The sequence below is a fragment of the Priestia sp. FSL H7-0729 genome, assembly GCF_038005685.1.
Classification (GTDB): domain Bacteria; phylum Bacillota; class Bacilli; order Paenibacillales; family Paenibacillaceae; genus Paenibacillus.
The window spans coordinates 1,038,088-1,268,773 of the sequence record NZ_JBBOTQ010000001.1 but is presented as its reverse complement, the minus strand read 5'-3'; the positions used below and the strand labels follow the sequence as shown (position 1 = coordinate 1,268,773).

Below are 230,686 nucleotides of genomic sequence, written 5' to 3'. Positions count from 1 at the left end.
AACAAAGGAATTAAGGAGATCGAAGTATTGTCTCGCTCACTTCGGGATATGCTGACCTCTCTTACGAATAAAAACTCAGAGCTGGTTGTGATGCAGAATCTGGCGCATTTTGATCAGTTGACTAATCTGCCGAATCGCACTGCCCTGGAAGCGTATCTGGAAGAGTCATTGGAGACTGAAAGTGAAGATCATACGCTAACTTTTCTCTATCTGGATCTTGATGGATTCAAACGTGTCAACGATACGCTTGGCCATCAGGTTGGAGATGTTCTGCTACAAAAAGTGGCCCAGCGTCTATCCGCTCTTGGTCAGGAGAAGGGCATAACGGTCCGCTTGGGTGGAGATGAATTCCTGATTGTACTTCAGTCGGTTGGAAGCCATCCGAGGGAAGAAGCCAGTGCTTATGCAGAAGCCGTCATTCAAAGTCTGAACAAACCGTTTATTATTGATTACGAGCGAATTCGGATTGGATGCAGCATCGGTGGGGCTGAATATCCAACCAACAGCAATAACCCAAGTGAGATTATCCGGATGGCGGATGAAGCGTTATATGCGTCCAAACGTGCTGGCAAGAACAGAATGACATTTTATTCCGAGTTGAAGCAGGATCGATAGCGTATAATAACATTAGCTGGGTTATCCCAATTATCTTTGTGCCTATCAGCGTATAGACAAGGAGGGGTGAAATGTCTGGAAAATATACAACGGTACCTTACGGTTATGAGCCACCTGCAGCCAGCCGTAAAGGCACACTGACTTTTTATGACTCGTTCGAACATGTGACGGATGAGCAACTCGAACGCGCCGTTGCAACGGTGGATGCTCGTTCATTCATACAGCTTGTGCTGTATCCTTTACACGAGAGTACGTTTAAGCGTATGAGCAAGGAACCCATACAGGCATATTACAAAAGAGAAGACCGCCTGCATGATTGGCGGCGGGAACATCCGACTTCACGTATACGTGTGGAGGGGCTTGAGGGTAAGAGGAAAAAATATACGCCTGTAGATAGCGCACTGCGCCATATCACTGCGGAGTATCCACCTCCTCATTTCTTGTATATGACGGTAGAGATGGCAAATCGGTTTGCCTCATTTGATTCCTTCAAGGATTGGATCAAAGAGCTGCGTCTCATCATCGATGGACCATCAGGCGAGCTTCATTCCAGGCTTGAGCAAAATCGCCATCGCTGGGAATGGGCGGAATAAGAATTTAGACGTATGAATGAGATCGGCCCGCTAATCAGATGCAAACCCCAAAAAAAGTTGTGTTGTACAGACCGGAATTTCGGTGTACAGCACAACTTTTTTTAATTTGTTTTCTCTACCAAGGACGAAGTCAGATCAAGTGATGTTACGGTTTTATTTTTACCTGTTCGTTTGGCGGCATACAGACAGGCATCGACTTCCTCAAACAATTTATCTTTGCTTAGATGAGGACTGTAGCTTTTGAGACCGATACTAACCGTGATGGAAGCACCTTCAAGTTCCAGATGGCCCATCAGGGCTATCTTCTGACGAATCTGTTCCACTAGAGCATAGGCCTGCTTGAAAGATTGCTCAAACATCAATAGGGCGAACTCTTCGCCCCCGTAACGTGCTGCAATATCACTTGAGGTAATGGTTTCCTGAATGATCAGGGACACTTTCTCCAGAATGATGTCACCAGCCCGATGACCATACGTATCATTAATGGATTTGAAGTCATCAATATCAATCAGGGCCAGATGCAGACTCATGCCACTGTTTGCATATTCAAAAGCTTTTTCGTAATAATCCTTGAATGAGCTTTGATTATAAAGGTTGGTTAAACCGTCTGTTTTGGACTGTTTGGTCATAATGGCATTTCGCACAATAAGATCCTGCTTGGCAAGCATGCTGGCCTGAAGATCATCAAGCACCTCAACGCCGCTGGTTACGATAACTTGTGCTACATATGTACCTAGGATTAGAAAAGCAGGAATGGAAACCATGTCAAATGAAGACAGGTACAATCGGTAGGCTGGATCGAACAATACCAGAAAGTAACCAGCCATCTGCATCAGAAAGACAATCCAGACTCTCTTTTTACTGAAAAACAGCACCGAAGCGAAGATGGGCAACAGGCAGATGGCTAATATGATTCGAATGTCATAATTGACATGAATAATCGTCCAGGCGATAACCGTGCTGGCTATGGACATGGTGTAGAAGGAATAGGAACTGAAGCGCCGATCAACCCAACTCGCGAACAAAATACAAGAACTGCTGATGGCTGTAGGCCAGAACAGGACATTTATCAAGAAATCTTGAGGTGTGCGATCATACACCAGGAACAGGAAACAGCCAACCTGAATGGCAAAATGTGCAATGATGACAACCCAGTAGGCATGGAGCATTTTTTGAATCCATTTGGAATGCTTGAACTCGTATTCTGTGGGGATGTGGCTATTGTGCGTATGGAAACTTTTCATATATCACCGCTGACTGCATCATAATGGTACGACAGAATGACTCTCGTATAAATTGATTATAAATCACAATGAACAAAACGCAAATGATTATATTTTAAGCATGAGAACTAAGCTTACATTATATCACATAGAAGACAGAAACTTTACGAAAAGGGACATACAAATTTCGGAGAGAGCATCATAGACTGTTAAAAGGCTCCGTTTCATAAGATTGTAATTCTTGCTGAAGGGAGGTGAATTCTATTCCTCTTGTCGTTCGTTCTACCGTCAACGCTACGGGAGCAATTACGTTTACGGGTAATACGCTTGGACTGAGTCGTTCGGAAACAGCGGGGGTACCTGGAACACAGGACAGTATTGGAGGTTTTACCACAACGAACAGCACTCTCCAGTACGGCACCTACCCACTGGGAACGACAAGCTTGTACCAGAGTAACAGTTCCGCGGCCATCCTTGTTCTTCCTGCCGGAAGTACCGTTCTGTATGCGGAATTAATCTGGGGCGGGAGTTATATCAATGGAACTGTCAATCTGAGCTCAGCGATCAACAATCCGGTTACGTTCATCACCCCTGCCGGTTCATTCAGTGTTACACCTGACCCGGTGACTTACAATCAGTTCGATCTGGGGAACAACGCCGCAGGTTATGTACGTTCAGCCAACGTGACGACGCTTGTACAAAATGGGGGAGCAGGTACATATATCACTGGAGCAGTCGTGGGAACGATTGTGATTACGAATGATGCTACAGCCAATCATGCCGGGTGGACGCTTGGCGTTATTTATCAGAATCCCAATCTCCCTTTTCGTAATATGTCTTTACGTGCAGGCGGCGTACTTGTGCAATCCACTTCACCACCGGTCGTAACAACATTGACTGGATTCGCAACCCCACTTTCCGGTGTACTCGGAGGAAGAGCGCTGTTCAGTGCCCAGGAAGGTGACGCGAATCGAACAGGTGATCAGGCATTATTCGGGCCGACCTCTGCGACTTCAGTGGCCTTATCCGGACCTAACAATCTGGCTGCGAACTTCTTTGCATCCCAAATCAATGGTGATACGGGAGCGCTTAACACAACGGGCACCTTTGGAACTCGAAATCAGATCAACGGAGCTCCGGGTTCCAACATTGTAGGTGGTCGTCAAGGCTGGGATATCACCAATGTGGATGTGTCTGCCAGGCTGATTAACAATCAATCTTCGGCAGTGCTTACGCTAACGACTTCAGGCGATGCGTACATCGTTAATGGCAATGCCATTCAGGTCGATATTAACGCACCTAGAATTACCGTATCGAAGGGATCAACGGCCACCGGTGCGGTAGCGGGGGATAGCATTCTCTATACGGTTACGGTTGCCAATGCAGGTACGGCCAGTGCCGCCAGTGTAGTTCTATCCGACTCATTGCCTGCAGGACTTACTTTTATTCCTGGGAGCGTCACAGTTGCAGGTGTATCCCGCCCAACCCTGGATATAACCGCGGGTATTCCGCTGGGTGCATTAAACCTCTCCAGCAATATTGTTGTAACCTACCGGGCACTTATCGGACAGGATGCAAGCATCTTGCAGCTTGTAAACTCGGCCAATGCAGCTTTTACATTCCAGAGTGTGGCAGGAGGGCCGACGATTACTGGCGTAATTCCCTCCAACAACTCCACACTTCCTGTATATTCACCGAACCTGTCCATTGTGAAGTCGGGGAGTACCACTAATGCCACGGTGGGTGACACGGTAACGTACACGCTTCAGGTAAACAATGGAGGGAATGTTGCGGCTAGCGTCACATTGACAGATAACATCCCAAGTGGCAGTTCGTATGTAGCAGGCAGCTTCCGCCTGAACGGAAATGTCATTGCAGGCGCCAATCCCGCGACTGGTGTGAATTTGGGCAGCCTTGCTGCGGGCAGCGCGAATACCGTCACCTTTCAAGTGCTTGTCACAAGCTTGCCTACACCGCCAACCCTTGTGGATCAGGCTACTGCTTCGTATTCGTATAACTCGCCTGACGGAAGGACTATAACAGGAACAATAGCGTCTAACACCTTGACGATTCCGGTGACATTACCCAATGTTACCGCAGTTAAATCGGCTTCCGTGAGTGACGTAGCCGTAGGGGAGACATTCACCTACACGGTGGTTACCACGAACGGTGGCATCCAACCGATTAACAATGTGATTCTTACGGATGCTCTCCCTGCAGGCACTATATTTGTTCCGGGGAGTGTGACTGTAAGGGGAGCTGTCGTTGCATCGGCTAATCCAAACAGTGGTATATCTGTTGGAACATTGACTGCGGGAAGTTCCGCGACGGTGACGTTTCAGGTAACGGTTCAATCCTTGCCTGCATCAGGATCGCTGCTTAATCGGGCTTCTGTGTCCTATAGTTCAGGTACCTTTACGGGCATTTCCAACTCCAATTCGATTACTACCCCTGTGTACCAGCCGATCATTGCGATTAACAAGTCGGCGAGTCAAACAAATGCGACGCTGGGAGATCAGCTTGCATATACACTTGTGGTGACAAGCAGCGGAAACATAGCAGCTCAAGTTACGGTAACCGATACCATCCCTGCAGGATTGACGTTTGTTCCAAATTCGGTAACGGTGAATGGTACTGCACGTCCGGGAACCAGCCCTTTAACCGGAATAACGCTGGGCAGCCTCTCGCCAGGAGCCACGGCAACGGTCGTGTTTCGCGCAACACTGAGTACTCTTCCATCTCCGCCAACACTGGAGAATCAGGGTACCGCAACTTATACGTACCAACTTCCGAGCGGACGAAATCTCTCAGGCTCAAGTCAATCCAATATCGTTCGCATAGCTGCATCGGCCCCTAATATTTCGATTAGCAAAACGGTAAATACACCTGATGCGACTGTGGGTGACATCCTTACCTATACCGTTATTGCAACCAATGCCGGAATTAGTGCGGTCCAAAATCTGGTGATTTCGGATACGCCAACCGGCTCGGAGTTTGTGCCGGGCAGTGTCACCATTAACGGAACAGCTTCCGCAAGTGCAAGTCCGGTCTCAGGCATTGTTATCGGAACCTTAAACAGCTCAAGCAGCGTCACCGTGACCTACCAGACCAGAGTGACGTCTGTTCCTTCCACAGGATCAGCTACCAACCGTGCCAGCGCAGCCTTTACGTCGGGAAGTTTTAATGGCATCTCTTCATCGATTACGGTGAGTACACCCATATTTCAGCCCGTCATTCAAGTGGTGAAATCAGCAAGTACAACGAATCTGACGGTAGGAGATACCTTTAATTACAGTATTCAGATTAACAACACAGGTAACATTGCAGCTTCGGTCACCTTGACCGATCCGATTCCTGCGGGAGCTGTTTTCAGTACGAACAGTGTCATTATTAATGGTGTACCTACACCAGGTGTAAGTCCGGTAACAGGTATTAGTTTGGGCTCAATTCCAGCCAACTCAAGCACAACCGTTACTTTTGTTGCAACGGTCACAAGTTTGCCTGATTCCAGACAATTGACTAACCAGGCGGTTGGTTCGTTCTCCTACACACTGCCAAGTGGAAGAGCGATTGCCGGATTCTCGTCATCCAACACCATCACGATTCCTGTCTCTCTGCCCAATGTAACAATTGTAAACAGTGATAATGTAGAGTACGGCGTAGTGGGGGATGTCATCAGGTACACATCTGTTATTCGCAACAACGGAACCGTAGCAGTTAACAATGTGGTATATGTCAATCCTCTTCCTCCGAATACCCCATTTGTACCCGGAAGCGTCATTGTGAACGGGACTTCATTCCCGCTCTCCAATCCGACCGCCGGTATTCCAATCGGTACTTTGGCTCCAGGAGCTGAGGTTACCGTAACTTTTGAGGTGACGATTACCATGCCGATCCCTTCGCAGATTAACAATCAGTCGACGGTCAGTTTCACATCCGGTTCATTTTCGGGGTCATCCTCGTCCAATACAACACAGACTCCGGTTATCCAACCGCAGATTTCACTCGTCAAAACGGCCAATACAGTCAATGCCACTGTAGGTGATACGGTAGTATACACGGTGACTGTCAGCAACACGGGCAATTTGCAGGCCAATGTTACCGTCACAGATACGATTCCTGCTGCGACTTCATTTGTAGCCAACAGTGTTGTTGTATCAGGTGTGCCGCAGCCTGGAGCGGCGCCGGGAACGGGTATTCCGGTAGGCATTGTTGCAGCTGGGGCAACCGCGGTTGTTACGTTTGCAGTAGTTGTAGATACACTTCCGTCTCCACAGCAGCTTAGCAACTTTGCTACATCTTCCTTTACCTTTACACCTCCTGATGGACGTACGTTAACAGGAACAGCCACTTCAAATACGCTGACTTTTCCGGTCTCTTCTCCAAACGTTGCTGTCGTTAAAAGTACATCTTCAACTGCGGCAGCGGTAGGTGATACCGTCACTTACTCCGTTCAGGTAACAAACAGTGGCATAGCTCCTGTGAACAATATCCAGTTTTCGGACCCGGTCCCTGCTGGGGCTTCCTTTGTCACAGGCAGTGTCACCGTGAATGGTGTAGCGCAACCTGCAGCCAACCCGGCAGGCGGGATATCACTCGGCACACTTGCTCCAGGAGCGTCTACAACTGTAACTTTTACCTTCCGTGTGGATGCGATACCGCCAAGCGGCCAGCTGAGTAATCGATCCACAGTGAGTTTTACATCAGGGGCTTTCTCGAGCACAACGTTTTCCAATACGGTGGTCACGCCGGTATTCCAGCCCATTCTCTCTGCAACAAAGACGGCAAGTACACAGAACGCGACCGTAGGTGACACGGTTAGCTACACGGTCACTGTATCCAACACGGGTAACTATGGAGCCCAGATTAACTTGACGGACAATATCCCGACGGGAACCATTCTCGTTCCAAACAGTGTCATTGTGAATGGACAGCCGTTGCCTGCTGCCAATCCAGCAACAGGTATTTCAGCAGGCACTGTCGCTGCCGGTGCGACAACAACTATTACTTTTTCCGTGGTTATCGATACGCTGCCGTCACCGCAACAACTGGTGAATCAGGCTTCGGTGGCTCTTTCCTTCACATTACCGGACGGTCGGACGATTACAGGCTCTGTTCTGTCCAATGTACTCACCATCACCGTGTCAGCTCCGGATGTCGCTGTAGTGAAATCGACGACATCTACGTCGGTATCTGTTGGCGATATTGTGACATACAGCGTAGCAGTGACTAATAACGGTATTGCGACGGTCAACAATGTAGTCTTTACAGATGCGATACCGGCAAGCACTGTTCTTGCGCCAACTGGTGTATTTGTGGATGGGGTTCTCCGTCCAGCTGCCAACCCCTCAACCGGGATTACCATTGGTTCTATTGCGCCTGGGGCTACCGTGACTGTCGTATTTAGTGTTCAAGTTACTTCGCTCCCGGCAAGTGCCGTTTTGAACAATCAATCCACGGTCAGCTTTACATCAGGCGCGTTCTCAGCTACGACGTTCTCCAATACGGTTACCACGCCAGTGTTCCAGCCGATCCTGACGGCGGTCAAAACGGGGGATCAGACGATAGCCACAGTAGGGGATACCGTTGTTTACAGTATTGCCATCTCCAATGCCGGGAACTATGGGGCCTCGGTTACGTTGACGGATACGATCCCTGCGGGAACGGAACTTGTACCCAATAGCGTTATCGTCAATGGTGCATCTGTACCGGGTGCCGATCCGGCTTCGGGCATTCCGCTGGGCGTTGTGTCAACAACAACCATGGTCATGTTCTCGGTTGTCATTGTCACTCTTCCGTTAAGCCAATCCATTACGAACCAGGCTTCTGCAACTTTTACGTATACACTGCCAGACGGAAGAACGTTGGGAGGCAGTCTAACATCCAATTCGCTCAACATTCAGGTATCTGCACCGGATGTAAGTGTAACGAAGACAACAACGTCGGTAGATGCAGTGGTCGGCGACACCATTGTGTACCAGATGGTTGTGACCAACAACGGAATTGATCCCGTTAACAATGTGGTACTAACCGATCCGATCGATCCAGCTACCACATTTGTCGCTGGAAGTGTTCTGGTGGATGGTGTTCCGCGTACCTCGGCTAACCCAGCACTGGGCATTGCCATTGGATCACTGGCTCCAGGAGCCTCAGCAGCAATATCCTATGCAGTGCGAGTCAATACGCTGCCTACACCACCTGTTGTGAGCAGTCAGTCTGCCGTAAGTTTCACATCGGGTGTCTTCTCGGGTGCTTCATATTCGAATATCGTAGTCACACCAATTTATCAACCGATTATAGCTGTAACGAAGACAGCCAATACATCCAATGCAACGATTGGTGATACCATCGTGTACTCTTTCTCCATTATTAACAGTGGAAATTTGGCTGCCAATCTGACCTTGACAGATAACATTCCGGATGGAGCTGTGCTTCTTCCAAACAGTGTATTAATTAATGGTGTTCCGCAGCCAGGAGCCAATCCGGAAACAGGCATTGTTGTAGGCATCATACCGCCAGGGGGATCCGTTACTGTAACTGTCACTCTAGAAGTTACCGTGGATTCGCTGCCGCAAGATCAGCGGTTGACTAACCAAGCCGTGGCCAATTATACATTTAGTCCGCCGGATGGTCGTCAGTTGACAGGTACCGTATCTTCGAACGTTCTGGTAATCCCTGTTTCTGCACCTAACGTGACAGTTGTCAAAAGTACTGATGCCATTGATGCTGTTGTTGGTGATGTGATCACCTATACGGTTGTTGTTACAAACGCCGGTATAGAAGTGGTTAATAATGTGGTCATGGTTGACCCTGTACCCGTAGGAACGGTGTTTGTACCTGGAAGCGTAACGGTGGATGGGGTAGCAAGACCAACCGGCAATCCGAATACCGGAATAACACTTGGATCGATTGCTGCTGGTGCTTCGGTGACCGTGACATTCAGAGTAGAGGTCGTGGTGATATGAGCCAATCTTCCGGTCCGTTGTCCCACTGGCTACAGAATCAGTCCCTGGTTCGATTCAGCTCGGGTACGACTGAACTGGAACAGGTGGCCTATTCCAATACCGTAGTCACCCCATGGGTTGGACCCAAACTTGAAGTAAGAAAGGGATCCAATGTGACTGTAGCTGCCCTGGGGCAGTCGCTCACTTATCAGATTGAGATTACGAATTCTGGTAATCGAACCGCCATCGTGCATGTAGTGGATCCGCTCTCTGAAGATACGTCACTGCTTCCGAACAGTGTGCTTCGTGATGGGATTCCATTACCTGGTGCATCACCCCAGCTTGGGCTGCCTCCTGCGGAGGTCGCGCCGGGAGCCACACTGCGCTACCACTTTCAAGTTGTCATCGTGCGTTTGCCTCCGACATTGAAGCTGTTGAATCAGGCGCAGGTAAACTATGAATTTCTAACACCAGAAGGCAGAACGGTTAAAGGCAGAGAACTTTCCAATGCGGTTGAGGTCATTCTAGCCTCATCCCGTTTGGAAGTGGTCCTTCAGTCGGACCATATCTCGACCTTCTCAGGGGATATGGTTTTGTATAGTGTCGTTGTGAGCAATCCTGGATTTCTGACAGCTACAGGTGCCAAGGTGACTATCGCTTTGGCTCCTGGTCTTGTATTTATTCCTGCAAGTGTTGTAATCAATGGAATGTTCGCACCCCAGATGACCCCGGATTCTGGAATAGAGATCGGTGACATTGAGCCCGGAAGTGCGGTTACTATTCAATATCGGGTACAGGTTGTATCGGTAAAGGATGCTGAAAGCATTCCAACTCAGGCGGTGCTGGAGTACACTTCTGCAGGCAAGCAGGAGATCGTTTATTCAAACAAAGTTACACTTGAAGTCATCCAGCCTTTTATTTCGATTCAAAAAAAGGTACATCCGGTAGTTGTCTCATTGGATGACATTGTACGATATGACATTACCATTGCGAATGAAAGTAATTATGCGGTGGATGCCAAAGTATCAGATTCATTGCCTGCTGGCATGACGTTTGTTGAAGGGAGCCTCAGCTGGAATGGAGTCAAGCGACCCGGGGTCAATCCGGTCAAAGGAGTTAGTCTGGGGACATTGACTGCACGGTCTATCGTCAATATTCAATTTGAAGCAAAGATTATAGAACAAGGGACGGCTATGTCTAATCCATCCGAGCTGGTTAACCAAGCGCGTCTCTTGTATACGTATCGATTGCCGGATTCACGAACGGTGCAGCGCATAGCTGCTTCCAACGAAGCAACGGTCTACCTGAAAAGCCCGTTGATCAATGTTCACGTTGAAGTAAATCCTAATCTAGTCGAGCAGGGAGGCTCCGTATCTTTTCAGGTGCGGGTCGAGAATACAGGCTCTCTGTCTGCCCGTGTACAATTGACAGGCGTTCTTCCACCCGGAGCCAAATGGCGTGGTCAGGAGGAAGGTCAGGTTCAATGGAACATACCCGAATACTCTTCGCCAAGATATCTTCATCTGGGGGAACTGCTCCCGGGTGCGGAGAAAAATATTTTCTATGTAGCGCAGCTGTCTCCGGAGGAAACAGGAACGCTGAATGGTTTCCTGACTGCCCTGTACACCTATGAACTGAACGGACAGAGACGAAGTGGTGAAGCTCGATCGAACGAGTACATGATTGTTATCGAATACCGTGAAGAATAACGCCAACTAGTTTACGAAGATGAAATGGAATTTGCCCCAATCGATTGACATGACATTACACGAACGCAAATGAATGGTATACTAATTGAATACGAACTCGGCAATCAACCCGTGGAATCGGGACGTCGGAGTAGAGGAGGCAGCCACATTGGCAAAAGCAAAAGTAGCAAAAAGACCTACACGGGATGAATTCGAACTTGAAGAGTTGGGAAATCAACTAGTTGAAGCTTTTCGGGAGCGTTCGGAAGTACTGTTGACCGTATGGGGGAAGGAAGACCAGGTGCAAGGAGTCATTGTCAAAATGGACTCCCGTACACGACTCGTGCATGTAGAGTATACCGAAGAAGAGTTCACGGCAAAGGTGCCTTTTCTGGATATCATGCGTGTACAATCTCCCCGTTATTAAGAAATGCAATTTTAAATATTAGGGCATCCGCCCTGTCAAAGTCGTTCTTCCTGCATAAGATAACCCATACCTGTTGCAGAGGAGGTACGGTCAATGAGCGAAGTATTAGGTGGAGAAACAAGAGGCTACGGATACGGAGGTTTCACTTCTGTAGGTGCCATTCTGGTTCTGTTCATCCTGTTGGTTATCATCTCCAAAGCGTTCTTGGTATAATTGCATTTATCTAAAGAATGAAAGAAGCTCTGCCATCGCGGCAGAGCTTTTTTGTTCGTTCAGTCATTGGCGAATTTTGTAGAAAATCGGTGTAAGTCCAGCTGACGTTATGTTAGAATATAACCATCCCTAGAGAAAGAAAGAGGTGTTTGGATAATGAGCCAAGAGTTAACAGCATCTTTAAATGAACAGATGAACTTCGAGTTCTATTCCGCTCATGTATATCTGGCTATGGCAGCCTATTGTTCTAGCAAGAGTCTGGATGGATTTGCGAACTTCTTCATCGTGCAAGCCGAAGAGGAGCGATTCCATGGTATGAAAATATACAAATTCCTGAATGATCGTGGACAACGTGCCACACTAGCGGCTTTGCCAGAACCGAAGAATGAATATGCTTCGATGCTGGATGTGTTTGAGCATGGTTATGCTCATGAACAGCAGAACACGAAAAAATTCTACAATCTGGCTGACATCGCTCTGAATGAACGTGAACATGCAACGATGTATTTCCTGAAATGGTTCATTGATGAGCAGGTTGAAGAGGAAGCATTGTTTGACAACATTATTCAGAAGTTGCGCCGGATCGAAAAAGATAGCAATGCCTTCTACATGCTGGATGCCGAGTTTGGCAAACGTTCATTCACTGCACCAGCTGAATAAATGCACGTAAGGAGTCGGCGAGATTCCAAAAACAGAAGACATGTACATACGGCAGGTGGAAATCACCCTCATAACAAAGGAGGGAGTTCTCCTCGCAAGGGATGACGGGTTAATGCCATATGCTGATTGAAGACGAAAAAAGCTTGCACTTGTGCAGGCTTTTTTTGCATGCATAGCTATTTAATTATTGTATTGATTTTCTTAAATTGGAGCAAAAGTCTATCAAAATTCTGAATGTGGGTAATAAAGGATATGTCACAATTGATCTATCCTGACGGGATCTTTTTTTGCTCAAATCTATCAAATTCGTATTAAATTTTAGGTTTATCTGACAAAAGTGTAACTCTACCGTAGCCTTTGAAGCGAGAATAGGAGTCGCTACCTTTGATAGTATTAGGATTAATCGCCAAGGGATGAAGGTAGAAAAACATGGACACCCGGGGAAATATAACACACAAGGGAGATTTTTAATGATGTTACATATTCGCAAATCTATCATGGTCACACTTGCTATTTTACTAATCATTCCACTTTTATTGCCGCAGTCGGTATCTGCCCAATCTGCTACATCCAAGGATCGTGCAAGCAAAACAAATTCCAAGATCATATACCTGACTTTTGATGATGGGCCAACCGCTCACACAGGTCAATTACTGGACATATTGGATCAGTATAATGCGAAGGCAACATTTTTCATGCTAGGTCCTCAGATGGAGAAATTTCAGAAGGCTACTAAACGAATCGTAGCTGACGGGCATGGATTGGGTCTGCATGGCGTGAGTCACGTTCCTAGCAAATTCTATAAATCTGCCTATAGCGGACTGAAAGAGATGCAACAGGCAAATGTAAGTCTGAACAAGGTTGCCGGAGTAAAAACAAGTCTCATTCGGACGCCATATGGCAGTAAACCATACCTTAAATCGGCTTTCCGTAATGTTCTGCTGGGTCAAGGTGGATTCCATCTGTGGGATTGGAATGTCGATTCGGAAGACTGGAAATACAAGCAAGATCACCAGAAAGTCTATAACAGTGTAATGAAGCAGATCCACAATGTACAAAAGAGCGGAACTACACCTGTTGTGCTTATGCACGACCAAGAAGCGACACTGAAAGTTCTGCCACAAGTATTGAAAACATTGAAGGCAGAAGGGTATCGCTTTGAAATATTAAGCAAGAAAGTGCAGCCGGTTAACTTCTGGAATGACAAGCGTTAATCTTTTTAAGGAGGTACACATCATGAGGAAACAATCATTATGGGTGACCATTCCGGTAACGACAGCTGTTTTACTTGCTCTGGCGGGTTGTGGTGGACCGGATTCGAATGCTTCATCGTCAGAGAATAGTTCTTCACCCACGACAACAGTGGGTGAGCAGAGCGGCAGCGGTGGCGCTGATTTCTCTAATGAAAATGAAACAGCAGGAACCCAAGAGGGCACGAACACAACGGATAGTGAAAGCGCATCAGGATCGCAGGCGGGCAGCAAGCCTACTGCTGCAGGTCAATCAGATGTGAATGATGTGATTAAGCAAGTTCGCAACCAGTTGAAGTTGCAGGGGGCAGCATTACCCACTTCATTCACATTGGACAAAGGTACATCTTTGGGTGCGGCAATACCATCCAATACTGCTGATGCATTTAAAGTGAATTTCTACGCTACGACGAAGTCTGTTGCTGTTAATGATCAATCTTTAACATCATCCGACAGTAAGATCCCTGTGCTGGCTTCCTATGAAGTGAAGACGTATGAAAACCCTGATCAGGATCATATTTTCCCGGAGACGGACCTGAAAGATATTCCAGCAGATATGGCTGTGGATCTGGGACATGGTATCAAAGGTATGAGTGAAGGTGCCGCAGGCAGTCAATATCTGACTTGGCAAGAAGGCAGATGGACGCTACAGATTCGTTCAGTTTCCGAAGATGATATGAATAATCCGGGCATAGCGAAGAAAATGGTGGAGTATCTGGAGTCACATACATTGCCCATACCCAAAGATAAAGGATATATTCAGGTTGAATATCCAAGTGGCGGAAAGTCTGTCCATGTAACGATCTCATGGCAGGAAGGTCATAGAATTCATCAGCTCAAGACTGATCAAGTACCACTGGAAGCTCTTGGCATGGCTGTATCTGTGAAATCTTGAGTGATCCACGGATATTCTGCAATGTAGAAAAGATGCGTGTTGGATTGTTGCAGTAATATATAAAAAGCTTGGTCCAGGATGTTAGGCTGGGCCAAGCTTTTTATATATGTAGCATGTTATGGCACTTGGGCAGCCGGTCTACATGCTTATTTTTGTTTCAATGGGTTAAAGCGGTACTTTCATTTAAACCACCCTTTTTCTTTAGAGCGAGTGATGGCCTCAATGCGGTTACTGGCATTTAACTTGTTGAGAATAATGGAGATATAGTTACGTACCGTGCCTGTCGTGATGAACAGATGCCCGGCGATTTCCTTCGTGTTCTTCCCATCAGCCATGAGTCCAAGTACGGCATTCTCCCGTTCTGTCAGGGGATTTTCTTCTACATAAGCTTCATCTACCAAGTCGGGAGCGAAGATACGTCTGCCATTCATGACTTGGCGAATCGCCTCGGCAAGTTCTTCAATCGGACTGTCTTTGAGCAGGTAACCACGGACACCGCCCTTGAGGGCACGTTCGAAATATCCGGTCCGGGCAAAAGTGGTCAGGATAATGACCTTGCAGTTCATTCCTTTGAGTTCTTCTGCAGCTTCAAGGCCGCTTTTCACAGGCATTTCGATATCCATCAGACAGATGTCGGGCGCAAGTTCCTGTACAAGGTCGAGGGCTTCCTGACCGTTACTGGCACGTCCGACAACTTCCATATCTTCCTCCAGATTAAGAAGAGAAGACAAGGCACCGAGCATCATGCGCTGATCTTCTGCGATTACAATTCTAATCATGATTCTGCCTCCTTTATCGGTTTGCGAACGAGTTTGGGAACATGAATAATGATCTCTGTACCCTGGCTGTCTGTATCAGATCGAATATCCAGACACCCGTTTACAAATTCAAGTCGTTCTTTCATACCCAAAATTCCTGTTCCTCGCCGTTCCTGTTTGTGTGATCTTTCTATTCCGACGCCGTTGTCTTGTACCATGAGTATATTGTTGGAAGGTGATTCCTCAATAACGATGGTACATGCTGTTGCCTGACTATGTTTGACCACATTGGTGACAGCTTCTTTCAAGCACATGCCAAGCACATTTTCATTCAATTGTGACGTGTCCTGCAACTTCGGATTACCTTCCAAGATAAATTCAATGGATGCAGCCTTCAGAATCTGCTCTGCCCGGAACAGTTCATCGACCAATTGCGTACCACGCATGGTTGTTACCATTTCACGGACTTCCTTCAGAGCTGTGCTTGCCGTTTGTCTGAGGTCGTTCAATTCGATCTCAGCCTGATCGGGATTACTGCGGAGCAGCCGTCTCGCCAAATCGGTTTTCAGACCGATCAGAGAGAGTTTTTGTCCAAGTGTATCATGCAGATCACGAGCAATACGCTGGCGTTCTTCCATTTTTACGAGATCATCGAGTCGCTTGTTTGCATTCTCCAATTGGCCTTCCAACTGTTCAGTCTTGTTTTTGTTATACGTACTGATTGGAAGCAGGATGGAGGCCATTAAGCTGATGAATACAAACGGGAACTGACTCACCAATAATGAACTTTGATTGAGAAAACCATAATTAATGGTTAGGAAGCTGGCTCCCAAGTTCACCGAGTATAGGGTGAAGAAACCGGCTTTATTTTTAATATTTCCAATAAAAAAAGCAAGAAACAATGAGAAATAGGCATAATCATAGGCAATAGTCATCGTAATGGATATGGCAATAAGTAGTCCAATCCACATGTACACCTGCCAGCCCTTGGTGATGAAGGCGAGCAGATAACAGACGAAGAAAACGAGAATGATAATAATGCCGGTCACCATCGTCCATAATTTGGAATATTGTGAAATGTAATAGAAGGGCAGGATGAAAAAGACCAGCCATACATAAGGATTTAACCCTGTATTTTTATAAAAAATCTGCATCCACTTTTGAATGTAATTCTCCTCCTTGCACTTGTACTCAACTTTAGCATGACTGTAGCATGACTATGGCTTGAATACAAGAAAACGAATCCGACAGAGTTAAGGCTTCTCTGTCAGACCCGCTGGATTGGTTACTCGGATAGGCGGTTGAACATACGGCTTGCGGGATAAGCTTTTGAGCTGTTTGAAACTAATAAATTGTTTGGATTCTTCATCCCATAAGCGGAAGCGCAGGGCAACCAGGCTGGAACGTAGTGTAATAGTCGTTGCTTTTTGCAAGGGTGGTGTTGCGTTATGTGCTTCTTCCAAGAAATAGTTAGGTACACGCGGGCTCAAGTGATGCACATGGTGAAACCCGATATTACCACTGATCCATTGCAATAATTTTGGCAATTTGTAATAAGAACTGCCTTCAACAGCTGCTTTTACATAACTCCATTCATCTTCATGTTCAAAGTACGTTTCTTCGAACTGATGCTGAACGTAGAACAACCAAATGCCGAAGAAACCGGAGAAGAAGAATACAGGTGCTTGCACCATAACAAAAGCCTGCCAGCCAATTAACCAGCACATGAATGCATAGAGTCCAACGATCAAGGCTGTAGTCAAGTGGGTATTAATGCGCTCTTTACGTCGTGCGCCTTTGCGGTTAAAGCGATAAGCGAGAATGAACACATAGATTGGTCCAATGCAGAACAATACAAACGGATTACGATAAATCCGGTAGAAAAGACGACCCCAAGGGGAAGCTTCTTTGTATTCGTCAACCGTCATGACCCAGATATCACCTACACCACGTTTGTCAAGATTACTGCTGGTTGCGTGATGGATGGAATGCTCGGCTTTCCATTGTTGATAGGGTGTCAGTGTTAATACGCCTGTAATGGTACCGAGAATATCATTGGCACGTTTGCTCTTGAAGAATGAACCATGACAGCAGTCATGGAAAATAATAAATGTCCGTAGTACAAATCCGGATGCCACCAAGGCAATCGGGAAGGTCAGCCAGTAGGATACCGATAAGCTAAAGTAAGCCGCAGCCCATAGCAGGAAGAGCGGAAGCAATGTATTGATTAACTGACGGATACTTAATCTGAGATCATTTTTTTCGTAAGGGGTGACTTCTTTTTTTAGCGCCATTTCTTTATTTCTACTCATTGACGTGTGTCCTCCTTCAATCGTTATAACTATCATTAGCTACAACTTCACATTTCCCGGTAAGACTTTCCTTTAGGAAGCGTTTTTATCATTGTAAAACAAACAGAACATGACAGTAAGTCATAAACGTCAGCCCTCTGTAATGATGAATATCAATGATGGACCATGACATTTGTCATGGGTGTATGATGCTGAACGGCTGGGAAGAAGACAAAAGTGAACATAATACAAATTCCTTTGCACAAATCACGCAACAATTTGTATTATGTATACAAATTTTATTGTGAGCATGGTAAAATCTATCTTTGAGTGATTATGACAACTTATGAGACAGGTCGATTAGGTTGATTTCTGATGGATTGGATGGAATGCATAATGAAGAAACGAATTACGGATATTCTATTTATTATGGCAGGTGCATTTCTGTTTGCACTGGCGGTGAACCTGTTCGTCATCCCGAACGATTTGGCTGAAGGCGGGGTAACGGGTATAACGATTATTTTGTATTACCTGTTTGAATGGTCACCTGGACTGATGAACCTGATCCTGAACGGTATATTGTTAATCGTGGGATATCGGTTTCTTGATAAAACGACTACGGTGTATACGATTATTGCGGTTGTATTCAACTCATTGTTCCTGCATCTGACAGAGAGCTGGACCATTGACTCGCATGAGTTGTGGATTAATACGATATTTGGTGGATTGTTTGCCGGTCTGGGAATCGGATTAATTGTTAGAGTGGGGGGAACAACAGCCGGAACCGTTATCCTGGCAAGGCTTGCCAATAAATATCTGGATTGGAACATCAGTTATGGATTATTATTCTTTGATTTGATTGTGGCATTCTCATCTTTCTTCATTATAGGGCCGCAAGGTCTGATGTGTACGATTGTCTTGCTGTTCGTGGGTACCAAAACGATGGAGTTCATTATTGAAGGACTCAATCCGAAAAAGGCGGTTATGATCATCTCTTCCAAACAGGATGAGATCGCAAAGCAAGTAATTGAGAAGATGGACCGCGGTGTAACCGTGTTGTCCGGACATGGGTATTACACGAAAAATAAAAAAGAAATCCTGTACATTGTCATTAGTAAGCAGGAAGTCTCCATGCTGAAGAAAATTGTACGAGCGGAAGACGAGATTGCCTTTATCACCATTCATGATGTACGTGATGTGTTCGGTGAAGGATTTATTGAACTTTCCAAAACTTAAGTAATAGGTATATATGAAAGAAGGGAGTTGCGGTGAAATATCACCGCAACTTTTTTGATAGGTTAATTGAACAGGGTATTAATCTAGTTTAGAAAGAAAGAGCCCTTCTCAATAGAGAAGGGCAAAAGAATATTAATAATGTCTTCTTTTTTTGACTCCACAGTATTCAACAGTGACATAACAGTGTTTTTTACATTTTGTAGGGACATATTTAATTTTGGTAACACAAGTTTTCGTGATTTTTTTGTAAAAACACTTTGGTTTTGGGTGACATCCTTTATGCTTTCTGTACATATTGAACCCTCCCTGTTTGTGATAAGGTATTGTATGAACAGGGTTATGTAACGGTAATGTATAAACGTCTATTATTGTATAATAATTCCTTTATTAGGCTTTAGTGTTACTAGCGAAGGTGTGGTTCTTTCTAGTAAAAGAGGACAATGACAAAAAGCTGTACACCTATCAATCACGATGATATATTGAATTTAATTCATTTGTTAATAAACCTAACTAACTATTAAAGGAGGCAATTACTTGGCTGGTACACCCCAATATATCCGTAATCTGAATGAAAACCTTATTATGGATGCCCTGATAACTCAGGGAACCATGTCTAGAGCGGATATCAGCCGTCAGACCGGACTTAGTAAACCAACAGTGTCGTTGGCTGTAGAGCATCTGATTGACCGTAATCTGGTGAAGGAAATGGGGAGAGCTGACAATGCTCAGGGTCGCAAAGCAACCCTCATCCGTTTCAATGAAACGGCTTTTTATGTCTGTGGTATAGATATCGGTGCAACACGTATTCGGATCGCATTATCCGATCTGAATGGAGAAATCATTGCCTATCGCACACATCCCATGGTTGTCCAAGAAGGTCATGAGCGAACAGAAGCGACAATGCTGTTGCTTCTTCGAAGCCATATGAACGAATTGCTTGATGAGAATCATCTGAACTGGGACCAGATTCAGTGTATTGGATTCGGCATACCAGGTGTAGTGCTCCCTTATTCAGGCCGAATTAATCGTATTGTCGACCCGTTAGCGGGTTTGGAACAAGCCTTTTCCCTGGAATCGTTGTCTGGCGCCTTTCCCTGCGAAGTCATCCTGGAGAATGATGTGAATCTTGCGGCACTTGGGGAGTATCGGAGTGGTGCCGCAGCAGGTTATCCTTTGTTTGTTTTTTTCTCCATCGGCACAGGGACGGGAGCTGGCATCATGGTACATGGTCAACTACTGCGAGGTCTTGGTGGCTTAACTGGAGAGATTGCAGAGATGCTGTTGGAGGATGGTGAACGTCTGGAGGATGTGCTGTCAGCCGATGGTCTGATGCAGTTGGCGAAGGATTATCTTGATCAGCATGATGAACTATTGGATGATGATGCTGATGCGGGAGCGGTTGTGGGTGTCAATGTAGATGTATCTGCAGATGATACTCACAGACACATGACTCCCGAGAAGTTATTTGAAGCTGCACGCAGTGGAGAAGTAGAGGCGTTAGAGATTCTGAAACAGTACAGCCAGATGATTGCTTCAGCTCTCCGACAGATTAGCATTGTGCTTGCTCCGGAACTCATTGTGCTTGGCGGAGGCGTAGGAGGGAACGGCGATGTGTTATTGCCTTTACTGAGGCAGATTATCTCTGAGCAATTCCCTGTGCAACCACAGTTAATCTGTTCGAAGCTTGGTGAGCAGGCTGTTGTCACTGGCGCGGTACAGGTGGCTATACAACAGACAATGCTGAATCTTCAGCAGGAAGCTGTGGAATAAGAGATTGGATATACAATATGTGAGGAGGGAAACGGGATGACAGAGTCCGTGAAAAACGTAAATAAAGATGTTCAGTTCAATCAGGATACGACGGTTGGGGGTAAGCCATCCGGCTGGATTGCAGGTATTGATATTGGAGGCACCAAAACATTGATGCTCTTGTCAGCACAACAGACTGGAAGTGAAGTTCATGAACGTATCTTGCCTACGCTTGCCAGTGATCAGCCGGATGAGTTTTTCCGATGGTTATTCACTGAATTGGAAACATTCTGCCGCGAAGTTGGATGCAGTCTGGATCAACTTTCAGGTGCAGGCTTGGGATTCCCTGGCGTGATTCTGCAGGAGGAAGGCGTACTGCGAAATGCTCCAGCTTTTCAGTGGCCTGAGGTTGATATTCGTCCTGTGATTGCGAAGTATTACAGCGGGAATATCATATTGGATAATGATGTGAATCTGGCCGCCATGGGAGAATATGATCAAGGGGCAGCGCAGGGACATCAACACTCTGTAATGGTCACGGTTGGAACAGGCATTGGAGCTGCTCTTATCCTGAATGGACAGCTCTACAGCGGCCAGAATGGAGCAGCAGGTGAGATTGGGCATTTCATAGCTGGCGACGAAGGGCTTCATACCGGTTACGTTGCAGATGCAGATTCCTTTGGGGTATTTGAGCAAGCGACTTCAGGTACGGGGATCACCGAACAGGCGAGACGTTATTTTGCAGATGGAAAAGGAAGTTCCTTATCCCTTATCATGAGTCTGGCAGGAGGGGAAGCGGGACAGATCGAAGCCAGACATGTCTTCAAAGCGGCCGAATCAGGCGATGTTGCTGCACTTGAGATTCTGGAACTGCCTATGCGTTACATGGCTAGAGGTCTCGCGAATATTACGGCATTACTTAATCCTTCCATAATTGTAATCGGTGGAGGTGTGGCAGCATCCAACCCATCCTATTATCTAAATGAAGTGCGTACACGCCTCAAACGTTACACCGTTCTGCCTGTTCGTTTAACTGTAGCTGAACTTGGTAATCGGGCAGGAGCAATAGGGGCATTGGCTGCAATCAGGTCGAGTCTAGCGCGGACATAACAATAGAGAATAGGTGAAGCTACTATAGAATTAAAGGATGGAGATCCGGATGAGAAGTAGACATATGAAGGCTTACACAGAGAAAACAAAAGCCGATTCCAATGATGCAAGACGTGTTTTACTCAAATTACAGGGCTTGTATCTGTTTATGGGGCTTGCCGGGGGGATGTTTAACCCGTACATTAATCCCATATTGGTTGCGCAAGGTTTTTCCAGTAAAGAAACCGGATTTATCATGGCGTTTGGCACACTCGTATCTATTATTCTTCAACCTATATGGGGAATTCTGGTAGATAAGTTTAAAAAGACACGGTTCGTACTGATAATAAGCCTGCTTGTTCCTGCATCGTTAGCGTACTTCTACAATATTCAAGTGTACATTATATTAATATTGATTTATACTTTATGCACTATATTCCAAGTGACTCAAATACCTGTGGCTGACTCCTATGCGGTTACCGCAGCGAGAGCAGCCAACACCTCATATGGCATGATCCGACTCTTCGGGAGCATAGGAACCGGAGTTGGTGGATTTGCAGCAGGGATGTATCTCTCTCAGTTTTCCATTCACATGTTATGGCTGCCATTTCTGATGTTTAACGTTCTGAGCGCCATACTGGCAAGCACACTCCCCCGGCAGACGAGCATATCCTCGTCCTCGGTAACCTTCTCCGTAGGTTTGGCAAGATTGCTCCGAAACCGGACATTCCTTCTATTTCTAACAGGTTGTTTCCTGGTTAACCAAACGCTCACTGCGTTTAACTCCTTTTTTGTAATTTCATTTCAGATGGCTGGCGGTTCTGTGAAGATGACAGGTACAGCGCTATTGCTCGCATCAATCACCAATGTTCCATCCATGTTGGCAGCGGCATTCGTACTCCGAAAATGGGGACATGAACGCACGATGTTGCTTGCAGCCGGTGCGTATATGTTACGTTGGGGAATACAATGGCTATGGCCAACGCCAGAGGTGATGATTGGCGTTCAGGTACTGCATGGGTTGTCCTTCGGATTCTTCTATATTGCAGCAGTGGAATATGTGGCTTCGGTTACGGGACGGGAAATGCAGGCCACGGGACAAAGTTTATTTAACATGGTGTTTGCCGGCCTGGGCGGAATTGTTGGTAATATGCTTAATGGATATTTGCTCGATTCCGGCGGTCCATCCCTGATGTATCTGGCTTGTACGATTAGTGCAGCATTAGGATCGGTGATTCTGTATATCGTCAGCAGGCAGGCCAAAGATGAAAGAAGATCATACTCATTAGAATAGCGATGGAAGGAGTTGGAGCCTATGAGAGTAAATCTGAAGCGGAATTGGCACACCAAGTTGCTGTATTCCTATTTTCCTATTTTTCTGCTTACGATTTCCATTCTGATCTTTCTCTCCTTCCTGATTGTCAACGAACTCTCACGTAACGAAACGCAAAAAGCCGACATGATCTCCACCCGTTATATCGTGGATACACTGGAACGCTCGCTAAGCGACATTGAACTCCGGTTACTTGAAGACATTGGTGCGAACAAAACATACAGTCGTTTCTTGGAGGCTGGACAGGGACAATTGTCGAGTCAGTTCATCTATGATGCGGCAAGCGGGCTGGGACGTATGCTGGATCAGCAGGATATGATTCAATCCATTTATCTCTACCGCATGTCGGATTCTCAGATTCTTACGCCCAGAGGCATGATGCGTTTGGAAGAATTCGAAGATCGTGCCTATATTGAGCAAGCCTTGAAAGATCGGGAGAACCTCAGTTGGAACCTGCCGCGTGAATATAAGGAACGTTCTTTCGATATACCTTCACGGGTGATTAGCATGAATAAGTGGCTTCCTTTACCGTGGGGCGGGGAAGGTCTGCTCGTCATTACAATCCGCATGTATGCAGTCGAACGGCAGATTGATCATATGACGAATGAAAAGTTATCTGTTCTTCAGGTTCGGGACAAAAGCAATAATCTGATCTATAGCGCGCATCAAATGGACCCTTCAGCAGGTGAAATCCTTAACCGTGTGTCTGCGGACAAGCTTGGCCTGGTCTTCGAGAGTGGCATTCAATCCGGACAACTGTATTCTTGGGTATCTCTTGTCTCTTATGTGTGGATCGGCATTGGATTGTTAACAATTGCTGGCGCGGTGGCGGGACTGATCTACATTACGCGCAGAAATACGCGGCCCATCCAACTCATCATGAATCGTATTCAGGCGTTACAGCCACGTGCCGAGGAGAATGAAGCAGCTCCGTCCGTCAAGGACGAACTGGCTCTCATCGACCGTGCACTCGAACATCTGATTGCTCAAACGGTTAATTATGAGAAGCAGCATCATGAAAACCTGCTAATTCATCGCAGACAGTTACTTGTTGATCTGATGGAAGGAGAGCGAATGGATTCGTTCCGTCAGCGACTTCGCCATCTGCAACCGCTAGAGGAACGATTCATGGAACCGAAGAGCGTTGCTGTCCTCATAGCGGAGATGAATGGTGACGATCTCTCAACTAATCAGAATATACTGAAGATAGCGCTCATGAATGTGGTGGAAGAACTTGTGCAGAACGAGACCCAATTTGGCGGTTGGGCTGAATGGTTTGGGAACCGAAGGCTTATTGTGGTCATTGCGTCAGATGAGGAGGAAGGACTGGACCGTGAATTGCTTATGGATCTGGCTAAACAGATGCATATGTGGATTGCGGAAAATTTCCGCCTTCGGTTTACCTTCGGGATTGGACGAACCGTATCGGGTTGGGAGGAGATTACTCAATCGTATACCAGTGCAGATGCCGGTTTGCAGCATAGACTTACCCTTGGTAAAGATGCGATCGTTCTGAGTGAGCAACTGCCGGATCGTATTGAGCTGCAATCTTACAAGTACTTGCAGATGCTGGCCGACTTTGTCCGCGAATTCAGACTAACAGGTGATGGATGGCGGAAGCAGCTGGACCAGATGTTTGTAGCATTCGGCGAAGATCAGATCACAGATCAAGATATTCGTATGCTGCTGCAGGCATTAATCCAGATGTTGTCACGTGAATTCGGAGAGCTGTCTGAGCGGTTACAGAGCCAATTCGCCGAGGAAATCCTGACTCGTCTTCGCAGTGATATCCAGCAGGCGGAGACACTGGAGGGCATTCAGGAGATTTTACAGGAATGGCTGAAAGAGGTCTATCGAAATTATGTGTCTGTGAATGAAACGAAAAGTCACCGCGCAATGATCAATGAGCTACGGATCTATATTGAAGAACATTTTGATGATCCGGATCTGTCACTGAAACATCTGAGTGATCGGTTCCAAATTTCGGGCAAATATGCGAGTTATTTGTTTAAGGAAGAGTTCGAGATGAAGTTTGTTGATTTCCTAGTGAAGCTGAGGGTCGAAAAGGCCTGCCGTTTGTTGTCTGCATCCGATATGGCTGTTCAGGATATTGCGCTGCAAGTAGGTTATGGTAACGCGATCTCTTTCGGGCGAGTATTTAAACGGATTATGGGCGTGACACCGGGGGATTATCGCAAACAGAGTGGGAAACAAGGGAATTGAATACCGAGGTTCTAACGGTAGAACATGCAATTTATAATATAATTCAATATATGCTTAGCGTGATTACATGAAATCTTCTGTATGAGGACCTAAGGTTCGTACCTTAGGGCCCTCATATAGAAGATTTTTTTATTTTGGAGCATACGGACACGAGCAACGAACATGTTATCGATCAATTTGCGGGAAATGCCATTGATACGTTGTTTGGTCAAGTGAAGTTTAATCTTCCGCCGAGGAATTAGTGAGTTCAATCGTTCTACAAGTGTTGCTAAACAAGGAGATCACATTAGATGTGGTCTTTTTTTCTATTTTGTGAAGAGAGATTCAATGGAAAAAGGATTATTGCAAGCTGGGTGATGCCAGATTGGGTATGAGAATCCAAACTTAATACAACATTATGTGTTAATATAGTTAACATATAAGGCGTGAAAATTGTATATTGTCAGGAAATATGTTTATATATCGCGGGAATTGATGCAAAAAACGTGAATTTTACATTTTGAAAATAGTTTATTGTCTAATGTTGAGATCGTATGTGATGATTAGTGACATTCACAGGTGCAACGAAATGGAATGGACAAATTGGAGTGGCAATCATGTGAATCCATATCAGAGTGTGTGCGAAAGGGGAAAGGTCAAATGAGATTATTTCAAAGACGTAAGGCAGGCAAGGCAAGTTCAATCCTCGCAGTGGTAACAGCATTCACTCTATTATTATCCGCATGTTCATCAGGAAGCGAATCTGTATCTTCATCTGGAGAGTCAGGTTCGGGGGGAAAAACGACTTTGAAAGTAGAAATCTTCGACCGGGGAAATACTCCGGCGGGCTACACCATTTCGGACAGTTATCTGACTCGCTTCATTCAAGAGAAGTTTGGTGATCCAAACAACATCGATGTTCAATTTGTTCCAGTACCACGCTCGGAGGAAGTACAGAAGCTTAATGTTCTGATGGCGAGTGGATCTGAAGTACCTGATATCGTATTTACCTACGACTCGGGAACATTCAACCGGTATGCAGAGCAAGGAGGTCTGACTGAACTTACGGATCTGATCAATCAAACCGGCCCTAACCTGAAGAAGTTCCTGGGAGATGAAACGCTGGCTTACGGTCAATATGATGGTCAACAGTTTGCAGTTCCGGGTAAACGTCTTGTACTTGGCAAATACGCATCCTATGTTCGTCAGGACTGGCTGGACGCACTTGGATTGCCTTCACCTGAGACAGCTGAGGAGCTGCATACAACACTAAAGGCCTTTAAGGAAAAAGATCCGGGTAAGGTTGGCACAGGACTTATTCCTATGGGGATGTCCATTGCTTCGGCTCAATATGAACCACTAATCTGGTCATTCATTGAACCGCTGACGGAAGAACAAAAATATACATTAACACAACAACTGGGTTCCAATGACTATCCAACGTTGTTACCTGGTTTCAAGGACGCTCTGAAATATATGAACACACTTTATAATGAAGGATTAATGAGCAAGGATTTTGGGCTCGACAAAGATAAGAAAAAGCTGTGGGAAGATGTATCTAACGGCAAAGTTGGATTCTACACCGAGGATGCAGGGGAGATTTATATCTCCGGTACGTACAAAAACCTGCAAACTAATCAACCTGGTGCAGTGATCACACCGATTGATGCATTCAAAAACTCCGAAGGCAAATTCGCCAAACCGGCATATGCGCCCAATGCGATGTATGTCATGATTCCGAAATCGAGCAAAAATGCTGAAGCAGCGATGAAGTACCTGGATTGGATGGCTTCAGACAACAACTTGTTCGACCTGCAATTCGGTGTTGAAAACGAGAACTATGAACTTGTGGATGGGGTACCACTGATCAAAGATGATGCTTCTCCTGAAATTGCAGGCCGTATCTATAATTCCGGTGACATTGCCATTATCGTGAACGGTAAATACGTTGGGGATGACAAGAAAAATGAAGAGGCCTATGTCGTTCAAGTAGAGTCGAAGTATCGGGATGATATGCGCAAGTCGGTAGCGATCTCTAATACGGACACCATTCAACCGGTACGCTTCTCCAAACCGATTGATGCAGAAGCGCGTTACGGTAACGGCCTGAAAGACAAGTTCATGGAGTTTTTCGTGAAAACAACTATTTCCAAACCCGCTGATTTTGAAGCCACGTATGACAGCATGATGAAGGACTACATGGCGAGTGGTGGCCAAGCAATCCTGGATGAACGTACAGAAGCTTACAAAGCGATGAAATAAGTAGAGTAGATATCACATCTAATGTGTATGACAACAAAGAACAGGGATTTCATTAGGGCGATGGCAACATCGCCTTGATGAAGAATCCTGAATGACATGGGGGGAAGGTTTATGAAAACAAGCATCTATTTCCGCAGAAACTGGCAACTATATGCGTTGCTCCTACTGCCCATGATCTACTTCATTATTTTCAAGTATGGGCCGATGTATGGCGTGCAGATTGCGTTCAAGGACTTTAACTTCTTTCAAGGGATCGCCGGTAGTGAATGGATTGGCTTGGATGCGTTCAGAGAAGTGTTTCAAAATCAGGGATTCTACACGGCATTACGCAACACGTTAGTGCTCAACATGCTGGATCTACTGGTCTCCTTCCCAGCACCACTTATACTGGCCATCTTATTGTTTGAGCTGAAAAAGGCTTGGTTCAAAAAGCTGGCACAGACTTTACTGTACATTCCTCACTTTATTTCGTGGGTGATTATTGGAGGGATCGTGCTTCAGGTATTCGGTACTCAGTCCGGTTTCATCAACAATATCTTGATGAGCCTGGGATTTGATCCATTGCCATTCCTTTCAGACAAAAACTATTGGCTATTCACGTATCTTGCGGTAGGCGTGTGGCAGAGCGCAGGCTGGGGTACGATTCTGTATCTGGCATCCCTGACAGGCATTAACCGGGAACTGTACGAAGCAGCAGAAGTGGATGGAGCAAGTCGTCTGCGCAGAATCTGGCACATTTCCTTGCCTGGTATCAAAACGACGATTGTTACCTTATTGATCATCAATGTCGGCAACATGATCTCCATCGGCTTCGACCGACCGTTTATTATCGGAAATGTGGCTGTACGTGAATACTCGGATGTGCTCAGCACGTTTGTCTATCGTGTCGGTTTACAATCTGGTCAGGTCACGCTCGCAACAGCTGTAGGTTTGTTCCAGGCCTTAGTTGGACTTGTCTTCATACTCGGAGCAAACTATACGTCCAAGAAATTAACCGATGAGAGCATTATGTAGTGGATTTGATTCACATATGATCTGTAAGGAGTGAGTGGGATGTCTGAAAACACGGCGAATCGAATATTCAACACGGTGAACGTCATTCTTATTATTATTACGATGGTGCTGTGTCTTGCACCATTCATTCATATTATTGCGATCTCGCTCAGTTCGAACCGGGCGATCGGTTCAGGAGAAGTTTCCTTTTTCCCCAAAGAGTTGTCCTTTGAGGCGTATAGCAAAGTGTTTGCAGATGGATCGATGATTCGTTCCCTCATCTATACCATTTGGCTGACGGTACTGAGTACGGTACTAAGCATGGCAATGACCATTGCAGCGGCATACCCACTGGCGAAGAGTAATCTGAAAGGACGCAAGTGGTTCATGCTTGTCATTGTGGTGACGATGTTCTTCAGTGGGGGGATTATTCCCGAGTACATTCTGATCAAAAATCTGCATCTGCTCGACAGCACATGGGGACTTATTCTGCCTGGATTGATCAGTCCGTTCTATATGATCATTCTCATTACTTTCTTCCGAGGAATTCCTGAGAGTCTGGAAGAAGCGGCGGGCATTGATGGAAGCAGCCACTTCGGCACACTGATGCGCATTATTTTGCCACTATCCCTTCCGGTTATGGCAACACTGAGCCTATTCTACGCAGTGGGACGCTGGAATGGTTTCCAGGATGCACTCATGTATATTACGAAGCCTGAGCTATACCCTTTGCAATTGAAATTGTATCAGATGATTCAGCAAAACCAGATTACAGAACTGATGCAGAATGAAGGTATTGGTGCCGTTCAAGTCCTGCCTGAAAGTCTGAAAGCAGCCAGCGTTATATTCTCCACGTTACCGATCCTGCTTGTGTATCCGTGGTTGCAGCGGTACTTTATCAGTGGCGTAATGGTAGGTGCTGTAAAAGGTTAACAGTCTCGGGAGGTTGCATGAAATGACACAACGAATGGTAGAGAAGATGTCAAAAGAACAGCAGTATCTAGTGAATCAGTCCATGTTGATGATGGATAGCTTCTATGACAAGGAAATGGATCTGCTTCGCAGTTTCGAAGAGGATGATTCATCGCAGCACAGCACACGAGCCAGTGCACATTATGCGCTGGGATTGTTGATTCGAAATGAGCCTGGTGATGTGGAACGCGCGATACGAGTGTTCCACAAGGTGCTCGATGTTCAATATGACGCTCCAGATGAGATCTATCACGGAACCTTCGCGACGCGACCCAATGATGTGCATCCACCAGCGGGTCACTATGCTTGGAAATCTTTTGCGCCAGGCACGGCCTATTTCCTGGAACGCACCTTTGAGAAGGTGTCTGCGCAGTTTATCCATAAACTACAGGAAGATGGCTCTTTGCTCACAGAGACGGCAGATCCCAAACAACTGAAACGCCTGTTTCATTCGGCAGTGAATCAGGTCCTGCCACCGGTCTGGATCAGTTATGATCCCAACTGGCGCGAGTTTATCGCTTGTGTCTGTGTGGTTGTAACTGCTGAATTCGCTGAACTTATGCCAGATACACTCATGAAACGGATGGATCATGCCATGGAATTGGCTGTTCAAGGGTCCATAGAACGAAGGTTATCCGACGTAATCCCCATGAACACCAATATTGAGTTAATGCATATTTTCATCACCCACTACTACGGTCATCACTTGAACCGAACAGAATGGATTCAGCATTCGGATGAACAGGCAGAGGGATTCATGAAGGAGTTTGAACAGTACGATGGTACGTTCGCTGAATTCAATACAACAACGTATTACGGGGTGGATCTTTCCGTGCTTGGCATGTATCGAAAGTATGGACTCACCCAACGTTTAGTTGAAATTGGACACCGGATTGAACACGGGCTTTGGCATAACATCGCGTTATATTACAATGCCAACCTGGAGAATCTCTCCGGTCCATTCTCTCGGGCGTATGACATGGAGATGCGAGAGCATAGTTCGATCGGTGTATTTATCTATCTTTTGCTCGGTGAAGGCTATGAATATCTGGCAGGAATCAACTGTGAGTCAGGTCATGATCCACTGATTGCGCTCCTTGGGGTGGATGTACCCGCGGAAGCCGTACCGTATTTCAAGGCTCATCAAGCGGATCGGCTTGTGCAGAAACAGTTCATGGAACTGTGTGAGCGCAACGATCCAACGTCCAATCGGAATCTGTGTACTGCCAAAGCATGGATTGGTGAGGACCGGATGATCGGGGCCATGTCGGGAAGTGTGAATACCAACGGCCAGATGCATCCCGCTACAATTCACTGGCAGACGGAGACGGGGGAGCGTTATTATCTCCGCTTGATCCGCCGTGAGGTAGGCGAGGGGTGGAACAGTCATCTGTGTGGAGTGACGTTTGATGCGGATCTCACGCCAGATTCGTTAACCATTAGTGTCGTATTGGATACAGAGGAAGAAATCGATGTTTATTTTGAAATCAGAGGGCCTTCCCTTCGTCAGGAGGATATTACGCCAGCGTTATGGCGGTTCCCGGGACTTACGTGTACCGTGAAGGCTGAGGCGCCTGAATCATCCGTATTAATGTACTCGAATCATGCGGAGATCATCTATCGTTATGTGCCTGGAAGGACTGCGAACCAGATGAGATTTGAATTGACCTTACATGAAGATAACGGATAGAGGAATGAATAGATAAAGATAAATAGAATATGAATAGGCGATAAAATGAGAGACAGGAGGAACATCATGTATACGGACAAACAGGAATATTCGTTCTCAACATGTTGGAATATTAAACGTCATACGACCGGACAAGGCATGATCGAGGAGATCAAGTCTCTAGGATTTAGACAGGTTGAACTGAACTACAACGTCACGGAAGAGATGCTGAAGACGATAGAGCCGATGATTGAACGAGGAGAGATCGGTGTATCCAGTGTGCATAATACATTTCCTCATGTGGCTGATCCGGATTATGGGACGGATTCCGTCCTGCTCGGATTCGATGATGAGCCGCGCCGCAAACAAGCGATTGAACTGTTACTTCGCTCAGCCGAGTACGCACATCGTTATGGCGCCAAGGCTGTTGTTGTACATCCGGGTGAGGTTCCGTTCGAATACAATATAGATGAAGCGTTGAAAAAGATATACCACGATCAGGGGCCGGACTCCCCGGCGTATCAATCTTTATGGCAAGAGATGCTGGAGAAGCGGGAAGATGGCAGCGCACATTACCTGAGCCGGATTCAGGAGAGTCTGGAAGAGGTATGTGATTTGTCGGAGCAGCGGGGATATGGAGTGAATTTTGGTATTGAGACCCGTTCACGCTGTTATCAGATGCCGACTTTGCACGAAGCGGGAACGATTATTGGACGAATGAAAGGCGCGCCGCTTGGTCTCTGGTACGATATTGGTCACGGCATGATGATGGATCGAATGGGGCTGTACGATAATGTTCGTGAGGCTAACGCATTGATTGATCACGTGGTTGGCGTGCATATTCATGAAACCGTAGGGTTGGCAGATCATTGGTGTCCATACATTCATAGTAAAGACATGACCTTTTTTGATTCATTTTTGGATATTATTGATCGTTCACCGGTGAAAGTATATGAGCTGAAAGCGGCGTGTACGCCGGAAGAGATCGATGAGAGTCATGAATTGATTACGTCTCGCATTGCTGAACGTCATGCAGCGAGTCAGCGCGGATAGGGAGTACACGCATCAAGCATAAATGCACCTTATAGGGAAAACCTCATACGAAAGTAAACCAACACATAGAGCGGTTCAGAACAAATCTCAGGTTGCATTAGAGGGTGTTCTGCCGCTCTTTTGTTGTTCTTTTAAAGTAGTGAATGTTTTTAGCGTTTCACAGGGAGTGTTACATCACCGAGAATGCCTGCCTGATAGCCTTTGACTACAGCCCCGATTCTGGATTTAACACCAAATTTCTGTGTAATAGAGGTGATATGATACTCCACTGTACGTTGGCTGATCGCCAGATCCTGTGCAATTTCCTTATTGGTCATCTCCAGTGCAATACGGTTAAGCACTTCGCGTTCTGTTGCAGTGAGTGATTCCTCCAGGTTAGAGGATAACATGGTCTCTGGAACAAGCACATGACCCAACATACTTTGGTGAATGGCGTTGATAATCTGTCCATACGTTGCTTGCTTAGATAAGTAGGCATGGACGCCCAGATCATAAGCTTTCAACTGGAATTCGTGATAGTTGTACCCGGAAAGCAATATAATTTTGACGGATAACCCGTATTGATCTTTCAATCTTCTTACAACCTCAAAACCATCAAGCTGAGGCATGCGGATATCCATGACGACAACATCTGGTCGCAACGCCCCTACTTCGGACAAGAAAAGCAAAGGATCGCTGAAAGTCTTCAATACCTTTATACCGGGTTCGCGGTTTAAGCGGTTGTTGAGACCTTCCATGACCAGGGGGTGATCATCAAGCAATACGACTGTAATGGGTTCGCTCATTATTCAGTAGTTCCTTTCGTTAAAGGCAAAAGAATGTTGATTGAGGTTCCTTTGCCAAGGCTGGAATGTATGGTGAATTCTCCACCGAGATGCTGAATGCTGCTTTGTATGGATATCAAACCGAAGTGCCCTGTTACAGTATCAAATGTGGTATGAACATTAAACCCCAAGCCGTTATCCTCTACTTGGAGAATCAAGTCATTATCCCTTGTATGTACCTGAATGGAGCAAAACGACGCCTGTGCGTGCTTCATCACATTCATAATGAGTTCACGGATCGTCCGAAAGACGGTGGACTTCAGAGGTTCGTGCTTTAACTCTTCAGAGAGGGCGTCATAGTTTAATTCCATTCTGATACCACTTTGTATTTGAAGTGTGCGGATGATCCATTGTAACGCTTCCTCCAGATCGCTACGATCCATAATATGAGGGTAGAGTTCATCACACAATTGGCGTATATCTCTCTGGGAAGCATACAGGCATTCCAGCCAAACAGCCGTTTGATCCTTATGCGTCTCTCCGGTATCGTGTAATTCCTCCAAATCACGAGACAGGAAAATCAGGTTTTGCAGCAGTTGGTCATGAAGAAAATAAGAAGTCTTCATACGCTCTGCCTGTTGGGCTTCCATCATAATATCATTAAACTTCCGATGACGGCGTATCTGGTGTTCATGAAGAGTTGTCTGATCTACACGGTATTCATATCGCTTCTGCAGATCGGATAAGAGTTTGCCATTGACCAGCATTCGAATCGCTTCCAGCCTGCCTTTATCAATGATATCCTGCTCTTCTGCTGAAAAAAAGGTGCGATTTTCTTTGTGGCCAATGCCCAGAAATCCTGCCATCTCCGTAGTGTGTTCACCTGATAGTTCCCACACCTGTGCCAGATCATATTTCTGTCGTAAAACATCAATATCCAACGCCTGGTTATCCATATTCTGAATGGAGGCAAAAATTCCTGTACCTTCCTGGGAATATCGGTGCTTATCGTCAATCCATATGACAATGACGCCTTCAATATCCAGCATCTTGTGGAACATCTCGGCAAACACGTGAATCATGTCCCGCATGTTTTGCTGCTCAGCCATTCGCACAGTCAACCGTAGTTGCTGGTGTTCCAGCCAGTCCTTATTGAGTTTGTTTCTCTTACGTGAGCGGGTGAGCGTGTACTGATACACCCAAGTGATCAGCATAAACGAGACGAACAGCCAGCTGATATGAATGAATGTTTCCAGGTGAGAAGCAGCCAGAAATAGTAAAAATACGATCAGCATATATAGTCCATGAATCATCAATCTTGGCATAACCAGTTTGAAATCAAGCATACTCCGTTGTACAAGTACATAAGTGAACATCCATGATAAAGGCAGGAATCCAATTAATGTGTACTCTACAGGAAGTAAAGGTTCACCTTGAAGCAGGGTTGGGATGGCAAAGCAGATGATAAAGGGAATTAAACTAATAATAATTCCTGTTAACATGAGCAATAGCTGGTTCTGCTCCTTACGATTGTAGCTTTTACGATGAACCCATGTCATCCAGATTAAGATCAGAAGGGTTGCGCAAAGAATAAAGTTAAGCAGATTGGTTGGACCAGACGGTGCAACAGGGGTGCTAACGATGGTAATGCCTGGATTGAACTGAACATCGGTCATCATCCACTGCTTGATGTATAGAAATACTAGGCCTGTAGAATAAGCAATCGCAATTCCTCTGCTGATGATTAATAACCACCGGAAACGATGCAGACGGGTGCGAAATACAAAAGACACATAAAATGCGGTTAGACAGTAAGGTAACCATGCCGCACAAAAGGCGAGAATATAATTAGATATAGGCAACTGGGATGTATATATCGTCAGTATACATATGGCCATGGACAGGTTAAGCAGGTAGAACAGACGCATCACTCGTGAACCGGGTTGGTTAAACAAGGCGTAGCTTCCTGTCAGCAATAGCAATAATTCTAAAATGGATGAGAAGCCGATGTTAAACCATTCACGTGGTCCAGGCTTCATGGTATGTTCGGATGCCTGACCGCGAGAATTCTCAACACTAATGATATAGGCTTCAGTCACTAAGAATTCACCTTTTTGATGGAGTAATCGGACTTCTCCTTTGGATTCCAACGAGATAACGGTGTCACCTGATCTAATCCCGGATGTATATGCTAAACCTTGAGGATCTACATCATGTACTTCCCAAGAATTGGAGGCATTTGGTGTTAACGAAAGACCGATATAAGGATTTAAAAATGAAGAGATATGTATATATGTGGCTGTCAGTATAAAGCACAACATCGTGACAAACCAAACAGAACTAAATTTATATGTGGTGACACTATGTAATGAATTTCTTAATTCCATGCGAGTAATCATCCGTTCTTATGATGTGTATCATTGGTATATGATGTGAAAAAGCAAGCCATGAAGCAATGTCATGGCTTGCCGTGCATCACTCTATGTTAATGTAGCAGAGTGCCTAACATTTTGTACATCAAAACTGATGATTCCTGTCTGAGCATAGGCTGCTTCGATTTATAATCCACAGCACCGCTGCTGGATATGGACACTTCTGGACCGTAGAGACCTAAAGCGACTACAAATTGAACACCTTCTTGAGCCCAAAGATCCTGTGAACCGGCAAGATTGGCAGTTACGGCAGGTGCGCCAAGTAGTTGTTGAGCCGTTCTGGAAATAATCACCGCGGCCTCTTGCCTTGTGATGGCTTGGTCAGGATGGAACAATCCACGGGTATTACCTTGCACAATTCCCAGTTCCAGGGCGGTTTGAATGTAGGCGGCATAGGGACTTGATTGGGTGTCTTTAAATTTTGGTGATTGAGTCGAAATCGACATCCCGCTTATTCCTACGACTTGTGCTACAAACTCTCCACGACTTACAGGCTTCTCTGGTTCAAATCGGGATTGACCCTGTGGATACAGGCCAATCTGTGTTAAGCGATAGATGTACGGAGCATAAGGATGGTTTTCTGGCACATCTTCATACGGACTGGCTTCAGCCAATTTTTCGGACCAGCTATCTGACTTGTTGTAATAGAAATAAGAGATTTCACCTGACTGATTTTTTTTGAAACCTGCGAGTTTACCGTCTTCATCCATGAACAGCATGTCCTTAACGGGGGTTAAATTGTGAGTGCCATAAGCGTCTATCACCTGAAGCCCTGTCTCTGTTGCTGAAACATCATACAACCATGCGGGCAAGCGGATATCCCGATACAGTCCCTCGTAGGTACGGAGTGAAGACTCGGGTACGATATAATTGACATCTTGGGTCTCTTTGTTCGGATAAAAATGATCCATAAATGCTTGAAAAAGCGCTTCTCGCACATCTGGTCCATCACTGTTGGAGACGATAAATAGTCCAGTCTTCTCGTTAGGCAAGAGCCATAGATTGGAGTGGAAGCCGGCAAGATCGCCTGCTTTACTCACGACTTTCCGTCCATGATTATATTGCGAATAGGTGGATTCGAATCCGTAACCTGTGCCGGGTATATCAGGGTGTATGGAGACATTCAACGATTGCATAGCCTTGACGGATGCCGGTTCAAGTATACGTGTACCCTGGTATGAACCTTGATTGAGCTGCGCAAGCATAAAATGAGCCATATCCCGTCCAGTCGTAATTAATCCGCCCTCAGGTGAGCTATCTGGTACATTGGGATATTGCGGCAATGCCTGCTCTTCAGCGCCATAAGGAGTCGCGAGTTTACTCAGAGAGTCTTTGCTTAGTGTAAAATGGCTATCCGACATACCGAGTGGCTGGAAAATATGCTGTTGTACATAAGTCTCAAACGGAAGTTTGGACTGTTTCTGAACAATGTAGCCCAAGAGTGCATAGCCGTAGTTGTCGTAACGGAAAGCTTCTCCTGGTGTGCGGACAACAGACGGTTGGTGGTCTTTGATGAATTGCTCAAGCGGATAAGAACTTCCCAGCTCTCTGTCTGTGGCTGCTGCATCTGTGAAATCAAACCCGCTGGTGTGGGTCATCAGATGTTCCAATGTTAACGCTGTTCCGGTATGGTTGGTCAGATCAAGACCATCTGTGTATGTGCCGACATCCTCATTAAACTTTAATTTTCCATGCTCAGCCAATTGCATAATGGCGGTTGCTGTCAGCGTTTTGGATATGGAGGCTACTCGGAATAGCGTGGAGTCGGCATCGACTGGGATTTGTTTTGCCACATTGGCATAACCATATCCTTTGTTCAACACAATCTGTTGATCGTGAACAACGGTGACGACAGCCCCTTTCAGAGCAGACTTCACTTTAGGCTGGGCGAAGAATTGATTTATGAACGATTCCGTTTCCTGAGGGGTTACCTGGTGAAGGGGGAGACTATTCTCTGCCGATACACTGGTCATTGTAGTGAAACTTAGAGATGCAACTAGGAGGATGTTGGCTACAGCACGTTTCCACTTGTGATTCGATTTGTAGTTCTGTTGTTGTTGAGTTGGACATGTTGCTACGTAAAATTTCATGAAATTCTCCTTTGAGTTGAGATATGTTCGTTCTCTTACATTTAAGAACATCTATAATCTATCAGTTTGAATGTAATGACGATTCCGTAGTACGCACTTATTACGGCAGGACTTCCGCAAACCTTTTTGCGTGATCCCGCAATCGCAGAAGGTGAATAGCGAATTGCGAATGATCTTGAACATATGAAAAGATGATCTTGAATATATGAAATAGAGGTATTTGTCGTGATGGACCCAACGGGGGGCTCGACAAATACCTCTTTTTGTTTCGTCTTTTTATTTTCCATGTGAAGCGACATATTGCAAAGGAATTGTGATGTGAATTTTATAAAGCTACTCGTACATCCGTCGTTCAAGTTCATCATAGGCAATCGCAGGATCATCACTGGAATTGTTAATATAAGCGACGGATGAAGCTTGGAGGGGCCATTTTACTTCTTTTCGGACGAGAGAAGCTCTAAAGGCATCCCAGTTTGCAAGTTTCCATTCATCTAGTGGGGATTGTCTCGCTGTGATTCGCTCGTGATACAACGCTTCATTCTCAAGATAGATATAGGCGACACGCACATCCGTATCTTTCAGAGAACGTCCAATCCGTGCGAGTTCCTGCTCGATCCAGTCAGGGGTACCGATTTCCTTGGTAAATGGGCCCACAACGATCGTATCGATACCCAACTGAACGTTGTCCAGAGCGGCATCCATCGTAATGCGGTACCCAAGATCACGGCACAACCTTTTGTATTCAGGCGAATCTCGGTCGGATGGATCAAGTCCCTGAAGGGTCATAATTGCCTCAGCCGCGGGACGAAGCAGGATATCCATATCGAAAAAAGCCGCTTTATGTTTACTGGAAAGGGCTTTGGCAAGGGTGGTCTTACCACTTCCGGCCCCGCCGAGAAAGAAAATTAGTTTGCTCATGAATGTAATGCCTCCTTAATATGTTAAGAGAACCTGTGGAATTTAAGTGAATATTATTTTCTTTATCTTAGCACAGTCCACATTGTAGTCTCACTTGATTTCCTGGGAAGGAAACCAGATATGACGCAGGTTCACCCAGCCCTGGCTGTTGAAAGATAGACCACGCACGGAAGGAAGATAAGCCGTCTCTACCGGTTTTTCAGATAAATGGAACAGTAAATTCTGACCGACCAAGAACTGTTCAATTCGGTCTAATGCAGAAGTTCGATCTGCTGCATTTGGTGAAGCGACGATAGTTTGCAAAATCTCATGAATCGTCATCTGAGCAGAATCTTCCAGATGCTCAGATAACGTGGAGTAGAGATCATACCTGCGCAATTCTTCGTCCCTGTCCCGAATCAGCGAGAAGAGAATCAGATCAGATTCCAGCCGCAGATTTCCTTTAAATTGCTCCATCGCAGCAGTACGGACAGTACAGGAAAAACCGTTCCGCTCCAGTATGGACGCCAGATGTTGGGCATCCCTGCGATATTGTGGAATGGTTGCAATGTGCAGGGAGACGGGATCAGTCGAATTGAGTCGGTTGGTAATCTCTCCAAGTCCCTCATGCTCAACCATCTCCGTATTCACCTTACTAAAATCAGGTACCACAACCTCAGAGTCATCTGCATGTCCGTCATCTCTATACATTCCAGCAAGGCATGACTGAAGGTGTGCTCTTATTTCCGGATCGTTTAACGGTCCGGCTTTTTGCGTATTACATGTAAGTAATTTATGAACCATCACACCTGCACTAATCTGAGTCCAATCTGCACCCGTAGACGAAGACGGATTATGTACAAGATGGAAGAACGGAGTTTCGATATCTTGGCTATCATCCATTTTGGCCGAGGCACTCCACGGAATTTGCAGGATATCTACCCGGTCCATATGTGCTCTACCCTGAAAATACGATGAAAAAGCTTCAAGTCTGCACAAGTGATCATCCCAGGCAGTGACCTTGAACGGCCCTGTCCCGACAGGTTTTTGCATTCCATGCAGATCACCCGCATGATTCATCTTCTGTTCGTGTGTTCCCGGTGAGGGTACAATCGCCGCACGACTTGTTGTAAGAAAGGACAAAAACAATTCGTGAGGTTTTTTAAGCTGGAAACACACGGTCAAGGGACTGACCGCTTCAATAGATAGGAGCTGTTTACTTACATCACGGTACAGTGTCCGACGATCTGTAGATTGCAGACGTTCAAACGTATGCACAATATCATGGGAGGTCAGCATGTGACCATTGTGAAATGTAATGCCTTTTCGTAAATAAAACGTCCAGGTCTGTCGGTCTGCACTGACATCCCAAGTATGAGCGAGACAGGGGAGAATCTCACCTTGTTCACCACGTTGAACCAACCCGTCAAAGACATGGCTAGTCACAAAGGACTCAGCGAGCAGATTAATGTACAGAGGATCAAGCGCATGAAGCTGTTGGCGCAGGGGCAACCGAAGCGTATCAATCTGCTCATTGTTGGTGCCGGCTTCCGTATGATGTCCCGAATACCCAAGCAACCACTGATTTAGATGATCCTGCATGGTTGTTGAGCTCGAGAATGCACTCACCTGCTCGGCCGCTTCTTGCAACTCCCGGCGATTCATAGCCTCCATCATATATTCTGCGGCGATTTGATCAGCCGGAACAAGCAAGGTCAGTGATGAACGACGACCACGGCCACGCTGGGAAACCCAACGAATCCAGTCATGGGCAACCATCTTTTTGACAATCGTTAACGTATTACGATGCGTGCAATCGAGCAATTCAGCGAGGTCGGCAAGCGTAAGTTCATGTTCTGTATGGTGACCGTATTGGCGATGTAACAGCAGATATTGCTGATGTAATTTCAAAGTGATGATTCCCTCCTGGGGGCATACCTGACGTAATTCTCTAAAATAAGAAGTTTTGCTGATTTTAATTTCTATTTATATTCCTATTTTATCATCTAAAATTAGTCATAGAAAGGTTAATGGAGGTTTTTCCCATGATTGATAAAATAATGGCTTCACCGCATCGCGCTCTAATCACGCTACTGTCTGCATGGATACTTGCTATCATACACCAGTATTTATTCTATGGTACTGATTTGGGCGTATCGTATCCGATCTTTGTCATTCTCTTTTATATGTTTATGTATCTGTTTGCACGGGACCGTATGAGGTCTTTCCAGTGGATTGATGCATTTGTGGCGGGTGTTGTGCTGTTGTTGTCGCTAACGTTCCTGTTATACGACAATGAACTGTTCCGTGTTCTTAATTTCCTGGTTGTACCCGGCGTAATTATCTTACATATGACCTATCTAATGGGCAGAAAACGGAAGCAGTGGTGGGAGATCGGATTAATCGGTACGGCAATTGACCATTTGCTGCCTCAAGCCATACGTCATTGGGGGACTGTTGCGGCCCTTGCTGTAAGAGCAGGCGGGCGTGGTATAGGCAAATCACAGAAAACGGTTGTTTTCAAAGTGCTCATCGGCCTTGTGGCGTCCTTGCCTATCCTTGTTGTCGTTATCGCGTTACTGTCTTCTGCTGACGGGGTCTTCAATCAATATTTATCCGGTTTCCCGGAGTGGTTAAATCAACTGACCTTTACACCAGGACTACCAAGAATCATCTGGATGTTCATCGGAGGTATATTGTTGTTCGGTTATGTATGGGGATTTGTCCAGCCGATGCAATATGAGGCAGAGAAGAGAGAGAATGCACATTGGAAAAATGGCGCAGCAACCACGGTTGATAAGCATAATCATACCTACATATTCTCTCCTGTGGGTCCACTCCCTAAGGGTCAGGTTACGAATAAAATTACACCCGAGCCCGAACGCACTCCGGTTCATCGGGAACCATTCAGATTGGACCCCATCATTGTGGGTACCATGCTGATCGTCATCAACTGTGTGTACGTTATGTTCGTTCTTGTACAGTTTTCGTATCTGTTTGGTGCGGGAGAGGGACATCTTCCGGTAGATCTGTCTTACGCTGAGTATGCGAGAAGCGGATTCGCAGAGTTGATTCTCGTTACAGGTATTAATTTCTTTATTCTTATTGTTGCATTGCAATTCACACGTCCGAGTGGAAAAGTAGGCATGATCGTGCATCAGGCACTTCTCCTGATTCTGGTCAGCTGTTCAGCAATCATGTTGTATTCCGCTTTTATGCGCCTAAATCTTTATGAACAGGCATATGGATATACGTACATTCGCTTCCTGGTACACGCATTCATGATCTTCCTTGCACTCCTATTGCTGATTGCTGGCCTTCGTATACGGTACACGTCCATACCGCTGATCCGCTGGTATATTGTGCTGGCGCTCACAGCTTATGTTGCAGTCAACTATGTGGGCATGGATAAACGGATTGCCGCGCTGAATATTGAACGTTATCATCAGACTGGCCATATTGATGCAACCTATCTGGCGAGTCTGTCGGCAGATGCAGTCCCGTTACTTCGAGAGTTTGCATTGCAGGAGTACCCGGATCTCAAGAGGGAAATGCTGGAACGTCAAAATTACCTGGACATGGATAGATCAGATCACTCCTGGCCTTCTTATAACGTAGCAAGACACAGAGCTGAGCTAGAGTTGTCCAAATTGAGAACGGAATAACTGAATAATAGTTGGTTTCACGTACGGATTTATGCAAAAGCAATATGTAAGTGTTATAATATAAAAACTAACCTATAAAGGGGGTGAATCCCTTGTTTGAACTGCACGAGTTATTACCATATTTATTCTCGATTGGACTTATCTTCACCGTCAGTTATGCCTATATTGCCCATCTTCATTGTGGCATGACAGAGTACTGGGTGGAAGGTGGCGTCGGTGGTGGACTTGAACCTGTACTTCCAGCCCTGTGTTTGGACAGACAGCACAGACAGGAAGACTGGAGCCGCATGATTAGACGAAGAGAAGCGCCCGATGAAGATGAACCAGATTGTCATTCCTCGTTGAACGATTGGTCAACAAATCAACGAGGAGGATATATATGGAACATAAGACGAACAAGGGGTTCACTTTTACATCGGGCAAGGGACGGATCTATGGCCTAATTGCTATTTTGTTTGCAGTCATGCTGCTTGCCGGATGCAGCAACAACGTGTCGGAGATTACTTCATCGACACCGGGATTTTTTAACCATTACATTGTATTTCCACTGTCGTATCTGATTCAGCATATTGCCACTATATTTAATGGAAGCTATGGGGTCGCGATTATTGTGATCACGCTGGTCATTCGTCTAGCACTGTTGCCATTGATGATGCGTCAAGCCAAGTCCCAGCAGGGAACACGAGTCATTATGAACGCCATGAAACCCGAGATGGATGCGCTCAAGAAAAAATATGAAGGCAAAAATGAACCTGCTGATAAGCAAAAGCTGTCTCAGGAAACGATGGAACTATACAAGAAGCATAAGTTCAATCCGCTGAATATTGGTTGCTTGCCGATGCTCATTCAGTTGCCTATCCTGTCAGGTATTTACACGGCCATCCGACTTACACCGGAGTTGTCTTCCCATTCGTTCCTGTGGTTCAAACTGGGCGCACCGGATTACGTGCTCGCTGTGGTGGTTGCCGTCATTTATCTGATTCAAGCGAAGGTATCACAAGCCAATATGGCACCTGAGCAGCGAAAACAGTTCGCCATCATGGGATATCTCTCCCCATTGATGATGGCATTCTTTTCTCTGACAGCCCCGGCAGCCATGCCGCTATACTGGACGGTTGGGGGTTCGTTCCTGGTATTACAAACATTATTATTCCGTAAAATGTACCCTGTAGAACACCCGCGGGAGCCTGTAATTGTGGAAGTGAGTCAGAAAAAGAATAATAAAAAATCTGGTTCCTCCAAATCTACTCGGAAACCTGCAAAGTCGTAGGAAAAGATATGGACGTAATCACGGCATCATGAAGATATTTAGTATGAACGTGTTATATCGCAAAAGCCTAAAAAAGAAGCTGATCCTTTAGGATTGGCTTCTTTTTTTGCTGTATGCAAGAGATAATGTAGATTAAAGGTACTCGCTATTCTATTGAGCAGTTATTCTTCTGTTCTGTCACGTCATATCGCCGGTTCATCCGACAGCTGGAAACGGGAAACGAAATACCAGATGAGCTCACGACGAGAGGATACCTTGGTTTTGGCGAAAATCGATTTCAAATGATCCTGAACCGTGTAGACAGAAATATGCATCGCTGCAGCAATCTCTTTGGACGAATAACTGCGCAATACATAACCGAGTAGTTCCCGTTCTCGACTGGATAATCCATGGCTCTCGGCAAGCAAGGGCAGCAGATCCTGCGGCATCGCCTGCTCCAAACGTATGGCAATCTGATCTGGTCCTGTAATCTGTTGCATGAGACTGGCATGAAGTATGAGATAACGCCCATCCGGAAGTTGAATGCAGACTTTGGATGGTGAGTTGATAGCGATCTTAGTATCTTCAGCCCGTTCTGCCCGATTCTTGCGCTGCAAGTGGGAACTCACCGCACGTACCGGACGGGGCAAAACATCCGGCCCTAGATGTTCCAGCATACGCAATTGGGACAGCCAATACTCCGCCGGGGCGTTCAGGGATAAGAGCTGGAACGTATCCGAGGTGATCAAAATTCCGGGTTCTTCGGGACTTCCAATCGTGATCTCCTCCACAAGTGTCAGACTTGTGGACCGCAGCATCGATGCAATCGAAGCAGTCCAGGTCTGAATCAGCAACCGTTCTTCTTCTGTAAAAAAAGAATTCTCAGTTTTGCGATACAGCGTCAGATATCCCCAACAGGTGTCTCCACTGACGAATACAGCGCGCAGTTCATCACCGAACCCCGCTGGCTGAAGAATGTTGATATAACGTGGGCTTTGTTCAGGCTGCGCGTTCATGGCCGTATGAAGTGTAGCTGTATGTTCACCGCTGCGAATTAACTCAGCGTACTTATGTATATCTTCTTCCATGTATTCATTCATGAATAACCGATCATGAATGGCTTCAATGCCTTCTTCTGTCACGGCTCCAGTAGAGAGAAGAGTCAAAGGATCAACGGTGGTGAAACAGTATGCGTCGTAAGGTACAACCGAATGGATCTGCTTGAGAACAGCTTCCCGGTAGGTACGTGAGGTCCAGGTTCCTTTTTCAAGAGAAGTGATAAGTCTGCGGCTCCGGTCAATAGGTGATGTCAACAAGATTACTCCTCTCTCTATGCGCATATCCCAATGTTCTGGGATTGTAGGCTCGGCGTATCCTTCTATAATGAAATTAGACGAACAACGAGTCAAGTCTAACTTCAATTTAAGAGGAGCGCGGTGTCTATGAATCACAATCCATCACCGATGAGCTGGGAAACAGCAGATGTTCATCGTTACGAACAATCGATAGCCCTGAAAATTCCGGGTTATTCTCATATGCATGATCTAATGGAACGGCTGCTTGCAGCATATTTTGCGGATAACAATGACATTCATATACTTGTAGCTGGAGCGGGAGGGGGAAAAGAATTAGCTCTGCTTGGTTCACGCCATTCCAACTGGATGTTCACGGGAGTAGATCCTTCGCTGCCGATGCTACAACTTGCCGGGAAGCGAGTCGAGGAAGCAGGTATCGCCTCCAGAGTGAGACTGCAACCTGTCACGGTTGAAGCACTGCCGGAAGATATTTTATATGATGGGGCGACAAGTATGCTCATGTTGCATTTCCTTCAAGGGATGGAGGCCAAAAGAACGTTCCTGACTAGCCTTGCAGCGAGACTTAAACCGGGTGCGCCACTAATCATTGCGGCTGTAAATGCCAATCTTCGTTCATTTGCACATCCAGTCATGATGCAAGCTTGGAAGGATCACATGTTGAGTGTGGGTGTACTTCCTGAAGAGTGGGAGCGCTTTGCTGCTTCCTTGGGCCGTGAATCCGATCCAATATGCTCTGAAGAGATGACTCAGCTACTGACCGAATGCGGTTTCTCACATATTACACGTTACTTCGGGGCGTTCTGGGTGGAGGGATATTATGCAATTCGAAACTAATGTGAAGCTTGTGAAAGATCAGATCTGGGTCGTTGGCGGTTATGGTCAAGTAGGGCAGATGATATGTACGCAACTGGGGAAATTATTCCCGGGTAAAGTATGGGCTGCAGGTACACGCATGAACCGTGCGGAAGAATTCAGCCGGTCTACAGGTGGTGCTGTGCTACCGCTCCAACTGGATGTAACACGACCTGTAGAGCCATCCATGTTAAAGCCTGTGAAGCTGGTCATCATGTGTGTGGATCAGAGCAATACCCGGTTCGTTGAGTCCTGTGCACAAGCCGGAGCCGATTATATTGATATTTCTGCAAAATATGATTTTCTCGCTCAGGTTGAACATCTGCACACGACAATGCAACGTTCCCAATCGACCGCGATCCTCAGCGTTGGACTATCACCTGGAGTAACGAACTTGCTTGTGCGCGAAGCGACCATGCATATGGATCAGGTGGAGGAAGCAGACATTACCGTAATGCTGGGGCTTGGAGAGAAACACGGAAAAGCTGCCGTGGAGTGGACCGTTGATCATATGAATGCCACCTACCAAGTGATGCAAAAGGGCAAGCCTACAGAGGTGCAAAGTTTCGGAGATGGCAAAAGGATTGATTTTGGAGCGGAATTGGGAAACCGGGAGGCCTATCGATTTAACTTTTCGGACCAACACGTGGTTGCCCGGACGTTGCGTATTCCAACTGTATCCACCAGACTATGCCTGGACTCCCGCTGGATCACAAAATCCATGGCAATCTCCAAACGGGCAGGGTTGTTCTCGTTGCTTCGCATCCCTTCTATTCGTAATGCAACGGTTAAGGCATTTGGCCTTATTCCTGGAGGAGAGCCGATGTATGCGGTCAAGGTCGATGCCATTGGATGGGAAAATGGGGAACAAGTCCGCGTCGAACAATTGCTTGTTGGCGATAAGGAAGCAGATGCAACAGCAGCCGTAGCAGCAGCTGTGGCCGAACACGTATATAAAACAGAGTCAGCATTGCCACATGGTGTGTTTCATATTGAACAGGTTCTCTCAATGCAGGACATTCAAGATGCACTTCATACGCCACTAAAGGTGACGACCAAGATCACCTAGATTCATGTTCTTTTGCTGGCACCCTCCGATCTGCTATGATGTAACAATAATCATGGCATGAATGGAGGGAGATCATGAACTGCGTTGCTGTATTACCTTATTACAAAGTGCAGAGAGAAGTGACGGGTCTCGCCCAAGAGATTGAGATGAATGCCCGTTCGATGATTCTGTATTCAGATAAAATCGTGACCAAATACCGCGAGTTCAACATCACGGAAGTGTTTGACATGTCATTTCGCCGGATGGGTGATGAAGGAGGTTTTTTCTATCTGCACACGAGCACTGGAGTATATCCATATATGGTCGAAATCGACCCCAAACCTTTTATACAAAGTTTCAGAAAGATGACGATTCAAAAATTAAAATGACTTGACCTTGCCGTTACGTGAAGGCTTAACCTCGGATATGGAAGGAACAATAACCAATCCAGAGGAGCTGTGAATGTAATGAGTATACTGATTCAACAAGCTACGATCCTAACGATGAACGATGCCGATGCCCCCTTTACGGGGGATATTCGTGTTGAAGGAGATCGCATTACGCAGATTGCTGACCACATTTTGCCTCAACCGCAAGATGAGATTATCGATGGCCGCCATAAGATAGCTATGCCGGGTCTGATTAATGCCCACCAACATACACCAATGAGCCTGCTCCGAGGATTCTCGGATGATCTGAAGCTGATGGACTGGCTCGAACGCAAAATGTTGCCTGCCGAAGCGCGGATGAACCCGGAAGATATCTATTGGGGGGCCAAGTTATCCATCGCCGAGATGATCCGTTCGGGTACCACTGCCTTTGCGGATATGTACATTCATATGAACGAGATTGCCGAAGTCGTGAAACAAACAGGTATCCGGGCATCGCTGACACGTGGGATGGTATTCCTGGAGGATGATGGTGGACGCAGGTTGCAAGAGGCAATTGATCTTGTACAGTGCTGGTCTGGAGCGGCCGAGGGACGGATTACAACGATGTATGGACCACACTCTCCCTACACTTGTCCCATGGAACCGCTACGTGAAGTCATTGCCATGGCTGTCACGGACGATATCCCATTGCATATTCATCTGGCTGAGACGAAGGAAGAAGTCGTGAAGATTCGAGAGCGTTATGGCATGACACCGACAGAATACTTGGAAGAAGCGGGAATGTTCGAACAGGCACATGTGTTGCTTGCGCATGGGGTGCACCTCAATCGAAGAGACATCGGTAGATTGAAGGGCATGCGTGGTGGTGTAGCACATAATCCGGTCAGCAATCTGAAGCTGGGGTGTGGAATTGCTCCGATTACCGAGATGTTGGCCCAGGGGATTAACGTGGGGATCGGAACCGATGGAGCGGGAAGTGCCACAACCGTGGATATGTTCGAGGAGATCAAAGCCGCGACCTGGTTGCAAAAGCTGGACTATGGCGATCCCACGCGCTTGCCAGCCAAGGACGTTCTACAGATGGCTACACGTGGAAGTGCTAGTCTGCTGGGCCTACAGAATGAAGTGGGTGTACTTGAGGTAGGTTGCAAAGCGGATCTAATCCTGATCGATCTGGCAAAACCACATCTTCAACCAGTACATGAAGTAGAATCGTTACTGGCTTACAGTGTAAACGGGGCGGATGTGGATACCACGATCGTGAACGGTCAGATCCTCATGCAAGGCAGGAAGTTGTTAACGATTGATGAGGATGAACTTTACCGTGAGGTGAAGGTTAGAGCCAAAAGGATTGTTGAGGGAATTTAATTTTTAGTGAATTTAATCCAAACTGGAAAAATATTTGTACTTAAAACGCTATGGGGGCTTACTCCATGGCGTTTTTTGTCGAATTATAACTGGAAATAGTTCTATGGTCCTGTTCAGAATTGGTTCAGAATGACTCGTTATACTGAGCATGTAGTTGTTCAAATTTGAAATGTACACGAGGAGGAACATGAATTGAAGGGGAAACAAAACAAAAAACGGCTTAAGCCGATATTGAAAAAAAGCATGTTGACTGCACTCGGATTGGGCATTGCATTGCCTATAGGTGGAACGCTTCCGCAGGCTAACGCAGGAGCAATTGGTCCGGTAATAAACATTTCACGACCTGTTCTTAACGATGGCATCAACTGGTTTAGTTATTCATCGGAAGAGAATAATCCTTCTTTTGTGTCCGATGTGCCTATCGAGGTAACCATCAATAATATCGTCAGAATCAATCTAAGTACACATTTTCGATCCGATGAGTATAGTACGCTCACAGCTATCTCAAGTGATAGCAATATAGCTGAGGCGTATGTAGAAACGAGACAAGATGAGAATATGCCAACGCCTGAGAGCACATTGGTGGTTATTCCTCGCCAAAGCGGCAAGATCAACATCGAATTGAAAGCGAATTATATGATCTCTGGTGCACCAGAGACTGTTACGGATAACATTGAACTTTACATTAGTAAAAAAGGGGATGTAAATGCAGACGGAAAAGTGAATTCCCTGGATGCATCTGACCTTTTCAATTATCTACGTAACATGATGACTCGTCGGAGCTTTTCTTATGTAGAGATGAACCGAATGGATGTGGATCGTAATACGGAACCCACGCTCGGGGACATGGATGCTTTGTTAAAAGGATACAAAGGCAAAACACTTGGTGGAAAAAACAATGACTATGTGTTGACCTTTAAGCAAGTAGATGATGCACCGTATGTACTAAATGGTGAATTGAAGAATGCCATGTTAATTGGAAATGAAATTGGCGTTAGTCATTATATAATGGATATTGATTACAATGATTACATTAATACTCCTTCTTACCAGTGGTACCGCGCAACAGAAGCTTCGAGAGAAGATATGGTGCCAATCGAAGGGGAAACAGGAGCAGAGTATACCGTTAAAGAAGAGGACGAAGGTTATTATCTTGTGCTCGAAGTTATTACTCAGTCCACTTGGGACTCGAATACGGATCCTAGAAAAGTATACATTGTTGGAAAAGAAAAAATACAACGCCTTGATTAATTCATATTTTTTAATTTGGATAACGAATAACAATACATTTTCTATCTTTACCATACGATCTATCAATTGATATAGACATGGAGGCTATCACATGTTTCAACCGAAAAAGAAACGCCCTAGAATCAGAAAAACAATGTCAGGTCTGATCGCACTGACATTACTCTCTTCACTCATATTGCCGAATGTAGCTGGAGCAGAACCGGTAGAACCATCACAAGTACAATTTGCAAATGTGAGCGTACAGGCAGGGCAGACCGTTCATGTACCTGTTGCATTGAAGAAGTCCTATTTCGGAGTGAAAGCTTATAATATGCAGATTGATTATGATACGTCTGCATTGGAAATTGTTCGGATCACGCCTAAATCGATCAACGCCATCGCTACCTCCCCAAATGAAGAGGGTGTAGCAGATTTCCAGTACGAAATTAACAGTGCGGAAGGCTGGGTACGAATCATATGGGTTGATTTTACCGGGGGTGACCATTCAATTGTAGATGAAACCCAATTATTTGATATGGAGATCAAGGCCAAAAACAACGCGACGCCTGGAACGAAACAGCTATCCGTAGATCAAACGGATTCAGAACATTGGCATTTTACGAATGTGGAACATCAGAGTTACACTGAATTGTCCGGTGGAACCATCACAATTACGGCAGCAAACTCAGGTGGTGGCAATTCTACACCTAATCCAGGTAATTCTTCGGGAGGAGGAGGCAGTGTATCGCCAACTTCACCAGTGGTTACACCTGTTCCCTCTACTCCAGCGGTAACCAAAGGTGTAGACATCTATGTGAACGGACAGAAACAAGAACAATCTGCCACGGCTACCACATCAACGGTAAACAATCTGGTTACCACTACTGTGCACGTGGATAATGACAAAGTCATCAATCAGATTGGAAGTGGACTAAGAACACTTCTGCTGCCGATGACAGGTACTGGCAAGAATGCAGTCGTTGGTGAACTGAACGGCAAACTGGTTAAAACGATGGAAGGAAGTAATGCCGAAGTTGTCATTCAGACAGACAGTGGTACGTACACCCTCCCGGCAAATCAGATTCAGATTGATCAGGTTCTGAACCAATTCGGAAGTACTCTACCACTGGAAGATATCACCATTCAGATCGCTATTGCACCTAGTGCTGCATCCAAGCAATCAGCCATTCAGGCCGCAGCGGACAAGATGCAGAACACTACTGTTGTTGCAGCTCCAGTTGATTTTGAAGTAAAAGCCATCTGGAATGGACAACAAGTTAATGTGGATCGTTTCAACTCCTATGTAGAGCGCTCTATCACATTGCCAGAAGGTGTCGATGGTTCAAAGATCACGACAGGAGTTGTGCTTCAACCAGATGGAAGCCTTCTGCATGTGCCGACCAAGGTTATCAAAGGCAATGGACATGATTCTGCTGTTATTAACAGTTTGACGAACAGTACTTACGCCTTGATCTATCACCCGACAACATTCAGTGATGTAACGAGTCATTGGAGTCGTGATGACGTACAAGATCTGGCATCCCGCCTGATCGTACAAGGAACCGGTGAGAACGTATTTGCGCCAGACCGGAGTATTACGCGAGCAGAGTTCACGGCTGTTCTGTTAAGAGGTTTGGGTTTGCACTCCCCGATTAGCACAGAAGCGACATCATTCACGGATGTGAAGACAGGAAGCTGGTATGAGGATGAGGTTCAGACGGCTGTGTCCTTCGGCCTGATCTCAGGTTATGCTGACGACAGCTTCCGTCCCAACAGCGAAATTTCTCGTGCTGAAGCGCTGACGATTGTGTCACGTGCGATGAAACTAGTCGGTCTGGCACAGGCCGACGCGTCAGAGACAACAAGTCTGCTGAGCACATACAGCGATAGTGCCAAAGTACAGGCTTGGGCAGCAGAGCCGGTTGCTTCGGCAATTAAACAAGAACTGGTACAAGGTGCTGATGGCAAGCTGATGTCAGAAGCAGATATCAGTCGTGCGCAGTCGGCGGCAATTGTAAAAAGGCTGCTGGCAAAAGCCGGATTAATTTAATCAAATTTTGGACACCTACACTTACTTAGGAAGATTCATTTCAAGTAAGTGTAGGTGTTTTTTGTATTTAGTTCTTTCGAGCAACCTCTTATAGGTGCAATGGTCTAGTTCATTATCAGTTCACACAGATTTGCTACGATATGAACATTAAATAGATAGATATCGTGCATGATCAGGAGAGGAAGAGAGCTATATGAAAATACTAGAAGTCAAAAATGTGAAGAAATCATACACGTTATATGGAAAAGAAAAAGTTCCGGTGCTCCACGGTTTGAACCTGAGCTTTGAGACGGGGGAATTTGTCTCCATCCTCGGCGAATCTGGCTGCGGTAAGTCGACACTGATGAATATTATTGGTGGCATGGACTCCGATTATGAAGGGGACGTCGTTGTTCGTGGCAAGAATTTAAGTGCCATGACAGAGAAGGAAATGGATGATTATCGGAAGAATAATATCGGCTTTGTCTTTCAAAATTTCAATCTGATCCCGCATCTGTCTGTCCTCGAGAATGTGACGATTGCCATGCAAATGACAGACACCAATGAGAAGGAACGGAACCAGCGTGCCGTTGATATATTAACAGAGGTTGGACTGAAGGATCACCTGAACAAACGTCCCAACCAGTTATCTGGCGGTCAGAAGCAACGGGTTTCCATCGCACGGGCTTTATCCAACAATCCGGACATTATTCTCGCAGATGAACCAACAGGTGCTCTGGATAGGGAAAACGGAGATCAAATCCTCGCTCTGCTCGACAGTATAGCGAAAAAGGGAATGTTGGTAATCGCCGTAACTCACTCGCAGAAAGTCGCTGACTCCGGTACACGTATTGTGAAAGTAGAAGAGGGGCGCATCAGTGATGATATTCATCTCAAAGATCCTTCTACGGCTGTTTACGAGAGTGGTCAGGGTTCTTCCCGAAGCTTGGGCTTACTTGCTTCATTCAAGATGGCACTCAAAAATATGAAACTCAACGGCAAGCGTAATGTACTGGTAGCATTGGGTGGATCTATAGGTATATTAAGTGTACTTCTGATGCTCTCCTTGGGGAATGGTATAACGACGTATCTGAATGACGAGATCAATTCAAGTATGGACCCTTTGCTCGTGGATATAACCAAGCCAAGTGAAGAAGCCAAAGACATGCAAGGCCCCGAAGCCTTGATGGCACCAGGTGAACCGTTCACCGAAGCTGATATCGAGACGATTCGCAATTTTCCTAATGTGGATCATGTAGAGACAATTACGACCATTACAGGCCAATCGACGATGGTGAATGAAAAACAAAGTGTGGGCCTTACGCAGTTAACGACGTTAACGGATGCTTTTGATCCAGCACTGATGACAACGGGGGTCCTCCCGGCGGAAAATGAGATGTTGTTACCCCTCGATACGGCGAATAAATTAAGCGGAAATGACCAACCTGATTCCATGATCGGCAAGTCCGTGCTTCTATATATCAATGAGATGGATAGCAATAATAAACCAGTGACTTTGGAGAAAGAAGTAAAAATCTCAGGGATCTACGAAGCGGCAGATCAACGATCTCCAATGCAGCAATCCCCGGGATACATCTCATCAGAGACGTTAGAGCAAATGTACTCGGACAAAGGAATAACAATTGGACCGATTCAGGTTAATGCCTATGCCACCGATATGAAATATGTAAATGATATCAATGAAGCTGCTGTTGACGCTGGCTTCGCGGGCTCCCAGATGGCCAAGGTCATGGAGAATATCACGACTTACGTAAGTATGGCTTCCATTGTGCTCGCGGGTATTGCAGGCATTTCGTTGATCGTATCCGGTATTATGATACTGGTAGTACTCTATATTAGTGTCGTGGAACGCACGAAAGAGATCGGAATACTGCGGGCGATTGGAGCAAGAAAGAAGGATATTAAACGAATATTCTTCTCCGAATCTGCCTTATTAGGTGTATTTAGTGGTATTATTGCGGTAATCTTTGCAGTGATTATAAGTTATGTGTTAAATATACTTCTGGACAATGCGTTTGGAGCAAAACTGATTAATCTCTCGGGATATTACATCTTGTTCGGTCTCGTGGTAAGTACAGCGATTAGTATCGTGGCTGGTTTGATGCCTTCATCAAAAGCGGCGAAGCTGGACCCGATGGAATCCTTGCGATACGAATAAAACCAGTTGCGGAAAGGACAATGGCTACATGAACACGATTCTGGTGGTGGACGATGATTCCCATATCCGCAAATTAATCCGAATCTATCTTGAAAAGAATCAATTTTCCGTGATGGAAGCGGCAGACGGACAAGAGGCGTTAGATTTTCTCTCTCATACAAAAGTTGATCTGGCGATTGTGGATGTGATGATGCCACGAATAGACGGCATTGAACTTACGGAAGATATCCGGTCTTATCTGGATATTCCGATCCTGATGGTGACTGCCAAGGGAGAATCCAAGGACAAAGTCAGAGGATTTAATGCCGGGTCAGACGATTACCTGGTTAAACCTTTTGATCCTGTGGAGTTAATCCTGCGTGTGAAATCGTTATTGAAACGATATAACAAAATTTCATCGAATATCATTCAGATCAGCGGTGTAACGATTGATTTGGGCAATCTGATGGTCGTTGCAGATGGTCAAACCATCGAATTGAAAAAGAAGGAATGTGAATTGTTGTTTGCTCTGGCGAGTTCGCCAGGGAAAATATTCACACGTACACAGCTTATAGATGATCTATGGGGCATCGATTATGAAGGCGATGAGCGTACGGTCGACGTGCATATCAAGCGGTTAAGGGAACGGCTTGAACCTGTACCTGAACTGGTGATCTCAACGATAAGAGGACTTGGATATCGACTGGAGCGGGCATGAAGATGCTGAGGAAGAGCCTGCGACTTCGAATTGTGGCTACGTTTATCGGGATTGTTCTGGTGAGTTTAATTCTCTCCTTTATGATCAATAACGGGTCCCGCGAAAAGGCGCCGAATCGTTTGATGGTTACCTTTGCTGAAGACATCGCTACAATGATTAACCTGATCGATGATCCGGAAAAAGTGAAATCAAGCTTCGATATCTTTGCCCGCTACGGCTTGAATATTACTCCCGTGAATGAACAAAGTGAAGTGTTATCTTCCTTGCCAAAGGATAAAGTACATTCGTTATTTGAGGCGGGGACAACCGATGCCATGTTTATATCCAGTAAAGATGGAATTGCGACCATAGGTGTTCCTGGAACCGATGAGGGGATCGGCACTTTCCTGATTCAAAGCGATTTCTCTTCTCTTTTTCACACACTGCGAAACACGCTCTTAACCTCACTATTAACGGTACTGGTCATTGGTAGCCTACTGATCCTGTTCATGTCCGGGTACATTGTGAAACCGATTAAGAGGTTAACGGTTGCTGCGAAGGAGATGTCATCAGGTGATCTGTCGGTTCGCTTGAAACATAATAATCAGGATGAGTTTGGGGAACTGATGGAGAGCTTTAATCATATGGCCAGTGAGTTGCAAAAAATCGATTCTGTTCGTGATGACTTTGTCAGCAACGTCTCTCATGAAATGCAGTCTCCGCTCACGTCGATCAGGGGATTTACCAGAGCACTGCAGGATGGTGTTATTCCATTAGGAGAGCAGAAAGAGCACCTGGATATTATCTATGAGGAAACGCTGCGCTTATCGAGGCTCAGTGATAATCTGCTTCGGCTTGCCTCGCTGGATTCGGAGCATCATCCGGTTCATTTCACCACGTTCCAGGTCGATGAACAATTAAGAAGGGCGATCTTGCTGGCGGAGCCACAGTGGTCAAAGAAGGACATACAGATCGAATTGGACTTGTTGCCATGTGAGATCACAGTGGACAAAGATTTGTTTGATCAAGTCTGGCAGAATTTAATAAACAATGCGATCAAATACACCGGCCCTAAGGGTACCATTCATGTCGAGATTGAGACGACATCTTCATTCGTGAAGGTATTGATTAGAGATTCTGGACAAGGTATACCTGAGGAAGCGGTTCCGTATATCTTTGATCGATTCTACATGGTGGACAAAGCGCGAAGCAGCTCGCTTCGAGGCAATGGATTAGGGTTGTCCATTATAATTAAAATTTTGAAATTGCATCAATGTACAATTGATGTAGAGAGCGAAGTAGGAAAAGGTACGCAGTTTATTGTCACAATTCCCAGATCGGTTATTACATCATAAGGCAAGCCAGAATAGAAAGCAGCAATATGAAAACAATCGGTTCCTGTGCGTTCAGGATTCAGATTGCTTCATATTGCTTTTTTGATATTAGGATACTCGACAAAATTTCATATATAGTTTTGTTTAGCAGGGAATCATTTGATAAAATAGAAGAGACGTTATGTGAATCTATGAACTTAATCAATTTATCATACACAGAATGGAGCCATTCAATGAAATATCGCAATATGGAAGATTGTATTAACGATCTGGAGCAGCACGGTCATTTGATTCGGGTCAAAGAAGAGGTTGATCCTCATCTGGAAATGGCAGCCATCCATATGAAAGTGCACGAGGCTAAAGGCCCGGCGTTGTTATTTGAAAATGTAAAAGGCTCGAAGTTCCAGGCTGTATCGAATCTGTTCGGCACAGTGGAACGAAGCAAATTCATGTTCCGCGGTACGCTCGAAGGCGTACAACGGGTCATGGCTGTTCGTGACGATCCCATGAAGGCGCTGAAGACACCATTTCAACATGTCCGCACAGGTCTAGCTGCATGGCAGGCGCTGCCAAAACAGAAGTCTATCAGCCTACCCGTATCCGCGCAAGAGATCCAAATCTCGGACCTGCCGCTCATCAAGCACTGGCCGATGGATGGTGGGGCATTCGTGACTCTGCCACAAGTATATTCGGAAGATCCGGATAAGCCAGGCATCATGAATTCCAATCTGGGAATGTACCGGGTTCAGTTGAATGGCAATGATTTTGAAATGAACAAGGAAATTGGTTTGCACTATCAGATTCATCGTGGAATCGGTATACATCAAGCCAAAGCGGTCAAAAAAGGCGAACCACTGAAAGTTAGTATTTTCATTGGGGGTCCCCCAGCACATACACTTTCAGCCGTTATGCCTTTGCCTGAAGGACTCAGTGAGATGACATTTGCCGGATTACTCGCCGGGCGTCGCTTCCGGTACAGTTATAAGGACGGATATTGCATCAGTAATGATGCTGATTTTGTCATCACAGGTGACATCTACCCAGGCGAGACGAAGCCCGAGGGGCCGTTCGGGGATCATCTGGGTTATTACAGTCTGACGCATGAATTCCCGTTAATGCGTGTGCATAAAGTCTATGCCAAACCTAATGCCATCTGGCCCTTTACGGTTGTGGGTCGTCCGCCTCAAGAGGATACAGCGTTTGGCGACTTGATTCATGAGATTACAGGAGATGCGATTAAACAGGAGATTCCGGGCGTTAAAGAAGTACATGCGGTCGATGCGGCAGGTGTCCATCCATTGTTGTTTGCTATCGGCAGTGAGCGTTACACGCCGTATCAGGCGGTGAAACAGCCGACAGAGTTGCTTACGATTGCCAATCGTATTTTGGGTACGGGTCAGCTCAGTCTGGCGAAATATCTGTTTATTACCGCTGAGGATCAGCAGCCATTGGATACCCATAAGGAAGTTGAATTCCTGACCTATATTTTGGAGCGCATGGACCTGCAGCGAGATATTCATTTCCACACCCACACGACGATTGATACATTGGATTACTCAGGTACAGGACTGAACAGTGGCAGTAAGGTCGTTTTTGCAGCATATGGCGATAAGATTCGGGATCTGTGCACGGAAGTTCCAGAGTCTTTGAAAAACATACGCGGATATGCAAATCCGCAGCTTATCATGCCGGGCATCGTTTCGATCCAGACATCAGCCTTCACAAGTTACGCGGATACTGCGCTCGAGATGCAAGCATTCACGTCTCTATTGTCAGAACAGGGAGGTCTGAACTCATGTCCGATGATTATCCTCTGTGATGACAGTTCGTTCCTGAGTGCTAATCTCAGTAATTTCTTGTGGGCCACGTTTACCCGCAGCAATCCTTCACATGACATGTATGGAGTTAATAGCGGGTATGACCACAAACACTGGGGTTGTGATCAGGTAATTATTGATGCGCGGACCAAACCTCACCAAGCACCGCCGCTGATTCCCGATGCTTCGGTAGAGAAGAGCATTGAACGTTTATTTGTGAAAGGGGCAAGTCTGGGTTCAATCAAAATCTAATATGAGATGTCTTAAAGAAGTTCAAACTCACCGTTTGAACTTCTTTGGCTTGCCCTGATACAGCGATGAGATACAAAGAGTTAAAAGTTTAAAACCGGGACTAATTTGAATATTAGAGTGAGGATAAAGTCTTATATGTTCGTATTTACCTTTGCGATTAAGGTCGTTTGAACTATGTATGAAATGAAGAATTATAACGATATAAAGAAGTATAGGTATTTTTGTGGCCCCTTTCCATTGGGTGCTGTTACTATAATGAATTGTTCAGGGGGAATACCGATTTGAGAATCCATATTATGAACCTGCAAGACGGAGACCGTCTGACTGCGGATACATTCAGCGATGCAGGATTACACGTTCTCGGGAAGGGAACTGTGATCAAAAGTGAGGATATCTCCTTGCTTATGCAGCACCGTGTAGATTATGTAGATATTGAATCACGTGAAGAGGAAATTACTGAGGCCGAATTTTTTGCTGCAGCGGCAAAGCATGCTTCCGGGTCAAGCGTAAGCACGAAGGAAGAGCCGCCTGAAGAAGAGATGAAGTCCCAATTTATTCAGACTGTACATAATTATCAAAATGCTTTTCTCGAAGCTCTGACTGTTGGCAAGTTCAACGCCACTATGGTGGATGATGCACTGCAACCGATGGTAGAGGGACTGGATGAGCAGAAAGATGTCGTTCATCTCCTGATGATGCTGGAACGCGATGACGTCAATAACTATACACATTCAATCCAGGTAGGTTTGTTGTCCTTCTACCTAGCGAACTGGCTCGGATATTCTCAGAAGGAAAGTTACCAGATTAGTCGTGGTGGTTATCTGCATGACATCGGAAAGTGTAAAGTATCCCACCGGATTCGGAACAAAACAGAACCGCTGACAGCGGACGAGCAGCTGGAAATGCAACGTCACACGATATATGGTCATGAAATTATCAAAAATTCCATGACGGATGAAGCGACAGCACTGGTTGCTCTACAGCATCACGAGCGGGAAGATGGGTCTGGTTATCCGATGCAGCTTGAGAAAAGTGAAATTCATCCATATACCCAGATTGTATCTGTAGCCGACATCTATATTGGTATGAGATCCGGAAGCCACGGAGGCAGCAATCCGAACCTGATCAACAACCTTAGAGATATCTATGGAATGGGATTTGGTAAACTGAATGAAAAGCCGGTTCAGGCTTTGATGCAACATTTGCTTCCTAATTTCATCGGCAAACAAGTTTTGCTGAGTAACGGAGAAAAAGGTGTTATTGTCATGAACAATACGTCTGATATTTTCAAACCGCTTATCAAAGTGGAATCTGAAGAATATCGCGATCTCTCCAAAGAGCGTACGCTTGCTATTGATGAATTGCTTATTTAATATCAATGGTTATCGCTTCTCAATCATTGCCATCCATTTTTTTTGAAAGACGGGCCTCCTGCACTAAGACAGGGGACCCGTTTTTTGTTATATCAACCTTAATGTGTTGTTCGACCAAGGAAGCAAGCGTATACTTTGCAAAGACCTAATTTTTCCTATGGGAGCGATCGCCATGATTGAAGTATCAACCGAGAATACGATACATGCCTCGATTGAACGGTGCTTTGACTATGCCCGGGATATTGACTTACATACACAGACTGTCTGGAAACATACGCGAGAACGGGCCGTCGCAGGAGTAACCGCAGGAAGAATTGGAGCAGGGGGCACCGTTACATTTCAGGCTACTCATTTTGGGGTCAGACAGCAGTTGAAGTCCCGAATTGTGCAGTATGAACGACCATTTCTATTTGTGGATCAGATGGAGAAGGGGGCTTTCAAGAGCATGCGACATGAACATCATTTCAGCGCAATTGGAGATCAGAAGACTTGTATGAGAGACAAGCTACGGTTTGAAGCGCCACTTGGATTACTGGGTTGGACAGCGGAGCGCCTTGTACTGAAAAGATACATGCAAGCATTTCTGGAGAGTCGTAATCGTAAACTCAAAGCGATGCTTGAACAGCATCCAGAATGAAATGGATAAAAGGAGAGATGACGTTTGTTTGACAATCAATATTATGTAGGTTGGGGCACTCTTGCCTTGATCAATGCCGGACTGGCACAGGGGAAAAACAGAAGCGGTCGGAACTGGTTTCTGATTTCCCTGTTCGTTGGTCCGTTAGCAACCCTGTTTATTGTGGTATGGAATAAACTGGACTAACTCAATGATCGAGCTTTCGATTCACATGATGATCGATCATCCAGAACAGAAGTGCGCCTGCACTAACGCCCGCACCTAACCAGCAAACCGCTGTCCAGCCCGCCCATGCATACACTTGGGTAGAAACGATGGAGCCGGCTGCACTGCCGACGGAGTAAAAGATCATATATGCTGCCGTAAGGCGGCTCTGAGCTTCGGGGCGAACTTCGTAGATCAGGCTCTGGTTGGTAACATGTACGGCTTGCACGGCGAGATCGAGCAGGATAACGCCCAGGATCAGGAACCACAAGGAGTGATGGACATAACCGATGGGCAGCCAGGACAAGAGCAGAATGACAAGAGAGATACCGGTTGTTTTTTGCCCGAGGCCCCGATCAGCGAGTTTACCAGCACGGGCAGCAGCCAGTGCTCCAGCCGCTCCTGCGAGACCGAATGCACCTATGACCGTATGAGACAGGGACAGTGGAGGGCTACTTAGTGGCAGAACCATGGAAGTCCACAAGATGCTGAAAGCTGTGAAAATCAGCATGGCCAGTACACCTCGTACTCGTAATACACGCAACTCACGGTATAGTAGCAAGACGGAGCCGAGTAGTTGGACATAACTTTGTTTCACATGTGGGGATTGTTGCCTTGGGAGAACAAGAAACAAGGCCACAATTCCGAGTAAAGTAAGGCTGGCAGAGAAGAGATACACCGATCTCCACCCAAGCCAATCGTTCAGCGTACCTGCAACCGTTCGTGCAAGTAATATGCCAATGACGATTCCGCTGGTGACCTGCCCGACAATGCGACCTCGTTCAGAAGGTGCTGCCAGGTGTGCAGCAAAGGCAACCAATGTTTGCGTAATGACCGCGAGCAGACCTACGACAGCCATACCGGTGAATAAAAGTGAGCTGGACTGTGCGGTTCCTACGAGAACCAGTGCAAGTACGGATAAGAGCATTTGGGTGATGATCAGCCTACGGCGGTTTAAGAGGTCACCAAGTGGAACGAGGAGAAACAGCCCCAGAGCATAACATATTTGAGTCACTGTGATAACAACCCCTATGGATGATGGAGAGAGGTTGAATTCTTGAGCAATCGAGTCCAGCAAAGGTTGAGCATAATAGATATTGGCGACTGCAAGTCCACTGCACACGGCAAAGAGAAGAGCAACTAAGCGTGACATGGCAGGACGTTCCTTAGTGGTTAATTGTACATCTGAAGAAGAAGTTTGCATGAATGGATGTCCCCTTTCTATTATGTACTGATCGGTATTTTATGTTTCGGGATAAACATACTTTATTTGCATGAACACTGTCAACAGAGAGTTGCATGAGATTTTTTAATGTAGTTAAAACGCTTTATCTCTGGAACTCATTTTGTTTCAAATGAGTGATCTTTGACTTATTTATTGTTATGAGGTTAAAATAAATAAATATACTGATCGATACATAAAGAGGTGGGTTGTATGGTTAGACAACGGGAATTTGATACGGATAAAGCACTTGATGCAGCGATGCATACATTTTGGGACAAGGGATTCGAAGCGGCATCTTTGAGTGATTTGACGAGTGCAATGGGCATTCAACGTCCCAGTCTGTACGCGGCTTTTGGCGATAAGAAGGAATTATTTGAAACTGCGCTTCGCAGGTATACCACTCAGCATGCGGCACAAGTCAGAGCCAGACTTCAACAGGGCACCTCCGTGCGAGAAGCCTTTCGAGAACTGTTTGAACATATTGGCGCAGAGGGGAGTGTGACCGAGCCTAGCCACGGCTGTTTTTGCATTAATACGATGGTTGAACTGGCTCCACATGATCCTAAATTCGCTGTCCTTACACGGGAGCATCAGATGTATCTGGGTGTTCTTTTCAAGGAAACCATAGAACGTGGACAGCAAAAGGGGGAATTGTCTGCTCACTTGAACGCGAGTGCGGTCGCGCAATCTTTGGTTGTATCCATGATTGGATTGACTGTTCTGATGAAGTCAGGACCGGACCGCTTGTTTGTTGAGCAGAGCATCCAGGTCACGTTGTCTTTGCTGCAGTAATAGGGAATTATCCTGTTCAAAGTGATGTGGAGCAGTTTATTTTATGAAGTTGCTTCCCTGCTCTTATGTGTGTCTGAGGACATTGGGCAGATCAATGCAGAGTTGTTACAATATGAATAAGAATTGAGCAGATCTAGGAGGCGATCAGGAATGGATACGAAGTTGCGCTGTGCCGTTTTGGATGATTATCAGAACGTTGCGCTGACGTCGGCGGACTGGAGTCCGCTGATGGATCAGGTAGAAATTCAGACATTCAACAACTATATGGGCTCCGAAGAAAAAGTCATTCAAGAATTGCAGGACTTCCACATTGTGGTTCTCATGCGGGAACGTACACCGTTTCCGGAGAAGGTCATTTCGCAGTTCCCTAAGCTAAAACTTCTGATTACAAGTGGTATGCGCAATGCGTCCATAGACCTCAAGGCTGCGGAGATGAACGGGATTATTGTGTGTGGAACCGAGGGAAGCTCTAATCCGCCGACGGAACTTACGTGGGCACTCATTCTGGGACTGTCCAGACAACTGGTTACGGAAAATAATGCACTTCGTTCCAATCGAAACTGGCAGAGCACTGTAGGGTTGGATCTGCACGGAAGAACACTTGGATTGCTCGGTTTGGGTAAAATAGGCACGCGTATGGCTGAGATCGCACGAGCATTCGGCATGAACGTGATGGCCTGGAGCGAAAATCTGACACGAGAGAAAGCCGAAAAATATGGGGTGATCTATTCAGAGACCAAGGAGCAATTGCTTGCACAGAGCGATATCGTTTCCATTCATCTGGTGTTAAGTGATCGTACACGTAATCTGATTGGACAAGCTGAATTTCAACAAATGAAACCGAGTGCGCTGCTCATCAATACGTCACGAGCGGGCATTGTCCATCAGGAAGCCATGGTGGAGGCGTTGCAAAGTGGTTGGATTGCCGGTGCTGGTCTGGATGTATATGAGCAGGAACCGCTGCCGGTTAACCATATTATGAGAACATTGCCTAACGTTCTGGCTACACCTCATTTGGGGTATGTGACTCGTGGCAATTATGAGATTTATTATAATCACACCGTAGAGAACATAGAGATGTTTCTGAAGGGAACGCCAATCAGGCAACTGCTTCCTTAGAATAATTGTATATTGAATAACGACCCTGCGTATTGTTATATGAACTCAATGATAAATAAGGTGTTGTCAGGATTGGATTATCCCTGAGCAACACCTTATTGGTGTTTCAGTGTAGTAGAAGAACTAAAGGGAATGGTATAGTCCTAAGCACTTCATTCCATTCATCGAAATTAAATGCGCGGTCCTGACAGAGAAGAACGGATCGGGGCAACGCTAGATTCACGAACGATTAAACGAGGTTCAAACTGAATGTGCTCGTAGTCGGTCGTGCTCATCTCCCGAATACGTTTTAACAACAACTCGGTAGCGAGTCTGGCGACTTCTTCCCCCATAATGGACACCGAACTAATCTGCGGAGACGAGACAGTGGTCCATTGATTGTTGTCCACACCCACCACAGCCACATCTTCAGGAACACGAATGCCTAACTCCTTGAACCGATTAACCAAACCAATGGCGACCATATCATTAATGGCATAGACGGCATCTGGCATATGCGTAAGTCCGTAGAAATAATCTGCAGCATTGGCACCGGTATTCAATGAAAAGTCCTCACCGAAATAGACGAGCGAAATGTCCACATGGCCAACAGCTTGCTCATACGCCCGGAAGCGTTCTTCAATAATGTCTTTAGGTGCTCCGGCATAGGCAATCCGGGTCCGGCCGATCTTGAACAGATGCTCCATCACCAGTTTGCCTTCAGGTTGAGACAGAGAGACGATATCCGCTTTCATGCCCGGTTCCAGTTTCTTGCCGTAGTTAATCATGGAGATAGGGAGAGGGGCTTTATCGATCAGTCCGGGTAACGTTTTGGGATATGCGAGAGGCATGAAGATCAGTCCGTCGACATGCAATTTTTTTACATTACGAATGGTTTCCAGCTCGGTTCGGGCATTTCCTGCCGTATTGATCTGCACGACATGGTACCCATGCTGCTTCGCCGTTTGCTCTACAGACCACGAAATTTCCGGGATAATGGCGTTACGTATATCAGGTACAACGAGCGCGATTTGGTGTGTTTGCCTAATTTTCAGACTCTGTGCGGAGGTGTTGGGTACAAATCCCAGTTCCTCAATGGCCTGCATTACCTTATCTCGTGTTTTAATACTTATGCCTTCTGAATTGTTGATGGCCCGGGATACGGTAGCAATGCCCACACCGGCACGCTCTGCCACGTCCTTGATGGTAAGTTTCTGTTCTTTCCTCAATGTATGGTTACCTCACTTTATCGGAAACGATTCCGAATATTTAGGAATATGTATGCACTTCACGATAGTTATATAACTTAATTATAACATTTGAGCCATGAAGTATCCCATGAATGGACCATACTTATGCCGAGACATGGATTGAATCTAATCCATTTGTCATACCATCTATATAAATTGAACTAAACATTTACACAAAACGGAGAGGACGGAAAGGACCTGAAGAAGCGGAGCGTTCGCCTTTATCTCCGGATTTCCCCTTTATATAAGGGATCAAAAAAATCTGGGGATAACAGCGATCGGAAGGTGGTTCTGTCATCGTAGTATGCAGTGTAAATATTCTTTAGTTCAATTTATATAGCAAAACAACTGAAATTAAAGCATAAGCACTCCAAAGCGAACTCAGTATGATCACCAAATAGACATATTAGTGTAGAAATATGTTTGACAGCGTATCTAAAATGTGACATATTTAATTTACGGAAACGTTTCCGATTATATCATAACTTATGATCTGGGAGATGAAATGAATGAAAGCATTACGCTGGCATGGAGTTAAAGATTTGCGTCTCGAAAATATTAATGAACCTCACCCCACAGAAGGTAAGGTCAAAATAAAAGTGGAATGGTGCGGCATCTGCGGCAGTGATTTGCACGAGTACACAGCCGGTCCAATTTTCATTCCTGCTCAAGCTCCACATCCGCTAACAGGGGAACAAGCGCCTGTTGTAATGGGGCATGAATTCTCAGGACAGGTGGTTGAAGTAGGGGAAGGCGTTACACGTTTCAAGGCGGGAGATCGTGTAGTCGTAGAACCGATCTATGCATGTGGACACTGCGAAGCTTGTAAACAAGGCAAATACAATCTGTGCGATCAAATGGGTTTCCTTGGACTTGCTGGAGGCGGGGGCGGATTCTCCGAATATGTAACTGCTGAAGAATACATGGTTCATGCCATACCGGATTCAATCTCGTATGAACAAGGTGCATTGGTTGAACCTTCGGCTGTGGCACTTCACGCTGTGCGCCAAAGCAAGTTGAAAGTAGGCGATACCGCAGCAGTGTTTGGTGCGGGCCCGATTGGATTATTGGTTATCGAAGCACTTAAAGCTTCGGGAGCTTCTGATATTTATGTTGTGGAGTTATCGGACGAACGGAAAGCCAAAGCGGCAGAACTGGGTGCGATTGTGATTGACCCAACACAGTTCAATGTAGTGGAAGAGATCCATCAGCTTACACAGGGTGGCGTTAACGTAGCCTATGAAGTAACAGGTGTTCCACGTGTACTGCAACAAGCGATCGATTCGACACGTATTGGCGGTGAATTAATGATCGTCAGCATTTTCGAACAGGAAGCGCCAATTCACCCGAACTCGATTGTTATGAAAGAGCGGACGGTCAACGGCATTATCGGTTATCGCGATGTGTTCCCTGCAGTGATTAGTCTGATGGATAAAGGTTTCTTCCCCGCAGACAAGCTGGTAACCAAACGCATTTCGTTGGATGAAGTAGTGGAACATGGGTTTGAAGCACTCCTAAAAGAAAAAAATCAGGTTAAGATTCTGGTGAAAGCAGAATAGAATCATAGGCAGTAAAAGCAAGTAGACAACACATCATCAGATGTGATTGTCTACTTTTTTTGTATAGATCGGGCGGAATTTGTTGCATGTACGGGTCGAATTACATAGTATAAAAAGATACAATTTGTATCATCTTGGTGTGAAGGTAAATATTGTGAAACTATGAAGGAGGAAGCGGACATGCAGAGACCTGCGAAATGGACAGCCGTCATTTTGACTATCGTCGCTGGAGTGAGCTGGATGTTAATGGGTAACTCCAAGCCCAGAAACAGCACGTCTACGAGTCAACCACCTGCAGCTGAACGTGGGCTTGCCAAGGTGTCGAATGCACCGATCAGTTCAGCGGATGTAACATCGAAGATTGAACTGCTGGGGAGACCTTTTAGCAAAACTCCCTATGCTAATAACGTCTGGGACATGCAATTGTACAATGGCAAAATATATTTGGGTCACGGAAACAGCAGCAATCTGGGTGTAGCGCCAAATTCAGGTCCTATTCCAGTCATTTATTATGATACAACGAATGCGAAATTCAAGACCCAGTCGGTAACCAATAGTGATCCGGGCATTTTGCCATCGACGAAGATGTATGTGGATGAGGAACAGATTGATATCTACAGAGTGCTGAACGACAAGTTATATATCCCTGGCAATGATTCGGATAGTGAGAAGTGGGAACTGGGCAATTTCTATCGTTTGGATGGAGAGACGTGGACCAAATATCGTAATCTGCCTCTCGGTGTACACGTATATGATTTAGCTTCTTATCAGGGCAAGATGTTTGCCGCGCTGGGTACGGAGTCCAAACCAACCATATTAATCTCTCATAATGAAGGTGAAACTTGGCAGAAATACGCGACGATCAATACCTTTGGCTTCCGGGCGTACACGATGTTTCATCTTAACGGCAAATTGTATGCTTCTGGCATGATGTATCCAGCCAATAAAATATGGAATGACAAAACGAATATCCTGGAAATTAATGAACAGCTTCAGAAAAGGGATGTTGTCGTCTACGGCAGCAAAATGCTGCCCGGACTAACCTATCAAACGGGCACGATTCCTTATAATAAAATAGGGAAAAATGTTAACTTTAATAACAAACTGCTCTATATAGCCGGAGGCGTGTTCAATGATGGACAGCTGCTGCCCAAATCCCTGAATGTCATGACCGACATTAATCAGGCCAGACGAGTGAATCTGCCAGATACCAAGGCGCTTCCAACCGATGTGCTGCTGCGTGAAGGCAAGGTGTATGTGCTTACGTACACGCGCCAAAGTGCCAATCTGTATATCAATCGGGTCTACCAATCGACGGATCTGACAACATGGGATGAAATTTTACGTTTTAACCAAGACACGTATGCCAAGTCATTTGAAGAGAACGAGGGTGACTTCTACTTCGGTCTTGGTACCGATCCGGATGTATTATCAACTTCGTCAGGCAAATTGCTTCGAGTGAATCGCGGAGATATCCCCGTGAATGCTAATTAAATTGTAAGGAAGATTATGGATTATATACTATGCTACATCCACATTATTGGTGACCGGGAAATACCTGAAGATGTGGTAGATTACAGGGCAGACTGCTGCGGCAGTGTGTTCTGAGGGAGGCTGCCACAAGGTAGCTTTCTTTTTTTGTCCATAAAATTAACTTGAAAGCCTAACTTTGAAAATTTGAAAATAAAATTAAGAGACTATAAAATGGATAGAGAAATAACCCTAAACCAGTCAGCTGGATTACACTTGTTACGATATACAAAAGCATGTCGCATTTCACGTGAATGCGGGGTTGCATACTTCCAATTGCAAAGGAGCAGTGTACCATGAACGTACCTTCAGCATTATTCAAACCTTTCACCACGGACAAGCTTACATTGTCTAATCGAATTGTTATGGCCCCCATGACACGCGGATTCTCACCAGAGGGTGTACCTGGACCGGAAGTTGCTGAATACTACCGTCGCAGAGCAGCAGGCGGAGTGGGACTCATCATTACGGAAGGTACAGGCATTAATCATCCATCTTCGGTTAGTGGAGCGAGTATACCCTTGTTTCATGGTGAAGATTCGTTGCAAGGATGGGCCAACGTTGTGGAAGCTGTACATGAGGCGGGTGGCAAAATCATGCCGCAATTATGGCATGTGGGTACTGCACGTCGTTCCGGTGATTTGCCTAATGCAGAAGCAGAACCTGTAAGTCCGTCAGGCGTTAGCATGGCAGGTGAACCATCACGTGAACCGTTGACGGAAGAGGAGATTCAGGGTCTTGTACAGGCATTTGCCCAAGCAGCAGCGGATGCACAGCGAATCGGGTTTGACGGGATTGAACTGCACGGAGCCCATGGATACCTGATTGACCAATTCTTCTGGGAGCAGACGAATCGACGAAGCGACAATTATGGTGGTGATTTGGTACGGCGAACCCAATTTGCAGTTGAAGTGATTGAGGCTTGTCGTGCGGCAGTTGGTCCTGATTTTCCAATTGTGCTCCGCTTCTCCCAATGGAAGATGGGGAATTATGATGCACGTCTGGTGGAAACGCCGGAGCAATTGGAGCAATTCCTGGCACCACTCAGTGCTGCTGGCGTGGATATATTCCATTGCTCTACACGGCGGTTCTGGTTGCCTGAATTCGAAGGTTCTGAGCTGAACCTCGCGGGGTGGACACAGAAAATCACTGGCAAACCAGCCATTTCGGTTGGGTCAGTAGGACTTGAAGCCGAATTTGTGGACAGAGCAACCGAGAATCAGGGAACAGGGGATGCCCATCTGGATCTATTAAACGAGAAGCTGGAGAACAATGAATTTGACCTGATCGCCTTAGGTCGTGTTCTGCTTAGTGATCCAGAATGGCCTGCCAAAGTTCGTGAAGGTCGCATATCCGAAATCATCCCATTCACAACAGAAGTGCTGCAAACCCTCCATTAATTGAAGGCCTAGAACGTTTGGCAACAGGTGGACCGATGTCGACCAGCGCCGAACAGTAACGAATTACAACAAAAAATGAAAACAAACGAACAAATAGGCCGCCTTTGGGCGGCTTTTTTACCTACCTATAATAATAATTTCAACACATGAAAAATTCACAATAGAAAAACAATTTCTGCACCGCTGCACCTCTTTATCACATCCATACATCCCTCACGCGCGTAGTCACAACACCATTAAGTTCCACATCTTAGGTTCCAATGCAACACCTATTTTGCTGTTTATGTGCTTTAGTATCAATCTGATCGATCTTCAGAAGCGCTTATTTTGAAAATCATTCACCTTATGATAAGGTTAGGCCTGAACCCAAGCGTTGCCAAAACGACATTACATAAGGAGGATGAATATCCTTGTACAACTATAGTTTCAATTCGAATAAGATTTGGAAAAAACCAATGCATATGATCTGTCTTTTGCTAGGTATCGTTTTGCTTTTATCGGCATGCGGACAAACTCAGAAACCTTCCTCCGCAACGGACTCGAACAACCAATCGAACACGGGATCCAGCACAGGACAATCTTCTTCATCGCCTGAGGGAAATGCCGTTCCACCGCAGGAAGAAGCAGAAGAGCAACCACAGGAGGAAGCAGATCCGGTTCGGGAGCAACTTCGCCAATTGACTTTGGAAGAGAAGATTGGACAGATGATACTTGCTGGTGTTCAAGGGACAATGCTGGACGATCAAGCGAAACAAATGATTACGGATCAGAAGGTTGGGGGCATTATTTTCTATGCAAACAATGTAACAACCCTTGAGGGGACAGCCAAGTTTGTGCAATCCATTAAGGAGACGAATCAGTCCAACCCGGTACCGATTTTCATGAGCGTCGATCAGGAGGGCGGGAAAGTGAGCCGTATGCCGGAGACGGTGGAATCGATTCCTTCCAACCAAAAGGTAGGCCAAACGAAAGATAGTGCCCTTGCTGAAACGATGGGGAGATTGCTGGCCAGACAAGTTCAGCTTGCAGGTTTTAATGTGGACTTTGCTCCCGTGCTGGATGTGAACAGTAACCCGAAGAACCCGGTGATCGGAGATCGTTCTTTCGGCAGTTCGGCAGAACTGGTATCGCGTATGGGGATTGCGGAGATGAAAGGTCTGCGGAGTGAAGGCATAATTCCGGTCGTGAAGCATTTTCCGGGACATGGCGATACGTCCGTGGACTCTCATCTCGATCTGCCCGTCATGAATAAAACGGAAAAACAACTGGCCAAGCTTGAATGGATTCCATTCCAGGCCGCAGTGAAGGAGCAGGTGGAAGCAGTCATGGTGGCACATATTCTGTTCCCGAAGCTGGATCCCGATCATCCGGCTTCCTTATCAGATGTCATCATTGGCGAACATTTGCGCGGGAAGTTCAAGTATGACGGTGTGGTCATTACAGATGACCTAAGTATGGGGGCAATCGCGAAGAACTTTAAGCTGAATGAAGCTGCATTAGCGACTGTTAAAGCAGGTAGTGACATTCTTTTGGTAGCTCATAGTTATGAAAGTGCCAAAACAATTTTTGATACATTAATAAGTGCAGTGAAGTCAGGCGAGATCTCCGAATCCCGAATCGATGAAAGTGTATATCGTATCCTGGCCTTGAAGCAGCAGTACAAGTTATCAGATGAGCAGAAAGCCTCCGGTGATCTGAAGCAGTTGAACGCAGATATTGCGGATTGGCGTAAGCAAGTCGATGCTCGATAACAGATCCTGTGTTATGATTTTGGCAGAGGTGAGACCCAACCATGTATACCATTATGATTGTAGAAGACGATCCCAAGATTGCGGGATTATTGAAGTCACATATTGAGCGTTATGGAGACAAGGCCGTTTTGGCCGAGGATTTCGAGATGATAGTACAACAGTTTGAGCAGGTACAGCCGCATGTTGTACTTCTGGATATCAACTTGCCCAGTTACGATGGTTTCTATTGGTGCCGCCAGATTCGTACACTGTCTACCTGCCCGATTCTGTTTATCTCTGCCCGGAGCGGAAAGATGGATCAGGTCATGGCACTGGAGAACGGAGCGGACGATTTCATTACGAAGCCGTTTGAACATGAGATTGTCATCGCCAAAATCCGGAGTCAGCTGCGCAGAGTGTACGGGGATTACGCTGCACGTGACGAAGAACGTAAGGTAGAGCTGAATGGCTTGGTCGTGTACTTGGAACGACTGGAGATACAGCTCGGTGATCGCAAAGTGCAGTTGACGAAAAAGGAAACCATTCTGTTGGAAACATTATTGCGCCGAAGTCCCAAACTGGTGAGCAGAGAGACCATCCTTGAAAAACTGTGGGACGACTCTTTTGTGGATGACAACACACTTAGTGTTAATGTAACAAGGGTGCGTAAGCGGCTAGCCGAGCTTGGTATTACGGATGCATTAGAGACCGTCAGAGGTTCGGGTTACCGGTTGAACAATAATTGGAAGGCCGTTTCTCCATCATGAGACTCTTTATACGAGAACATCTCGCGTTAACTTGCTGGGTTGTTGCCATCTTGTTCACCGTTGTAGCCGTGTTCTGGTATGATGGTTACAACGATTGGACTACGGCTACTTATGCTGTAGCGTTGGGGTTATTTTTGTATGTTGGCTATTTGGTCTATCGTTATTATTCACATCGCTCGTTTTACGCCCGGATATCCAGATCCATGGATTCGCTGAAGGAATTTGTACCTTTGAACGAAACAAGTCCATTATCACAGGCACTGGAGAAGCTGCTTGATTCACAATATGGACAGTATCATGCTCATCTGCATCGGCTGGAAAAGCGGCAGCAAGAATATCTGACGTTCATGAATCAGTGGGTGCACCAGATGAAAACGCCGTTATCCGTGATTGAGTTGACCGTGGAAGATCAGGAGGATGACGATCCCAGGCTTATAAGCATTCGCGAGGAAGCAGATCAGATGAGACGGGGATTGGAGACTGTGCTGTATGTGGCCCGCTTGGATACCTTCGAGCAGGATTTCAGTGTTGAACCAGTGGTACTGAAGAACGCTGGCGAAGAGGCAATCCATGAACTGAAGCGATTCTTCATCCGCAATCACGTCTATCCAGAGATGCATATTGATTCTGCGCTGGTTGTGCAATCCGATGCCAAATGGATTCGTTTTGTCTTGGTACAGTTACTGTCGAACGCAATCAAGTACGCTGCGGGCAGCGGACAAAAGATCCATATGCGCGCTTATGAAGCGGAACGCTCCATCGTGCTGGAAGTGCAGGATCAAGGTATCGGAATTCCGAAGTCTGATCTGAACCGAGTCTTCCAACCGTTCTTCACCGGGGAGAACGGGCGGCATTTCAAAGAGTCTACAGGTATGGGGCTTTATATTGTCAAAGAAGTGTTAACACGAATGAATCATCGGATCGATCTGGAATCCGTATACGGCGAGGGAACGACTGTCCGAATTACATTCAACTCTTAAAGTGTCGGTGACAGATTATAGACAAGAGTGGAATTGTATCGTGAAACGAAAGAAGTCTGAATATAAGTTGAAGTATGAGTAAAGACGTCTGTTGCCTAGTCGGGGCAAAGACGTCTTTTTTTGCTTACCATGATACAACCTTACAACATTGTCATGTTGGTGAAAGGTTAAACCATAGGAGAATGGCCGAAACTTCGATAGACTGTAGTCAGAAGATCAAAGAAAAGGCCATGCATAAACCGCATGCACACAGCATGAATGTGTCTTGATTTAAATTTTATACATGACTAAGGAGTTGTAACTATGGAGATTTGTTCTGTCAAACAGATCAGTAAAATCTATAAAGGCATCGTGTCGTATGAAGCATTATCAGGTATTGACCTCAGTATTCAGGAAGGAGAGTTTGTCGGTATTATGGGACCATCCGGCAGCGGTAAAACCACCTTGCTAAACATGATCTCTACAATCGATCATCCCACATCAGGGGAACTGCGAATTGCAGGAAAGAATCCATTCGAACTCAAACCAGACGATCTTGCACTGTTCCGGCGTAAAGAACTGGGATTTGTATTCCAGTCCTTCAATCTGTTGAACACACTGACGGTCAAGGAAAACATCGTATTACCCCTTACGCTTGACGGCGTTTCACTGACAGAGATGAACACACGTGTAGAACGACTTGCGGGCAAGCTCGGAATCGAAAGCATTTTGAACAAGCGGACCTATGAGATCTCAGGTGGACAGGCACAACGTACGGCTATTGCCAGAGCGCTGATTCATTCACCCAAGCTGATTCTGGCTGATGAACCAACAGGTAATCTGGATTCGAAGGCGGCAAGAGATGTGATGGAGATCCTGGAAACCCGCAATCAGGAAGACCGGGCAACGATGCTGTTGGTTACCCATGATGCAGTAGCTGCAAGTTATTGCAGTAGAGTCGTCTTTATCAAAGATGGCAAGCTATACAACGAAATTCACTACGGCGATAATCGTGCAGCCTTTTACCAGAAGATTATTAATGTATTATCCCTAATGGGAGGGTCCGGACATGAATTTTCGCCAGTTCGCCATTAATAACGTTGTTCGCAACAAACGAATTTATCTGGCTCATTTTCTGAGCAGTACGTTTTCCGTCATGATCTTTTTTACTTACGCATTACTCCTGTTCCATCCTGATTTGAAAGCGGGGTTAAAGGGTTCCAATGGAACGGTTACGTTGCTTGCAAATCAAGGATTTATGATTGCAGAGATCATTATATTCATCTTTTCATTCCTGTTCTTGCTCTATTCTGTTGGTTCATTCCTGAAGACGCGTAAGAAGGAATTTGGTATTTTCCTGATCATTGGCATGACACGCAAACAGATGAACCGGCTTCTGTTTATGGAGAACATGTGTATTGGAGTCGCTTCTATTATTACTGGCATCGGACTTGGGCTCATTTTCGGCAAATTGATTCTGCTGATCTGTGGCTCCATGCTGGCTGTCGAGAACAGCCTTCGGTTCTATTTTCCGCTGAAAGGCATTGCCCTGACGGTTGGTGCATTTCTGCTGCTGTTCGTTGTCATCGCGATGTCGTCATCCTTGCTCATACGCAAAGGTTCACTTATTGATCTTGTAAAATCGGAGGAAAAGCCAAAACCGGAACCCAAAGCATCGCGCTTGCTCGCCTTGCTGTCCGTACTGTTCATTGGCGGTGGTTATGCAGGAGTATTCACCTTTGTATGGGTAAGCTTCTCGTTTCCGCTATTACTGGCAAGTGTCGTGGTTGTAATTGCAGGTACATACTTACTGTTTACACAGCTCAGTGTGTACGTTATTCGGGCACTCAAAGGCAATTCACGGTTATTTTTCCGTAAAACCAATCTGCTCTTTCTTTCAGAACTTACGTATCGAATGAAAGATAACGCGATTATGTTTTTCATGGTAAGTATCATTTCGGCTTCTTCATTTACGGGAATTGGCACCATGCTTGCGATTGCTGACCCGGGTCTGTCATCCATGTCGAATCCGTACGCATTCAGTTATATGAATATGTGGGATACTCCCAACTCCGAGCGACATATTCGGCAGATTGAAGAAACGTTGATTGATCATCAAGTTCCCTACGTGAAGGGCAGTTATGCTCCTATATCTGAAAATAATAATGGAGAGATTATTAAATTAAGTGATTATAACCGTTTGGCGAAGGCACTTGGGTATGAAGAACGTGCGTTGAAACAGGTCGATGAGTCATTTATGACACCAAGCAATTTGGCGGTTCGCAAGAAGTACCGTGAACAGGCTGAACAAGGATTCTCCGGAGCGGAGGTCAATCTGGAGGTGGATAGTCAGCGCGTACCTGTTCAGCTATCGACACCTGGTACCGAGATTGTGATTCCTTATCAAGGTGAAATTAACCTCTACATCGTAACTGATGAATTGTTTAATCAGATGAGGCCTGCGTACAACGAGGAAGTTGGCATGCCTGAAGGTTTCTATTCGAGGCGAACGATCCAATTTATCGTGAAAGATTGGATGAGTACACGGAGCTTTGCTCCTGAATTAATCGAATCTATTCAACAGAATCATTCTAATAGAGGTTACTTCCAGGTGAGTGCACTTGTGGTGGATTGGCTCAATTCGAAACAAACGAACGGAATTATCCTGATCCTGAGCGGACTGATTGGCATTGTTTTCTTCACCTTTGCAGCAAGCTTCACCTATTTCAGACTCTATGCAGATCTCGAACGGGATGAAGCGCAGTATCGCATGATTGGCAAAATGGGACTCAGCCGCCCCGAACTCCGTAAGATTGTGACAAGGCAGCTATTGCTTATGTTCTTCCTGCCGATTCTGATTGCCGTTATCCACAGCTCGGTTGCCTTCGTAGCATTGCAGCAGTTGGTTGATTTCTCAGTCTTCGGATACAGTCTGCGCATCTTCATGGTGTTTGCTTCCATGCAGATCCTGTATTTTGCACTCGTACGCTGGCGGTATCTGCGTCATATGTATGCCAAGTTAGTCTAAAAATGAATGGCCCAACAGACACCGAACTCATGGCTCGGTGTCTGTTGACTTTTCCATCCTTGGCACAGTACTATTTTATTAGATACATAGTGTATCATTACATAGTTTCTCAAGCAGATAGAAGGATGGAGTTACAGAAATGTCAGGCCGGTGCCTGAGAGGGAGGACATATCATGAGTATCACGATGTCTCGTGGACAAGCATACATTCAACGATTGAATGATGAGCGCAATGTATGGCTGGACGGAGAGCGTGTCCAGGTAACTGGGCATCAGGCCTTTCAGGGAACACTCCAAACGATAGAGGGATTATTCAATCTGGTGGATGACCCGAAGACGCGGGAAACCGTGGCCTACTGGGACGAACAGACGGGAAGTTACGTGCATCGCTCCTTTCTTGTGCCTCGTTCCGTTCTGGACGTGAACAGCAGGGCAGATGCTTTTCGGCTGTGGGCCGATCGGACGTATGGGGTGATGAGCCGATTGTCTGATTATGCACGATCCCGCCTGACCGGTTGGTACGCAACACGACATGAGATGACAGCACATGACCCGGCTTTTGCGGGTAAAATATCCGATTATTTTGAACAAGCCAAACGCAAAGATGCTTTTCTGACGATTGTTCAGCGGGACCCTCAGATTAATCGTTCCTTGCCTGTTGGGGAAGATGAGGATGCCATGCTGCGAATTGTCCAAAGGAATACGGAGGGTGTGGTGATCCGCGGGGCCAAAATGGTGGCTACAGCAGCGCCTTATGCGGATGATATCATTGCTTATCCCGTTCAACGAATTCCGGGCCACCGGCCAGAGCTGGCCCATATGGTAATTGTAGCCGCGGACAGTCCGGGCTTGCACATGATGTGTCGTGAATCTTTTGCCACAAAAGATTCAGATCAATCACATCCACTCAGTGCGCAATATGATGAGATGGATGCCGTGTTATTTTTTGACGATGTATTCGTGCCCTGGGAACGTGTATTACTGCACAATAACCCTGAAGCCGTATGGCAGATTCGCTGTAATACAGCTTCAGCCAGTCTGGCCTATCACCAGAGCGTCATTCGTTTACACTCGAAACTGGAGTTTATTACATCCGTGACCTCAGCCATTGCCAGGGAGATCGGGGTGGATTCTTTCCTGAATGTGCAGGAACAACTCGGAGAGCTAATCAGTCAGATGCAGACCATTGAGGGACTGATTATTGCTGCTGAAGCGCAGTCCAAACCGGACACCTATGGCAACTGGCTGCCGGAATTCAAGTATATTGAAACGGCACGTAATCTGGGCAATCGTTATTATCCCCGCGCAGTGGAAATATTGAAGACGATTGCTGCAGGTGGTCTGATTCAGATTCCCTCAGGTACGTTGGAGATGAATGAAGCGATGGGCTCTATGATAGGCCAATATCTTGGTGGAGTAACGTTGCAAGCCCCGGAGAAGATTCGACTCTTTCAACTGGCATGGGAGCTGACTGGAAGTCCGCTCGGAGCAAGGCATGATCTATACGAACGTTTCTATGCGGGTGATCCTGTACGTAACCGGGCCAATCAATATGTGCAATATGACAAGGAACGTTTATGGGGCAAAGTTGAACCGTGGCTTCAGCCCGACAAGAGATGACTTCATGTGAATAGTCTGAAAGTAGAATGAACAATTTGGATCAACAGCTTGAATTAAGAATGAAAACAGTCCTTTTATATGTGTGTATTCTTAAAGCCTTGGCCTGCGCCGGGGCTCTATTTTCTATTTATTTAGATTATCTTTAGAAATGGTTTAGGTTGAATTAAGAGACGTGGTATATAGTAATAATGTATAGATGCACATAGAGTATAGGAAAAGAGAGGAATAACATGAGATACACCGTATTAATTGCAGATGACGAACCAGAGATTGTGGAACTGCTCCAGCTCTATCTGGAGAAGGACTATACCATTAAGACTGCGGCGAATGGAGCCGAGGCGCTGCAAACCATACGTTCAACACAGATTGATCTGGTCATACTGGACATCATGATGCCTGTACTGGATGGATTACAGTTAATCAAACAGATCAGAGTTACACATCACATGCCTGTACTGTTCCTATCTGCCAAAAGTCAGGATCACGATAAAATCCTTGGACTCGGACTCGGGGCAGATGATTATATAGCGAAGCCATTCAACCCGCTTGAGATTGTCGCCAGAGTAGAGGCATTGCTCAGAAGAGTGAATCACTTTGATGCAGCGGAGATCCCCGCAGCCAAAGAACAAAATCTAGTATTAGGTGATCTGACGCTGGATCGATCCCAATGTATTCTTTTTCGTTCAGGAACACCTGTAACATTGACCTCTACAGAGTATAAAATTATGGAATTATTGCTGGATCAACCTGGCCGAGTGTTCACCCGTAAAAAAATATACGAAGCCGTCTGGGGCGATTATTATGCGCACGAGGACAGCACCATTATGGTACATATCAGCAACATTCGGGAGAAGATCGAGCGTGATTCCAGACAGCCGGAATATCTCAAAACGATAAGGGGACTGGGATACAAAATTGAAGCGCCCATGGAAAGCTAGAGAAAAGCGACTGTTGCAGACATCCCTTACACTGGATTTCTTGCTGTTCAACTTCTTTTTGCTGTTACTGGTATTGATCGTGTACCTGATAGTGTCACTGGATGTCGTGGATTTTCGCATTTCCGATCAGGTCGTTGATCCCGATCTGAATGTTGAAGCCCACGTGTATGTGGCAGAGCTGGAGAACGAATTGCACTCCGGTGGAGGTTCGGTGTCGAGAGGGAAAGATACAGAGATCCAACGTCTCAAGGATAGTGGCGGCTGGATTGAGATTCTGGATGCGAATCGTAACGTCATTCATCATGTAGGAGATAAGCAAGATTCGTTCACTCGATACAGTGAAGCCGATCTGTATGCAGGACTGGAGAACCGAAGTGACCAGCCGTATTATTACTCCATCACTCCGTTTAATGCAGAGGGGGCGGCAACGTATGTGTTGCTGAAGATCCCGCGTGATCTGGTCAGCGTAAGGATTAATGATAATCAGTTAATTACCAATCTGAAGCACCCGTTATCCTTTTACATTATGATTGGCATCGGTTTGGTTTTGTTGTTGATCTTTGTATATAGCTATTGGGTCGCACGGAGAATCAAAAAGCCACTCAGTATTCTCTCCTCCGGTCTTACGCAGATGATTCAGGGAAATTATAGTACACGGATGTCGATCTCGGCCGAGAGAGAGTTTGTCCAGATCGGTGAGACCTTTAATTACATGGCGGATGTCATTGAGAACACCTCTGCGGAGAAACGTTATGCGGAAGAGAGTAAACAGCGACTGATTGTAGACTTATCCCATGATCTGAAGACACCGATAACATCTATACAGGGATATGCGCAGGCATTGGTGGAAGGACGTGGGGAGGACAAGGACAGGCAGCAACGATATCTGGGATATATCTATAACAAGTCGGTTCAAGTTGCACGCATGATACAGAATATGCTGGAGCTGCTCAAGGTGGATTCGCCCGATTTCCGCATGCATATTCAGAGAAGAGAAATTGGAGAATTCGTGCGCGAGATTATGGCAGATACGTATGGGGAGATTGAGCAGAAACAGTTTGTCCTTCATGTGCTTGTTCCTGATGAGGAGATCTACGCAAGGTATGATCCAGAGCTGCTATCCAGAGTCATTCAGAATCTGATCACCAATGCGCTCTCTTACAATCCGATCGGAACAGAACTGCGCGTTGAACTCATTCCGCTGGATACCCATGTGGTGATTGAAGTGGCAGATACCGGAGTGGGCATACCTCAAGAACTGTGGTCAACCATCTTTGACCCGTTTGTACGAGGAGATGAGGCGCGGACAGCGACTGGAGGTACGGGACTTGGATTGTCCATCGCACGGCGTAATACGGAGAAAATGGGCGGGCGGTTGATCCTTTCCGGGCGTGGACGGGAGACCACTGTGTTTACCATTCAGATTCCGAACTAAAGCCCAGGCAAAACATTAAATGATTCAACATAAAGAAAAGGTTACGTGGAGGGAAACGACTTGTTAAAAACAAATTCATTTGTCAGGTTCAGCATTGCACTGGCGCTGATATTGGTTAATATCTATTTATTATCACGTGTGAGCTTCATCTTTCAACCGCTCGTCACCATGATTACGGTGATCACCGTGCCGATGATGTTATCGGTATTCTTTTATTATCTGCTGAGGCCGCTTGTGAACTATATGGAGAAAAAGAAAATCAATCGCACACTAAGTATTTTGCTAATCTATCTGGTTATTGCTATTCTGGGTGTGTTCTTCATCATCGGATTATGGCCATCGTTACGTGAGCAACTGATCAATCTGGTTGATAACGCACCGAATCTACTTAATTCATTAAGTGAACAGTTAAGAGAGCTGGAACAGAATGGTGCTATTCAAGCATTATTCCCTGAGGGATCGACACCTTTTTCTCAGATTACGGAGTATATCAACAAAGGGTTTAACTTTGTAACCAACTACGTAAGTGGATTTTTCTCACTCGTTTCCAGTTTTGCGATCATCTTGTTTACACTACCGATCCTTTTGTTCTATATGCTGTTACAAGGCGAGAAATTTGGTCGTAAATTGGCACATATCGCTCCAAAACGTTTCCAAAATGACAGCCGTGAAGTCGTGCTTGAGATCGATCAGGCGCTGAGTGGTTTTATTGTAGGAAGAGTCTTGGTGAATCTGGCGCTGGGTGTACTGATGTATATCGGTTTCCTGATCATTGGCCTGCCGTACGCATTACTGCTCACGGTAATCGCGGTCATCATGAACTTTGTTCCGTTTATCGGAGCGATAGTGTCGTCCGTGCCTATTGTGATCATGGGCCTCGTCGTATCACCATCGGTTGCCATCTGGTCTCTGATTATTATTCTCGTGGCTCAGCAGATTCAGGACAACCTTGTGGCACCTTACGTATTCGGCAAAAAGCTCGATATTCACCCGCTCACGACGATTATCCTGGTGTTGGGTGCTGGGGACCTGGGTGGAATTATTGCCATCCTGATTATTATCCCGGTCTATATGATCGTTAAAATTCTTTTGGTTCGAATCTATAACATGTTCTTCAAGGACAAATGGCAGAATGCATAAAATCTAAATTATTCGAAGGAGTGGAACATATGTCTGAAATTATCGAAAAACCATACAACGAACCCGAATATATCGCACCTCAATCTGTTCAAATGGGTACCATTCACATCTCGAACGATGTGTTGTCCAAAATCGTGGGCATGGCTGCTCAATCAACGGCTGGCGTATCCTCCATGTCCGTTGGTCTGACTGAAGGCATTGCCAAGAGCATTAGCGGCAAGAGTCTGCAAAAAGGGATTGATGTGCACGTCAAAGACGATCAGGCCACCATCCATTTGCGCATCAACATTCAATATGGTAACAAGATGCACGAGGTCTGCCGTGAACTTCAACATAATGTTCAACAGGCTGTAGAGCAATTAGCCGGCGTTATGGTCAATGAAATTAAAGTGCAAGTTGTCGGCATATCCATGCCGGAGACGGTATAAATAAACGTAAGGATTAAACGTATGTAAGTATTGAACAAATGCAAGTGATATCGATTGGCAAAAAAACAGCACCTTCCCATTAGCAACTTAACTGGGAGGGTGCTGTTTTATGTTTGCGGTAGTAGGTGGGGGCTTCGCCCATCACTTTTTTGAACATTTTGGAGAAAAGCAATTGATCCATGTAGCCCACGGAGCGGGCAATATCACCAATCGTCAGAGCCGGATCAAGGGTCAATTCGGCTGCTCTTCGCATCCGGTAATGGACCAGATACGACTGTATGCTGCTTCCCATCTGGTCCTTGAAGAGAGAGCACAGATAACTGCGCTGCAAGCCCACATGGGCCGCGATGGACTGAACAGTAATGGCATTAGCATAGTTCATTTCAATGAAGTCCATTACCTGCGTTACATATGTTTCCTTCGAATAATCCTGTAGGGGTTGAAGATGCCCTGAATTCGCCTGATCAATCAAAATGGAGAAGAACTGATAAAGTAAACCAGTCATGCTGATCTCCCAGCCTTTGTGGGTGTGGCGCGAATTAATCATTCGATGCAGACAGGATCGCATCTCGTCATCCTCATTGCCCAGCTCAAAAATCGGGTGATGCTCCCACAGACAAGCCTGCTGTAAAAAGGTCTGGCTATTGCTGCCTTGAAAAGCAACCCAGCTATATTCCCAAGGGTCATCCTGATCTGCTTCGTAATGAACAACAGAATGCGGAACAATTAGAAAACCTTGACCTTTGTGCAGGGTATACGTTTTGCCTCCCGCTTCGAAGGTGCCTTTCCCATTCAAAATATAATGAATTTTGTAATAGTCTCTCATGGCAGGGCCAAAGTGATGACCTGGTGTGCAGGCTTCTGTGCCATAATGAAGGAGCTGAAGCTCCTGAAAATGATTGCTTTTGAACATATATGTAATCAAGGGTATTCACTCCTGTATGATTTCGTCTCATCTTGCATTTTAACATATTAATTAGATCAAAAGATCAATGATTTAACATTGGTTTGAATAGATAACAGTCATTTTTCCATATGGTTATAGTGAAATGCCATACCGTTTTACCCGAGAAATGACTAAGATTAGAAGCAGCAAGGCAAACCCTACAGGAAAGTGAGAATAACAATGCCCTATACTGCGAGTGAACAACGATATGAAGAGATGAAATATGTACGTTCCGGTAAATCCGGAATCAGACTGCCGCAAATTGCGCTGGGTTTATGGCAGAACTTTGGTGGCAACCGTACGTTGGATATTCAGGAAGAGATGATTTTGCGTGCCTTTGACCTCGGAATTAACCACTTCGATCTGGCGAATAACTATGGTCCTCCTCCAGGATCAGCGGAAGAGAATTTTGGAGTAATCTATAAGAAACATCTGCGTCCTTATCGGGATGAGCTGCTCATCTCCTCAAAAGCTGGCTATCACATGTGGAATGGACCTTATGGCGAATGGGGTTCCCGCAAAAACCTGATTGCCAGTCTCGATCAAAGTCTTGGCCGGATGGGGCTGGACTATGTAGACATTTTCTATCATCACCGTCCAGATCCGGATACGCCATTGGAAGAAACGATGACGGCGCTGGATCATATCGTGCGGCAAGGTAAAGCTCTCTATGTGGGTTTATCCAATTATAATGCAGAACAGACGCAAGAAGCGGTAACCATTCTTCGTCGTCTGGGTACGCCATGTCTGGTTCATCAGCCAAACTACTCGATGCTCAATCGCTGGATCGAAGACGGTTTGCAGGACGTACTGGATGAGCAGGGTGTAGGGTCAATAGCATTCTGTCCACTCGGCCGAGGTCAGTTGACGAATAAATATGTCGACAAGATCAAGGAAGAACGAGTCAATCCAACAGGCAATTTGAAAAAAGAAGCATACACGGACGAGCGGATTGCCAAGTTCGATGCGCTTCAGGCGGTTGCGGAGCGAAGAGGTCAGACGATCTCCCAACTGGCTCTGAACTGGATTTTGCGTGGTAACCGTGTTACCTCCGCACTGATTGGTGCAAGCCGTGTGTCCCAGATCGAAGAAAACGTAGCTGCGCTACAGGCACCGGACCTGACAACGGAAGAGTTAAATGAGATCGAAAGTATTTTGGACGGCATGGGAAATTATCCTTGGTAATCGAAAAATTATAATTAGAAAAAGGTTATGCACTATAAAAATTAAACCGAAATGGCTCCTTCCTGATATCCAGGGTGGTGCCATTTTTTTATATGTCATTTTCTTTATAGGAGAAGATCTATTATAATAGTTAACATTAATTGACCTATGTTTATTTTTTCAAGATGAGCCTAGTTCATAGCACCTGGTCCTAGGATTTAGGGTATAATATATAGATGCTTTACATTTGAACTACGAAGGAGAGGCTCCATTTGAACTTTGAACAGTGGATTTCGCCTGAAAGCTATAACCTGACATCCGAGATGGAGAATCATCCATCAGACCGGATTGCACTTAGATGGCTCAGCGATCAACGAGAATTGGAAGAGATCACTTATGGTGATTTATTTAAGCAAGCGAATCGTCTTGCTGGAGGTTTGCGTGAACTTGGACTAGAGAAAGGTGATCGGGTGTTGGTCATGGTACCACGCCGTTTCATTGCCTATGTCATTTACATTGCTTGTCTGAAACTGGGGATTGCCGTTATTCCTTCCTCCGAGATGTTACGGGCCAAAGATCTGGAATATCGTCTGCGTCACTCTGAGGCGCGAGCTGTTATTGTATGGTCCGAGACGACTTCGGAAGTGGAAAAGATGGACGCGGATCTGCCGTCACTGGCACATCGCATCGTGGCATCACCTAATGGTGAAGCTAGCTTACCTGCTGAAGGTTGGGTCAATGTGCATGAGTTAATGCAAGATCAACCTGAAGAGATGGCTGCGGTGGAAACTCACCGTGATGATACAGCTATTCTTGCCTATACTTCGGGCACAACAGGTAATCCCAAAGGCGTTGTACATAGCCATGGTTGGGGATATGCCCACCTGCGAATCGCTTCTTCCTTATGGTTGGATATTCAACCTTCGGATACGGTATGGGCAACAGCGGCACCTGGATGGCAAAAATGGATCTGGAGTCCGTTCCTGTCGGTACTCGGAAGAGGCGCGACTGGCTTGGTCTACAATGGATCATTCCAACCCAAGCGTTATCTGGAGCTGATGCAGGAACATCAAATTAATGTCCTTTGCTGTACACCAACGGAATATCGTTTGATGGCCAAAGCCGATGATCTTGGACATTATGACCTTTCCCATCTGCGTAGTGCTGTTTCAGCGGGTGAACCGCTCAATCAGGAAGTTATTGAAATCTTCCAGCGTCACTTCGACCTCACTATTCGGGACGGATATGGACAGACCGAGAGCACGTTGTTAATCGGCAGCCTCAAAGATGCGCCTGTACGTATTGGTTCCATGGGTCAGTCGATTACACCTGGATTGATTGAAATTATTGACGAAGAGGGACAACCTGTTCCTGCGGGTGAAGTAGGAGATATCGCGGTGCACAAAGAGATGCCAGCTCTGTTCCGGTCCTATTATCAGGATGAGGGACGGAAGGAAGCGAGTCAGCGTGGCGATTATTTTGTAACAGGGGACCGTGCACGTAAAGACGAAGAAGGTTACTTCTGGTTTGAAGGCCGCAGTGACGATATCATCATCAGTTCGGGTTATACGATTGGACCATTTGAAGTGGAAGAAGCACTTATGAAACATGCCAGTGTGAAGGAGTGTGCGGTGGTTGCGAGCCCGGATGAGATCCGCGGTAATATTGTTAAAGCATTTGTCGTATTGCGAGATGATTCACTGGCTTCACCAGAACTGATGCGTGAATTGCAACATCACGTCAAGGAAATCACAGCACCTTATAAATATCCACGCAAGATCGAATTTGTTACGGATCTGCCAAAGACCAACTCTGGTAAAATCCGCCGGATCGAACTGCGTGAACAAGAAAAACGAAATGGTTAAGGCCATTAATATATGAAACGGGAGTGAACACAACCATGAGTCAATTTGAACAAACCTTTGAAAAGTCATTGGAACAATACGCAGAACTAGTTGTTAAAGTCGGCGTAAATATTCAAAAAGGACAGGACTTGCTCGTAACTGCACCGATCGAAACGCTTGAATTCACACGTCTGATTGTGCAAAAAGCCTATGCGGCTGGTGCAAACTATGTGCAGGTCGACTTTGATGACGACAATATTACCCGCAGTCGTTTTGAACATGGCTCGAATGACAGCTTTGACTACTATCCAGCCTGGAAAGCGGATATGATGGAAAAGTTTGCAGAAGCAGGCGGCGCTACTCTGACGATCAAAGTCCCAGATCCTGAACTGTATAACGGAATTGACTCCGACAGCGTTTCCCGTGCTACTAAGGCAGCTGCACACGCACGTCGCGGATATGCCAAATATACACGAAACCATGAAATTAGCTGGTGTCTGATCAAAGCACCGACCAAGGCTTGGGCCAACAAAGTGTTTGCCGACATCCCTGAAGAAGATCGAATCAACGTGATGTGGGAAACCATCTTTAAAATGAACCGTGTGGATGGCGGAGATGCTGTACAAAATTGGAGAGAACATCTGGATACTTTGACAACCATGGGTGATCTCCTGAACAAGAAGAATTATAAGAGCCTGCATTACCGCGCGCCAGGTACAGACCTGAAAATCGAATTGGTTAACAATCATATCTGGGGCGGCGGTGGCAGCGAAAATAAACAAGGTGTATACACCGTTGCGAATATGCCGACTGAAGAAGTATTCACCATGCCTAAGCGCAGCGGAGTGAACGGGTATGTTAGCAGCACCATGCCTTTGAACCTGAACGGGCAGCTGGTAGACCAGATGAGAATCACATTTAAGGACGGGCAGGTTGTAGCGTTTACGGCAGCATCCGGTGAAGAGCATCTGAAGAACCTGTTTGCCACCGATGAAGGCGCACGTTACCTGGGTGAAGTGGCACTCGTGCCTCATGACTCCCCAATCTCCAACCTGAATCGCATATTCTACAATACGGGTATTGATGAGAATGCATCCTGCCATCTGGCCGTGGGAAGTGCGTACCCTTTCAATATGAAAGATGGTACAACGATGTCCAACGAAGAATTGCTGAAGCATGAGTGCAATGTGAGTTTAACACACGTTGATTTCATGATCGGATCCGCAGAGCTGGATATCGATGGTGAGTTACAGGATGGTACAATTGAGCCGGTATTCCGTAAAGGCAACTGGGCATTCTAATATCTTAACAAGTCTTAACTAGCTAGTAGTAGCAGTCGTTAACAAAAAAGTGACTTCAATATGAAGTCACTTTTTTGTATCTTCATAACATGAATTACACAGGTCTCACAGGTACACATATTTCGCACCAATGCTGATTGAGCAGTTCCCAACGATATCTTTCCATAACCGCCTTATTGTCCATCTGATAACCACTTGTTTGTAAATGAGGGATGATCACATTCCATGCCTGCTGAATAGCTTCTGCCGTATGTCTCACCTTACAGATGAGATAATCTCCCCCTGATAACTTGCCAATCTCAACCAACTCATCTTTAAGACGTTCAGATTCAGTGATCACTATACAGGCATCATATCTGCATTTCTCAGGCGGTATGATAGTCGGATCATCTTGAGGAACACCAAGTAATGTTGCTGATTCATTCAACAGTTGCTTGTTATTTGCCCATTGCTTCAGCGTATTCATCGCTTGGGCATTGGCTGGCCCGTATGGACCGACTTGTCGAACATAAGCTATACGATATGACGGGAGGTTTTCGATAACCATTTCCATGAGAATCTTCCTCTCTGTATGATTTCTCTTACATGTTGGATGCTAACATGGTATAAAAGAATTTGCTTAGATAATTGTTGAATCCCGGCGACGAAACTCATATTATAGTAATAATATGTTGGAAGGCTGTTCCAAAAGAAGAAAACGAGAGGGGAGGAGTTAGATATGGATATTACTTATGCCTTCACGGATGAACGTTTCAGGCAAGTTGTGTTGGATCGTTTTTGTAATCAGCGGGGGTTCATTCAGGAGAGTGACGTTCGTGAAGTTGAGACATTGCAACTTCCCAATCACAATATTAGCAATCTTGATGGAATCGAGTATTTCAAGGGTCTTCAAGAACTGGATTGTACCTATAATCAATTGACATACCTGGATCTGACTAAGAACCACAAGCTCGGTACGTTACGTTGCAGAGAGAATCAACTTCTTACACTGGACCTTACCTCCAATTCGAAATTGCAGGTGCTGGATTGCAGCTTTAATCGACTTCGACAATTGGATCTTTCTCCTAATTCCAAGCTTGTCACGGTGGAGTGTCATTGGAATATGTTATCGAAGCTGGCTTTGGAGCCCCTTGAGCAGTTGGAGGAACTCAGTTGCAGTTATAACGCTCTTTTCTCTCTTGAGCTTGAACACAATAAGCAACTGCGGCGACTTGATTGTGCCAACAATTACATGTTGGAACTTGATGTAACCGGTTGTCCAAACTTGATTGAACTTCGTTGTAACCACAACCATATCAAACAGTTGGATTTAAGTTCAAATATGGTTTTAGAGAGTGTCCGGTGTTTTAACAATCACATTAGCGAGCTGGATATTCACCATAACGTACAACTAAAAGAGTTGTACTGTTCCGAGAACAAATTGACCGAGTTGGATTATAGCGCTAATCCCAAGCTGGAGAGACTGCAGTATGCAGACAATCTAATGTTTGAATCCAATCATGAAGTTCCGGGTATGGGGTTGTTTCAGTATGACGTCTCGATGTCCAACTATCAGATGCGCTTACTTACTCAGGATAAAGAACTGGTAGTCACTGCACAGGTTTCAACCAAGACAGAGATGGAAGCCTTATCCCCATATATGGAAGAAACGTGGATACGCTGGGACATGCTTCAGGAGCGGGCACTTAAAACCATTGCCGAGGCCCATCCGGACGAGGATATCAGTGAATTGGTTTTGGCTGATGCAGAATTTCAGGGAGATGGTTATTTCCGATTGGGTTATGATGCGGGGGATACACCTGCAGGCCAACTGTACATATACGCTGAGTTTGACGATGAATTTCAAATGTTGGACACGTTAATCTATGAAACGTATTAAAGCCACGGAATCGTGGCTTTTTTGTTTGATTAGTTTATCATTATATTCATTTATCATTGAACTAGTTTGTCATGTTATATGTTATTCAGCGTGCATTTTGTTGAAACTAACATATTCATTGATTGGTTTACGGTAACCGCGTGGGCGCTGTTTGGCTTCCGACTTTTTGCCGATCGTGATCATCATGACCGGTACGTAATGGTTAGGGATTTCCAAGCTTTGTTGCAGTTCTTCGGCGTCAAAGCCAATCATTGGACAAGTGTCCCAACCGCGATCCTGAGCGATCAGCATCAATTGCATGGCAGACAGGCTGGCATTGCGAATGGCATCCTCACGTTGGAAGAATCTGCCGCGTGATTCGTAAAATTCGGTGACACTTTGGGATTCCTGCTCGTATTGGAACGGAGTAAGAGCGCCCAGGTTCAGGAGGCCTTCGTTAATAGTGCGGATATGATGATGCGCATTGACATCGCCCAATACCACGATGACCGCAGAAGCTGTTTTTACCTTATATTGCTGGGAAGCCTCATAGACTTTCTCTTTCAGATCTTCATCTCTAATCACAAGGTAATGTGTGTGCTGCAAGTTGAAGGCAGAAGGTGCGAATTTGTTCAGGGCAAACATCTCTTGTAGTTCAGACTCCGAAATTTCAATTCCTTCTTCAAAAATAACGGCCGATCTGCGGTTTTTAACCAGGTTCTCGAACTCACTCATGATGGTTTCCCTCGCTTATGTATGATTTATAAACTGACTATAACACACTTAGTTACTTTATGTAAGTATTATTTTTGAATAAGACAAGTTTTGCCTGCCATACGCTAAAATAAAACACTTGAGGTGATTCATGAAAGCTCTCATCACAAGATTTAAGGGAGGACATGACCCGCATGAATTTCGGGTATATGTAATCCAATCTTCGACGTTAAAACGTTTTGTCGTTATGGAGATTATTTTGGGTTCCATCGTGTACAATGTCGCACTGTATTTGTGCCATAATGCACTACTTGCTGGCGCAGGCTCTTGGGCTGGAACGGAAAGTCTGAAGAGACTGCCACTCGTCTTTAGAAGAATCGTCGGCACGTGATGAGGTGTTCAAATGAAAAAGATTGAAGCAGAAGAGGGCCAATAGCGGCCCCATCTTCTATTTCAGCCTTGATATCTATAGTCATCCTTCTTTTATCTGATCGGATAGCTGACTACGGATGAGGTAGATACCTTCCTTATTTGGCACGTTCCAAATATTGCTCCAGCGTAAGTTTCTGACTGGTAATTTCACCAGCAATATATACTCCGACATACCGTACATGCCAAGGCTCATAGGAATAACCCGTTAATTTCTCTTGGTCTTTGCCATAACGAATGATGAATCCGTATTTGTGGGCATTGGCTTTCAGCCATTTGCCTTCTTTGGTGTTGCCGAAGCTTTGCTGAAGATCATAACCGGCGGAAGCGCTGGAGATATCCATTGCAAGTCCCGTTTGATGTTCGCTTTGTCCTGGACGAGCACTCGTTTTGTTAGCAACAGCTTCACCTTTGATACTGGCATTGCGGTCAAAGATCGATTTCTGAGTCGCATAAGAGCGATAGCCTGACACGGCTTTGATATCAATGCCGTCTTTTTTGGCAGCGGCAAATAATTTTTCAATAGCGGTTGCAGCCACTTTACGCATCTGTTTCTTCGGACTTGAGCCTGAGAAGCTAAATGGAATATTAGGTACAACCAGATCTTGAGGTGCGTAAGTCGAAGGCAGATTTCTCTTTTTATTGACAAGCACAACTGTACTGGACACATTGGTCACGGTTGCCACATTTTTGATGGTTTTGATCGTAGGACCAGGTGCATTATCATGCAGAAATTGAGTGAAGCTGGAGCTTGCAGCAGACGCGACGGGATTCAGGCTTGAAGTGATAGGGAGCGTAGTAAAAGCAGAACCTGCTACAACAGAACCTATGAGAATTGTTGATATAATGGATTTACGAGTAAAAGGTTTCATGATGTGTGTTCCTCCTCGGAATATATGAATCTATATACCGAGTATACTAGAGGATTATATCCATAGGTTCTCCAATTGTTTCCGAGTTGTAAACAAAGTTTGCTATAAAAACTAACTAGAGGGTATGTACCTTGCCACTTCGATGACAGAACAACCTTCCGATCGCTGTTATCCTCAGATTTTTTGATTCAATTTTATAATGGTGAAAATCTTAGGATAAAGGCGAACACTTCGTTTCTTCAGGTTTTTTCTGTCCTCTCCGTTTCGTGTAAATGTTTAGTTCATCTTTTATAGAGTCTTCTTTTTGCAACGCTGATAGAGGCATATAAAGAAAAGAACGTTAAAAAAGCCGTTGCATTGGAGGCAACGGCTTTTGATGTGAAGAGAGATAATGCTAGATTACTGCAATAATGCTGGAGACTGTATTACAACATGCAGGCGTCAGATCCACCGGAGCTTCCGACAGCTACGGCACGGGTATCGCGTACACGAACATTACCACTGAGTACTCCGGAATCACTGCTTAATTTGAAAGAAGGATAATTTTCTTCCGTATCCAGCTTCATGTGTTGTTCAAGGTTCAATTGCTGCTTCGGATCAACATAGAACGGAACCAGATTGGTTTCAATCTGCGCATCGAGAGCCGCAAGTTCATCAACAATGATGATCGCAATAACTCCGTTACATCCGCAACCTTCCAGATCATAGATTACTTTGAAGTATCCGGGTTGGTCATTCAGGCTTTCCGTCAATCGTTTTGCAGCCAGATCTGTAATTTGAATATACATATGGGTACACTCCTTTATATGTGGTCATGGTTGTAAGTAGTAAAAGAACTCATTCGGCTTCTATTCTCATTATACCACTTTGTCCAAAATCAAAGCATTTATTTTCTTGACTGATCAGTCTGGAAAGGGTATTCTTTATTTAACGAATAGGGAGGTGAGGTCTGAAATTGGGAAGAGCCAAGGGCTTTGACACGGAGACCGTTTTAAGAAAAGCAACTTCTGTATTCGGAGCTTATGGTTATGAAGGTACATCTTTGAGCTTACTGCTGAGTGAACTTGGCATTGCACGGCAAAGTCTGTATGACACATATGGAACGAAACATGATTTATTTGTCTCTGCGCTTAAATTCTATATTCAGCAGAAGACAGAAGCGGGCATCAGGCTATTAAACGAATGCACAAGTGTGAGGCAAGGCGTGGCAGAGTTGTTCAACGAAGTAGTTAATGTGCTTACAGAAGATGAACGTCGTAATGAATGTTTCATCATTAATAGCGCGGTGGAACAGGCACCACAAAATCACGAAATCGCAGCCTTTATTCAAACCACTAATCAACAAATGGAAGATGTTTTTCATACTGCGTTGTTACGAGGCCAGAGGAATGGTGAATTGAAGCACAAAGAGGAAGAATTGCCTGGGCTTGCCCGTTATCTGAATTATTCCCGACTCTCATTGCCCTTTACGGCGAAGAGCGGTGCAAGTGTAGAAGCGCTGCGAGATTTTGTACAGATGACCCTAAGGGCTATGGATTAACGGTTTACATGATATGGGCATGAATTCATAATGTTTTCTGAAAATGAACGCGTAGGGCGTTTATTTTTTTAACAATTATAGACTGATTGGTCTGGAAAATGAACGCCAAACAAAACTGAAGGAGGACGTGAGGATGACACAATCTCAGCAATTAGCATCAGGCAATAGCATACCGCATCAGATCATGCGCGGATTTACTCAATTGCTACTGGAGGGAGAATCAGAAAAATGGTTGGAGCTATATACACCTGAAGCTATCTTCGAATTCCCATATGCACCAGCAGGATATCCTCATAAACTGGAAGGCAAAGCGGCAATTACGAATCATCTTCATAATCTGCTGGGGATGATCGAAATCCAGCAGTTTTCTGAACCGGTAATCTTGGCCGATTCTACGAAACAACAGTTTGTGGCTGAATTTACTTGTAAGGGGCGTTCATTAGTTACAGGCAAGCCATACAACCAAACTTACATCTCTGTAGTGAGCCACTCTAATGGGAAAATTACACATTATAAAGACTATTGGAATCCAATGCTCGTACTCGAATCGGACTTAGGAGGTAACAAGCATGATCAATGATAAACCATTAACACTGATTACAGGGCTAATGGAAAAACGGGAAGCCGTATTGCGGGCATACTTCGAAAGCATCAATATCCGGTGCGTTTGGCAGGGAGAACTAAACCATCTCCTTCTGATTCTGCCGATAACTATGTCTATTTCGATTGGTATGATTCCGAGACGCATGCTCAGGCACTGAAAAATGTGAACCAGGTGTACCTTGTTGTGCCACTCATGGACATGAATCCAGAAGGTGTCATGATTCCGTTCATCAAGGAAGCATTGTGGAGCGGCGTTAAGCGATTTGTCTTGCTTGGCAGTGCTTCAGTTAATGAAGATGGTCCTATATTTGGCGAAGTACATCAGTATTTAAAAGCCCATGCTCCCGAGTGGGCGGTACTCCAACCATCTTATTTTATGGAGAATTTTACGGAGGGACCACATCGGGACACGATGAAGCAACTCGGTAAAATCTACAGTGCTGCGGGTGAGGGTAGAATCGGTTTTGTCAGCGCAGATGATATTGCAGCTGTAGCCTTCCGAGCCCTGACAGATGTTATTCCTCATAATACAGAGCATATTATTACAGGACCGGAGACGTTGTCTTATGGGCAGGTTGCCGACATCGTGAGTCATATACTGGACCAGTCCATCCAGCATGAATCTTTGTCCGATGATGAATTGAGGAACAGCATGATTCAAGCCGGAATGTCCGAAGACTATGCAACAGCTCTGTCAGGGTTGGATATTGCCATCCGTGAAGAAGGCCGGGAAGATCAAGTAACGGATACCGTGCTGAAATTGACGGGAAATACCCCGATTTCATTGGAGCAATTTGTTCAAAATCATATGGAAGTATTGAAATAATGGAAGAAACATATTGTACTTAATGAGAAGACGGTGCCTAGTGCCCGTCTTTTTTCCTGTCTAGCAACATATTTAGATTGTTGATTCAAATATGGATCTCTCCCTAACCAGGGGCACCCCGGAACAGCAGTGATTATACGAACACACTTTTGGGGAAATAGATGAAGATGAATGTTAGGGCGTGTCAGAGACACACCCTAGATAAAGGGGCGAAGAGAGCGAATGATTCAGTTCGAAAATGTATCAAAACAATATCCTGATGGAACTACAGCTTTGCATCAGGTTAACCTCAACATTAACAAGGGAGAATTGTTCGTCATGATTGGTCCGAGTGGATGTGGCAAAACCACCATGCTCAAAATGATCAATCGCCTGATTGAGCGAACAGATGGAACAGTCCGCATTAATGAACGCCCAATCGATGAATACAACATTCACGAATTGCGCTGGAATATCGGATATGTACTGCAACAGATTGCACTATTCCCGCATATGACAATTGCCGAAAATATTGCGGTTGTTCCTGAACTGCGAAAATGGAAGTCAGATCAAATCAAGGAGCGCGTACATACGTTGCTGGACATGGTTGGTTTGCACGGAGATACGTACAGTGAGCGCAAACCTGCCGAACTATCAGGTGGACAACAGCAGAGAATAGGTGTGTTGCGTGCACTCGCTGCCGATCCTGAGATTGTATTGATGGATGAACCATTCAGTGCACTCGATCCGATGAGTCGGGAGAAATTACAGGACGATATTCTGGATATCCAGCGTCAGATGAAGAAAACAATTGTGTTTGTCACCCATGATATTCAGGAAGCGATGAAGCTGGGGGATCGCATCTGCATTATGAAGGATGGACAGGTTTTACAGGTAGGCACCCCGGAAGAACTGATCCGACAGCCAGCGAATGATTACGTACGGGAATTTGTTGGAGGTCCTAACACCGATACGAGTTCACATTCTGATTTTGATCTCGAATCCATCATGTCACCACTTTCCCCTGGTCATGTGCCCAAATCGGCCAAAACTGCCGTTCCCATATCTACTACGCTACCGGAGTTGGTTGAGATTATGAGTTCTCACGACCATTTGCTGGTTGAACGTAACCGCCAGATTATTGGCGAGATCAATCGGGCCGATCTGATGAAATACTGGTCTGGTCAGTTACAGGAACGAGGTGAAGGACATGAGTAGATTCACGGAGGTGTTCAGTGAGCGCAAAGGTCAGTTGTTGTCTGCTCTGCTGGAACATATTCAGATCTCATTTATCGCATTGTTCTTTGCTGTCCTCATTGCTATTCCGCTGGGTATATACCTTACTCGCAAACCAAGAGTGGCTGAACCAATTATCGGGGTCACAGCTGTGTTGCAGACGATACCTTCCTTGGCGCTTCTCGGATTGCTCATCCCGTTATTCGGCATAGGTACCCTTCCTGCAATCATTGCACTGGTGGTGTATGCGCTGCTTCCTGTACTCCGCAACACGTACACAGGCATATCCGAAGTCGATCCTTCCATGGTCGAAGCGGCGAATGCGATGGGCATGAATAGTCGACAACGTCTAATCAAAGTGGAACTGCCACTGGCGATGCCTGTGATTATGGCGGGAATTCGGACCGCTATGGTTCTGATTGTAGGAACGGCAACACTTGCTGCTTTGATCGGCGCAGGAGGGTTGGGTGCATTAATCTTGCTGGGCATTGATCGGAATGATACGGCACTGATCATCCTTGGAGCCATACCGGCAGCCTTGTTGGCTATTTTGTTTGATGTACTATTGCGTCAGTTCCAGCGGTTATCCTTCAAGAAAACATTGGTTACCTTGGGTTCGCTAGCTCTGATCGCAATACTTGTGATTACCATTCCCTTCGTGGCACGTGGTGGACAGAAGGATCTCGTCATTTCCGGGAAATTGGGGGCGGAACCGGAGATTCTGATTAACATGTACAAATTGTTGATTGAAAAAGACACAGACCTGACCGTTGAACTAAAACCCGGATTAGGCAAAACGCCATTCCTTTTCAATGCACTCAAGTCGGGTGATATTGACATCTATCCCGAATTTACCGGGACAGCGATCTCCGAGTTCATGAAGGAAACGGCAGTGAGTACCGATCGGACCGAGGTGTACGAACAGGCAAGAGATGGAATGCTGAGCCAGTTCAACATGGTGCTTCTGCAACCTATGGATTACAACAATACGTATACGTTGGCCGTCCCACAGAGCATCGCAGATCAATACAATCTCAAGACCATTTCGGATCTCAAACCGGTGGAACAGCAGATGAAGGCAGGATTCACGCTTGAGTTCTCGGATCGGGAAGACGGTTACCTTGGCATTCAGAAGAAGTATGGGATTGAATTCCCGAACGTTGCAACGATGGAACCGAAGCTTCGCTATGGAGCTATCCAACGTGGCGATATCAATCTCGTGGATGCATATTCCACTGATAGTGAGCTGAGACAATATGAACTTGTTGTCTTGGAAGATGATGAGGAACTGTTCCCGCCTTATCAAGGTGCGCCGATGCTTCGTCAAGAAACGGCAGATCAATATCCGCAACTGGTTGAGGTACTGAATCAGCTTGCTGGCAAAATTACGGATGACGAGATGCGTCAGATGAACTATGACGTGAACGTAGAAGGAGCCAATCCTGAGCAGGTGGCTACGGAGTACCTTAAACAGGCTGGATTGCTGTAGCGTCGTATATCCCGGCAATAGATTACATTACCACGAGGAGGAGGAACCATGATGACACAAGAAACCTACGACTTGATTGCGATTGGAACAGGAAGTGCGGCAAGCTCTGTAATCACCCGCTGCGCTGAAGCTGGATGGAAAATCGCTGTGATTGATGAACGTGAGTTCGGAGGAACCTGTGCATTGCGCGGCTGTGATCCCAAGAAAGTACTGGCTGGAGCGGCTGAGCTGATCGATTGGAATGAGCGGATGCAGGGGAAAGGGATTCAAGGGAAGTTGAGAATAGACTGGTCTGAATTAATGGCCTTTAAGCGCACCTTTACCGAAAACATACCTAGAGCAAGTGAAGATAAATTCAAGCAGGCCGGAATGGATACGTTCCATGGTAAAGCTTCATTTGTCGATGAAGACCATATTCAAGTGGGAGAAGAAGTGCTCCAGGGCAAACACATCCTGATTGCTACCGGTGCAAGCCCTGCACCACTTGAGATTGAAGGTTCAGAGCATCTGATATATAGTGATGACTTTCTGGATCTGGAACAATTGCCGGATCGATTAGTTCTGGTAGGCGGTGGATACATTGCATTTGAGTTTGCGCATATTGCGGTCAGAGCCGGGACGGAAGTCCACATTCTGCATCGGAGTGAACAGCCGCTAAAATCATTTGACGCGGAGCTGGTTGAATCTTTATTGAAAAAATCGAAAGAGATCGGGATTCATGTTCATCTGAATGCGGAGGTGAAGTCCATACGTCAAGAGGGAAACACCTATGTTGTTCATGGCACACGCAATGGTGCAGATCACCAGTGGCAATGCGGACTTGTCGTGCATGGAGCGGGGCGTGTTCCTAATGTGGATGGGCTGGAATTGGAGAAAGCCAACGTCAGCTACAGCAAAAAGGGTATTACAGTGAACGAGTACTTGCAAAGTGAAAGTAATCCGAGAGTGTATGCTGCTGGCGATGTGACCGATACAAAAGGCTTACCTTTGACTCCACTAGCAGGTCAGGAATCCCGGGCTGTATCGTTCAATCTTTTGGAAGGGAATCAACACAAACCGAATTATAAGGTCATGCCTTCTATTGTATTTACTGTCCCTGCACTTGGAGCTGTAGGTATGAGCACGGAACAAGCCAAAAAAGAGGGCTACGAGGTGCAGGTAAATGATATGTCGAAATGGTATACTTACAAGCGAACTCATGAAAAATTTGCCATGGCCAAAGTGGTGATCGATAAATCAACCGGACGTATTCTGGGCGCGCATGTACTCGGGAGCAAAACAGAAGAATTGATCAACCTTTTTGCAATGGCGATTCAGTTCAATCTGACTATCGATCAGTTAAACACCATGAATTTTGCATATCCTACTGCTGCATCGGACCTGGGATCTTTAATTTAGAAGTGATGAACTCCCTTTTGGGATGGAAGGAAGGATGAAAACAACGATGTCATCGGATTTTATTGGGCTTCATGAAGGCAAGTGGACGAAGGAACCCGTTGCTGCACGAATGGATGGGGATCGTTTCGTTGTGGAAGCTCGGGAAGGCAGTGACTTCTGGGAGAACACATTCTACGGGTTCTGTCATCGGGATGGACACGCCATGCTTGCTCCATGGGACGGAACGGAAGCGATTGAGGTATCGTTTGATCTAAGCTCATTCACCGAATTATATGATCAGGCGGGATTAATGTTATGGCATGGAGAAGACCAATGGATCAAGGCCGGAGTTGAAGTCAACGATGGCGTGGCACATGTTGGAGCCGTCGTGACGGATACGTATTCGGATTGGTCACTCTCTCCTGTACCTGAGTGGGGTGGACGAATTGTGACGATCAGAGCGTCCTACAGTAATGAGGCTGTAGTCATTCGGGCTCGCACAGATGAGCATCCTTGGCGTACGATTCGGGTTGCACGGTTTGCCTATCCGACGAACAAACACGCAGGCCCATTTCTATGTTCACCGAAGCGTGCAGGGTTTGAGGTAGCCTTTACCAAGTGGAGATCCACGTCACCCGATGCTGACTTACACACAGATCCTCCGATTACGGATTAAAACAATTAAGATGCACGCTAAACAATGAAATTTGAACAAGTATGTCTGGCTTAGAAAGAAAGACAAAACAAAAAAAGCAAGTATTCCGTTAACGGAGGGCTTGCTTTTTTTAGGATTAAACTTGTTTACCATGAACAGCACCCAGGTACGCATTTCAGAATCTACCGGGGTTAGCGGTGGATTCTTTTATTTATAGCGAAGGTTTCTTGCAAAATTACTTTCGTGTAACGTTTATTTACTCGTGTCCGTATCCGTGGAGTGGATTTCGTTCTCTTTTTCAACCTCAACCTTATCCTCGTCGTCATTGGACTTATTGAACTCAAGCATACGCTCCTCATAATCATCCAGGAACCATAACGGGTCCATGCTGTCTTCTTCACCGTTGTAATTGATTACGATTTCTTCGCCAGCCTTGATGTCTGTATACGCGTAGAAGTCAAAGGTGTGGTTATCAAAATTGATATCGTAAGTAGCGTTAGGTTCGTAGGAGTGGTTGATCAGACTGCCGTAGCCGAGCAGAATGGCGGTATGATTCGCCCCGTATTCGAACACGTAATCTTCCAAAATCGTTTTTTCGACATGCTCATGATCTTCATTCGGGTATGGCACGACGGGTGCCTGATGGATCAGCGTTCCTTTCGCAATATCAACAGTAGCAAACACCCCGCGGTTAAACTCACCACCATCACCCAACTTGGATTGTTTCACTTCAATCATATTTTTCACCTGATGCTCTTTGAAGAGCTCCGTTCTATATAGTAGTAATTCATTAAGGCAAAATTTTAACCCATACTTTCATATAAGGCAAATTTCAGCCAAAAAGGTGCAACAATTTTAAATATGGCGTTGAGTTGTGCAGGAGATAACGCTTATAATATACAAAGAATTAAGTCTATATAGAAAAGGTGTCATGAATGAGCATATTAAATGTAGAAAAATTAAGTCACGGTTTTGGTGACCGTGCTATCTTTAACGACGTATCATTCCGCCTGTTGAAAGGCGAACATATTGGTCTGATTGGGGCCAATGGTGAAGGTAAATCCACCTTCATGAACATTATTACAGGCAAGCTTCAGCCGGATGAAGGCAAGGTGGAGTGGTCCAAACGGATGCGTGTTGGCTATCTGGACCAGCATGCTGTATTGAACAAAGGCCAATCCATCCGTGACGTGCTTCGCGGCGCGTTCCAGTATTTGTTCGACATGGAACAGGAAATGAATGATATGTATGGCAAAATGGGCGATGTGACTCCTGAGGAGCTTGAACAACTTCTTGAAGACGTGGGTACGATCCAGGATACACTGACGAACCAGGATTTCTACATGATCGATGCCAAAGTGGATGAAACCGCACGTGGTCTGGGTCTGACGGATATCGGTCTGGATAAAGACGTCAATGACCTGAGTGGTGGACAGCGTACCAAAGTACTGCTTGCCAAATTGCTGCTGGAAAAACCGGATATTCTGCTCCTTGATGAGCCTACGAACTATCTGGATGAATTGCATATTGAATGGCTAAAACGTTATTTGCAAGAATATGAGAATGCTTTTATTCTGATCTCTCACGATATTCCGTTCCTGAACAGTGTTATCAACTTGATCTATCACATGGAGAATCAGAATCTAACTCGCTATGTGGGCGATTATGATCACTTCCAGGAAGTACATGAGATGAGAAAACAGCAATTGGAGTCGGCGTACAAACGCCAACAACAAGAAATTGCTGACCTCAAGGATTTTGTGGCCCGGAACAAAGCAAGTGTGGCAACACGTAACATGGCAATGTCCAGACAGAAGAAACTCGACAAGATGGATGTCATTGAGATCGCCAAGGAGAAACCGAAACCACAGTTCAATTTCCGTGATGCAAGAACGTCCGGCAAGCTCATTTTCGAAACCAAAGGTCTTGTGATTGGTTATAATGAACCGTTGTCCAGACCATTAGATTTGCGTATGGAACGTGGACAGAAGATTGCGCTCGTGGGTGCGAACGGAATCGGTAAAACAACCCTGATGCGCAGTATTCTGGGCGAAATTCAGGCGCTGGAAGGAACCGTTCAACGCGGTGAACATCTGGAGATTGGTTACTTCCAGCAAGAGATGAAGGATGCGAACTATAATACCTGTATTGAAGAAATCTGGCAGGAGTTCCCTTCGTATACCCAATTCGAAGTGCGTGCTGCACTTGCAAAATGCGGTTTGACTACAAAACACATTGAGAGCAAGGTAGCTGTACTGAGTGGTGGCGAGAAAGCCAAAGTTCGTCTCTGTAAATTGATCAATAACGAAACCAACCTGCTTGTACTCGATGAGCCGACGAACCATCTGGACGTTGATGCCAAGGAAGAGTTAAAACGTGCACTCAAGGCTTACAAAGGCAGCATTCTTCTGATCTCCCATGAACCGGAATTCTACCGTGATGTAGTTACGGAGACGTGGAACTGTGAGTCATGGACAACGAAAGTGTTCTAAAATAGGGGTTGTTCAAAGGTCATGCACTAATAATACGAACGAACTTGCGAACAAGCTCGAACGACGAGAAAAGGCGCGAATTTTGCTTGCATAACAGGCAGAACTCGCGCCTTTTTTGTGTGGTTTTAACGAAAAATGTTTGAGTCGAATTCATAGTTGACAGCTTGAATAAGGCAATAATATAATTCAGGAAAGCGATTACATTTATATATTAAAAACCTGTTTCACTGCATAGGGGCAAGGAAGAGACGGTATTCCGTATGGGTATCATTGCACTTAGAAGGGAAGATGGGTCTTTTTTTGCACTCCAATGAAACCGGTTTCATTAAAATAAGGAGGTGGACCACGCTCTATACTGACCCCTGGCTTCTGAGGATAGGCTGATGAACAACACCTCGCTCTCAAGAACCATGCTTTCATCTTTCATGCCAAAGGAGAGAATGAACATTGGATAAACTCAGGAAACCCATGATATTCATGTTATCTGCAACACTTGCGCTGTCTTCAGGACCGTTGATGCTGCCGAGTAAGGCGTATGCCGATCTGGGCAGTATACCCGCTACGCTGCTGCAGGACGATTTTTCAGATGGGGAATACACGGAAGCACCCGCGTGGAACGTAAGCTCAGGCAACTGGGAAGTGATCGCGGACCCGACAGATGCGTCTAACTTCACACTTTTCCAGAGCGATACCAATGAAGGCATCATCTCTACTGGAGAATCCATGTCGGACATGACCGTGTCCATGCGCTTTTACACGGGAAACGGTCAAGGATATCCGGGAATATTGCCGCGGTTTCAGGATAAGAGCAACTTTTACTATTTTCAAATGCAGGTTCCTAATAATAAGCTCGTTTTCTCGAAAAGGGTGAACGGATCAGATACACCTTTGAAAACGGTGGATTATGCATTAGCCAAAGATACGTGGTACACACTCAAAATAGTGCTATCAGGTACCACCATTCGCGGGTATATCGTCGAAAACGGCTCCGACCGGTTGGTATTCGATCTGGTCGATCCTACATACGGGTCAGGTACCGTGGGCATTCGGAATAAGTGGCAATCGGTACATGTAGATGACGTGACCATTGCCGAGCGACCGCCGGAAAACGATATTCAGCTCTCTATTGCCGAGCAGACGGCGTCTTCGGTTTCCTTGCAATGGTCTGAACTCGCGGGTGCATCAGGCTATCGCCTGTATCGTTCCGCTACGCCTGAAGGTGGCTATTCCCTGGTAACCAACACCGGAACATTGGGGCACACGGATGAAGGATTAAGCGGGGATACGGTTTACTATTACAGGCTCGCCTATGAATACGGAGGATTAACCGAATCATTATGGACTGTTCCGCTGGAAGTTCGAACAACTGCGGCGGCACCACAGGCTCCGGCTGAATTAAAGGCTATAGCACTTAATACGACCAGCGTTCAGCTGTCTTGGTCCGCTGTGGATAAGGCGACTGGCTATCGCGTGGTTCGGGCTGAAGCTGGTAGTGAACAATACGAGCAGATCTATGAAGGGAAGGGACTCACTCATACAGATCAGGAGCTTGAGCCTGGCACCAGCTATAACTATCGCGTAAAGGCCTTCAATGCAGCTGGTGAATCAGCGGCCACTGTTGCGGAAGCCACGACATACGCCATTGATTCTCCTGCAACATTTACTGCGACGGCCGTGACGGATACATCAATCTCTCTAGGATGGAATGCCCTTACTGGATCTGATGTAACGTATACGCTCTCCAGGTCTACGAGTGCTACGGGTACGTATCAGCAGGTCTATAGTGGCAAAGAAAGCACGTTTAATGATAGTGGTCTGACGATGGGCACAGGATATTTTTACATCATTCAGGCGACTGTGGACGGCGTAACTTCTCCAGCATCCCCACCATTGGGTGCTGCCACGGTTCGCACAAGCATTACACCAGGGCAATTGTGGCCAGGTCTGGACGGGAAGCCAATTGATGCGCATGGGGCTGGTTTTTTCTACGATGAACAGACGGAGACCTATTACTGGTATGGCGAATATCATAAAGGCGGTTGGCCAGCTGTTGGTGTGCGTGTGTATTCTTCCAAGGATCTGATGAACTGGACAGACGAGGGCATGGCTCTAACGACACTTCAGTCCATGGATGATTTTGACAATGACCCGTTGATCTCCAGATTGTATGCGGGGCGTGAAGACCGCGTGGATATCTGGGCAGATATCCGCAAAGGACGGATCATTGAACGACCGAAGGTCATCTACAACGACAAAACAAAGAAATACGTGATGTGGGCCCACATGGACGGTGACAAGGACCCCTATAACGATAATGCGAATTACGGTAAGGCGAGGGCCGGTTATGCAATCAGCGACTCTCCAACTGGACCTTTTGTGTATCAGAAGAGTTACCGAATGGACAGAGCTCCGGAAGGGGAGAAAGATTATTTCCCAAGTGATAAGGGCATGGCACGTGACATGACATTGTTCAAGGATGATGACGGCACCGGTTATCTGATCTATTCCAGTGAAGAAAACCTGACGCTCTATATCTCCAAACTGAATGAAGACTACAGTGACGTAACAGGTTGGCATAAGGAAGGACGAACGGATGACAAAGGTAATCCGGTACGTGATTCCACCTATCAGGCCGAGTACGGCGTAGATTACGTGCGGGTGTTCCCTGGAGGGCAACGCGAAGCACCGGCAATGTTCAAGTATCAGGGAAAATATTATATTTTGACTTCCGGAGCTTCCGGCTGGGCCCCTAACGAAAACAAAGTGACGGCGGCGGATAACATTTTTGGCCCGTGGTCAACGCAGACCAATCCGTTCGTGCGCACGTTGCCAAGTGATCCCGATCCAGGCAAGGCATTTGGCACACAGACCACATCCGTCATTCCGGTCGATCCGGAAAAAGGCAAGTTCATTTACGTGGGGGATACGTGGAATGGTGGCAACTTCTCAAATGATGCTGCAAAATACGTGTTCTTGCCCATTGAGTTCGGTATAGGCTCCGACATTGCGATCAAGTGGTATAACAGTTGGACACCGGATCTGCTGAATTCGATGGGCAAGGTGGATATCGCTGATCCGTTGCCAGAAGCGGTAGCGCTTGGCAAAGTGCCATCTCTGCCAACCACATTGAATGTGCGCGATGGTGGTGAACTGGTGTCAACGCCAGCAGTATGGACCATTGATAACCGCGCCATGACGGCAGAAGATTTTGCTAAGCCAGGACCACTCACATTACAGGTAACGACACCGGAATATAACAACAAAAAACAGGCGGTTCGTGTAAACGTCATTCCAGAGAATACCCTATATTTTGTGAATAGCGGAGGGTACGAAACGGCTGATTACAATCTTATGGGTGCCTATATGAAAGGAACACTGGCCAACCCGGGAACGGCTGACCAGATGTACGCTCCGGCAGAGGGTCGCCATTGGGGGTATACCAGCGTAGATGCATTGGCATCCGGTTCAAACGGCGGAGATATATTCTCGACCGTACGTTATCTGAACGGTGGCAATGTCAGCAATTCACCTAAAGGCACGGACTTAACCTATAGATTTGATGTGCCGAATGGGACATACGATGTGTACGCTGGATTCAACGATCCGTGGACCAATGCATCGCGCAGAGCGAATCTAATCATCAATGGCACCAATACCGGTGCAGTTACGTTTACGCCTGCGAGCGTTAGAGCGCACAAAGGCATCAGCGTGTCGGACAACAAGCTAGAGTTGACCGTACGTAATACGGCATCACAGGACCCGATGATTAGTTGGATTATGATCGTTAAGCCTGATGCTACGCCACCTGTTAATGACAGTGCTGGTCTTAATGCAGATGCGGTGGATGCAACGAGTGCAACGCTTCACTGGGATGTTCATCTTGGTGCAGCAAGCTACAAGCTCTACCGCTCAGATCGTGAGCAGGGTGAGTACAAGGTGGTCTATAGCGGCAATGGACGGGAGTACACGGACAGTGAACTGAATCCCGACACCGAATATTATTATAAAGTGGAAGCTTTTGACGCGACGGGTCAACCCGTGAGAGGTGTATCTTCCGCTTATCAGGTGAATACGGCTCAGCAGACTGCTGCCGATATAGCTACAGGCATTACGACACTGGAGCAACCTTCCGCGGGTGCGAAAAACCTGAAGTTGCCATCCGTGCCGCAAGGTTTCACCGTGAAGATTGCTTCCAGTTCGGTACCGTCCGTCATTCAAACCGATGGAACGATTGTTCCACCATCGAAGGAAACAACAGTACTACTTGCGTTGGAAATTACTCGAATTTCTGACGACACCAGAGCCCTGACTGTACCGTTGACGGTGAAGGTACTTGCATCTGTTCCTTCCCCTGGAGGCACAGACCCTGGTTCGGGCGGTAATACTGGCGGCAATTCCGGAGGGAATTCAGGTAATGGCTCTGGCTCACGCAACAGTGGTGGACAATCAGGAAGTGGCAGCCCGAGTGCAGAGAATGCGGTACCTCGGCCTAAACCTGAGAAAGACCGTTCTGTTCTGGAGTTGCAGGCACAGCCTGACCAGAAGGGTGTAGTGCAATCCAACGTGGATGCTTCAACGATCAAAGATGCTTTTAAAGTTGCCCCCGTAACAGATGCAGGTCAGCGCTTGGTCGAACTTCGGTTGAAGCCAGTTTCGGGAGCAACAGCATATGAAGTATCTCTCCCTGCCTCTGTGTTGATAGCTCAGGATGAGTCTCATATTTTCAACATATCTACAGAGCTGGGCATGTTGGAGCTTCCTGCGACACTGTTAACGAAGGACATCGTTGCTGATGGGATAGCATCAATTCGATTGGTCAGAACAGAGTTACCAAAAACAGTCGCAGATCAGCTTGGCACGCCGTATGGAGTCCAGCTTGAACTTCAACTGGATGGTCGACCATGGCCATCGGAAAGCAAGTTGAACCTTCGTCTGCCTTACCAATTAACGCCAGATGCTCAGCAGGATCGGATTGTAGCATTTGCCATTGGCGCGAACGGCGTGGCAACGCCATTACCGCAAAGTTACTACGATTCGAACAGCAGGCAACTTGTATTTTCGGTAACGCCATCCACAGGAAATTATGCTGTTGTATCAGTGGAGCAGACATTCAAAGATCTTGCAGAAGTGGAGTGGGCCAAGAAAGCGATGGAGGCATTGGCTGTCCGAGGTGTGATTGATGCCAAGGCAAGTGATGATTCCAGAGAGTTGCATCCAAAACAGGAGATGACCCGAGGCCAATACATGCAATGGTTGATGACTGCGCTGGGCTTGAATGCTTCTTCCGGGAATGCGTTTACGGATGTAAACGAAAAGGCTCCGTATTACGAAGCAGTTAAAGCTGCGCGTTCTCTAGGTATTACCAGTGGTACCGGTGATGGGCGCTTCCTGCCAGAGTCCACGATCACTCGTCAGGAGATGATGACGTTGACAGTGAGGGCACTTGCAGCGGCTGGACTGATTGACTCCGAGAAGGCTCCTACAGATGACCTTACTCGCTTCCGTGATGCTTCCGAGATTCGTTCCTATGCCAGAGATAGTGTGGCGTTACTTGTCGATCTGGGCATCACACACGGGTACAACGGTGAGGTGAAACCACTTGCCAAAGCGACCCGAGCCGAATCGGCTACGATGTTATATGCGATGATGAGCAAGCTGGTATGGAATAAATGATGTTACACCAAAATCGTAGCGTGTGAAAAGGAAGGCTTACTCTGACCTGGAACTCAGGTTGGAGTGAGTCTTCTTGATTGTACGCCCCCAATGGGGGGAAGTAGGCTACTCAACGAATGAGTAACTTCCTATCTTATTCTTTTGCAGTTGTTAGTTGTACTATCAGTGAAGAGCTATTAATTGTAATGTTTGCCGATTTGATAGGCTTGCTCCAGCAAGCTCTCGATATGTTCTTTGGATTCTGAAATGGTTTCATAGAGGAATTCGACTCGGGATTCCTGCATTCTTGCATAGCCTGCAATCCCGTTATTCAGATAATTGGAGATCATGTTGTAATAGTCGTATTTATGGAATGAAGCCTCTGTCCCCCCGGCTAGTGCAATCCATAGGGCCTTTTTAGAGTTTGCCTTGTTGAGTAGCCCCATGTTCCATACCTTGTCCAAGTACGCTTTAAGCATGGAGGGAACGTTATACCACCAGATCGGGAAAACAAATACAATGGCATCAGCCGCAAGCACACGATCCAGCTCTTTGCGAATTACAGGGGCATGCTGTTTATCGGGATTTTGCCAGTCTCGCTCATCTTCTACGCCATATAATGGATCGAATCCGTCATGATATAGATCGAGGATATCGATTTCATGAGAATTCTCCTTCATACCTTCTATCAAACGATTCATTACGGCAAATGTTAAGGAATCCTGTCTTGGGTGAGTAACGACCAGTTTAACTTTCATGTAGGAGTAATCATCCTTTTGTCTTTTTTTTTGGTTAAACATTCTGACCAATGTTATTATAAGTTTCATGACATCTTATTGAGAAGTACGCACCTGAGAGTGCTGTAGATACCTTGAGGTTCTTCGGTTACTTTTAATAACGGGTATACATATATGGAAATGTGGGGGAGTACATGTGGAACAAGAAATGAAAAAATATGAGAGTGGTGTGCAGGCGATGCTGGAACTGATCGGTGGAAAATGGAGGATTCTTATTCTGCATCAGCTGATATCAGGTAAAAAACGAACAAGCGAACTTCGCAGGGCCATTCCTGGCATTACCCAGAAGGTCTTGACCCAGCAGCTTCGTGATTTGGAAAAGAATGAAATCATCCATCGAATTATTCATCCTGAGATTCCGCCCAAGGTAGAGTATGAACTGACCGAATATGGTCTGACACTACAGGACATCATTGATCGCATATGTCTGTGGGGAGAAAATCATTTGGACAGAGTATACGGAGATAAAAGCAGTGTGCTGGGAGATCATTTTAGTGACTATATTCCAGTTTCAACTTCAACTTGAGCTGACCGTGCAGTTAAAAATAAATCAAAACCGTCCTTGATTTGAAAAGGAGGGTTTTTGTTGTTTTTTGTCCTTTATCAGTGAAACTGATAAATGCTATAAAATCATTGAAATTGACCCTCAACACCCGGTGTGTTAGGTTTTAGAGAGAAAAATTAAATTAATATGATAATTTTAGTCGGAATTAAAATCGAAGCAATGCGCGAGGTGGCAAACAGTGGAACTTCAAGTGACAAACAGCCCTTTTAATCAAGAACAAGTTGAACTGCTTAATCGTCTTATTCCCACATTAACCGATGGACAACGGACTTGGTTGAGCGGATATATTGCAGCAATTCAGGCAAGCGCAACAATAGCGGCTCCAGCGAACCTGGTACAGGCTGCACCAACTACAGGTGTCGCACCAGTCAGTGCTCCGCCAGTATCCCGCGAAGTTACTGTGCTCTTCGGTTCACAAACCGGGAATTCCAGCGGCCTATCGAAGAAGCTGGCCAAGAAACTTGAAGAGCAAGGCCTTCAGGTAACGTTATCATCGATGGGAGATTTCAAACCGAACGGACTCAAGAAAATTGAAAATCTCCTCATCATCGTCAGTACGCATGGCGAAGGTGAACCACCGGATAATGCGATTCCGTTGCATGAATTCCTGAACAGCAAACGGGCTCCGAAGCTTGAAGGGCTTCGTTACTCGGTGTTGGCTCTTGGAGATACCTCTTATGAGTTCTTTTGTCAGACAGGTAAGGACTTCGATACACGATTGCAGGAGCTCGGTGGTACAGCCCTGGTACCGCGCGTGGACTGTGATGTTGATTTTGATGAACCGGCTGCGGAGTGGATGAATGAAGTGCTGGCATCCTTAAGTAGCACATCTGCTGCTGCGAGCACGGTAACTACTGAGGCTGTTACAGCTGCGGTGAGCGGCGGGGAATCCGAATATGATCGCACGAATCCGTTCAAGGCTGAAGTGCTGGAGAATCTCAATCTGAATGGCAGAGGATCGGACCGTGAAACACGCCATATTGAATTGTCCTTGGAAGGCTCCAGCCTGGATTACGAGCCTGGTGATAGCCTTGGGGTATTCCCTGAGAATCACCCGCGTCTTGTCGATGAATTGATTGCAGCCATGGGATGGAATGCAGATGAGCGCGTGACCGTGAATAAAAACGGGGATCAGGCATCTGTGTACGAAGCGTTGCTGCGTTATTTTGAAATTACAGCGGTGACGAAACCGGTCGTGGAACAACTTGCGAAACTGAATCCGGGGAGTGGCTTGACTGCGTTACTCGCAGATGATTCCGAATTCCGCACAGTCATGAATAGCTGTGATCTGCTGGATCTGGTTCATGATTATGATCTGAAAGGTATTACTGCTGCAGAATTTGTAGCTGTTCTTCGCAAAATTCCGGCACGTCTGTATTCGATAGCAAGTAGTTCGAAGTCTTTCCCGGATGAAGTTCATCTTACCGTACGTACGGTACGTTATGAAGCACGTGGCAGAGAACGTTACGGAGTATGCTCGGTACATCTCGCTGAACGTATCGAAGCTGGAGACACCTTGCCTGTATATATACAACATAACCCGAATTTCAAGCTTCCTGAGAACCCGGATACGCCGATCATCATGGTCGGCCCAGGTACAGGTGTAGCGCCGTTCAGATCATTCCTTGGTGAGCGTGAAGAAACAGGTGCAGAGGGCAAGACATGGCTGTTCTACGGAGATCAGCATTTCTCCACCGACTTCTTGTACCAGACGGAATGGCAGCGTTGGCTCAAAGATGGTGTGCTCACGAAGATGGATGTAGCCTTCTCACGTGATACGGAACAGAAGGTGTATGTACAACATCGTATGTTGGAACACAGCAAAGAACTGTACCAGTGGCTTCAGGAAGGTGCAAGCGTATATATCTGTGGTGATGAGAAAAAAATGGCACATGATGTGCATGCTGCACTCACCACGATTCTTGAACAAGAAGGTGGATTATCACCTGAGCAGGCATCAGAATATCTGACACGGTTGCAGCAGGAGAAACGTTATCAGCGGGACGTCTATTAATTATTACTGGCATAGCCGGATTGCACCATCCCGCAGAGACGAGAGGAGAAAGCAGTATGGCTTATAATAACTTACTTAACCCACAACGCACCAATAGCGATGTGGAAGATATAAAGATCAAAAGTGATTACTTGCGTGGAAGTCTGACCGAAACGTTGGCTGATCGCATCACGGGTGCAATTCCAGAGGACGACAATCGTCTGATGAAACACCACGGCAGTTATATGCAGGATGATCGTGACCTGCGTAATGAGCGTCACAAGTCCAAGCTGGAGCCAGCTTATCAATTCATGTTGCGTGTACGTGCTTCTGGTGGAATTGTAACCCCGGAGCAGTGGTTGATGATGGACAGCGTGGCACATAAATATGCGAATCAGACCATTCGTCTGACCACACGTCAGTCTTTCCAACTACATGGCGTACTGAAGTGGGATCTTAAGAACACCATTCGCGAAGTAAACGATTCGTTGCTAAGCACACTGGCTGCATGTGGGGACGTCAACCGTAACGTGATGTGTAACCCGAATCCGAATCAATCCGATGTGCATGCTGAAGTGTACGAGTGGGCATGTCAGGTGAGCAATCATCTGGACCCTCGCACACGGGCTTATCATGAGCTGTGGCTGGACGGCGAGAAAGTGATTGATTCGCAGGATTCCGACGAAGAAGTTGAACCGATCTATGGCAAAGTATACTTGCCACGTAAGTTCAAGATCGGTATTGCTGTACCACCATCCAATGATGTGGATGTCTATTCACAGGATCTTGGCTTTATTGCTATTGTGGAGAACGGTAAACTGCAAGGCTTTAACGTTTCCGTTGGCGGCGGCATGGGCATGTCTCACGGTGACGCCAAAACTTATCCTCAGGTGTCCAAAGTTATTGGTTTCTGCACACCGGAGCAAATGATTGATGTTGCAGAGAAAACAGTTATGATTCAGCGTGATTATGGAGATCGTGCCGTTCGTAAACATGCTCGTTTCAAATATACGCTGGATGATCGTGGTGTGGAGTGGTTTGTCGAGGAACTGACCAGCCGTCTGGGGTGGAAACTGGATGCGGCACGTTCGTATCATTTTGAGACGAATGGAGACCGGTATGGTTGGGTAAAAGGCAACAATGGCAGATGGCACTACACGCTGTTCATTCAGAATGGTCGTGTCAAGGATGTGGATGGATATCCTCTCATGACGGGTTTGCGTGAAATTGCCAAAGTGCATACGGGTGATTTCCGTCTGACTGCCAATCAAAACCTGATTATCGGTAATATTAGCAGCCAGAAAAAGAAAAAGATTGAAGCTCTGATTCAGCAATACAATCTGACCGATGGGGCACATTACTCTGCGCTGCGCAGAAGTTCGATGGCTTGTGTTGCGCTTCCGACCTGCGGCCTTGCGATGGCTGAGTCCGAACGTTACTTGCCGTCTCTGATCGACAAACTGGAACCAGTACTGGATGAAGCGGGCCTGAGAGATGAAGAGATTGTCATTCGTATGACAGGTTGCCCGAACGGATGTGCAAGACCGATGCTGGCGGAGATTTCATTTATCGGTAAAGCACCAGGTAAATACAACATGTATCTTGGTGGCAGCTTCACCGGGCATCGCTTGAATAAGCTGTACAAAGAAAACATTGGCGAAACCGAGATTCTTGAGACGTTGACGCCAATGGTGAACCAGTACGCCAGAGAGCGCAATGAAGGTGAACATTTCGGAGACTTTGTCATTCGTGCGGGTTATGTTCCTGAAGTGTTGGATGGTCGACAATTTCACGCTTAATTTAACGGGTATTAAGAATTAATGATAAGACTTATTTTGGGTAGAAGCATTCCTAATTGGGGTGCTTCTTCTTTTCTATTGAGGACTGGAATAAAGGTGTCCGTAGTTACTGAAGAGAGATAAATCAGCGGATAAACTATGGCTAAACTTCATAGAGAGATGGATAATCACCACAGTTACTACCAGTTTTTCGTAGGTATTAACTTGTTGAAGTACGCTCAACAAGATATAATGACATAGTAGAAAGCAGATTACATGTTGAAAGTGAGCGGAAACGATATGGGTCGTAAGTGGAATAATATCAAGGAAAAGAAAGCTTCAAAAGATGCAAACACGAGCCGGGTCTACGCTAAATTCGGCGTTGAGATCTATGTGGCTGCCAAGAAGGGCGAACCGGACCCGGAAGCGAACCGTGCACTGAAAGTCGTGCTGGAACGTGCCAAAACGTATAATGTACCCAAAGCCATTATTGATCGTGCAATGGAAAAAGCAAAAGGCAGCGGGGATGAGAACTATGAAGAGTTGCGTTACGAAGGCTTCGGACCGAACGGTGCGATGGTCATCGTTGATGCACTTACCAACAACGTCAATCGTACAGCGCCGGAAGTACGTTCTGCGTTTAACAAAAACGCTGGTAACATGGGTGTCAGCGGTTCTGTTGCTTACATGTTTGATCCTACAGCGGTAATCGGAGTAGAAGGCAAGAATTCCGAGGAAGTACTTGAACTTCTGCTTGAAGCAGACGTAGATGTACGTGATATCGTGGATGAAGACGAAGCGGTGATCGTATATGCAGAACCGGATCAATTCCACGCTGTACAAGAAGCATTCAAAGCAGCCGGTGTTACCGAGTTTACCGTAGCCGAGCTGACGATGCTTGCGCAAAACCATATTGAACTTCCAGAGGATGCACAAGCTCAGTTCGAGAAACTGATCGATGCACTTGAAGACCTTGAAGATGTTCAGCAGGTCTACCATAACGTAGAGTTTGCAGAGTAAGCTGCACGATACGTGGTTTGATTCCAAAAAAGAGTGTCTATCCAATCAGTGGGATTGGGAGACACTCTTTTTTTGTTATTTTAAGAGTTGGATTGCAGGGAGCCGGGCGACTTGTCAGATGTATCTGCCGGATCTGATTTATCCGATTTAGCCCCACCGAACTTAAACAACACAATTCCGCCGACAATGACAAGCACACCGAGCAATTGATTCCACGAGAAAGGAATTTGCTCCAGACCTAGCCACCCCATGGAATCGAATAGGAGTGCAAAGCTCAGTTGGGATGTCAGCACGATCGAGATGGCATAGGTGGGGCCAAGCAGCTTCATACCTTGTACGAGACAGAAGACTACACCAACGCCGATGGCTCCACTGATCCAATACCAGGGTTGCATATGCTGGAAGCTGAATGTATTCTTGCCTTCCACGAGCAGAGAGATGAGGAACGAAGCGATGAATCCGGTGAAAAGCACTAACGTTGTTGTGGACCAGGAACCGGTGCGCTCATTGACTTTGCTATTAAATATCGTTTGCAGACTGACAAGTGCTCCTGCCAGTAGTGCAAGCGAAATGCCTGTAATTAACATGGTTGTCGAACTCCTTATTCATAAATGTTATGACCTGCTATTTCGCGCAGACCTGCACGGTTCTTAATCATAATCAATCCCTGATGTCGTTCAATCAATTCGTCTGCACACAGTTTCTGAATCACCCGGTTGAGATGCCGATAACTGGTGCCGATCAGATTCGCGATGTCGGTCAGGTTGAACGCGTCCAGTTCTTCATGAACCACGTTGCCTGCTTCTTCTGTCGAGATGGAGAGCAGGTAGCTGGCCAGACGAACCTCCACCGGGTACATGAGGTTGAAATTGGAGAAGTTTGAGTCAATATAGAATTTGTGTGAGATAATTTTGAGCAAAAATTTAAGTAAAGGTGCATAGTCACTGGCAAGTTCAGCGAGCCAGTGATAGTGAATGCGAAGCATGATAACAGGTGACACGGTCTGAACCGTATTGACAATATCGCTTTCACGGACATACTCTATGTCTCCAACGACTTCAAGCGGTGTTTTGAAGCAAAGCACCAGCGTTTTATCCTGAGCGGAGGTGGTGAAAATCTTGATTTTACCCTCGACCAACACGTATAAATATTCGGAGGCTTCCCCTTCACGACAGATCAGTTCACACTTCTCGAAGTGGCATATCGTCATATGTGGGCGAAGAGGCTCGTGAAATACCCTTTCGAGTTGATATTGCTTCAGATAATGTAATAATAGTTGCTCATCATGAATTTCTTCCACGTTGTGTTCACCCCCGACGATGTTTTCCAATCACTCACATAGCTATAATTTCATAATGATGACACCTGTGATCATCAAGGCAATGCCCAGAAATTGAGGCAGTTTCATCTTTTGTTTCACCACGCCGAACCATCCATTACTATCCACCAGAAAAGTCAGGAACAGCTGAGCAATGAGCAGGGCTGAGATCGTGAACGTAACCCCAATTTGCTGAATGGCTGTCACTTCGCTGAAAATAATGACGGCGCCAAAAGCACCTCCAGCCAGGTACATGGGTTTTACTTGTTTGAGTCCTTGAAGGTTGGTGTCTCTAACGAACACTAGAATCAGCGCAGCTAATATGAATCCTGTCAGTTGTGTAATCGTAGCAGCCTGCCATGTGCCCATGTCGGTGCTAATCCGAGCATTGGCAACACCTTGGAGCGTGATACACGCGCCGCCCAGTAATGCAAAAATAATTCCTCTCATATGTACGCTCCTTATTCAATTACTTCGACTTCTATTTAATGATAAACTCACCCCAAACGCCAAGGACAAATGTCCTGAGCTTTGAAGTCACAGCATCTAGAGTACAATAAAGAACCAGGGAAATCCAGTTGGGGTATGAAGAGATGCGCGGTATATGTGCGGGAGTGCTCATTTTTAATGAGCATGATCTCTAACGAACCAGTGACACTTTATTGTATTACTTCAATTGAATTGAGAAATCTAAGGAACCTCAGCCACGTTAATTGGGCTCAGACAGGTAGGAAGGGTGGGTAAAGGAGGAAAAACGAAGGAATAGCGTGTCTACAATTTGTTACTTTTGAGAAATCGGTAAATATTCGCTAAATAGAGTGTGTCAGGTTCGTCAGCTATCTAAGAAGTTATCCTGAAAAGCTAGCCAAGGTAAAATGAAAGTCTGCCGACTCGACCCCGGAGTGCAGAACAGATGTACAGCTCCAGGGTAAGCTGGGCAATAAGATTCGGACCACTCAGCTAGAATTTCTCCATAACAATCCATTCCAGTCCATACTAATCCAATCAATCGTATGATCAGATCACAGTGTACACAGGCCGCTCGCCTACAAAATTAACGGACAGTTCTGTAAATTGTTTCGCCAACCTGTCTGCCAAAAGCTTCATTCCTGATGCCTCGCTTTCTGCATGCCCTAACATGATGAGTGCTTTGGACTTGCCTTGTTGCACGGCATCACGAATATACTCCGGTGTCTCCCATTCAAATCCTTCTCCCGCGATAATGAGATCCAGTTGTTTGTTCTGAATCAGGGGAATCGTCACAGGGCCATTGCCACGAAAACCTACCAGTACGGCTGCACGTGTACAGACTAAATCGGCATTACCTGCGACGCGTACATAATCGATCCCAAGGCAATTTTTCACATGGTGAGCAATAGCTTGCACGCTCTGTCCTTCCGGCAACGTAAGGATGTCTGCTTCAGCTTGTCGTTGCTCCACATAAGGGGACCACCCCAAGGCCTGTATCAGTCCTTCGGTAATACCATCCGGTTGGAAGCGATGGATGATATCATGACAGCGATAGATGGAAATGTCTGCTTCGTCAATTAACTTCCTTTTGTCTATATAAACAGGATCACTTGCGAGCCAGTCTGTATGGCTATGATGATTATAAAAGGGAGACTCATGCGCAATAATCAGATTAGCACCATGTTTGATGGCTTGTTCAATGACATAATGTGTCGGCATAAAAGCAAGGATAATACCTGTGACCTTACGATCAAGTGAGCCCGAAATAAGCTGATCAACCGTGTTTTCTGGCAATTCAATGTGTTCTGTGAGATGAAGTACAATGTCTTGAACAGTAAAGTTCATAGGATTCATTCCTCCAATGACAGGATATAACGTTAGTGTACCATGTTGACATCTGAAAGACAGATTAAACCATGAAAACAATTTCCAAGGAAAAAATGATTATGGATTTAAACTAATGCATCCGGATGTAAAGTGAGGTCATTTTACATCTTTAGGTTAAAATTGGTAGATAGAGTCGCCAAGTTAGTTAAGATAACAACGAAGGTATGTAATGACTGTATGCAGATGTTGGATTCATGTAGTTTTCTCTAACAAGAATAAGTATACTTACATAGAGTCTATGTCTGCGTTAAATAGAGCTGATTGCAGCGCAAGTCGTTTCTATTTTATAAAACGTTGAGATTCAATTGCGGATAAGCATTAATTTGCATATACAGAACAGATTGTGAAAGGGGATAACTACGATGACAGCAACAACGATTATGGAACGTCTGAAGAGCGAGACAGCTCATTACCACAGACAAGTAGAACAGAATCCCTATGCGAAAGCCATTATGAATCAAACTGTGACTATAGAAGAATATAGAACATATTTAGAGAAATTTTATGGATTCCTCAAACCGCTGGAAGATCAGGCTGTACAGCAGCCTTTTTGGGGAAGCACTGGATTGGATATTGAGATTAGAGGCAAAGCTGGATTACTGGAGAAGGATTTGCGCAATCTTGGTGCAAGTGAAGAGGAGATCGCCCAGCTTCCACTCTGTGAAGAGTTACCGGACATCTCAACACCTGCCCGCATGTTCGGGTACCTGTATGTGATTGAAGGGTCTACGAATGGTGGGCAGATCATGACCAAACGTTTGTCGCAATTCCTGCCGATTGAAGCGGATCGTGGATTGGAATATTTCAATGCCTATGGCACGGAGACGAGAACAAGGTGGAGCGAGTTTATGGGTTTGCTCCAGCAGTCCATCAGTACTCCAGAAGATCAGGACGACATGGTGAACAGCGCATCAGAGACTTTTCGACTGCTGGATCAATGGATTAATACGAACAAGTAACATACTGAATTATCAACCAAACGCCCGTGGGGTAGATTTTTTTATATTTTAGAAGGAGGATTTTTCTGGCCATGGCCGAACCGAAATCCAAGAAAGAACAAAATTTGTTGAACCGTACATTGCTTCAACAGGGAATATATACGAATGATCCGATTGATCTGAATAACTGCGAAAAAGAACCTATTCATATCCCTGGTTTTATTCAACCTCACGGTGTACTCCTTGCCATCAATACTAGTCATACGCCTACCATTGTTCAGTGCAGCCAAAACACCAAGGATCATCTGGGTATTGCCTGTGAGGACATTCTGGGTATGCCTTTGGAACATTTAATCGGCGAGGAACATGTAAGTAAATTGTTAAGTAGCAGCTTCAATGCAGATGTAACCTCTGACTTGCATTACATGGATCTGACCATTATGGTATCCGGGGAGGATCGGATTTTCTCCTCTGTTCTTCATGAAAGTGAAGGTCTGCTTATTCTGGAGATCGAGCCTTATTATGAAAAGGAAGATATGGAGACCACTGACTTTGAGTGGATATCCAGATTCTTTGGCCGGATCAAAAGTACAGACAGTCGCGTGGAAGCGAGTCAGATCGCTGCTGAACAGGTGAAGGAAATGCTCGGTTATGACCGGGTTATGATCTACGAGTTTGACGAGCAATGGAATGGTAAAGTAATTGCTGAAGCGCGTGAACAAGAACTCGAACCATTCCTGGGACATCACTACCCTGCTTCCGATATTCCCAAGCAGGCTCGCGAATTATATCTTCGTAATTGGTTGCGCACCATTGTGAATGTCAATTATAAACCTGTGGAGATTGTGCCTACATTGCAACCGCTCACTAACAAACCGCTGAATTTGAGTCTTTCGGTTCTGCGTAGCGTATCTCCTCTTCACATTGAATATTTGCAGAATATGGGTGTAGGTGCGACTGTTACAATCTCGCTCATTCACAATAATCAACTGTGGGGACTCATTACATGCCATCATTATTCGGCAAGATACGTACCCCATCGCGTTCGAAATCTCTGTAATTTCCTTGGAGCTTTTTTCTCCAATGAATTGTTCCAGCGCCAGCAGCTGGATGATTATCAATCGGAGATACAGTCCCGTGAAGCCGCTTCACGAATCGCCAACATTTTTATCGGAAACACAAGCCCTGCACGTGTCCTTGAGGAATTGCAGGAAGAAGGAGAGACCGTATTAAAACTGATGGGTGCTACAGGAGCGGCAATCTGTTACCAGGACAAGCTGTTATTGTATGGTGAAACCCCGAACAGCGGACAGATTCGTGAACTGGCAGGTTGGTTGGCTGGCAAGTCTGAGGATTATAGTTATTATACGTCGAAACTGAGTTTGGAATATGAAAGTTCCAAAGCTTATCAGGATAAGGCTTCCGGGGTTATTTATGTTGCCATTTCGCCTGGGCAGCATAACTACATGCTCTGGTTCCGACCAGAGGTCGTCAAGATTGTAGAGTGGGCGGGGGACCCAGCCAAAGCTGTGCTCAAGACGGATGACGGCATGCGAATGTCCCCTCGCAAATCATTTGAAAAATGGCGTGAGGTTGTGAAGGGAAGTTCATACCCATGGACTACCAAAGAGCTAAGTGTGTTACCTTTACTCAAAACCATTGTACGTCGGCAGACAGAAAACCAACTGGCTCAGGCAGAGGAGCAGGCGTTGCAGAACGCACGTATTTTGCGACAAAATGAACAGCGTTATCTGCAATTAATGGATTACTCGCCCGTGGCATTCTTTACTCTGACAGACAGTCAGATCATCTATTGTAATACGAAGGCTGCTGAATTACTTGGATTTGAAAGTTCCAAAAACCTGCTGGGTAAAGACTTCCAAGAATTAATACCAGACCAAACGAGAGTTACGTTGCAACAGAGCTTTGAGGAATTGGAGCACAACAACACAAGTTTGATTACCAGCCAGTCCTATTTCACAACAGCGGGGGGTACCTCATTGTTGCTTGAAGTAACACTTGCTTCTGTTACACATGCAGGTAAACCTTCTGTAATGGTGCTACTGCACCGTGGAGCTTCTCACCATGAGCAAAACCATTATTCTGAAACGGCAAGTCAACTGCAGAGCTATCTAACCACGGACCCATTAACGGATATGCCGATTCAGACGGTATTCAAGTCGCAGCTTCAGGATGACTGGGATGACTGTATGCAGAATGAATGCACGTTGGGATTGCTTATCATAGATATTGATGATTTCCGTTCGTATAATGCAGCATACGGTCTTCAGGGTGGCGACTTGTGTCTGCAATGGATCGGTGAAGTACTTACCGTCGTTAGCGAACAACATGAAGCCCAGATTTCCCGTCTTCGTGGTGGAACATTCATGCTGAAGCTGAAGAGCACAACATCTGAATTCGCTGCGGAACTTGCGGAAGAGATTCGACAGCATGTTCTGGCACTTCAAATTCAACGAGAATCATCAGGCCCAAGTGGAGTCGTTACGGTTAGTGTTGGAGGTGCAGTGCTGGTACCGGATGAACGGAATGATGTGTCCGACCTGATTGAAAAAGCGAGTCGCGCGCTGGCTCAAGCAAAAAGTGAAGGGAAGAATAGAGCCATTGTTGGTTGATTACGCCTAAGCAGCGTTCGTTTTGACCAAGATTTAATCACTGGATGACAAACTTAAATAGACTTGATGAAAGAGGGCAGCGATGCCTTCTTTTTTTGTGTTCAAGAATGTCTAAATTTCGTCACCGCAGACACAGGACAAGTGATATAATGATCCCTATGGATACACCTGTTCGTATTCTGTCTTGGAGGAGGATGAGATAACGTTCTATGAAAGACGATTCAAGACAACTGGAATTTATGGAGATAGATCTGAGTGAAGAAGCGGAGACAGCAGCGGTTCCGGTTCCTGATCGATCAACCATTGTGCAGTCTTCACATCATACGATGCAGCATCGTGGGGGCGTACTGTCCTCGGAGGCACGTTTTGTGGAGGAAGCAAAGCAATGGGCAGATGTGGAGGGGGATGTCTCTCCCTGGGTACCCTTTATGAGTTATTGGCCAACGTATGGTGTGATGAACGAAGCCCAGCGCAAGTGGTATTTGTATTGGAGGAAAGAAGTTCGTCAGGGGAGATATCCAGATACCGATCTGTCCTATCTATTTGTTCATATCTATGAGTTGATTAACGGCATTGGCTGGCAGAATCCCCAGGAGGGGTATGATCAATTAAAGCAGCTATGGATGAACTACCGTGAGCGGCTTCCTCAATTAAATATTTATATGCAAGAGTGGATGGTCGATTATGTGTTGGTCCATGAGATGGAGACGTCATTATCCGAGATTATGGGCCTTTCGGGCGGTTATCTGCCAGCAGAGATGCTTGATATGGAGCTGCAACGTATTTTACAGGATAAAGTCTCGGTTATTTCGCTGAATATGCTGCAGAGATACTACGATTACGATATTACACTCAGTAAGTTCTATAGAGATGGCGGCAAAGAAGTGATGGAGCAGTACATCCCACAGGTCATGGCTTTGGTTCATTCGTACCTGGAACGTACACGAGAAGTTGGACTGTTGCCAGTGTTTCAACCCAATGATGAACGCACGGTGGAGCGCATATTGTTTCGCAAAGCGGTCTATGATGATTCGATCTATGGAAGATCGGTATCATTCAGATATATGCCCATTGGTGAACAGGCTGAATTTGTTCAGATGGTTACTCGGATCTATCGATGTACTGAAAATAAACTTCGTGAACTGCTGGGATTCAGAGGCCGATTGCGTGGACAAACATTAGAGCCCGAACTTGCGAATCTGATTGAACGATACCTGGTCAAAGCATACGCGACCGAGCAGGCTGAGGCTGTGGAACAACCGGTGATCCGTATTGATACGGAAAAATTGGCATCGTTACAGCAGGAAAGTGAGTACGTGCGATTGGCACTTACAATTGAGGATGATCACCCTTCTGAAGTGAAGGATGCCGAGGTTTATAACGCAAATGTTACAAGTAAACCAGTCGACGCACTGGAAGCAAGGGATGAGATCACGCCAACAGAAGATTCCATGCAGCAGGACCTGTCGATAACAGAGATTGCATTAGAAGGTTCAACAGCATCAATTGGGTTGCAATGGGACGTGAGTGCAGAGGCTGATTTGGATGAAGAATGGCTGCTCTTTGCCAAGGAACTATCCCCTCAGCAGGTGCAAACGATCCATGTTCTGCTTGGTGCAAGTCCGGATACGGAACTGATGCGTCTGGCTGAGCAATACGGAACGATGCCTACGCTTCTGCTGGATGAAATTAATGATGTGGCTATGGAGACGATCGGTGATCTTCTAATTGATGGTGATCGGATTGTTCCTGATTATATAGATGTGTTCGAACATGTGAAGAGGTGATACGCAGTGACAGAACTTAAAATACCGAAGCGGCTGACCACCGCACTTGTAAATTCATTGACAGCTGGTGTTGTCCCGCGCATAGGACTGGAGCAGATTGCTGTTGGTAGGAAACCGGAAGTGGAAGCCATCTTGCGAGATATGGACAATATTGCGGAGGGTGGCGCAGCGTTCAAACTCATTACGGGCCGTTACGGGAGCGGTAAAAGCTTTCTTTTGCAGATGATTCGCAACTATGCGATGGACCGTGATTTCGTAGTGGCAGATGCCGATCTGTCGCCAGAGCGACGATTGGTGGGTACCAAAGGCCAGGGACTTGCGACATATCGCGAACTGATGACTCGTCTGTCCACACGTACCCGCCCGGATGGGGGGGCGTTGGAGCCGATTTTGCAAAAATGGATCGCAGGGCTACAACAATCCACGATGCAGAGTCAGAACCTGCGCCCGGATGATCCGGCTCTGCCGCTGGAAGTAGAGAAGCAGATCTATGCGGTGACAGGGGAGATGCAGAATCTGGTTCACGGCTTTGATTTTGCCAAAGTACTGGCCTCCTACTGGAATGGGTACAAACTAGCTGACGATGATCGTAAACAGGCGGCACTGCGCTGGCTCCGGGGAGAATTTGCAACCAAAACGGAAGCAAAAAAAGAACTGGCTGTCGGCGTGATCATTGACGATGACAACTGGTATGACTACTTCAAATTGTGGTCTGAATTCACAGCGCGCATTGGTTACAAAGGATTGCTGTTGTTCATTGATGAAGCGGTGAATCTGTACAAAATTACAAATAGTGTATCCCGTCAAAGCAACTATGAGAAATTGCTGACCATGTTTAATGATACGATGCAGGGCAAGGCGGAGCATCTGGGCATATTCGTGGGCGGTACGCCGCAATTTGTGGAGGATGAACGGCGCGGACTATACAGCTATGAAGCGCTTCGCTCCAGGCTTATTGATGGTCGTTATGCAGCCAAAGCGTATGCGAATTATACAGGCCCGATTCTGAAGCTGGCGATGTTATCGCATGAAGAGATTCTAATTTTACTCCAGAAGCTTCTGCAGATTCATGCCCTGCATTTTGGATACAGTGCAAGTCTGACGGATGAACAATTGGTTGATTTTATGCAAACGGCGGTGAACCGACTCGGGGCGGATGAATTGCTGACGACACGTGAAGTGGTACGGGACTTTATGGATGTACTGCATACGCTCCATCAGAATCCGGAAGTGACTTATGCGCAATTACTTGGTGAACGGGCTGCCATACCTCAGGAAACGGGTAAAAGGGCAGATGCTTCCGCAAATACGGATGATCTGGACGACTTTCTGGCGGAGTTTGAATTATGAGTGATAATCCATTCTATCGGCTGGCGCCATTCGTGCAGGAATTTATATATAAAAAAAGATGGGAATCGCTTCGGCCTGCTCAGATTGAGGCTTGCAATATCTGTTTTCATACCCCGCATCATATGCTGATTGCGGCAGGCACGGCCTCCGGCAAAACGGAGGCGGCTTTTTTTCCTGCATTGACCGAGCTGCATGAACGGCCTTCCAAATCAGTGGGCATTCTGTACATTGGGCCTTTGAAAGCCCTGATTAACGACCAATTCGAACGTCTTAAGGATCTGCTAACGGAAGGAAATATTCCAGTTTGGCATTGGCATGGGGATGTGCCGCAGGCGGAGAAAACAAAACTGATGAAAAATCCGTCTGGTGTGCTTCAGATTACGCCAGAATCGCTGGAAGGACTGCTCATGAATCGACCGAATGCGATCCCGGCGCTGTTTCATGATCTGCGCTATGTCATCATTGATGAGGTACATGCCTTCATGGGAGCGGATCGGGGGATTCAAGTACTCAGCGAGCTTGCCAGAATCGAGCGTATGGCTGGCTGTGCACCACGAAGAGTTGGATTGTCGGCTACACTTAGTGACTATGATGCGGCTACATCTTGGCTTGCTGCCGGAACACAGCAGGGAGTGGATGTGGTCTCTTCTCCAGGTGGTCGCAAGCTGCGACTGAGGGTGGAACATTTCTCTTTTCCAGATGCACAGGACGAGGAGCAGGCGGAGCAGCTTCATAACGCACGCAAAGCGTACTATGACTTCATCTATGAGAGTACACATCGCAAAAAAGCGTTGATCTTCACGAACAGCCGCACCGATGCAGAAGTCACTATTCTTGAGATGCGGCGGGTCGCTGCTCGCAGACAGGAACGTGATGTGTTCCATGTACATCATGGAAGTATCTCCGCCATGCTGAGGGAGGAAACGGAAGCCGCCCTCCGTACTGGATCAGGCCCCGCAGTTGCCGCGGCAACGGTCACGCTTGAACTGGGCATCGACCTGGGTGAGCTGGAACGTGTGGTTCAGCTCGGTGCACCGTATAGTGCATCCAGCTTTGTACAGCGTCTGGGACGTTCGGGGAGACGCGAGGATATGGCATCAGAGATGCTTTTTGTATGTCCGGAGGAAGAGGACGAAGAAGCACAATTACCTGCTCGTATGCCGTGGACGTTGATGCGTGCGATTGCTGTTATTGAACTATATGTGAAAACCAAATGGGTCGAACCGCTTGAAGCTCGTAAAATGCCTATAGGTGTGCTCTACCATCAGACGATGAGTATGCTGAAAAGTATGGGGGAGGCGGAGCCGAGAGAACTTGCTGAAGCTATTCTTTCCTTGGCTCCTTTTGCATTGATTAGACCTGATCAATATCAGGCATTCCTGAATTACCTCATTGAGACGGATCACTTGCAATGGACAGAGGATCGCACCTTGATTATCGGTCTGACTGGTGAGAAAATCGTGAACAATTATCGCTTCTACGCGGTGTTTAAGGACGATGAGGAACATAAAGTGTTGAACGGCTCGGAAGAAATTGGTTCGATTACAACCGTACCCCCACCTGGTTATTGCTTCTCGCTCGCAGGTAAACTGTGGAAAGTGGAAGAGGTCGATCACAAGCACAAGGCTGTGTATGTGAAGTCTGCGAAAGGTAAAGTGGATACGTTATGGCTTGGAGCGGGAGGAGATATTCACACAACGGTAGTACAGAAAATGCGTGAGGTATTATCCGATTCAATCATTTATCCGTATCTGTCTCCACAAGCCGTCAATCGACTGGAACGGGCACGACGGCTCGCTCGTGAAAGTGGACTGTTGAAGCAGGTTGTGATTCCGGCAGGGGGAGATTCCATGTATGTTCTTCCTTGGGTGGGGAGTAAATCATTCCGAACATTGGAGCGAATGATGAAGCATAATCTGTCAGGCAAACTGGCCTTGCGTTCGGTTGTGCCCATGGAGCCATATTATTTTGTAGTGTCTGGCAAGGTTGATGAACGAACCTTGTTAGCCGAGATTATGAGTGAGTGTCGCACGGCTGAAGATGCATCTGCGCTACTGGCTGAAGATGAAGCACCTTATCTGGGCAAGTATGATGAATTTGTCGCGCCGCCTTTGATCCGTGAGGCTTTTGCCGTAGATGGGCTGGACCTTGAGGGGTTGAAAGCAGGTTTGCAGCAAACATTGGAGTGGGATTCCTCAGGCTCCAATCGAACATGACTTTTTATACGGAATAGGGTTGACACCATCTCACCTCCCATGTAATATATGAAAAGTCGTCACACACGAATTACATCAAATTGCATATATCATTTCGTATAACCTCGCAGGCCGAAAGTGTACACAGGGCGAGGGTCTCTACGGGAAGCCTATACTTCCTAACTACGATGCCAAGGAATCCATGTATTCCTTGCTCGTAGTTAGGATTTTTTGCATTTGTATGGTGTCTGTGACCTTGGCATGAACCAATCATGCAGGCGTATTTTCTTATCATCAGGAGGTCTATTCACAAATGAAATATTATCTGTCCGTTCTCGCGGGAGCGATGAGCTATGGCATATTATCCACGATTGTGGTTCTGGCGTATGGCGAAGGGTATAAACTTGGAGAGGTTGTGGGAACACAGCTGATTACAGGTTTTCTTCTTTCCTGGATGCTGGCGCTATACACAAGATTTAGAACAAAACGTCAATCACAGGCAAATGGCAAAGCGTCAGGAGCCGTGGCACAGGTATTCAAACGGTTGACGTGGAAACAACGTCTGTTATTGATGGCTGCCGGAACACCAACGGTAATTACAGGTCTCGTCTATTATCAGTCTTTGCGTTACATTCCGGCTTCACTTGCCATTATCCTGCTGTTCCAGTTCACATGGATTAGCGTATTGATTCAGGCAATAAGCAAACGTCAACGTCCAGATAAAGTCACATTCCTGACGTTGATCATTCTGTTTGGCGGAACTTTGCTGGCAGCGGGTTTCCTGGAACAAGGATTGGGTGAGTTCAATGGGCTGGGTATTGCTCTTGGACTAATGGCAGCCGTAAGTTACTCTCTGTTCGTATTGTTCAGCGGTAAAGCGGTTCCTTCAGCACATCCTGCCTTCCGAAGTGCGTGGATGGTTACAGGCGGATTGATTCTGCTGTGCATTTTGTTCCCGCCGACATTCCTCTTTAACGGCTTGATCTGGAGCCAGTTGCTCGTATTTGGATTACTGCTTGGATTCTTCGGGGCATTTATTCCACCGGTACTGTTCGCTATCGGCGTTCCGCATATTGGAGGCGATATGGCCGGAATCCTTGGTGCAGTGGAGCTTCCAATCGCAGTACTGTTATCCTCTATCGTGCTCCATGAGCATGTCAGCGGACTGCAATGGATTGGAGTTATCATTGTGCTCATCGGTGTTGCCCTGCCAGAGTTGTACAAATTACGAATGAGAAGAAGTCGTAGTCGAAGTAAACCAATCTATTCCTGATCCAGACGAAAAGGGATATTGCGGAGCATGAACGGGAATACCCGTAGAGAAGCCTGAGAAATCAGGCTTTTTTTATTGAAGTAACAGTGTTCAACCACAATAGCCCAGAGGGGTCATTTTCATTGTCATGCGAATCAGGTATGCTTAATGAATAGATCCGTCTTCGGATTGAATAATGGATAGGACATCGAATGAGGAGTGTTTAGATGAAGAGCTGGTTAGGAAAAACATGGCCCTGGTTGACGCTGGGTCTGACCGTTGTTGTATTGCTTGGATCATTTTTAGTTTATTTTATGGGCAAAGATGTATCCCCGGGATCGGGAAGTGCGGTTACTGCACAAGCCGAGACTCCGGAGGATCTGAAGGGATATGAAGTCATTGATGTGGACGTAAGTAACGATGGTTTTGGACCAGACGTTATTGAGGTGAAAGCTGGCGTACCGACCAAAATTAACTTTATTCTGACCCGGTCGGTGACACATGTGAAATCTGTCGGATCTCAGAAGCTTGGTATGGATCTATACATGCAGAAGGGACCTAATTATTATACGGTCGACAAAGATCTGCCCAAGGGAGAATACGAGATTCACTGCGGGATGTACATGATATACGCCACGATTAAGGTTGTCTAAGCATAAGGAGCATGGTTTCGGGTCACCGAGCTTTGCTCCTTTTTTTGGTGCGTGATATCATGGGAAAGTGGGTAAAATCGATCAGGAGGTGGCGAAATGAAAGCGCTATTTATTGGAGGGACAGGCACCATCAGTACGGCCATTACGGAGATGCTTGCTCAGCAGGGGTGCGAACTTTATTTGCTTAATCGGGGCAATCGGAACGATGAGTTACCTGCCGAAGTCAACGTTCTTCAAGCGGATATTAATGACGAAGCACGTGTAGCGGAACTGATTGCTGATCTGGAATTTGATGTTGTGGCAGACTTTATCGCCTTTGTACCGTCTCAATTGGAGAGAGATTACCGTTTGTTCAAGGATAAAACGAAGCAGTTTATTTTTATAAGTTCAGCATCAGCGTATCAGACACCTCTGGCAGATTACCGGATTACGGAAGGCACACCTTTATCGAATCCGTACTGGGAGTATTCGCGCAACAAGATTGCCTGTGAAGACTATCTGATGAAACAATACCGCGAGCACGGATTTCCAGTGACCATCGTGCGTCCGAGCCATACGTATGGCGACAAATCTGTACCTCTCGGTGTTCATGGTGCTCAAGGCAGCTGGCAGGTTCTCAAGCGCATACGTGAGGGCAAACCTGTTATCATCCATGGAGATGGAACCTCACTGTGGACCATTACGCACAATACTGATTTTGCCAAAGGCTTTATCGGGCTTATGGGCAACATCCATGCAATTGGTGAATCAGTACATATCACCTCGGACGAATCCGTCACCTGGAATCAGATTCATGAGATTATTGCCGGCGTGTTGGGAGTTAAGCTTCATGCGGTACATGTCCCCTCCGAATTCTTGGCAGCATGCAGTGACCAGGATCTTCGCGGCGGTTTGCTGGGAGACAAAGCCAATACCGTTGTGTTTGACAACAGTAAGCTGAAACGGCTTGTTCCGGAATTTGTAGCAACGACAAGAGCGGACCAGGGCATTCGAAGTACGATTGAATACATTCTGGCCCATCCTGAATTACAGACCGAAGATCCGGAATTTGATGGCTGGTGTGACAAGGTCGTTGGTGCGTTGGATGAAGCGTTATTGAAGATCAGAGATGAGAAATGAGAAGTAAGGCATTCATGATCAACTGTTTACATTCATGAGCTGAATCGTTATAATCAAGAAAAAATGACACTTGTTAGGGGAGGCACCCCAACTTAGGACATCGTTCCTTTGTTGGGGTGCCTCCCTTTTTTTGTGTGCCAAAAAGGAGAGTAGACGTTGAAGAAATCAGGAAAACGTGTGAAGAAACAAGCGGAACAGCTAACCAAGGTGGTGCTGGCATTTGCGTTATTATCCCCTCAAGCCCTGTTGCTTGAATGGGGTGCAGCCACGGTAATGGCTGAAACGGTTGAAACGATCGGGATTGTATCCGATACGTCCAGCATGAAGGCTGTACAGTCTTCCAAGGTGAAAGTGGAGATGAACAGTGACGGTAAATACAGAATTGTGTTATTGCCAAACACGAATGTATTTTACGGCGGCGATACCGGGAACGTGTCCACCATTATCGACCACAACGGTTCTCCCGTGAACTTCAAATCATTGCCGCTCAATTATTACCGAATTAACAATAATGTGATTGAAATGTCCCGGCAAAAGGACAATGTGGAATATATTTTGCGTGTATCTATCGTTAATGCTACCTCACAAGGCGGGTACATGAAGGTTGAGCTTGAAGCCATCAACCGTAGCGGAACAGCACTGAATTTGGGTGGAACATTTTATTGGGATACGATGGTGAATGGCAATGATGCTTCGCCGTTTGAAGTCATCGAGAATGGATGGCGTAATTACAGCGGCGGTGTTCAGGTCACAGCTTTTTATGCCAATACGTACAACGTAGTGAATGCAGATCGTATATATATGGGACAGTACAGCAGTCCAGATAGCGCCCAACTCACGGGAGGGTCTTCACCTTCAGCGTTCACTCCAGGTCAGACCGTTACGGCGAGTGATACAGCTGCCCAATTTTGGTGGGACGCCAAGGCAACAGCGAATCAGGCTTCACGCAAATTTTCAACCATTGTGGGGATTGGTCCCCAAAATGCGCCACCTTCATTTACCTTAACTGCCCCTACTTCGGGTCAAACCTATTACAAAGGCGAGCAACTTCAGATCTCTGGTACAACACGAGATACGGATGTAGGTGACCTGTTGACCGTGAAATGGTCCATTGATGGTGGGTCCGAGAACATTCTGACACAGATGAACGCAACGGGTTCTAGTCAGTCTTTTAACACCAATTACACATTGCCTGATACTCTGCCAGATGGCACACACACATTACAAGTATGGGTTATGGATGACAAGGGTGGGGTGTCCTCCGCAGGAACCGTTAACTTTACGGTAAGAAGTTTTGTTGTGCCCGGAACGCCGACATATACAATGGTTAATTCTAATAACTTGACGGTGAATTGGGATAAGAAGGCGAATGACACATCCGTTACGTATGAGCTGAAGAACATGACGATGAATCAGATCGTGGACACAGGGACATCAAACAGTCGGCAGGTGACTGGACTCACTCCGAATACCAGTTATTCTTTTGCCGTACGGGCCAAAAATTCAAGCGGTTCCTATACCGGTTACTCCAGTCCAGCTTCCAAGTATACACTGGCTAATCCACCCGTTGCTGCGGCTGTGACACAATCAGGCAACTCTGTTACAGCGAGCTGGAGTAATAATAGCAATCCTGACGGCACTCAGTACAAAACCGAAATACGCAGTCCAGGTGGGCAAGTTCTCGCAACGGGAACAACAACTTCCACTCGTACAGCGTTTGCCCTGACTGGACTCGCGGATGGAAAATATGAAGTATTTGTTGCGGCACTGAATGGTGAAGGGATACAGACCCCATTTATATCTGCTGGAGAGGTGATGAAAGATACGACGGGCCCAACTGCTCCTTCTGTTACACTCACGCCATCCACTTGGACCAAGGAAGATGTTCTTGTTACGGTTGAAGAGGGAAGGGATGCCTTGAGCGGAACTCAAAAGACGGAAGTGAAAGTTGGTCCGGCAGGAGAATGGCGTGAATATAGCGCTCCGTTTACCGTAAACAGTGAAGGCAACACAACTGTTATGGCACGCAGTATTGATGCGTTTGGTAATACAGGACAGGAGACGGCTGTGACAGCCAGAGTAGATCGGACGGCACCAACGCCACCTGTCATCTCGCTGAATCCGCCCGATTGGACAAAAGCGGCGGTAATCGCGACATTAACGGAGGGTACGGACGAAGCGAGTGGCATTAGTCTGACACAGTACAAGCTAGGAAGTGAGGGAGAATGGATCGACTACAAGGGTCCTCTTACACTCAGTGAGGAAGGAATAACCGAGATTTATGCACGAAGTGTTGATCGGGCTGCCAATGTCAGTGCTTCCACTTCGGCAACAGCCAGAATCGATAAAACTGGGCCTGAGCAACCAACAATTACGTTAAATGAAGAGGATTGGACGAATCAGGATGTAATTTTTGCAATAACCAGTGGTGAAGATACAGGCAGTGGGCTTGCCAAGAGCCAATATCGACTGAGCGAAAAAGGTCCTTGGATCGATTACACGGGCGAAGTGACGGTTGCCGATGAGGGAGAAACGATCGTATATGCACGCTCAATTGACCGTGTAGGCAATATAAGCACTTCCGCTCAGGCTACGGTTCGAATTGACACGACAGCTCCAACTGAGCCGGTGATTAGTATAAGTCATTCTGGATGGAGTAAAGAACATGTACAATTTATGATCGCTGGTAGTGTGGATGAACGAGCGATATCCTATGAATACAGTATGAATGATGGCCCTTATATGACAGGAAATACCGGTACAGTAAGCACGAACGGCACTACCACCATTAGGGCCCGAGCAAGGGATACCGTTGGCAATGTAAGCAAGGAGATCAGTCGAATCGCCTATGTGGATCAGATGGCGCCAACCATTACATTTTCCCCGAACGGACATGACTGGACAGACATGGATATGTCCACTACCATTCAGTATGCCGACGATCACTCAGGCATTCAGGAACTGGAACGATTTTATCAAGTTACGAACAGTGCAGAATCACCGGATCATTGGCTTGAGGCTCGTTCGAACGAGCACAAAATATCCATCGAATCGGAAGGCATATGGTACATCCATGCCAAAACCATGGACAGAGCAGGTAATACATATGAGACAACATCATCACCTTACCGTATTCAACGCAAGCCAGAGCAACCGAGTTATGTGAGAATGTCGCAGATCAGTGAGACTTCTGCTGAAATTACAGTGGATTTGCCAACAGGGGAAAGGTACACCGATGGATATCAGTATGAGATAACGAATAAAACGACAGGAAAGTCATGGACACTCGATTATCCTAACCACAGTATAATTGATCATTCCCTAAGCGGGGGCCAGGTCTATGAATATGAAGTTAGAGTGAGAAACCATACCGGAGTAAGTAATGCAGTAAGCGCTCAAGTATTAACGATCCCAGCAACTCCGAGAACATTGCACGTTCGGAAAGTAGATTCGCAGCCCCATTTGGCCGAAATTCAGTTTGATTCAGTACGGGGAGCCGATGCATACCGTATCATTGCGACAACTTCGGACGGAGTCACCGTGTTTGATCAGACGGTAACTGATCCTGGTGGCCTTCCCTATGTCAGCAACCTCGTTCCAGGAACCATTCATAACATCTCGGTAACAGCAATGAATGAAAGTGGATCAGGTGGTAGCAGTAGAACCGGATTTCTCACACTGCCGGCAATGCCCAGTGAGTTTATGGCCGTTCAGATTCAGGAGCATGATATTTCATTAAGCTGGGAGACAGTAACTTCTGCAACGTATTACGGTCTTTCACGCGATGGAACAGCCATATATGAAGGAGAGCAAACGGAATATCTGGACTCGGGTCTGGATAGCGGAACGGAGTACAGCTATGCACTAATTGCCGGAAATGATACAGGACCAGGGCCGTTGGCAGAATTACCTTTGCTCAAGACTTTACCTGGACAGGTGTCCGGCTTACAGGTATCAGATGCTTCCACAGTGAGCCTTCGTCTGAATTGGGAAGCAGTACGAGGAGCCGATCACTATGAGTTATGGTTGAATGGAGAGAAGTCGGGAACGGTTCCTGCCGGAACCCAGGAATGGGTATTTGCAGGATTGAGTTCGGGAACATCTTATCAACTGGATGTACGAGCAGTGAACGAAAGTGGACAAGGTATGCGCAGTTCGGTATCAGGAACAACGCTACCAGAAAGCCCGTCGGGACTTCACGTTGTTCAAGTAACTGAACAGGGAGCAATCTTAAGCTGGGAGCCTGTTGCTGGGGCAACGAAATATCGGGTGGTCATCGATGGACAGAGCCATGAGATATCAGATACACAACTCGTCGTTCACCACCTGTCAAGCAGTCGTGAGTATACCTATGAAGTACAGGCAGGCAATGCTGCCGGGTACGGTGTATCCACCAATAGTACGATTCTTACGCTACCCAGCAGGCCGGAAGGACTGAGTGTGACATGGACTGGTGAAACAAACATGGGACTAGCATGGCAAGCTGTAGATACGGCGAATCTCTATATTGTGAAAATCAATGGAACTGAAGTGGGCAGAACATCAGGACTTACCTATACGGCGGAGGGGTTGTTGCCGGGTACAGAGTATACGTTGGAAGTTCAGGCTGCGAATACTTCTGGTTCAGGTGGAACAACGCAGCTCATCCAATTGTCCAAACCTATGTCGCCTGCCGAAGTACTTGTTGATCCAGGAGTACATCGTGCAAACGTTTCCTGGTCTGTGGTGGAGAGTGCCGCTGAATATGTGATTGAGCAGAATGGCAAGGAGATCTATAGAGGAATTGAGAATGAAGCGATGATTACTGGGCTCCAGGATGGGACTTGGCATCACTATCAACTATTGGCGGTCAACAGACAGGGGACTCGTTCTGAAGTGACCGATGTATCGCTGCTGACTTTGCCTGAGAAACCCGTTAAGGTTGCCGTATATGATATAGCAAAAGACAGTCTTGGTCTGGATTTCAGTAACACTGGTGTCCAAGGGGCAGATCATTACGTCATTGAACGGGATGGAAGAGAGATCGCTCAGATGGATTCAAGTGAAACCGAATTCGTAGACAAGGATCTGTCGCCAGGAACAAAATATACTTATGTGATTCGGGCAGTCAATGCGAGTGGAAAGAGTGCACCGCTTACCTTCAGTATAATGACTCGAACGTTACCAGTAGATGCAGAAGATATCACAGTGAATGCTGGAACACATGCGGTGGATCTGGCTTGGGATGATGTTAAGGGAGCGGCTGCATATGAGATTCGCAATCAGCTGACGGGAGACATACAGAGTGTGTCTGGACCGTCTGTACATCTCAATAGCATGCTGGATGGCACAGCGTATGAATTCGAACTCGTCGCGATTAATGAAGATGGTCATCGGTCAGAGCCTATTCAGATTCAGGTTTTAACGAAACCTATATCGCCTCAGACAGCAGGTATATCCTACATCACAGATCAGGCTGCGGTACTGGACCTTACTGCAAGCTCTACACGGGGAGCAGAGCATTTCATCATTATACGGGATGGCGTTAAAGTCGCTAAGGTTCCGGCAGATCAAAATTCATTTGAAGATCATGGTCTGACACCAGGAGAGCGTTACACGTATACTATCAAAACCTCCAACGCAACGGGTGAGAGTGATTCTGGTTTCGAAGTTCATGTGCGAACGTTGCCTGCGACCATTACTGAACCTTTACACGCAAGCATGATAGGGGAAAAGGATGGAAGGATCTCTTGGCCAAAGGTACAAGGTGCAGAGGGATATACCGTACGGATCGGAGATCAGATCTTCACCACGATTGAGGATGGTGATATCACAGAGGTGAGGTTAACTCATCTGGAGAGTGCGACCCGATATGATCAGGTACAGATTATTCCTTATAATACGGCTGGTTCAGGAAGCCCAGTGACCGTGACTTCTTTTTACACCTTGCCTCATGTTGATTCACTGGAAATGAAGATAGTTCCGGAGACAGATCATACCAAACTGGAATGGGAATTCCCTTATCGGAACGAAACGTTTGTCGTATTGCTGGATGGTACAGAAGTATACCGTGGCACACAAAAAGAGTTTATCGTTGATCAACTGGATGCCGGCAAGCAGTACGAGATTGAGATCTACACAGAGAATGATCAGGGAGATGCATCGGAGAAGCTGACATATGCTGTCCTGACCAAGCCAGTAGCTCCTGTCAATGTGGAGTATCAATCGGCGAAGGACCACATTCGTCTTCTATTGGAACAGAGCCGGGTTGAAGGTGCCGAGCAGTTCATCATTGAGCGTGACGGTGTAGAAGTTGCTCGTGTTCCTGCAGACGAACTGTTCTATAACGACAAGGAACTTGAACCGGGCGTGAACTACAGCTATACAGTCAAGACCATGAATGCTTCAGGCAGTAGTGATGGTGGTTATTACCTTCATGCCATGACTTTGCCCGGTAGTGCTGCTTCACCTCCTGTAGTCGAGGGGCGTTCAATGCATGGTGTAGACATTGTGTGGGAACTAATTCCGGGTGCAGTGGGTTATCGAGTCTATCGAGATGAAGAGCTTGTGGGAACGACCACGGAGACTTCCATACATGTATCTGAATTAAACAGTGCAGAGCGTTATACTGACTTTGCAATTATCCCATTCAATGAGGCAGGGGAGGGGGAGGTGCTTCAGGTTCCTGAATTCGAGACACTGCCTTCCGAGGACCTGACAGTAGCAGCCGTAGCGCAAGGCACAAGTACGATTAAGCTAACTTGGGAACTAGATTCAATGAATGAAGTGATTGTGATCACCCATAAAGATCTGGAGATCTATCGTGGCACACAGCGCAGTTATGTATGGACAGGACTGAATGCCGAGCAGCATTATGAGGTGGAAGTATGGACGGAGAATTCAGCAGGTGAAAAAAGTGAAAGCAAACGGGCAGCAGCCATGACTTTTCCGTATCCACCATCCGCCTGGAGCGGTGGCGGTGCAACCCCGAGTCCAAACGTTACATCGGAACAAGCCGATGAGGTCAGTCCACAACCAGAATCGTCTGAGCAACCTGATATACCTGCGAAAAAAAATATCAAATTTATTGATATCAGCCAAACATTCAATAGAGACCAGATCACCTGGCTGGCGGAACAAAATATCATTCAAGGTGTAAGTGAAACCCGCTTCGAGCCACGCCGTCCGATCACACGTGCAGAATTTACCGCATTGATCGTGCGTCTGATGGGTGTGGATACAACGGTTAATGAACAACAACATGGATTTCAGGATGTAAACGACGATGATTGGTTTGCTCCTGAGATTAAGGCAGCCGTTCACCATGAGATGGTCCAAGGTATGGGGAATAGGAAATTCGCTCCACATGCGCTGGTGACACGGGAACAGGCATCCAAGATTATAGCCAATGTTGTTCGTAAAATCAGACCGGAACCGCTGACTTCCCCAAGAGCGTTTACCGACCAGACTGATGTATCCGATTGGGCCAAAGAAGAAGTGCAGGAACTTGCAGGTTTGTACATGATTACAGGATATGAAGACGGCAGCTTCCGTCCCATGCAGCACTTAAGCAGATCCGAAGCTGCAGCGCTGATCTTCCGTTTGAATAAGCTGATTCAAGTTATGGATGAGAAGCGTACAGATCAAGTGGAGAAAGCGTCAGCGTTGGATCGTCATATCTAGATTGAATTGATTCTTACATGTGAATATTGCAATCATCGCCAGTAATGACATTAACGCTGGATTAGTTTTTAATGTTATAATAGGTTGCCAATATGATAAAAAAGGGTAATGAACAATGGTGATGAATAATGAATAATAAGTTTATCCGGATATATGAAGATATTGCAGATCGTATTCGGACTGGAGAGATTGATGCAGGCACGCTGCTTCAATCGGAACTGGATCTATCGGAAAGTTATCAAACGTCCCGAGAGACCATTCGCAAAGCGCTGAAAATGTTGTACGAAGAAGGTTATATTCAGAAGATTCAAGGCAAGGGCTCGATTGTACTGGATATACGCAAGATCGATTTTCCCATCTCAGGTTTGGTTAGCTTCAAGGAATTGGCCAAAAAAATGGGACATCGGGCTCAAACGTATGTGAAGGTTTTTGAAGAGAGACAGGTCGATCAGGCGTTGCACAAGAAAATTAACTTTGGTCTGAATGAACAGGTCTGGGAGATCAGACGTGTGCGCAAAGTGGATGGAGAGCACGTCATTCTGGACAAAGATTACATCAGCCAGCGGCTTGTTCCTGGGCTCAGCAAAGAAATCTGTAATGATTCCATCTATCAGTACATTGAGCAAGAGCTTGGGCTTTCCATTTCGTTTGCCAAGAAAGAGATTTTGGTGGAAGAACCCACCGCTGAGGACAGGGAATTACTTGACCTTGAAGGTTTCCACAATGTGGTTGTGGTGAGGAGCCAAGTGTACCTGGAGGATGCCAGTCAATTTCAGTATACGGAGTCGAGGCATCGACCGGACAAGTTCAGATTTGTGGATTTTGCACGTCGCAGATAAGTGAATCAAGATCGATCAGAGAGTACCTTTCACTGCATTATTTGGGTGGATCGGTACTCTCTTTGGTTATGGGGGAATCCGAAGATCGTCCATCAAGAACCGCTTAATGTCAATGTTCTTCCTGCATGTCGGAGCGTATGATCACAATATATACGAGGCTGAGGAGTGAGTGAATTGAATCACGTGACAGCGACATCAAATGTTCGCATATGGGAAGAAACCAGAGATATTCCAACCTATGGTACAGGTAAACCTGACCAAAATCCGATGTTTCTTGAAAAGAGAATCTACCAGGGAAGTTCGGGTAAAGTGTACCCGCATCCCGTGATCGACAGCATTGAAGATGAAGCAAAAATGAAGTCGTATCGATTAGTTATTCTCGAAAATGAATATGTGCGTATCGAGATGATACCCGAACTGGGTGGACGGATCTATCGTGCGCTGGATCGGACCAACGACTACGATTTTGTATATTATAACCGGGTGATTAAACCTGCACTTGTGGGTTTGGCAGGCCCATGGATATCCGGGGGAATCGAATTCAACTGGCCACAGCATCATCGGCCCAACACGTTTGGCCCAGTCGATTATACATTTGGCAGTAACGAAGATGGAAGCGCTACCGTCTGGGTGGGTGAGATCGATCGTATGTATGGTACCAAAATGACCGCGGGATTCACATTACATCCTGGCAAAGCTTATCTTGAAATCCAAGCCGAGGTATACAATCGCACCAGCGCACCTCAAACTTTTCTATGGTGGGCCAATCCGGCTGTAGCTGTCAACGATCATACGCAATCCGTCTTTCCACCTGATGTAACGGCTGTGCTGGACCACGGAAAACGGGACGTATCCCGCTTTCCCATCGCAACCGGCACCTATTACAAGATGGATTATTCCGAAGGTGTGGATATCTCGCGCTACAAAAATATACCGGTTCCAACATCCTATATGGCGTATAAGTCGGATTATAATTTTGTAGGGGGTTATGACCATGGGGTTCAGGCAGGCCTGCTACATGTAGCCAATCATCATATTTCTCCGGGCAAGAAACAATGGACCTGGGGGAACGGGGAATTCGGGCAAGCCTGGGATCGTCAATTAACGGACGAGGATGGACCTTATATTGAATTAATGACCGGGATCTATACCGATAATCAGCCTGATTTTACGTGGTTGCAGCCCTATGAAGCCAAATCATTTTCACAGTATTTCATGCCGTATAAAGGAATTGGCATGGTCAAAAATGCAACGATCGATGCAGCAGTTAATCTGGAAATGGACGAAGTGACCGGAGCAGTAACCGTGATGGTATATGCGACGTCGGTTTTTGAACAAGTGACCATTGAAGTAATTGGACCAACCACGGTATATCTCCATGAGAGATGTAATATTTCACCTACGCAACTGTATAAGTCTTCATTCCCGTGGAGCGGACAAGATGAATGGCATCAATTGAAGTTAAGTGTTCGAACGGCGGAAGGAAAGCTACTTGTGGCCTATCAACCTGAACGTTCTGAGATTCAGGAAGTCCCAGACCCGGCCACACCACTCCCGCTACCATCCGAGATTCGTACGAATGAACAACTATATCTGGCTGGTCTTCATTTGGAGCAATATCGACATGCCACGTATGAACCAGAACCTTATTATCTGGAAGGCTTGACGCGCGATGCAACGGATATTCGTCTAAATATTGCGTATGGCACATTGCTGCTGCGCAGAGGATTGTTTCAAGATGCAGAGAAGCATTTCAGACAGGCTGTACAATCGCTGACGTGGAAAAATACGAATCCATATGATAGTGAAGCTTTTTATCAGCTCGGTCTGAGTTTAAAACTACAGGGGAAACAGGAAGAAGCCTACACAAAACTGTATAAAGCCGTATGGTCTGCACAGTTTCAGGATACGGGTTATTACATGCTTGCTCTGATCGATACGGCGCAACATCGGGATATCGAAGCACTGGATCACATTGAACGTTCGCTGATCCGTAACACTCGAAACTACAAGGCTCGGCATCTGAAGGTGGCTCTGTTGCGCAGATTGGGTCAGGATAAACGGGCCATCCAATATGCGTATGAAACGTTGGAACTGGACCCGGTTGAATTTGGAGCCGCACATGAATTAGTCCTGATCTACAGCCGAGCGACTGCATCTTCAGAGAGCAGGCAAGCGGAGCAAGCACGTGAGCATTTTCATCGTCTGATGAGAGGAGACGTTCATAATTATCTAAACCTAGCTGCAGATTACGCGGATGGTGGGTTGTGGGAAGAAGCACTGACTGTACTATCCTATGTTGAATCCGAAATTGCACAGCCTTATCCTATGGTTGGTTATGCTCAGGCCTACTTGTATCGTCAGCTGGGGGAGGTGGAGCAGGCCCAGGAATGTCAAAAGCAGGGGAACGCTGCTCCAACGGATTATTGTTTTCCTAATACGTTATTTGAATTCATGGTGCTTCAGGATGCATTGGCAGTGGATTCGAATGATGCGCGTGCTCACTATTACCTGGGAAATTGGTTGTATGATCATAAACGCTACGAGGAAGGAATCACCCATTGGGAAACGTCACGTGAGGCGAATGCAACATATTCAACTGTTCATCGGAATCTGGGACTGGCTTATTATAATAAGCTGAATCGCCCCGAACTTGCATTGGCTTCATTAGAGGAAGCATTCCGATTGGATTCACAGGATGCCCGAATCTTCTACGAGTTGGATCAATTGCACAAGAAGATAGGGTATTCTTGCGAGCGTCGAATCAAATTGCTGGAACAACATATGGAGCTGGTTCACCACCGTGATGATCTGTATATTGAGTGGGTAACTTTATTGAATATGCAGGGGAGTTATCAAGAAGCATGGAATGCTCTTCAGGCACGGCGGTTTCATCCCTGGGAGGGTGGAGAAGGCAAGGTTACAGGACAGTATGTTATAGCACTAACGGAACTGGCAAAGCAACATTTGGAAAAACAACTACCTGAACTAGCATTGGAGCTATTGCAGAAGGCGCTGGTTTATCCGGAGAACTTAGGTGAAGGTAAGCTAGAGGGAGCCGGAGACAACCCCGTTTACTTTTATCTTGGATGTGCCTACCAGCAACTGAAGAATAATCAGGCTGCAGAGGAGAATTTCCACAGAGCGTCAATCGGCCTTAACGAACCGGCAAGCGCGATGTTTTATAATGATCAACCGCCGGAATCCATCTATTATCAGGGTCTGGCCTGGCAGAAGCTTGGCAATGTGAAGGAAGCCAACAGGCGGTTCAACAAATTAATTGACTATGCCGAGAGGCATATGCATGACCACATCCGAATGGATTATTTTGCGGTATCTCTGCCCGATTTCCTGGTATTTGACGACGATCTCAATCAGCGTAATGAAGAACATTGCCAATACATGCGAGCATTAGGTCTTCTTGGCCTTGGTCGGACAAGTGAAGCCGAACTTGAATTGGAGCGGGTTCTGGAGAAGAACCCCAATCATCAAGGGGCAATCATTCATCGATAATTGATAATAGTTTTAACCCTATCCCATCTATACCGAAGGAGTTATATAATCCATGAACGATAGCATAGCAGGAAGCCAGATCCGTTTCATACTGGAGGCAGAAGATAAAGAGATTCGTGCGGGTCGCATGACAGGCAATGGAGGCAAAAATCCACGAGGGGAGTCTTATGACTTTACCAACTATTATATGATCCGTAATGGTAAACCCCATATTCCCGTAGTAGGTGAATTTCATTTCTCCAGATTCGCTTACTTGCAGTGGGAAGAAGAATTACTGAAGATGAAGGCAGGCGGGGTGAATATCATCGCGTCCTATGTCTTCTGGAATTTTCATGAAGAGCAGGAAGGCGAGTTTAATTGGTCAGGGAATCTGAACTTGCGGCACTTTGTGGATCTGTGTGGCAAACATCAGCTGCCACTAATCGTGCGGATTGGTCCATTCTGTCATGGAGAAGTTCGTAATGGAGGCATGCCAGATTGGTTATTCAGTTATCCATTTGAAGTGAGATCGAATGATGAAGGGTATCTGTATTACACCAAGCGATTATATCGTGAGATTGCTCGTCAGCTTAACAGCTGTTTTTATCAGGAGGGTGGCCCTGTAATAGCTGTACAGTTGGAAAATGAGTATATGCACGCTGGGGCACCTATGGATGCCTGGGGTTACACACGTGAAAAATACATTTCCTCTGGCCGGGACGGTCGTGAACATCTGAAAGTGCTTCGCAGTATTGCCGTAGAAGTTGGTATGCATCCCATGTTCTATACTGCCACGGCCTGGGGTAATGCTGCGGTGCCTGAAGAAGGAACGCTGCCTATGCTCGCGGGGTATGCGTACACACCTTGGATTCCTAATCAGCCTCCAAGCCGAGAGTATTTATTCCAGGATCTGCATATGAATCCTGTTGAAGAAGTGGATTATGACAGTCTGGAGTATCCTGCGGCGTATTGCGAACTCGCTGGTGGAATGCAGGTCAGTTATCACGCCCGACCAGTTGTAGATGCGGACAGTGTTGAAGCGATGACCATTGTGAAGCTGGCGAATGGCAGCAATCTGGTCGGATATTATATGTATCACGGTGGAACCAATCCGGTAGGGCAAAAAACGTATATGAACGAACAGGCATTGCCTAAAATGACGTATGATTACCAAGCCCCGCTTGGGGAGTTCGGACGTATTGGTGAATCGTATGACCGCATTCGAAACTTGTCCATGTTTCTGGAAGCATACGGTGAGCTGATTGCACCAATGGGCAGTGTTATACCGGAAGATCAGCATGCGATAACACCGGAGAACACGATGGATCTGCGCTGGTCTGTTCGTCAACAAGAAGGCTCAGGATTCCTGTTCTTGAATAATTATCAGGATCATGTGACGTTGCCTGATCGAGATATACAATTGCAGCTGCATACTGGCAAAGGGACTGCGTTTTATCCAAAGGAAGGCACGATGCAGCTGAAATCGGGTATGGCAGCCATTCTGCCTTTCCATATGAATCTGGATGGAATGAAGATCATTAGTGCTACCGTTCAGCCACTGACCCGGTTTATGGTGAATACTGAGCTTACGGCTGTCTTTTATGCCCATGATGGCATGATGCCTGAGTATGTTATTGATGCATCATCTATTACAAATGTGGATATGCCCGAAGGTACAATATCAGAGCAGGGAAATGAAGTTGTGATTCATCCAATTGCAGGCAAGGAGCATTATATGCGCATCACAACATCGGACGGTACAGTCATATGTATCATTACATTGACCCGTGAAGAGGCATTGCATGCCTACCGTTTCCATGTGGGCGGAGAAGAGAGGCTTGTGATTAGCAGCAGTCATCTGTATGTGCAGAATGAGATGATCATATGCAACTCCCTGGAGCAAGCAGAGTTTGAGGTATCCTTCTATCCGGCTCCAGAGCATGTTTCAGCATCTAAATATGCCGTCTCATCCCAGTCAAAGCAGGGAATATTCGGTACGTACACATTACAAGTTTCGCTTTACGAGCCTGCTGTAGAGGTTGATTATCCGAAAGCATATGCAGCAACATTGAGATTGGATACAGCCTGGCCGGAACAGGTAGATGACGTATGGGTTGAGATTGATTATGAAGGAGACGTTGCAGCAGCACATATTCATAATCAGATGTTAACCGATCATATTCACTATGGGCATAGCTGGATGCTTGGTTTGAAGCAATCCCGTCATTTGCTGGCCGATCACGCGCTTCGTCTGTCCATAACTCCAATCCGAAGAGGAACGATTGAGAGTTATGTGAATCAGGCTTATGTGGAGCGGTTTGAGGGTGTGGAGATCGGCAAGTTTAATAATATTCGGGTAAGACCACATTACCGGGTTGGGTTGATAATAGCAGGTAGGGAAGATACTTCATCATAATCTAAGAGTACAAAAGGTAACTGACATTTATAATACAAAGGGTTCTTTCTCCGAACGGGTGTGAGGGGAAAGAGCCTTTTTGATGTGGGGTGTAAAAAGAAAAGATTGCTATTCACTGGTAAAAAAGACTTGCTTAGTAAGCGTTTTCATTTTATTATGAATTCATAACCTTATCGATAAGGTTTATTTATGGGAAATAACTTAACCTTAATAAGGTTAGTCTTTATCTATTTGTTACCCGTTAAAGCGTCTATAAACGTCTATTACCAACGATTTTAGTTAACTTATTGCCTAGAGCAGGGTTAATTGAAATAAAAAAATCAAATTCAGGAGGTTGCAAACGAATGGTTAATCTGAAAAAGTGTACAATCTTCACGGTTATTGCTGCGCTCATGTTTATGGCATTGGGGAGTGCAGCCCCCAAAGCATCTGCTGCCACAGGATTTTATGTAAACGGCAACAAGTTGTATGATTCCACAGGCAAGCCTTTTGTCATGAGAGGTGTTAATCACGGACATTCCTGGTACAAGAATGATCTAAACACCGCGATCCCTGCAATCGCCAAAACAGGTGCCAATACAGTACGTATTGTTCTTTCGAATGGCAGCCTGTACACCAAAGATGATCTGAACGCTGTTAAAAATATTATTAATGTGGTTAACCAAAATAAAATGATTGCTGTACTTGAAGTACATGATGCCACAGGCAAGGATGACTATAATTCGTTGGATGCCGCAGTGAACTACTGGATTAGCATTAAGGAAGCTTTGATTGGCAAAGAAGATCGGGTAATCGTCAACATCGCCAATGAATGGTATGGAACGTGGAATGGAAGTGCGTGGGCTGATGGCTACAAAAAAGCCATTCCTAAACTAAGAAATGCCGGAATCAAAAATACGCTGATTGTGGATGCAGCAGGATGGGGACAATTCCCTCAATCCATCGTGGATTATGGTCAAAGTGTTTTTGCAGCCGATTCTCAGAAAAATACGGTCTTCTCCATTCATATGTATGAGTATGCTGGCAAAGATGCTGCAACGGTCAAAGCCAATATGGAGAATGTGCTGAACAAAGGATTGGCACTAATCATTGGTGAATTCGGCGGATATCACACAAACGGTGATGTGGACGAGTATGCCATCATGAGATATGGTCAGGAAAAAGGGGTAGGCTGGCTTGCCTGGTCTTGGTACGGAAACAGTTCCGGTCTGAACTATCTGGACATGGCCACAGGTCCGAACGGGAGCTTAACGAGCTTTGGCAACACCGTAGTTAATGATACCTATGGTATTAAAAACACTTCCCAGAAAGCGGGGATTTTCTAATCCGCCGATCAAACAGAACACTCTGACGTTCACGTCAGGGTGTTTTTTTAATGAAATAGCCCAATTATTGATGTCTTTTGAATATTTCCGTTTTGTTTTAAAATATTTTGTTTTCAAAATAAAACAAAGATGTTAAACTCGTATCAGGAATAAAACAAACATTATCGGAGGGAAACAAATGGTACAGAGTTTATGGAATGCATCGCAGGCTTCTGAGAAAACAACAGGACTTGAACAGTTGGTTTACCGATCCAATCTCATTGGTTCTGACCGCAGTGTATGTAACATATACGGTGGTAATACGTCTACCAAAACGACAGTGAAGGATTTTCGTGGTCGTGATGTAGAAGTAATGTATGTGAAAGGCAGCGGCTCAGATCTGGGTTCCATGGAAGCGAAGCATTTTACCGGACTTGGGCTTGAAGATATCAGACCATTAATTGAACGTGAATCCATGTCGGATGAAGAGATGGTTGAATATCTGGGACATTGCATGATTGATGCCAAGCACCCGCGGGCCTCCATTGAGACTCTTCTGCATGCGTTTCTTCCATATAAGCATGTGGATCATACTCATCCGGATGCGATTATTAGCCTGTGTTGTGCGGATAACGGCAAGGAATTAGCGAAAGAGATCTACGGTGATCGTTTTGTGTGGGTGCCCTACGTACGTCCAGGGTTTACATTATCCAAAATGATTGCTGAAAGCGTATTCTCGAACCCCAATGCCGAACTCGTACTGATGGAAAAACACGGTCTCGTGACTTGGGGTGAGACATCCGAGGAATGTTACGCTCAAACGATCAAGATTATCAATGAAGCAGAAGCTTTCATCGAAGCACGAGTGAACGAAGAAAGTTTGTTTGGTGGTGTGAAGCACCCGGCACTTGCCGCTGATGTTCGTCGTCAGATCGTATCACGTGTGATGCCAACGATTCGTGGAGCAGTATCGGATAGCAAAAAAATGATTTTGTCCTTTGATGATCAAGAGGACGTACTTGCTTTTGTGGGCGGAGCAAATTCTCCGGAATTGTCTCAGGTGGGTGCAGCTTGTCCGGATCATCTGGTACATACCAAAGTGGTACCTCTGTTCATCGATTGGACACCGGATGCGGAAGATATCGAAGGCTTAAAATCCAAGCTGGTAGAAGGTGTGGCTGCTTACAAAGAGCAATATCAACAGTATTTTGAGAGCAACAAAAACGAAGGTGATGTCATGTTCGAAGCGGCACCACGCGTTATCCTCATTCCTGGTGTGGGCATGATTAACACAGGCAAGAGCTGGGCGCTTTCCCAAGTAAGCGGGGCGTTGTATCACAGAGCGATTGCCGTTATGCGTGGAGCTACTAGCTTGGGTCAATTCGTATCGCTCAGTGCAAACGAGTCTTACAATGTGGAGTACTGGCCGTTGGAATTGTATAAATTGTCTCTGGCTCCGGCAGAAACCGAATTCTCCCGTAAAGTGGCGTTTATCACAGGCGGCGCAGGTGGTATCGGAAGTGAAACAGCACGCAGATTGGTATCTGAAGGCGCACATGTGGTGCTTGCTGATCTCAACCTGGAGGGTGCACAGAAAGTAGCACAGGAAATTAATGATCAGTACGGTGCGAATCGTGCTTATGCGCTCAAAATGGACGTAACCGATGAGGAAGCCGTTCAATCTGCGTATGCAGATGTTGCGGTGCAATATGGCGGAGTGGATATCATCGTGAACAATGCGGGACTAGCGACATCTAGCCCATTTGACGAAACATCCCTGAAAGAATGGAACCTGAACATGAATGTACTGGGCACAGGGTATTTCCTCGTGGCTCGTGAAGCGTTCAAGCTGATGAAACAACAGGGCATTGGGGGAAGCATGGTCTTTATCGGTTCCAAGAACTCGGTGTATGCAGGTAAAAGTGCTTCTGCTTACAGTTCAGCGAAAGCGCTTGAAGCACATCTGGCACGCTGCATTGCAGCAGAAGGTGGAGAGTATGGCATTCGTGTCAACACGATTCTTCCGGATGCCATTCTACAGGGGTCAGCCATCTGGAACGGTTCCTGGAGAAACGAACGGGCAGCGGCATACGGAATTGAACCGGATCAATTGGAAGAGTATTATCGCAAACGGACGACATTGCTCGTGAATATCTATCCTAGAGATATTGCAGAAGGAATTGCATTCTTTGCTTCTTCCAAGTCCGAAAAAACAACCGGTTGCATGATGACCATTGATGGCGGTGTACCGGCAGCATTTACACGTTAAAATAGGAGGGTTCTTGCGGATGGATAACCAAGTCAAGCAAGCGTATGAAGCAGCCAAGGCATTATATGCCCAGCACGGAATTGATACGGACGAGGTGCTGAACAGACTCGCGGAGATCAAAGTATCCGTACACTGCTGGCAAGGCGATGATGTCAAAGGTTTTCTGAATAAAGATGTGGAGTTAACAGGGGGGATTTCCGTTACAGGTCAATATCCGGGGGCTGCAACCACACCTGCTGAACTTCGTAACGATCTTGAGCAAGCTTTTGCTCTGATTCCCGGTAAACATAAGGTCAATCTGCATGCGATATACACGGATACAGATGAACAGGTTGAGCTGGATCAGATTGAGCCGAAGCATTATGAGAACTGGGTGAAATGGGCCAAAGAACAAGGACTCGGCCTGGACTTCAACCCAACATGTTTTTCCCATGAAAAATCAAGTGACGGCTTCACGCTTAGTCATCCAGACCCTGAGATTCGCAAGTTCTGGATTGATCACTGCAAGGCATCCCGCCGGATTGGTGCATACTTCGGTGAACAGCTTGGTCAAACTTGTGTAACCAATGTATGGGTACCGGACGGATTTAAGGATAATCCGGTTGATCGGTTGACACCACGCAAACGTCTCAAAGAATCGCTGGATGAAGTATTCGGCGAACCACTTAACCCGGAACACAACCTGGACGCGGTAGAGAGCAAGCTGTTTGGGCTGGGTTCGGAAGCCTATGTGGTGGGTTCTCATGAATTCTATATGGGTTACGGTTTGCAAAATGATACGTTGATCTGCCTGGATGCGGGCCATTTTCATCCAACAGAGGTTATTTCCAATAAACTGTCGTCCTTGTCACTGTTTACAAGTGGCATTCTGCTTCACGTAAGTCGCCCGATGCGCTGGGACAGTGACCATGTGGTAATTATGGACGATGAGTTGCTGGAAATTGCCCGTGAACTGGTTCGACATGATCTGCTTGCGACCACGCATATTGGACTGGATTTCTTCGATGCGAGCATTAACCGTGTTGCTGCTTGGGTTGTGGGTACACGCAACACGATCAAAGCCCTTCTGCGTGCGATGCTGGAACCGGTGGATGCTCTGAAACAAGCCGAGCTGGATGGTGATTATACCCTGCGTCTCGCATTAACGGAAGAGTTCAAATCCTATCCGTTTGGCGCAATTTGGGACTACTATTGTGCTCAGCAAGGCGTTCCAGTCCGTGAAAAGTGGATCACCGATATCAAAACCTATGAACAAGACGTATTGCTACAGCGTGATAAATCATTGGTTTAATAACTGTTTTCAGTTTCGTATATGAAAAAGTTTTGAGTAAACCATGGTATCATTCATGATTTCATAAGTTATCCTTTATAAACCACTGCGGAATGAAATTCCGTGGTGGTTTTTTTGGCATATTCACTTCGAAATGCATAAGTGAGGCGATTGCTTCCATACTAGGAATATAGATCCGTATCGTATACGATTGCCACGCAGAGGAGGAGTAATAGCGTTGAATCTAGCCCACAACAAACTGTATATCGCTGCACTGGGCGGCGTGAACGAAATTGGGAAGAATATGTATTTGATCCAGTACAATCAGGACATTATCGTGATTGACTGTGGTTCGAAGTTTCCTGATGAGACATTGCCTGGTATTGATCTGATCATTCCGGATGTGGCGTATCTGCTAGAGAATCTGGATAAAGTAAGGGGTCTTGTGGTTACCCACGGACATGAAGATCACATCGGTGGCATTCCCTATTTGTTAAAACAAATGAACATCCCCGTGTATGCATCCAGGCTCACTCGAGGGTTGATCGAGCTTAAACTGAAAGAGCATGGACTTCTGCGCAAGGCGGACCTGCATACGATCGATGCTCACTCCAGCATTACGCTGGGAGGAATCGAGGTTTCCTTTTTCGCAACCAGTCATAGTATACCGGATTGTCTTGGTATCTTTTTTCAGACCCCAGCAGGTAATGTTGTGCATACCGGAGATTTTAAGTTTGATATGTCTCCCGTACATGGACCTTTCCCAGATCTGCACCGCATGGCTGAGATTGGCAAACAGGGTGTCCATATTTTGCTGTCCGAGAGCACCAATGCAGAAAGACCGGGATTTACACCTTCCGAGCGAGTTGTGGGAGACCACATTCTGGATGCCTTTATCCGTGCAAAACAAAAAGTATTTATCTCTACTTTTGCGTCAAATGTCAGCAGAGTACAACAGATTGTGAATGCAGCATTCGAGACAGGTCGCAAACTGGCTCTGTTGGGCAGAAGTATGGTGAATGTGGTATCGGTGGCCAGTGAATTGGGGTATCTGCAAGTTCCTGACGGATTGTTGATTGAAGCCATCGACTCGGATCAGTTTCCACCTGAACAGGTTGTTGTCTTATGTACAGGTAGCCAGGGAGAAGCAATGGCAGCATTATCACGCCTGGCATCCGGTAAGCATCCTCATGTAAGAATTAACGCTGGGGACACGGTCATTATTGCGGCCGGAGCCATTCCGGGCAATGAACGGAATCTTGCACATGTGATTGATAACCTGTATGTTCTCGGAGCACGTGTGATATATGGTTCAAGTGGTGCAGCAGGAATGCATGTGTCTGGACACGGCAGTCAGGAAGAGCTCAAATTGATGTTGACCCTGATGAAACCCGATTATCTGATTCCGATTCACGGTGAGTTCCGCATGTTGTATCAACACAGGCTGCTTGCCGAGTCCGTAGGTATAGAGCGTGATCATGTGTTTATCGTGAATAACGGGCATATGATCCAGTACAAAGACGGCACTGCTTCTCTGGGTCCCAAAATTGCATCAGGAAACAGTCTCGTAGACGGTCTGATCATGGGGGATGTCGGCAATATTGTACTGCGTGACCGGAGGCAACTTTCATCCGATGGTATGTTGGTCATTGTAACGACACTAAGCAAAACGGAAAAACAGATGGTCACCTCACCCGAAATTATCTCCAGAGGGTTTGTGTTCGTTAAGGACTCGGAAGAATTCATGCATGAAATTCATGAGCTGGTTCTAAACCGGATGGGTGAGTTGACTGGCGCGGGTGTGAATCAGTGGAATGTGATCAAAAGAAAGCTGAAAGACGAGATCGGTCACTATATCTACGCTCAAACTAAGAGAAGACCTATGATCCTGCCTATTATTATTGAAGTCTGAGATGTAGGAAGTAGCAAGCGTTCCTGTGTTAGTGATCTGAGCATAATGTGTATATGAAAGTTTAACAGCCTGATGAATGAGGATCATACTTCGGTATGAACATCACATGGATATCGGGCTTTTACTATTATCTTGGGAGTGTACAATAGATGCGATAAAGGGAGGTGAATCTAATTCGCCATGGGTTCGCGATTCGAAGTATAATATAAGGTAAACCAGTTAATAGAAATAAGAGGAGTCTCTATGAATAAAACGATTTCTGATATCGCTCAGATGGCAGGTGTTGCAAAAAGCACGGTCTCCCGCTACCTGAATGGCGGATCGGTTAGTGAAGATACAAGTCAGAAGATTGAGCGTATTATCAAACAATACAATTATGTTCCCAACACATTTGCACAGAGTCTGAAGGCGAAGAAGACCAGTATCATCGGTACGGTTGTGCCACGACTTGATTCTTTTGCGACATCCCAGACATTGATCGGAATTGATGAAGAATTGCGAAGTAATCAGTATCAGATGTTGATCGCGAATACGAGTCAGGACATGCAGCGGGAGATTGATGCCATCTATGATTTTGCACGCCAGAAGGTATCGGGTATTATATTGCTGGCTGCTGAGGTAACCGAAGCGCACCTGAAGGCCATTGAGGATATACGTATTCCGGTGTTATTGGTGGGGCAACAGCATGACCAATTACATAGTCTTGTACACAATGATGATCAGGCTGGCTATGAGATGGGCAGATATGTCGTCAAACAGGGCCACCGAAAGATTGTTTACATGGGTGTGAGCGAGAAGGATCGGGCAGTAGGGATCTATCGCAAACAGGGGTTCCAGCGAGCGATCGCCGAGTGTGGCGGATGTGAAGTGAAGTATTATGAGACGAGCTTCAAGATGTCTGAAGCCATCGTTACTGCTGAAGCTATCCTGAAAGAGATTACACCAACGATCATTGTAGGGGCTACGGATAATATCGCTCTGGGTGTAATGAAGATTGCGTTCTCCAATAAAATTCGCATACCGCAAGATTTGTCTGTTACCGGATTTGGTGGATATGATATTACGGAGATGATTCATCCCACGCTGACGACTGTGAAATATCATTATTTGCAGGCAGGCAAAGTAGCGGCGAATCACATTATTCGTCTTGTCAAAGGCGAGTCGGTGGAGGAACGAACAACACTGGACGTAGAACTAATTCCTCGAGAAAGCGTTGACAAATTATAAAAACATCCTTTATGATAATTCCATCGAACCGGTTCCATTGTGAGCATCCACTTTGAATGAGTGCGAACACGGGCTGGCATTAATGCCAAATGGAATTATTTTTTTATTTCGATTGGAACCGGTTCCTATATTTTGAATGGAGAACAGCTATGAAAATGACTAGAGAGCAGCGCTACAGAAGAATGGAGCAAGCTGAGCCTGGTGAGATTGCGAAGCTTGAAGCACAGATATCCGAGTGTCCATGGAGACAGAGTTATCACATTCAGCCCATAACGGGTCTGCTTAATGATCCTAACGGCTTTGCATATTATCAAGGTTATTATCATCTGTTCTATCAGTGGTTTCCACTTGGAACAGAACACGGCATGAAATATTGGTATCATACCCGCTCGAAGAATCTGGTGAACTGGGAAAATGTCGGGATTGGAATCGAACCGGATAGCTGGTATGACTCACACGGAGCATATTCCGGCAGTGCGATTGAAAAAGACGGCAAGCTGCATTTGCTGTACACAGGCAATACGAGGGATGAGGCTTGGGTCAGACATCCGTATCAATGCTTGGCAGTCATGGATGAAAGCGGTTCAGTAAGCAAGCTGAATCATCCGGTCATCTCTTCGGTTCCAAAGGGATACACGGAACACTTCAGAGATCCCAAAGTGTGGCAAGAAGGAGACACGTATTATTGTGTAATCGGAGCGCAGCGAACAGATGAGACGGGATGTACGGTGCTGTATCGTTCAATGGATCTGAACAACTGGGAGTTCCTTGGTGAAATTCATACACAGCTAACCTCTTTTGGCTACATGTGGGAGTGTCCGGATTATATGGAGATGAACGGGAAAGGCGTGCTTGTCTTTTCACCACAAGGCTTAAATGCTGTGGGAGATCATAATCAGAATATTTTTCAATCCGGTTATCTGATTGGGGAGCCGCTTAATCTCCAGACGAGAGAGTTCACGCATGGTGAATTCCAGGAGTTGGATCGTGGATTCGACTTCTATGCTCCACAGACGATGCAGGCTCCGGATGGAAGACGTATTCTGGTTGGTTGGATGGGACTCCCCGATCTAGCATATCCGACAGATGATAACGGTTGGGCTCATTGCCTGACTATTCCTCGGCAGTTGACACTACGAGACGGGAAGTTGATTCAACAACCGGTTGCTGAAATGATCCAATTGCGTCAGCAGGAGGAAGGCACGCATTTTCGTGCAACAATGGATAATGAGAGTCGATCTTTCACAGGTTTGAATGGAATTTCCTATGAACTGATCTGTGAGATAAGCCAAGTAGATGCAGAGATTGTAGGCATCGAGTTCAGGGCAAGTGAAACTGAGAAAACGGTTCTTCTGTATGATCGGATTCAGCAGAAAGTTATCCTGGATCGGACGATGTCTGGTGCGGAGTTGTCAGAACAAAATGGCACGATACGGCGATGCACACTTACTGCGGACGTGATCAAGTTCCAACTATTCGTAGACGCATCTTCAGTCGAGATCTTTGTGAATGATGGGGAAGAGGTCTTTACCAGCCGCATTTTCTCAAGCCAGGACAGCGTGGATATTCGGTTCTTTGCACACAGCGGCAAAGCTGATTTTGAAGCAACACAATGGCATTATTAAGTATTACGTGAGAGGAATGAGATAACATGTCGGAGAATCAACGCATTGCCCAGGACGTCATTCATGCCATCGGGGGCAAAGAGAATATTGCATCTTTTGCACATTGTGCAACCCGTCTTCGCATCATGGTGAAAGATAAAGAGAAGATTGATCAGAAAACGGTCGAGAACATCGAAAAGGTGAAAGGGGCTTTTTTCAACTCGGGTCAATATCAGATTATCTTTGGTACAGGAACCGTTAATCGAATTTTTGAAGAGGTTGAGAAGCTGGGAATCGAAGGGTCGTCCAAGGAGGATGTGAAGAGTCAGGGGAAAAAGGAAGGCAATGCTTTTCAGCGGGCAATCCGCACATTTGGTGATGTATTTGTACCCATCATTCCCGTACTGGTAGCTACAGGGTTGTTCATGGGATTGCGCGGATTACTTACCCAGAATGAAATTTTGGCGTTATTCGGAGCAACACCGGATGATATCTCGGCCAATTTCCTGTTATTCACTCAGATCCTGACGGATACGGCATTTGCATTTCTGCCTGCACTTGTAGCGTGGTCCGCGTTCCGTGTATTTGGGGGAAGTCCGGTACTTGGTATTGTACTAGGGCTAATGTTGGTCAATCCGGCATTACCCAATGCTTATGCGGTAGCAGATGGATCAGCCCAGCCGCTGCATATGTTTGGTTTTATACCTGTCGTGGGTTATCAGGGATCGGTTCTGCCTGCGTTCTTCGTAGGTTTGATTGGAGCCAAGTTCGAGAAGGTACTAAGAAGACGGGTGCCTGAGGCACTGGACTTAATTCTGACTCCTTTTATTACGTTAACGGTTATGATTACGCTTGGACTATTTGCGATTGGTCCTGTGTTCCATTCCCTGGAAGAGTGGGTGCTGCATGGAACAACGGCCGTATTGGATCTTCCGTTCGGCATCGCAGGTATTATCATTGGATTCTTCCATCAGATTATTGTCGTTACGGGTGTGCATCACATCTTTAATTTCCTGGAGATTCAGTTATTGGAGAAAACGGGATTCAATCCGTTCAACGCGATTATCACCTGTGCGATGGCAGCACAAGGAGCAGCTTGTCTAGCGGTCGGTCTGAAGACCAAAAATATGAAACTCAAAGCACTGGCATTACCTTCGTCCTTGTCCGCATTTCTGGGCATTACCGAGCCAGCCATCTTCGGAGTTAACTTGCGTTATATGAAACCATTTATTATGGGTTTGGTTGGTGGTGGTGTGGGTGGTTTCATCGCTTCCCTGTTCCATCTGCAAGGTACAGGTATGGCAGTAACGGTTATTCCGGGTACATTGCTCTATCTGAACAGCCAACTGCCGTTGTACATCTTGTCTAACGTGGTTGCCATGGCGATTGCTTTTGCACTTACCTGGTTCTTCGGCTATAAGGATCAACCGGTTACAGACGAATCGGTGAACCATGAGAACAGCGGAGTAACATCAACTGAAGTTAAAGCAGAGGGATCTAGTCCGCATATTAATTCAGTTAACGCTGTCGTTACAAGCAATCGTCCTAAAGTAGATCTGCTCGAAATTGCTTCGCCTCTGCACGGTACCATCGTTGCTCTGGAGCAGGTTCCTGATCCGGCGTTCTCGGAAAAACACATGGGTGAGGGTATTGCCATTGAGCCATCAGAAGGCAAAGTGTATGCACCGTTTGATGGTGTCATCGCACATGTCATGAACAAGAGTAAACATGCGGTGATTCTGGAGCATGAGACAGGTGTACAGATGCTGGTTCATATCGGAATTAATACGGTTGGATTAAAAGGAAACGGCTTTACCGCGCATGTGAATAGCGGAGATCGTGTAGCTGCAGGGCAATTATTGATCGAATTCGACATGGATGTCATTCAGGCTGCAGGTCTGCCGTTGATAACACCTGTGCTGATTCCAAGCGGAAATGAAGCGATAGCAACGGTTACAGGAACCTCAACCGGTCCTGTGCAAGCCAATGGGGAAGCAATACTTATTGTGAAATTCAATGAACCTCAATAATTGATCGTTTGAAATAGAGATGTATTATTACATGGTTCGTGAAAGTACTAATCATAAAAGGCAAAGGAACTTGTATGTATCATCAGGTTCCTTTGCCTTTTTGTAATGCTTTTCAATCCAAAAAATAATCTCAAAAGGAATAATACGTCAGCGCATATTGCATCAGAAAAACACGGATTTCTTCCCGGCTCAATTTCGAGGAGCTAACATTTCTTTTCTCCAGGTTGAACAGCAGATGACGGACAGCTTTCTCCACAAACAGGACACGTTCGTTTCCCCAGATTTCTCGTTGTTGCTCGATATGACGTATGGCCTGATTGGGCTGCATGCCTTTTAACACTCTGAACACCGAAGCCCAGTGTACAAGATCTGTAGGGTAAGCTCCTTCAGATAGTTTAAATTCAGCGAATCCATGTGTTTCCCCGCATGAGATCTTGAATAATCCACAGTAGCAGGTTGCTTGAACGGTTTCGAGGCATGGCAATCTCTGCATATCGTATCGGATAATCTCCATTGAACTGATTATAGAATCAGCACTCATCTCTCGTTGTATGCCCACATCACAACTTGCAATCACACCGTTCAACCTCCATAGCTAAATAAGCTTATTGTTATCGTTGTCCTGCCGATGATATTACGATCAAACGAGCATGAAGTAAAATAATCCAAGGGTGAAATATAGGTGTTTTTAAGACTTTTTTGCTTTAAATCTCTACGTGTAAGCGATTAACATGAGATATATCTGCGATTATGACGCGCTTAATCCGGTTTCTATAATCGCTTATGATTAATCGAGAAATATGGAGAATTACAGAGTAAAGAGTGGATTATACAAGATATGAACAGGATTATGGTCTGGAATCAATCAGAAAAGTGCAGAATCGAATACTGCTCAATTGCAGAAAGGCAGATAGAGGACTATGATTCGCACATAACGTATTCGAAACGAAATATGCAGGATCTGATTGAAGGCGAGGTAGACAGCAATGGATGAGGCAATGATTGTCGTATCAGCAGGACACAGTGCAGCGGGGATGAATTTCGTGAATGTATTATTGAAAAAGGGGTTAGCCTTCGTTGTGCTTGTACACAGTGAAGAGGAACGGGAACAACTTCTAACACTTGGGACAGTTCCTGTTCGTTATATTCAAGTAACCGAAGGGGGGCAACAGACTCGTCCCGAATATATGGTCACCAATGCATTTGTGTTCGAGAATAATCTGCCTCAGTGTTGCGAGGATATCCAGTTGTGTCACAGCTGGTATCCGCAACAGCTTTATGTCGTTTCCAGTAACAAGGCTCCAGTTGGTCTTGTATATAAGGGACTTGGTGCAACGTATGTCATTCATAGCCAGAGTGGGGATGTTTCGTTTTTATTGTGAACGGTCATTCGTAATGGATACGGAAAGTTTTTGAGTCAAAGGAAAAACGTTCTGTCCGAGCCGATGGCTCTGGACAGAACGTTTCGTGATTCCCACAGATATAGATCAAGTGGGGAATCCTTATAACTATTATGAAGTTACACCAACAACGCTGGTTCCATTTTTCGTGATTTTGTACGTCAGCACATCTCCGTTCCAGAAATGGAACTTAAGCGTGACTTCGCCATAATTGGTTTCATTGAAGAAGTTAGGCTTCAGCTCAATCACATTACGTTCGTAATCTGGGCTAAATGTGTAGGAGAATTCTTTGAATGAAGTCCAGTTCTGTGGACCAGCGTTTTCTCCGTTTGCATATGTTGCTTCCATCGTGGCCAGCTGGTTCCCGTTAAACGTAGTCGGAATGGCAAATGCACTGGTTGTACCTGTTGCATCGTTTAACTTGGGTGTGTCATATTTAATGATATTAAAGCTCCAGTCAGCACCTTCATTAAATCCAGCCGTGAGTGTGGCATTTACGCCCAAATCACCAGAGGCTGTCAATTTGGTTAACAGATTGGACTTTAACGTAAGTACATCTTTTTTAATCGTATAGTCTTTACCTCTAACAAGAGGGGTAGTGCCATTTTTCAAAGAATTGAATTTGTTACCGTTCAGATTGAGTTTTACTTTTTTATCTTGAATGGTTTCATTTTGTTTAAGGTACACGAGGTCCGTTTCAGCTGTGGAGGAGCGACCTGTCCAGCTTGCTTTCATCGTATCAAATAGTTCCTGATCAGACCAAGTAAAGCTTGTGCGTCCGAAGTGCTGACCGTTGTCCCATAACATCGTTGTCATCTGTTTTTGACGCAGATATTGTCCAACGAATTCGAAGAATTTCAGTTTTTCGCCTTGCTCAATGACACCTGTGTGTTGGTCAAAACCAAGCAAGCCATACTCACCAACGATAACCGGAATGCCTTTCGCTGTGAAAGCATTGTATACTCGATCAAATGTATCGGTAACGTCCTTCTGTACTTCCTCGTTATACTTGGTGTAACCTGCGATGTTCACACTGAACGGCCAGAACCCATAGTAGTGAACGGTTGCAATAATATTGGTGTCATTCAATTTTTGAATGGTTTTATTCAGTTCATCCAGATCAGGTTGAGCGGAAGAGGTATGCATCGTTGGAAGCACAAGTGGACGTGTCTCGTTGTTTCCACCCGAAGTTCTTACGATCTTGTGAAAAGAAGTATTCAACTCGTCCAGCATGCGATATCCAATCGCTGCATCCGTTGTGCCGCCTTCGGAGAAACGGGGTTCGTTAACACTTTCGAACATGAGTTTATCGGATGCATCTTTGAATTTGTCCGCAATCTGAGTCCAAGCTGCGTTGTACCGTGCAAGCACGTTGTCATGGTCTTTCTCCATGTAACTGATCCAGCGCCAGGAATCATGGTGAAGATTGATCATGACGTAGAGATCCGCATCAAGGGCCCAGTCTACTACTTCCTGAACCCGATTCATGTAAGCGGAATCAATTATGTAGTCGGGTGCGTCACCGATGTGGGCTTCCCAGGTCACAGGAATACGGATACTGTTGTAGCCCTCAGCTGCGATCGATTGAATCAGTTCCTTCGTAATGCGAGGATTGCCCCAGGCTGTCTCATCCTCACCAACGGCATCCAGAGAGTTACCCAGATTCCAGCCAGGCTCCATGGCGTTTACATAGGTCTGCATTTTGCTTGGAGCGGGTGATGCATTGGCCTGTTCGCTGTTGTCAGTCGCAGCTGAAGCCATAGCGGAGGAGAATAGAGATAGAATCATGGCAGTCACAAGCGTAAGAGATAGGACTGATTTTCGGTTTTTTTTCATTAATATAGTCTCCTTCGAATAGAGAATGGTTGAACGTGAATAGCGGTTAAGCAGGGTGAAAATAAAGCTCAACGCAAACAAAAATTCACTTGTTTAATACTGGAATCACCACCGATTTATGTACTGAAAGCGTTTTCGTAACTTACTATATCATGATTTAATATTGGACAATACCTGCACAATTGGAATAAAAATCATGTAAAAATCAGTGATTTTGTTATATGAATAGATTGTATAGTGAGCGTTTATTTCATTGGAAATGAAAATCATATGGTTGCTTTTTAATGATAATTAGATTTAAATACCCTGGGAGGGATCTAATATGAAGCTGGATGCACATCAACATTTCTGGGAATACAATGTCGCCGAGTACGGATGGATTGGCGAAGAGATGAAAGCCATTCGTCAATCTTTTCTTCCGGAAGATCTTGAACCTTTATTGGTCCAATCAGGACGGGATGGATGTATTGCGGTACAAGCCAGACAATCACTGACAGAAACCGGGTGGCTTCTGCAGCTGGCAGACCAATACGAGTTTATCAAAGGTGTTGTCGGATGGGTAGATCTTTGTTCGGATGATGTTCGAAATCAGCTTGAACTGTTCGCGTCCAATCCGTATCTGAAGGGCGTACGTCATGTCATACAGGATGAACCTGATCTTCAGTATGTATTGAGAGAAGACTTTCAGCGCGGAATTTCATTGCTAAAAGAGTATGATTTGGCCTATGATCTGTTGGTATCCAAGGAGCAACTGCCTTATGCCGTGGACCTGGTTAAGGCGTTTCCTGAACAGCGATTTGTACTTGATCATCTGGCTAAACCCGACATCAAATCAGGTACACTCTCACCATGGAAAGAAGCGCTTGAGTCATTGGCCGCACAACCAAATGCGTACTGTAAACTTTCAGGGATGGTGACGGAAGCAGACTGGGTAAATTGGACTTCAAACGACTTTACACCCTATCTGGATATCGCCATAGTAGCTTTTGGTGCGGAACGATTAATGTTCGGGTCCGACTGGCCCGTGAGTAACGTATCAGCTACGTATGCTGATGTATGCGGTATCATTACGGCTCACATTCATTCCTTACCTGTGTCAGAACAACAGATGATTCTTGGCGGCACATGTGCTGCGTTTTATCAAATATCATAGGGATTAATTCATAGCTAAATCAGTTTCAAGATGTTGACAACCGTTCTGATTCTTGCTAAAGTTTTATCCAATCCGCATAATTGTGATCTGGGAATGTTACCGATATGGGCATAACCTGAGCTGGCTTGTGTACACGTAACCGTGTACCCAGGCTGGTTCGGGTTTTTTGTATTTAAGTTGAACAAACGATTTTACACGGTAGGACTGCGCGGCCAGAACAATCTTCCACTCGCTGTTATCCCCAGATTTTTTCTGTCCTCTCCGTTTATGTGTAATTGTGTAGTTCAACTTAAATATTTTGTCTTTTTAATATTCTAACGATTTGAGCGGGTAGCTGAACTACATATTTGGAAGGAGAATGATAATGACGAATTTTAAATTTCCTAAAGACTTTCTGTGGGGTGGAGCCATTGCTGCGAATCAGGCGGAGGGTGCGTATCTGGAAGATGGCAAAGGCCTGAGCATCGTTGACTTGCTGCCAACAGGAGAGAAGCGCAGAAGCATTATGAAAGGTCATGTTCCGGCTTTTACGCCGCTCGCTAACGAGTTCTATCCTTCACATGAAGCGATCGACTTCTATCACCGTTACCCTGAAGATATTGCTCTATTTGCCGAAATGGGATTCAAGGCACTGCGTGTGTCCATTGCCTGGGCACGGATTTTCCCGACAGGAGAAGATGCACAGCCAAATGAAGCCGGATTGCAATTTTACGATAACCTGTTTGATGAATTGTTGAAAAACGGCATTGAACCTGTGGTTACATTGGCTCACTTTGATGTGCCTGTACATCTGATTGAGAAGTACGGCAGCTGGAGAAGTCGTGAACTGGTAACGTTATTCGAGAAGTACGCTACAACGGTATTCACACGGTACCAAGACAAGGTGAAATACTGGATGACATTCAATGAGATCAACATGCTGCTTCATCTTCCGTTCCTTGGGGCGGGACTGGCGTTCAATGAAGGGGATAACATCAAGGAAATTCAATATCAGGCGGCTCACCACCAATTGGTTGCAAGTGCACTGGCAGTCAAAGCATGTCATGAGATTATCCCTGGTGCCATGATTGGTTGTATGCTTGCGGCAGGAAGCTTCTATCCGTATACCTGTAATCCGGAAGATGTATTCCAGGGTATGGAAAAAGATAGAGAGTCCTATTTCTTCATCGATGTGCAGTCACGTGGGGAATATCCTGGTTACGCCAAACGTTTCTTCAAGGACCACGAATTGAACATCGTTATGCAGCCGGAAGATGCGGAAATCTTGAAGAATCATACGGTAGATTATATCGGGTTCAGCTACTATTCAAGTCGTACAACCAGTACCGATCCCGAAGTTATCAAAAATATGACCAGTGGCAATGTATTTGGCTCGGTAGCCAATCCATATCTGGCGAAGTCCGAATGGGGCTGGACAATTGACCCCAAAGGATTCCGTATTACCGCCAATCAACTACATGACCGTTATCAGAAGCCACTGTTTGTCGTTGAGAATGGATTTGGTGCCAATGATGTGGTTACCCCGGAGGGTGAAGTGGATGATGCATACCGAATTGACTACTTGAAACGACATGTAGCTGAAATGGGTGAGGCTATTCAAGATGGGGTCAATATTATCGGTTACACCAGTTGGGGACCTATTGATATCGTAAGTGCATCCTCAGGTGAGATGAGAAAACGTTATGGCTACATTTATGTGGATCGTGATAATGAAGGTCATGGTAAACTGACACGACTGAAGAAGAAGAGTTTTGAGTGGTACAAAAATGTGATTGCATCCAACGGAACAAACCTGGGTGACGAGTAGTTTATATTTTTCTGAATTAAAATGGCCTTGTACAGCAATAAAAAATCGGAAGTTTCATCTATATAATTTGAAATAAATATTTACACAAAACGGAGAGGTCAGAAAAAAACTGGAGAAGCGAAGCGTTCGCCTTTATCACCGGATTTTCCCTTTTAAAAAGGGAATCGAAAAATCTGGGGATAACAGCGATCGGAAGGTTGTTCTGTCATCGGAGTAGCTAGTGTAAATATTCTCTAGTTCAATTTATATAACCATGGAACTTCCGCTTGTTCTCGCATTGAAAGCGTTGACATATCGTCAGGTTCGCGCTATACTTGACGCAATTATATCGTTTCTGGGATTGTTACTACTCGAAGTAGGCAAAACCTAAGCACCAAAAAAGCAGACCACCATGTCTTGTTTATTTTGTGATGCTTCAGGTTTTTTTTGTATGCCCAAAAGACGATGTAAAACTGCCAAGAGAGTGGAACGTGACGGGGGGATTGAAGTGAAAATAGCAAAGGTTATCAACAATAACGTCATTAGCATCTATCAGGCGGATGGAGCAGAGCTTGTGGTGATGGGACGTGGGATTGCCTTTAAGAAAAAGCCGGGGGATAAAGTAGATGAGACCCGCATCCAGAAAGTATTTGCATTGAAAAACAAACAAACATCCGATAATTTCAAAATGCTGCTGCGCGAAGTTCCGATGGAACTGATTGAAATTGTGGAAGAGATCATCACGTATGCGCGTGAGGACTTGGGACGAAAGTTGAATGAGAATATCTATGTATCCCTTACGGATCATATTAACTTCGCGATCGAACGTTATCGGGAAGGCGTGGAGATCAAGAACGCATTAATGTGGGAGATTAAGCAGTTGTACAAGCCTGAATTCGAACTGGGCTTGAGGACGCTGGAACAGATCAACACCCGCATGAATATTGAGCTTCCACCAGATGAAGCGGCTTTTATTGCCCTTCATATTGTCAACGCAGAGATGAACGAAGAAGTCATTACAACGATGAACATTACGAAGTTTATCCAGCAAATTATTAATATAGCGAAATATCATTTCAAAATGGAATTTGATGAGGACTCTCTCAGTTATTTTCGCTTCATTACACATTTGAAGTTCTTCTCTCAGCGAGTGCTCAGTGGTACCCATTACGACAACAACTATGATCATTTCTATGACATGATTAAGGAAAAGCATCCGGATGCCGCAGCATGTACGGAGAAAATTGAGTTGTTTGTCAAAAAAGAGTACAACCATGAGCTGACCAATGAAGAAAAATTGTATTTGACGGTTCATATTGAACGAGTGGTTAATCGTTAACATTTAAATGTTGACAGATATGGTTTAATTATAATAATATGTGACTAACAGGAATTAAATACGATTTAACTGGGATTGTTACTGGTTATGCAGGCAAAACCTAAGTCATGAGAAGGTCAGGACCATTGTGTCACGGTCCCTTACTCAGGGCTTAGGTTTTTTGCGTGCAAAAAAATCGGTAAAGGGCCTGTTTGAGAAAAAGTGGGGGTGCAGACTATGAGTCAAGAGAAACTGGCCAAAGAGATTATTGAACTCGTCGGCAGTGAGAAAAATGTGGAATCGCTTGTACATTGTGCAACACGGTTACGGTTTGTATTGAAGGACGATGCCAAGGCAGACAAGGCCAAGCTGGAGAAAACAGAAGGTATCATCGCAGTCAAAGAAAATGGAGGACAGTTCCAGGTTGTTGTTGGTAACAAGGTGCCTGAAGTCTATAGTGCCATTGGACAGATCAGTAACATTCTGGATGATTCGTCAGGTAAAGAAAAACCGAGCAAAAAAGCCAAGGGGCTTGGCGGTATCATTGATGTCATCTCCAGTATTTTTGCTCCACTTCTGGGTGTTATGGCGGGAGCCGGTATTCTAAAAGGGTTATTGTTGATTGCAAGCAATATCGGATGGCTGGAAACGACAGAAACAACTTATACGATCCTGTATGCAGCAGCAGATAGTCTCTTCTATTTCCTGCCTCTGTTGTTAGCGGTTACAACTGCTCGCAAATTCCAGGGTAACATGTTTGTAGCGATGACGATTGCGGGAGCACTGATCTATCCATCCATCGTCGCATTGAAAGCAGAAGGGACACCAACGGATTTCTTTGGCATCCCTGTTATTCTGATGAACTATTCATCAACAGTTATTCCTATCATTTTAGCTGTCATTGTCATGAGCAAGTTAGAGAAGTACTTTAATAAGACACTTCACGATAGTGTGAAAAACTTTGTTACACCGTTATTTTTGCTAGTGATTATGGTACCGCTGACACTATTGGTATTCGGACCATTTGGGGTGTACGTTGGTAATGCAATTGCAGCTGGACTCGTTGCTGCATTTGGATTCAGTCCATTGCTCGCTGGAGCGGTTATGGGTGCAAGTTGGCAGCTACTCGTTATCTTCGGAATACACTGGGGTCTAATTCCGGTATTTATCAACAACGTCGCAGTGTATGGGCAGGATGGCGTTAAACCGGCTGCGACAGCCTCCATTTTTGCTCAAACGGGCGCAGCTTTTGGGGTTATGCTGAAAACCAAGAACAAAAAACTGAAAACGTTGGCTGGGTCATCTACACTGACCGCATTATTCGGTATTACGGAACCGGCTATCTATGGGGTAACATTACCACTGAAACGTCCGTTCATTGCTGGAGTAATCGGTGGTGCAGTTGGTGGAGCGATCATTGGTCAAGCGGGCACATTAGCATTCGCGTCCGGTGCACCGGGTTTGCTGACTTTGCCAATCTTCTACGGACCAGGTGGGCAAGGCTTCCCAGGATTGATTTTGGGTATCGTAGTATCCTTTGTCGTTTCGGCTGTACTGACGTACATCCTGGGCTTCAAAGATCCGGTTGAGGAAGAAGAAACAAAATCCGATTCTACGTCATCTGCTCAGCAACCTGCCCGTACAACGAATGCTTCAGACGAAGAAGTATTTAGCCCAATTCAGGGAACAGTTGTGGAATTGTCGGAAGTTCCAGATCCGGCATTTGCATCGGGAGCAATGGGTAAAGGGATTGCAATTGAGCCAGCTGTGGGCAGGGTGGTAGCGCCATTTGACGGTACGGTTACCGTTGCATTCAAGAAAAAACATGCTTTGGCTGTAGTATCTGACACCGGTGCAGAAATATTGGTTCATGTAGGTGTAGATACGGTCAAGCTGGACGGACAGCATTTTGTCTCCCATATCAAAGAAGGGGATCGGGTTCAAGCGGGAGACCTGCTGCTAGAATTCGATATTGCGCAGATTAAGGCGGCTGGTTATCATACGGTGACACCAATTATCGTAACGAATTCCGCCAACTATGAGGAAGTTATTCCGCAGGCAACAGGTCAGGTTGATACCAAGGACCTTCTATTGAAGTTGAACAGTGGAAAGGGAGAGGAATAAAGTAGATTAGATGCAAAATCAGTGTTTTAGGTTTTCATGGTTCCGTTGACAGGGTGGAATTGGAAATTTATAATCGGAATTGTACATCTATTACCTGATAATGAAAGGTGGATTAATGAACATGACGAATGCGATGAGACTGCGTTTCTTTCCTTTGAATCGTTAATTAAATACGTTCAAAGGCTCTGACGGTTGTTCAGAGTAAACGGGATCAGTCTGTCATTTTCAATTATCCTGACCTTATATACATGGTTTAACTTGTATTCCCGTTTACATTGGATCACAGGCCTTTGGCCTGTGATCTTTTGGTTTACTTATCACGAGTCTGATCAGATATGTTGTTCGGTTGAGACTACAGGAGGTACCACTTATGATGACGTTACTGTTCTATTGATACGAGCTGGCACGATAAGCTCGTATCGATAGAAGTATGATTCGCTATCGATACGAAATAAATCTTATTTCGGAGGTAGCGAAAATGGAAAAGATATGTTTTGAATTAGAACAGGTTGAGATGACCTATATGGATAAAGCAGTACTGAACATTGAGCGACTGGCCGTGCATCAACTGGATCGCATCGGTGTAGTGGGTGGTAATGGTCAAGGTAAAAGTACATTATTGAAACTCATTGCGGGAGAGAGCCAGCCAACAGCCGGAAAGGTAAAACGTTATGCAGAGTTTGGTTACATGGAACAAGTAGAACCACCCCAGCCAAACGAAAATCTGGAGGTTGACGGGGCCTTACTCAGCAAATTGGCGATTCCTCAACATGATAATTCATGGAGTGGCGGAGAACAGACCCGTTTGAAACTAGCTCAATTGTTCACTCATTACCATGAAGCATTATTACTGGATGAACCAACAACACACCTTGATCAAGAGGGCATTACATTTTTACTGGATGAATTGCGTTATTACTATGGGGCAATCGTGCTGATCAGTCATGACCGTGCGCTTCTGGATGAGCTGGTGACCACGATCTGGGAAATTCATCAGGGAGAGGTACACGTATATTCCGGTAACTATAGCGATTATCGGCAACAGAAGAGGCTGGAGCGTGAACAGCAGAATCTGGCCCATGAACAATTCTCCAAAGAGAAAAGACGATTGGAACTGGCCGCCCGGGAAAAGATGAAGAAAGCCGAGAAAATAACGCAGGCTGGAAGCATGTCCAAAAAAGAATCCAAGGCAAAAGCAAACCGCATGTTTGAAACCAAATCCAAAGGTACAAGTCAAAAAGCAGTGCATCGTGCTGCTAAAGCGATTGAACAACGCTTGCAACAGCTTCAAGAGGTGAATGCGGTGCAGGAGGATCGGCCGATTATCTTCCGTCAGCCGAAGACATTGGAGTTGCACAACCGATTTCCAATTATGGCAGATCGCCTTACGCTTGAAGTGGGTGGAAACATATTATTGAAGGATGTAAGTTTTCAAATTCCATTAAAACAAAAAATAGCGATTACCGGAGCCAATGGCAGCGGGAAAAGCACATTGCTTAACCATGTTTTCCTTGCTGGAGATGGCATCACGATGTCTCCAAAAGCAAAGCTCGGTTATTTTCAGCAAATGAGCTATCGTTTCACGATGAAAGATACTGTATTACAATTTCTGAAAAATCGTTCGGAATATGAGGAATCAGAGCTGAGAAGTGCGTTGCACGCGATGCAGTTTACAGGGAATGACTTGCTCAAGAATGTGGGGACATTAAGTGGAGGAGAAGCGATTCGTCTTCAATTATGTCTCTTGTTTCTTGGACAATATAACATTCTATTGTTGGATGAGCCGACGAATTTTCTTGATATGCATGCCTTGGAAGCGTTGGAACGTTTTATGAAGGCGTATGAAGGAACGATTCTCTATGTATCTCATGACCAGAGGTTTGTTGAAAATACAGCAGATCAACAATTTCAGATCGCGGAGCGTCAATTAATTCAGGTGAATATATAAGTTGAACTAAAGAATATTTACACTGGACACTCCGATGATAGAACAACCTTAAAGGAAGAGAAGTAACGAAAACCGCCAAAGTGATTATGGCGGTTTTGTCATTTTCAAAGATAGGCGGCTCGGAAGCCTTATGTAACTTCTATTAAGATTCCACTTTTACAACCGTTGAATGCATGTTACCTGTAAGACGTTGAGGTGGAAATACCATACGCACAGGTGCGATGATGATCGTGGCAAATACAGCTTTGATCAGATCCCCAATAATATATGGATAGAATCCTTGAATCATAGCCTCGGGAAGGTCCATTTTGTAAGCATATGCAAGCCAAGGAACCCCTGAGACATAATTTAATAGTGAACCAAATAATTCAATGATGATAAACGCAAACATAAAACCTTTAAAACCTTTAAAACCTTGGATTCTCACTTTGGAGAGGAACAAACCGATCAGGAGTGCGGAAAAGGGCCAGATTACAACATACCCTCCGGTCGGACCTAAGAGAACAGCAAGACCACCAGTTCCATGTAGAAGTGGGAAGCCTAGTGCTGTCAGCACAACAACGAGAGCAATACTTAAGAACCCATACAACGGACCAAGTAACCCTCCGGCCAGCATGACAGCCAAGGTCTGTAATGTTATTGGTACAGGGGAGAAGCCAATTGGAATGCTTATGTAACCAAAAAGTACTAATATTGCGGCCATAAGTGCACTGAATACAATGCCTCGTAAAGATAATTTCATGTTTGAACAATCCTCTCCATTTTGGTAATATGATTGTTAACCAAGTTATTAAATGTGGTTAACGATTAGGATCTTACCACATAGAAATAGAAAGGGAAAGGACTAATTTACGATGCAAGGCAACCTGCCCATAATTACATTAGAAGATGTCCGAGTGCATTATGCTTTAGAAGGTGGTGAGGTGAGGAAAGCGCTGGATGGGGTCTCACTTACGCTGCACCAAGGAGAATGGATTAGTATTGTAGGGGCGAATGGCAGTGGAAAAAGCACACTCGCTGGACTACTGATTGGATTCATTCCACTATCTGGAGGGGGACGGGATATCTCGGATGAACTTACCGTTCGGGGTGTACTGCAGCAACCTGATGCACAGGTACTTGGCGATACGATTGAAGAGGAGTTTCATTTTGCGCTGTCACCATTGATGGATTCTGTAGAAGAACAATTGGAACGCAGGCAGAATGCATTACATACCGTAGGACTTCAATATCCCCCGGAGAAGGCTGTCTCACAATTATCCGGTGGACAGAAACAACTGCTTAATATTGCTGTAGCGCTCGCAGCCAAACCGGATATATTGATTCTAGATGAACCAACAGCCATGCTTGATCCGGGAGCAAGAGACCGTATCGAGGCCATCGTTCAGAAGATCACCCAGCGGGGGACAACAGTGATCTGGATTACACATCATCTGGAGGAAGCAACCCTGTGTAATCGAATCATTGCTATGGAGAGGGGACGTTGTGTGTACGACGGGGAGCCGGAGTCCTTTTTCTATGAGACAGAGACGAATGAGAAGGCTACACGGGAAAATGTACAGCTATCCCCCTGTGAACGGTTAGGGTTGGATCCTCCTTTTACTGTAAAAACTGCGTTATTGCTCAAGCAAGAAGGTATGATGCCAGAAGCCATGCCGCTGCGACCTGAGCAACTGGCTAAGGAGGTCGCACGTTGGAGATCGAGCTAACCAATATACGTATAGAAGCATCGGAATCGAGCAAACGTGCACTGCTTGAAGATGTGAGTGTGCAGTTGAACAGTGGGGAAATCACCTTGCTACTGGGCTGTACAGGTTCGGGAAAAACGACTTTACTCCAGACGCTGGCTGGTCTGAGACCTCCCGATTCAGGCAGTATTAAGATAGATGGCACCCCTTTCTGGAAAGAAGGCAAAGTGCCGCAGTCGATTTTATTGCAAATGGGGCTGGTGTTTCAATTTCCGGAACAACAACTGTTTGCCCGAAATATTCAGCGTGAATTCGCATATTCTCTGCGTCCATATCGACTTACAGAGAACCAGCAACGAGAGCAGATCACAAAAGCACTGAACCAATGGGACCCACCAGTATCCTTGGACGTGGAACGACGTTTTCATCTGGACAGGTCGCCATTTGCTCTGAGTGGGGGAGAGAAGCGCAGACTCGGTCTTGCTCTCGGCATTGCTACTAACCCACACTGGTTGCTGCTGGATGAGCCGAGTGCCGGGTTGGAAGCACAAAGTGTTGGGCTGCTGCTCGATGTATTGGAGCAACATCGTCAGGCAGATGGCGGGGTCGTCGTAGCAACCCATGATCTGGATACATTCTTGCCTTGTGCGGATCGGGTATTGTTATTGCAGGAAGGTCGACTAATCGCCGATCTTAATCCGAGAGAACTTCACGATAGACCTGAGTTGCTGGAGCAGACAGGGATCGGACTGCCACCTTCAATGCAACTAGCACAGCAGTTTAGGGCTGCGGGTCTTAAACTGCCTTTTACCGGGATGACGCCAGAAGAGATGGCTGAAAGCATTGTTCAGTCTACGTTCGTTGAGGAGGGAGTTCAGAACGAATCGAAAGAAGCATCAGGGACGGTAACAAAGGAAGTCAAGAGCGTTGCAATGAAATATGAAGAAGAAGTAATGATGCTGTCGTCCATTAAAACGGTAGATGATCCGAAGCTTCTTCCAAATACATTGACTCATTCAGGCGGACTATATGGCGTCATGGACACGCGTCTGAAATGGATTTTGTATATTTTGCTGGTAACCGCAGCGATGCTTCAACAGCGCTGGCTAGGGTTGACATTAACACTGGTGCCAGTAGTGGTAGCACTTGCCGGGCTCCCGCGTCAGACTTTGGCTGGATGTATGAAGTTAATGAAGCCACTGTTATTCTTTTTCATCATATCGACAGCGCTATCGGGGACGACCCTTTCAACAGAGGGAGGAGGTCTGCACTTTGGCTTTTCCCTGATGCAGGCAGAGGGCACTTTGCTGAATGTGTATCGTTTGTTTATCGTCACGTTAGCAAGTCTTTGGTTTTCACTAGCGACACCATATGGGCGGATGGTAGAAGGACTGAACTGGGTACTCGGTATCGGTAAAAAGATCAGACTGCCCGTAGCTTCGTTTGCTCTTGCTGTATCGTTAATCTTTCGATTTATCCCGATGATCTGGAGTGAATGGCAGCGATTCTCACTGATTGTACGGGCACGTGGAAAGGTCGCTTTAAGACCAAATACCGTACGGATTCGTGATTTGGGTCCGATGGTGATTCCCTTGTTAATGGCACTGTTTCAACGGGCAGAGGATATGACCATTGCGATGGAAATGCGTAAAGTTCGAGAACATTCTTTGCTTGGAGCACGCTCTTCGTTATTGGTGTGGTCCAAGCGTGATACCTGGATTAGCATGGCTGGCCTCATTGGTTTTGTACTATTAGTATGGATTCGCCAATTGTGATGGCGGTAACGATTGTGATGGAGCCGGTAACGGATCAAACCTAAACGCATTGTTTTCCAAAGATCATGCATAAATGCGCTTGTCCTCGCTCACAATAAGTGGACGTTGATCATCTGAAGTGGATCAGGAGGGATAAACGATGAAAGATAAGTTTTTGCGTGAAGAACGGCAAGAATATACCGATGTATCTACGGTGGAGTCGCAGCGAAACGATATCACACTCGAAGAATTCCCGGAGGGTCCTTACGGTTCATCTCTGTTATCCGAGTCTCTTGGGAAAAGTTCTCCGTGGCGGGTGGACCAGCGGTCTGCACATCGTTTTGATTATGAAAATCATGAGCTTCACGAGGGAGAAGTAAGGGATTATCCAGGTCAGGATGTTTTTGACGAAACGGTTCCGGATAATGTGTCCAAACCTCAATACACGGAAGAATCGTAATGTGATATGAATATAAATAGAGCGTAACCTCCGACAGGTTGGTCCTGTTCGGGGGCTATTTTCGTTTGTGCTCAATAAAAACAAATCTCCTTCAATTCCACATTATGGGTTATTATATTTGTAGCTCGGAGTAAAAATTTGGTTGAGTAGGCGGAGGATTCGGAATGAGAGAGATCGATTATAGTCAATATTTCTGGCAGGATGATAAGGTCAGATTACGTGCTTTGCGTGAAGAAGATTGGGAAGATCATTATTACAACCGCTTTGATACACCTGCGCGTCGGTTATTGGAGTGTGCAGTAGAGTTACCGCCAACTCATATTGATGCGAAGAATTTCACGGAAAACTTCTCTGATTTTTCTTTAGCCAAAGGACGGATCATGTTTACCATTGTAAATATGGATGGTGAGAATGTCGGAGGTGTGAACCTGAACAGCATTGATGAGAGAAATGGTACCTTTAGCATTGGTATTCAAATTGACAGGGATCATCGAGGAAAAGGATACGGAACCAGAGCCGTTCGAATTTTGCTGAACTATGCCTTCTTCGAGCGCAGGCTTAATAAATTTAATGATTATGTACTCCAAGGAAATGAACCTTCCGCAGCCATGATGAGAAAACTAGGATGTGTGCAGGAAGGTGTGCGTCGCCAGGTGATCTATACCGATGGAAAATACCAAGATCTGATCCTCTTTGGATTAACCAAAGACGAGTTTATGGTTAAAGAGGGGCTTGTTTGAGTCCAGCTAAAAAGATCGTTAGGCTGCTTGGGGTCTGCCAATGTTAGTTGGATAAATGATAATGTACATTAAGCGGAAGGCGAAAGTATTATAGTGATATCAAAATCTGAGGTGATCGTGTGGATAAAGCGATACCCGATCCGACATGGAAAAGGTTGGGTTTTGGTGAACAGCCTGATTTTCATACTTCTGGTCTGGGTGTGGGAATTGTAATTATCGATTCAATTAAACCACATTATCTCGTAGATCACTTAAAAACAAGAATTATATGTGTTAGCGTACATGAAAATATGACTGTCACTATCGGAGACGTAACTTCTATCAACAGGGAGGAAGGGAATTCGAAAGGTGAGCATGGCCTTATGAGTGTACTAGCTTTGGCCCATGAACCGTTTCAATTCGAGGGACAGATTCATGTCGGGATTGCACCAGCAGCAACATTTATCGTTTTAGATCATGGGGCATTTACAACTGGAGAAGGAGAACGTCTGAAAAAAGGAATGGAATGGATTCTTGAACATGGAGACGAATGGAATATAAGAATTATTTTAAGCACTGGTTGGCAGGCATTAGATAATGAAGTTTATCTTAAAAATACGAGTGAAAACTCAACGGTTAAAGCATTGTCGACAGCTGTGCAACAGGGCATTTTGGTTATTTGTTCGAATGGGAATACACGTTTAAATAACATCATGCCTCCAATACAGTATTTAGCAGTAGGGGGTTATGTAGATCGAGGAAAGGCCGATCGTTCATTACACGCTCCTTTCCCTGATGAACCTTATGGCAGAAATGGAGATGGTCACTTTAGGCCAGATATATTAGCGCCCAAACTAGACCTTACAATCCCCTCTTATGAAACTGAAGATTCGGGTCAGTGCGTATCTTTTTATGGGGGGACCTCTGGAGCGGCTGCGCTTGTTGCTGGTGTTGCGGCCCATTTGTTCTCCCAATTTCCGAGTTTAAGTTCTGAGATGCTAAGACACTTATTAGTCGGGCATGGAGAACCACTGGAGGGTGATGATAATCTGGCTCCTCGAATTAACGTTGAGAATACAATTCGTTATATGAACAAGGCAGATAAGTCAAGGTACATAACAAAAACTTTACCCATGGTAAGTATAAAAAATAAAAATTTCTATAACACAATTCATTCAATGGATGATATCGAAAGAGCGCTCTCTTTAACAGTTTTAGTGGAGAGAGGAGGATTATCACGTGAAGAGTTGTGGGGCTTCACTAAGGATTCATCCGCTATTGTTCGTAAAATTGCAGTATCGACCCTCGGCCAACCGATGAACGAAGAAGAGCGAAAGTTGTATTGGATGTATTTAATGAATGAAACAGAAGGAGGAGTGCGTGGATGGTATATGCATGGGTTATTGCAAAATGCTCCGAAGGAGGAAATACATAAATGGATTGATTGGTCAACAGATATTAACTGGTCGGTTCGATGGTGTGTTAGCGAATATTTGGCTCAATATCCAGAGTGTTTTCCCCAACTGGAAAAAACCCAAGATCCTGACGCTATAAAGATCAAGGCATTGCCTTTAAGGCAATGGTTCACGACTCTATTTCTATAATGAAGTAACGTAAATCAGTATGTGGAGGTAACCTTATGAAACAAACCATTTCAAGTGATGAATTAATCATTGATTGTAAGGATATTTATTTGCGCGAGTATCGACTCGAGTATTTGGAGAAACTGCAAGAAATCACATGGCAACCCGAGGTGTATGAATTCCTGCCAGGGTGGAACGCTACGATTGAAGAGAGGACCCTGTGGCTCACCGAATATGAAATCCCTGAGAATCAGCGTGTTAAACAAGCTGTATTGGCAGGAGGGGATATCGGAGAGTTATATTTACGTATGGCTATCGTACTTAAAGAGAATGATGAGTTCATAGGGTGGTGCTGCTCAGGGATCAAGGACGAACTGCCAGCACCCAATCGGGAGATTATGTACGGTATTTCAAAACATTTCAGGAACCGTGGTTATACAACGCAGGCAGTAAAAGGAATGACGGAGTATTTGTTTGAACATACCAACGTGGAAATATTAAATGCCATCTCTTTGATTAACAATCAAGCATCCAACAAGGTCATACAGAAATGTGATTTTGAACCGTTAACGTTGATCGAGATTGAAAATGAATTATATAACCATTACCAACGATGTAAGCGCTAAGGTCATATTTAATGCATTTGTCTCAAGATCAATGTGTTGACGTAATCATATCAGGACTATAACATAGTCCCAAAAGAAATTCCTATAACATCAATTTTTCGGATCAGGTTAGACAGTTATTGCTGGCTGCCTGATTTTTTTCTGTCTTTTAATTTGTAGCACAGGACTATGTTAAAAATTTTCTCCTCGATAATAGCGCTCCAGTTTGTTATCCAAATGAACAAGCTGCGCTTTTTTCTCCTCAATATCATTCAGCAACTTTTGCTTCTGATCCTCAATCAGCTTGGTTCTTTCCTTCAGAGTAGAGGTACCTTCATTGACCTGGTCGTAATACTTCTTGATGTCTTCCACACTCATCCCCGTTTCACGAAGGCATTTGATAAAAACCAGCCAGTTCAGATCATCCTCCAAATAAAGGCGGTTATTCTGCTCATTTCGTGCAGCAGGTTTCAGCAGTCCCTTTCTTTCATAAAAGCGGATCGCTCCAATCGAGATATCAACTTTTTTGGCTACTTCTCCAATCGTTAACATGTAAATCTCCCTTTTATAAAAATAATTTGACCTACACTAAGTGTAGCATAGTAACTTATACATTGTTAAATAAAAATCAAATTAGGGAAAGAAGGATTCGCATGAAAAAGACTGTTTTTGTAACCGGAGCAAATAAAGGGATTGGATATGAAATCGTAAATCAGTTGGGTGAAGCAGGTTGGAAAGTTATCCTTGGTGCACGTAGTGTCGAACGAGGGGAAGCAGCTGTTTCGGAGTTAACTTCCAGGGGATTGGATGTAGAATTTTTGCAGATCGACATGATCGACATGAAGAGTATCGGGCTGGCAGCTGATACGATCTATAAGAAGTATCCCGCAATAAACCTTCTGATCAATAATGCAGGTATGCCTGGTGCATTCTCTCATTCCTTCACGGATACGAAAGAGGAAGATCTGCGGAATGCCTTCGAAGTGAACTTTTTCGGCACGTTCCGTTTGAATCAACGCTTGTTCCCGTTAATCAAAGATAATGAAGGTACAATCATTAATGTATCGACCGACATGGCTTCTCTGGATCATATGCAAAATGCGGAATTTACATTAAATGCCTTCGACTATAATTCATCCAAAACGGCCAACAGTGCCATGACACTTTCGATGGCTTATGAAGTCAGAAACAGCAGGGCTCAAGTCTTTGCGGTAACGCCCGGATTCACATCAACAGATCTTAACGGTAATGCCGAAGGCGGTAAATCAAAAGAAGCCGGTGCTGCAATTATCGTGCGTTATGCGACCGATGGTAAACGTCATAATGGAGAATTCTTAGATGAAAATGGCGTGTACCCTTGGTAATCGACCGTTGCCAGAAGCAGTCATAGAGCTGTATGAATTTTAGCGTTATTTGCAAGATCAAGCCTCAGCTCAAACTCAGGAAAGCGTAGTTAGATGAAGATACCGGCGTGGTTACGTTACTTAGAAAGCAAGGGATATGAGAATACAACGTCGAATAAGGAAAATAAGTTAGTTTTAACTTATTTATTTGCTGTAAATAAAATAAACACCAAAGGTCGACGAACATTTTTCTTGTACTAAGTTAACAGAGCCTGTACTAGTCGGAGGTATATATTTAATGGGGGTTTCATTATATAAAGCAGATTTAAAAGATGCAGTGACTGTTCATGAGATGAAAGTCAAAGCATTTATGCCTTTGTTGGAAAAATATCAGGATTTTGAAACAAACCCCGCCAATGAAACTGTAGATAGAATTATGACTCAAATCAATCAATCTTTTACAGATTATTTCATCATTCATCATCTTGAGGTAGCTGTTGGTGGAATTAGAGTCGTAAAAAAAGATAATCAAATCTACAGTATTAGCCCAATTTTTAAACTGCCAGAACATCAAGGAAAAGGAATTGCTCAAAAAGTCTTAACAATGGTTGAGCAGATATATGATGATGCTCGGTCATGGAAATTGGGTACCATCTTACAAGAGAAAGGGAACTGTTACTTGTATGAAAAGATAGGCTACAAAAAAACGGGTGCAACAAAAGCAATTAACGACAAAATGACAATGGTTTTTTATGAAAAGCACTTATAGGCTTCAAAGCCCTGAATAAGATGCCTCAGATTCGGTAGCCTGCATAAATCAGGCTACCACTTTACTAATCAGATACAAAAAAAGAATCCCCCTTTCATTTCGGTTGAGAATGAAAGGGGGATTCTTCATGCAATGAAAAGCGGAATTAATGTGAAAAACCTGAATTAAACTGGAAGAAAAGCAGCGTTTGGTGAGCTGGACCAGGAGCTTGCGTAATGATCAAGTAGATTTTAACTAGAGTTGCTTATAGCCAAATTATTGCTTACGTAAAGACTGCCCTCAGCCTAGACATCAGCCTTATACAGCGGCATCAAAATCAAAAATTCAGTTCCCACGCCTACCTGACTTCGTACAGTAATTTTCCCACCATATGACTCCACAATTGAGCGGGTAATGGCTAGACCGAGACCTGCACCACCTTGTTTGCGTGAACGAGAACTGCTTGTGCGGTAAAATCGCTCAAAGATATGGGGCAGATGTTCAGGTTCAATGCCCGTGCCGTTATCCTTTACGGACAATTCGGCCTTATGGTGCGTGGCATATAACGTTATGGAGATGGCTCCATGCTCTGGATCGGTGTGCTGCACCGCATTATGGAACAGATTCAGCACAACCTGTTTCAGCTTATAAGGGTCAGCCAGTACATGGACCTCAGCCGTCAGGTCGAGATGGATGGACCTCAACTGAGCCATCATGGCAAGTTGTGGTTGCATTTCGAGCAGCAGACTGTCCAGCTGAATGACCTCCTGCTCCTGTTTTGGAGCCTGATCCAGCTTGGTTAGTAACAACAAATCTTCAACCAATTTGTTAATTCGTACGGATTCGCCGTGCATGCTGTCCAATGCTTTATACAATTGATCTTGATTGGTCGCTGCACCCCGCTGTAGAACCTCTATGAAGCCGTGAATGGAGGTGAGTGGGGTACGCAGTTCATGGGAAGCATCGGACAAGAAACGCTGCATGCGCTCTTTCGATTCCCGTTCCGCTTCAAACGAGTTTTCCAGCCTTTCAAGCATGCCATTAAATGAAACTGCGAGCTGATCCACTTCCTCTTGTCCCTGAACGACGGGAAGGCGTTCAGCGAGACTGCCTGCATCGATCTGCTGCACTTTATTCACCATATTGGACAGGGGAACCAGCGTCCGGCGTAATACCTTGGTGTATAAAATAAGCCCGGCTACCATGGCCAACAGCGATAACATGATGAAGATCAGAAGCTGTTTAATAATCAGATCTCTCAGTGGTTTCGTAGCCGTACCCATCTGGACCATCGGTAAGCCGCGATTGCGTGGACCGGGTGAGGCGAAGACAATCAATTGCTCCTTATCTTGGCTATCCGTTACGATCCGGTAGGGAATATGTTTTTGTTCTTTCAACTCTTCTGTAATATCTTGATATTCAACGTTTGATAGATGAGGTGCTTTCAGACCGTCTTCCCCAAAAACATCATCGAACGTACCTTGATTATCAAACAGGGCCAGTGAACGGTCAGGAATAAACAACACCCGATTGCCAGACCCGTTACCTGCCTGTCCACCGAAAGGATTATTGGAAGAGCTACTACGTGACTGGATTCCGAGCCAAACCGGGGGCATGGACATGAGCTGTTCTTCCATGGTTTTTGCCTGATTCCGATAGAGAAAGCTTTCCATGATCCAGAATTGCAGGATACCGATTAACAATAGTAGCCCAGCAAGCACGAACAGAGAACGTGAGAGCAATTGAGAACGCAGTGAACGAGGCCAGATCCATTGGTGAAGACGTCTTAAACGTAGTTTATTTTTCTTAGGCGGCGAGTTCATCAGAGGTCCACCCTGTACCCGACACCCCGAAGCGTGCGTATGAGTTTATGCTCTTTGTCCCCGAGTTTGTCGCGCAAGGAGCGAACATATACCTCTACAATATTTTCTTCCCCGCCAAAATCATACCCCCACACCCGGCTTAGAATGGTCGCTTTGCTAAGTACAATCCCGTGATTAAGCACAATAAATTTTAACAGTTCGTATTCGGTAGGAGATAGCTCCAGGACCTGATTCTGATAGGTGATTTCTTTGCGCTGATCATCAATTCGGAAGGGACCGTGGGTGACGGCTCCTATTAACAAAGGAAATTGATTGCGCAGTCTGGCCTGAATCCGAGCGAGCAGCTCGTCGAAGGCAAAGGGTTTGATCATATAATCATCAGCCCCCAGCCAAAGGCCCTTAACCCGATTCTCGACTTCGTCCTTCGCTGTCAGCATAATAACGCCAACCTGAGTTCCGGTCTTACGAAGACGCTCGACCACTTCGAATCCATCCATCTCTGGCATCATGACATCCAGAATAGCCATATGTGGTCTGAATTCAAGTGCCAACTCAAGCGCAGCCGCTCCATCCGGTGCCGTACGCACATCAAAGCCTTCATTGCTTAACCCAAGCTCCAGAAATTGCAAAATATGTGGTTCATCATCAGCTAATAGTATTTTAATTCCACTGCTAAGCTTCATAATGCGGGGTTCCTCCTTGCTTGCTTCCATCTTAGTTCTCCCTCAATTAAGAGGAACTGTATGTAGTATTATCGCTTGCCAAACTGAAATTTAGCTGAAAGGATTGTGAATTATCCTCAGACAACATTCAGCGGACACTCATCCCAGTTTTATTTTGACATGTCACAATATTAGACATGAAGAATTTTGAAGGAGTGATTACCATTGAATAACACCAAAAGAAGGATGGATCTTGTCCTTCTGCCGATTGTATTACTGGCGGCGTTTCTGAATGGATACGGTATCTGGAACGATCAATACGCCAATTCCTACTATACGACTGCCGTTGGGAGTATGCTCAGCAACTTCCATAACTTTTTCTATGCTTCACTAGACTCGGCAGGCTCGGTCACTGTAGATAAACCACCTGTGGTCTTCTGGATTCAAACGGCCTTTGCCTATGTTTTCGGATTACACGGATGGAGTGTTATTTTGCCGCAGGTATTAGCGGGAATCGGTTCGGTGCTCCTGATCTATTTCATGGTGAAACCTACATATGGTCTTGCAGCAGCACGAATCTCGGCACTTGCGATGGCGACTGTGCCTGTTGTGGCGGCAGTCAGCCGGACCAACAATATTGACAGCATGCTGGTGTTTACACTACTGCTGGGTTCATGGTTTTTGTTCAAAGGTAGCAAACAAGGCAGTGCTTGGCGCATTCTCGTTGCCTTTGGGTTAATAGGCATAGCCTTTAATATGAAAATGCTTCAAGCCTATATGATTCTGCCAGCCTTCTACTTGTTCTATCTGCTCGCATTTCAGGCGAAGTGGAGAAGGAAGATCTTGCTGCTGATCGGCAGTACAGCGGTTCTGGCGCTGGTTTCCTTATCCTGGGCGGTTACTGTGGATTCCATACCCGAAGACGAGCGGCCTTATATCGGAAGCAGTGAAACGAACTCGGTCATGGAACTGGCATTTGGATACAACGGCCTGGCTCGTCTAACGGGTCAGCAGAATACTTCAGGTAATGCAGGTACGCCGAATGGTATCGGACAGGGAAATAATCGTGGCAATCGAGGGGATTCGACTTCTGCTCCTAATCGGACGGGGAGTGGTGCCACTGGTACGGGGCAAGATGTCGATGCACCGGATAACGATAATATGAATGGTTCGAACGGCATGAACGCCATGGGCGGTATGAATGGGCCGAATGCCAATTTCCCGAACGGGCAGATGCCGAATGATATGGAAATGCCAAATGGAAGAAATTTCGGCGGTAATGGTGGCGGAGGCATGGGAGGCATGTTTGGTACGGGGGAGAAAGGTCCTCTGCGTCTGTTCCAGACTGAACTGTCAGGTCAAGCCAGCTGGCTTCTGCCAGTTGTATTGCTTGGATGCATTGCCATATTTACAGGATTAAGACGGAGAAATATTACGAACAAGCACAAGGAGGCTTTGTTCTGGCTCGCCTGGTTGATTCCGGTTGCTGCCTTTTTCAGTGTGGCAGGTTTCTTCCATCAATATTATCTGATTATGCTTGCACCTCCAATTGCAGCGCTGACTGGTGCAGGATTTGTAGCGATGTGGAAATTATATCGTGATCGCACTGGATGGCAGGCATGGTTGCTTCCGGTATCCGTACTGCTTACGACGCTGTTCGGCTGGTATATCATGCAGGTGTATAACGATACGATTGGTGCAGGCTGGTCGATTAGTGAATTCATCGCAGGCATTCTGGTTACGGTCATTCTGGTCGTTATGCTTCATCGCACACATCGATGGAAACAAGGCTTCATTATCGCGGGATTCATGGTGATGCTGATTGGTCCAATCTACTGGGCATTCACCCCAATTACTTATGGGGGCAACAGCATGATTCCGGCAGCAGGACCCACGGGTTCCAATAGCATGTTTGGTGGACCCGGAATGGGCATGCCGATGGGTAACGGTGCAGGAGATACAGAAATGCCTTCAACGGGTGGCCGCGGCGGAATGGGCAACCGTAACGAAGAATTGGATACAGCCACACTGAATTATCTGAAAGAGCACAATACAGGCGAAACGTATCTCTTCGCCACTACGGACTATAATCAGGCAGCGCCTTATATCATCGATGAGAAAGAAGCGGTGATCACGCTTGGCGGTTTTTCCGGATCAGACCCAGTGTACACAACAGAGGAACTTGAGCAACTCGTCAAGAGCGGGCAAGTGAAATACTTCATGGTTGGTGGCATGGGTGGTCGCGGAGGAAACTCAGAAGTTACCGATTGGATCAAAGAGCATGGAACCGAGATTCCAACGTCAGAATGGAAGACAGGCACGGACAGCGGATCTATGGATAACGGAGACACCGGAAACAGAGCTGGCTTTGGATTCGGCGGACAGACGACCTTGTACGAAGTGAAATTGTAGCTATATAAATTGAACTTATCATTTACACGATAACGGAGAGGACAGAAAAAACCTGAAAAAGCGAAGTGTTCGCCTACAAGCTTTCTGCAAGAAAGCTACATCGGAAGCATACGCTATCCCCGGATTTTCCCTTAAGAAAAGGGAATCAAAAAAAATCTGGGGATAACAGCGATTGGAAGGTTGTTCTGTCATCGAAGTGTGCAGTGTCAATATTCTCTAGTTCAATTTATATAGAGTGAAGATCTCAAACAAGTCCATTGGAAAAGGGAGGGGACGAACATGGCTCATACGTACCGATACAGCATTATTATTCCCATGTATAACGAGGAAGCGGTGATTGAGGAGACTTATCGGCGTCTGAAGAAGGTCATGGGCAGCACAGGGGAGAGCTATGAACTGTTGTTTATCAATGATGGCAGCGTGGATCGAAGCGCACAGATGATCCGTGATTACGCCCGTTGGGACGAGAGTGTGAAGCTGATTGATTTTGCTCGTAACTTCGGACATCAGATTGCGATAACAGCGGGTATGGATTATGCAGCGGGGGATGCGGTGGTTATTATTGATGCGGATCTGCAGGACCCTCCCGAACTGATACTGGATATGATCGCCAAATGGAAAGAGGGGTATGAAGTCGTATATGCCCGTCGCACCAGACGAAGTGGGGAAACTCGCTTCAAGAAATGGTCCGCAAGTCTGTTCTATCGTGTACTTCGTGCTTCAACGGATACGGATATCCCGGTAGACACCGGAGATTTTCGCCTGATTGACCGCAAAGTATGTGATGAGATGAAACGTCTTCCTGAGAAAAATCGTTTCGTGCGCGGATTGGTCAGTTGGGTTGGATTTCGTCAGACTGCGATTGAATATGAACGCGATGAACGTCTGGCAGGTGAAACAAAATATCCGCTGAAGCGCATGCTGAAGCTGAGCCTGGATGGCATTACTTCATTTTCGTACAAACCACTCAAGCTTGCAGGTTATGTAGGTGCGATCCTGTCGGTAGGCGGATTCATCTACATGTTAACGGTTATTGGTTCAGCCATCTTTACGGATTCGACGATTAAAGGGTGGCCATCCATTGTGAGTATCATGCTGATGTTTAACGGATTCATCCTGATTATGCTGGGCATTCTGGGCGAGTACGTTGGCCGAATCTATGATGAGACCAAAGCGCGTCCGCTATACATTGTGAGAGACGTGGTTCAGGCTGATGCCCAGCAAGCACAATCCCGATTGACAGCCCGAGTTGCTCACCATGACTAATCGTCTGGTAACACTCTTCAAGTTTGGAATTGTGGGTGTCGCGAATACGGCAGTGGATGCTGTGGTATTTGCTATACTCGCTGTGGTCGGTGTGCCGGTTCTGATAGCTCAAGTAATCTCGTACAGCTGCGGAGTTGCGAACAGTTATTGGATGAACGGCAGGTGGACTTTTCAAGATACGGCGCGAGGGAGCGGTGATAGAGCCAAACTTATTCGTTTTCTCATCACCAATCTCGTCGTTCTCGGGTTATCCGCACTAATTCTGATGACTTTGCACGATATGCTGCGTTGGAGTCTCGTGATGAGTAAGATCCTGGCGACCTTGATGGGGATGGTTCTGAACTATATGGCCAGCAGATATTGGGTGTTTCGTATAGCAACTTAGCTGCCCGCAGCGTGCAATATGGGTTATATGAAGCGAAGGAAAGGATTGTATGATGAAATGCAAATTAAAAAAGCAGTTATTCCGGCAGCGGGTCTCGGAACCCGTTTCCTGCCAGCAACCAAAGCGCAACCGAAAGAGATGTTACCCATCGTGGATAAACCGGCTATCCAATATATTGTTGAAGAAGCAGTGCAGTCAGGCATTGAGAATATCCTCATTGTGACCGGACGCAACAAAAAATCCATAGAGGATCATTTTGATAAATCAGTTGAACTTGAACATTCGTTATACGCCAAGGGCAAACAGTCTTTGTTGGAAGAGGTGCAGGCGATCAGCGAGATGGCCAATATTCATTTTATTCGTCAAAAAGAACCGCTGGGTCTGGGGCATGCTATTGGGTGTGCACGGCAGTTTGTAGGCGATGATGCCTTCGCTGTACTGCTCGGCGATGACATTATGGTATCTGATCCGCCTGCTCTTGCCCAGATGGTTCATCTCTATGAAAAGACAGGCAATCAGATCATCGGTGTCCGTCAAGTAGACGCGGCAAATGTGAGCAAATATGGCATCATTGATTCCAGCGGTGCAGAGGACAGGGTTCACCGAGTCACCAATCTGGTCGAAAAACCTTCCCTTGCAGAAGCACCATCCCGAACAGCTGTAATGGGAAGATACATTCTGAAACCTTCCATTTTTCCAATCCTGGATCAGATTGAGAGAGGGGCTGGAGGGGAATATCAGTTAACGGATGCCTTGAAAGTAGTGAGTCATACGGAAGAATTGTTGGCGCTCGAACTGGAAGGGCGTCGCTACGATATCGGTGATCAATTCGGATATATTCAGGCGATCTTGGAGATCGGACTTATGCGCAAGGAATTAGAGCCCATGCTGACACCCTATCTTCAGAAGCTTGCAACCCAGTGGGCATAGGCGTTGATACTGTAGCAGAGGTCCACATCTGCTGCTGCAAGATAGGCTCTTCTTCGTACATGGTTCTTTCATCGAATCCAGCATTGTACAATGTTTCCAGTAACGCTACAATGAGTAAGAAGTTCAAGTTGCTCTTTGAGGGGTGAGGAATCATGAATAAATCTATCATCAGGGACCTTATTAAGTATATGGACGTGGAGGACAACGCCGCCATTCAGTACATTCAGACCGAGCATCGGATGAAACTGGGACTCTTTTGGGGAATCAAGGAAGGAAGCCGTGTTCTGGAAATTGGGTGTGGCCAGGGAGATACAACGGCCGTGCTTGCACATCTGGTGGGTGAACAGGGGTACGTTCATGGTGTAGATATTGCACCAGAGAATTATGGTTCACCGCTGACCGTAGGTGAAGCGGCAGCCAAGTTGCGGAGATCTCCGCTGGGTGATCGTATTCGAATGGATTATGATTTTGATATTTTAAGTGATCAAGCCCAATTTTCCGAGAATGAGTTTGATGTGATTGTACTATCCCATTGTTCCTGGTACTTGAAATCGTTTGACGAACTCGCCCGGATTCTTAGCAAGGTTAGGACATGGGGACATCAGTTATGTTTTGCCGAATGGGATGCACGAGTTACAGATGTGAGCCAGCTCTCGCACTGGTTATCCGTTCTCATTCAGTCCCAGGTTGAATGTTACAAGGAGAACAGCTTCTCCAATGTGCGTACGCTTTTTACACCAGAGGATATACAAGAACTTGTCTCTGCGTCAGGTTGGGGGATCCAGGAAGAGGCTTCAATCCATTCACCTGAGCTGCAGGACGGTCGCTGGGAAACGGAAATGACACTGGCAGAAGCACCTGTGGAACTGAAACTGCTTCCGATCCCGGACAAAGTAAAAACACTTCTTCTTTCCGAACTGAAATTACTCAGAACACATCATGCCTCGGGCCCTGGAAGTCCACTAGGGACGTATGCAATTGTTGCCAACAAACAGTAAGAAAATAACGTGTAAATTTCAATATCCAAAAAAATGTGTTTACTTCATCACGGTAATTTTGATATTATAATCGCAATATCAAATGCGATGAAGAGACGAGTAGATAAAAATCATTCTTTCAAAGAGAGCTCCGGCAGCTGAAAAGGAGTAAAGAACTTTTTATTGAATAAAGACTCAGAGCAGCACATCGGAACTTAGCATTAAGGGATGGTGTGACAGGAGCTCCTGTTATAGAGCTAGAGTATGAACGGTCTACAGCCAGCAACATGGTTGTGTAACCTTTACTTGAAGAGGCTGATGTGGTGACATATCGGCGAATCTGGGTGGTACCACGAGAGTTCAATCTCGTCCCTGAGACTATTGTCTTGGGGATGGGATTTTTTGGTTTTTTCGGGGCTGTGACTACACGCTTTGGAATTGCCTGAATAGTGTTTAATAAGAGGAAACTCACACCGAAAGGAAATGATGATTGAATGTCAGCAAAATTGAAAGTTGGTATCGTCGGTGGAACGGGAATGGTAGGTCAGCGTTTTGTAGACCTGCTCGATCAACATCCATGGTTTGAAGTAACAGCTATTTCTGCAAGCGCCAATTCGGCAGGTAAAACATATGAAGAATCCGTACAAGGCCGATGGAAACTCGCAGTTCCTATTCCGGAAGCGGTGAAGAAAATCGTGGTTCAAGATGCTTCGCAGGTCGAAGCTTTTGCCAGTCAGGTTGATTTTATTTTCTGTGCGGTTGATATGAAAAAGAATGAGATTCAAGCGCTCGAAGAGGCTTATGCCAAAACAGGAACACCTGTCGTGTCCAACAACTCGGCTCATCGCTGGACAGCAGATGTACCTATGGTAATCCCTGAGATTAACCCGGGACATCTGGACGTGATCGAAGCTCAACGCAAACGTCTGGGTACCAAAACCGGATTCATTGCCGTAAAACCAAACTGCTCCATTCAGAGCTATGTGCCAGCACTGCACGCTTTGCGTGAGTTCAACCCGACTCAGGTCGTTGCTTCCACGTATCAAGCCATCTCGGGAGCAGGTAAGAACTTTACGGACTGGCCGGATATGCTCGATAATGTCATTCCATACATCGGTGGCGAGGAAGAGAAGAGTGAGCAGGAACCACTCCGGATCTGGGGTAGCATCGAGAACAATCAGATCGTCAAAGCTTCTGCTCCATTAATTACGACTCAATGTATTCGTGTGCCGGTAACGGATGGTCATCTGGCTACCGTGTTTGTAAACTTCGAGAAAAAACCAAGCAAAGACGAAATTCTGGAGCGTTGGTTGCAGTTCAAAGGTCGTCCGCAGGAACTGGCTCTGCCAAGTGCACCGAAACAATTTATTACGTATTTTGAAGAAGAGAACAGACCACAGACGAAATTGGATCGTGACATCGAACGCGGAATGGGTGTCTCCACAGGCCGACTGCGCGAAGATTCACTCTATGATTACAAATTCGTTGGATTGTCCCACAACACGCTCCGCGGAGCGGCAGGTGGTGCGGTTCTGATCGCTGAATTGCTTAAAGCCGAAGGATACATTCAACCGAAGTAAGCATCAATGAATAATGAACAGCAACAGATTTCTGCAAAGAATGATTAGATGAAAACCATCACTTGTTGATGGTTTTTTTTTGTGGGCTATATCGGAAAACGGAAAGTGAAAAACGCCGACAGGATTGTCAGCGTTATTTACTGCGCAGCTGCCGGGCACTGACTCGAAGCTGCGGTTTCTGGAAGAATACGACTCTTTAGCCGAGAAGCCGGACAGCTGCCTTCTTCGTCGCGTTTGGTTTCCCAATTAATAGGATTGGTCATATCTGGGATGCGTTGCTCCAAAATGGCCTGATATTGACGTGCTTTCTCTTCCAAATGAGCAACCCGGTTCTTGGCTTCTTCAAGCTGAATCAGCGCTGCTTCCTTGTACTCCATCATAAGTGCGAATCGTTGTGCAACGGTTGAATCCCCTTCGAGGCATAGATCGACGTATGTTTTAATGTTCTCAATCGGTAAGCCAGTCTGTTTGAGGCATTTGACACCATGCAGCCAGTTGATGGATTCCTCATCAAACACCCGAATGTTATTTTTATTGCGTTGAATGCTTGGAACCAATCCTTTATCCGTGTAAAAACGTACCGCGTGCTCTGTGAGTCCCGTAAGCTGGGCAGCATCCTGAACTGTATACATATGTAATCCTCCTTGTAAAAAAAAAATTAGAGACCGCTTGACTTCGTGTAACACGAAGGAGATAGGGTTATTGTAACGCAAGTCGGACGGAAGCGGAATAACTGCTTTTTTGCTGGATTTCAGCAATTCGTGAAGACCTGCGATTCACAATAGAACCTTAGGAGGCGTAAATATGCAAACGGTAACTTTAAATAATGGAGTGAAAATGCCGATCATCGGCTTTGGTGTTTACCAGGTTCCCGATGCTGATGAATGCGAAAACACGGTATATGAGGCACTGAAGGCCGGTTACCGCCTAATTGATACCGCCGCCGGATATCTGAACGAAGAAGCAGTTGGACGCGCGATCAAGCGCAGTGGTATTCCGCGGGAAGAACTGTTTATCACGACCAAGCTATGGATACAGGATGCCGGATATGAAAGCACCAAGCAGGCGTTTGCCAAATCGATAAGTAAGCTGCAGCTCGATTATCTGGATATGTACCTCATTCACATGCCCTTTGGTGATTACTACGGCGCGTGGCGTGCGATGGAAGAACTGTACCACGAGGGCAAGATCAAGGCAATCGGCGTCAGCAACTTCCTGCCAGACCGTCTGATGGACCTTATCGTTCATAACGAAATTGTGCCTGCCATCAATCAGATCGAAACACATCCGTTTCAACAGCAGATCGACAGTGCTGCTTTTATGAAAGAACAGGGCGTACAACACCAGTCATGGTCACCTTTTGCGGAAGGTCGCAATAATCTGTTCAGCAACGAAGTGCTGTCCTCCATTGGGGGTAAACATAACAAATCCGTCGCTCAGGTTGTACTGCGCTGGCTTGTGCAGCGGGACGTCGTTGTTATTCCCAAATCGGTACGCAAAGAGCGACTCATCGAGAACTTCGACATTTTCAATTTTATGCTGAGCCCAGAAGAGATGGCATCCATCTCCACACTGGATACGAAGGAAAGTCTATTCATGAAGATTGACGACCCTGAAGTTGCCAAGATGCTGGGCAATATGAAAGTGGATTTGTAGGCTATATTGTAAAAATACTCTTGAATATATCGCCATGCGGTGATTCAAGAGTTTTTTTATTAATTTAATATGGTAAAAATTACATTGTAAATTCATGAGATTTCAGTTATTTTTATTAACGGCAAACGTTTCTTCTCTAATTTAGAAGGAGATTGTCTTAGCAAGTAGCTATTATATAGATGACGAAAGGAGGACTTTATTATTATGCAAGCAGCTCCTAATCAAGCCGTACATAAACCAGGATCACAGCCAGTTAGTTTTGGTAGTTGGATGCTCACGTTATTGCTTTTGGCTATTCCCCTCGTTAACATTATCATGTTGTTTGTGTGGGCGTTCGGTAATTCCAACCCATCCAAAGCTAATTACGCAAAAGCATCATTGTTGTGGATCGCCATCGGAATTGTAATCTACATTCTTATCGTAGCTTTAGGTTTAACAGCAGTACTTTCAGGAACGGATTATTAGGTTTACGAAACGTAGCACTTATAGTAATAAAAGCAATCCAATACAAAACGCCGACAATTATGTCGGCGTTTTTTACATTCCAGTATGTTGTTAAGCTGCAGATGTCTTATCCGACTTTTGCAGAAGCTGCGAGCGACGACCGAGCAGGTAACCTGTCAGGGAAGCAAGCATCTGTTGGAATACCATGCCAAGCACGACAGGGACGGCAACAGGTGGCGGAAAATACGATACAGCGAGTACTGCGCCAGCGCTGATATTACGCATGCCTCCGTTGAACACGAGAGCTACCTGATCGGCCTCATTCCAGCCCAACAATCGAGCAATGAAGTAACTTAGCGCATAACCGAAGGATGCCAGAAAAATAATGATGACCGCAAGACCAGCCAATTTCCAGTTGAAATCGGCCAAGTAGGGTGCAACGACAGATCCGTTAATTGCGACCACAGATGCCATAAACAATTTGGATAATGGATTCAATCTCGGTCCCCAGACCGGGACAATGCCGCCTTTGGTCCACTCATTCAAAAGCATACCTAGCAGGGATGGCACAACAATCATCCAGAACAGACTGCTCATCATGGCTGCCGTATCCAGTGTAACACTGGTGCCGATTAACAGGGATAACACTCCGGGCACTACGAAAGGAGCAAGCATCGTATCAATCAGGATGATGGAAAGCGTAAGTGCAATATTACCCCGATAGATGCTAACCCAGATGAAGCTGCTGATTCCTGTTGGAATCACGGCTGCCAGAACCAGGCCCGTTATGGTATACGCATCTGTAGGGAACACCAGATGACCCATACCGAGAGCAATTAGAGGCATCGCCAAATGCAAAATAAACAAACATACAAACAAGGGGAACGGCTTCTTCAGCACGTTTACAAAATCCCTTATCCCCAGACTGATGCTTCCAGCGAACGTCATGAACGCAAAGAGCCAGGGAGATAAAAAAGTATAAGAAGAAAGAAAACTTCCGCATAACACGCCAATAATAATGCTGATTGGGGTAATCAGTGGCATGATGCGGTTCAAGCGTTGGTTTAAGGCTTGAAGCATAATCATGACATCCCTTTACCGTGTGATTTTACTATTATACATGTTAATCACGCTGGCTGCAGACCCATTTGCAATGAAGCAGTCTGAACAGGTATCATGGACTTGGAACAAGGATTTCCGAATAGGAGAAGGGGAGATGATCATGTTCATAGGAAAAAGTAAGCACACATTAATGATGACAGGCCTTATTGCATCAAGTATTCTTTTGATCTCGGCCTGTTCTGTTGTAGAACAAGCCAACCAAAGTTTAAATTATGTAAGTGGGGCTACTGATTATATAGAACAGGTATCGAACGCCGGGGCTGATCTGCAAGAGCTGGCATCGGGTGCGGTGAATAATCCGGAGATAACCACTCAGATTCAGGAGAAAATCGATCTGATCCAAGCAGAAGCAAGCGAATTTTCTCAACTGGCTGCTCCTGCAATAGGAGAGAGCATTCATGAAAATCTGGTCAGCTACAATACGCAATTAACGGAAGTTGTGGACCATTTCGAGAATACGATTGCGGAGCAAGGTTTTACAGCAGAAAATTGGGAGAAGACAGGCATTCCTGAGTTGATCACCAACATTAATAATCTGAAAGATCCGCTTAGCGGACTTCAGGGTGAATAAGTTGAATTAATTTCAATATGGAAGACAACACAGTTTGAAATTCTCATATTTTATAAGGGCGAGATATCGGAATGATTGAATTACCGTTATGCTCGCTTTTTTATTTTCCGAAAATTCATGCATATTTAATATCCCAGGAGCTAGACTATATCGTGTAAATAGGAGATCTATATGACATTTATCTCATATTTATGTGAAGATGATCTATGGTTTGACAAGGTTGGGACAGAGGCGTATGATAAGTATATAAGTTAATAAAATATAGTTACTTACTATAAGTTTTGAACTGCACTTAAATATATTTTGCCAAAGGAGAACCATGACTGAGCACAATGGAAAAGTAATCATTATTACAGGTGGAGCCAGTGGTATTGGCAAAGAAACAGCATTACAACTTTCGGATCAAGGTGCGACTATTGTGGTCGCTGACTATAATGAAGACGGAGCGAAAAAGCTTGCGGCAGAGATTGAAGAAGCAGGCGGAACAGCGGGCGCGTACAAAGTGGATGTATCCAAAGGGGACGAGATCAAAGCCCTCATCGACTGGACAGTTGAGCAATATGGTACATTAAGCGGTATTTTCAATAACGCGGGCATTGGACTTGTGAAGCCATTTCTGGAGATGGACCCGGAATCCTATCACAGAGTCATTGATGTAGACCAGCACAGTGTGTACTACGGCATGTATTATGGCGCGAAAAAAATGGTTGAATTAAATGTACAAGGTACCATTGTGAATACGGCTTCGATCTATGGAAGTGTTGCTGCAGTAGGTAGCTTCAACTACAATGCAGCCAAGGCTGCTGTTGTTATGATGTCCAAATCCGGTGCACTTGAACTTGCTGAGCATGGAATTCGTGTCGTTGGTGTAGCACCTGGTTTTATCGAAACACCGATTCTGGGGGATGACCAAGCCATGAAAGATACGCTTGCTACTCAGCATATGCGTGGAAAGCTTATACAACCAGAAAAAGTAGCCAGTGTGGTTACTTTCCTGTTCAGTGATGCAGCCAGTGCAGTGAATGGGACAACCGTAGCGGTAGATGATGGCTTCCTCAGCTTCAAAACCAAATAAGTAATCCTTCTCAAATGAAGGAACTCATCCTCAAAAAAACAGAAAAAACGGTGCTGAACGATTTATTCGTTTGGCACCGTTTTTTTATTTTCATACATACAGTAATTGAGACATAGGAAATGGGAAGAAGTTTGTCGAATTATCCCGAAAATTCAAAGATCGTGATACAATTAACAAGGCTATAGCTTTTTATCATTTTGTGGTGTCATACACAATTCGGACTCCGAGAGAGCCATAGCTCTCTTCTTTGTAATGACATTGTGAACAGGATTTGGTCGAGCATAACGCATCGTTATGAACTTGTAATTTTTCGTTGCACTGTGGACATTTATTTTCAAAAAGAGTCTTCAACACGTTAAACATGCTTAATCACTCATTTCGGATTAATTTACTTGGTTTTTATTATAACGGATTATATTCGCCTTGTATAGCACTTTTGATTGACATTGAAATGAGATGTATATTGTACGAAAGGAAGCGTATAACCGATGGATCTTCTGCTTTTTTTCATCATGTTTATACTGGGTCTGGTCGGTTCATTTTTCTCCGGTTTGTTGGGTATTGGTGGGGCCATTATCAATTATCCGCTACTGTTATATGTTCCATCCTGGATGGAACTGGAGCCATTCTCAGCACATGAGGTATCGTCAATTAGCATGTTTCAAGTATTTTTCGCTTCATTTGCCGGTGTGATTGCATTCCGGAGAAAAGTAAAAATGGGTAGAAGTGGTGGGGCGATTGTTCACCGCGGATTAGTGCTGTACATGGGCTCCAGCATTCTTGCTGGCAGTCTGATTGGCGGGTTCATCTCCGGTCATTTGGATGGAAAGGTTATTAATCTGATCTATGGTATCTTGGCCATTCTGGCGATTGTGCTCATGCTGATTCCGGGAAAGGGGAAACTTGATACCTCAGCTCCTCTGGTGTTTAATCGATGGATTGCAGCAGGCACTGCTTTTGCCGTAGGTATTGTATCGGGAATTGTTGGTGCGGGTGGTGCCTTTATCCTTATTCCCATCATGCTGACGATTCTCAACATCCCGGTGCGAACGACGATTGCTTCTTCACTGGCGATTGTGTTTATCTCTGCCATTGGCGGCGTTATAGGGAAAATTACCGGTGGAGACATTCCGATCGAACCCATCATCTATACGGTCATCGGCAGTCTGCTGGGGGCATCCCTTGGTTCAAAGGTTAGTTCGATGATTAATGTGAGGATACTTCGGTATGCATTAATTGTACTTATCGCCATCACAGCAGTTAAAGTCTGGTCTTCCATTCCGTAAAATCACATACGTAGGAATGAACAGTGACGATTTCGTAACCAAACGGTGGGATCACCGTATTAAGGTTATGAACATGAGCTGACGCGTTGGATACACCATCAAATGAGTCCAGTTTTCGTCCATGGAGCACCTCATCTCCTTTCATGGATACATGTTTAACATTACTAGAAGTTGAGGTATCCACCCTATGAATAACGTAATTACAGAACAGGCTGATGCAGGATATCGGCTAGCTGAGCATAAAGCATCTCAGTATTTTACTTCTCTTCGGCAGCAACTTATGGATAATACGTATACAACAGCACTTACCCAAGATATTCATGTGTGGCAAAAGAAACATATTCATCGTTTTGCCTGGCTTTCACTTTTGTCACCAAGCAAACGCAAGCCCGACCCTAGGGATGTTCATAGATATATCCATTGGCTGAATGCTACTGGTAAGCTGGATGATTATCTGGATCGGAGTATCTCATATATTTATATGCGAGATCTGGGGCAAGCTCTTGATTCTCCAGATACGCAATCCCGAATTCAGCACGTTGTCCAGAATACCAAGAAGTACTTTATGGGCTCTGCTACTGGGCGCAAAGGACAGCCCGATTATATCAGTTTGGCTGCGTTGTACCGGTGGGGACAGAAGGAGCACATTGAAACGGCTGTCATCTGGGTGATGAACAAATTAAAGAACGTAGCATCCAACATTCCGAAGGAGCTGGATGCAGAGCAGGCTCAGCGCAAGCTCATCAAAATTATTCTCGGCGTGGTCCTTCATGTGGACGATGAGATGAACGAGCAGACACCGCCTGAAGAGCGGGCCCGGAGATTTGATGCGGCAATCCGACTCGGCTATTCGTACGGGTTGACGTATCCATTTGTGGATGACCTGCTGGATTCTCAAGCCTTGACTGCTCAGGAAAAGGAACAATATTCCCTAATGATACGCGATGCACTTCTTACCGGGGTTGTTCCTGATCTGGGGGAGTGGAAAGGCAGCAATCTCGAAGTGATTGAATATGTACATTCCGAGCTTCGGGAAGCATTTGAGTACATCAAGAACTATCAGCATCCAGAAAAACAGCGCACCTTCCTAGAGCAATCGTATGTGTTCTTTCAGTCGCAGGAGATGGATCGCAGCAAGAAATTAGCGAATGCGAATTATACCAATGAAGAACTGTACATTCCCATTATTATTAAATCTTCCTCCTCCCGATTAATCGTTCGATCTGTTCTCAGTGCGCCAGTGGATGAAGGGTTCGATCTGCGGACGTTCTATTACGGGATATATAATCAGTTGGCAGATGACTTTGCCGATATGTTTGACGATATGGAAGAAGGGGCAGTAACTCCATATACGTACTATTTGAAGTATCGAGACTTGCGCCCTGATCTGATTAACCCATATGAGTTGTATTGGACAGTAATCTCTCACCTAATCCATGATGTATATAACTCGGACGCCAAGACCCGTGAAGTCATATTGGATCGTGCCATCAACGGTCTGAAGCGTTGCAAAGAACGGTTGGGGCAGCAGAAATATGATGAAGTGATGGCGATCTTTGCCTCGGGGCAGCCTGAATTCAATCAACTGGTGCAACAGATGGTGCGAAAAGCAGATGACGTTGATTTCCTCGATAAATTGTTACGTGACCAGGTCGTGCTTCAATTGAAAAATGACAAACAGGAGAAGGAGGAGTTCAAGCAAACCATTCGTACGATTCGTGAACAGATTAATGTGGAATTGCAGATTGCGAAACCAAGTGGACTTCATGAGATGAAAGAAACGCTGATCGATGCAGCCAATTACAGCTTGCAGGGAGACGGAAAAAGGCTACGCCCGATATTGACTTGGGTGATGGGCGTGCGCGAGTATGGTCTACCTGAATCCTCTATCGTTCCGCTGCTAAGATCGCTGGAGTACATGCATACTGCTTCCCTGATCTTCGATGATCTGCCTACGCAGGATAATGCTTCCACAAGACGTGGACGTTCCACGTTGCACCAGGTACACAATAGCGCCACAGCAGAGCTTACCGGTCTGTTTCTCATTCAGAAGGCGATTGGAGAGCAATCCTCATTGAATCGCTTTGATGCGGCAACCGTACTCACGCTTATTCAATATTCGGCTGAAAAAGCAGAGGATATGTGTATGGGGCAGGCGATGGATCTGAACTCCAAAGGCAAGGTTTTAACGCTTGAGCAGTTGAACATGATCTGTTTTTACAAAACAGGCATTGCCTTCGAAGCTGCCCTGGTCATGCCAGCCCTACTTGCCCAAGTGAAGGAGCCAGAGATAGCTAAGCTCAAAAAATTCGCTTATCATGCAGGAATCGCCTTCCAGATCAAGGACGACTTGCTCGATTTCGAGGGAAATCACCTCATTTTAGGGAAACCTGCTGGTCAGGATGAGCGTAACAACAATTCAACCTTTGTGTCCATTCTTGGGGATGAAGGCGCGAAGAAAGAGATGTGGGAGCATTATTGTCTTGCTACAGATGCACTGAACGATATGACGAAATCTATTCCATTCTTGAGACATCTATTGGATTATCTTGTTGGTCGTGATCGCTAAACCATCTTCTCGCGATTCCTCACTGCGTATGACTTATAATGATAGATAACGACAAAGGTCGGGAATCCATAGTAGTGGATTCCCGACCTTATTTGATGTTATAGACACAAATCTCTTGAAAATATATGTTTCAATAGATAAAATTTTGGGTATTAAGCAGGTACTGTTGTTTTAAACGGACTAATTCTTATGAAATAATTAAACGAAGAAAAATTTTGATTCCGACAATTTTTTTCTCAGTTTACACACCAAAAGGAGAGCTTACAATGCAGGTTCAAAAGGTTGATCATCATGAATTGTTCGAGCAGATCTATAACCAAGCGCCTATTGGGATTGCACTCGTTGCTCCGACAGGACGGTGGATGAAAGTAAACCCTGCTTTTAGCTCTATGCTGGGTTATACCAGTGAGGAATTAATGGAGCTCACCTACCAGGATATTACGCATCCAGATGATTCACTACAAGACGTGATTTATAGTTGCGAGCTATTCGAAGGTAAATCAAAAGAGTATAAATATGAAAAGCGCTACATTAATAAAAATGGCGACATCTTGTGGATTTCATTGCATATTTCCTTGGTTCGAAGCGAAATTACGGATGATCCGCTTTACTTCATTTGCCATATTGTTGATATTACTGATCGTAAACTGTCCGAACAAAAGCTCCTGCATAGTGAAGAGATGTTTAAACTTATTACGGATCATGCTCAGGAGATTATCTATATAGCCGATTCGCAGGGGGTGTGTCGATTCTGCTCACCCTCAGTTCAACGTTTACTGGGTTATTCACCAGAGAAAGTGATTGGACAAAATAATGATGCCTATTTTCACCCAGAAGATCTGGAACGGATCTCACAGATGGACTTGACTAAAGGCGACCTGATGAATATTAGGGTACTCCATAAAAATGGGCATTATCTGTGGTTTGAAACCACATATAAGGTCTTTGGTGATGGGGAGCATGGAAAGCAGATTCTCTCCATTGGACGAGATGTATCCGAGCGAAAAAAACATAAGGACATCAGTGCAGAGGCTGAACGCATTGCCATGATTGGCAGTTGGGAGTGGGATATGGTCAAAGACCAGATTGTACTTTCAGATCAGGTTTTTGAGATTTTTGAACTTGAACGCACCCGAAAATCATATTCTGCAAGTGATGTGTTTAAAGTTATGGATCCGGCGGACATAGCCTCTTTACAAGAACAAATGGAAGGGGTTAAACAAGGGAAACCGCTTGATTATGAATTCAAGCACAGTAGCTCTGATGGAAGTGAGAAGTACCTTCACTTACGTGGGATAATCACACTCGATGAATATCACCAGCCAGTTCAGCTGAATGGAACACTACAGGATATTACTGAACGTAAACGAATTGAATTCAAATTGCAGGAATCTGTGGAGCGATACACCTCCCTGAAGAAATATAATCATGACGCCATTATCTCGTTTAACATGGATGGTAATATTATGAATGCCAATCCAGTAGCGGTGAAAATGACGGGCTGTCCCGTGGTCGAAATGATGGGTACAAGCATTAGCCGATTCATCGGAGCCAGTAAGTTGGGTCTGATCCTGCGCAGTAGTTATGAGATGGCTGAAAAGGAAATCAACGCTGTTCGTCACACGGATGGATCTGAGACTGAAGTCCTGGCTACGCTTGCTCCGATCATTATCAATAATTCCAATGTGGGATTCTATTTGATTGCAAAGGATATTACGGAGCAGAAAAAACTGCTTGTGGCCAAAGAGACAGCCGAGAGAATGAATAAGGCCAAAAGTGAATTTTTGGCGATGATGAGCCATGAAATTCGTACACCGATGAACGGTGTAATTGGGATGACGGATCTGCTTCTGGATACCCCTGGATTAAGCGGGGAACAGAAGGAATATATCGAGATTATTCAGAAGAGCGGAGACTCCCTACTTGCCATTATTAATGATATTCTTGACTTCTCCAAAATTGAGTCAGGTAAAACGGATCTGGTAGACGATCCTTTTGATGTTGGAGAAATTGTGACAGAGACCGTACAAATGGTAAAACCACTGGCTCGCGAAAAGAAGCTGGATGTTCGTATGTGCTTAAATGATGCCATTCCGAGTCCAGTGTATGGTGATGCATACCGTCTGAAACAGGTTCTTACCAATATCATTGGCAATGCGGTTAAATTCACTCCCGAGGGCGGCGTTGAAATTGACGTTGGGATTAAGGAGCAGTGCGGCAATACCGTACAGTTCTATTTTAAGGTGAAGGATTCGGGAATTGGGATTCCGGTTGAGAAGAAACAACAATTATTTGAACCATTCTATCAACTGGAGAATTTTATGACTCGCAAACCTCAAGGTACGGGTCTAGGTCTGGCCATCAGCAAGAAACTGGTGGAGCTCATGCAGGGAGATATCTGGATCGAGGAATCGGATGAACCGGGTACGATATTTATATTTACTGCTCGCTTTAAATTGAACAACGGTGAAGAGAACAACAGGTTAGATGTACAACAGAAAAAGAATAGAACATCAGCATTACGGATTCTAGTTGCAGAAGACAATGAAGTGAACCAACTCGTCCTGAGCAGGATCATTGAGAAAAAAGGACATATATTGGATTATGTAATGGACGGTGTTGAAGCGGTCGAGGCAGTCAAAAACAACTCATACGATATTGTCTTTATGGATGTACACATGCCAAGGCTCGATGGGTTCGAAGCAACAAAATTGATTAAAGAATCATTGCCCTCTGACGATTGTCCATACATTGTTGCGGTGACAGCCAATGCCTTAAGAGGGGACATGGATAGATGCTTGAAGGCAGGCATGGACGCTTACGTGAGCAAACCAATTAAAATTGATTCCATTATGCAAGTATTCGAGACCTATTACACGAAGTGTAATCTCTGAATGGATTAATACGTGTTCGCCAAGAGAGCCGCTAGCTTATCGTTGATAAGTTAGCGGCTTATTGTGTTTGGTTTGATCCTTAAAAAGGGTACCTACGGATTTTTGATCCAAAGTTTGGAGATGTCCATATATCCGAATTCCACTGTCTGCATGCCGAAGATGCTCTGATCCAGTTCAGCTTGTTTGTTCATGTGACAACCATGCAAGATCCAGTAGTGATCACGTAGCAAGGCTTCGGCTTCATCCAGAAGCGCTGTACGGTCTGCTCGATGAAGCTTTGCAAAGTGATCGAGTTTGTCATCCAACTGGGACTGAAAAGCAGGAGACATGCACATATGAAAATGATTGGACAGGTTTTTGAAAAAATGAATCATGCCGTACTGCCAGTCTTCCTCCAGAATCTCTTCAGCCAGGATCAATTGGGCGTTCGTGGTTTCCTCTGAGTTGAAATAATCCACAACGGGCTGCATGCTGATGTTTATTCCGATGGACTGCGCACGACATTGGAACCACTCCGCAACATCTGCATCCTTATTTTGCTTATACGATAAAGTTATCGTCTCACCCTGGTATCCACAGCGATAGAGTAGTTCACGAGCTTGTTCAAGAGTGGCAACTGTCCAGTCTTGGGCTGCACTTCTCCAAGGCAGGAAGCTGCTGGCTGGTGTAGTCCGATTCCCGCCGAGGTCTTGGACAAGCGCAACCGAATCATAGACGATACGGAGGGCTTGTCGAAATAGGGGGTGATGATGAATGCCTTCCTTGTGGAAATTGAACAACATATATTGGCAGCCCAATGCCGGATAATTGATGCTGTTGGTCTGATCACAGCCTGTTGCAAGACCTAATCGATCTGTACCCGGTAGCTCATAATAGTGATCATTTGGACCCTGGTCTGGTACAAACCAGAAATGGACTTGATCCAGATGGGGCCGGATGCCGTAGTATCCATCAAAAGCGGCAAGCTCCAGCACATCTTGATTTTGCTCCATGATCTGAAAAGGACCCGTACCTATTAAGGTAGTCGCTACATTGTAATCGTGGGGCAGGATCGTCATCCGAATACAGCTGAACAGATGCAAGAAAAAGCGATTAGGACGGTATAGAACAAACTTGATGCAGTAATCACCAGCTACTTCCGCACGTTCAATATCCCGATATAACCAGATGGACGGACTATGCACATCCATTAACCGTTGCAACGTTGCTTGCACATCCCGGGACGTCATGACACGGCCGTTGTGGAAACGTACACCTTTCCGAAGATAGAAGGTCCATAAGCGATGGTCCTCACTACACTCCCACATGTGAGCCAATGCGGGCAGGAATGACTCCGTCTTTGCATCATAAATAATCAACGTATTACAGACCTGACTCAGCAGATAGGTTTCAAATGCAGTGTAGACAAAGGCAGGGTCCAAATCACCCAATTGCCGAGACCTCATAATGCGCAAGATATCCTGACCTGAGGCAGTTTCATTATGACCGTGAAACCCCATCTGTTGATGAAGGGAGACCATGAGTTGTTCTCGCAGTATATCATCCATATGTGCGTTTCCGATGAGTTCAATCGCGTCTTTCATTCTATCTTTGCTCAGTAGTTCCGTAAAACTTGCTTCCAGCGCTTCATTCATGCTGCGCAGCATTGTTAGCTCCGAATGATGTCCACGACCCCGTCCCGGTCGCCAATGGATAAAGCCTTGCTCCTCCAATTTTCTAAGAATGAATTTCACATTGCGAGGGGTACAGCACAAAGCAGCGGACAGGCTATCGATCGTTACTGCTACAGGTTCATGAAGCTTGAAAGCGAGTTCTTCGGCCCCGGCGAGCCTTATAAAGTGTGTATGTAGGGTATCCATGTTCGTGACTCCTCTATTAAAGGTGAAAAGTGTGCTCATATGTTTACACTTTTACTTCCCCCTTTTATCCTTACAATTATACATTAGTAGAGGTTGTTCAAAAAGTCCCGCTTTGAAGCATTAGGATGAATAGGAGAAGTTTACATGAAGCAATATTTAAGGCAAATTCACCCTTTGGCATGGACCATCATTATTGGAACCATGTTTGGACGTCTTGTCACGTCAATGAGTATCCCGTTTTTATCTATTTATCTGACCCGTGTACTAGAGGCTACACCGACCCAGACCGGTATTACTGTGGCCGTTAGCTCGCTGGCAGGTGTCATGGTCAGCTTTTATGGAGGTTACATTTCGGACAGGATCGGTCGCAAAATCGTGATGTTAATTTCGGTATTTAGCTGGGCAGGTGTGTTTTTCATCTTTTCAGCAGCAGAGCATCTATGGGTGTTTTTTGTAGCCAATACGTTAAACGGATTATGCCGCGCGGTATTTGAACCTACCTCCAGAGCTCTGTTATCGGATATTACGTCTCCGCAAAACAAATTGCTGGTGTTCAACCTCAGATATGCTGCGATTAATCTTGGCGTAGTATTTGGGCCAATTATCGGCTTTCAGCTGGGTTCATCTGAATCAACATTTCCGTTTGTGATTTCCGGTATGGTATACATAGCCTATGGATTGGTATTATTGCTGCAATTCAAGTTACAGCATGCTAATCTGCCAGAGCGCCATCAGGCAACAGCACCACGATTGCGTGAAGCACTCATGACCACCGGTCGGGACCGGGTGTTTTTGCCAGTATTAATCGGTACTACATTTTGTGTTTTGGGTTACGGACACTTTAGTTCTACGTTGGCACAGTACTTGGCGAGGAGCCCGATCTTTGAAAATGGAAGCCAGATGTTCTCGTACATGCTTTCCCTGAATGCTGTGACGGTACTAATTATTCAGTATCCGCTTGTGCGAACATTCCGAAACTTTCCACCGCTTGTTCCTCTGATTGTGGGTAATCTGCTGGTCGCAACCAGTCTGATGATGGTCGGAATCGCTGAAGGAGTACTCATGATGATGATAAGTGTCATACTATTTACCATTGGGGAAGTATTGTTGTTCACGATGATGGATATGCTCATTGACCGGATTGCAAAGCCGGAATGGAAGGGGACGTATTTCGGTACCATCGGCTTCAATAATATTGGCAGTGTCATCGCTCCTGTAATGGGAGGGGTGCTGTTAAGTCAATTTGGAGCGGAGAATGGGCTTGCTGTCTTTGTACCGATTGCACTGACAACAGCACTCGGAGTGCCTTTTCTTTTGATCGCACATAGACGTCTTGTAGCTAGAGAGAAGCAACAGGAGTCCACATCATTGAGTATGTAGCAGGGTATGGAAAAGATTAATGACATGAATTAAATAACAATTCAGTTAAAATTATCTTGACGGATGTTGATCCAGCGAATACAATAAACAACAAATATGTGAAACGGGTGGGATGATGAATATGTTTATGCCGAACCAGATTTTGAATCAATAACTGAATACGCATAAGCATAGTGACATTAATCCGATTTTTTTGCAATGATCGCGTTGGGACAGTCATGTTTGTGCACCCCTGTCGTGGACGCTCATCATTATTGCGATGCAGAGGAGATGCGGGAAATGCTTTGCATTTCATCCGGTCTCTTTTGGTTACAAGCTGTAGATGAACTTTAGTTCATCTATGGCTTTTTTGCATGCATTCCACCGATTCGTTCGCATGGAAAGGAGTATTTGTTTTACTTTTTGCAATGAAAATATCCTTAAGTCAAGAATGAGAAAGAGAGGTTACCCTATGAAACAACCTGCGCAAAGTTATACCATATGGTTCTCCCAACGCACGGGAAGTACGCTTTTGGGTGAAGCTTTAAGTTCTACAGGTGTAGCTGGTTATCCGAGAGAATGGTTGCATTATCAGTTTAGAAGTCCAGATAATCTGAAGATTGAAGATCTGGAGCAGATTTGGGGCGACGGGACAACGCCGAACGGTGTGTTTGGCATAAAGATTAATTTTGAACAACGATGGATTGATGCGTTCCGTAGTCTCTATCATCTGCCGACAGAGTTATCGCGAGCAGAGGTATGGAATACGGGTTTTCCGAATTGTAACAAGCATATATACATGACACGTCGCAACAAAGTCAGATTGGCGGTGTCGTGGTGGAGAGCCATTGTTTCGGGGGAGTGGCATCGCAAGCATGGAGATCGCCCTCACTTACAAGATATTGCAGATCAATATAACTTTGATGCGATTAAACATCTGCTTGTCGAGAGTAACATGTGCGAAGCTGCAATCGAAGATTTCCTGTCCGAATCAGGCATCGAACCGTTGACAATTGTTTATGAGGATTTCATACAAGATTACGAGGGAACCGTCATGGATGTGTTAGCATTTTTGGGAGTTCAATCTGACGGCGTTACGGTATCAGCCCCTTCCTTTGACCCGATTGCAGATGAGATCTCAGAACAATGGGTACAACGATTTCGGGAAGAATGCCAGAGAGAATGGGAGAATGTAAGATGGTAAACACACTTGGAAAGATTAATCCACGGTTCGGAAATGTTGCATTTATTGTTATTATGTATGATTCATCATAGGAACTAATTTGATTTGAATCACTAAAACGGAAAAGAATTGTTATGCGAAGGGGTGAGGGGTTATGCCCAAAACAGAGAAACGCTCCATGTCATGGCTGCTGCGCTATCTAAAACCAGTCAAAGGACGGCTGGCCTTATTATTGATCATGTTGCTCACAGCAACGGGGCTTCAGCTTTTGAATCCACAGATTATCAAACGATTTATTGATACGGCAGCGAGTGGGGGAGTCCTCACCAATCTTGTTCAGCTCGCAGGATTGTTCCTGGTAGTCGCCGTGTGTAATCAACTCATCACAGTCGCGGTCAGTTATTTGGGGAATGATGTAGCCTGGCGGGCCACGAATCAACTGCGCGGGGATCTGCTGAAGCACTGTCTGCGTCTCGATATGCGTTTTCATAATGTGAAGACACCTGGTGAGATGATTGAACGCGTGGATGGTGATGTAACGAGTATTTCCAATTTTTTTGCAATGTTCATTGTGCAAGTAATTGGCAGTTTTGTTCTGCTGGCCGGAATTCTCGGGTTCATGTTCAGTGTGAATGTGCCGATTGCTCTGGTCATGACCGTATTCACATTGTTATCGATCCTGTTCATGGTCTTCATTCGAAATCTGGGCGTAGACTCTTCCAAAAATGAGCGGGCGGCAAGTGCCTCTCTGTTCGGATTAATTGAAGAGCGTATTGCCGGGATTGAAGATGTGCAAGCGAATGGTCACGTGCCCTATGTGATGAACCGCTTTTACCGCACAATGCGCACGGTATTCCTTAAGGGGAGAAAAGCCTGGCTGCTTCGGGTTATTCCGTGGAATACCACTGTAGTCCTGTTCGCTCTGGCAGTCACGGCAGTGCTCTTGCTGGGTGTGCATTACTATATGGAAGGTCTAATTAGTATCGGAACATTATTTTTGATCTACCAATATACGCAGATGCTGAATGATCCCATTGAGATGCTTGGAGATCAGGTACAGGAGTTTCAAAAGGCAAAATCCGGCATGCTCCGTTCCAGAGAGCTGTTGTCCATGCAAAGTGTGATTGAAGATGGCAAAGAGGAGCACTTGCCGGAAGGACCGCTTGGTCTGGAATTCAGCCAGGTTCACTTCAGTTATAACCAGGATAAACCCGTATTGCAGGATATTAATTTTGCTATTAAACCTGGAGAACGTCTGGGAATCATCGGTCGCACCGGTAGCGGAAAGTCGAGTCTTAGTCGTGTTCTTCTCCGGCTGTATAATTTGGACCGGGGTACGATCCGTATAGGTGGAACGGATATCACGAAGCTTTCTTTACAAGCGCTCTATCGCCGGGTGGGCATGGTAACCCAGGATGTACAGCTGTTTGATGGCTCACTGCGTGACAATCTGACCCTGTTCAATGAGGGTGTATCGGATCAGATGATCAGGGAAACGACAGATCGGCTTGGACTAAGTCAATGGATCGATTCACAACCGGAAGGTCTTGATACGTATCTGGCAGCAGGTGGAGCTTCATTGTCAGCAGGGGAAGCGCAGTTATTCGCTTTAACCCGCGTATTCCTGACCGAACCGAGTCTGGTTATTCTGGATGAGCCTTCGTCACGCCTGGATGCGGCGACAGAAGGCATGTTGCAATCTGCGATTGACCAGTTAATGAGACAATCTACCGGGGTCATTATTGCTCACAGATTGGCTACGCTGGAGAAAGTAGACCGGATTATGGTGCTCGGGGATGGCAAGGTTCTGGAATTTGGAGCGAGAGAAGAACTTGCCAGTAACCCGGCATCACACTATGCCAGACTGCTCATTACAGGCCGAGAGGAGGAATTGGCATGACTGTAGCAGGATTTATAGGCCGATTATTTCGATTCAGGCCATTCTTGTTTGTAATCAACGGATTGTTATGGTGTATATTTCATTCCTTGCCGTTAGCCACTGGCATCGGGATGCAATGGTTTTTTGATCGTACAACAGCTGGGTCCAATGACTACATGTGGCTTGCTGTGCCACTGATCTTTATAGCATTGGTCCGAATGGCACGGGTGGGTACATTTTTTGTAGCCTTTTATGCATGGGTTACGTATCTGTATCATGTGCAGGCGATTTTGCGAACCAACATGCTCGCAGCGATCATGCGCTGGCCGGGACGTAATCTTCCGGCTTCACCAGGAGAAGCGATGAGTCGCTTTCGGGATGATGTGGATGAAGTCGTCGAGTATGTAGAATCATGGGTGGACTTCTGGGGGCGGCTTGTGTTTGCTATCGTGTCTATTGTCATTATGGCGAACATTAATTGGCAGATCACGTTGGTTGCCGTGCTGCCATTGGTCGTCGTGACCTTGCTCAACAACCTGTCCGGGAATCGGGCTCGGAAGTATGCTCAAGTTAATCGGGAATCGACTGGGCGAATCACCAGTTTTATTGCGGAAACGTTTGGGGCTGTTCAAGCCCTGAAACTGGGCCAGGCCGAAGAGCATGTCTCTTCACGTTTTAACCAGTTGAATGAAGATCGCCGCCAGGCTGCACTCCGAGACAATCTGTTCAAGCAGTGGATGAGATCAATGAATCAACATGTTCTAAGTATCTGTACCGGATTGATTCTACTGATGTGTGCAGCTGAGATGAAAGCAGGGAACTTTACCGTAGGTGATTTTGCCTTATTCACCAGCTATCTGGCCAACATCGGATTTAGCATCTCACTGTTTGGTTATATGGTGTTTCAGCACAAAAGGCTTAAGGTATCCTATGATCGTATGCGTAAGCTATTCCGTCCAGGGGAAGAAGACCAGATCATGGATTCGAGAGAAATCTATCTCTATGAAGATCCGCCAGAGCTTGTAAGTGAACAGAGAGATCCCAAGGAGAAATTGCAATCGCTTGAGGTTAAGAAACTGACGTATCAATACCCGAATTCTGCAAATGGCATAGAAGAGATCAGTTTCCGTCTGAAACGCGGACAATTTCTTGTCATTACGGGACGGATTGGATCAGGTAAATCAACGCTCGTACGAACACTTCTTGGACTATTACCCAAGCAAGAAGGGGACATTCGCTGGAATGGAGAAGCTGTTGATCCAGCTACGTTCCTGATGCCGCCTAGAGCAGCGTATACCCCGCAAGTGCCAAGATTGTTCAGTGATACGTTGAAAGAAAATATTGTCCAGGGCAAGCGGGGCAACATCGAGCAAGCGCTTGAAAAAGCCATTCGTCTGGCTGTGATGGAGAAGGATATCAAACATCTGGATCAGGGGCTTGAGACTCCGGTTGGTCCAAGAGGGGTAATGCTGTCAGGCGGGCAGATTCAACGGGCGGCCACAGGGCGCATGCTGATGACGGAGGCGGACCTGTATATCTTTGATGATCTGTCCAGCGCACTGGATGTGGAGACTGAACAACAAGTATGGGAAGGTCTGTTTCAAGAGCCCGATGTAACCTGCATCGCAGTTTCTCACCGCAGGGCTGCACTTTCCAAAGCAGATCATATTATCGTGATGAAAGATGGACGCATTGAAGCCGAGGGGAGCTTGGCCGAATTGCTTGCCACCAATGAAGAGATGCAGCTGCTATGGCAAGGGGAACAAACCCCCGCCAAAGTTGGGTAGCGTTGGAGATTTAGAGTAGGTGGACAATAAGCAACCATGTAAAACGAAAAAAAGCCTTACAGACGACTCCTTGAAAGAGTACAGTCTGTAAGGCTTTTATTGTTATCAAGAATGGAACAATGGAATATGTTTATCTCATCATTTGAGCAATCAAGGAATACGCAATGATAACCAGGAAGATAATAGTGATATGGTTAATGGAGAAGATAAACATCCGTTTGGACCATTTCTCTGTTTCTTTTTTATCAAAGGTAGCCACACTAAGAATGAGCCAGGCCAAGCTAACCAGAAATGCCACAATAGCGACAAATGGGCTCATCGGCCAGAATAAAAAGCTGGAGATCAGTAACAGTACCAGATACACGTTCGTCTGAATGTAAGTCCGTCTGATACCTTTAACGACAGGTAGCATGGGAACTCCAGCAGCTTTGTATTCGTCAAAACGACGAATCGCAATCCCGTAGAAGTGAGGCATTTGCCATAAGAGCATCGTAACGACCAATGCCCAGATCTCGAAATGACCCAGTTCTGGTGAAATGGCTGCCCAACCGATGAGCGGAGGCACAGCACCCGAAAGACTTCCCACTTCCGTGTTGTAAATCGTGGTACGTTTGGTCCACATCGTGTAAGGGAACACGTATAGCAACAGACCCAGAATACCAAATACAGCAGCGGACGGGGAAGCGATGTACAGCATGATGCCCCCGATGATGGTGATTGCAATACCGAGAATCAGACCCGACTTGGTATCTACGCGTCCCGTAACGGTAGGGCGTTTCTTCGTGCGTTCCATGATCGCATCGATATCACGATCATACAGATTGTTGAACACCCCTGCAGCTCCGATAATGAGAGAAGACCCAATAAAGGAAAGGATGATTGGTACAATATTAGCTAAGATTGAAGCATCAAATACATATAAAGCCAAACTTAAACCCGCAAACATGGCGATCAGGTTGGACTTGATGATTCCGATTTTGATTGTATCGAAGAAAACTTTCGGAATCGAGCTATACTCCAGGCTGATATTGGTCTGTGAACCATTATTCAATGTTTTCAAGAACTCACTTCCTATATCTATACTTGTATATTATGTCGTTATTATACCATTCAATACACTATGTGATTTAATTAACGTTTTAGTATTTAAAATAATGTCATTTGATTGTGAACAATTTAAAAACAAGGTTCTTTTTAATTGTTAAATAATTATTTCTGTGTTACAGGAGAATTTCAGAAAATCCGTGGATAACAGTAATTTAAAGTTTGTTCTATCGTTGTAGTGTAAGTGTAAATCGTCTTTTGTTCAACTCACATAGGCTGGAGTGAAGAACGTAGTTAAAGATATATGTTGCAAAATGCTGAGGTTTTGTATATTGTAGATATAAGATATCTTTAATAGTCTTGTTTTGATGTGTTCTTGTAAATCTCCGATATTACTTTCTTAATAGAAAGCGGAGGTTATTTTTAAAACTTAATTAGAGATATTAAATGTCTGGAAAGGGTGAATAATATGAGTAATACGAATCAACTCCTGGATGTACTTATTATTGGTGGAGGTCCGGCGGGGCTTAATGCAGCACTTGTACTCGGCAGGGCCCGTAAGAACGTTGTGGTCATCGATGATGAGACACCGCGTAACTGGGTTACAAGGGAGACTCATGGGTTTGTGACAAGAGATGGGGCTAGTCCACGTGAATTCCGCAAAGCAGCCAAAGACCAGATGGCAGCGTATTCCTCAGTTCAATTTGCATCCGATACGGCAACAACGATAGCAGGTCAAGATGGCGATTTTAGGGTCACGACTTCTCTGGGCAGAAGCTATCGCACGAAAAAGATTTTGTTTGCAGTAGGTAAGAAAGATCTGCCTCTGGACATTAACGGATTAACAGAAGTTTACGGCAAAAGTGCGTTTGTGTGTCCATATTGTGATGGATGGGAATTAAAAGAACAGTCGCTGGTCATCATCGTTAGTGGAGATAAGGCATTACATATGGCAAAAGTCATATCCGGCTGGACAGAACGCTATACGATCTGTACAAATGGATCAGATTCCTTAACAGATGAGCATCGTGAAGAGCTGGAAAAGCATAAGGTTACGGTATTTGATGCACCGGTTCTATCCATTGACTCGGAAGAAGGAATGGTAAAGCAAGTTGTATTGAGTGACGGTACAGCGATTCCATGCACAGGCGTCTTCTTCCAACCGAAACTGTTTACCGGATCAGAACTGCCGAAGGCCATCGGTTGTGAAATTACAGAGTCCGGAACGGTTATTGTTGATGCCGCTGGCAAAACATCCGTAGCGGGGGTATACAGTGCTGGTGATGCAGCATCCGAGTTGTATCAGGCCATTACGGCTGCTTCTCTGGGGGCGTTATCTGCGGTAGGTATTAATACTGAATTGAATTTCGAGAAGTGGGATGAGCCAAAGCATCAATAGAATGTATTATTAAGCGAGAAAGAAGCAAAGCGTCATAGCTTCATCAAGTAGGGGATTGCATATGCAATCCTCTATTTGTAGTTGTTTAACTTTACTGTTGAACCGTTCAAAAGAAAGTAATTCAAACAGAGAAAAATTTGATTTTAAGTTAATATTGATTTAATGTAATATCAAATGATATTATTATCTATCAATTATACACCCGTCAAAGGAGAGATCACCTATGATTGAAAGCAAAACAGCCGCTAAACGGCTAACGGATACTCTAATCCTAAGCGTACAGATAAGAGGTGATCATCATGAATGATGCTGCTTACATACCACAACCTAAAATGTATGGGCCACTTGGCAATCTGCCTTTGATTGATAAAGATAAACCAACGTTATCGCTGGGTGTCCTGGCTGAACAGCACGGACCGATATATCGACTTACCGTACCTGGTTATTCCGGTCTAATCGTATCCGGGCCGGATCTTGTCGCTGAGTTATGCGATGTGTCCCGTTTTGACAAGTTTGTCTACAATGAACTCGAAAATGTACGTGCCTTTGGAGGAGATGGTCTATTCACAAGCAGAACATCAGAGCCCAACTGGAAAAAGGCCCATAACATTCTGCTTCCGACCTTCAGCAAGCAGGCCATGAAAGGTTATCATCCCATGATGGTGGATATTGCCGAACAGTTGATCAGTAAGTGGGCACGCCTCAATTCCAACGAACCGATTGATGTTGCGGACGATATGACACGCCTTACGTTGGATACCATCGGGCTATGTGGATTCAATTATCGGTTTAACAGCTTTTACAGACAGGACCACAGTCCCTTTATTGAGAGCATGGTGCGCGCATTAAATGAAGCTATGCAGAAGAGTTCCCGTTTGAAAATTCAGAATCTGCTTATGGTGAAAACCAAACGACAGTTCCAAGAGGATATTCAGACGATGTTCTCTCTGGTAGATCAGATTATAGAGGAACGTAAAGCGAGTTCAGCACCCGAAGAGGTCGACTTGCTCGCACGTATGCTGAATGGCAAAGATCCGGAGACTGGAGAAATGCTGGACGATGAGAACATCCGTTATCAGATTATTACGTTTCTTATTGCCGGACATGAAACGACGAGTGGTTTGTTATCTTTTGCGCTATATTTCTTACTGAAAAATCCGGAATCGCTCCAAAGGGCGTATGACGAGGTGGATCAAATATTGGTCAATGACTCACCACAGTACGAGGAAGTTCTTCAGCTTTCCTATATTCGCATGATTCTCAGTGAATCGCTACGTCTGTGGCCAACCGCTCCGGGATTTGATGTATATGCGAAAGAAGACACCGTCATAGGTGGCAAGTATCCTTTGAAGAAGGGGGAAAGTTGCAGTATTCTTCTGCCGCAGCTTCACCGTGACAGAGAGGCTTGGGGAGAGGATGCGGAGTTGTTCCGTCCAGAGCGATTCGAAGATACGACGAAAGTGCCCCATCATGCGTATAAACCTTTTGGTAATGGAGAGAGAGCGTGTATCGGCATGCAGTTTGCTTTATATGAAGCAACACTTGTACTTGGCATGGTCCTCAAACATTTTGAGCTGATCGATTATAGCAATTATGAATTGGATGTTAAACAGACGCTGACGTTGAAGCCGGGAGACTTCCGGATCCAGGTGAAAGCGCGCGCGGCTACGCAAATGATGAATAAGGCTACTGTAAATGCAAAAGAGAAGTCTGCTGTTGCTCATAAAAATGTAGCAAGTGACAGTCAGATGAGGGGAAATATGGTTGTTGAAGCAGATGGTGACCCGTCGCTCCTGGTGTTGTATGGTTCCAATCTGGGAACGGCAGAAGGCATTGCCAGGGAACTTGTGGAGAAAGGTCGTTCGTATGGCATCCCAAGTGAAGCTGCCACTCTGAATGAATGGATGGGCCGTTTACCCCGTCAGGGGGTGGTTCTCATTGTCACTGCTTCGTATAATGGTAAACCACCGCAAAATGCTGCGGCATTTGTAGACTGGCTGAAGGAAGCGGAGTCAAGATATGCGCGGGATGTGAACTATGCCGTTCTGGGTTGTGGCGATCGGAGCTGGTTCGGGACGTACCAGAGTATTCCGCGATTGATGGATGAGAAGCTTGAAGAATTGGGAGGTAAAAGACTGATATCTCGCGGAGAAGCCGATGCCGGAGGTGATATGGAGAAGCAAGTCGAGGCATGGCAGCATATGTTATGGCCACGGGTGATGAAAGCTTTGGGGATCAACGCGGAAGCAGTGAAGCCAGCCCTACCGAGTACAAGCGGACTTCAAATGGAGTTTGTCCAAGAGAAAGCAGAGATGCCACTTACACAAATTTATGATGCCAGCTATGCCACGGTAATCGTTAATAAAGAGCTTCAGGTGCTGGAGAGTGAGAGAAGCACACGTCACATTGAGGTGTTACTGCCTGAGGGCATGAGTTATAGAGAAGGCGACCATCTCGGTGTGTTGCCTAACAATCAGAAGCGGAACGTGGATCGAATACTCCATCGGTTCGGACTAAGTGGAGATGTTCATATCCAATTAACTTCGGACACGACACATCTTATGCATCTTCCACTGAACTGGCCTGTCAAGGTGCATGATGTGCTCACTCAATGTGTGGAGCTGCAAACACCTGTTACCAGAACACAATTGCAGGAGTTGGCTAATCACACGGTATGCCCACCTCATAAGCGTGAACTGGAAGGTATGTTGGATGAAAACAGCTATAGGGATTATATTCTTGCCCATCGAATCACCATGTTGGACCTGTTAGAAAAATATGAGGCGTGTGAGTTGCCTTTTGAAAAGTGTATTGAACTATTACCGCCGCTTAAACCCAGATATTATTCAATATCCAGCTCACCTAGACTGAATTCAGAGCAAGCGAGCATAACCGTATCGGTAGTAAGAGAGCCTGCGTGGAGTGGCAGGGGCGAATACCTTGGCGTTGCTTCATCATATCTCGCCAGTTGCCAATCCGGAGAACGTATACTGATGTTTATACGGACGCCAGAATCCGAATTTGTTCTATCGGAAGAGGCCGATGTTCCCATGATTATGGTGGGACCGGGAACGGGGGTTGCACCGTTCAGAGGGTTCCTCCAGGCAAGATCTGTCATGAAACAGAGAGGTTTGCCGCTGAGCGCGGCGCATTTGTTCTTTGGGTGCAGGAATGATTCAGATTACATCTATCGTCAGGAGCTAGAACAATACGAACGAGAAGGTATTGTTAAGTTACACACTGCTTTTTCTCGTGCGGAAGGCAAGCCAAAAACGTATGTACAGGATCTGATGAAAGAGGATTCCGACCAGTTGCTTCATATGCTCATGAACAATGGAAGAATCTACGTATGTGGAGATGGAAGCCAGATGGCTCCTGCGGTGGAAGAGGCTTTGCAGCAGGCGTATCAGGAGGTGCAGGGAGCAACGAGGCAGCAAGCGAAAGAATGGCTCATTCAGCTTCAGGCTGAAGGACGTTATTTGCAGGACGTGTGGGCAGGTAATAAACGAACGGTTGGATCTCCACAAATAATGCATCAGGAGATTCATTAAGACGGGGAAGACTACGATATCCACTATATACAGGACTAAAAATTCTCCAACTAATGCGGTCGCTTGGTTTGTTTTCTTACTTCGGAGTTGGTAACGTTTACATTAAAATTTGAAATAAAAATGATTGACAGCATTGATCTGAGCGGGTTTAATTATATAGACCGATTGTTATAATTAATTGAAGGAAGTGGCTTTCGTTGAGTGAAAAGTCTAATGCTAGGGAGTCCATTGTCAGCACAGCAGCGAGACTGTTTTTTTCACAAGGATATCATGCGACTGGTCTGAATCAGATCATCAAAGAGAGTAGTACGCCGAAAGGGTCGTTATATCATTATTTCCCGCATGGCAAGGAAGAGCTCGCGCACGAGTGTATTCAAAAAGCCAATGAACATATCCTGCAGACATTTGAGAGAACATTTGCAGCCCATGACAATACAGGAGACGCCATTCAGCAATTTATTTATGATTTGGCTCATGAGACAGAAGCAGCAGGGTTTACCGGATTTCTGCCATTCAGCTTCTGGGCAGCGGTGGAGACCTCTTGTATTAGTCAGCAGTTGCGTATTGCATGTCAGGGTGTATTTGCAGATTGGCAGGATGTCATTAAGAAACATCTGATTCTGGATGGCGTCGGTGAAGAGAAGGCGCGGGAGACGGCACTTCTGATCATTTCTTTGATGGAGGGAGCACTGATTATCAGCCTGACGAATCAGGATAAACAGCCTCTGCTGACGGCTGCTGAGTATTTGTCGGTTGTGACGAAGAACGCCAAACAGCTTCAATAAGTTATACCAAGAGACAGAGAAAGTTTGATACGTTTGAGGAGGATGGGATCGTGGAGGTTTCCATGAAGGCTGATTCTGCACAGAATCAACAAGAAACGAAGCAATACAAGGTATTTCCGATTTTGTTCGCAATGCTGCTGAGCGGCTTTATTGGTCTGTTTGGGGAAACGGCATTAAACGTGGCTTTGACACCACTTATGGGTCTGCTTGAAGTAGGACCAACAACGATTCAATGGTTAACCACAGGCTACTTGCTTGTGTTGGGAATCCTGGTGCCGGTATCCGGTATGCTGTTGCAATGGTTTACAACCAGACAGCTGTTCACAACGTCCCTGATTTTCTCGATTGCAGGCACATTCGTTGCTGCGCTTGCACCTAGCTTCGAAATTCTGTTGGTGGCACGGGTACTGCAGGCGATAGGTACAGCGCTGTTGTTGCCACTGATGTTTAACACCATATTGGTTATTTTCCCGATTGAAAAACGTGGCGCGGCCATGGGATTAATCGGTTTGGTTATCATGTTCGCACCAGCAAGTGGTCCGAGTATCTCTGGTCTGATTCTGGCTAATCTGAGCTGGCACTGGATCTTCTGGATCTCCCTGCCGTTCTTCATTATCTCACTGGTATGTGGCTTGCTCTTCTTGCCGAATATTTCGAAATTGACGAAGCCCAAAATTGACGTACTATCCATCATTCTATCGACAGTTGGATTTGGTGGTATCGTATACGGCTTCAGTAGTGCAGGAGGACATGGAGAATCTGGTGGTGGCTGGACAAGTCCAGTTGTTATCTCGACTATCGTCATTGGCGCAGTGTCCTTGTTGTTATTCAGCTTGCGTCAGCTGAGAATGAAACAGCCGATGATGGATCTGCGAGCGTTTAAATATCCGATGTTTACCATTGGTTTGATTCTGATTTTCATCTGTATGATGATGATGCTGTCATCCATGCTAATCCTGCCAATGTATCTGCAACAAGGTATGGCCGTTACAGCACTAACTGCTGGACTGGTTCTATTGCCAGGTAGTTTGCTGAATGGTTTACTATCTCCGGTTATGGGGCGACTGTTCGACAAGTTCGGTCCGAAGTGGCTTGTGATCATTGGTCTGGTTATCGTAACGGTTGTACTGTTCATGTACACTGGCATTACACCAACAACAACATTGGCCAAAATTATTACGCTGCATATATTCATGATGGTGGGCATTTCGATGATTATGATGCCTGCGCAGACGAATGGTCTGAACCAGTTGCCACGTGAGTATTATCCTCATGGTACTGCCATTATGAATACGTTGCAGCAGGTATCCGGAGCGATCGGTACGGCTGTTGCCGTAAGTATACTGAGCGCAGGACAATCCCGCTTTCTCAGCGGAGTTGCGAATCCGGAAAGTCCGGAGAATCAACTGGCAGGTTTCACGTCAGGGGTTCAGAATGCGTTTGTATTCGCACTAGTTCTGTCGATTATTGGTCTGATTGCTTCACTTTTTGTAAAACGGGTCAAAGTTGGAGCTCAAGCTGGACAACAAGGTCCAATGCATTAATTCATTAACTAACATGAACAAGCTAGTATAGTATCAGAGCGATGTGTTCCTTAACCCTAAGGAAGCATCGCTTTTTTGCGTATTTATTCTATCTTTCTTTTTTAGGGTTGACGTGAAACGGGTTACAGCTATTAAAGTAAGAAAGTAGCTGGAATACAGCGGTCCCAAGAATAATTTCAGAGCAAATACTTCATGTTCCGGCAAAATTGTATATGTTCATACTAATATAAAAGGGTAATATAGAATGTATTAGTGCAATTTTAACTAATCGAAAACGATTTACACTTTATTTTTACGCAAGGAGACATCGTTATGATCATCATCAATCCCATTGGCAATATCATTGAGAAGATGCTACTGCACTATGAAAAAAATGGCCATCTCACGCTACAGGCTTCGCTTATTAGTAATAACTCGGTTGTATATAGATTGCAAGACTATTGTCTTAAGGTATATGCTTCACGTGCAAGGTTGGATGGAGAGATGGAAAGTGAAGCACTTAGATCATTGCAGAGTCATCCTTACGCACCTAAATTGTATGCGTATTCACCCGGTGAGTACACCCTGACGGAATGGATTGAAGCATTCAATCTGAAACAGTACCGTGAGAGATATGGACACATTCCTCCCAACTTGATATATGATATGTTCACGACGGAAATTCAGCAGATTCGTACTGGATATTGGGACTGGGATGTCATCCGATATGAGAATTTGCTCTGGACTGAGACAGGTGATGTAAAAAGAACGAACTTCTGGCTGTGTGAGCCTGCCAAATCCAGACGTGAGTGCTTATATAATCAGCTCGTGCGGAAAATTGATAACATCTACAATGGGAATCAGACTGAAATGGAGGCGATGGAGCATTACTTTTATCGTCACCAATTGACTTCATCAGAGATCGAACAAGCGTTCAATGATTTCAGATCCCAACGGTCTAAACTGGCGATAGCACAATGAATCTCATAATTAAAACCCCAAAGATCGTAGAGAATCTTTGGGGTTTCTTACATGATACATAGCATCTTGCTTGATGCAATTGTAAGTTATTTTTTCACCAAGGCCAATATTTCATCAGCAACGAGGTCCGGACGGAATTGATGGATGTAATGATCGGTATCTTTAATGGTTATCTGTTTGGATTCATTAGACCAGGATTTAAATTCAACTTGAGATTTGTCCCAATCGGGTTCACTTGCACCGAGGTAATCAGCCGTCAGTATGGTAAGCGGCATTGGTAACGTTTGCTTATGATCAATGACCACTTTGGCATTGGAAGCAATATTACGTAATTCGTCCACCGTGTCAGCATTACCATAGTTGTGCAGCAGTGCGGTTGTATCCAATTTTTTTAGATCGTCAGGTACAAGTTTCAATTCATTACGATTGGCATTGGAAGCATTGACAACAAGGTCAGATTGCATGGATAAGCGGAAAAGTCCAGATTGGATACGGAATTTGGTTGCGAAACCACCGATTGCGTCTGCCAGTTCGTCATCTTCATTTGAATAATATTCAGGACTTCCGCCATCAATCATGACGATGCCTTTCACGAGATCAGGATACTTTTGTGCAAACCGAATGGTCTCTAACGATCCGAGAGAATGACCGACCAGGACGTAAGGTGGCTTTTGACCAGATACTTCCAATAACTCGTGTAATTCGTCAGCTATGGTATCTACATCACGTTTCTTATCGGTCCGATCACTATATCCATAGCCAAACCGATCATATACAGCGAATTTGGTATTGGGAGCAAGCTTTTCGTATAATGGATAATAATCTACATAGGGATTGGCTGTACCCCAGCCAGAGGCAAGGACTACGGTGACATCGCCTTCTCCACCGGTATATAAATGCATATTGTCCCCATGGACTTTGTACAGTTTTCCAGGGGGCACGAGTACTTTGACATCCTGCCTTGCACCGACTTGTTGATAGATAACGCCAGTACCCAAAAGTAAAATAACTAACGTGAGGTCGAATATCAAAAACTTAATCAGTCTTTTACGCCATTTCTTCATGTTTTCTCACACACTCTCTCGATGTATTTTCTCTATCATATATGCCCAATCTTATACGAAAGAAAACAGAGTCTTAATTCTATCTTAATTAGCCAAAAATTGAATATCGGCAGCCAATGAATTAATATATAGCTACGAGTTGAACTTATCTTATCCGATCTAAGTTGAGTCACAGATTGATTATATAGAACAGAAGGTATGTACAATGACAAAATACGAAAATCAGCTCCCGACTTCAGCCGGCATGAACTTCAAGTCCTTGATCAGTATATTGAGAGATTCCATGCGTGGAGATGTAGAGCGGAGGCCATCTGGTACGATGCCTATGGAAAAATGTGAACCCGCTGAAATCTATAGTGCATCCGATAATCCACAGGTTACATGGTTCGGACATTCAGCTTTTTTGCTCGAAATTGAAGGGCACAGATTGCTCTTTGATCCGATGCTGGGCAATCGTCCATCCCCTGTGTCTTGGGTGGGCACCAAACGTTACAGCACCAATCTACCGATTCAACCGGAGGATTTCCCGGCGCTTGATGCAATCATTATATCGCATGACCATTATGATCATCTGGACTATGACTCCATTCGCAGATTGAAGGACAAAACAAAGCGATTTATTGTGCCGCTTGGTGTACGTCGTCGACTGATTCAACTGGGTGTGCCTTCAGAGCAGATTACCGAGCATAACTGGTGGGACGAGTTATCGTTCAAAGGTCTAACATTCGCTTGTACGCCAGCCCGACATTTCTCAGGCAGAGGGTTGTTTGACCGTAATTCGACATTATGGTGTTCGTGGGTCATCGCTGGACAACATACAAAAGTGTTCTTTAGTGGTGACAGCGGATATGGTCCTCATTTTAAGGAAATTGGTAGTAAATACGGGCCATTTGACCTCACCTTGATGGAATGTGGGCAATATGACGAGCGATGGTCCAACATTCACATGATGCCGGAAGAGACGGTGCAAGCGCATTTGGATGTAGGTGGCAAGTTGCTTATCCCGATTCATTGGGCCGCATTTACGCTGGCCTATCATGCCTGGTATGAACCGATTGAACGAATTACGAAGGCCGCACATGCTATGAATGTGAAGATTGCGACACCCAAAATCGGCGAGAAGGTTGTGCTTCATACGGAGCATTACCCTACACATCCATGGTGGAGACCGGAATTAGGATAAAAATAAAAGCGTTCACTCATCCAATGAGTGAACGCTTTTTATGTTTCATTTTACATCAGGATCGAGAGTGCACTGTAGATTAACAACATACCCATCACAATATTAACTGGACGCTCGTACCTTAATAGAAAGCTCTGAAATAACATGCCACCAAAAGCCCAGGTCATATTGGCACTAATTCCGATGAAGGTGAGTAGCAAGGAAAATACGATGAGTTGAACATGGGATTGCTCAAGAGGCAGAACAAAAACAGATATGGCCGTAAGCCCATACAGAATGACTTTGGGATTAATGAATTGCAAGGTAAACCCGAATAGAAATGAATAATGATTGACCTCGTTTTCTTCCGCCACCGCAGGTTTACTACGCATAATTTTGAGCGCCAGATAGAGCATGTACACACATCCTAACACATTCAAAACAGGTGTGATCTTGGGAATATACTGATGAAGAATAAGGTTGAAGTAACTGGACAGAAACATAATGAGCAGGCAGCCAGCCGCAACTCCACTAATAAACGGAAGAGTCTTGCGGAAGCCTCTATTCCTTGCATGCGTCATGGAAATGATATTGTTGGGGCCTGGTGTAAATGATGCGATGATAGCATATGTCACCAAAGGTATAATGTTCATGGATCCTCCACGTTTTCTCAAATTGTATGATATAATGATATGAAATGTACGCTATAGCGTACGTTCTTTATCATTGTACAACATGTGCGTTATAAAGCACAATACGTTTATAAAATGAGGAGGATTGGATTTTGAAAAACATTAATAGTATTCTTGCTCAAAACTTGAAACAGCTTAGGGAACAAAGAAAACTTAGTCTGGACAAGGTTGCCGAAATGTCCGGCATTAGCAAGACCATGCTTGGTCAGATTGAACGTGGCGAATCCAATCCTTCAATTGGTACCGTATGGAAGATTGCCAACGGCCTCAAAATTTCTTTTACTGCTTTGATCCACGAACCGAAGTCAGATACAACCGTTGTAACAGGTAATGATATTCAAGTATTGATGGAGGATGAGGGAAGGGTACGAATATATCCGCATTTTCCTTTTGAAGAGGGTCGGCGTTTTGAAATATATATGATGGAGATGGACCCTCAGTCTGCGTTAGATGCTGAACCTCATATCGAAGGTACGGAAGAATTCATTACGGTCTTTGAAGGTGAAGTTACGATTCGGGTAGGAATGGAAGAATATACGTTGAACCAAGGGGAGTCGATCCGTTTTAGAGCGGACAAACCTCACGCCTATGTTAACTCCGGTGTTGAGGGGACCCGACTAAACTTGGTCATACATTATTCGAAGTGAACGCGAAGAGCCAACTGTGAAGGTAACAAACGATGAACGAATGTATGCATACATGAATGGAATGACAATAAAGCAGCCTGGTAATTGAACTGCACGCTCTTGTTAGTCTTAGCTGACAAATGACAAAGAGGATATAGTTCAAACCATTGGCTGCTTTATTGATAAGTGAGCTAATGTAATCCAGCTTCTATGAAATGACCTGAGTTAAGGCTTTTCTTTGGCCTGACGCTGGATTTCCTTCGCTGTTAATGCTTTATCATACACTCTTACATTATCCAGGCTACCTTTGTAGAACGGATCAGCTGCATAACGACTTTTACCCAGATAAGCTTCTGTCACTTGCAGATCCTTCGGATTAAAGGAGATCTCGGAGCTGCTTGCAACAGATGTACCATTGACATATAGAGTACCCACATCACCTTGAAGGGTTACAGCCACATGAACCCACTCCTTAGAAGGCAAGGGATTTGCAGAAATCAGACTTTGATCCCGTCCCTCATTATGGATGGTGAATTGTAATGCCCCATTATGCTGTGATGGAGTAAGGAACATATGTCTGGTCAAGCCATTTCCAAAATCGAAAATACGCTGCCAGTACCCGCCACCATCCCAATTGACCCAAGCGCTAAACGTGAAATCCGTTGTATCTGTGAGGAGTCCAGGCAACTGGATGTAACTGTCGGTTCCGTTAAATGTGGCAGCCTGATTTTTGCCACCTGCAGCAGAACTTTCCACGTTATAGGCTTGTCCATGATATTTGTTCTTACTGTCATCCTGTGCGATTTTTGCAATTTTCTTATGTTCAAACGTATACTCCCCGAGCAATGGGCTTACCGCTTGCTGCGGAATGATAATGTTGAACGTTTTGGAGCTTACCGCAGTTCCTTTACGAATCGTTGCGGTTAATTTCACTTTGGCATCCCCCTTGCCAACGCGTGGTCGCTGCATTACACCAGTAGCGGATAGAGCCGAAGTATTGGAGCTTTTCCACGTAATGTCTGCATTGCTTGATCCCTTTGCAGGCAGTGAGAGATTGAAGAACACATGATCCGTATTACCAATGCTCAGATCTTTTTTTATTGCATCTACAATGTCCTGATCACTTCGTTCAACACCTTGACTTCCCCAGACAGCAATCCCGGAGGAGGAGAGGGCGCTGAAGGTTAGTACCGTACTTTGGGATTCCGAATTCCATTCATGTGTGAAAACGCCGTTGTACACAACGCTATTCGATGTAATCTGAACTTTGTTGTCTGTGCCAAGACTCCATGTTCCTGTCACGGCACCATTAATTTGCCCATCTGCTGTGAACCGAACGGTCTGCGATGGCTTGATGTCCGACGAAATATCCTTACCGTGATTCACCCACTGGTACTGACCGGCGATATCCTGAGCTGTCAGTTGCGTTGTATCCTCTCCCAAGGCAGCATATCGATACGTAGAAACGACGGGCCAACCGTCTGCATTCATATGCATCTCATGTACGCGGACTTCATGTTCTTCACCACGCCCCGGAAAACGGGAATGGAAGATCAGATATTGTTTGCCTGTCTCCGCATCAAAATAAGCTGAGTTGTGTCCCGGTGATACATAACCGGTTCCCAGGCCTGTGCCCGGATCGCCAATCTGTCTCTCGAACAGGAAGTTCCCCATTAATTTGACTCCAAAAGGCTCAATGGAACGATCGTCAAATAGCGGTTTATCCTTGTCCGCTTTAACGTTGATCATATCGTTTCCTTCGGCATCCAGGAAAGGACCATCCGGCGTTTGAGAACGAGCAACTCGAATGTTATATCCTCCGTCAGCACCCAATCCGCCGTAAGACAGGTACAGATAATAATAATCGGTTTCGGGATTGTAGAGCATATAAGGTGCTTCAATACGACTATGGTTGCCTCCGGTCAGCTTTTTGCCATAACCTTGATTCGGCAGCGGTTTGCCTGTCGTTTCATCCATCTCCAGAATGAAGATCCCCCCGGAGTAGGAGCCGTATACCATCCATAACTTGCCGTTTTTATCATAGAAGACATCCGGATCGACCACATTGGGGTGAATGGTTGCATCGTAAATGGTACCATCCTCACTGATCTGATCCCACATGCCGGATTTCAACAGAATGCCTTGATCCTTATAAGGCCCTTCGATGTTGTCTGCGACAGCAATGCCAAGGGCTGATCGCGGAGAGTCTCCTTTACAAGCATTGTAGTACATATAAAATTTGCCGTCCGCGAGCTGAATGACATCTGCCGCCCATAACGTGTCTGTCTGTGCCCATTCCAGCGCTTCAGCGAATTCCTTGGTTACATTGGGGACAACAGGGTTGTTATCCGTAACGCCAGAGGCGACGAGATCCCAGTTCAGAAAATCTTTGGACTTGGCCACTTGCAGGTGTGATCCAAAAATATAAAAGGTATCCTCCACCTTAATGACAGAAGGGTCATGAACGGAAACATTTTTGAAAGATGGAGCTGGATTTGCGATAGGTGTAATGGAAGTCTGCGAGTTCCCCGCGGTTGCCCCTGAACCATTGGCCAATACCGAGACCGGCGCCAGAGTTGTTGCCGTAAGTAATGCGGTGCTTAGTACAGAAATGTTAAGTACGTTTATCCAATAACGTTTCATACGTTTCCCCTTTCTTATTCCCAGGAATGAAAAATCAACCGATACTTGGCAGCACACGATAAAAGGTTCGGCAGACCTCCTTTGAGTATTTCATTATATCAAGCGCTTTCATTTGTTATATTATCAATTGATTTATATGTTTGTAAACCATAAATGTAAAGGATTTATAGAAAAATTACAGATTGTAAGAGAGGGAGAAAAGACTGCGAAAGCTTTTAACATTCAAATAAAAGACAAATAAAACAGGAGTCATTCTCAAATTTGGGATTGAAATTGGACTCTGTAATGCGATAGTATTACGTTTAGATCATCTGTTTAACTATTTATCAATCATTTTATGTTTATACGAATTAAAGGTGATGTTCTGTAACGATTATCCAGACTACATAGGAGGTAAGAAACATGACTACATATCAAAACCAATTGATCGCACAATACACGTTCGAAGATGACGTTCAGATCGGGAAAGACAGCTCTAGGAACGGGCATGACAGTTTGGCAAAAGGCGAGTTACCCCCTATAATATCCGAGTTGAAAGGCAGATCAGCGGTCACTTTTAACGGTGGAGTGAATGGAACTTCTTATCTACAATTACCTTCAGATTTGCTTCAGGATGTAAGCGGTAACACAGGAATTACGATTGCGACTTGGGTGTTTCTTGGCAAAGGCTCCAATGTGTGGGAACGCATTTTTGACTTTGGCAAAGGGGAGAAGGGACCGTATATGTTTCTGACCCGCCAGCTCCTGGGTACGTTATATGCCGGAGATAATCTGGTTGTTCACCCAAGTGGAGGCGTTGCAAGTGATGAATGGATGCATATTGCACTCTCCGTGGCAGGCAGCCAAGGGGGGACGCTCAGCAGTGCAGGTCCGATTGTGTATGTGAACGGGGAGAAGGCCGCAGATGGTTCGATCAGTCAGACGTCCAGTGGCAATTATGCCAAACTGCGCGAATGGTTTGATACGTTCAAGGACCCTGAGAATTATAACCAGAATTATATTGGACGCTCCCAATACGCAGCTGATGTGGACTTTGCGGGTTCGTTATCCGATTTTCGCATCTATGGGGCAGCACTCACCATGGATGAAGTCATTGAAGTGATGTGTGAGTCACTGACAGATGCAGCGATTGTGAAGCTTGCGGCAGACAAGTATTTGTCCTTCCCCAACCGAATTATCACCAAAGATGTATCACTGCCTACAGATGTGTTAGGGGGTAAAGTGACGGTGAATTGGAGTTCCAGTAAGCCGGAAGTCTTGTCGGAGAACGGAGAAGTTCAGGCAATCACATCTGCACAAGAAGTTACGCTCCGTGCGCTTTTGAGCAAAGGTGAAAGCAAACTGAGTCGAAGCTTCGACGTATCTGTTGTGCCAGCGCATGTCCCGCCGTATACGGTCACCATCCATGGAGATCAGAAGGTGGCTGACATCAGTGAAGTGATGTATGGGTTATTCTATGAGGATATTAATAACGCGGCAGATGGCGGTATCTACGCGGAACTTGTTCAGAATCGATCATTTGAATCGTTTGCATTTGATACATATTCACATGACTCCGGGGAATGTGGTTGTTCGACAGGTCGAAATCGTGAACCTTTGTTTGCCTGGTCAGGGGATACCGAGAAGATGCTCGTGCAGCATACGGATGGACTAAACGCTCATTTTAACGTGCAAGACCCTGAAGTGAATGCTTATTATGTGACAGTTCAGGATGGAGCAACGATTCGAAATCGTGGATTTTCGGACTCCAACCAGCATTGTGCCATGTCCATCAAACAGGGTGAGGCGTATGATTTTACCGTATGGGCAAAAGCGGAATTGGCAGGAACGATCACGGTTCAATTGCAGGATGGAGAAGACACTTCCATCAGTGATCCGGTAACGTTACATGTTGATGGTGGGAACACATGGAAGAAATACGGCTTGTCTCTGGCTGGAACGGAGAATAAACTTGGTCAACTGGCACTTACGTTTGCAGGTGACATCTCCGTTGATATGGTGTCTTTAGTGCCTCAGAATGTATGGGGAGCTGACCCGACAGAAGAAGGAAATTCCGCTACAGCACATGCCAACTACACAGGTAATCCAAACTATCGATTGAGAAAAGATCTTATTCAGGCACTCGCAGATTTGCATCCCAAGTTCCTGCGTTTTCCGGGAGGATGTATCTCGGAAGGGTCATTCATATGGGACAACGTATATGATTGGAAGGATTCTGTAGGACCCGTTGAGCTTCGCAAAGAGAATTATAATGTCTGGGGTTACATGATGACGATGGGGCTTGGTTATATGGAGTACTTCCAGTTGGCAGAGGATCTGAATGCTGCTCCGGTTCCAGTGATGGCTTGCGGTGTGTTATGTCAGGCACGTTCGGATTATGCTCACCCTGCGGGTGGCGCATTAAGGGATTATTATATCCGCAACTTCACTGACCTGATCGACTTTGCGCTCAGTACAGATGTTGAACACAACGAATGGGCGGCAGTACGAAGCCAGATGGGACATCCTGAACCGTTCGATCTTCGTTATCTGGGCGTAGGCAATGAGAACTGGGGCACTGAATTTTTTGCCAACTTCGAAGTATTCAAACGTTCGATCGATGAATATATGAAACAGAACTATCCTGATCATGAGCTGCACATCATCTCGACGGTCGGTGCTCAGGCCGATGATGATGCGTACCAGGAGGGATGGAAGTTCCTAAGCGGAAATCTCACCGGATCAGCTCAAGTTGCTTTTGCAGATGGCACAGAGGTCATTGAGGAGACGGTAACCTGGTATGAGAATCAGGACAATTACATGGACACCATCGCAGATGAACACTATTACCGATCCAATGAATATCTGCTCAATAACGTGGATCGTTACAATTACTATGACCGGGCCTATCATGAAGACGGAAGTATTGATTGGAAAGAAACATCCAAAGTATTTGTGGGAGAATATGCTTCCACGGACAAAAACACGCTGGCAGGAGCAGTTGCCGAAGCCGCGATTATGACCGGATTTGAAAACAATGCGGACGTTGTTCGTTTGGCTGCTTATGCACCATTGTTTAACAAAATATTGACGGATGGTACCTACCGCTGGACGCCGGACTGCATTTGGTTTGATGATGAAACGGTATGGTATACACCGAATTATTATGTACAGCAGCTTTTTGCAAAATATGTAGGAGATCAGGTGCTCGAGACTTCATTCTCCACTTATAGCAAAGGCAAACCGCTGAATCTCATTCCTCGTGGAGGCATCGAGATTGCAACAGGTCATGCAGACATCGTGGTGAAACGTGTTACGGTCACGTCCAATGTGGATGGCAGTATACTGTTTGATGAAGATTTCAGGGAAGTCACAGAGCCTAGTGAGGCATGGAGACAGATTCCTGGAGCTGAGGGATACACACTGGCATCAGGCGAAGGCTTGTTACTAAGAGCACAATTCAGTGGATTAAATGGATTGTACCTGCTGAATGATGAATGGACCAACTATAAAGTACAAGTTGAGGCTGAACGAATTTCAGGTGAGGATGGTTTTTACATCGGTGTGGGATTGACGGATATCTCACCTGAGAACAAGGATGTCATCGAGTACGCAATCAGTTACGGCGGGAACGCAACAGGCGTGAAGGTGTACAAACAAGGGGTCGAGGGTTATACACTGGGAGACTATTCATCCAGTTCGGCAGCAGGTAATCTGAGAGCGGCCAACTATGAACCAATCGAGAATGGGACCGATTATACGATCACGGTTAACTATGGTGGGGACACAGGAATGAATCTGATTTGCTCTTATACGGACGGGCAAAACACTAGCAAAATCTTGGATTACAAGCTCGAAGCTTACAATAGGGAGATATTCCATTCCGTTACGAGAGATACACAACATGTCTATGTGAAACTGGTCAATGCAGATGGTGTGGATAAATCAACACGCATTTGCCTTCAGGACCTGAAGGTTGATTCTTCAGCGAGATTAATCACGCTTACGGGAGAAGATGCTTTGGTGCACACCCCAAATGTGAATCAGAAAAATGATGAGAAAGTGGTTCCCCAAGAGCAAGAGATTGAAATGTCCGATGCATCAGTAGTGGTTAACCTAACTGCTCATTCAGTGAATGTGTTAGTTATGGATATTCTGAATTAAATTCATATCGTGAACAGGAAACCGCGGCTATCGCGGTTTTTTGGCGTTCCAGGGGAAAACAGTCAACAAAAGATACCCAAAGTAAATACCCCACACTATTGTGGGGATCAGCCAGCTCCTATAATTAACGTTGAAGGAGGAGTCAGCTTATGCGTTCCAACTACAAACAATTTATACGAAATGTTCCGCTACATCTTATGATTCTGCCTGGACTGCTGATTATTATTGTATTCGGTTACATTCCGATGGCGGGTCTATCCATTGCCTTTCAGAATTTCTCACCCATTGCCGGATTCAAAAATATGAACTGGGTGGGCCTAGACAATTTCAGGTATCTGTTCGATCTACCGGGGTTCTCGCAGGTTGTATGGAATACGGTATTTATATCGACGATGAAAATTGTTTCGGGCTTGGTCATTCCGGTGCTCGTGGCCTTATTGCTTAATGAGGTTCGCAAGACAGGATTTAAACGAACGATCCAGACCGTAATCTATATGCCTCACTTTTTCTCATGGGTTATTCTGGCGGGAATCATCGTGGATGTGTTATCTCCAAGCACAGGGATCGTTAATATGTTGTTGAAAGCCGTGGGAATTGACCCGATTCAATTCCTGGCCAGTAATGAGTGGTTCCCTTACATACTTGTCATCACGGACCAATGGAAAGAATTCGGATTCGGGACCATTATCTATCTGGCTGCCCTCACTAATATTGATAAGTCTCTCTACGAGGCATCTGTTATGGATGGAGCGGGAAGATGGAAGCAGACATGGCATATCACACTGCCAGGTATTCGCCCGATCGTAATTTTGATGGTAACGCTTAGTCTGGGTAACGTACTTAACGGTGGCTTTGACCAAGTGTTCAACCTCTATAATCCATTGGTGTACGAATCAGGAGATATTTTGGATACGATGATCTATCGGATCGGATTGCAAGATGCACAGTATTCTGTATCGACAGCATTGGGTCTAATCAAATCCGTCGTTTCCTTCATTTTTATCGGACTCGGTTATTTCTTGGCCTATCGGTTCGCGAATTATCGGATATTTTAGAAAGGAGGCAGAATCATGCACCACGCTTCAAGAGCCTATCGGTGGTTCCTAGGGTTTAACTACGTCATCCTGACGATTCTTGCCTTGTTATGCCTGTTCCCGATTGTGAATATATTAGCGATTTCATTTAGTTCGAGCGATGCGGTAAAAGCGGGAAGCGTCACATTCTGGCCTGTGGATTTTACGTTGTCCTCATACCAATACATTCTGGAAAATCAGCAGTTCCTCAACTCATTCGGCACAAGCCTTCTTCGTGTCGTGCTGGGGGTTGCAACCAATCTGATCTTCACGATTCTGGTAGCTTATCCGCTCTCCAAAGAGGCCGCCAAATTCCGCTCAAGAACATTCTATGCCTGGATATTCGTATTCACGATGTTGTTCAGTGGAGGGTTGATCCCAGGCTATCTGGTGGTTAAGGAAGCGGGATTGTTGGATTCGATCTGGGCATTAATTCTACCAGGCGCTGTTCCGATCTTTAATGTACTTCTCATGCTCAACTTCTTCCGGGGATTACCGAAGGAACTTGAAGAGGCCGCCTGGATGGATGGGGCAGGGCATCTCCGCACCTTGTGCAGTATCTATCTTCCTATTTCACTTCCTAGTATTGCGACCATTACGCTGTTCGCCATGGTGGGACACTGGAATGCTTGGTTCGATGGCATGATCTATATGAAGAGCCCGGAAGGCTATCCGCTTGCTACATATCTTCAGTCCATGCTACAGCAAGTGACGATGATTCAGAGTGAGATGATGACCCTTGAGGATGCGACGCTCTTAAGTCAGGTATCGGATAGAACAACCCAAGCTTCCCAGATCTTTTTGTCCGTTATTCCGATTCTGCTCGTGTATCCGTTCCTGCAGCGGTATTTCGTTCATGGGCTTGTCGTCGGAAGTGTAAAGGGATAAGATCGATAGAAGGAAAACCGATCGATGGAAGGAGCCGATTTCTGGCTCCTTTTTTGCTATTAAGGTGAGAAGAAAGAGGAGAGGGGAGATGGAAATTTGAGATTCATCCGGGGGAGCTGGAGAGAGTCATCGATTGTCGTCAAACTGATGATTGCTTTTGTACTGGTCATTCTGCCGCTGTACGGGATAAGCATTATGATTACGCAAGTCAGCTCCAAGCAAATGCAGACGGAGGTAGAGAAGGCACATGAGTCCAAATTGTACTTCTACCATAACCATCTGCAATTCGAATTGGAGCGAATGAGTGCGCTGGTAACCGAATTTTCATTTGATGAACCCATGTCCACGCTAAGTACACGAGCAGCGATTATGAGCAGGTATGAAGTCACGTCCAGTCTGAACAACATTCACAATAAGCTGGGTCAGATTATGGTGACGAGTCCTTACATTAGTGATGTTGTCTATTACGTTCCCGCTCTACATAAACGAGTCAGTGCGGCGGACGGGATTCGGGACGTAGAGGATACCGAGTGGAAGAATCTGCTCGCGACGATGGGGAATCTGAATGGCGAATTATCGCATTCCAATAACGATCTCTATTTCCTGAAAAGTAATCCATATAACATGAACCATGAGGAACCGCCCAATTTCATACTAGGAATACGCTTGTCTGCTGAAGAATTGAAACACCGATTGCAACAACTGTCGGAAACGGGGGAAAGTGAGATTACGCTGAGTTTTGGTGAACAGCATCATGTTGTAATCTCTTCTTCTGAGCAGCCCGCATCTGTTAAACCCATTCAAACGATTTCTGCTGAACCGACCGAGTCCATGCAAGTTACAAAGTTCCAATCTGATCCATATCTCTATTATTCGTTGCATGATAAGGATCACTCGTTCACGCTGACAGCGACTATACCGCAGGATGTGCTGAGGGCACCGCTGGAACAATACAACGTATGGTTATGGATGGTAACCTTTATGTCGGTTGTGATCATAATAGTCTTCTCGTTTTCAATCTACAGATCGATTCATCAACCCTTAGGGGTGCTTATTCGAGGATTCAGAATGGCAGAGCAGGGCCAGACAAGCGTACATATTCCTTCATCCAGAAGGGATGAATTCGGGTATTTGTACTCCCGCTTCAACCATATGATGGAGCGCTTACATATCTTGATCGATGAGAATTATGTAGCACGGATTCGAACAAGTGAGGCGGAACTCAAACATCTGCAATCCCAGATTCAACCTCACTTTCTATACAACAGTCTGTTCAGCATCAAGCAAATGGCTGAAGTGGAGAATGTGGAGCTCATTCAGGAATTTACCGACTACCTGGGTCAATATTTCAAATACATGTCTCGGGATTCTCATACGGAGGCATCGTTGGGGGCTGAGATTGACCATGCCCTGATCTATGCATCCATTCAGAAAATTCGATTTGGTTCGAGGATTCGATTGGAATTGCAAGATTTGGATGCAAGATACAGAGTTATTTATGTTCCCAGAGTCATGATTCAACCGATTGTAGAGAATGTGTTTGAGCATGCACTAGCCAAACGTAGTCAGGGAGGTATTCTACAGATATCGTACCAACAGGATCAGGATAATTTATCCATTCACATTGAGGATGATGGGGATCAATTAAACGACGAGACATTGATTTACCTGCAATCTGCCTTTGAGGAAACAGAGCGAAAATATGGAAACGAAGAGATAACCGGGCTCCTCAATGTGAATCAGCGATTAAGAATCAAATTCGGGGTTGGTTATGGTCTTACAGCGCAACGAAGTGAGCTCGGTGGGTTGTGCATTATAGTGAAGATTCCATGGAAAGGGGAGTAGCGTTATGCAACGTATGCTTATTGTAGATGATGAACCCGTTATTCTGGACGGACTGTATGCGTTCTTTCAAAAAGCAAATCTTCAGGATATGGAGATTATCAAGGCATACTCTGCCTATGAAGCTATCGATTGGTTGAACTCGGTGAAGATTGATATTGTGCTCAGCGACATCTGTATGCCTGGCATGGATGGTATGCAGTTGATTGAGCAGATCATGGATCGTTGGCCAAGATGTAAAGTTCTCTTGCTGACGGGTCACAACGAATTCGATTATGCGCACCAAGCTATTCGAAATCCTTGCGTTGTTGATTACCTGTTAAAGACAGAGGGTATGAGTCACATTCGAGCTGCGGTAGAACGGGCGTTAACAAAGATCTCGGAGGAGAATGATTTTCGCTACCAAGCTGCCTGGTTTCGCGGCAAATTGCCACGAGCGCTGCCCCAGTTGCAGCGTCAATTGCTGCTGGATGTGCTGAAGCGAACGGATAGACCTGATATCGCTTCACTTCAGGAAGAGCTGGATGCCGTGCAGCTCCCCTTCCAATCTGATCAACTTGTTATTCCTGTGATTAAAAGGGTAGAGGAGTGGAACAACTATCATTCTCAGGCGGATCGCAGTCTCATCCGGTATGCCGTTGCCAATGTTGCGGAGGAATTGCTGCAGGACAAGGCCAAGGTGAAGGCAATTGATCTGGATGCTCAGGTCATCGCGTGTTTTATCCAATCCCAGGAGACGCATCCGTCCAACGGATCCAATATGAAAGAGGAGCGAGGGAGTCAGCTGGATAGCTGGAAACAGACCCTTCGTTTTGTCTATGGTACATTGGAGTCTGTGCAGCAATCCTGTGCGGACTGCCTGAATCTCTCTGTATCCATCATGGTTAGTGAGCAGGCGGTAAAGTGGAGCAGGATTAATCAGGCGATCGCGCAGTTACGACTGTCGATTCACGAGAGTCCCGGGCTTGGGATGGAGAAGCTCCTGCGTGTAAATATTCAGGATGAACTGCCTTACACCCCAAGCATTATGAATCAACAGGGTGTTGCAGCGCTGCATCTGGATCAGATCAAACAGCGAATAACCGCTGGGGATCGGGAGTGGATAGAGTCTTTCCATAAATGGACCGAGGCTGCGAAGGAGGGGCTTCAAGATCCATTTTTTCGCATGAGAACGTATACGGGTGCAGCAAGTGTGCTCATTGAAGTCCTGCACGAACTGGGGTTATATGAATCGGCAATGGAAGAGATATCACTGCCTCGAATGCTGAATTTTGACATCCATACGGCGTGGACGGATTTGATCCTATTTTATCAATCTGCATATGAATGGATGATCTCGAAACGTACCGATGCCCGCCTGAATGACCAATCACAGATTCTGATCACGATCCATCACTACATTAAGCATCATCTGGAAGATGACCTCTCGCTCACACGAATTGCACAGGAAGTCTCTCTTAATCCGTCTTATCTGTCACGTTGGTACAAACGAGTTACAGGTAAAGGCATATCCGACTATATCCATGACCGCAGAGTGGAGCGGAGCAAGGAGTTGCTTCTGGGTTCGACCTGCAAGATGCATGAAATATCCGCGAAGGTTGGATTCAGTGACCAGCATTATTTTTATCGTTTTTTCAAAAAAGCAACAGGCTGTACCCCTCAAGAGTTTCGGGATCAGAAAAGTTAAACGCAGTATCAAATGGTAAATCAAAGATACCAGATGTCAACGGGGTACACTCGAATTGATAACGCTTTCTTAATAAAATGAAATTATACCTCACGGGAGGATTAAAAGGGGGATTCGCATGAATACATCGTTCAAGAAGTTCTCATTGTTAACGTTAACCATGGTACTGGCCACTACGCTTGCAGCCTGTTCGTCCGGTGCGGGAAATACCGAGAATGAAGCAGAACCGAACACTCAGCAGGATGCGGGAGGACCACTTACGAAATATGACCCACCCATTAAATTAACGTCCACCATGAATGAAACGGGGAAAGAATCGCTCGCCCAAGGAGATACGCACGCCAATAACATCTGGACCAGAGGGTACAAAGATGAGCTTGGTATTGATGTAACGTACGAATGGATTGTTCCCGATGCCAATTATAACGATAAGATGAATGTCACGCTGGCGAGTGGTGATCTGCCGGATGTACTGAAAGTGAGTGCTGTACAATTCGAACAACTGCATGAAGCAGGGATGCTGGAGGATCTGAGCGAAGTATATGACAAGTATGCATCCGAACTGGTTAAGGAGTTCATGTCTGCTGAGGATGGAGCAGGCTTAAAACCCGTAACGAAGGATGGGAAAGTATATGCTATGGTTAGCTTCCCAGGCTCGCTGGATTCCTCGGATATGATCTGGATTCGTCAGGATTGGCTGAAAAAGGTTGGGCTTGAAGCACCGAAGTCCATGCAGGATGTTATCCAGATTGCCGAAGCCTTTACCTTCGAAGATCCTGACGGAAATGGTAAAGATGACACGTACGGCATTGCTTTAAACAAAGATTTGCCTATCAACGCGTTCTTGCTCGGCTATCATGGTTATCTCGAAACCTGGATTAAGGATGCTTCAGGTCAAGTTGTGAATGGAACGATTCAACCGGAAGTGAAAGAAGGATTGCGAGAGCTTCAGACTCTGTATCAGAAGGGTGTTCTCGATCCCGAGTTTGGGGTGAAGGATTTTGCTAAAATGATGGAGGATGTCAATGCAGGCAAGTCAGGCATGTTCTTTCTGCCACAATGGGCACCTTTTCAGGTTAGCAGTATGATTAAGAAAGACAAGAATATCGACTGGATGCCTTACCCGGTTCAATCGATCGATGATCAGCCAGCCAAAACACAGAACCATCTTAGTCTGGGCGGCATATTTGCCGTTCGCAAAGGCTACGAACATCCGGAAGCGTTAATCAAGTTGCTTAATTTCCAGGCTGAAAAAATGTTCGGTGAGTCTGCCAAGGAAGAACGGGCTGCTTATTTGAATGGACTGACTGGTCTTGGTTTTCACAATGCAACGGTCTCCAACCTGCCAGCCAACAAAAATGTGAAGGCACAAGATGAAGTGGAGCAGGCGCTCAAAACAGGAGATACGTCCGGATTGGAACTCGAAGCGAAGCTGTTCTATGATGATATTATGGATTATCGGAATGGAAATCTCGACAAGTGGCATATGGAGCGAATCTTTGGCCCAGAGAGTTCACAAGCTGTGATTAAACATTACCGGGATAATGATCTGATTGTCATGAATGAATTCATCTATGCACCAACGAGAACGATGAATACGAAGCAGGCAACACTGGATAAACTGAGAGCCGAGACGTTTCTGAAAATCATCTATGGTAACTTGTCGATTGACGAGTTCGATAACTTTGTAGCCAATTGGAAGAAACTTGGCGGGAATCAGATTACACAAGAAGTGAACGATACCATCACAGCTAATCAGTAGAAAGATTGATTCATATAATCAAAGAATGAAAAAATGGTGCACTCCTTAAGGAGCGGCACCATTTTTTATAGATTGTTTATTTACGCTTCAATAACAGAATTCCGCTAATTTCTGACGTTTTGTAGCGGTATACCACTCTGAATCCAATGTCATTGTCCAGCAAGCAGTTCAGTGCATCAATCAGACGTGCACCAGGAACTAGGGTGAATGTGCACGGAGACGTATTGCCAATCACACGTACACTTTGGATTCTGCGCGCAGAACCGGGAACGAGCGGATTTCTGGACCAATAGATTAATACCAGATCCGGTTGTGGAACAGCATTGACACGAGCCATCCTCATCATCTCTTTTCTATTAAAGGTTCTTAATAGTAGATGAAAAGTAGATGAAAAGGTGTTAGACGGAAGACATGCATTCAATAAATAGTCTATTTATTCGTAGAGTGCTGTTTCGATGGCAACTTGTCTCCTGGCGTTCCCTTGCCGTTGTTTTTGTTCTGACGGGCTTTTTCGGCATTTTCATTCACTTTCTTCACAAAATCTTGCGTGCTCTCCACTTCAG

Annotated in this window: 169 protein-coding genes, 1 riboswitch and 1 other annotated feature (1 of these 171 cut by a window edge); of the genes, 131 read left to right on the top strand and 38 right to left on the bottom strand. The window is 45.5% G+C overall.

The genetic code is table 11. The features are described from left to right. Positions 1-615 carry the 3' portion of a PDC sensor domain-containing protein gene (locus tag MHH93_RS05255; RefSeq protein WP_500053108.1) on the top strand. Its footprint begins 1,026 nt before the window's first position, so the window shows 615 of its 1,641 coding nt (coding positions 1,027-1,641); its start codon lies off the left edge, out of view; its stop codon occupies positions 613-615. A gap of 71 nt (positions 616-686) precedes the next feature. After that, positions 687-1,208 (top strand): hypothetical protein, encoded by a 522-nt coding sequence (locus MHH93_RS05250; protein WP_500053107.1) that lies wholly within the window; start codon positions 687-689, stop codon positions 1,206-1,208. A gap of 101 nt (positions 1,209-1,309) precedes the next feature. On the opposite strand, the gene MHH93_RS05245 is transcribed toward MHH93_RS05250, so the two are convergent. Beyond that, a complete protein-coding gene (locus tag MHH93_RS05245) occupies positions 1,310-2,452 on the bottom strand; it encodes a GGDEF domain-containing protein (RefSeq protein ID WP_500053106.1) in 1,143 nt (380 codons plus the stop codon). Positions 2,453-2,685: 233 nt separating this feature from the next. Between MHH93_RS05245 and MHH93_RS05240 the strand changes: the two genes are divergently transcribed. From MHH93_RS05240 to MHH93_RS05210, 7 genes are all read left to right on the top strand, one after another. Then, on the top strand, positions 2,686-9,396 hold the full coding sequence (locus tag MHH93_RS05240; RefSeq protein WP_500053105.1) for a CLIPPER-2 domain-containing protein: 6,711 nt from the start codon (positions 2,686-2,688) through the stop codon (positions 9,394-9,396). Continuing rightward, the gene (locus MHH93_RS05235) at positions 9,393-11,084 is read left to right on the top strand and encodes a COG1361 family protein (protein ID WP_500053104.1); all 1,692 of its coding nucleotides are present in this window, start codon (positions 9,393-9,395) and stop codon (positions 11,082-11,084) included. The genes MHH93_RS05240 and MHH93_RS05235 overlap by 4 nt, the downstream gene beginning before the upstream one ends. Before the next feature lie 148 nt (positions 11,085-11,232). Next, positions 11,233-11,490: a YolD-like family protein gene (locus MHH93_RS05230; RefSeq protein WP_036608707.1), complete on the top strand. Its 258-nt coding sequence runs from the start codon at positions 11,233-11,235 to the stop codon at positions 11,488-11,490. A 93-nt stretch (positions 11,491-11,583) separates the two neighbouring features. Next, positions 11,584-11,703 carry a hypothetical protein gene (locus MHH93_RS05225; RefSeq protein ID WP_017688846.1) on the top strand — a complete coding sequence of 40 codons (120 nt, stop codon included), beginning with the start codon at positions 11,584-11,586 and terminating at the stop codon, positions 11,701-11,703. Positions 11,704-11,859: 156 nt separating this feature from the next. Next, positions 11,860-12,363 (top strand): ferritin, encoded by a 504-nt coding sequence (locus MHH93_RS05220; RefSeq protein ID WP_253434589.1) that lies wholly within the window; start codon positions 11,860-11,862, stop codon positions 12,361-12,363. A 470-nt stretch (positions 12,364-12,833) separates the two neighbouring features. Beyond that, positions 12,834-13,577 carry a polysaccharide deacetylase family protein gene (locus MHH93_RS05215; RefSeq protein ID WP_500053103.1) on the top strand — a complete coding sequence of 248 codons (744 nt, stop codon included), beginning with the start codon at positions 12,834-12,836 and terminating at the stop codon, positions 13,575-13,577. Positions 13,578-13,599: 22 nt separating this feature from the next. Then, positions 13,600-14,508, top strand: coding sequence for a hypothetical protein (locus MHH93_RS05210; protein WP_500053102.1), 909 nt, complete (start codon positions 13,600-13,602; stop codon positions 14,506-14,508). Positions 14,509-14,687: 179 nt separating this feature from the next. Here MHH93_RS05210 and MHH93_RS05205 read toward each other — a convergent pair whose 3' ends face one another. The 3 genes from MHH93_RS05205 to desA form a co-directional block, all read right to left on the bottom strand. Beyond that, positions 14,688-15,287: a response regulator gene (locus MHH93_RS05205; RefSeq protein WP_500053101.1), complete on the bottom strand. Its 600-nt coding sequence runs from the start codon at positions 15,285-15,287 to the stop codon at positions 14,688-14,690. Further along, on the bottom strand, positions 15,284-16,432 hold the full coding sequence (locus MHH93_RS05200; protein WP_500053334.1) for a sensor histidine kinase: 1,149 nt from the start codon (positions 16,430-16,432) through the stop codon (positions 15,284-15,286). Before MHH93_RS05200 ends, MHH93_RS05205 begins: the two co-directional genes overlap by 4 nt. An 87-nt stretch (positions 16,433-16,519) precedes the next feature. Beyond that, positions 16,520-17,578 carry a Delta(5) desaturase DesA gene (gene desA, locus MHH93_RS05195; RefSeq protein ID WP_500053100.1) on the bottom strand — a complete coding sequence of 353 codons (1,059 nt, stop codon included), beginning with the start codon at positions 17,576-17,578 and terminating at the stop codon, positions 16,520-16,522. Between the two features lie 375 nt (positions 17,579-17,953). On the opposite strand from desA, the gene MHH93_RS05190 reads away from it, so the two are divergent. From MHH93_RS05190 to MHH93_RS05145, 10 genes are all read left to right on the top strand, one after another. Further along, positions 17,954-18,793, top strand: coding sequence for a YitT family protein (locus MHH93_RS05190; protein WP_339242091.1), 840 nt, complete (start codon positions 17,954-17,956; stop codon positions 18,791-18,793). A gap of 534 nt (positions 18,794-19,327) precedes the next feature. After that, a complete protein-coding gene (locus MHH93_RS05185; protein WP_500053099.1) occupies positions 19,328-20,563 on the top strand; it encodes an ROK family transcriptional regulator in 1,236 nt (411 codons plus the stop codon). A 36-nt stretch (positions 20,564-20,599) separates the two neighbouring features. Next, on the top strand, positions 20,600-21,652 hold the full coding sequence (locus tag MHH93_RS05180) for an ROK family protein (RefSeq protein ID WP_500053098.1): 1,053 nt from the start codon (positions 20,600-20,602) through the stop codon (positions 21,650-21,652). A gap of 49 nt (positions 21,653-21,701) precedes the next feature. Further along, complete coding sequence (locus tag MHH93_RS05175) at positions 21,702-22,925, top strand: MFS transporter (RefSeq protein WP_339302746.1); 1,224 nt, start codon at positions 21,702-21,704, stop codon at positions 22,923-22,925. 21 nt (positions 22,926-22,946) lie between these two features. Beyond that, positions 22,947-25,187 carry a helix-turn-helix domain-containing protein gene (locus MHH93_RS05170; protein WP_500053097.1) on the top strand — a complete coding sequence of 747 codons (2,241 nt, stop codon included), beginning with the start codon at positions 22,947-22,949 and terminating at the stop codon, positions 25,185-25,187. Positions 25,188-25,826: 639 nt separating this feature from the next. Beyond that, positions 25,827-27,428 carry an extracellular solute-binding protein gene (locus MHH93_RS05165; RefSeq protein ID WP_500053096.1) on the top strand — a complete coding sequence of 534 codons (1,602 nt, stop codon included), beginning with the start codon at positions 25,827-25,829 and terminating at the stop codon, positions 27,426-27,428. 111 nt (positions 27,429-27,539) lie between these two features. Further along, complete coding sequence (locus MHH93_RS05160; RefSeq protein WP_500053095.1) at positions 27,540-28,442, top strand: ABC transporter permease; 903 nt, start codon at positions 27,540-27,542, stop codon at positions 28,440-28,442. 39 nt (positions 28,443-28,481) lie between these two features. Then, a complete protein-coding gene (locus tag MHH93_RS05155) occupies positions 28,482-29,354 on the top strand; it encodes a carbohydrate ABC transporter permease (protein ID WP_339242100.1) in 873 nt (290 codons plus the stop codon). A gap of 22 nt (positions 29,355-29,376) precedes the next feature. Continuing rightward, on the top strand, positions 29,377-31,083 hold the full coding sequence (locus MHH93_RS05150) for a DUF8769 domain-containing protein (RefSeq protein WP_500053094.1): 1,707 nt from the start codon (positions 29,377-29,379) through the stop codon (positions 31,081-31,083). A 66-nt stretch (positions 31,084-31,149) separates the two neighbouring features. Further along, positions 31,150-32,115 carry a sugar phosphate isomerase/epimerase family protein gene (locus tag MHH93_RS05145; RefSeq protein WP_500053093.1) on the top strand — a complete coding sequence of 322 codons (966 nt, stop codon included), beginning with the start codon at positions 31,150-31,152 and terminating at the stop codon, positions 32,113-32,115. Positions 32,116-32,264: 149 nt separating this feature from the next. Here the strand turns inward: MHH93_RS05145 and MHH93_RS05140 are convergent, their stop codons facing one another. From MHH93_RS05140 to MHH93_RS05120, 5 genes are all read right to left on the bottom strand, one after another. Beyond that, positions 32,265-32,900 (bottom strand): response regulator, encoded by a 636-nt coding sequence (locus MHH93_RS05140; protein ID WP_500053092.1) that lies wholly within the window; start codon positions 32,898-32,900, stop codon positions 32,265-32,267. Further along, a complete protein-coding gene (locus tag MHH93_RS05135) occupies positions 32,900-34,978 on the bottom strand; it encodes a sensor histidine kinase (RefSeq protein ID WP_500053091.1) in 2,079 nt (692 codons plus the stop codon). Before MHH93_RS05135 ends, MHH93_RS05140 begins: the two co-directional genes overlap by 1 nt. A gap of 386 nt (positions 34,979-35,364) precedes the next feature. Next, on the bottom strand, positions 35,365-37,401 hold the full coding sequence (locus MHH93_RS05130; protein WP_500053090.1) for a serine hydrolase domain-containing protein: 2,037 nt from the start codon (positions 37,399-37,401) through the stop codon (positions 35,365-35,367). Between the two features lie 333 nt (positions 37,402-37,734). Further along, positions 37,735-38,319 (bottom strand): P-loop nucleotide/nucleoside kinase family protein, encoded by a 585-nt coding sequence (locus MHH93_RS05125; protein WP_500053089.1) that lies wholly within the window; start codon positions 38,317-38,319, stop codon positions 37,735-37,737. Positions 38,320-38,409: 90 nt separating this feature from the next. Continuing rightward, positions 38,410-40,209: an ABC transporter substrate-binding protein gene (locus MHH93_RS05120; protein WP_500053088.1), complete on the bottom strand. Its 1,800-nt coding sequence runs from the start codon at positions 40,207-40,209 to the stop codon at positions 38,410-38,412. Positions 40,210-40,343: 134 nt separating this feature from the next. Here MHH93_RS05120 and MHH93_RS05115 point away from each other — a divergent pair, with 134 nt between their 5' ends. The 3 genes from MHH93_RS05115 (at position 40,344) to yidC (ending at position 43,233) form a co-directional block, all read left to right on the top strand. Then, positions 40,344-41,963 (top strand): DUF4153 domain-containing protein, encoded by a 1,620-nt coding sequence (locus tag MHH93_RS05115; RefSeq protein WP_500053087.1) that lies wholly within the window; start codon positions 40,344-40,346, stop codon positions 41,961-41,963. Between the two features lie 92 nt (positions 41,964-42,055). Further along, a complete protein-coding gene (locus MHH93_RS05110; protein ID WP_210107946.1) occupies positions 42,056-42,406 on the top strand; it encodes a hypothetical protein in 351 nt (116 codons plus the stop codon). After that, positions 42,343-43,233 (top strand): membrane protein insertase YidC, encoded by an 891-nt coding sequence (gene yidC / locus MHH93_RS05105; RefSeq protein WP_500053086.1) that lies wholly within the window; start codon positions 42,343-42,345, stop codon positions 43,231-43,233. The genes MHH93_RS05110 and yidC overlap by 64 nt, the downstream gene beginning before the upstream one ends. 182 nt (positions 43,234-43,415) lie before the next feature. Here yidC and MHH93_RS05100 read toward each other — a convergent pair whose 3' ends face one another. Then, positions 43,416-44,525: a helix-turn-helix transcriptional regulator gene (locus MHH93_RS05100; protein ID WP_500053085.1), complete on the bottom strand. Its 1,110-nt coding sequence runs from the start codon at positions 44,523-44,525 to the stop codon at positions 43,416-43,418. 129 nt (positions 44,526-44,654) lie between these two features. Here MHH93_RS05100 and MHH93_RS05095 point away from each other — a divergent pair, with 129 nt between their 5' ends. The 13 genes from MHH93_RS05095 (at position 44,655) to MHH93_RS05035 (ending at position 59,901) form a co-directional block, all read left to right on the top strand. Next, the gene (locus MHH93_RS05095) at positions 44,655-45,362 is read left to right on the top strand and encodes a class I SAM-dependent methyltransferase (RefSeq protein WP_500053084.1); all 708 of its coding nucleotides are present in this window, start codon (positions 44,655-44,657) and stop codon (positions 45,360-45,362) included. After that, positions 45,346-46,449 carry a saccharopine dehydrogenase family protein gene (locus MHH93_RS05090; RefSeq protein ID WP_500053083.1) on the top strand — a complete coding sequence of 368 codons (1,104 nt, stop codon included), beginning with the start codon at positions 45,346-45,348 and terminating at the stop codon, positions 46,447-46,449. Before MHH93_RS05095 ends, MHH93_RS05090 begins: the two co-directional genes overlap by 17 nt. A gap of 74 nt (positions 46,450-46,523) precedes the next feature. Continuing rightward, positions 46,524-46,817: a hypothetical protein gene (locus MHH93_RS05085; RefSeq protein ID WP_076214685.1), complete on the top strand. Its 294-nt coding sequence runs from the start codon at positions 46,524-46,526 to the stop codon at positions 46,815-46,817. 78 nt (positions 46,818-46,895) lie between these two features. Then, positions 46,896-48,188: an amidohydrolase gene (locus MHH93_RS05080; RefSeq protein ID WP_500053082.1), complete on the top strand. Its 1,293-nt coding sequence runs from the start codon at positions 46,896-46,898 to the stop codon at positions 48,186-48,188. A 192-nt stretch (positions 48,189-48,380) separates the two neighbouring features. Continuing rightward, the gene (locus tag MHH93_RS05075) at positions 48,381-49,439 is read left to right on the top strand and encodes a dockerin type I domain-containing protein (protein ID WP_500053081.1); all 1,059 of its coding nucleotides are present in this window, start codon (positions 48,381-48,383) and stop codon (positions 49,437-49,439) included. A gap of 91 nt (positions 49,440-49,530) precedes the next feature. Continuing rightward, positions 49,531-51,468: an S-layer homology domain-containing protein gene (locus tag MHH93_RS05070; RefSeq protein WP_500053080.1), complete on the top strand. Its 1,938-nt coding sequence runs from the start codon at positions 49,531-49,533 to the stop codon at positions 51,466-51,468. 193 nt (positions 51,469-51,661) lie between these two features. After that, entirely contained in the window at positions 51,662-53,626 is a 1,965-nt protein-coding gene (locus MHH93_RS05065; RefSeq protein WP_500053079.1) for an ABC transporter ATP-binding protein/permease, read from the top strand. Between the two features lie 28 nt (positions 53,627-53,654). After that, the gene (locus MHH93_RS05060) at positions 53,655-54,323 is read left to right on the top strand and encodes a response regulator transcription factor (protein WP_500053078.1); all 669 of its coding nucleotides are present in this window, start codon (positions 53,655-53,657) and stop codon (positions 54,321-54,323) included. 2 nt (positions 54,324-54,325) lie between these two features. Continuing rightward, complete coding sequence (locus MHH93_RS05055) at positions 54,326-55,657, top strand: sensor histidine kinase (RefSeq protein ID WP_500053077.1); 1,332 nt, start codon at positions 54,326-54,328, stop codon at positions 55,655-55,657. A gap of 212 nt (positions 55,658-55,869) precedes the next feature. Beyond that, on the top strand, positions 55,870-57,705 hold the full coding sequence (locus MHH93_RS05050; RefSeq protein WP_500053076.1) for a UbiD family decarboxylase: 1,836 nt from the start codon (positions 55,870-55,872) through the stop codon (positions 57,703-57,705). A 281-nt stretch (positions 57,706-57,986) separates the two neighbouring features. After that, positions 57,987-59,078, top strand: a complete 1,092-nt coding sequence (locus MHH93_RS05045; RefSeq protein ID WP_062834101.1) for an HD-GYP domain-containing protein — start codon at positions 57,987-57,989, stop codon at positions 59,076-59,078. 172 nt (positions 59,079-59,250) lie between these two features. Then, positions 59,251-59,715 (top strand): SRPBCC family protein, encoded by a 465-nt coding sequence (locus MHH93_RS05040; RefSeq protein ID WP_500053075.1) that lies wholly within the window; start codon positions 59,251-59,253, stop codon positions 59,713-59,715. 24 nt (positions 59,716-59,739) lie between these two features. Further along, entirely contained in the window at positions 59,740-59,901 is a 162-nt protein-coding gene (locus MHH93_RS05035) for a hypothetical protein (RefSeq protein WP_500053074.1), read from the top strand. 1 nt (position 59,902) lies between these two features. On the opposite strand, the gene MHH93_RS05030 is transcribed toward MHH93_RS05035, so the two are convergent. After that, positions 59,903-61,123 (bottom strand): MFS transporter, encoded by a 1,221-nt coding sequence (locus MHH93_RS05030; RefSeq protein ID WP_500053073.1) that lies wholly within the window; start codon positions 61,121-61,123, stop codon positions 59,903-59,905. A 231-nt stretch (positions 61,124-61,354) separates the two neighbouring features. On the opposite strand from MHH93_RS05030, the gene MHH93_RS05025 reads away from it, so the two are divergent. Together MHH93_RS05025 and MHH93_RS05020 are read left to right on the top strand one after the other, a co-directional pair. Beyond that, a complete protein-coding gene (locus tag MHH93_RS05025; RefSeq protein WP_500053072.1) occupies positions 61,355-61,936 on the top strand; it encodes a TetR/AcrR family transcriptional regulator in 582 nt (193 codons plus the stop codon). Positions 61,937-62,086: 150 nt separating this feature from the next. Next, on the top strand, positions 62,087-63,055 hold the full coding sequence (locus tag MHH93_RS05020) for a D-2-hydroxyacid dehydrogenase family protein (RefSeq protein WP_500053071.1): 969 nt from the start codon (positions 62,087-62,089) through the stop codon (positions 63,053-63,055). Positions 63,056-63,225: 170 nt separating this feature from the next. Here the strand turns inward: MHH93_RS05020 and MHH93_RS05015 are convergent, their stop codons facing one another. Further along, entirely contained in the window at positions 63,226-64,263 is a 1,038-nt protein-coding gene (locus MHH93_RS05015; RefSeq protein WP_440388597.1) for a LacI family DNA-binding transcriptional regulator, read from the bottom strand. Positions 64,264-64,793: 530 nt separating this feature from the next. Between MHH93_RS05015 and MHH93_RS05010 the strand changes: the two genes are divergently transcribed. From MHH93_RS05010 to MHH93_RS04950, 13 genes are all read left to right on the top strand, one after another. After that, a complete protein-coding gene (locus tag MHH93_RS05010) occupies positions 64,794-65,843 on the top strand; it encodes a 2,3-butanediol dehydrogenase (RefSeq protein WP_500053070.1) in 1,050 nt (349 codons plus the stop codon). Between the two features lie 180 nt (positions 65,844-66,023). Further along, positions 66,024-67,337, top strand: a complete 1,314-nt coding sequence (locus tag MHH93_RS05005; RefSeq protein WP_500053069.1) for a hypothetical protein — start codon at positions 66,024-66,026, stop codon at positions 67,335-67,337. A 332-nt stretch (positions 67,338-67,669) separates the two neighbouring features. After that, complete coding sequence (locus tag MHH93_RS05000) at positions 67,670-68,773, top strand: NADH:flavin oxidoreductase (protein WP_500053068.1); 1,104 nt, start codon at positions 67,670-67,672, stop codon at positions 68,771-68,773. 410 nt (positions 68,774-69,183) lie between these two features. Beyond that, positions 69,184-70,524: a beta-N-acetylhexosaminidase gene (gene nagZ, locus MHH93_RS04995; RefSeq protein ID WP_500053067.1), complete on the top strand. Its 1,341-nt coding sequence runs from the start codon at positions 69,184-69,186 to the stop codon at positions 70,522-70,524. 41 nt (positions 70,525-70,565) lie between these two features. Continuing rightward, positions 70,566-71,270 carry a response regulator gene (locus MHH93_RS04990; RefSeq protein WP_500053066.1) on the top strand — a complete coding sequence of 235 codons (705 nt, stop codon included), beginning with the start codon at positions 70,566-70,568 and terminating at the stop codon, positions 71,268-71,270. After that, positions 71,267-72,250 carry a sensor histidine kinase gene (locus MHH93_RS04985; RefSeq protein ID WP_500053065.1) on the top strand — a complete coding sequence of 328 codons (984 nt, stop codon included), beginning with the start codon at positions 71,267-71,269 and terminating at the stop codon, positions 72,248-72,250. The genes MHH93_RS04990 and MHH93_RS04985 overlap by 4 nt, the downstream gene beginning before the upstream one ends. A 303-nt stretch (positions 72,251-72,553) precedes the next feature. After that, positions 72,554-73,324: an ABC transporter ATP-binding protein gene (locus tag MHH93_RS04980; protein WP_500053064.1), complete on the top strand. Its 771-nt coding sequence runs from the start codon at positions 72,554-72,556 to the stop codon at positions 73,322-73,324. After that, the gene (locus MHH93_RS04975) at positions 73,299-75,257 is read left to right on the top strand and encodes an FtsX-like permease family protein (protein WP_500053063.1); all 1,959 of its coding nucleotides are present in this window, start codon (positions 73,299-73,301) and stop codon (positions 75,255-75,257) included. The genes MHH93_RS04980 and MHH93_RS04975 overlap by 26 nt, the downstream gene beginning before the upstream one ends. A gap of 173 nt (positions 75,258-75,430) precedes the next feature. Then, entirely contained in the window at positions 75,431-76,876 is a 1,446-nt protein-coding gene (locus MHH93_RS04970; protein ID WP_500053062.1) for a 4-hydroxyphenylacetate 3-hydroxylase family protein, read from the top strand. 230 nt (positions 76,877-77,106) lie between these two features. Then, entirely contained in the window at positions 77,107-77,814 is a 708-nt protein-coding gene (locus tag MHH93_RS04965; RefSeq protein WP_500053061.1) for a response regulator transcription factor, read from the top strand. Then, positions 77,792-79,249 (top strand): sensor histidine kinase, encoded by a 1,458-nt coding sequence (locus MHH93_RS04960; RefSeq protein ID WP_500053060.1) that lies wholly within the window; start codon positions 77,792-77,794, stop codon positions 79,247-79,249. The genes MHH93_RS04965 and MHH93_RS04960 overlap by 23 nt, the downstream gene beginning before the upstream one ends. 60 nt (positions 79,250-79,309) lie before the next feature. Further along, complete coding sequence (locus tag MHH93_RS04955; RefSeq protein ID WP_500053059.1) at positions 79,310-80,389, top strand: AI-2E family transporter; 1,080 nt, start codon at positions 79,310-79,312, stop codon at positions 80,387-80,389. Positions 80,390-80,418: 29 nt separating this feature from the next. Next, positions 80,419-80,817, top strand: a complete 399-nt coding sequence (locus MHH93_RS04950; RefSeq protein WP_500053058.1) for an Asp23/Gls24 family envelope stress response protein — start codon at positions 80,419-80,421, stop codon at positions 80,815-80,817. Between the two features lie 79 nt (positions 80,818-80,896). On the opposite strand, the gene MHH93_RS04945 is transcribed toward MHH93_RS04950, so the two are convergent. Then, positions 80,897-81,742: an AraC family transcriptional regulator gene (locus MHH93_RS04945; protein ID WP_500053057.1), complete on the bottom strand. Its 846-nt coding sequence runs from the start codon at positions 81,740-81,742 to the stop codon at positions 80,897-80,899. Positions 81,743-81,943: 201 nt separating this feature from the next. On the opposite strand from MHH93_RS04945, the gene MHH93_RS04940 reads away from it, so the two are divergent. The 3 genes from MHH93_RS04940 (at position 81,944) to MHH93_RS04930 (ending at position 86,072) form a co-directional block, all read left to right on the top strand. Next, positions 81,944-82,948: an aldo/keto reductase gene (locus tag MHH93_RS04940; protein WP_500053056.1), complete on the top strand. Its 1,005-nt coding sequence runs from the start codon at positions 81,944-81,946 to the stop codon at positions 82,946-82,948. Positions 82,949-83,199: 251 nt separating this feature from the next. Next, a complete protein-coding gene (gene mbcS / locus MHH93_RS04935; RefSeq protein ID WP_500053055.1) occupies positions 83,200-84,792 on the top strand; it encodes an acyl-CoA synthetase MbcS in 1,593 nt (530 codons plus the stop codon). Between the two features lie 35 nt (positions 84,793-84,827). Continuing rightward, positions 84,828-86,072, top strand: coding sequence for an aminopeptidase (locus tag MHH93_RS04930; RefSeq protein ID WP_500053054.1), 1,245 nt, complete (start codon positions 84,828-84,830; stop codon positions 86,070-86,072). A gap of 94 nt (positions 86,073-86,166) precedes the next feature. Here MHH93_RS04930 and MHH93_RS04925 read toward each other — a convergent pair whose 3' ends face one another. Then, a complete protein-coding gene (locus tag MHH93_RS04925; RefSeq protein WP_500053053.1) occupies positions 86,167-86,625 on the bottom strand; it encodes an AraC family transcriptional regulator in 459 nt (152 codons plus the stop codon). Between the two features lie 165 nt (positions 86,626-86,790). Between MHH93_RS04925 and MHH93_RS04920 the strand changes: the two genes are divergently transcribed. Then, entirely contained in the window at positions 86,791-87,951 is a 1,161-nt protein-coding gene (locus MHH93_RS04920) for a leucine-rich repeat domain-containing protein (RefSeq protein ID WP_500053052.1), read from the top strand. An 81-nt stretch (positions 87,952-88,032) separates the two neighbouring features. On the opposite strand, the gene MHH93_RS04915 is transcribed toward MHH93_RS04920, so the two are convergent. Further along, on the bottom strand, positions 88,033-88,665 hold the full coding sequence (locus MHH93_RS04915) for a nitroreductase family protein (RefSeq protein WP_500053051.1): 633 nt from the start codon (positions 88,663-88,665) through the stop codon (positions 88,033-88,035). Between the two features lie 130 nt (positions 88,666-88,795). On the opposite strand from MHH93_RS04915, the gene MHH93_RS04910 reads away from it, so the two are divergent. Further along, positions 88,796-89,035: a hypothetical protein gene (locus MHH93_RS04910; RefSeq protein WP_440388622.1), complete on the top strand. Its 240-nt coding sequence runs from the start codon at positions 88,796-88,798 to the stop codon at positions 89,033-89,035. A 136-nt stretch (positions 89,036-89,171) separates the two neighbouring features. On the opposite strand, the gene MHH93_RS04905 is transcribed toward MHH93_RS04910, so the two are convergent. Both MHH93_RS04905 and MHH93_RS04900 read right to left on the bottom strand, forming a co-directional pair. Continuing rightward, positions 89,172-89,945 carry a M15 family metallopeptidase gene (locus MHH93_RS04905; protein WP_500053050.1) on the bottom strand — a complete coding sequence of 258 codons (774 nt, stop codon included), beginning with the start codon at positions 89,943-89,945 and terminating at the stop codon, positions 89,172-89,174. 425 nt (positions 89,946-90,370) lie between these two features. Further along, positions 90,371-90,733 (bottom strand): iron-sulfur cluster biosynthesis family protein, encoded by a 363-nt coding sequence (locus MHH93_RS04900; protein WP_339260815.1) that lies wholly within the window; start codon positions 90,731-90,733, stop codon positions 90,371-90,373. 167 nt (positions 90,734-90,900) lie between these two features. Between MHH93_RS04900 and MHH93_RS04895 the strand changes: the two genes are divergently transcribed. The 7 genes from MHH93_RS04895 to MHH93_RS04865 all read left to right on the top strand — a co-directional run bounded on the left by MHH93_RS04895 (position 90,901) and on the right by MHH93_RS04865 (position 97,671). After that, positions 90,901-91,485, top strand: a complete 585-nt coding sequence (locus MHH93_RS04895) for a TetR/AcrR family transcriptional regulator (RefSeq protein ID WP_500053049.1) — start codon at positions 90,901-90,903, stop codon at positions 91,483-91,485. A 133-nt stretch (positions 91,486-91,618) separates the two neighbouring features. Further along, on the top strand, positions 91,619-92,065 hold the full coding sequence (locus MHH93_RS04890) for a nuclear transport factor 2 family protein (RefSeq protein WP_500053048.1): 447 nt from the start codon (positions 91,619-91,621) through the stop codon (positions 92,063-92,065). A 6-nt stretch (positions 92,066-92,071) separates the two neighbouring features. Continuing rightward, positions 92,072-92,914 carry an NAD(P)H-binding protein gene (locus tag MHH93_RS04885; protein WP_500053333.1) on the top strand — a complete coding sequence of 281 codons (843 nt, stop codon included), beginning with the start codon at positions 92,072-92,074 and terminating at the stop codon, positions 92,912-92,914. Between the two features lie 222 nt (positions 92,915-93,136). Further along, on the top strand, positions 93,137-94,111 hold the full coding sequence (locus tag MHH93_RS04880; RefSeq protein WP_500053047.1) for an ABC transporter ATP-binding protein: 975 nt from the start codon (positions 93,137-93,139) through the stop codon (positions 94,109-94,111). Next, positions 94,104-95,618 (top strand): osmoprotectant update ABC transporter permease/substrate-binding subunit OpuFB, encoded by a 1,515-nt coding sequence (opuFB, locus tag MHH93_RS04875; RefSeq protein ID WP_500053046.1) that lies wholly within the window; start codon positions 94,104-94,106, stop codon positions 95,616-95,618. Before MHH93_RS04880 ends, opuFB begins: the two co-directional genes overlap by 8 nt. Positions 95,619-95,669: 51 nt before the next feature. Beyond that, entirely contained in the window at positions 95,670-97,016 is a 1,347-nt protein-coding gene (locus MHH93_RS04870) for a dihydrolipoyl dehydrogenase family protein (RefSeq protein ID WP_500053332.1), read from the top strand. Between the two features lie 34 nt (positions 97,017-97,050). After that, positions 97,051-97,671, top strand: coding sequence for a DUF1349 domain-containing protein (locus MHH93_RS04865; protein ID WP_500053045.1), 621 nt, complete (start codon positions 97,051-97,053; stop codon positions 97,669-97,671). A gap of 231 nt (positions 97,672-97,902) precedes the next feature. Here MHH93_RS04865 and MHH93_RS04860 read toward each other — a convergent pair whose 3' ends face one another. Continuing rightward, on the bottom strand, positions 97,903-98,388 hold the full coding sequence (locus tag MHH93_RS04860) for an SET domain-containing protein (RefSeq protein ID WP_500053044.1): 486 nt from the start codon (positions 98,386-98,388) through the stop codon (positions 97,903-97,905). Between the two features lie 197 nt (positions 98,389-98,585). Between MHH93_RS04860 and MHH93_RS04855 the strand changes: the two genes are divergently transcribed. Both MHH93_RS04855 and MHH93_RS04850 read left to right on the top strand, forming a co-directional pair. Next, positions 98,586-100,142, top strand: a complete 1,557-nt coding sequence (locus tag MHH93_RS04855; protein ID WP_017688769.1) for an ABC-F family ATP-binding cassette domain-containing protein — start codon at positions 98,586-98,588, stop codon at positions 100,140-100,142. A 447-nt stretch (positions 100,143-100,589) separates the two neighbouring features. Next, positions 100,590-105,815: an S-layer homology domain-containing protein gene (locus MHH93_RS04850; protein WP_500053043.1), complete on the top strand. Its 5,226-nt coding sequence runs from the start codon at positions 100,590-100,592 to the stop codon at positions 105,813-105,815. Between the two features lie 176 nt (positions 105,816-105,991). On the opposite strand, the gene MHH93_RS04845 is transcribed toward MHH93_RS04850, so the two are convergent. Next, positions 105,992-106,552 (bottom strand): NAD(P)H oxidoreductase, encoded by a 561-nt coding sequence (locus tag MHH93_RS04845; protein WP_500053042.1) that lies wholly within the window; start codon positions 106,550-106,552, stop codon positions 105,992-105,994. 187 nt (positions 106,553-106,739) lie between these two features. Here MHH93_RS04845 and MHH93_RS04840 point away from each other — a divergent pair, with 187 nt between their 5' ends. The 4 genes from MHH93_RS04840 (at position 106,740) to MHH93_RS04825 (ending at position 111,947) form a co-directional block, all read left to right on the top strand. Then, positions 106,740-107,117 (top strand): winged helix-turn-helix transcriptional regulator, encoded by a 378-nt coding sequence (locus MHH93_RS04840; protein ID WP_500053331.1) that lies wholly within the window; start codon positions 106,740-106,742, stop codon positions 107,115-107,117. Positions 107,118-107,334: 217 nt separating this feature from the next. Further along, positions 107,335-109,170, top strand: a complete 1,836-nt coding sequence (locus MHH93_RS04835) for an assimilatory sulfite reductase (NADPH) flavoprotein subunit (protein ID WP_500053041.1) — start codon at positions 107,335-107,337, stop codon at positions 109,168-109,170. A gap of 56 nt (positions 109,171-109,226) precedes the next feature. Then, a complete protein-coding gene (cysI, locus tag MHH93_RS04830; RefSeq protein ID WP_500053040.1) occupies positions 109,227-110,948 on the top strand; it encodes an assimilatory sulfite reductase (NADPH) hemoprotein subunit in 1,722 nt (573 codons plus the stop codon). Positions 110,949-111,227: 279 nt separating this feature from the next. Continuing rightward, on the top strand, positions 111,228-111,947 hold the full coding sequence (locus MHH93_RS04825; RefSeq protein ID WP_500053330.1) for a YebC/PmpR family DNA-binding transcriptional regulator: 720 nt from the start codon (positions 111,228-111,230) through the stop codon (positions 111,945-111,947). 80 nt (positions 111,948-112,027) lie between these two features. Here the strand turns inward: MHH93_RS04825 and MHH93_RS04820 are convergent, their stop codons facing one another. The 4 genes from MHH93_RS04820 to MHH93_RS04805 form a co-directional block, all read right to left on the bottom strand. Further along, positions 112,028-112,534, bottom strand: a complete 507-nt coding sequence (locus MHH93_RS04820) for a DMT family transporter (RefSeq protein WP_500053039.1) — start codon at positions 112,532-112,534, stop codon at positions 112,028-112,030. A gap of 14 nt (positions 112,535-112,548) precedes the next feature. Continuing rightward, on the bottom strand, positions 112,549-113,247 hold the full coding sequence (locus MHH93_RS04815) for a Crp/Fnr family transcriptional regulator (protein ID WP_500053038.1): 699 nt from the start codon (positions 113,245-113,247) through the stop codon (positions 112,549-112,551). A 42-nt stretch (positions 113,248-113,289) separates the two neighbouring features. Beyond that, positions 113,290-113,715: a DMT family transporter gene (locus tag MHH93_RS04810; RefSeq protein WP_500053037.1), complete on the bottom strand. Its 426-nt coding sequence runs from the start codon at positions 113,713-113,715 to the stop codon at positions 113,290-113,292. A gap of 567 nt (positions 113,716-114,282) precedes the next feature. Further along, positions 114,283-115,080, bottom strand: a complete 798-nt coding sequence (locus tag MHH93_RS04805) for a Nif3-like dinuclear metal center hexameric protein (protein ID WP_500053036.1) — start codon at positions 115,078-115,080, stop codon at positions 114,283-114,285. A 404-nt stretch (positions 115,081-115,484) separates the two neighbouring features. Here MHH93_RS04805 and MHH93_RS04800 point away from each other — a divergent pair, with 404 nt between their 5' ends. The 19 genes from MHH93_RS04800 to MHH93_RS04710 all read left to right on the top strand — a co-directional run bounded on the left by MHH93_RS04800 (position 115,485) and on the right by MHH93_RS04710 (position 153,074). Then, positions 115,485-116,081: a biliverdin-producing heme oxygenase gene (locus MHH93_RS04800; RefSeq protein WP_500053035.1), complete on the top strand. Its 597-nt coding sequence runs from the start codon at positions 115,485-115,487 to the stop codon at positions 116,079-116,081. Positions 116,082-116,152: 71 nt separating this feature from the next. Next, positions 116,153-118,693, top strand: coding sequence for a diguanylate cyclase domain-containing protein (locus MHH93_RS04795; RefSeq protein WP_500053034.1), 2,541 nt, complete (start codon positions 116,153-116,155; stop codon positions 118,691-118,693). A gap of 209 nt (positions 118,694-118,902) precedes the next feature. Next, positions 118,903-120,480, top strand: coding sequence for a TerB N-terminal domain-containing protein (locus MHH93_RS04790; RefSeq protein ID WP_500053033.1), 1,578 nt, complete (start codon positions 118,903-118,905; stop codon positions 120,478-120,480). Positions 120,481-120,486: 6 nt separating this feature from the next. Further along, the gene (locus tag MHH93_RS04785; protein WP_500053032.1) at positions 120,487-121,830 is read left to right on the top strand and encodes an ATP-binding protein; all 1,344 of its coding nucleotides are present in this window, start codon (positions 120,487-120,489) and stop codon (positions 121,828-121,830) included. Then, the gene (locus tag MHH93_RS04780) at positions 121,827-124,046 is read left to right on the top strand and encodes a DEAD/DEAH box helicase (protein WP_500053031.1); all 2,220 of its coding nucleotides are present in this window, start codon (positions 121,827-121,829) and stop codon (positions 124,044-124,046) included. Before MHH93_RS04785 ends, MHH93_RS04780 begins: the two co-directional genes overlap by 4 nt. Positions 124,047-124,120: 74 nt before the next feature. Continuing rightward, positions 124,121-124,231, top strand: a riboswitch (purine riboswitch). A 107-nt stretch (positions 124,232-124,338) separates the two neighbouring features. Further along, positions 124,339-125,298, top strand: a complete 960-nt coding sequence (locus tag MHH93_RS04775) for an EamA family transporter (RefSeq protein ID WP_440388645.1) — start codon at positions 124,339-124,341, stop codon at positions 125,296-125,298. A 206-nt stretch (positions 125,299-125,504) separates the two neighbouring features. Beyond that, positions 125,505-125,930, top strand: coding sequence for a cupredoxin domain-containing protein (locus MHH93_RS04770; protein WP_500053030.1), 426 nt, complete (start codon positions 125,505-125,507; stop codon positions 125,928-125,930). A 96-nt stretch (positions 125,931-126,026) separates the two neighbouring features. Next, entirely contained in the window at positions 126,027-127,049 is a 1,023-nt protein-coding gene (locus tag MHH93_RS04765; RefSeq protein ID WP_500053029.1) for an SDR family oxidoreductase, read from the top strand. A gap of 156 nt (positions 127,050-127,205) precedes the next feature. Beyond that, positions 127,206-134,711 carry a fibronectin type III domain-containing protein gene (locus MHH93_RS04760; protein ID WP_500053028.1) on the top strand — a complete coding sequence of 2,502 codons (7,506 nt, stop codon included), beginning with the start codon at positions 127,206-127,208 and terminating at the stop codon, positions 134,709-134,711. Between the two features lie 128 nt (positions 134,712-134,839). Beyond that, positions 134,840-135,550 carry a trehalose operon repressor gene (gene treR / locus MHH93_RS04755; protein WP_500053027.1) on the top strand — a complete coding sequence of 237 codons (711 nt, stop codon included), beginning with the start codon at positions 134,840-134,842 and terminating at the stop codon, positions 135,548-135,550. A 174-nt stretch (positions 135,551-135,724) separates the two neighbouring features. Next, a complete protein-coding gene (locus tag MHH93_RS04750) occupies positions 135,725-139,063 on the top strand; it encodes a DUF5107 domain-containing protein (RefSeq protein ID WP_500053329.1) in 3,339 nt (1,112 codons plus the stop codon). Positions 139,064-139,115: 52 nt separating this feature from the next. Next, a complete protein-coding gene (locus tag MHH93_RS04745; protein WP_500053026.1) occupies positions 139,116-141,458 on the top strand; it encodes a beta-galactosidase in 2,343 nt (780 codons plus the stop codon). A 392-nt stretch (positions 141,459-141,850) separates the two neighbouring features. Next, complete coding sequence (locus MHH93_RS04740) at positions 141,851-142,783, top strand: glycoside hydrolase family 5 protein (protein ID WP_500053328.1); 933 nt, start codon at positions 141,851-141,853, stop codon at positions 142,781-142,783. 178 nt (positions 142,784-142,961) lie between these two features. Continuing rightward, on the top strand, positions 142,962-145,031 hold the full coding sequence (locus MHH93_RS04735) for a bifunctional aldolase/short-chain dehydrogenase (protein WP_500053025.1): 2,070 nt from the start codon (positions 142,962-142,964) through the stop codon (positions 145,029-145,031). Positions 145,032-145,050: 19 nt separating this feature from the next. After that, on the top strand, positions 145,051-146,322 hold the full coding sequence (gene rhaA, locus MHH93_RS04730; protein ID WP_500053024.1) for an L-rhamnose isomerase: 1,272 nt from the start codon (positions 145,051-145,053) through the stop codon (positions 146,320-146,322). 217 nt (positions 146,323-146,539) lie between these two features. Then, positions 146,540-148,213 (top strand): ribonuclease J, encoded by a 1,674-nt coding sequence (locus MHH93_RS04725; protein WP_500053023.1) that lies wholly within the window; start codon positions 146,540-146,542, stop codon positions 148,211-148,213. 243 nt (positions 148,214-148,456) lie between these two features. Further along, complete coding sequence (locus tag MHH93_RS04720; protein ID WP_500053022.1) at positions 148,457-149,440, top strand: LacI family DNA-binding transcriptional regulator; 984 nt, start codon at positions 148,457-148,459, stop codon at positions 149,438-149,440. Positions 149,441-149,589: 149 nt separating this feature from the next. Further along, positions 149,590-151,065 (top strand): glycoside hydrolase family 32 protein, encoded by a 1,476-nt coding sequence (locus MHH93_RS04715; protein ID WP_500053021.1) that lies wholly within the window; start codon positions 149,590-149,592, stop codon positions 151,063-151,065. Positions 151,066-151,091: 26 nt separating this feature from the next. Beyond that, positions 151,092-153,074, top strand: a complete 1,983-nt coding sequence (locus MHH93_RS04710; protein ID WP_500053020.1) for a sucrose-specific PTS transporter subunit IIBC — start codon at positions 151,092-151,094, stop codon at positions 153,072-153,074. A gap of 130 nt (positions 153,075-153,204) precedes the next feature. On the opposite strand, the gene MHH93_RS04705 is transcribed toward MHH93_RS04710, so the two are convergent. After that, on the bottom strand, positions 153,205-153,651 hold the full coding sequence (locus MHH93_RS04705) for a hypothetical protein (protein ID WP_500053019.1): 447 nt from the start codon (positions 153,649-153,651) through the stop codon (positions 153,205-153,207). Positions 153,652-154,060: 409 nt separating this feature from the next. Between MHH93_RS04705 and MHH93_RS04700 the strand changes: the two genes are divergently transcribed. Next, complete coding sequence (locus MHH93_RS04700) at positions 154,061-154,456, top strand: hypothetical protein (RefSeq protein ID WP_500053018.1); 396 nt, start codon at positions 154,061-154,063, stop codon at positions 154,454-154,456. A gap of 129 nt (positions 154,457-154,585) precedes the next feature. Here MHH93_RS04700 and MHH93_RS04695 read toward each other — a convergent pair whose 3' ends face one another. Continuing rightward, positions 154,586-156,310, bottom strand: a complete 1,725-nt coding sequence (locus MHH93_RS04695; RefSeq protein ID WP_500053017.1) for a cellulase family glycosylhydrolase — start codon at positions 156,308-156,310, stop codon at positions 154,586-154,588. A 322-nt stretch (positions 156,311-156,632) separates the two neighbouring features. On the opposite strand from MHH93_RS04695, the gene MHH93_RS04690 reads away from it, so the two are divergent. From MHH93_RS04690 to MHH93_RS04670, 5 genes are all read left to right on the top strand, one after another. Beyond that, positions 156,633-157,463, top strand: a complete 831-nt coding sequence (locus MHH93_RS04690; RefSeq protein WP_500053016.1) for an amidohydrolase family protein — start codon at positions 156,633-156,635, stop codon at positions 157,461-157,463. Between the two features lie 364 nt (positions 157,464-157,827). After that, positions 157,828-159,270 (top strand): 6-phospho-beta-glucosidase, encoded by a 1,443-nt coding sequence (locus tag MHH93_RS04685; protein ID WP_500053015.1) that lies wholly within the window; start codon positions 157,828-157,830, stop codon positions 159,268-159,270. Positions 159,271-159,757: 487 nt separating this feature from the next. Beyond that, positions 159,758-160,588: a BglG family transcription antiterminator LicT gene (licT, locus tag MHH93_RS04680; protein ID WP_500053014.1), complete on the top strand. Its 831-nt coding sequence runs from the start codon at positions 159,758-159,760 to the stop codon at positions 160,586-160,588. 216 nt (positions 160,589-160,804) lie between these two features. Then, positions 160,805-162,691: a beta-glucoside-specific PTS transporter subunit IIABC gene (locus MHH93_RS04675; protein ID WP_500053013.1), complete on the top strand. Its 1,887-nt coding sequence runs from the start codon at positions 160,805-160,807 to the stop codon at positions 162,689-162,691. Positions 162,692-163,169: 478 nt separating this feature from the next. After that, positions 163,170-164,639, top strand: coding sequence for an Msr family ABC-F type ribosomal protection protein (locus MHH93_RS04670; protein ID WP_500053012.1), 1,470 nt, complete (start codon positions 163,170-163,172; stop codon positions 164,637-164,639). 142 nt (positions 164,640-164,781) lie between these two features. Here MHH93_RS04670 and MHH93_RS04665 read toward each other — a convergent pair whose 3' ends face one another. After that, positions 164,782-165,381 (bottom strand): biotin transporter BioY, encoded by a 600-nt coding sequence (locus MHH93_RS04665; protein WP_500053011.1) that lies wholly within the window; start codon positions 165,379-165,381, stop codon positions 164,782-164,784. A gap of 154 nt (positions 165,382-165,535) precedes the next feature. Between MHH93_RS04665 and MHH93_RS04660 the strand changes: the two genes are divergently transcribed. The 6 genes from MHH93_RS04660 (at position 165,536) to MHH93_RS04635 (ending at position 171,469) form a co-directional block, all read left to right on the top strand. After that, complete coding sequence (locus MHH93_RS04660) at positions 165,536-166,348, top strand: ATP-binding cassette domain-containing protein (protein ID WP_500053010.1); 813 nt, start codon at positions 165,536-165,538, stop codon at positions 166,346-166,348. Further along, positions 166,333-168,102, top strand: a complete 1,770-nt coding sequence (locus MHH93_RS04655) for an ATP-binding cassette domain-containing protein (protein ID WP_500053009.1) — start codon at positions 166,333-166,335, stop codon at positions 168,100-168,102. The genes MHH93_RS04660 and MHH93_RS04655 overlap by 16 nt, the downstream gene beginning before the upstream one ends. 139 nt (positions 168,103-168,241) lie before the next feature. Next, positions 168,242-168,541, top strand: coding sequence for a hypothetical protein (locus MHH93_RS04650; RefSeq protein ID WP_017688728.1), 300 nt, complete (start codon positions 168,242-168,244; stop codon positions 168,539-168,541). Between the two features lie 164 nt (positions 168,542-168,705). Next, positions 168,706-169,281: a GNAT family N-acetyltransferase gene (locus tag MHH93_RS04645; RefSeq protein WP_500053008.1), complete on the top strand. Its 576-nt coding sequence runs from the start codon at positions 168,706-168,708 to the stop codon at positions 169,279-169,281. Positions 169,282-169,400: 119 nt separating this feature from the next. Continuing rightward, positions 169,401-170,864, top strand: coding sequence for a S8 family serine peptidase (locus tag MHH93_RS04640; RefSeq protein WP_500053007.1), 1,464 nt, complete (start codon positions 169,401-169,403; stop codon positions 170,862-170,864). Between the two features lie 35 nt (positions 170,865-170,899). Continuing rightward, positions 170,900-171,469, top strand: a complete 570-nt coding sequence (locus tag MHH93_RS04635) for a GNAT family N-acetyltransferase (protein WP_500053006.1) — start codon at positions 170,900-170,902, stop codon at positions 171,467-171,469. A 171-nt stretch (positions 171,470-171,640) separates the two neighbouring features. On the opposite strand, the gene MHH93_RS04630 is transcribed toward MHH93_RS04635, so the two are convergent. After that, positions 171,641-172,000, bottom strand: a complete 360-nt coding sequence (locus tag MHH93_RS04630; RefSeq protein WP_500053005.1) for a MerR family transcriptional regulator — start codon at positions 171,998-172,000, stop codon at positions 171,641-171,643. Between the two features lie 101 nt (positions 172,001-172,101). Between MHH93_RS04630 and MHH93_RS04625 the strand changes: the two genes are divergently transcribed. Next, complete coding sequence (locus MHH93_RS04625; protein ID WP_500053004.1) at positions 172,102-172,812, top strand: SDR family NAD(P)-dependent oxidoreductase; 711 nt, start codon at positions 172,102-172,104, stop codon at positions 172,810-172,812. Between the two features lie 277 nt (positions 172,813-173,089). Next, on the top strand, positions 173,090-173,560 hold the full coding sequence (locus tag MHH93_RS04620; RefSeq protein ID WP_500053003.1) for a GNAT family N-acetyltransferase: 471 nt from the start codon (positions 173,090-173,092) through the stop codon (positions 173,558-173,560). Between the two features lie 284 nt (positions 173,561-173,844). Here MHH93_RS04620 and MHH93_RS04615 read toward each other — a convergent pair whose 3' ends face one another. Continuing rightward, positions 173,845-175,362, bottom strand: a complete 1,518-nt coding sequence (locus MHH93_RS04615) for a sensor histidine kinase (RefSeq protein WP_500053002.1) — start codon at positions 175,360-175,362, stop codon at positions 173,845-173,847. Next, positions 175,362-176,045 carry a response regulator transcription factor gene (locus MHH93_RS04610; RefSeq protein WP_091017711.1) on the bottom strand — a complete coding sequence of 228 codons (684 nt, stop codon included), beginning with the start codon at positions 176,043-176,045 and terminating at the stop codon, positions 175,362-175,364. The genes MHH93_RS04615 and MHH93_RS04610 overlap by 1 nt, the downstream gene beginning before the upstream one ends. A gap of 225 nt (positions 176,046-176,270) precedes the next feature. On the opposite strand from MHH93_RS04610, the gene MHH93_RS04605 reads away from it, so the two are divergent. The 6 genes from MHH93_RS04605 (at position 176,271) to asd (ending at position 183,574) form a co-directional block, all read left to right on the top strand. Further along, entirely contained in the window at positions 176,271-178,436 is a 2,166-nt protein-coding gene (locus MHH93_RS04605; protein WP_500053327.1) for an ArnT family glycosyltransferase, read from the top strand. Between the two features lie 279 nt (positions 178,437-178,715). Continuing rightward, a complete protein-coding gene (locus MHH93_RS04600; RefSeq protein ID WP_500053001.1) occupies positions 178,716-179,702 on the top strand; it encodes a glycosyltransferase family 2 protein in 987 nt (328 codons plus the stop codon). After that, positions 179,695-180,087 carry a GtrA family protein gene (locus MHH93_RS04595; protein WP_500053000.1) on the top strand — a complete coding sequence of 131 codons (393 nt, stop codon included), beginning with the start codon at positions 179,695-179,697 and terminating at the stop codon, positions 180,085-180,087. The genes MHH93_RS04600 and MHH93_RS04595 overlap by 8 nt, the downstream gene beginning before the upstream one ends. A gap of 57 nt (positions 180,088-180,144) precedes the next feature. Further along, entirely contained in the window at positions 180,145-181,017 is an 873-nt protein-coding gene (gene galU / locus MHH93_RS04590) for a UTP--glucose-1-phosphate uridylyltransferase GalU (RefSeq protein ID WP_500052999.1), read from the top strand. 152 nt (positions 181,018-181,169) lie between these two features. Further along, positions 181,170-182,015, top strand: a complete 846-nt coding sequence (locus MHH93_RS04585; protein ID WP_500052998.1) for a class I SAM-dependent methyltransferase — start codon at positions 181,170-181,172, stop codon at positions 182,013-182,015. Between the two features lie 78 nt (positions 182,016-182,093). Next, positions 182,094-182,371 (top strand) — a binding site (T-box leader). 117 nt (positions 182,372-182,488) lie between these two features. After that, positions 182,489-183,574, top strand: a complete 1,086-nt coding sequence (asd, locus tag MHH93_RS04580) for an aspartate-semialdehyde dehydrogenase (protein WP_074094892.1) — start codon at positions 182,489-182,491, stop codon at positions 183,572-183,574. Between the two features lie 137 nt (positions 183,575-183,711). Here asd and MHH93_RS04575 read toward each other — a convergent pair whose 3' ends face one another. Beyond that, entirely contained in the window at positions 183,712-184,206 is a 495-nt protein-coding gene (locus MHH93_RS04575; protein WP_500052997.1) for a MerR family transcriptional regulator, read from the bottom strand. A gap of 172 nt (positions 184,207-184,378) precedes the next feature. Between MHH93_RS04575 and MHH93_RS04570 the strand changes: the two genes are divergently transcribed. After that, entirely contained in the window at positions 184,379-185,230 is an 852-nt protein-coding gene (locus MHH93_RS04570; protein ID WP_500052996.1) for an aldo/keto reductase, read from the top strand. Between the two features lie 204 nt (positions 185,231-185,434). Continuing rightward, positions 185,435-185,695 (top strand): hypothetical protein, encoded by a 261-nt coding sequence (locus tag MHH93_RS04565; protein ID WP_500052995.1) that lies wholly within the window; start codon positions 185,435-185,437, stop codon positions 185,693-185,695. Positions 185,696-185,785: 90 nt separating this feature from the next. On the opposite strand, the gene MHH93_RS04560 is transcribed toward MHH93_RS04565, so the two are convergent. Then, positions 185,786-186,754, bottom strand: coding sequence for a bile acid:sodium symporter family protein (locus MHH93_RS04560; RefSeq protein WP_036670738.1), 969 nt, complete (start codon positions 186,752-186,754; stop codon positions 185,786-185,788). 142 nt (positions 186,755-186,896) lie between these two features. On the opposite strand from MHH93_RS04560, the gene MHH93_RS04555 reads away from it, so the two are divergent. The 5 genes from MHH93_RS04555 to MHH93_RS04535 all read left to right on the top strand — a co-directional run bounded on the left by MHH93_RS04555 (position 186,897) and on the right by MHH93_RS04535 (position 195,191). Beyond that, a complete protein-coding gene (locus MHH93_RS04555) occupies positions 186,897-187,367 on the top strand; it encodes a DUF6376 family protein (protein WP_500052994.1) in 471 nt (156 codons plus the stop codon). A gap of 319 nt (positions 187,368-187,686) precedes the next feature. After that, on the top strand, positions 187,687-188,442 hold the full coding sequence (locus tag MHH93_RS04550; protein ID WP_500052993.1) for an SDR family NAD(P)-dependent oxidoreductase: 756 nt from the start codon (positions 187,687-187,689) through the stop codon (positions 188,440-188,442). A gap of 488 nt (positions 188,443-188,930) precedes the next feature. Further along, on the top strand, positions 188,931-189,728 hold the full coding sequence (locus tag MHH93_RS04545) for a sulfite exporter TauE/SafE family protein (RefSeq protein ID WP_500052992.1): 798 nt from the start codon (positions 188,931-188,933) through the stop codon (positions 189,726-189,728). 187 nt (positions 189,729-189,915) lie between these two features. Continuing rightward, positions 189,916-192,297: a polyprenyl synthetase family protein gene (locus MHH93_RS04540; protein WP_500052991.1), complete on the top strand. Its 2,382-nt coding sequence runs from the start codon at positions 189,916-189,918 to the stop codon at positions 192,295-192,297. A 266-nt stretch (positions 192,298-192,563) separates the two neighbouring features. Further along, the gene (locus tag MHH93_RS04535; RefSeq protein ID WP_500052990.1) at positions 192,564-195,191 is read left to right on the top strand and encodes a PAS domain S-box protein; all 2,628 of its coding nucleotides are present in this window, start codon (positions 192,564-192,566) and stop codon (positions 195,189-195,191) included. A 92-nt stretch (positions 195,192-195,283) separates the two neighbouring features. Here the strand turns inward: MHH93_RS04535 and MHH93_RS04530 are convergent, their stop codons facing one another. After that, positions 195,284-197,050, bottom strand: coding sequence for an ABC transporter substrate-binding protein (locus MHH93_RS04530; RefSeq protein WP_500052989.1), 1,767 nt, complete (start codon positions 197,048-197,050; stop codon positions 195,284-195,286). A gap of 144 nt (positions 197,051-197,194) precedes the next feature. On the opposite strand from MHH93_RS04530, the gene MHH93_RS04525 reads away from it, so the two are divergent. The 4 genes from MHH93_RS04525 to MHH93_RS04510 all read left to right on the top strand — a co-directional run bounded on the left by MHH93_RS04525 (position 197,195) and on the right by MHH93_RS04510 (position 203,258). Then, positions 197,195-198,430, top strand: a complete 1,236-nt coding sequence (locus MHH93_RS04525) for an MDR family MFS transporter (RefSeq protein WP_500052988.1) — start codon at positions 197,195-197,197, stop codon at positions 198,428-198,430. Between the two features lie 451 nt (positions 198,431-198,881). Then, on the top strand, positions 198,882-199,613 hold the full coding sequence (locus tag MHH93_RS04520) for a Stf0 family sulfotransferase (RefSeq protein ID WP_500052987.1): 732 nt from the start codon (positions 198,882-198,884) through the stop codon (positions 199,611-199,613). A 133-nt stretch (positions 199,614-199,746) separates the two neighbouring features. Beyond that, on the top strand, positions 199,747-201,492 hold the full coding sequence (locus MHH93_RS04515) for an ABC transporter ATP-binding protein (protein ID WP_500052986.1): 1,746 nt from the start codon (positions 199,747-199,749) through the stop codon (positions 201,490-201,492). Continuing rightward, a complete protein-coding gene (locus tag MHH93_RS04510) occupies positions 201,489-203,258 on the top strand; it encodes an ABC transporter ATP-binding protein (RefSeq protein WP_500052985.1) in 1,770 nt (589 codons plus the stop codon). Before MHH93_RS04515 ends, MHH93_RS04510 begins: the two co-directional genes overlap by 4 nt. Before the next feature lie 130 nt (positions 203,259-203,388). Here the strand turns inward: MHH93_RS04510 and cyoE are convergent, their stop codons facing one another. Next, entirely contained in the window at positions 203,389-204,318 is a 930-nt protein-coding gene (cyoE, locus tag MHH93_RS04505; RefSeq protein WP_036608378.1) for a heme o synthase, read from the bottom strand. A 453-nt stretch (positions 204,319-204,771) separates the two neighbouring features. Between cyoE and MHH93_RS04500 the strand changes: the two genes are divergently transcribed. From MHH93_RS04500 to MHH93_RS04480, 5 genes are all read left to right on the top strand, one after another. Continuing rightward, positions 204,772-205,701, top strand: coding sequence for an NAD(P)/FAD-dependent oxidoreductase (locus tag MHH93_RS04500; RefSeq protein ID WP_500052984.1), 930 nt, complete (start codon positions 204,772-204,774; stop codon positions 205,699-205,701). 299 nt (positions 205,702-206,000) lie between these two features. Beyond that, positions 206,001-209,252: a bifunctional cytochrome P450/NADPH--P450 reductase gene (locus MHH93_RS04495; RefSeq protein ID WP_500052983.1), complete on the top strand. Its 3,252-nt coding sequence runs from the start codon at positions 206,001-206,003 to the stop codon at positions 209,250-209,252. Between the two features lie 197 nt (positions 209,253-209,449). Continuing rightward, on the top strand, positions 209,450-210,037 hold the full coding sequence (locus MHH93_RS04490; protein ID WP_500052982.1) for a TetR/AcrR family transcriptional regulator: 588 nt from the start codon (positions 209,450-209,452) through the stop codon (positions 210,035-210,037). Positions 210,038-210,099: 62 nt separating this feature from the next. After that, the gene (locus MHH93_RS04485) at positions 210,100-211,581 is read left to right on the top strand and encodes a DHA2 family efflux MFS transporter permease subunit (protein WP_500053326.1); all 1,482 of its coding nucleotides are present in this window, start codon (positions 210,100-210,102) and stop codon (positions 211,579-211,581) included. Between the two features lie 312 nt (positions 211,582-211,893). After that, positions 211,894-212,541: a hypothetical protein gene (locus tag MHH93_RS04480; RefSeq protein ID WP_500052981.1), complete on the top strand. Its 648-nt coding sequence runs from the start codon at positions 211,894-211,896 to the stop codon at positions 212,539-212,541. 86 nt (positions 212,542-212,627) lie between these two features. Here the strand turns inward: MHH93_RS04480 and MHH93_RS04475 are convergent, their stop codons facing one another. Continuing rightward, positions 212,628-213,605, bottom strand: a complete 978-nt coding sequence (locus MHH93_RS04475; protein ID WP_500052980.1) for an alpha/beta fold hydrolase — start codon at positions 213,603-213,605, stop codon at positions 212,628-212,630. Positions 213,606-213,810: 205 nt separating this feature from the next. Between MHH93_RS04475 and MHH93_RS04470 the strand changes: the two genes are divergently transcribed. Next, a complete protein-coding gene (locus MHH93_RS04470; RefSeq protein WP_500052979.1) occupies positions 213,811-214,788 on the top strand; it encodes an MBL fold metallo-hydrolase in 978 nt (325 codons plus the stop codon). Positions 214,789-214,838: 50 nt separating this feature from the next. On the opposite strand, the gene MHH93_RS04465 is transcribed toward MHH93_RS04470, so the two are convergent. Next, positions 214,839-215,420, bottom strand: coding sequence for a LysE family transporter (locus tag MHH93_RS04465; protein ID WP_500052978.1), 582 nt, complete (start codon positions 215,418-215,420; stop codon positions 214,839-214,841). Between the two features lie 131 nt (positions 215,421-215,551). On the opposite strand from MHH93_RS04465, the gene MHH93_RS04460 reads away from it, so the two are divergent. Then, a complete protein-coding gene (locus tag MHH93_RS04460) occupies positions 215,552-216,106 on the top strand; it encodes a helix-turn-helix domain-containing protein (protein ID WP_500052977.1) in 555 nt (184 codons plus the stop codon). A gap of 204 nt (positions 216,107-216,310) precedes the next feature. On the opposite strand, the gene abnB is transcribed toward MHH93_RS04460, so the two are convergent. Next, the gene (abnB, locus tag MHH93_RS04455) at positions 216,311-218,728 is read right to left on the bottom strand and encodes an arabinan endo-1,5-alpha-L-arabinosidase AbnB (protein WP_500052976.1); all 2,418 of its coding nucleotides are present in this window, start codon (positions 218,726-218,728) and stop codon (positions 216,311-216,313) included. A 402-nt stretch (positions 218,729-219,130) separates the two neighbouring features. Here abnB and MHH93_RS04450 point away from each other — a divergent pair, with 402 nt between their 5' ends. The 6 genes from MHH93_RS04450 (at position 219,131) to MHH93_RS04425 (ending at position 230,123) form a co-directional block, all read left to right on the top strand. Continuing rightward, positions 219,131-222,871, top strand: coding sequence for an alpha-L-arabinofuranosidase family protein (locus tag MHH93_RS04450; RefSeq protein WP_500052975.1), 3,741 nt, complete (start codon positions 219,131-219,133; stop codon positions 222,869-222,871). A gap of 149 nt (positions 222,872-223,020) precedes the next feature. Continuing rightward, the gene (locus MHH93_RS04445; protein ID WP_047842804.1) at positions 223,021-223,926 is read left to right on the top strand and encodes an ABC transporter permease; all 906 of its coding nucleotides are present in this window, start codon (positions 223,021-223,023) and stop codon (positions 223,924-223,926) included. Between the two features lie 15 nt (positions 223,927-223,941). Continuing rightward, positions 223,942-224,832, top strand: a complete 891-nt coding sequence (locus MHH93_RS04440; protein ID WP_500052974.1) for a carbohydrate ABC transporter permease — start codon at positions 223,942-223,944, stop codon at positions 224,830-224,832. Between the two features lie 96 nt (positions 224,833-224,928). Continuing rightward, a complete protein-coding gene (locus MHH93_RS04435; protein ID WP_500052973.1) occupies positions 224,929-226,677 on the top strand; it encodes a sensor histidine kinase in 1,749 nt (582 codons plus the stop codon). Between the two features lie 4 nt (positions 226,678-226,681). Further along, entirely contained in the window at positions 226,682-228,361 is a 1,680-nt protein-coding gene (locus tag MHH93_RS04430; RefSeq protein WP_500052972.1) for a response regulator, read from the top strand. Between the two features lie 118 nt (positions 228,362-228,479). Next, positions 228,480-230,123 (top strand): extracellular solute-binding protein, encoded by a 1,644-nt coding sequence (locus MHH93_RS04425; RefSeq protein ID WP_500052971.1) that lies wholly within the window; start codon positions 228,480-228,482, stop codon positions 230,121-230,123. A gap of 76 nt (positions 230,124-230,199) precedes the next feature. Here the strand turns inward: MHH93_RS04425 and MHH93_RS04420 are convergent, their stop codons facing one another. Then, on the bottom strand, positions 230,200-230,460 hold the full coding sequence (locus tag MHH93_RS04420; RefSeq protein ID WP_440388717.1) for a hypothetical protein: 261 nt from the start codon (positions 230,458-230,460) through the stop codon (positions 230,200-230,202). Positions 230,461-230,552: 92 nt separating this feature from the next. Further along, positions 230,553-230,681 (bottom strand): DUF4023 family protein, encoded by a 129-nt coding sequence (locus MHH93_RS04415; RefSeq protein WP_124114522.1) that lies wholly within the window; start codon positions 230,679-230,681, stop codon positions 230,553-230,555. Positions 230,682-230,686 lie beyond the last annotated feature (5 nt).

Coding starts and splice junctions, on each gene's coding strand:
- MHH93_RS05220 (WP_253434589.1), top strand. CDS start 11,860: ATGAGCCAAGAGTTAACAGCATCTTTAAATGAACAGATGAACTTCGAG.
- MHH93_RS04570 (WP_500052996.1), top strand. CDS start 184,379: ATGCAAACGGTAACTTTAAATAATGGAGTGAAAATGCCGATCATCGGC.
- MHH93_RS04420 (WP_440388717.1), bottom strand. CDS start 230,460: ATGGCTCGTGTCAATGCTGTTCCACAACCGGATCTGGTATTAATCTAT.
- MHH93_RS04870 (WP_500053332.1), top strand. CDS start 95,670: ATGACACAAGAAACCTACGACTTGATTGCGATTGGAACAGGAAGTGCG.
- MHH93_RS04820 (WP_500053039.1), bottom strand. CDS start 112,534: ATGTTAATTACAGGCATTTCGCTTGCACTACTGGCAGGAGCACTTGTC.
- MHH93_RS05055 (WP_500053077.1), top strand. CDS start 54,326: ATGCTGAGGAAGAGCCTGCGACTTCGAATTGTGGCTACGTTTATCGGG.
- MHH93_RS04925 (WP_500053053.1), bottom strand. CDS start 86,625: ATGGAAATGGTTATCGAAAACCTCCCGTCATATCGTATAGCTTATGTT.
- MHH93_RS05210 (WP_500053102.1), top strand. CDS start 13,600: ATGAGGAAACAATCATTATGGGTGACCATTCCGGTAACGACAGCTGTT.
- MHH93_RS04795 (WP_500053034.1), top strand. CDS start 116,153: ATGGCCGAACCGAAATCCAAGAAAGAACAAAATTTGTTGAACCGTACA.
- MHH93_RS05060 (WP_500053078.1), top strand. CDS start 53,655: ATGAACACGATTCTGGTGGTGGACGATGATTCCCATATCCGCAAATTA.
- MHH93_RS05165 (WP_500053096.1), top strand. CDS start 25,827: ATGAGATTATTTCAAAGACGTAAGGCAGGCAAGGCAAGTTCAATCCTC.
- MHH93_RS04615 (WP_500053002.1), bottom strand. CDS start 175,362: ATGAACTCGCCGCCTAAGAAAAATAAACTACGTTTAAGACGTCTTCAC.
- MHH93_RS05245 (WP_500053106.1), bottom strand. CDS start 2,452: ATGAAAAGTTTCCATACGCACAATAGCCACATCCCCACAGAATACGAG.
- MHH93_RS04650 (WP_017688728.1), top strand. CDS start 168,242: ATGAAAGATAAGTTTTTGCGTGAAGAACGGCAAGAATATACCGATGTA.
- MHH93_RS04565 (WP_500052995.1), top strand. CDS start 185,435: ATGCAAGCAGCTCCTAATCAAGCCGTACATAAACCAGGATCACAGCCA.
- MHH93_RS04775 (WP_440388645.1), top strand. CDS start 124,339: ATGAAATATTATCTGTCCGTTCTCGCGGGAGCGATGAGCTATGGCATA.
- desA (WP_500053100.1), bottom strand. CDS start 17,578: ATGAGTAGAAATAAAGAAATGGCGCTAAAAAAAGAAGTCACCCCTTAC.
- asd (WP_074094892.1), top strand. CDS start 182,489: ATGTCAGCAAAATTGAAAGTTGGTATCGTCGGTGGAACGGGAATGGTA.
- abnB (WP_500052976.1), bottom strand. CDS start 218,728: ATGAAACGTTATTGGATAAACGTACTTAACATTTCTGTACTAAGCACC.
- MHH93_RS05235 (WP_500053104.1), top strand. CDS start 9,393: ATGAGCCAATCTTCCGGTCCGTTGTCCCACTGGCTACAGAATCAGTCC.
- MHH93_RS05050 (WP_500053076.1), top strand. CDS start 55,870: ATGAAATATCGCAATATGGAAGATTGTATTAACGATCTGGAGCAGCAC.
- MHH93_RS04735 (WP_500053025.1), top strand. CDS start 142,962: ATGGTACAGAGTTTATGGAATGCATCGCAGGCTTCTGAGAAAACAACA.
- opuFB (WP_500053046.1), top strand. CDS start 94,104: ATGAGTAGATTCACGGAGGTGTTCAGTGAGCGCAAAGGTCAGTTGTTG.
- MHH93_RS05040 (WP_500053075.1), top strand. CDS start 59,251: ATGATTGAAGTATCAACCGAGAATACGATACATGCCTCGATTGAACGG.
- MHH93_RS05130 (WP_500053090.1), bottom strand. CDS start 37,401: ATGAAATTTTACGTAGCAACATGTCCAACTCAACAACAACAGAACTAC.
- MHH93_RS04910 (WP_440388622.1), top strand. CDS start 88,796: ATGAAAGCTCTCATCACAAGATTTAAGGGAGGACATGACCCGCATGAA.
- MHH93_RS04515 (WP_500052986.1), top strand. CDS start 199,747: ATGCCCAAAACAGAGAAACGCTCCATGTCATGGCTGCTGCGCTATCTA.
- MHH93_RS04585 (WP_500052998.1), top strand. CDS start 181,170: ATGAATAAATCTATCATCAGGGACCTTATTAAGTATATGGACGTGGAG.
- MHH93_RS05250 (WP_500053107.1), top strand. CDS start 687: ATGTCTGGAAAATATACAACGGTACCTTACGGTTATGAGCCACCTGCA.
- MHH93_RS04745 (WP_500053026.1), top strand. CDS start 139,116: ATGAACGATAGCATAGCAGGAAGCCAGATCCGTTTCATACTGGAGGCA.
- MHH93_RS04720 (WP_500053022.1), top strand. CDS start 148,457: ATGAATAAAACGATTTCTGATATCGCTCAGATGGCAGGTGTTGCAAAA.
- MHH93_RS04990 (WP_500053066.1), top strand. CDS start 70,566: ATGTATACCATTATGATTGTAGAAGACGATCCCAAGATTGCGGGATTA.
- MHH93_RS04840 (WP_500053331.1), top strand. CDS start 106,740: ATGAAAAAATATGAGAGTGGTGTGCAGGCGATGCTGGAACTGATCGGT.
- MHH93_RS04600 (WP_500053001.1), top strand. CDS start 178,716: ATGGCTCATACGTACCGATACAGCATTATTATTCCCATGTATAACGAG.
- MHH93_RS04520 (WP_500052987.1), top strand. CDS start 198,882: ATGAAACAACCTGCGCAAAGTTATACCATATGGTTCTCCCAACGCACG.
- MHH93_RS05085 (WP_076214685.1), top strand. CDS start 46,524: ATGAACTGCGTTGCTGTATTACCTTATTACAAAGTGCAGAGAGAAGTG.
- MHH93_RS05175 (WP_339302746.1), top strand. CDS start 21,702: ATGAGAAGTAGACATATGAAGGCTTACACAGAGAAAACAAAAGCCGAT.
- MHH93_RS04970 (WP_500053062.1), top strand. CDS start 75,431: ATGAGTATCACGATGTCTCGTGGACAAGCATACATTCAACGATTGAAT.
- MHH93_RS04880 (WP_500053047.1), top strand. CDS start 93,137: ATGATTCAGTTCGAAAATGTATCAAAACAATATCCTGATGGAACTACA.
- MHH93_RS05150 (WP_500053094.1), top strand. CDS start 29,377: ATGACACAACGAATGGTAGAGAAGATGTCAAAAGAACAGCAGTATCTA.
- MHH93_RS04670 (WP_500053012.1), top strand. CDS start 163,170: ATGGAAAAGATATGTTTTGAATTAGAACAGGTTGAGATGACCTATATG.
- MHH93_RS04475 (WP_500052980.1), bottom strand. CDS start 213,605: ATGAAGAAATGGCGTAAAAGACTGATTAAGTTTTTGATATTCGACCTC.
- MHH93_RS04445 (WP_047842804.1), top strand. CDS start 223,021: ATGCGTTCCAACTACAAACAATTTATACGAAATGTTCCGCTACATCTT.
- MHH93_RS04780 (WP_500053031.1), top strand. CDS start 121,827: ATGAGTGATAATCCATTCTATCGGCTGGCGCCATTCGTGCAGGAATTT.
- MHH93_RS04700 (WP_500053018.1), top strand. CDS start 154,061: ATGGATGAGGCAATGATTGTCGTATCAGCAGGACACAGTGCAGCGGGG.
- yidC (WP_500053086.1), top strand. CDS start 42,343: ATGGAACATAAGACGAACAAGGGGTTCACTTTTACATCGGGCAAGGGA.
- MHH93_RS04485 (WP_500053326.1), top strand. CDS start 210,100: ATGAAGGCTGATTCTGCACAGAATCAACAAGAAACGAAGCAATACAAG.
- MHH93_RS04535 (WP_500052990.1), top strand. CDS start 192,564: ATGCAGGTTCAAAAGGTTGATCATCATGAATTGTTCGAGCAGATCTAT.
- MHH93_RS04715 (WP_500053021.1), top strand. CDS start 149,590: ATGAAAATGACTAGAGAGCAGCGCTACAGAAGAATGGAGCAAGCTGAG.
- MHH93_RS04675 (WP_500053013.1), top strand. CDS start 160,805: ATGAGTCAAGAGAAACTGGCCAAAGAGATTATTGAACTCGTCGGCAGT.
- MHH93_RS04440 (WP_500052974.1), top strand. CDS start 223,942: ATGCACCACGCTTCAAGAGCCTATCGGTGGTTCCTAGGGTTTAACTAC.
- MHH93_RS04770 (WP_500053030.1), top strand. CDS start 125,505: ATGAAGAGCTGGTTAGGAAAAACATGGCCCTGGTTGACGCTGGGTCTG.
- MHH93_RS05005 (WP_500053069.1), top strand. CDS start 66,024: ATGCAGAGACCTGCGAAATGGACAGCCGTCATTTTGACTATCGTCGCT.
- MHH93_RS04470 (WP_500052979.1), top strand. CDS start 213,811: ATGACAAAATACGAAAATCAGCTCCCGACTTCAGCCGGCATGAACTTC.
- MHH93_RS04825 (WP_500053330.1), top strand. CDS start 111,228: ATGGGTCGTAAGTGGAATAATATCAAGGAAAAGAAAGCTTCAAAAGAT.
- MHH93_RS04975 (WP_500053063.1), top strand. CDS start 73,299: ATGAATTTTCGCCAGTTCGCCATTAATAACGTTGTTCGCAACAAACGA.
- MHH93_RS04530 (WP_500052989.1), bottom strand. CDS start 197,050: ATGGATACCCTACATACACACTTTATAAGGCTCGCCGGGGCCGAAGAA.
- MHH93_RS04425 (WP_500052971.1), top strand. CDS start 228,480: ATGAATACATCGTTCAAGAAGTTCTCATTGTTAACGTTAACCATGGTA.
- MHH93_RS04965 (WP_500053061.1), top strand. CDS start 77,107: ATGAGATACACCGTATTAATTGCAGATGACGAACCAGAGATTGTGGAA.
- MHH93_RS04950 (WP_500053058.1), top strand. CDS start 80,419: ATGTCTGAAATTATCGAAAAACCATACAACGAACCCGAATATATCGCA.
- MHH93_RS05170 (WP_500053097.1), top strand. CDS start 22,947: ATGAGAGTAAATCTGAAGCGGAATTGGCACACCAAGTTGCTGTATTCC.
- treR (WP_500053027.1), top strand. CDS start 134,840: ATGAATAATAAGTTTATCCGGATATATGAAGATATTGCAGATCGTATT.
- MHH93_RS04740 (WP_500053328.1), top strand. CDS start 141,851: ATGTTTATGGCATTGGGGAGTGCAGCCCCCAAAGCATCTGCTGCCACA.
- MHH93_RS04915 (WP_500053051.1), bottom strand. CDS start 88,665: ATGAGTGAGTTCGAGAACCTGGTTAAAAACCGCAGATCGGCCGTTATT.
- MHH93_RS04800 (WP_500053035.1), top strand. CDS start 115,485: ATGACAGCAACAACGATTATGGAACGTCTGAAGAGCGAGACAGCTCAT.
- MHH93_RS04860 (WP_500053044.1), bottom strand. CDS start 98,388: ATGATTGAAGTGAAACAATCCAAGTTGGGTGATGGTGGTGAGTTTAAC.
- MHH93_RS04480 (WP_500052981.1), top strand. CDS start 211,894: ATGATCATCATCAATCCCATTGGCAATATCATTGAGAAGATGCTACTG.
- MHH93_RS05095 (WP_500053084.1), top strand. CDS start 44,655: ATGAATCACAATCCATCACCGATGAGCTGGGAAACAGCAGATGTTCAT.
- MHH93_RS04765 (WP_500053029.1), top strand. CDS start 126,027: ATGAAAGCGCTATTTATTGGAGGGACAGGCACCATCAGTACGGCCATT.
- MHH93_RS05205 (WP_500053101.1), bottom strand. CDS start 15,287: ATGATTAGAATTGTAATCGCAGAAGATCAGCGCATGATGCTCGGTGCC.
- MHH93_RS04510 (WP_500052985.1), top strand. CDS start 201,489: ATGACTGTAGCAGGATTTATAGGCCGATTATTTCGATTCAGGCCATTC.
- MHH93_RS05145 (WP_500053093.1), top strand. CDS start 31,150: ATGTATACGGACAAACAGGAATATTCGTTCTCAACATGTTGGAATATT.
- MHH93_RS05000 (WP_500053068.1), top strand. CDS start 67,670: ATGAACGTACCTTCAGCATTATTCAAACCTTTCACCACGGACAAGCTT.
- MHH93_RS04550 (WP_500052993.1), top strand. CDS start 187,687: ATGACTGAGCACAATGGAAAAGTAATCATTATTACAGGTGGAGCCAGT.
- MHH93_RS04845 (WP_500053042.1), bottom strand. CDS start 106,552: ATGAAAGTTAAACTGGTCGTTACTCACCCAAGACAGGATTCCTTAACA.
- MHH93_RS04430 (WP_500052972.1), top strand. CDS start 226,682: ATGCAACGTATGCTTATTGTAGATGATGAACCCGTTATTCTGGACGGA.
- MHH93_RS05080 (WP_500053082.1), top strand. CDS start 46,896: ATGAGTATACTGATTCAACAAGCTACGATCCTAACGATGAACGATGCC.
- MHH93_RS04690 (WP_500053016.1), top strand. CDS start 156,633: ATGAAGCTGGATGCACATCAACATTTCTGGGAATACAATGTCGCCGAG.
- MHH93_RS05065 (WP_500053079.1), top strand. CDS start 51,662: ATGAAAATACTAGAAGTCAAAAATGTGAAGAAATCATACACGTTATAT.
- MHH93_RS04900 (WP_339260815.1), bottom strand. CDS start 90,733: ATGTATATTCAAATTACAGATCTGGCTGCAAAACGATTGACGGAAAGC.
- MHH93_RS04595 (WP_500053000.1), top strand. CDS start 179,695: ATGACTAATCGTCTGGTAACACTCTTCAAGTTTGGAATTGTGGGTGTC.
- MHH93_RS04495 (WP_500052983.1), top strand. CDS start 206,001: ATGAATGATGCTGCTTACATACCACAACCTAAAATGTATGGGCCACTT.
- MHH93_RS05030 (WP_500053073.1), bottom strand. CDS start 61,123: ATGCAAACTTCTTCTTCAGATGTACAATTAACCACTAAGGAACGTCCT.
- MHH93_RS04865 (WP_500053045.1), top strand. CDS start 97,051: ATGAAAACAACGATGTCATCGGATTTTATTGGGCTTCATGAAGGCAAG.
- MHH93_RS04980 (WP_500053064.1), top strand. CDS start 72,554: ATGGAGATTTGTTCTGTCAAACAGATCAGTAAAATCTATAAAGGCATC.
- MHH93_RS04500 (WP_500052984.1), top strand. CDS start 204,772: ATGAGTAATACGAATCAACTCCTGGATGTACTTATTATTGGTGGAGGT.
- MHH93_RS05140 (WP_500053092.1), bottom strand. CDS start 32,900: ATGAGCGAACCCATTACAGTCGTATTGCTTGATGATCACCCCCTGGTC.
- MHH93_RS04930 (WP_500053054.1), top strand. CDS start 84,828: ATGAGTCAATTTGAACAAACCTTTGAAAAGTCATTGGAACAATACGCA.
- MHH93_RS04635 (WP_500053006.1), top strand. CDS start 170,900: ATGAAACAAACCATTTCAAGTGATGAATTAATCATTGATTGTAAGGAT.
- galU (WP_500052999.1), top strand. CDS start 180,145: ATGCAAATTAAAAAAGCAGTTATTCCGGCAGCGGGTCTCGGAACCCGT.
- MHH93_RS04555 (WP_500052994.1), top strand. CDS start 186,897: ATGTTCATAGGAAAAAGTAAGCACACATTAATGATGACAGGCCTTATT.
- MHH93_RS05225 (WP_017688846.1), top strand. CDS start 11,584: ATGAGCGAAGTATTAGGTGGAGAAACAAGAGGCTACGGATACGGAGGT.
- MHH93_RS04855 (WP_017688769.1), top strand. CDS start 98,586: ATGAGCATATTAAATGTAGAAAAATTAAGTCACGGTTTTGGTGACCGT.
- MHH93_RS04710 (WP_500053020.1), top strand. CDS start 151,092: ATGTCGGAGAATCAACGCATTGCCCAGGACGTCATTCATGCCATCGGG.
- MHH93_RS04810 (WP_500053037.1), bottom strand. CDS start 113,715: ATGAGAGGAATTATTTTTGCATTACTGGGCGGCGCGTGTATCACGCTC.
- rhaA (WP_500053024.1), top strand. CDS start 145,051: ATGGATAACCAAGTCAAGCAAGCGTATGAAGCAGCCAAGGCATTATAT.
- MHH93_RS04575 (WP_500052997.1), bottom strand. CDS start 184,206: ATGTATACAGTTCAGGATGCTGCCCAGCTTACGGGACTCACAGAGCAC.
- MHH93_RS04805 (WP_500053036.1), bottom strand. CDS start 115,080: ATGAACTTTACTGTTCAAGACATTGTACTTCATCTCACAGAACACATT.
- MHH93_RS04985 (WP_500053065.1), top strand. CDS start 71,267: ATGAGACTCTTTATACGAGAACATCTCGCGTTAACTTGCTGGGTTGTT.
- MHH93_RS04465 (WP_500052978.1), bottom strand. CDS start 215,420: ATGAACATTATACCTTTGGTGACATATGCTATCATCGCATCATTTACA.
- MHH93_RS05180 (WP_500053098.1), top strand. CDS start 20,600: ATGACAGAGTCCGTGAAAAACGTAAATAAAGATGTTCAGTTCAATCAG.
- MHH93_RS04525 (WP_500052988.1), top strand. CDS start 197,195: ATGAAGCAATATTTAAGGCAAATTCACCCTTTGGCATGGACCATCATT.
- MHH93_RS05115 (WP_500053087.1), top strand. CDS start 40,344: ATGATTGATAAAATAATGGCTTCACCGCATCGCGCTCTAATCACGCTA.
- MHH93_RS05160 (WP_500053095.1), top strand. CDS start 27,540: ATGAAAACAAGCATCTATTTCCGCAGAAACTGGCAACTATATGCGTTG.
- MHH93_RS04630 (WP_500053005.1), bottom strand. CDS start 172,000: ATGTTAACGATTGGAGAAGTAGCCAAAAAAGTTGATATCTCGATTGGA.
- MHH93_RS04540 (WP_500052991.1), top strand. CDS start 189,916: ATGAATAACGTAATTACAGAACAGGCTGATGCAGGATATCGGCTAGCT.
- MHH93_RS05125 (WP_500053089.1), bottom strand. CDS start 38,319: ATGAGCAAACTAATTTTCTTTCTCGGCGGGGCCGGAAGTGGTAAGACC.
- MHH93_RS05020 (WP_500053071.1), top strand. CDS start 62,087: ATGGATACGAAGTTGCGCTGTGCCGTTTTGGATGATTATCAGAACGTT.
- MHH93_RS05155 (WP_339242100.1), top strand. CDS start 28,482: ATGTCTGAAAACACGGCGAATCGAATATTCAACACGGTGAACGTCATT.
- MHH93_RS04625 (WP_500053004.1), top strand. CDS start 172,102: ATGAAAAAGACTGTTTTTGTAACCGGAGCAAATAAAGGGATTGGATAT.
- cysI (WP_500053040.1), top strand. CDS start 109,227: ATGGCTTATAATAACTTACTTAACCCACAACGCACCAATAGCGATGTG.
- MHH93_RS05070 (WP_500053080.1), top strand. CDS start 49,531: ATGTTTCAACCGAAAAAGAAACGCCCTAGAATCAGAAAAACAATGTCA.
- MHH93_RS04790 (WP_500053033.1), top strand. CDS start 118,903: ATGAAAGACGATTCAAGACAACTGGAATTTATGGAGATAGATCTGAGT.
- MHH93_RS04905 (WP_500053050.1), bottom strand. CDS start 89,945: ATGAAACCTTTTACTCGTAAATCCATTATATCAACAATTCTCATAGGT.
- MHH93_RS04920 (WP_500053052.1), top strand. CDS start 86,791: ATGGATATTACTTATGCCTTCACGGATGAACGTTTCAGGCAAGTTGTG.
- MHH93_RS05025 (WP_500053072.1), top strand. CDS start 61,355: ATGGTTAGACAACGGGAATTTGATACGGATAAAGCACTTGATGCAGCG.
- MHH93_RS05215 (WP_500053103.1), top strand. CDS start 12,834: ATGATGTTACATATTCGCAAATCTATCATGGTCACACTTGCTATTTTA.
- MHH93_RS04695 (WP_500053017.1), bottom strand. CDS start 156,310: ATGAAAAAAAACCGAAAATCAGTCCTATCTCTTACGCTTGTGACTGCC.
- MHH93_RS04665 (WP_500053011.1), bottom strand. CDS start 165,381: ATGAAATTATCTTTACGAGGCATTGTATTCAGTGCACTTATGGCCGCA.
- MHH93_RS04620 (WP_500053003.1), top strand. CDS start 173,090: ATGGGGGTTTCATTATATAAAGCAGATTTAAAAGATGCAGTGACTGTT.
- MHH93_RS04605 (WP_500053327.1), top strand. CDS start 176,271: ATGGATCTTGTCCTTCTGCCGATTGTATTACTGGCGGCGTTTCTGAAT.
- MHH93_RS04940 (WP_500053056.1), top strand. CDS start 81,944: ATGCCCTATACTGCGAGTGAACAACGATATGAAGAGATGAAATATGTA.
- MHH93_RS04560 (WP_036670738.1), bottom strand. CDS start 186,754: ATGCTTCAAGCCTTAAACCAACGCTTGAACCGCATCATGCCACTGATT.
- MHH93_RS04450 (WP_500052975.1), top strand. CDS start 219,131: ATGACTACATATCAAAACCAATTGATCGCACAATACACGTTCGAAGAT.
- MHH93_RS05010 (WP_500053070.1), top strand. CDS start 64,794: ATGAAAGCATTACGCTGGCATGGAGTTAAAGATTTGCGTCTCGAAAAT.
- MHH93_RS04645 (WP_500053008.1), top strand. CDS start 168,706: ATGAGAGAGATCGATTATAGTCAATATTTCTGGCAGGATGATAAGGTC.
- MHH93_RS05190 (WP_339242091.1), top strand. CDS start 17,954: ATGAAGAAACGAATTACGGATATTCTATTTATTATGGCAGGTGCATTT.
- MHH93_RS04545 (WP_500052992.1), top strand. CDS start 188,931: ATGGATCTTCTGCTTTTTTTCATCATGTTTATACTGGGTCTGGTCGGT.
- MHH93_RS04685 (WP_500053015.1), top strand. CDS start 157,828: ATGACGAATTTTAAATTTCCTAAAGACTTTCTGTGGGGTGGAGCCATT.
- MHH93_RS05090 (WP_500053083.1), top strand. CDS start 45,346: ATGCAATTCGAAACTAATGTGAAGCTTGTGAAAGATCAGATCTGGGTC.
- MHH93_RS04890 (WP_500053048.1), top strand. CDS start 91,619: ATGACACAATCTCAGCAATTAGCATCAGGCAATAGCATACCGCATCAG.
- MHH93_RS04610 (WP_091017711.1), bottom strand. CDS start 176,045: ATGAAGCTTAGCAGTGGAATTAAAATACTATTAGCTGATGATGAACCA.